Annotated in this window: 148 protein-coding genes, 7 tRNA genes, 1 other RNA gene, 6 pseudogenes and 2 riboswitches; of the genes and pseudogenes, 86 read left to right on the forward strand and 76 right to left on the reverse strand. The window is 76.3% G+C overall.

Annotation, left to right across the window (positions count from 1 at the left end):
- Positions 1-126: 126 nt before the first annotated feature.
- Positions 127-978 carry a DUF5324 family protein gene (locus tag ACFY07_RS09815; protein ID WP_390868177.1) on the reverse strand — a complete coding sequence of 284 codons (852 nt, stop codon included), beginning with the start codon at positions 976-978 and terminating at the stop codon, positions 127-129.
- A 256-nt stretch (positions 979-1234) separates the two neighbouring features.
- Between ACFY07_RS09815 and ACFY07_RS09820 the strand changes: the two genes are divergently transcribed.
- Positions 1235-1759 carry a peptidylprolyl isomerase gene (locus ACFY07_RS09820; RefSeq protein WP_390868178.1) on the forward strand — a complete coding sequence of 175 codons (525 nt, stop codon included), beginning with the start codon at positions 1235-1237 and terminating at the stop codon, positions 1757-1759.
- 130 nt (positions 1760-1889) lie between these two features.
- The gene (locus ACFY07_RS09825) at positions 1890-2879 is read left to right on the forward strand and encodes a rhomboid family intramembrane serine protease (protein WP_390868179.1); all 990 of its coding nucleotides are present in this window, start codon (positions 1890-1892) and stop codon (positions 2877-2879) included.
- A gap of 286 nt (positions 2880-3165) precedes the next feature.
- On the opposite strand, the gene crgA is transcribed toward ACFY07_RS09825, so the two are convergent.
- Positions 3166-3420 (reverse strand): cell division protein CrgA, encoded by a 255-nt coding sequence (gene crgA, locus ACFY07_RS09830; RefSeq protein ID WP_390868180.1) that lies wholly within the window; start codon positions 3418-3420, stop codon positions 3166-3168.
- A gap of 160 nt (positions 3421-3580) precedes the next feature.
- Between crgA and ACFY07_RS09835 the strand changes: the two genes are divergently transcribed.
- The 7 genes from ACFY07_RS09835 (at position 3581) to ACFY07_RS09865 (ending at position 9583) form a co-directional block, all read left to right on the forward strand.
- Complete coding sequence (locus tag ACFY07_RS09835) at positions 3581-4339, forward strand: DUF881 domain-containing protein (RefSeq protein WP_390868304.1); 759 nt, start codon at positions 3581-3583, stop codon at positions 4337-4339.
- Between the two features lie 142 nt (positions 4340-4481).
- The gene (locus ACFY07_RS09840; protein WP_390868310.1) at positions 4482-4784 is read left to right on the forward strand and encodes a hypothetical protein; all 303 of its coding nucleotides are present in this window, start codon (positions 4482-4484) and stop codon (positions 4782-4784) included.
- Positions 4781-5428, forward strand: coding sequence for an aminodeoxychorismate/anthranilate synthase component II (locus ACFY07_RS09845; RefSeq protein WP_390868181.1), 648 nt, complete (start codon positions 4781-4783; stop codon positions 5426-5428). The genes ACFY07_RS09840 and ACFY07_RS09845 overlap by 4 nt, the downstream gene beginning before the upstream one ends.
- Positions 5429-5433: 5 nt before the next feature.
- The gene (locus ACFY07_RS09850) at positions 5434-6615 is read left to right on the forward strand and encodes a class E sortase (protein WP_390868182.1); all 1182 of its coding nucleotides are present in this window, start codon (positions 5434-5436) and stop codon (positions 6613-6615) included.
- 22 nt (positions 6616-6637) lie between these two features.
- The gene (locus tag ACFY07_RS09855) at positions 6638-7417 is read left to right on the forward strand and encodes a class E sortase (RefSeq protein ID WP_390868183.1); all 780 of its coding nucleotides are present in this window, start codon (positions 6638-6640) and stop codon (positions 7415-7417) included.
- A 197-nt stretch (positions 7418-7614) separates the two neighbouring features.
- A complete protein-coding gene (locus ACFY07_RS09860; RefSeq protein WP_390868184.1) occupies positions 7615-8865 on the forward strand; it encodes a hypothetical protein in 1251 nt (416 codons plus the stop codon).
- A gap of 61 nt (positions 8866-8926) precedes the next feature.
- Positions 8927-9583, forward strand: a complete 657-nt coding sequence (locus ACFY07_RS09865) for a hypothetical protein (RefSeq protein ID WP_390868185.1) — start codon at positions 8927-8929, stop codon at positions 9581-9583.
- 82 nt (positions 9584-9665) lie between these two features.
- Here the strand turns inward: ACFY07_RS09865 and pknB are convergent, their stop codons facing one another.
- The 6 genes from pknB to ACFY07_RS09895 all read right to left on the reverse strand — a co-directional run bounded on the left by pknB (position 9666) and on the right by ACFY07_RS09895 (position 18041).
- Positions 9666-11726, reverse strand: a complete 2061-nt coding sequence (gene pknB / locus ACFY07_RS09870; RefSeq protein WP_390868186.1) for a Stk1 family PASTA domain-containing Ser/Thr kinase — start codon at positions 11724-11726, stop codon at positions 9666-9668.
- 285 nt (positions 11727-12011) lie between these two features.
- On the reverse strand, positions 12012-13475 hold the full coding sequence (locus ACFY07_RS09875) for a peptidoglycan D,D-transpeptidase FtsI family protein (RefSeq protein WP_390868187.1): 1464 nt from the start codon (positions 13473-13475) through the stop codon (positions 12012-12014).
- Positions 13476-13511: 36 nt separating this feature from the next.
- The gene (locus tag ACFY07_RS09880) at positions 13512-14939 is read right to left on the reverse strand and encodes an FtsW/RodA/SpoVE family cell cycle protein (protein ID WP_390868188.1); all 1428 of its coding nucleotides are present in this window, start codon (positions 14937-14939) and stop codon (positions 13512-13514) included.
- A gap of 22 nt (positions 14940-14961) precedes the next feature.
- Positions 14962-16557, reverse strand: coding sequence for a PP2C family protein-serine/threonine phosphatase (locus ACFY07_RS09885; protein WP_390868189.1), 1596 nt, complete (start codon positions 16555-16557; stop codon positions 14962-14964).
- 68 nt (positions 16558-16625) lie between these two features.
- The gene (locus ACFY07_RS09890; RefSeq protein ID WP_390868190.1) at positions 16626-17156 is read right to left on the reverse strand and encodes an FHA domain-containing protein; all 531 of its coding nucleotides are present in this window, start codon (positions 17154-17156) and stop codon (positions 16626-16628) included.
- Between the two features lie 12 nt (positions 17157-17168).
- Complete coding sequence (locus ACFY07_RS09895) at positions 17169-18041, reverse strand: FhaA domain-containing protein (RefSeq protein WP_390868191.1); 873 nt, start codon at positions 18039-18041, stop codon at positions 17169-17171.
- Positions 18042-18592: 551 nt separating this feature from the next.
- On the opposite strand from ACFY07_RS09895, the gene ACFY07_RS09900 reads away from it, so the two are divergent.
- A tRNA-Leu gene (locus tag ACFY07_RS09900) sits at positions 18593-18676 on the forward strand.
- A gap of 133 nt (positions 18677-18809) precedes the next feature.
- Here the strand turns inward: ACFY07_RS09900 and ACFY07_RS09905 are convergent.
- The gene (locus ACFY07_RS09905; RefSeq protein WP_390868192.1) at positions 18810-20072 is read right to left on the reverse strand and encodes a sensor histidine kinase; all 1263 of its coding nucleotides are present in this window, start codon (positions 20070-20072) and stop codon (positions 18810-18812) included.
- Positions 20069-20737, reverse strand: a complete 669-nt coding sequence (locus tag ACFY07_RS09910) for a response regulator (protein WP_390868193.1) — start codon at positions 20735-20737, stop codon at positions 20069-20071. The genes ACFY07_RS09905 and ACFY07_RS09910 overlap by 4 nt, the downstream gene beginning before the upstream one ends.
- Positions 20738-21483: 746 nt before the next feature.
- Here ACFY07_RS09910 and ACFY07_RS09915 point away from each other — a divergent pair.
- Entirely contained in the window at positions 21484-22251 is a 768-nt protein-coding gene (locus ACFY07_RS09915) for a hypothetical protein (RefSeq protein ID WP_390868194.1), read from the forward strand.
- A gap of 115 nt (positions 22252-22366) precedes the next feature.
- Here the strand turns inward: ACFY07_RS09915 and ACFY07_RS09920 are convergent, their stop codons facing one another.
- The 3 genes from ACFY07_RS09920 to ACFY07_RS09930 form a co-directional block, all read right to left on the reverse strand.
- Complete coding sequence (locus ACFY07_RS09920; RefSeq protein ID WP_390868195.1) at positions 22367-22936, reverse strand: ATP-binding protein; 570 nt, start codon at positions 22934-22936, stop codon at positions 22367-22369.
- Between the two features lie 379 nt (positions 22937-23315).
- Complete coding sequence (locus tag ACFY07_RS09925) at positions 23316-23777, reverse strand: MarR family winged helix-turn-helix transcriptional regulator (RefSeq protein WP_390868196.1); 462 nt, start codon at positions 23775-23777, stop codon at positions 23316-23318.
- A gap of 119 nt (positions 23778-23896) precedes the next feature.
- Positions 23897-26776, reverse strand: a complete 2880-nt coding sequence (locus ACFY07_RS09930) for a SpoIIE family protein phosphatase (RefSeq protein ID WP_390868197.1) — start codon at positions 26774-26776, stop codon at positions 23897-23899.
- Positions 26777-27212: 436 nt separating this feature from the next.
- On the opposite strand from ACFY07_RS09930, the gene ACFY07_RS09935 reads away from it, so the two are divergent.
- The 8 genes from ACFY07_RS09935 to ACFY07_RS09970 all read left to right on the forward strand — a co-directional run bounded on the left by ACFY07_RS09935 (position 27213) and on the right by ACFY07_RS09970 (position 34869).
- The gene (locus ACFY07_RS09935; protein ID WP_390868198.1) at positions 27213-28649 is read left to right on the forward strand and encodes a DUF2252 domain-containing protein; all 1437 of its coding nucleotides are present in this window, start codon (positions 27213-27215) and stop codon (positions 28647-28649) included.
- 159 nt (positions 28650-28808) lie between these two features.
- Positions 28809-29621: a J domain-containing protein gene (locus ACFY07_RS09940; RefSeq protein WP_390868199.1), complete on the forward strand. Its 813-nt coding sequence runs from the start codon at positions 28809-28811 to the stop codon at positions 29619-29621.
- Between the two features lie 185 nt (positions 29622-29806).
- The gene (locus ACFY07_RS09945; protein ID WP_230649172.1) at positions 29807-30136 is read left to right on the forward strand and encodes a rhodanese-like domain-containing protein; all 330 of its coding nucleotides are present in this window, start codon (positions 29807-29809) and stop codon (positions 30134-30136) included.
- 152 nt (positions 30137-30288) lie between these two features.
- Positions 30289-30807 carry a GNAT family N-acetyltransferase gene (locus ACFY07_RS09950; protein WP_390868200.1) on the forward strand — a complete coding sequence of 173 codons (519 nt, stop codon included), beginning with the start codon at positions 30289-30291 and terminating at the stop codon, positions 30805-30807.
- Between the two features lie 107 nt (positions 30808-30914).
- Positions 30915-31775, forward strand: a complete 861-nt coding sequence (locus ACFY07_RS09955) for a DUF5819 family protein (protein WP_390868201.1) — start codon at positions 30915-30917, stop codon at positions 31773-31775.
- Position 31776: 1 nt separating this feature from the next.
- The gene (locus ACFY07_RS09960) at positions 31777-33186 is read left to right on the forward strand and encodes an HTTM domain-containing protein (RefSeq protein WP_390868202.1); all 1410 of its coding nucleotides are present in this window, start codon (positions 31777-31779) and stop codon (positions 33184-33186) included.
- A 48-nt stretch (positions 33187-33234) separates the two neighbouring features.
- A complete protein-coding gene (locus ACFY07_RS09965) occupies positions 33235-34077 on the forward strand; it encodes a Bro-N domain-containing protein (protein WP_390868203.1) in 843 nt (280 codons plus the stop codon).
- Positions 34078-34110: 33 nt separating this feature from the next.
- Positions 34111-34869, forward strand: coding sequence for a TrmH family RNA methyltransferase (locus ACFY07_RS09970; protein WP_390868204.1), 759 nt, complete (start codon positions 34111-34113; stop codon positions 34867-34869).
- A gap of 7 nt (positions 34870-34876) precedes the next feature.
- Here the strand turns inward: ACFY07_RS09970 and ACFY07_RS09975 are convergent, their stop codons facing one another.
- Together ACFY07_RS09975 and ACFY07_RS09980 are read right to left on the reverse strand one after the other, a co-directional pair.
- On the reverse strand, positions 34877-35785 hold the full coding sequence (locus ACFY07_RS09975; RefSeq protein ID WP_390868205.1) for a pyridoxamine 5'-phosphate oxidase family protein: 909 nt from the start codon (positions 35783-35785) through the stop codon (positions 34877-34879).
- 15 nt (positions 35786-35800) lie between these two features.
- Positions 35801-36253: a VOC family protein gene (locus ACFY07_RS09980; protein ID WP_390868206.1), complete on the reverse strand. Its 453-nt coding sequence runs from the start codon at positions 36251-36253 to the stop codon at positions 35801-35803.
- Positions 36254-36363: 110 nt separating this feature from the next.
- Here ACFY07_RS09980 and ACFY07_RS09985 point away from each other — a divergent pair, with 110 nt between their 5' ends.
- Complete coding sequence (locus ACFY07_RS09985) at positions 36364-36927, forward strand: CGNR zinc finger domain-containing protein (RefSeq protein WP_390868207.1); 564 nt, start codon at positions 36364-36366, stop codon at positions 36925-36927.
- 115 nt (positions 36928-37042) lie between these two features.
- On the opposite strand, the gene ACFY07_RS09990 is transcribed toward ACFY07_RS09985, so the two are convergent.
- Positions 37043-38575, reverse strand: a complete 1533-nt coding sequence (locus ACFY07_RS09990) for an FAD-dependent monooxygenase (protein WP_390868208.1) — start codon at positions 38573-38575, stop codon at positions 37043-37045.
- A gap of 188 nt (positions 38576-38763) precedes the next feature.
- Here ACFY07_RS09990 and ACFY07_RS09995 point away from each other — a divergent pair, with 188 nt between their 5' ends.
- Positions 38764-40080: a glycosyltransferase gene (locus ACFY07_RS09995; protein ID WP_390868209.1), complete on the forward strand. Its 1317-nt coding sequence runs from the start codon at positions 38764-38766 to the stop codon at positions 40078-40080.
- Between the two features lie 33 nt (positions 40081-40113).
- On the opposite strand, the gene paaN is transcribed toward ACFY07_RS09995, so the two are convergent.
- Positions 40114-41826: a phenylacetic acid degradation protein PaaN gene (gene paaN / locus ACFY07_RS10000; protein ID WP_390868210.1), complete on the reverse strand. Its 1713-nt coding sequence runs from the start codon at positions 41824-41826 to the stop codon at positions 40114-40116.
- Between the two features lie 166 nt (positions 41827-41992).
- Here paaN and ACFY07_RS10005 point away from each other — a divergent pair, with 166 nt between their 5' ends.
- The gene (locus ACFY07_RS10005) at positions 41993-42628 is read left to right on the forward strand and encodes a TetR/AcrR family transcriptional regulator (protein WP_230649183.1); all 636 of its coding nucleotides are present in this window, start codon (positions 41993-41995) and stop codon (positions 42626-42628) included.
- A gap of 107 nt (positions 42629-42735) precedes the next feature.
- Here the strand turns inward: ACFY07_RS10005 and ACFY07_RS10010 are convergent, their stop codons facing one another.
- On the reverse strand, positions 42736-43335 hold the full coding sequence (locus tag ACFY07_RS10010; protein ID WP_390868211.1) for an Lrp/AsnC family transcriptional regulator: 600 nt from the start codon (positions 43333-43335) through the stop codon (positions 42736-42738).
- Positions 43336-43552: 217 nt separating this feature from the next.
- On the opposite strand from ACFY07_RS10010, the gene pdhA reads away from it, so the two are divergent.
- The 6 genes from pdhA (at position 43553) to ACFY07_RS10040 (ending at position 50391) form a co-directional block, all read left to right on the forward strand.
- A complete protein-coding gene (gene pdhA, locus ACFY07_RS10015) occupies positions 43553-44713 on the forward strand; it encodes a pyruvate dehydrogenase (acetyl-transferring) E1 component subunit alpha (RefSeq protein ID WP_390868212.1) in 1161 nt (386 codons plus the stop codon).
- Positions 44710-45738 carry an alpha-ketoacid dehydrogenase subunit beta gene (locus ACFY07_RS10020; protein ID WP_390868213.1) on the forward strand — a complete coding sequence of 343 codons (1029 nt, stop codon included), beginning with the start codon at positions 44710-44712 and terminating at the stop codon, positions 45736-45738. The genes pdhA and ACFY07_RS10020 overlap by 4 nt, the downstream gene beginning before the upstream one ends.
- A 4-nt stretch (positions 45739-45742) precedes the next feature.
- Entirely contained in the window at positions 45743-47158 is a 1416-nt protein-coding gene (locus ACFY07_RS10025) for a dihydrolipoamide acetyltransferase family protein (protein WP_390868214.1), read from the forward strand.
- 131 nt (positions 47159-47289) lie between these two features.
- A complete protein-coding gene (locus tag ACFY07_RS10030) occupies positions 47290-47691 on the forward strand; it encodes a MerR family transcriptional regulator (RefSeq protein WP_230649188.1) in 402 nt (133 codons plus the stop codon).
- A gap of 128 nt (positions 47692-47819) precedes the next feature.
- Positions 47820-48146: a thioredoxin gene (gene trxA / locus ACFY07_RS10035; protein WP_230649189.1), complete on the forward strand. Its 327-nt coding sequence runs from the start codon at positions 47820-47822 to the stop codon at positions 48144-48146.
- Positions 48147-48540: 394 nt separating this feature from the next.
- Entirely contained in the window at positions 48541-50391 is a 1851-nt protein-coding gene (locus ACFY07_RS10040; protein ID WP_390868215.1) for a globin domain-containing protein, read from the forward strand.
- A 74-nt stretch (positions 50392-50465) separates the two neighbouring features.
- Here ACFY07_RS10040 and ACFY07_RS10045 read toward each other — a convergent pair whose 3' ends face one another.
- The 3 genes from ACFY07_RS10045 to ACFY07_RS10055 form a co-directional block, all read right to left on the reverse strand.
- Positions 50466-51047: an NUDIX domain-containing protein gene (locus tag ACFY07_RS10045; protein ID WP_390868216.1), complete on the reverse strand. Its 582-nt coding sequence runs from the start codon at positions 51045-51047 to the stop codon at positions 50466-50468.
- A 158-nt stretch (positions 51048-51205) separates the two neighbouring features.
- Complete coding sequence (locus ACFY07_RS10050) at positions 51206-52204, reverse strand: LysR family transcriptional regulator (protein ID WP_390868217.1); 999 nt, start codon at positions 52202-52204, stop codon at positions 51206-51208.
- Positions 52205-52565: 361 nt separating this feature from the next.
- Positions 52566-52940 carry a phage holin family protein gene (locus ACFY07_RS10055; protein ID WP_230649192.1) on the reverse strand — a complete coding sequence of 125 codons (375 nt, stop codon included), beginning with the start codon at positions 52938-52940 and terminating at the stop codon, positions 52566-52568.
- 73 nt (positions 52941-53013) lie between these two features.
- On the opposite strand from ACFY07_RS10055, the gene ACFY07_RS10060 reads away from it, so the two are divergent.
- The 3 genes from ACFY07_RS10060 (at position 53014) to ACFY07_RS10070 (ending at position 54660) form a co-directional block, all read left to right on the forward strand.
- The gene (locus tag ACFY07_RS10060) at positions 53014-53331 is read left to right on the forward strand and encodes a cupin domain-containing protein (RefSeq protein ID WP_390868305.1); all 318 of its coding nucleotides are present in this window, start codon (positions 53014-53016) and stop codon (positions 53329-53331) included.
- A 237-nt stretch (positions 53332-53568) separates the two neighbouring features.
- Positions 53569-54267, forward strand: a complete 699-nt coding sequence (gene tenA, locus ACFY07_RS10065) for a thiaminase II (protein WP_390868218.1) — start codon at positions 53569-53571, stop codon at positions 54265-54267.
- 192 nt (positions 54268-54459) lie between these two features.
- Positions 54460-54660, forward strand: a complete 201-nt coding sequence (locus ACFY07_RS10070; RefSeq protein WP_230649194.1) for a DUF5326 family protein — start codon at positions 54460-54462, stop codon at positions 54658-54660.
- Between the two features lie 107 nt (positions 54661-54767).
- Here ACFY07_RS10070 and ACFY07_RS10075 read toward each other — a convergent pair whose 3' ends face one another.
- Together ACFY07_RS10075 and ACFY07_RS10080 are read right to left on the reverse strand one after the other, a co-directional pair.
- Positions 54768-56249, reverse strand: a complete 1482-nt coding sequence (locus ACFY07_RS10075) for an SPFH domain-containing protein (RefSeq protein WP_390868219.1) — start codon at positions 56247-56249, stop codon at positions 54768-54770.
- Positions 56250-56396: 147 nt separating this feature from the next.
- The gene (locus tag ACFY07_RS10080; RefSeq protein ID WP_390868220.1) at positions 56397-56597 is read right to left on the reverse strand and encodes a hypothetical protein; all 201 of its coding nucleotides are present in this window, start codon (positions 56595-56597) and stop codon (positions 56397-56399) included.
- Between the two features lie 179 nt (positions 56598-56776).
- A riboswitch (TPP riboswitch) is annotated at positions 56777-56887 on the forward strand.
- Here ACFY07_RS10080 and thiC point away from each other — a divergent pair.
- Positions 56881-58721, forward strand: a pseudogene (gene thiC, locus ACFY07_RS10085) (phosphomethylpyrimidine synthase ThiC). Its footprint overlaps the riboswitch before it by 7 nt.
- Before the next feature lie 393 nt (positions 58722-59114).
- Here the strand turns inward: thiC and ACFY07_RS10090 are convergent.
- The 4 genes from ACFY07_RS10090 to ACFY07_RS10105 form a co-directional block, all read right to left on the reverse strand.
- Positions 59115-60197 (reverse strand): MerR family transcriptional regulator, encoded by a 1083-nt coding sequence (locus ACFY07_RS10090; protein ID WP_390868221.1) that lies wholly within the window; start codon positions 60195-60197, stop codon positions 59115-59117.
- A 146-nt stretch (positions 60198-60343) separates the two neighbouring features.
- Positions 60344-61372 carry a hypothetical protein gene (locus tag ACFY07_RS10095; RefSeq protein ID WP_390868222.1) on the reverse strand — a complete coding sequence of 343 codons (1029 nt, stop codon included), beginning with the start codon at positions 61370-61372 and terminating at the stop codon, positions 60344-60346.
- A gap of 240 nt (positions 61373-61612) precedes the next feature.
- Complete coding sequence (locus ACFY07_RS10100) at positions 61613-62839, reverse strand: metallophosphoesterase (protein ID WP_390868223.1); 1227 nt, start codon at positions 62837-62839, stop codon at positions 61613-61615.
- 138 nt (positions 62840-62977) lie between these two features.
- Positions 62978-64114: a LacI family DNA-binding transcriptional regulator gene (locus ACFY07_RS10105; RefSeq protein ID WP_390868224.1), complete on the reverse strand. Its 1137-nt coding sequence runs from the start codon at positions 64112-64114 to the stop codon at positions 62978-62980.
- Positions 64115-64424: 310 nt separating this feature from the next.
- Between ACFY07_RS10105 and hisC the strand changes: the two genes are divergently transcribed.
- The 4 genes and pseudogenes from hisC to cydD all read left to right on the forward strand — a co-directional run bounded on the left by hisC (position 64425) and on the right by cydD (position 72379).
- Positions 64425-65516 carry a histidinol-phosphate transaminase gene (hisC, locus tag ACFY07_RS10110; protein WP_230649200.1) on the forward strand — a complete coding sequence of 364 codons (1092 nt, stop codon included), beginning with the start codon at positions 64425-64427 and terminating at the stop codon, positions 65514-65516.
- A gap of 543 nt (positions 65517-66059) precedes the next feature.
- Positions 66060-67634, forward strand: coding sequence for a cytochrome ubiquinol oxidase subunit I (locus ACFY07_RS10115; protein ID WP_390868225.1), 1575 nt, complete (start codon positions 66060-66062; stop codon positions 67632-67634).
- Between the two features lie 33 nt (positions 67635-67667).
- Positions 67668-68669 (forward strand): annotated as a pseudogene (gene cydB, locus ACFY07_RS10120) (cytochrome d ubiquinol oxidase subunit II); the annotation flags it as partial.
- Positions 68670-68740: 71 nt separating this feature from the next.
- Entirely contained in the window at positions 68741-72379 is a 3639-nt protein-coding gene (gene cydD, locus ACFY07_RS10125; RefSeq protein ID WP_390868226.1) for a thiol reductant ABC exporter subunit CydD, read from the forward strand.
- A 205-nt stretch (positions 72380-72584) separates the two neighbouring features.
- Here cydD and ACFY07_RS10130 read toward each other — a convergent pair whose 3' ends face one another.
- The 4 genes from ACFY07_RS10130 to ACFY07_RS10145 form a co-directional block, all read right to left on the reverse strand.
- Entirely contained in the window at positions 72585-73463 is an 879-nt protein-coding gene (locus ACFY07_RS10130) for an HAD-IIB family hydrolase (RefSeq protein ID WP_374228107.1), read from the reverse strand.
- A 193-nt stretch (positions 73464-73656) separates the two neighbouring features.
- On the reverse strand, positions 73657-74544 hold the full coding sequence (locus ACFY07_RS10135; protein ID WP_390868227.1) for an LLM class flavin-dependent oxidoreductase: 888 nt from the start codon (positions 74542-74544) through the stop codon (positions 73657-73659).
- Positions 74545-74714: 170 nt separating this feature from the next.
- On the reverse strand, positions 74715-75509 hold the full coding sequence (locus tag ACFY07_RS10140) for a D-Ala-D-Ala carboxypeptidase family metallohydrolase (RefSeq protein WP_390868228.1): 795 nt from the start codon (positions 75507-75509) through the stop codon (positions 74715-74717).
- 83 nt (positions 75510-75592) lie between these two features.
- Positions 75593-76903 (reverse strand): GH25 family lysozyme, encoded by a 1311-nt coding sequence (locus ACFY07_RS10145; RefSeq protein WP_390868229.1) that lies wholly within the window; start codon positions 76901-76903, stop codon positions 75593-75595.
- A gap of 396 nt (positions 76904-77299) precedes the next feature.
- On the opposite strand from ACFY07_RS10145, the gene ACFY07_RS10150 reads away from it, so the two are divergent.
- The 8 genes from ACFY07_RS10150 to ACFY07_RS10185 all read left to right on the forward strand — a co-directional run bounded on the left by ACFY07_RS10150 (position 77300) and on the right by ACFY07_RS10185 (position 84891).
- The gene (locus tag ACFY07_RS10150; RefSeq protein WP_390868230.1) at positions 77300-78217 is read left to right on the forward strand and encodes a hypothetical protein; all 918 of its coding nucleotides are present in this window, start codon (positions 77300-77302) and stop codon (positions 78215-78217) included.
- Positions 78218-78266: 49 nt separating this feature from the next.
- The gene (locus ACFY07_RS10155) at positions 78267-79259 is read left to right on the forward strand and encodes a hypothetical protein (RefSeq protein WP_390868231.1); all 993 of its coding nucleotides are present in this window, start codon (positions 78267-78269) and stop codon (positions 79257-79259) included.
- Positions 79256-80116 (forward strand): hypothetical protein, encoded by an 861-nt coding sequence (locus tag ACFY07_RS10160; protein ID WP_390868232.1) that lies wholly within the window; start codon positions 79256-79258, stop codon positions 80114-80116. The genes ACFY07_RS10155 and ACFY07_RS10160 overlap by 4 nt, the downstream gene beginning before the upstream one ends.
- Positions 80113-80982: a hypothetical protein gene (locus ACFY07_RS10165; RefSeq protein WP_390868233.1), complete on the forward strand. Its 870-nt coding sequence runs from the start codon at positions 80113-80115 to the stop codon at positions 80980-80982. Before ACFY07_RS10160 ends, ACFY07_RS10165 begins: the two co-directional genes overlap by 4 nt.
- Positions 80983-81107: 125 nt before the next feature.
- The gene (locus tag ACFY07_RS10170) at positions 81108-82178 is read left to right on the forward strand and encodes an ABC transporter ATP-binding protein (protein ID WP_390868234.1); all 1071 of its coding nucleotides are present in this window, start codon (positions 81108-81110) and stop codon (positions 82176-82178) included.
- Positions 82162-83064, forward strand: coding sequence for an ABC transporter permease (locus ACFY07_RS10175; protein WP_390868235.1), 903 nt, complete (start codon positions 82162-82164; stop codon positions 83062-83064). Before ACFY07_RS10170 ends, ACFY07_RS10175 begins: the two co-directional genes overlap by 17 nt.
- 18 nt (positions 83065-83082) lie before the next feature.
- Entirely contained in the window at positions 83083-84000 is a 918-nt protein-coding gene (locus ACFY07_RS10180; protein ID WP_230649212.1) for an ABC transporter ATP-binding protein, read from the forward strand.
- Between the two features lie 174 nt (positions 84001-84174).
- Positions 84175-84891: an ABC transporter permease subunit gene (locus tag ACFY07_RS10185; protein WP_390868236.1), complete on the forward strand. Its 717-nt coding sequence runs from the start codon at positions 84175-84177 to the stop codon at positions 84889-84891.
- Positions 84892-84915: 24 nt separating this feature from the next.
- On the opposite strand, the gene ACFY07_RS10190 is transcribed toward ACFY07_RS10185, so the two are convergent.
- From ACFY07_RS10190 to ACFY07_RS10240, 11 genes are all read right to left on the reverse strand, one after another.
- Entirely contained in the window at positions 84916-86274 is a 1359-nt protein-coding gene (locus ACFY07_RS10190; RefSeq protein WP_390868237.1) for an MFS transporter, read from the reverse strand.
- A 184-nt stretch (positions 86275-86458) separates the two neighbouring features.
- Positions 86459-87196 carry a FadR/GntR family transcriptional regulator gene (locus ACFY07_RS10195; protein ID WP_390868238.1) on the reverse strand — a complete coding sequence of 246 codons (738 nt, stop codon included), beginning with the start codon at positions 87194-87196 and terminating at the stop codon, positions 86459-86461.
- A 234-nt stretch (positions 87197-87430) separates the two neighbouring features.
- Positions 87431-88279 (reverse strand): HAD family hydrolase, encoded by an 849-nt coding sequence (locus tag ACFY07_RS10200; RefSeq protein ID WP_390868306.1) that lies wholly within the window; start codon positions 88277-88279, stop codon positions 87431-87433.
- A 38-nt stretch (positions 88280-88317) separates the two neighbouring features.
- On the reverse strand, positions 88318-89595 hold the full coding sequence (gene serS, locus ACFY07_RS10205) for a serine--tRNA ligase (RefSeq protein ID WP_390868239.1): 1278 nt from the start codon (positions 89593-89595) through the stop codon (positions 88318-88320).
- A gap of 697 nt (positions 89596-90292) precedes the next feature.
- Positions 90293-91225 carry a prephenate dehydratase gene (gene pheA, locus ACFY07_RS10210; RefSeq protein WP_390868240.1) on the reverse strand — a complete coding sequence of 311 codons (933 nt, stop codon included), beginning with the start codon at positions 91223-91225 and terminating at the stop codon, positions 90293-90295.
- Between the two features lie 165 nt (positions 91226-91390).
- Positions 91391-92728, reverse strand: a complete 1338-nt coding sequence (gene efeB / locus ACFY07_RS10215; protein ID WP_390868241.1) for an iron uptake transporter deferrochelatase/peroxidase subunit — start codon at positions 92726-92728, stop codon at positions 91391-91393.
- A gap of 160 nt (positions 92729-92888) precedes the next feature.
- Positions 92889-94994: a FixH family protein gene (locus ACFY07_RS10220; protein WP_390868242.1), complete on the reverse strand. Its 2106-nt coding sequence runs from the start codon at positions 94992-94994 to the stop codon at positions 92889-92891.
- A gap of 16 nt (positions 94995-95010) precedes the next feature.
- On the reverse strand, positions 95011-95523 hold the full coding sequence (locus ACFY07_RS10225; RefSeq protein WP_390868243.1) for a copper chaperone PCu(A)C: 513 nt from the start codon (positions 95521-95523) through the stop codon (positions 95011-95013).
- Positions 95520-96203, reverse strand: coding sequence for an SCO family protein (locus ACFY07_RS10230; protein ID WP_390868244.1), 684 nt, complete (start codon positions 96201-96203; stop codon positions 95520-95522). The genes ACFY07_RS10225 and ACFY07_RS10230 overlap by 4 nt, the downstream gene beginning before the upstream one ends.
- Positions 96204-96378: 175 nt before the next feature.
- Positions 96379-97134 carry a YcnI family protein gene (locus tag ACFY07_RS10235; protein ID WP_390868245.1) on the reverse strand — a complete coding sequence of 252 codons (756 nt, stop codon included), beginning with the start codon at positions 97132-97134 and terminating at the stop codon, positions 96379-96381.
- 159 nt (positions 97135-97293) lie between these two features.
- Positions 97294-98157 (reverse strand): hypothetical protein, encoded by an 864-nt coding sequence (locus tag ACFY07_RS10240; protein WP_390868246.1) that lies wholly within the window; start codon positions 98155-98157, stop codon positions 97294-97296.
- Between the two features lie 304 nt (positions 98158-98461).
- On the opposite strand from ACFY07_RS10240, the pseudogene ACFY07_RS10245 reads away from it, so the two are divergent.
- Positions 98462-98758, forward strand: a pseudogene (locus tag ACFY07_RS10245) (ATP-binding protein); the annotation flags it as partial.
- Between the two features lie 550 nt (positions 98759-99308).
- Here ACFY07_RS10245 and ACFY07_RS10250 read toward each other — a convergent pair.
- Positions 99309-100298, reverse strand: coding sequence for an NAD-dependent epimerase/dehydratase family protein (locus ACFY07_RS10250; RefSeq protein WP_390868247.1), 990 nt, complete (start codon positions 100296-100298; stop codon positions 99309-99311).
- Positions 100299-100619: 321 nt separating this feature from the next.
- On the opposite strand from ACFY07_RS10250, the gene ACFY07_RS10255 reads away from it, so the two are divergent.
- Positions 100620-101006, forward strand: a complete 387-nt coding sequence (locus ACFY07_RS10255; RefSeq protein ID WP_390868248.1) for a DUF6083 domain-containing protein — start codon at positions 100620-100622, stop codon at positions 101004-101006.
- Here the strand turns inward: ACFY07_RS10255 and ACFY07_RS10260 are convergent.
- The gene (locus ACFY07_RS10260) at positions 100980-102002 is read right to left on the reverse strand and encodes an alpha/beta fold hydrolase (protein ID WP_390868249.1); all 1023 of its coding nucleotides are present in this window, start codon (positions 102000-102002) and stop codon (positions 100980-100982) included. The genes ACFY07_RS10255 and ACFY07_RS10260 overlap by 27 nt on opposite strands.
- A gap of 188 nt (positions 102003-102190) precedes the next feature.
- Here ACFY07_RS10260 and ACFY07_RS10265 point away from each other — a divergent pair, with 188 nt between their 5' ends.
- The gene (locus tag ACFY07_RS10265; protein ID WP_390868250.1) at positions 102191-102964 is read left to right on the forward strand and encodes a MerR family transcriptional regulator; all 774 of its coding nucleotides are present in this window, start codon (positions 102191-102193) and stop codon (positions 102962-102964) included.
- A gap of 58 nt (positions 102965-103022) precedes the next feature.
- Here the strand turns inward: ACFY07_RS10265 and ACFY07_RS10270 are convergent, their stop codons facing one another.
- Positions 103023-104564 carry an aminopeptidase P family protein gene (locus tag ACFY07_RS10270; RefSeq protein ID WP_390868251.1) on the reverse strand — a complete coding sequence of 514 codons (1542 nt, stop codon included), beginning with the start codon at positions 104562-104564 and terminating at the stop codon, positions 103023-103025.
- A 226-nt stretch (positions 104565-104790) separates the two neighbouring features.
- Positions 104791-106239 (reverse strand): PP2C family protein-serine/threonine phosphatase, encoded by a 1449-nt coding sequence (locus ACFY07_RS10275; RefSeq protein WP_390868252.1) that lies wholly within the window; start codon positions 106237-106239, stop codon positions 104791-104793.
- A gap of 823 nt (positions 106240-107062) precedes the next feature.
- Between ACFY07_RS10275 and ACFY07_RS10280 the strand changes: the two genes are divergently transcribed.
- Complete coding sequence (locus ACFY07_RS10280) at positions 107063-107830, forward strand: bifunctional DNA primase/polymerase (protein ID WP_390868253.1); 768 nt, start codon at positions 107063-107065, stop codon at positions 107828-107830.
- Positions 107831-108269: 439 nt separating this feature from the next.
- Here the strand turns inward: ACFY07_RS10280 and ACFY07_RS10285 are convergent, their stop codons facing one another.
- The 4 genes from ACFY07_RS10285 to ACFY07_RS10300 all read right to left on the reverse strand — a co-directional run bounded on the left by ACFY07_RS10285 (position 108270) and on the right by ACFY07_RS10300 (position 113182).
- Positions 108270-109268 carry a DUF5926 family protein gene (locus tag ACFY07_RS10285; RefSeq protein ID WP_390868254.1) on the reverse strand — a complete coding sequence of 333 codons (999 nt, stop codon included), beginning with the start codon at positions 109266-109268 and terminating at the stop codon, positions 108270-108272.
- Between the two features lie 506 nt (positions 109269-109774).
- Positions 109775-110410: an ATP-binding protein gene (locus tag ACFY07_RS10290; RefSeq protein ID WP_390868255.1), complete on the reverse strand. Its 636-nt coding sequence runs from the start codon at positions 110408-110410 to the stop codon at positions 109775-109777.
- A gap of 231 nt (positions 110411-110641) precedes the next feature.
- The gene (locus ACFY07_RS10295; protein ID WP_390868256.1) at positions 110642-111691 is read right to left on the reverse strand and encodes a glycerophosphodiester phosphodiesterase; all 1050 of its coding nucleotides are present in this window, start codon (positions 111689-111691) and stop codon (positions 110642-110644) included.
- A 69-nt stretch (positions 111692-111760) separates the two neighbouring features.
- Entirely contained in the window at positions 111761-113182 is a 1422-nt protein-coding gene (locus tag ACFY07_RS10300; RefSeq protein ID WP_390868257.1) for a purine-cytosine permease family protein, read from the reverse strand.
- A riboswitch (TPP riboswitch) is annotated at positions 113172-113308 on the reverse strand. (Overlaps the previous gene by 11 nt.)
- A gap of 166 nt (positions 113309-113474) precedes the next feature.
- On the opposite strand from ACFY07_RS10300, the gene ACFY07_RS10305 reads away from it, so the two are divergent.
- On the forward strand, positions 113475-115046 hold the full coding sequence (locus ACFY07_RS10305) for a S1C family serine protease (protein ID WP_390868258.1): 1572 nt from the start codon (positions 113475-113477) through the stop codon (positions 115044-115046).
- A gap of 69 nt (positions 115047-115115) precedes the next feature.
- Positions 115116-115204, forward strand: a tRNA-Ser gene (locus ACFY07_RS10310).
- An 86-nt stretch (positions 115205-115290) separates the two neighbouring features.
- Here ACFY07_RS10310 and ACFY07_RS10315 read toward each other — a convergent pair.
- Positions 115291-115842 carry a hypothetical protein gene (locus ACFY07_RS10315; RefSeq protein ID WP_390868259.1) on the reverse strand — a complete coding sequence of 184 codons (552 nt, stop codon included), beginning with the start codon at positions 115840-115842 and terminating at the stop codon, positions 115291-115293.
- A 352-nt stretch (positions 115843-116194) separates the two neighbouring features.
- Between ACFY07_RS10315 and ACFY07_RS10320 the strand changes: the two genes are divergently transcribed.
- The 3 genes from ACFY07_RS10320 to ACFY07_RS10330 all read left to right on the forward strand — a co-directional run bounded on the left by ACFY07_RS10320 (position 116195) and on the right by ACFY07_RS10330 (position 121824).
- Positions 116195-120109, forward strand: a complete 3915-nt coding sequence (locus ACFY07_RS10320; RefSeq protein WP_390868260.1) for a SpoIIE family protein phosphatase — start codon at positions 116195-116197, stop codon at positions 120107-120109.
- Positions 120110-120279: 170 nt separating this feature from the next.
- A complete protein-coding gene (locus ACFY07_RS10325; RefSeq protein ID WP_390868261.1) occupies positions 120280-121539 on the forward strand; it encodes a cytochrome P450 in 1260 nt (419 codons plus the stop codon).
- A 114-nt stretch (positions 121540-121653) separates the two neighbouring features.
- Complete coding sequence (locus ACFY07_RS10330; protein ID WP_230649259.1) at positions 121654-121824, forward strand: DUF5670 family protein; 171 nt, start codon at positions 121654-121656, stop codon at positions 121822-121824.
- 96 nt (positions 121825-121920) lie between these two features.
- On the opposite strand, the gene ACFY07_RS10335 is transcribed toward ACFY07_RS10330, so the two are convergent.
- Positions 121921-122823 (reverse strand): helix-turn-helix transcriptional regulator, encoded by a 903-nt coding sequence (locus ACFY07_RS10335; RefSeq protein ID WP_390868262.1) that lies wholly within the window; start codon positions 122821-122823, stop codon positions 121921-121923.
- Between the two features lie 179 nt (positions 122824-123002).
- Between ACFY07_RS10335 and ACFY07_RS10340 the strand changes: the two genes are divergently transcribed.
- Both ACFY07_RS10340 and ACFY07_RS10345 read left to right on the forward strand, forming a co-directional pair.
- Positions 123003-124466, forward strand: coding sequence for an MFS transporter (locus tag ACFY07_RS10340; RefSeq protein WP_390868307.1), 1464 nt, complete (start codon positions 123003-123005; stop codon positions 124464-124466).
- 241 nt (positions 124467-124707) lie between these two features.
- A complete protein-coding gene (locus ACFY07_RS10345) occupies positions 124708-125031 on the forward strand; it encodes a hypothetical protein (protein ID WP_230649261.1) in 324 nt (107 codons plus the stop codon).
- A 170-nt stretch (positions 125032-125201) separates the two neighbouring features.
- Here the strand turns inward: ACFY07_RS10345 and ACFY07_RS10350 are convergent, their stop codons facing one another.
- On the reverse strand, positions 125202-126275 hold the full coding sequence (locus tag ACFY07_RS10350) for a DMT family transporter (protein ID WP_390868263.1): 1074 nt from the start codon (positions 126273-126275) through the stop codon (positions 125202-125204).
- Between the two features lie 94 nt (positions 126276-126369).
- Between ACFY07_RS10350 and ACFY07_RS10355 the strand changes: the two genes are divergently transcribed.
- Together ACFY07_RS10355 and ACFY07_RS10360 are read left to right on the forward strand one after the other, a co-directional pair.
- Positions 126370-127194, forward strand: coding sequence for a DUF1906 domain-containing protein (locus ACFY07_RS10355; RefSeq protein WP_390868264.1), 825 nt, complete (start codon positions 126370-126372; stop codon positions 127192-127194).
- Between the two features lie 317 nt (positions 127195-127511).
- Positions 127512-129167 carry a long-chain fatty acid--CoA ligase gene (locus ACFY07_RS10360; protein WP_390868265.1) on the forward strand — a complete coding sequence of 552 codons (1656 nt, stop codon included), beginning with the start codon at positions 127512-127514 and terminating at the stop codon, positions 129165-129167.
- Positions 129168-129263: 96 nt separating this feature from the next.
- Here ACFY07_RS10360 and ACFY07_RS10365 read toward each other — a convergent pair whose 3' ends face one another.
- A complete protein-coding gene (locus ACFY07_RS10365) occupies positions 129264-132827 on the reverse strand; it encodes a PAS domain-containing protein (protein WP_390868266.1) in 3564 nt (1187 codons plus the stop codon).
- Positions 132828-133046: 219 nt separating this feature from the next.
- On the opposite strand from ACFY07_RS10365, the gene ACFY07_RS10370 reads away from it, so the two are divergent.
- The 3 genes from ACFY07_RS10370 (at position 133047) to ACFY07_RS10380 (ending at position 133756) form a co-directional block, all read left to right on the forward strand.
- Positions 133047-133137 (forward strand) — tRNA-Ser (locus ACFY07_RS10370).
- A gap of 210 nt (positions 133138-133347) precedes the next feature.
- A tRNA-Arg gene (locus ACFY07_RS10375) sits at positions 133348-133420 on the forward strand.
- A gap of 263 nt (positions 133421-133683) precedes the next feature.
- A tRNA-Arg gene (locus ACFY07_RS10380) sits at positions 133684-133756 on the forward strand.
- 43 nt (positions 133757-133799) lie between these two features.
- Here the strand turns inward: ACFY07_RS10380 and ACFY07_RS10385 are convergent.
- Positions 133800-134999 (reverse strand): globin domain-containing protein, encoded by a 1200-nt coding sequence (locus ACFY07_RS10385; protein WP_390868267.1) that lies wholly within the window; start codon positions 134997-134999, stop codon positions 133800-133802.
- 11 nt (positions 135000-135010) lie between these two features.
- Positions 135011-135433 carry a globin domain-containing protein gene (locus ACFY07_RS10390; RefSeq protein ID WP_390868268.1) on the reverse strand — a complete coding sequence of 141 codons (423 nt, stop codon included), beginning with the start codon at positions 135431-135433 and terminating at the stop codon, positions 135011-135013.
- 264 nt (positions 135434-135697) lie between these two features.
- On the opposite strand from ACFY07_RS10390, the gene mscL reads away from it, so the two are divergent.
- On the forward strand, positions 135698-136135 hold the full coding sequence (gene mscL, locus ACFY07_RS10395; RefSeq protein WP_390868269.1) for a large conductance mechanosensitive channel protein MscL: 438 nt from the start codon (positions 135698-135700) through the stop codon (positions 136133-136135).
- A 138-nt stretch (positions 136136-136273) separates the two neighbouring features.
- Here mscL and ACFY07_RS10400 read toward each other — a convergent pair whose 3' ends face one another.
- Positions 136274-136915: a uridine kinase gene (locus tag ACFY07_RS10400; RefSeq protein ID WP_390868270.1), complete on the reverse strand. Its 642-nt coding sequence runs from the start codon at positions 136913-136915 to the stop codon at positions 136274-136276.
- 327 nt (positions 136916-137242) lie between these two features.
- On the opposite strand from ACFY07_RS10400, the gene ACFY07_RS10405 reads away from it, so the two are divergent.
- Entirely contained in the window at positions 137243-138664 is a 1422-nt protein-coding gene (locus tag ACFY07_RS10405; RefSeq protein ID WP_390868271.1) for an SPFH domain-containing protein, read from the forward strand.
- A 154-nt stretch (positions 138665-138818) separates the two neighbouring features.
- On the opposite strand, the gene ACFY07_RS10410 is transcribed toward ACFY07_RS10405, so the two are convergent.
- Positions 138819-139772: an aldo/keto reductase gene (locus ACFY07_RS10410; RefSeq protein ID WP_390868272.1), complete on the reverse strand. Its 954-nt coding sequence runs from the start codon at positions 139770-139772 to the stop codon at positions 138819-138821.
- Between the two features lie 200 nt (positions 139773-139972).
- Here ACFY07_RS10410 and ACFY07_RS10415 point away from each other — a divergent pair, with 200 nt between their 5' ends.
- Positions 139973-140158, forward strand: coding sequence for a hypothetical protein (locus ACFY07_RS10415; protein ID WP_230649271.1), 186 nt, complete (start codon positions 139973-139975; stop codon positions 140156-140158).
- Between the two features lie 302 nt (positions 140159-140460).
- Positions 140461-141429, forward strand: a complete 969-nt coding sequence (locus tag ACFY07_RS10420; protein ID WP_390868273.1) for a tyrosine-protein phosphatase — start codon at positions 140461-140463, stop codon at positions 141427-141429.
- A gap of 91 nt (positions 141430-141520) precedes the next feature.
- Here the strand turns inward: ACFY07_RS10420 and ACFY07_RS10425 are convergent, their stop codons facing one another.
- The 7 genes and pseudogenes from ACFY07_RS10425 to ACFY07_RS10455 all read right to left on the reverse strand — a co-directional run.
- Positions 141521-142369, reverse strand: coding sequence for an RNA polymerase sigma factor SigF (locus tag ACFY07_RS10425; RefSeq protein ID WP_230649273.1), 849 nt, complete (start codon positions 142367-142369; stop codon positions 141521-141523).
- A 204-nt stretch (positions 142370-142573) separates the two neighbouring features.
- Positions 142574-143452, reverse strand: a complete 879-nt coding sequence (locus ACFY07_RS10430; RefSeq protein ID WP_390868274.1) for an RNA polymerase sigma factor SigF — start codon at positions 143450-143452, stop codon at positions 142574-142576.
- 195 nt (positions 143453-143647) lie between these two features.
- Entirely contained in the window at positions 143648-143944 is a 297-nt protein-coding gene (locus tag ACFY07_RS10435) for a Dabb family protein (protein ID WP_390868275.1), read from the reverse strand.
- Positions 143945-144006: 62 nt separating this feature from the next.
- Positions 144007-144147 (reverse strand): hypothetical protein, encoded by a 141-nt coding sequence (locus tag ACFY07_RS10440; protein WP_390868311.1) that lies wholly within the window; start codon positions 144145-144147, stop codon positions 144007-144009.
- 780 nt (positions 144148-144927) lie between these two features.
- A pseudogene (locus ACFY07_RS10445) lies at positions 144928-145218 on the reverse strand (dienelactone hydrolase family protein); the annotation flags it as partial.
- 112 nt (positions 145219-145330) lie between these two features.
- Positions 145331-145525: a hypothetical protein gene (locus ACFY07_RS10450; RefSeq protein ID WP_390868276.1), complete on the reverse strand. Its 195-nt coding sequence runs from the start codon at positions 145523-145525 to the stop codon at positions 145331-145333.
- A 278-nt stretch (positions 145526-145803) separates the two neighbouring features.
- Positions 145804-146253: pseudogene (locus ACFY07_RS10455) on the reverse strand (glycosyltransferase); the annotation flags it as partial.
- A 171-nt stretch (positions 146254-146424) separates the two neighbouring features.
- Between ACFY07_RS10455 and ACFY07_RS10460 the strand changes: the two are divergent.
- Positions 146425-147234: an SDR family NAD(P)-dependent oxidoreductase gene (locus tag ACFY07_RS10460; RefSeq protein WP_390868277.1), complete on the forward strand. Its 810-nt coding sequence runs from the start codon at positions 146425-146427 to the stop codon at positions 147232-147234.
- 403 nt (positions 147235-147637) lie between these two features.
- On the opposite strand, the gene ACFY07_RS10465 is transcribed toward ACFY07_RS10460, so the two are convergent.
- Complete coding sequence (locus ACFY07_RS10465; protein ID WP_390868278.1) at positions 147638-148231, reverse strand: TetR/AcrR family transcriptional regulator; 594 nt, start codon at positions 148229-148231, stop codon at positions 147638-147640.
- A 121-nt stretch (positions 148232-148352) separates the two neighbouring features.
- On the opposite strand from ACFY07_RS10465, the pseudogene ACFY07_RS10470 reads away from it, so the two are divergent.
- Positions 148353-148794 (forward strand): annotated as a pseudogene (locus ACFY07_RS10470) (transposase); the annotation flags it as partial.
- Positions 148795-148924: 130 nt separating this feature from the next.
- On the opposite strand, the gene ACFY07_RS10475 reads toward ACFY07_RS10470, so the two are convergent.
- The 4 genes from ACFY07_RS10475 to ACFY07_RS10490 all read right to left on the reverse strand — a co-directional run bounded on the left by ACFY07_RS10475 (position 148925) and on the right by ACFY07_RS10490 (position 150873).
- Positions 148925-149011 (reverse strand) — tRNA-Ser (locus tag ACFY07_RS10475).
- 61 nt (positions 149012-149072) lie between these two features.
- A complete protein-coding gene (gene tadA, locus ACFY07_RS10480) occupies positions 149073-149582 on the reverse strand; it encodes a tRNA adenosine(34) deaminase TadA (protein ID WP_390868279.1) in 510 nt (169 codons plus the stop codon).
- A gap of 153 nt (positions 149583-149735) precedes the next feature.
- Complete coding sequence (locus tag ACFY07_RS10485; RefSeq protein ID WP_390868280.1) at positions 149736-150302, reverse strand: hypothetical protein; 567 nt, start codon at positions 150300-150302, stop codon at positions 149736-149738.
- 220 nt (positions 150303-150522) lie between these two features.
- The gene (locus ACFY07_RS10490; RefSeq protein WP_390868281.1) at positions 150523-150873 is read right to left on the reverse strand and encodes a hypothetical protein; all 351 of its coding nucleotides are present in this window, start codon (positions 150871-150873) and stop codon (positions 150523-150525) included.
- Positions 150874-151145: 272 nt separating this feature from the next.
- Here ACFY07_RS10490 and upp point away from each other — a divergent pair, with 272 nt between their 5' ends.
- Positions 151146-151781, forward strand: coding sequence for a uracil phosphoribosyltransferase (gene upp, locus ACFY07_RS10495; RefSeq protein WP_230649281.1), 636 nt, complete (start codon positions 151146-151148; stop codon positions 151779-151781).
- Between the two features lie 109 nt (positions 151782-151890).
- Here the strand turns inward: upp and ACFY07_RS10500 are convergent, their stop codons facing one another.
- Together ACFY07_RS10500 and ACFY07_RS10505 are read right to left on the reverse strand one after the other, a co-directional pair.
- On the reverse strand, positions 151891-152526 hold the full coding sequence (locus tag ACFY07_RS10500; protein ID WP_390868308.1) for a LytR C-terminal domain-containing protein: 636 nt from the start codon (positions 152524-152526) through the stop codon (positions 151891-151893).
- 255 nt (positions 152527-152781) lie between these two features.
- Complete coding sequence (locus ACFY07_RS10505; protein ID WP_230649283.1) at positions 152782-153078, reverse strand: type II toxin-antitoxin system VapB family antitoxin; 297 nt, start codon at positions 153076-153078, stop codon at positions 152782-152784.
- A gap of 276 nt (positions 153079-153354) precedes the next feature.
- Here ACFY07_RS10505 and dnaN point away from each other — a divergent pair, with 276 nt between their 5' ends.
- The 8 genes from dnaN (at position 153355) to ACFY07_RS10545 (ending at position 163970) form a co-directional block, all read left to right on the forward strand.
- Positions 153355-154581 carry a DNA polymerase III subunit beta gene (dnaN, locus tag ACFY07_RS10510; protein ID WP_390868282.1) on the forward strand — a complete coding sequence of 409 codons (1227 nt, stop codon included), beginning with the start codon at positions 153355-153357 and terminating at the stop codon, positions 154579-154581.
- 74 nt (positions 154582-154655) lie between these two features.
- On the forward strand, positions 154656-157442 hold the full coding sequence (locus tag ACFY07_RS10515; protein WP_390868283.1) for a SpoIIE family protein phosphatase: 2787 nt from the start codon (positions 154656-154658) through the stop codon (positions 157440-157442).
- Between the two features lie 113 nt (positions 157443-157555).
- Positions 157556-158824, forward strand: coding sequence for a PP2C family protein-serine/threonine phosphatase (locus ACFY07_RS10520; protein WP_390868284.1), 1269 nt, complete (start codon positions 157556-157558; stop codon positions 158822-158824).
- A gap of 213 nt (positions 158825-159037) precedes the next feature.
- Positions 159038-160009, forward strand: coding sequence for a dTDP-glucose 4,6-dehydratase (gene rfbB / locus ACFY07_RS10525; RefSeq protein WP_390868285.1), 972 nt, complete (start codon positions 159038-159040; stop codon positions 160007-160009).
- Positions 160010-160619: 610 nt separating this feature from the next.
- Positions 160620-160967, forward strand: a complete 348-nt coding sequence (locus ACFY07_RS10530; RefSeq protein ID WP_390868286.1) for a MerR family transcriptional regulator — start codon at positions 160620-160622, stop codon at positions 160965-160967.
- Positions 160968-161480: 513 nt separating this feature from the next.
- The gene (locus ACFY07_RS10535) at positions 161481-161684 is read left to right on the forward strand and encodes a cold-shock protein (RefSeq protein WP_014061102.1); all 204 of its coding nucleotides are present in this window, start codon (positions 161481-161483) and stop codon (positions 161682-161684) included.
- A gap of 343 nt (positions 161685-162027) precedes the next feature.
- Complete coding sequence (locus ACFY07_RS10540) at positions 162028-163515, forward strand: DEAD/DEAH box helicase (RefSeq protein ID WP_390868287.1); 1488 nt, start codon at positions 162028-162030, stop codon at positions 163513-163515.
- 56 nt (positions 163516-163571) lie between these two features.
- The gene (locus ACFY07_RS10545) at positions 163572-163970 is read left to right on the forward strand and encodes a CBS domain-containing protein (RefSeq protein ID WP_390868288.1); all 399 of its coding nucleotides are present in this window, start codon (positions 163572-163574) and stop codon (positions 163968-163970) included.
- 140 nt (positions 163971-164110) lie between these two features.
- Here the strand turns inward: ACFY07_RS10545 and ACFY07_RS10550 are convergent.
- A tRNA-Ser gene (locus ACFY07_RS10550) sits at positions 164111-164195 on the reverse strand.
- 110 nt (positions 164196-164305) lie between these two features.
- Here ACFY07_RS10550 and ffs point away from each other — a divergent pair.
- The 11 genes from ffs (at position 164306) to ACFY07_RS10605 (ending at position 175673) form a co-directional block, all read left to right on the forward strand.
- An RNA gene (gene ffs, locus ACFY07_RS10555) (signal recognition particle sRNA small type) lies at positions 164306-164396 on the forward strand.
- A 128-nt stretch (positions 164397-164524) separates the two neighbouring features.
- Positions 164525-166810, forward strand: coding sequence for a DNA polymerase III subunit gamma and tau (locus ACFY07_RS10560; RefSeq protein WP_390868289.1), 2286 nt, complete (start codon positions 164525-164527; stop codon positions 166808-166810).
- Between the two features lie 188 nt (positions 166811-166998).
- Positions 166999-167346 (forward strand): YbaB/EbfC family nucleoid-associated protein, encoded by a 348-nt coding sequence (locus ACFY07_RS10565; protein WP_230649290.1) that lies wholly within the window; start codon positions 166999-167001, stop codon positions 167344-167346.
- A gap of 115 nt (positions 167347-167461) precedes the next feature.
- A complete protein-coding gene (gene recR, locus ACFY07_RS10570; protein WP_230649291.1) occupies positions 167462-168061 on the forward strand; it encodes a recombination mediator RecR in 600 nt (199 codons plus the stop codon).
- Positions 168054-168791 (forward strand): DUF5063 domain-containing protein, encoded by a 738-nt coding sequence (locus tag ACFY07_RS10575; RefSeq protein ID WP_390868290.1) that lies wholly within the window; start codon positions 168054-168056, stop codon positions 168789-168791. The genes recR and ACFY07_RS10575 overlap by 8 nt, the downstream gene beginning before the upstream one ends.
- Positions 168792-168941: 150 nt before the next feature.
- Positions 168942-170222 carry an aspartate kinase gene (locus ACFY07_RS10580; protein WP_230649293.1) on the forward strand — a complete coding sequence of 427 codons (1281 nt, stop codon included), beginning with the start codon at positions 168942-168944 and terminating at the stop codon, positions 170220-170222.
- Positions 170219-171271 carry an aspartate-semialdehyde dehydrogenase gene (locus ACFY07_RS10585; RefSeq protein ID WP_230649294.1) on the forward strand — a complete coding sequence of 351 codons (1053 nt, stop codon included), beginning with the start codon at positions 170219-170221 and terminating at the stop codon, positions 171269-171271. The genes ACFY07_RS10580 and ACFY07_RS10585 overlap by 4 nt, the downstream gene beginning before the upstream one ends.
- A gap of 368 nt (positions 171272-171639) precedes the next feature.
- On the forward strand, positions 171640-172410 hold the full coding sequence (locus tag ACFY07_RS10590) for a SigE family RNA polymerase sigma factor (protein ID WP_390868309.1): 771 nt from the start codon (positions 171640-171642) through the stop codon (positions 172408-172410).
- A gap of 206 nt (positions 172411-172616) precedes the next feature.
- A complete protein-coding gene (locus ACFY07_RS10595) occupies positions 172617-173729 on the forward strand; it encodes a DUF4232 domain-containing protein (RefSeq protein WP_390868291.1) in 1113 nt (370 codons plus the stop codon).
- A gap of 303 nt (positions 173730-174032) precedes the next feature.
- Complete coding sequence (locus ACFY07_RS10600; RefSeq protein ID WP_390868292.1) at positions 174033-174851, forward strand: SURF1 family protein; 819 nt, start codon at positions 174033-174035, stop codon at positions 174849-174851.
- Between the two features lie 180 nt (positions 174852-175031).
- Positions 175032-175673: a methyltransferase domain-containing protein gene (locus tag ACFY07_RS10605; protein ID WP_390868293.1), complete on the forward strand. Its 642-nt coding sequence runs from the start codon at positions 175032-175034 to the stop codon at positions 175671-175673.
- 125 nt (positions 175674-175798) lie between these two features.
- Here ACFY07_RS10605 and ACFY07_RS10610 read toward each other — a convergent pair whose 3' ends face one another.
- The 3 genes from ACFY07_RS10610 to ACFY07_RS10620 form a co-directional block, all read right to left on the reverse strand.
- Positions 175799-176830: a RimK family alpha-L-glutamate ligase gene (locus ACFY07_RS10610; RefSeq protein WP_390868294.1), complete on the reverse strand. Its 1032-nt coding sequence runs from the start codon at positions 176828-176830 to the stop codon at positions 175799-175801.
- A 937-nt stretch (positions 176831-177767) separates the two neighbouring features.
- Complete coding sequence (locus ACFY07_RS10615) at positions 177768-178301, reverse strand: SulP family inorganic anion transporter (protein WP_390868295.1); 534 nt, start codon at positions 178299-178301, stop codon at positions 177768-177770.
- Positions 178302-178419: 118 nt separating this feature from the next.
- Entirely contained in the window at positions 178420-179955 is a 1536-nt protein-coding gene (locus ACFY07_RS10620) for a DUF1254 domain-containing protein (RefSeq protein ID WP_390868296.1), read from the reverse strand.
- Positions 179956-180800 lie beyond the last annotated feature (845 nt).

Here is a 180800-nt window from a genome sequence, read left to right on the forward strand (position 1 = left end):
GCGCCCGGGGGGGGGGGGGGGGCCCGCGGGGCCCCGGGGGGCGGGGGGGGGGGGGGGGGGGGGCCCCCCCCCCCCGGGGGGCCCCCCCGCCCCGCTCGCACCACCGCCCCTCCGGGGCGTGTCCGGTCAGGACTCCGGGTGCCCGTCCCTGCTCTCGTCCTCCTTGGCCTGCACCTCCGGGTCCAGTGGCGCGGCCCCGTCCAGGGCGTCGCCGCGGGCGGCCGCCTCGGCGATGTTGTCCCGGGTGGCGGCCTCCGCGGCCGCCTTTCCGGTCGGCGAGACCGCCCGGACCTGGTCGGCGGCGAGGGCCCCGTCGCCGGACACCTCCGCCTCCAGCGGGGGCTCGACCAGCCACTCGGGGCTGTTCTGCCGCCGCCACCACTTCCAGGCCGCGACGCCGCCGCCCGCCAGCAGGCCGAGGAGGAACAGCCGCCGCACGGCGCGTCCGCGCCGCTCGCGGCGGGCGTGCTTCCGGGCCAGCTTCTCGATCTCGGCGGCCGTCACCTGGCCGCGCAGTGCGGCGAGGGCCGCGGCGCCCCGGGTCTGCGCCTCGCGGGCCACCGGGGCGGCCGCGATCCTGGCCTCCCCGACGACGCCGGCGACGGCGGGCACGGCGGTCGCCCGGGCCTGGCGGCCCGCGGCCACGGCCGCGTCCCGGGCGGTGGCGGCGGTCTCCCGGGTCATCCGGCCCGCGCGCACGGCGGCGTCCTCCAGCTGCGGGGGCACTCCGGCCCGGGCCTGCTCCACGCGCGGCGCCACGTGCTGCACGTACGTGGACACCGCCGCGTCGCGGGCCTGGGCGGCGGCCTGTGCCGCCGCGGCCTCCACCTTGGGCGCGAGCGCCTCGATCCGGGGGGCCAGCCGCTGGCGGGCCTCTTCCGCGTAGTGCGCAGCGGTGTCCTTGGCGGTCGCCGCGTACGGCGCCAGGGTGTCCCGGGTCCTTCCGGCAGCATCACGCGCTGCGTCCAAGCGGGTCACGAGATCCTCCTCCTCCGTGTTCTCCACCCGGCGCCTGTCCACCAACCCCCTGGATCATGCCTGCGGCGGGCCCCTCCGCGAGCATCCCCCCGGAGGGGGCCCTCGGCATGCCGGAATGGTCCGTATGCGCCGAGTCCGGGGCGCGGCGGGTGCGGCGGGTGCGGGACGCCGGGGGCCCGGGGCCGGGCGCGCGCCACCCGGGGCCACCGGACGTGCGAGGATTCCTCTGTCAGTGACGTACGTAGGAAGGCACATCGTGGCCGAGGAACTGTTCGCCACCCTGAAGACCAACCGCGGCGACATCGTGATCAAGCTCTTCCCGAACCACGCCCCCAAGACGGTGGCGAACTTCGTCGAGCTGGCCGAGGGAACCCGCACGTGGACCGACCCGCGCACCGGGCAGGAGTCCAAGTCCCCCCTGTACGACGGCACGGTGTTCCACCGCGTCATCTCGGGCTTCATGATCCAGGGCGGTGACCCGCTGGGCACCGGCACGGGCGGCCCGGGCTACCGCTTCGCCGACGAGTTCCACCCGGAGCTCTCCTTCGACCGCCCCTACCTGCTCGCCATGGCGAACGCCGGTCCGGGCACCAACGGGTCCCAGTTCTTCGTGACGGTGGCCCCGACCACCTGGCTGACCCGCAAGCACACCATCTTCGGCGAGGTCGCGGACGAGGAGAGCCGGAAGGTCGTCGACACGATCGCCACCGTGCCGACCCGTCCGGGCGACCGCCCGCTGGACGACGTGGTGATCGAGTCCGTGAAGATCACCCGCCGCTGAGCACGCGCCACGCGCACCGGGCCCCGGCGGGATCCCGCCGGGGCCCGGTGTCCCACGGGCGGGCCGCCCTCCGGACCGGCACCATGGAGGCGGCACCATGGAGGCGGTACCACTGAGGAGGAAGCCCGCGATGCTCCCCGACGAAGGCCGCACTCCCGAGGCCCGGCCGCAGGGCCGGCCGCCCCGCCCCGGAGTCCCGCCGCACCCGCCCGGTCCGGCCCCGCACTCCGCCGTGCCGCCCCTGCCCGCGGCGCCCCCGCAGTCCGCGGCGCCCCCGCGGACGCCGGGACTGCTCCGCTGCCACCGGCACCCGGACCACGAGACCGGGGTCACCTGCACGCGCTGCGGCCGGCCGGTCTGCCCGCTCTGCATGGTCGGGGCCTCGGTGGGCTTCCAGTGCCGGGACTGCGTGCGCGAGGGCAACCAGGGGGTGCGCGAGGCACGGACGCGCTACGGCGGGCGCCTGGCCGGGGACCCGGCGCTGGTCACCAAGGTGCTGATCGGCATCAACGTGGCCGTCTACCTGCTGGTGCAGCTGGTCGGCCCCTCCCTGCTGGAGCAGCTGGTCCTGGTCGGCAGGGACCCCGTCCGGGGCGTGGGCGTGGCCTACGGACCGGACCAGTGGTACCGGCTGGTGACCGCCGTCTTCCTGCACTGGAACTGGTGGCACATCGGGCTCAACATGCTGTCGCTGTGGTGGATCGGCCCCCAGCTGGAGCAGGCCCTCGGGCGGCTGCGGTTCGTCGTGCTCTACGTGGTGTCCGGCCTGGTCGGCAGCGCCCTCTCCTTCGCGGTCGCGGGGGCCGACGGGAGTTCGCTGGGCGCGTCCGGGGCGATCTTCGGACTGCTCGGCGCCACGGTGGTGCTGCACCGGGTGAGCGGCTACTCCCTGGGCCCGATCGTGGCCCTGGTGGCGGTCAACCTGGTGCTGACGTTCTCCATGTCCGGCATCGACTGGCGGGCCCACGTGGGCGGCCTGGTCGCCGGCGCCGTGATGGGGGCGGGGATGATGCGCGGGCCCGCCTCGGGCCGCACCACGGCGCAGGCCGTCTCGGTGGCCGCGATGGTCCTGGTGGCGCTGGGACTGGTCGTGCTGGGGACGGCGCTCATCAACGGGTGAGGGTGCACAGATTCACCCTCGTTATCCACAGAACCGGCTCTACCCGCGTCCACCTGCGTGTTCATGGTCAATCGACCGGACGGGGGAAGTATGGACTGTCAAGTTATCCACAGAAAGTCAGACCTTTTCCCCATGTGGATAACGGTGTGGACAAGCCCGGGCCGCAATCCCCGGAACGTGACGGGCCGCGGCCGAAAGGGCGCGCGGCGCACGCGGAACGGACACGGAACGGCGGCCGCAGGAACTGCGGCCGCCGTTCACCGGTTCACGGGGGGGAGGGAGCGTCTCACTTCCACTGGGTGGAGACGCCGAATCCCGCCGCGATGAAACCGAAGCCCACCAGGATGTTCCAATTGTGCCAGCCCTCCACGGGCCACTTCGCACTCGTCACGTAGTAGACGACGATCCAGGCCAGGCCCACCAGGAAGAGCGCCAGCATCAGCGGCGCGACCCAGCCCCGGCCGGAATCCAGCTTGACCGTCGCGGCACCTGTGGGCGGCGGGGTGTAGTCGGACTTCTTGCGGAGACGAGACTTCGGCACGAGGGACTCTCCTGTCGATGCGCTGCACGACCGCGCGGGATGCTGACGGCAGCCGGAGCTGCGGAACGCGGTCCCATGCAGTCCCGCACGCCACCGGCGTCCGTTAGCGTAGTGGCTCGCAGGGTCGGAAGGAGACAAGGGTACGGTGCCAGAATCCGGGATTCCCCCGCTCCCGTCCACCCGCCGCGGCCCCGCCGCCCGGATTGTCGGACGTGTCCTCACCTGCGCCGTCTTCGCCCTCGCCGGACTCCTCTTCTGCGTCAGCGCCCTCACCGCCCGCGGCACCAACCTCCGCACCGACGACTCCCTGCTGCGCCTCACCGACGTCATAAGGGAGAAGAGCGGCCAGAACCAGCAGACCCAGCACCAGGTCGCCGCCCTCCAGCAGCATGTCGACGGCCTCGCCGAGCAGCAGGGCCAGGACCCGGCCGACGTCCGGCGCCTCGCCGCCCTGGAGCGCGCCGCGGGCCTCGACCCGCTGAAGGGCCCCGGCCTCGCCGTCACCCTCAACGACGCCCCGCCGGGCGCCACCGCCCGCATCCCCGGCGTCCCCGAGCCCGGCCCCAACGACCTCGTCATCCACCAGCAGGACATCCAGGCCGTCGTGAACGCCCTCTGGCGCGGCGGCGCCAAGGGCGTGCAGGTCATGGACCAGCGGCTCATCGCCACCAGCGCGGTCCGCTGCGTGGGCAACACGCTCATCCTGCAGGGCCGCGTCTACTCCCCGCCCTACGTGGTGCGCGCCGTCGGCGACACCACCGCCCTGCGGGCCGCCGTCGACGCCGACCCGTACATCAGCAACTACCTCCAGTACGTCAACGCCTACGGCCTCGGCTGGAAGGTCGACCAGAACCGGTCCATGACCCTCCCCGGCTACAACGGCACCGTCGACCTCAGGTACGCCCGCGCCGTCCCGTAGCCGGCCTCGGTCCCGGCCCCGCAGGCGCCCCTGCCGGCTCCCCGCCGGGCCGGTCGCGGACACCCGGCCCCGTGGGCCCACTCCGCCCCCGGGCTGCCGCTCCTGCCCGTAGGCTTGCCCCCAGGGAGCGGGAAGGAGCGCCATGTACGGCTGGATCTGGCGGCGGCTGCCGGGCAGCGTCCCGGTCAGGGCGCTTCTCGCGGCACTCATGCTGCTCGGCGTCGTCTACCTCCTCTTCCAGTACGTCTTCCCCTGGGCGGAACCGCTGCTCCCCTTCGGCGACGTCACCGTGAACGACGGCGGCCCCTCCGCCGTACAACCCGGTGGCAGCCCCAGCCCCGCCCCGCGCGGCGGCGGGACGGACCTCAACGGCGCGGCCGCCCCCTCGGCCGTCACCGGAACCGTCCCCCACCGCGTCCCGACCCCCGGAGCAGCACAGGCATGACCGCGCGGATCCTCGTCGTCGACAACTACGACAGCTTCGTCTTCAACCTGGTCCAGTACCTCTACCAGCTCGGCGCCACCTGCGAGGTGGTCCGCAACGACGAGGTGACGGTCGACCACGCCGTCCGCCGCGACGGCGACCGGGGCTTCGACGGCGTGCTGCTCTCCCCGGGGCCCGGCACGCCCGAGGAGGCCGGCGTCTGCATCGACATGGTGCACCACTGCGCCGCCGCCGGCCTGCCCGTCTTCGGCGTCTGCCTCGGCCTGCAGTCCATCGCGGTCGCCTACGGCGCCGTCGTCGGCCGCGCGCCCGAGCTGCTGCACGGCAAGACCTCGCAGGTGCTGCACGAGGGCGCCGGGGTCTTCGCCGGGCTGCCCTCGCCGTTCACCGCCACCCGCTACCACTCGCTCGCCGTCGAGCAGGACACCGTGCCCGACGTGCTGGAGCCCACCTCCTGGACGGAGAGCGGCGTCATCATGGGCCTGCGCCACCGCGACGCTCCGGTGGAGGGCGTCCAGTTCCACCCGGAGTCGGTGCTCACCGAGCACGGGCACCGCATGCTCGCCAACTGGCTGGCGCAGTGCGGCGACGCGGAGGCGGTCGCCCGCTCCGCCGGGCTGGCGCCGGTGATCGGCCGGGGCTGACCGACATGACCGCGGTCCGGCCGGGGCGCCGGGAGGCCCACCAGGGGCCCGGGGAGGCGCCGCCCCGGGAGGGGGCGCGCGCGGACGACACCGTCCGCCTGCGCACCCTCCCCGAGCCTCCCGGGGGCGCACCGGCCGGACCCGACGACACCGTGCAGCTGCGGCTGCCCGCCGCCGCGCCGACCGGCCCCCACCGGGCCGGTGCGCCCCGGGCCGGTGCGCCCCGGGCCGACGCGTCGCAGCCCGGTGCGCCGCGGACCGGTCCTCTGCCGGAGGGCGGACCCGACGACACCCTGCAGCTGCGGCTGCCCCCGGTCCCGCCGTCCCCCGGTCCGGCCGCCGCCCCGCCCACGGGCGGCCGCGCCGAGCGCCGCCGGGCGGCCCGGGCGCAGTCCCGCGGCCGGGGCGGCCGGGCCGCCGCCCCGCAGGGCGGCGGACCCGCCGCGGGCCGGGCCGGACGCCGGCCGGGCGCCGCCCGGGGCCGCGAACCGCTGGGCGTCAAGGTCGTCCGCGCCGTCGGCGAGCTCTGCGTCACCCTCGGCGTCCTGCTGCTGCTCTTCGTCTCGTACCAGCTCTGGTGGACCAACGTCCGCGCCCACGAGGCCGCCGACGGCGCCGCCGACAGCCTGGAGAAGCAGTGGGCGGCCGGCCCGCCCGGCGGCTCCCGGGACCCCGACGACCCGCGCGACCCGGGCGCCTTCGCCCCGGGCCAGGGCTTCGCCATCCTCTGGATCCCCAAGCTCGACGTGAAGGCCCCCATCGCCGAGGGCACCGACAAGCACGCGGTCCTCGACAAGGGCATGGTCGGGCACTACACGGGCGTGCTGAAGTCCGCGATGCCGTGGGCGAAGGCCGGCAACTTCGCGCTCGCCGCCCACCGCAACACCCACGGCGAACCGTTCCGCTACATCAACCGCCTGGCCGTCGGCGACAAGGTCGTGGTCGAGACCGCCCGCACCTACTACGTCTACGCGATCACCAGCGCCCTGCCGCAGACCCCGCCCTCCAACGTCAGCGTCATCCAGCCGGTTCCGGTCGGCTCCGGATTCACCCGTCCGGGGAGGTACATCACGCTGACGACCTGCACACCCGAGTTCACGTCCACCTACCGCCTGATCGTCTGGGGCAAGATGGTCGAGGAGCGGCCGAGAAGCAAGGGCAAGCCTGACGCCCTGGTGGGCTCGTAGCTCCCGGACGCGCGGAGGGGCAGTGGCGGGACGGCGGCAGGGGTACGCGCAGGAGCGCGGGCGGCGGGGCGGGCGGCGGCAGGGGGACCCGGGCGGACCCGTCCGCGGCGGCCGGGTCGCGGCGGCGGTGTCGGTCCTCGGCGAACTCCTCATCACCTTCGGCGTGCTGCTCGGCCTCTTCGTGGCGTACTCGCTGTGGTGGACCAACGTCCTGGCGGACCGTCAGGCCGACTCCCTGGCGCACCGCCTGCGCGACCAGTGGACCCACCGCCCCGCCACCGGCGACACCGCCCCCCGCCACCCCCGCTCCTTCGCCGTCGGCGACGCGGTGGGCTTCCTGCACGTCCCCGCGCTGGGCGCGGACTCCACCGTGCTGATCCGGATGGGCACCGGGACCGACGTCCTGAACCAGGGCGTGGCCGGCGTGTACCGCAGGCCCTACGCGGCGGCGATGCCGTGGGAGCGGACCGGCAACTTCGCGCTCGCCGCCCACCGCGACGGCCACGGCGCCAGGTTCCACAACCTCGACCGGCTGCACAAGGGCGACCCGGTGGTCGTGGAGACCTCCGACACCTGGTACGTCTACCGCGTCGACGCGGTCCTGCCGCAGACCTCCAAGGAGGACACCGGCGTGATCGCGCCCGTGCCGAAGGAGTCCGGCTTCACCCGGCCCGGCCGGTACATCACGCTCACCACCTGCACGCCGGTCTACACCTCGCGCTACCGCATGGCCGTCTGGGGGAGCCTGGTGCGCACCGTGCCCGTCGACGCCCGGCGCACCCCGCCCGCCGAGCTGCGCTGAGCGGCTGTCGGCCCTCCTCGATCGGCGCGCGGGCGCGGACACACGCCCCCACGGGCAACCGTGCGCTGCGCCGGAGACGTGACCCGGAGCCCGGAACGGCCGTTGGGGAGTTCGAGAAGTACCCCACAGTCGAAGACAGGGATGACCCCGGCGGTGCGCCAACACCCCGGGGCCCGGCACCAGGAGAAACACCTCCGATGCACCTCCACTTTATCCGGCCTGCCCGCTATCTTCAGGCCCCCCACGACATCGTCCGGCACCCGCGCCTCAACGGGACGGCCACCAAGCTGCTCCTGATGGCCCTCTCGCTGCCCCCGGGCACCCGCGAGACCTTCCAGACCCTCGCCTCCCGCATCCCCGAGGGCCGCAGCGCCGTCGCCACCGCGCGCCGCCAGCTCATCGACGAGGGCTTCCTCCACGTCCGCCGCCGCCAGGACCCTCGCACCGGCACCTGGGCCACCGACACCCTCGTCTCCAGCGTGCCCCTGCACGAACCCGGCGACATCGCCGCCGCCTGGGCCGCCGCCGACGGCACCGGGGACGGCGGTGGGGACGGCGGTGGGGACGGCACCGGGGACGGCGGTGGGGACGGCGGTGGGGACGGCGGTGGGGACGGCTCCGGCGGCGGCAGCGGTGCGCCCGGCCCCGGGTCGCCCGGCGCCGGCCGGGAGGGCGGCGGTCCCGCCGGGAGGGCGGCGCGTGCGGCCCGCCGGGCGTCCCCGACCCGCCGGATCCCGGCAGCCGGGTCGGCGGCGGGCCGGGCGGTCGGCACTTCCCCCAAGGGGGATCACACCGGAGGTGGGAAGAAGACCCTCCCTCCCCGACCGCCGGCCGCGCCGCCGGCCGCGACCGCGCCGGCCATGGCGCCACCGGCCGTGGTGCCACCGGCGGGTGCGGCGGCCCCTCCGGAGGCCGCCGCCGATGCGGACGTCCCCGACGTCGCCCTCGCGACCGGCACCGGCCCGGAGGAGGTCCCGCCCGCCGCCAGGGCCGCCCGTATGCTGCTCCGGGCCGTCGAGGACGAACCCCGCCTGCGCCTCGGCGTCGCGGAGGTCCTGCGGCTGGCACCGCTGGCCGCCCTGTGGCTGGAGCGCGGCGCCACCCTCGGCGACCTGCGCCTGGCGCTGCTGTCCGGCCTGCCCGCCGTGGTCCACTCCGCCGCCGCCCTGGTGAGGTCCCGGCTGGAGCGCAAACTGCCCCCGCCGCCGGTGGACGCCCCTCCACCGCCCGTCCGCCACGAGTGCGCCGAGTGCGGCGTGCCCGTCCCCCGCCCCGGCCTCTGCCGCCCCTGCGCCGCACCCCCGCACGCCGCGCCCGCCGTTGTGCCCGGCCCGGACCGGCCCGCCGCCCAGATCGCCGCCGAGGGCGCCGCCCGCGTCCGCAGCCTGCTCGCCCCCGCCGGCGGCAACCGGCTCCGCCGCACCCGCTTCGCCCTGCCCTGCCGCTGACCGCCGGACACCGGCCGAACCCCAGCCCGACCACCGACCCGGACCACCCCGAGGGGGACCGATGCACCCGCGACCCGTCAACCGGCAAGCCGTGATCCTGGAGTCGCGCACCATGCGCGACAGCCTCACCGGATGGACCCAAGCCCTCGACCGGGTCAAGGCCCTCCGTCTCCTGCCCGACGGCGTCCACCTCACGACCCGCCTCGTCGCCGACTACTTCGAGGTGGGCGAGGAGGCGGTGAAGAGCATCGTGAAGCGTCACCGCGAGGAGCTGCGCAGCAACGGCTACCAGATGCTGCAAGGCGTTGAGCTGCGCCGATACCTAGGGTCCACGACGGACCTTAGCTCCGTGCCGGGACGCGGTCTCGCCCTCTTCCCCCGCCGGGCCGTGCTCAACGTCGCGATGCTGCTGCGGGACAGCGAGGTCGCCCGTCAGGTGCGGACCCACCTGCTGGACCTCACCGAGCCCGCCCGGCCCTCGTCGGCGCTGGACGCGTACGTCGCAGAGACCGCCCGCCGGGCCGCCGAGCAGGCCGCCGAGCAGGCCGTGGAACGGCACCTGCGGTCCCACGCCCGGATCATCGGGGCGATGAGCTGCCGCATCGCCCGCATGGACACCGCCCTGCGGGAGGTCCGCAGCCGCCTGGACACCCTGTGCACGCTCTGGTCCCGGAGGTCCACGCCGGACCGGTGCCCCCGCTGCCGCCGCCACCGCTGAGCGGCGGCGGACCCGGGGGAACGCCGCGGGGGCTGTGGACGACTCGTCCACAGCCCCCGCGTCAGACGCGCGCAGGTCCGGATCAGCCGCCGCCGGTGTTGCCCCCGAGGATCCCGCCGATGCCGCCGGGGTTGCCGCCGCCACCGCCGTTGTTGCCGCCCGGGTTGCTCGGCTGGACCGTCAGCACGATCTCCTGGTTCTTGGGGATCTGGGTGCCGACGGGGACGCTCTGGTTCGTCACGATGCCGTTGCCGTCACCGGGACCGTCGACGCGGTAGTTCGTCAGTCCGGCCGCCCCCAGTCTTTCGATCGCCTGGTTCAGGGTGCCGTTGGTGACCGGGGGCATCGCCACCGTGGCCGGGGCCTTCGCCACGTCCAGGACGACCACGGAGTTCTTGGGGACCGAGCCGGCGCCGGGGTTCTGGTTCAGCACCGTGCCCGCTGGCTTGTCCGCCGACTCGACGTCGTTGCGCTCGACCTTGACGCCCATCCCCTGCAGCGCCGCTGCGGCCTGGTCGAAGGGCTGGCCGATGACCGAGGGGATGGTCACCTGCTCCGGCGCCTTGCCGACGACGATGTCGACCTTGGAGTTCTTCTGGGCCTTCCTGCCCGGGCCCGGCTGCTGCTTGAGGACGGTGCCCTGCTCGCTCTGCTTGTCGGTCTCCTGCTGGTTCACGTTGCCGATCTGGAAGCCCTCGTCCTGCAGCTTCTGCTGCGCCTGCTCCTGGGTGAGGCCGCCGAGGTCCGGGACCTCGCCCTGCTCGGGCCCGGTGGAGACGTGGACGGTGATGCTGCCGTTCTTGGCGAGCGTGGTGCCGACCGCCTGGTCCTGCGTGCAGATCTTGCCCTTGGGGGCGATGTCCTCGGCGCAGGGCACCTTCTCGCCCTGGGTGATCGTGAATCCGTTGCCGTCGTTCCGCAGGGTGTTCTCGGCCTCGGCGACCGACTGGCCGATCAGGCTGGGGACCTTGGGGTCCGCCTTCTTCCCGCCGCTGTCGCCGAAGAGCGCCTGGGCGATGAAGAACGAGCCCACCAGGACGAGCACCGCCGCGATGGCGAGCACGATCCACGAGGTGTTGTTCCGCTGCTGCTGCCCGCGGCGGGCGCCGGCCCGGCCGCCGTAGCCGCCGTCGTCCCCGGGGCCGCCCTGACCGCCGACCGGCGGGAGCACCGTGGTGCCGGCCATGCTGCCGTTCTGCTGGGGGAGGGCCGCGGTGGCCTGGCCGCCGTACTGGTCGCCGCCGTAGCCGCCGTCGTACCCGCCCATGCCGAACGCGGCGACCTGCTGGGCCGCGGCGACGGGCAGGCCGTCGAGGAAGCGCTCGATGTCGTCGCGCATCTCGTCGGCGCTCTGGTAGCGGTAGTCGCGGTCCTTGGCGAGGGCCTTCAGCACGATGGCGTCGACCTCGGGCCGCACCTCCGGGTCGAAGGCCGACGGGGGCTGCGGCTCCTCCCGCACGTGCTGGTACGCCACGGCGACCGGCGAGTCGCCCACGAAGGGCGGCCGCAGCGCCAGCAGCTCGTAGATCAGGCAGCCCGTGGAGTACAGGTCGGAGCGGGCGTCGACCTGCTCGCCCTTGGCCTGCTCGGGCGAGAGGTACTGGGCCGTGCCGATGACCGCCGCGGTCTGGGTCATGGTCATGCCCTGGTCGCCCATGGCGCGGGCGATGCCGAAGTCCATGACCTTGACGGTGCCGTTGCGCGTCAGCATGACGTTCGCCGGCTTGATGTCGCGGTGGACGATCCCGTTGCGGTGCGAGTACTCCAGCGCCTGGAGGATGCCGATGGTCATCTCCAGGGCGCGCTCCGGCAGCAGCCGGCGCCCGGAGTGCAGCAGCTCGCGCAGGGTCGAGCCGTCGACGTACTCCATGACGATGTACGGGATGGAGATCCCGTCGAGGTAGTCCTCGCCGGTGTCGTACACGGCGACGATCGACGGGTGGTTCAGGGACGCTGCCGACTGGGCCTCGCGGCGGAACCGGGCCTGGAACGACGGGTCACGGGCCATGTCGGCCCGCAGCGTCTTCACGGCGACGGTGCGGCCGAGCCGGATGTCGTGGCCGAGGTAGACCTCGGCCATGCCGCCGCGACCCAGCACGGCGCCCAGCTCGTACCGGCCGCCGAGGCGACGCGGCTCTTCCATAGCTCCCAGCCCTCTCCCTCACCGGTGCATGAGGATGTGACGTTGGGCCCCGCGGCCCGGCTCCCCGCGCCCGTAGGGCACGGAACCGGCCCGCAGACAGACCGCTGCTTGCGGATACGCTACCGGTCCCGGCAGCGCAAGCCCGCCTCCAGCACCACCCGATACCAGACCGGTATCAGCCGTCCACCGGGTGTCCCCATCCCCCGGGAACGGCGATCCCCGCAGGTCGGCCCGGGAACGCTGCGGTCCGGCGGGGCGGCCTGCGGGGGCCGGGTGAGGAATGGGTCACTTGCCGAGGACGGCCTCCATGACGGCCTTCGCCACCGGCGCCGCGAGCTTGCCGCCGGCGATGCCGGCGCGGTTGTCGCCCTCGCTGCTCTCCACGACCACGGCGACGGCGACCTTGGGGGTGTCGCCGCTCTTGGCGTAGGAGATGAACCAGGCGTAGGGGAGGTCCTTGTTGTTCTCTCCGTGCTGGGCCGTACCGGTCTTGCCGCCGACCGTGACGCCGGGGATCTGCGCGGCCCTGCCGGTGCCGCCCGGGCTCTCCACCACGCCCTGCATCAGCGTCTGGAGCTTCTGGGCCGTCTCCGGGCTGAAGGCGCGGCTCATCTCCTTCGGCTTGGTCTGGGAGATGGTGGTCAGGTCGGGGGCCTGCTCCTTGTCGACCATGTACGGCTGCATGAGCGAGCCGTTGTTGGCGACGGCGGAGGCGACCATGGCCATCTGGAGCGGGGTGACGCGGGTGTTGTGCTGGCCGATGGCGTCCAGCGCGGTGCCGGGGCGGTCGGAGTCACGGGGGAAGACGCTCTCGGCCGCCCGGACGGGGATGTCGACCTTGGGGTTGTTGAAGCCAAGCTTCTCGGCCTGCGCGGCGAGCTTGTCCTTGCCCACCTCGTCGCCGATCTTGGCGAAGACGGTGTTGCAGGAGTACTCCATCGCGACCAGCACGGTCGCGTTGGTGCACGGCTCGAACTTGGACTCGTTCGGGAGCACCTGCTGCGTGTTGGGCAGGAGGTACCGGGCCGGGGTGTTCGTCCGGTCGTCCGGGTTGTTGTAGACGCGGTTCTCGAACATCGCCGCGGCGGTCACGATCTTGAAGGTCGAGCCGGGCGGGTAGGTCTCCCGGAGCGCCCGGTTGAGCATGGGCTTGTCCGGGTCGTCCAGGTACTTCTGGTAGGCGCTGCTGTCCTGGCCGGCGAACGTCCCCGGGTCGTAGGACGGCGTGCTCACCAGGGCCAGGACGGCGCCGGTGGTCGGGTCGAGGGCGACCGCGGCGCCCTTCTTGCCCTTGAGGGCGTTGAAGGCGGCCTTCTGGGCCTTCTCGTCGATGGTGGTGACGACGTTGCCGCCCTGCTTGGGCTTGCCCGTGAGCATGTCCAGCGTGTTGCGGAAGAAGAGCCGGTCGTCCTTGCCGGAGAGGAAGTCGTCCTCCAGCGCCTCGATCTGGGTGTTCTTCTGCGTCTGCGAGGAGAAGCCGGTGACCGGCGCGTACATCTCGCCGTTCGTCCAGTCCTGCTTGTACTTGAAGCGCAGGCCGTTGACGAAGGTCGACTTCGTCATCGGCCGGCCGTTGGCCAGGAAGATGTTCCCGCGGGGGTGCGCGTAGCGGTCGTACTGCACGCGCTTGTTGTACTTGTCGTTGGCGAGCGCCGTCGCCTTGACGCCCTGCAGCCAGTTGGCGCGGGCCATCAGGGCCAGGACGAGCAGCATGCAGAAGACGGACACCCGTCGGATGGGCTTGTTCATGCGATGGGTCCCCTCCTCGCGACGTGGGTCATGGTCTCAGGTCCGCACTATCTGGGTGGCTTCGGCGTCGGGGCTGGGGGCCGGCTCCGGGGCGGGCCGCCGGGCGGTGTCGCTGATCTTGAGCAGCACCGCGACCAGCGCCCAGTTCGCGACCACCGACGAGCCGCCCTGCGCCATGAACGGCATGGTCATGCCGGTGAGCGGGATCAGGCCGGTGACGCCGCCGGCGACCACGAAGACCTGGATCGCGAAGGCGGAGGAGAGGCCCACCGCCAGCAGCTTGCCGAACGGGTCGCGGGCGGCGACCGCGGTGCGCAGGCCGCGCTGCACCAGCAGCCCGTACAGCAGGAAGATCGCCATGATCCCCGCCAGGCCGAGCTCCTCGCCGAACGAGCCGAGGATGAAGTCGCTCTTCGCGGCGAACTGGATCAGCCAGGAGCGGCCCTCCCCGAGACCGGTGCCCATGACGCCGCCGGAGCCGAAGGCGAAGAGCGACTGGCCGATCTGCTCGGTCGCGCCGGGAGGGGGGTTCGGCCCGAACGGCGCCATCGGGTCCAGCCACGCGTTGACACGGGTCTGGACGTGGCTCTCGAAGCTCGCGACGAAGACCGCGCCGGCCGCCGACATCAGCAGGCCGAAGACGATCCAGCTGGTGCGCTCGGTGGCGACGTAGAGCATCACCACGAAGAGGCCGAAGAAGAGCAGCGAGCTGCCGAGGTCGGTCTCGAAGACGAGGATCAGGATGGAGATGATCCAGACCACGATGATCGGGCCGAGGTCGCGGCCGCGCGGCAGGTACAGGCCCATGAAGCGGCGGCTGGCCAGGGCCAGCGCGTCCCGCTTCACCATCAGGTAGCCGGCGAAGAAGACAGTCAGGATGATCTTCGCGAACTCGCCGGGCTGAATGGAGAAGCTGCCGATGCGGATCCAGATCTTGGCGCCGAAGTCCTCCGCCCGCTCCGGGAAGAAGGCCGGGGCGGCCAGCAGGATCAGGGCCACCACCATCGAGATGTAGGTGTAGCGCTGGAGGATGCGGTGGTCCTTGAGCAGCACCAGCACGCCCAGGAAGAGGCCGATGCCCAGGCCCGACCACATGAGCTGGTTGGGCGCCGCCGCGAAGTTCTTCGGGATCAGCGGACCGGCCCTGTCCAGCCGCCAGATCATCACCAGGCCCATGCCGTTGAGCAGGGTGGCGATGGGCAGCATCAGCGGGTCCGCGTACGGGGCGAAGCGCCGCATCGTGAGGTGCGCCACCAGGGCCAGGCCGCCCATGCCCAGGCCGTAGCCGAGCATGCCGCCCGGCAGGGAGCCGTCCATGGCGAGCCCGACGTTCGCGTACGCGAACATCGGGATCACCACCGCGAAGGCGAGCATGACCAGCTCGGTGTTGCGGCGGTTGGGGGCACCCTGCGGGGTGATCGTCGTCGTGTTGGTGGTCCTGTTGGTCAATCCGAAACTGCTCACGGCGCGGGCCGCTCCCCTACGACTACTGCGTGCACGACTTCGCCAGTTCCTGCTCCGACGCGGTCAGGACGGGCCTGCCGTTTCCGGCACCGCCTCCCGCCGACTGCCCCGGGACGGGCTGCGGACTCCTGCTCGGGGCGGGCGCACCGCTCGCGGTGCCCGGCTTCGGCGTCGCGCTGGCGGCCGCCTTCTCCACATACGCGGCGCGGGCCGCGACGGTTCCGCTCGGCCCGGGGCTCGGGCGGTTGGCGGTGCGGTGGGACGGCGCGGGGGCCGGCGTCGGGGTGGCCGCGGCGGGCGGCACCGCGCCCTGGGCGACCTTCCGGCAGACGCTCGCCTGGTCGCCGAGCTTCTGCACCCGGCTCATGGCGGCGGAGACGTCGTCCACCGCGATCGTGTTCTGCACCTGGTCCTGCTGGAGCTGGGACAGGTACTTGAGTTCGATCGACGGGTAGTCCTTGTAGACCGAGGAGAGGCCGATGCCCGCGAGGTTCTGGTTGAGGCCGCGGAAGACCGCCACGTGGTCGCCCTCGGCGCCCACGTAGTACTGCTTCTGCGTCCAGCGCCACCCGTAGTAGGCGCCGCCGCCCACCAGGCCGACCGCGACGGCCAGCACCAGGGAGCGCCGGAACCAGCGGGCGCCCCTGCCGCGCCGACGGCGGTCCGGCTTCTCCAGGTCGTAGCCGCCGTCGTAGTCCTCGTAGCCCTCCGCCGGGCCGAACTCGCCGAAGCCGTCCTGCCCGTCGCCGCCGCCCGGCTGCGGCGCGGGGCGGCCGAGGCCCGCCGCGCGGCTCGCCGGGGTGTTCAGGTGCGCGGTCATGGTCGGCGGCCCGTCGGCGACCGCGCCGACGACCACCGGGGTGTCACTGACCTGCCCGGCCATGGTGTCGGTGTCGCCCACGTCCAGGACGTCGGCCACGATGCAGGTGATGTTGTCGGGGCCGCCGCCGCGCAGCGCGAGCTGGATCAGCTCCTGCACGGTCTGCTGCGGCGAGTAGAAGCTCCCGAGGGTCTCCTCCAGCGTCTGGTGGCTGACCACGCCGGAGAGGCCGTCGGAGCAGATCAGGTACCGGTCGCCCGCCCGCACCTCGCGGATCGACAGGTCGGGCTCGGCCTGGCCGCGGCCGTCGAGGGCGCGCATCAGCAGGGAGCGCTGCGGGTGGGTGCCCGCCTCCTCCTCGGTGATCCGGCCCTCGTCGATGAGCCGCTGCACCCAGGTGTGGTCCTGGGTGATCTGGCTGAGGGAGCCGTCGCGCAGCAGATAGGCGCGGGAGTCGCCGATGTGGACCATGCCCATCCGCTGGCCGGTCCAGAGCATGGCGGTGAGGGTGCAGCCCATCCCCTCCAGCTGGGGGTCCTCCTCGACCATCGTCCGCAGCCGGTCGTTGGCCTGCTGGACGGAGTCGCCGAGGAGGGAGAGCAGGTCGGCGCCGGGGATGTCGTCGTCGAGCGGGACGAGGGTGGCGAGAACCTCGGCGGAGGCGACCTCGCCGGCGGCCTGGCCGCCCATGCCGTCGGCCACGGCCAGCAGCCGGGGACCGGCGTACCCGGAGTCCTCGTTGTGCTCCCGGATCATCCCGGTGTGCGATCCGGCGGCGAAGCGCAGCACGAGGGTCATGCGGCGTGCGCCTCCCCTCGAGCTGCCTCGTCACTCGCGGTGGACGTGGTCCGATGCCTCATGCGCTACTACTTCCGCAGCTCGATGACGGTCCTGCCGATACGGATGGGCGTCCCCGGCTGCAGCGGCGTGGGTGCGGTGAGCCGCTGCCGGTCCAGGTAGGTGCCGTTGGTGGAGCCCAGGTCCTCGACGACCCACTGACCGCCCTGGTCGGGGTAGATCCTGGCATGCCGCGAGGACGCGTAGTCGTCGTCGAGCACGATGGTGGAGTCGTGGGCGCGGCCGAGGGTGATGGTCTGGCCCTGGAGGGCGACCGTCGTCCCGGCCAGCGAGCCCTGCACCACGACCAGCTGGGTGGGCGCGCCGCGCCGCTGGCGGTTCTCCCGGCGCGGCTGCTGCTGTTGCTGCGGCGGACGGGCGCCCTGCTGCTGCCGGGCGCCCTGGGCGGAGCCCGGGGCGGCGGCGGGACGGCGCGTGGCGCGCTGGGTCACCCTGGTGCCGAAGAGGTCGCTGCGGATCACCTGGACCGCGACGATCACGAACAGCCACAGTACGGCGAGGAAGCCCAGCCGCATGACCGTGAGGGTCAGCTCTGACATGTGTGCCCCGCTCTACCCTTCGGCTTGCCGGTAGACGATGGTGGTGCTGCCCACGACGATCCGCGAGCCGTCGCGGAGCGTAGCGCGCTGGGTGTGCTGTCCGTCCACCACGATGCCGTTGGTCGAGCCCAGGTCGAGGACCATCGAGGGCGAACCGGGACGGATCTCCGCGTGCTTGCGGGAGACCCCGGGATCGTCGATGCGGACGTCGGCCTCGGTCGAGCGGCCGAGGACCGTGGCGGCGCCGACGAGCTGGTGCCGCACGCCGTTGACCTCGATCCAGCGCCGGACGCCGGGCGCGCCGCCGGTGCCGGGCATCCGGCGGACGTTCCCGCCGCCGGCGCCGGGCGCCTGCGGCGGGGCGGCGGGCGGCGGGGGAGCGGCGGGGTAGCCGGGCTGCGGCTGCTGCCATCCGGCGCCGGGCTGCGCCGCGGGGGCCTGCCCGTAGGCGCCCGCCCCGTAGCCGCCGGCCCCGGCCCCGTACCCGTCGGGCTGCTGCTGCTGCGACTCGCTCCCGGCCAGGGTGCGGCTGCGCACCCGGTACAGGCCGGTGTCGAGGTCGTCCGCCTTCTCCAGGTGGACCTGGAGCGGTCCCATGAAGCTGTAGCGCTGGGCCTCGGCGTACTCGCGGACCATGCCCGCGAGCTCGTGGCCGAGCTGCCCCGCGTACGGGCTGAGCCGCTCGTGGTCGTGCGGGCTCAGCTCCACGATGAAGTCGTTGGGCACCACGGTCCGGTCGCGGTTCCAGATGGTGGCGTTGTTGTCGCACTCCCGCTGGAGGGCGCCGGCGATCTCCACCGGCTGGACCTCGGACTTGAACACCTTGGCGAAGGTGCCGTTCACGAGACCCTCGAGTCGCTGCTCGAACTTCTTCAGGACTCCCACGGGGCACCCCCTTTCCTCAGGGTTCACTTCGTCCGTCTGTGCTGCCGTCCGTACTGCGTACTTGCCTACTGATCGTATCCACGTCGCGGGCATCCCCACGGTTCCCCGGCAGGGCTGCACCGGCAGGTGTGCTTGCGCACACCCCACCGGAAGGATGCCACCGCCGACGGGCCCGCCGGGGAAGCGGAGGACCGCGGCCCCGTCCGGCGCCCCCGACGCCGCGCCGCCGGGCCGCGCGGACGCCCCGTGCCCCGGACCCGGTGCGGATGCGGTCCGGCGCGCGGTGCCCGTGCAGCGATGGTAGAGCCGGTGGGGGGTGCTGTCTCCGCTCGCCCCGGCCCCCTACCCGCTCGGCGGATGCGGCACTCGGGGCTTCCCGGACCGGTGCGCGGGGGCCCCGGGACAACGGATTCGAAGGCCGGGCCCCTGACGTGCTAATGTCTTCCACGTCGGAAGGAGCGACCGAGAGGAAGCCCGGAACGGCGCCGAAGCGGAGAGATCCGGTTTGGAGCCCGGAAGGACCGTTCGGTAGCATCGAGGACAACACCCATGCGCGGGTGGCGGAATAGGCAGACGCGCTGGATTCAGGTTCCAGTGCCCGAAAGGGCGTGGGGGTTCAACTCCCCCCTCGCGCACAGCGGAAGGCCCCGCAGGTCGGAAGACCTGCGGGGCCTTCGGTGTTCTCCGCCCTCCCCGCGCCGCACCCTTCAGGCCCCCGCACGGCCCGCCCCCGGCCTCCGCCCGGCCCCGGCCGCCGGTGCCACCGGCTCAGCGGCCCCGGTCGCGCCCCTCGGCCGACGGCCGGGCCGTCTCGGCCAGGACCGGCAGCGCCGCGCGGACCGCGAAGCCGCCGTCCGGCAGGGGCCCGGCCGACAGCACGCCCCCCAGCAGCTGCGCCCGCTCCCGGAGCCCCACCAGCCCGTGCCCGCCGCCGGGCAGCCGCAGCGGGTCGGCGGAGCCGTCCGGCGGCCCGTTGCGCACCTCCACCCGCAGCAGGTCCCCGTCGGCGCGCACCGCCACCGACACCTCCGCGCCCGGCGCGTGCTTGCGGATGTTGGTCAGGGCCTCCTGGACCGTCCGGTACGCGGCCCGCTCGACCGCCTCCGGCCAGGAGCGGCCGCCCCACTCCAGCTCGGCGGTGGTGTCGAGCCCGCTGTCGCCGATCAGCCGGGGGAGGTCGGAGAGGACGGGCTGCGGGGTGAGGTCCCGGGTGGTCCCGCCCGCCGCCCGCAGCACGCCCACCATGTGCCGCAGCTCGTCCAGGGTGCGGACCGACAGCTCCCGGATGGTGCGCGCGGAGTCCCGGGCCGCCGGCTCCGCCGAGCTGACCTGCAGCGCCCCGGCCTGGATGCTGATCAGGCTCACCTGGTGGGAGACCACGTCGTGCATCTCGCGGGCCAGCCGGGCCCGCTCGGTGGCCAGGACCCGGTCCGCCAGCAGCCGCTCCTCGCGCCGCCGGCCGAGGGTCAGCTCCTCCAGCCGCAGCGCCAGCTCCTCGCGGGTCCGCACCAGCAGGCCCAGGGCGGCCGGTCCGCCGGCCACCATCAGGCACTGGATCGCGTACAGGACCGTGTCCCGGGTCAGGATGAGCGGCCACCAGTCGGCGAAGGGCCAGTGGAAGAACTCCACCAGCGCGAAGAGGGCGGCGCCGAGCACGGTGGAGGCGGTGGAGCGGCGCCGGGCGGCGACCGTGTACACGGCGGCCATCGGCGCGATCCACACGAAGCTGATGAACGCCGCGGGCAGGGTGAGCAGCATCACGGTCAGCGGCAGCCGGTTGCGCACCGACAGCGCCAGGGCGGCCAGGACGCAGGCGGCGGTCTGCAGGGACCGCGAGAGGTCGTCGACCAGGGTCGCGTCCAGCAGCGACAGCAGGACCAGGGAGACGGTCGGCAGCCGGCGCACCCAGGGGCGGCGGGTCCAGGTGCGTCCGGACCACAGGCTGCCCGCCCGCGTCCGCCCGCCGCGCGTGCCGGGGAGCGTGCGGGCCCGTCCGGTCCGGGCGGCCGCCCGGCCCTGGTCCACCGTCACGACGACGCGCTCCCCTGGCCGCGCGCGAGGCCCGCCCGGTGCGCGATGACCGCGGCCTGCACCCGGTTGGTGGCCCCGAGCTTCCCGAGGATGGCGCTGATGTGGTCCTTGACCGTGCCGGTGCCCAGGAAGAGGCGGTCGGCTATCTCCGCGTTGGAGAGGCCCTCGCCCAGCAGGGCCAGCACGTCCAGCTCGCGCGAGGTCATGCAGCGCACCCGGGCGGCGGCCTCCGCGTCGGGCTCGCCGCCGCCGACGTAGCCGCCGATCACGGTGGCGGTGACCGCCGGGGAGAGGATGTTGCCGCCGCCGGCCAGCACCCGCACCGCGTGCACCAGCTGGTCGGGGGCGGTGTCCTTCAGCAGGAAGCCCGCGGCGCCGGCCCGCAGCGCGGTGCCGATGTACTCGTCGGTGTCGAAGGTGGTGAGCATCGACACGGCGGGCGGCTCGGGGAGCGCCCGCAGCCGCCGCAGCACCGTGATGCCGTCCACGTCGGGCATCCGGATGTCCAGCAGCACCACCCGGGGCCGGTGGATGCGCACCGACTCCTCCGCGGCCGCACCCGAGCAGGTGGCGACCACCTCGATGTCCGGCGCGGAGCCGACGATCAGTCCCAGGCCCGAGCGGACCAGGACCTCGTCGTCCACGATGACGACGGGGATCGGCACGGGTGCCTCCTTCGGTGAGCGGTCGCGCCGGGCGGCGCGCGCCGGGCGTGCGGCGCCCGGCGGCGGGTCCGGCCGGCCTGCGGGTCTGCGGTCTGCCGGGCCTGCGGTCTGCGGGTCTGCGGGTCTGCGGTCCGTGGCTTCTGCGGGTCCTGCGGGTCCGGGGGCGGTACGCGCGGCGGGCGGCTGTCGGCCCGGTCCGCCCGGCACGGGGACGCGGGGGTCCCCAAGAGCCTAGGAGGGCACGGGATCCCCCGTCCCTCCAGCCCCCGGTGGAGCCGCCCCCGCCGAACGGCGGGGGCGTGAATCGCCGCGGGGGGTCACATCCGCGGCGCCGCGCGACGGCAGCATGGAGGCGGCGCGTGTCGTACCCCTGACCCCGTAGCCCGGTTCGTACCGGGGCCTCTCCGCCGCGACCCGACGGAAGGGGACCCGGCGGCCACGGGCCCGCACGGGAGGGGGCTCCGGGCGGCCGCGGGAGCGTGCCGGAGGGGGACACCGCAGGGCGCGGACGGCCCGACGCCGCGTCACACGGGCCGACCCGCGCGAGGCACCGGGGCATCCGGGTGCCGCACCGACGTGTGGCGGCTCCTCCGCCGGGGGGCGGAGGGACCGTCACCCTTCAGGGTCGTGAAGGGGTCCTCCACCCTCAGGACGATCCGGGCCTGGGTACTCAGGACGGAGGCGGTCCGCCGCGGCGCGGTCCAGCAGGGAAGCCCAGCAGCCTCGGACCTTTCGGGAAGGTGTCCGTGAACCTGAGAACCCGCACGGGGGGCGTGCGGTGCAGCGGTCCGGAGGCGCTGGTGCGCCGGGCCGCCGCCGCCGAGTGGGGGAGGCTGGCGTCCCTGGTGCGCGGCCACCTCGCGCGCAGGAGGGCCGCGGCGCTGCCGCTGGCCGCCACGGCTGCGGGCCTCGTCCTCCTCTTCGACCTGCTCCAGCACCTGCCCGGCGGCGCCGCACTGGTCGAGCGCGTCGGGGTCGTCCGCGGGGTGCAGCCGCTGGAGGTCTCCCTGCTGCGCACCCCGCTCTCCCTCTTCGTCCCCGCCCTCGACCTGCCCGTCTGGGGGGCGTTCGCCCAGGTCCTGGTCGTCTTCGGCCTCGCCGAGACCGTCCTCGGCCGGCGTGTCACCCTGCTGGTCGCGTACGCCGGGACGCTCGCCGGCACCCTCTACGCCCGCCTCGCCATGGACCTCGGCCCGGACACCCCGCTCGGACTGGCGCCCTCCGACGCCCTCGTCCGCGACTGCGGCCCCTCGGCCGCCGTGGTCGCCCTCGCGATCTGCACGGCGTGGCGGGCGCGCGCCTGGTGCACCGCCGGGGCGGTGGTGGTCCTGATGACGTCCGAGGCCGTGCTGCTGCCCAACCTGGCCGGTGCGGAGCACCTGGCGGCGGTCGCGGCGGCCCTGCTGGCCGCCGCGCTGGGCGAGGTGGTCGGCGGCTACGGGCCGCGGGTGCCTGCCCTGGCGGGCGCCGCCGGCGCCGCGGGCGGGCCGCGGGCCCGCGCGGTGATCCCCTGAACACCCCCTCCGGCGGACGCACCCCCGGTGCCGCCCGGCCGGGCGGACGGTCCCGGGCCGGACGGTGCGGGGAGCGGCGGGTGCGGGGAGCGGCAGGTGAGGGGCGGGCGGCCGCCTAGGCCTGCGGGGCCGGCAGGTCCAGCTCGACCCAGACCTGCTTGCCGCCGCCGGACAGCGGATCGCACCCCCACCGGTCGGCGAGGGACGCCACCAGCAGCAGGCCCCGGCCGTGCTCCTCGTCGGACCCGGCGCGGCGCACCCGCGGACGGTCGGCCCCCGGGTCGTGCACCGACAGCCGCAGGACCGACAGGGCGTCCGGACCGTGCGCGGGGCCCAGGGAGACCGACAGCGTGACCGAGGCGGCGTCCGCGCCCCCGGCGCCGCCCGTGCCCCCGCCCCCCTCGGTGCCGTGCAGGACGGCGTTGGTGACCAGTTCGCTCAGCACCACGGCGGCGCCGGCCGCGGCGTCGCACCCCGGGTCGGCGCGCCAGGCGGTGAGCAGCCGGACCAGGGCCGACCGGGCGAGCGGCACCGACCCCGGGCGGGCGGCGAGCGCCATCACCATGCGGCGCTGCCGCCCCGCCGACCGGGGCGCGGGAATGCCGTGGACGGAGCGGGGCGGTCCGGCGGACGTCGAGAGGGCTCGCCGGGCGGATGCCCGGGAGCCCGCCACGGGGGGATGCACGGCGAGTCCTCCTCCTGCTCCGGCCGCCGCCCGCCGGCGGGGGCGCGGGGGCGGGACCGGGCAGGCAGCTGCGGCGGGGCGGGGTGCCGCGCACGGCGCGGCAGTCCCGATCGTGACGGGTCCACGGGGGGCGGGGGAAGACGGCGGTCCGGGATTTCTGCGGCGGGCACCCCTCGTGGGCACCGGGCGGGCTCGGGCCGGGGCGGGCCGCAGGCCGGCCGCCCGCTGCGCCGCCGCCCCGGCCGGCCGCCCCCGTGCCGCCCCCTCCGGGCCGGCGGCCCCGCGGGCCGCCGCCCCGGCGTGCGGCCGGTCCCGGGTGCGGGTGCTGCGGCGGCGCGGACCCGCCGCCGGGCCGCCCGGGTGCGGGTCCGCCGGGGCGTCAGCCTGCGGCGTTGTAGCGCCGGAGGTACTCCGCCAGCCGCTCCAGGTCGTCGTCGTCCCAGCCGGCGAGCCGCTCGGCGAACGAGGCGCGCCGCTGCTCGTGGGCGTCGGCGAGCACGCGCAGGCCGCGCTCGGACGGCCGCAGGAGCTGCCCCCGCTGGTCGTCCGGATCGGGCTCGCGGACGACCAGGCCGAGCCGCTCCAGCGCGGCGGTCTGGCGGCTGACCGTCGACTTGTCCAGCAGGAAGTGGGCGGCGAGGTCGGTGGCCCGGCAGCCTCCGCTCTCCTTCAGGTGGTCGAGCATGCTGTAGGTCACCAGGGACAGGTCGGGGTGCAGCCGGGCCGTCCTGGCCCGCGCGCGGCGGGCGAAGGCGGTGAGCTCGCGGTGGATGGCGTCGACCGCCTCGTCGCGTGCCGGCCCGGCGGCCGCCCGCCGGTCGCTGTCGCTGTCGCCTGTCACACCGCCCAGTATGAGTTGCACAGGGCAACCGAAGGTGCGGCGGGGCGGCCGCTGCGTGACGGTCCGGGACCCGGACCGCCGCTGCGGGGACGCGGCCGGACCCCGCCGGTGAGGGGGCGTCAGGGGCGGTGCGGCAGCGGCAGTTCGAACCAGACGACCTTGCCCACCGCCTTGCGGGCCGTGCCCCAGCGGGACGACAGCTGGCTGACCAGGCTCAGGCCGCGCCCGTCCTCGTCCAGGTGGCCCGACGGCTCCAGCGACGGCAGGTTGTGGTCGTCGTCGCTGACCTCCACCAGCAGCTTGTCCACCTGGATCAGCTGCAGCTGGACGCTGTCCCGGGCCACCCGCAGCGCGTTGGTGACCAGTTCGCTGACCAGCAGCTGCGCGGTGTCGGCCAGGCCGTCGAGCCGCCACGCCGCCAGCTGGTCGCGGACCAGCGTGCGGGCCCGCGCCACCTCGGCGAGGTCCACCCGCAGCCGCCAGGTGACCACGTCCTGCGGGGCCACCCCGTCGAAGCGGGCCACCAGCAGCGCCACGTCGTCCTTGCGGTCGTCCGAGTGGAGCCGCGCCAACACGGTGTCGCAGGCCTCCTCGGGGGTGCGCCGCGGGTCGATGAGGTTCCCGCAGAGCGCGGCCAGGCCGTCCCCTATGTCGCCGCCGCGCACCTCCACCAGGCCGTCGGTGCACAGGACGAGCATCGAGCCGTCCTCGACCTTGATCTCCTTGGCGACGAAGGGCACCCCGCCCACCCCGATCGGCGCGCCCTCCGGCAGCTCCAGCAGCTCGCTGCGGCCGTCCGGGTGCACCAGCACCGGCGGCACGTGCCCGGCGTTGGCCAGCGTGCAGGTGCGGTTGATGGGGTCGTACACCGCGTACAGGCAGGTCGCCAGGTGGTCGTCGCCCAGCCGGTGGGCCAGGTTGTCCAGGTGGCGCAGGAGCTGGCCGGGCGGCAGGTCCAGGGCGGCCAGGGTCTGCACGGCGGTGCGGAAGCGGCCCATCGCGGCCGCGGAGTGCAGACCGTGGCCCATCACGTCGCCCACCACCAGCGCGACCCGGCTGCCCGGCAGCTGCACCGCGTCGAACCAGTCGCCGCCCACCTGCGCCCTGCGGTTGCCCGGCATGTACCGGTGGGCGACCAGCACGCCGGGGATGCGCGGCGGCCGGGTGGGGATCATGCTGCGCTGCAGGGTCGTGGCGACCTTGGACTCGGCGCGGTGCAGCCGGGCGTTGTCCAGCGACAGGGCGGCCCGGGCGGCCAGCTCCCGCAGGGTCGCGGCGTCGTTCTCGTCGAAGGCGGCCCGGTCGGGCAGCCGCAGCAGCTTGAGGATGCCGAGCACCGTGCCGCGCGCCGCCAGCGGCAGCACGAGCATGGACCGCCCGGAGACCAGCGGCACCAGGCCGGGGCTGCCCAGCGCCGCCGCGTACTCGGCGGCCAGGTCGGCGTCGAACACCGGCACCAGCACCGGCTGGTTCGACTGCAGGGCCAGGCCGGGCGGGGTGCTGCGGGGCATCGCCAGCAGGCTGCCCTCCACCAGCACGTGGTCCCAGCGGCCGGCCTCCTCGTTGTGCACGACCGCGACCCGGCGCAGGGTCGTCCGGTCGTCGGGGAGCTCCTCGGGCAGCTCGCCGTCGGAGATCAGGCCGTCGAGCAGGTCCACGCAGGCGAAGTCGGCGGTGCGGGGCACCAGCGCCTCGCACAGCTCACGGGCCGTGGTGTCCAGGTCGAGGGTGGTCCCCACCTCGGCGCCGGCCTCGTTGAGCAGGGCGAACTGCTCGCCGCCCGGTCCGGTGTGCAGGAGCGGCAGCAGGTGCGCCGCCCCGCGGGCGGGCCCCGCGGCGCCCGGCGCCGCGCCGCCCGCCCCGGACGGCGGCGCGGTGTCCCGCGGTCCTGGCAGCGCCGCGTGGCCCGTCGGCACCACCATCCGCACCCCGATGGGGCCGCCCGCAGACGGCCTCGGGCCGGACGCGCCCGGGCCGGACACCCCCGGTGCGGCCGGCCCGCCGGACGCGGCCGCCTGGTCCGGGAGGGCGCGGCCCGCGAGCGCCTGCCCCGCGCGCGCCTGGCTCCCGGCCGTCCGGCCCGGGGAGCCCGCCACCGCCTGGCCGGGTGCGGCGGCCTGCCCGACCGCCGCCTGCCCGGGGAGCGCCCGGTCGGAGGCCTGCTGGCCCGGCGTCACCACGGGTGAGGGCCTGCGGTCCTGCGGCAGCGCCCGCACGGCGCGGGCTGCGCGCTGCTGCGCCGTGGGGTAGCGCCGGCCCACCCCGGCGGCGATCCGCTGGCCGGCCGCCTCCGGAGGCTCGTACGGCAGGACCGGCACCGGTGCGGAGCCGTCCACCCGCAGCGCGGGCGCACCGGCCGTGCCGATCTGCCGCAGCAGCCGCTCCCGGCGCTCCTCGCCGGTGCGCGGCAGCACGGACGCCAGCCTCGACCGCATCCCCGGAGCGCGGTGCACCTCCGGCGCGCACAGGTCGGCGGCGATCCGCAGCGGGCCGCCCTGCGGGGGCACGGCCGCGTACGGCAGCAGCCGCGAGCCCAGGGCGAGCCGCGGACCGCCGCGCAGCGGGCGGGCGTCGGCGGCGAACACCAGCAGGCCGGGGCCGGACGGCTCCGCGACCCGGTACGCCCACCAGAGCACGTCGCGCACCCGGTCCTCGCGGTCCGCGACCGGGAGGCCGCCCGCCCAGCAGCCGTCGGCGGAGACCCGCTCCTCCAGCAGGGCGAGCGCGTCGATGTCGCGGCCGGGGGAGAGGGCGCCGGGGCGGGTCTCGTGGACGGGCAGCAGGCCGGACGCGGAACGGCCGAAGACGGTGTCCGAGCGGTGCCCGAAGAGCTCCTCGGCGGGCCGGTTCCAGTGCGCGATGACGCCGTCGGGGTCGACCACCAGGGATGCCAGCCGTACCAGCGCGACGACCCCGGCAGGGGCAGGCGCGACCGGGGGCCCGGGCTCCGCGGTCGGTGCGGTCGGCCGTGGGTCCGGCACCGTGCCCTCTTCCACCATGGGGTCAGTCTGCTCCCGCCTGGCCGTCCGGCCCTCCCCGGGTCACCTCGGCCCGGCCGTGTCGCCTGGGGGACCCGTGCGGATTCCAGGCAAGCACGAACCAGGCCGGTGCTGCCCGCGATTCGGCACAATTGTCGCCGCACCGTTGCGTGTCGTCCGCCGCGCGCCGCGCTTCGCGCCCCGCGGGCCCCGGCGCGGGCCCTTCCCTGCGCCGTCCCGCGGCCGCTCCGCGGCTGCTCAGCCGTCCTTCCGTGGTCCTTCCGCCGCCCTTCTGCCGCCCTTCCGCCGTCCTCCCGCCGTCCTCCCGCGGCCTTCCCGGGCGGGTGCCGGCCGGCCGCCGGGCGGGCCTCCACCCCCGGCACCGGCCCCGCCGCGGGCGGTCCCGGCCGCCCGGATACCCTGCACGCCGACAGACGGCACGGCCAGGGGAGCGGACGTGGGGGTACTGCAGCCCGGACGGCCCGGACGGCCCGGACGGCACGGGGCGGGGCGCGGGTTCGCGGTGGACGGCTTCGCGCCGCGGCCCCCGGACGGGTCCGCGCGGGCCGAGGGCCGGGCGCTCCGCAAGCGGGTGCCCCGGCGCCGCCACGCCGGCTTCGCCCCCGCCGCCGGCCGGCCCGACGCCGTCCGCGCCGTCGAGGAGTCCAACGCCGGCCGGCTGGAGCACCTCGTCCCCATCCGCACCGGCCGGATGGCCGCCTCGCCCTTCGCCTTCCTGCGCGGCTCGGCGGGCCTCATGGCGGCGGACCTCGCCGCCACGCCCGTCACCGGGATCACCGCCCAGCTCTGCGGGGACGCCCACGCCGGCAACTTCGGCCTCTACGGCGACGCCCGCGGCGCGCTGGTCATCGACATCAACGACTTCGACGAGACCGTGCCCGGCCCCTGGGAGTGGGACCTCAAGCGCCTCGCCGCCAGCCTCGTCCTGGCCGGCCGCGAGTGCGGCGCCTCCGAGGACGCCTGCCGGACGGCCGCCCGCGACGCCGCCGGCGCCTACCGCCGCACCATGCGCCTGCTCGCGGGCCTGTCCGCCATGGACGCCTGGAACGCCATCGCCGACGAGAGCCTCGTCTCCCACGCCGACGCCCACGACCTCGCCGGCACCCTGGAGCGGGTGGCCGTCAAGGCGCAGCGCAACACCAGCGCCCGCTTCGCCGCCCGCTCCGCCCGGCGGACCGCCGACGGCCGGTGGCGCCTCACCGCCGCCCCGCCGGTGCTCAGCGAGGTCCCGGACGCGGAGGCCGCTGCCGTCGCCGGCTCCCTCGCCGCGTACGCGGCCGCCCTCGCCCCCGACCGGCACCCGCTGCTCGCCCGCCACACCGTGCAGGACGTCGCCTTCCGCGTGGTCGGCACCGGCAGCGTCGGCACCCGCTCCTACGTGGTGCTCCTCACCGACCACCGGGACGAGCCGCTGGTGCTCCAGGTCAAGGAGGCCCGGCCGTCCGTGCTGCTGCCCCACCTGGAGCGGGCCGGCCTGCCCGTCCCCGGGCCCGGGGAGCACGAGGGGCGGCGGGTGGTCCTCGGCCAGAAGCGGATGCAGGTCGTCAGCGACGTCCTGCTGGGCTGGACCACCGTGGAGGGGCGGCCCTACCAGGTGCGGCAGTTCCGCAACCGCAAGGGCAGCGTCGACCCCGGCGCACTGCCCGCCGACCAGCTCGACGACTACGGCCGGATGACCGGCGCCCTGCTGGCCCGCGCCCACGCCCACACCGCCGACCCGGGCGCGATCGCGGGCTACTGCGGCCGCGGCGAGGTGCTGGACGAGGCGGTCGCGGCCTTCGCCGTCGCCTACGCGGACCGCACGGAGGCCGACCACGCCGACCTGGCGGCGGCCGTCCGCACCGGCCGCCTCCCCGCGGAGACCGGTGTGTGACGACGGTCCCGGGGTCCCGCCGGTCCGCCGCCGGTCCGCCGCCGGTCGGCCGCCGGTCCGCTGGGTCCCGCCCGCCGTGACGGCGGCAGGCGGGCCGCGCCCCGCTGTGTAGGGTGAGGAGCCGCCCCGGCCGGACGAGTGGAGCAGCGAGGCGATCACGTGACCGCGGAGAGCCCGGTCCGCTGGACGGACCCCGACGAGCAGGCCCTCGAACTGAAGGTGGCCGCGGTGGAGGCGGCCCTCGTCGACCTGGAGATCGAGGTCGAGACCCTCCGGGTCGAGATCGACAACTTCGCCCTCCTGCACCACCAGCGCCTGGGACCGATGTACGTCCACCTCGACGAGCTGGAGGCGCTGATCGCCGAGGCCGTCGCCGCCCGCACCGGGGACGCCGAGGACATCCGCCGCGCCTACGAGGCGCGCAGCGCCGTCACCCCGATGCCCGACCTCGGCGGGGCCGGCGGCCTCGGCGGGTTCGGCGGGTTCGGCGGCCCGGCCGGGGCGGACGCCGCCGCCCGGCCGGAGGCCCCGCGCCGGGTGCGCCCGTCGCGGGAGGTCCAGCGGCTCTACCGCGACCTGGCCCGCCGCGCCCACCCCGACCTCAGCACGGACCCGGCGGAGCAGCAGCGGCGCAGCGCCTTCGTCGCCCGTGTCAACGAGGCCTACGCGCGCGGCGACGAGGCCGCGCTGCACGCCCTCGCCGCGGAGTGGGCGGCCGCCCCCGGGGCGGCGCCCGAGCCGGAGGCCCCCGACCGCACCGCCTGGCTGAACCAGCGCCTGGCGTGGCTGGTCCGCCGGATCGAGCAGCTGGCGGAGGAGCAGGTGAGGCTGGAGTCCGGCCCCATGGGCCGCCTGCTGAAGCTCGCCCCCGACGACCCGGACCGCCTGCTGGAGGAGATCGCGGAGGAGCTGCTGGCCCGCTCCGCCCGCCGGCAGGCCGAACTGGAGCGGCTGCTCGGCCCCGCAGGGTGAGCGGGCGGGCCGCGCGGCCCGTGCGGCTGCTGCGGCCCGTGCCGCTGTTCCGGTCCGTCCTGCCCGCCCGGTCCGCCCGGTCCGCCTGTCCCGTCCGGTGCGGGCGGGGCCGGGTGGCCCGCGTGGTCCGTCCGGTCGGGCGACAATGGGCGGACGCGACCCGTCGAACCCCAGGAGAACCGCCCATGTTCCGCTCCCAGGTCCCCTCCGTGGACGCCGCCGCCGTACCGGCCGGCGCCGCACTGCTCGACGTCCGCGAGCAGGACGAGTGGGACGCCGGCCACGTCGAGGGGGCCCTGCACGTCCCCATGGGCCACGTCCCCGCCCGGCTCGGCGAGCTGCCCGACGGCCGGCTGTACGTGCTGTGCCGGGTCGGCGGTCGCTCCGCCCAGGTCGTGCAGTACCTGGTCGCCCAGGGCCGCGACGCGGTCAACGTCGACGGCGGCATGCACGCCTGGGCGTCCGCCGGGCGCCCGATGGCCGCCACCGGCGGGGCCGAGCCCTACGTGCTCTGACCGGCGCACCGCGGACGGCCGCGGCCCCGCACGTCCCCGCCGTCCGCGGATCCGCCCCCGGGCCTCCCTGTCCGGGGGCATACTTGTCGATCATCCGGCGGCCGGGCCGTGCCCGGCCGCGGCGGATCTCGCACGCGTCACGGGGAGCGGACATGGCCGGCACGACGGAGACGGCGGACACGGCGGACACGGCCGGGGCGGCGGTGGAGCTGCGGGCGATCGGCCCGGAGGAGGCCGCGGACCTGCACGCCGGAGGCACCGGAGGCATCCCCTGGGTGGCCGACGGCCCGTACGAGGGCACCCGCGACGCCGCCGGCATGCTGGCGAAGGCCGCCGCGGCCGGCCTGTACCGGCCCGAGTGGGGGATGTGGGCGGTGGTCCGCCGCAGCGACGGCGCCGCCGTGGGCGGCATCGGCTTCCACGGCGTGCCGCAGGGCGGCCGCGTCGAGATCGGCTACGACCTGGCCCCCTCCGCCCGCGGCAACGGGCACGCCACCGAGGCGGTCCGGCTGGTGACGGCCCTGGCGCTGGCCTCCGCCGAGGCGGTCGCCGTGGTCGAGGCGGCCGTCGAGTCCGGCAACACGCCCTCGCAGCGCGTGCTGGAGCGGGTCGGCTACCGGTACGTGGGCAGGGACGGCGAGGGGCTGCTCCGCTACGAGCACCGGGCCTGACAAAGCCGGACGGAACGGACGGGCACCTCCCCGGCGCTGTCGCCCGGGCCGCCTCCTCGGTACCGTGCGGGGACGCAAGGCGAGCGGGTGAGGTGTCCGGGAGTGTGATGGAGCAGCCCAGCCGCGCGGTGCCCGGGCAGCCGGACGCCGCGCCCGACGGGCCGGTGGAGCACCCGGCCGCCCGGCCCTCCGGGCCCGGCACCCCGGATCCGCCCGGCACGACTGGTGCGCCCGACGCGCCCGACGCGCCCGACGGGGCCGACGCGCCGGATGGCCCGGGGACACCGGTCGCGGGCCCGGCCGCCGCGGTCCCGGCGGCCGAGGTCCCGGCGGCCCCCGCCGGCCGTATTTGGTCCGCCCCCGCCCTCGCCGTCCTCTGCCTCGTCGCCGTGCTGCTCCCGACCGCCGCCGCGTGGCACCTGGCCGCGGTCTTCCTGCACGTCGCCCCGTCCAACTCGGTCTCCCAGCGCTACCAGAAGGACGTCGACGCCTGGGTCTACCCCGAGTTCGAGCAGAACTGGAAGCTCTTCGCCCCCAACCCGCTCCAGCAGAACATCGCCGTCGAGGCCCGGGTGAAGACCCTCGGCCCCGACGGCAGCCACCACACCGGCGACTGGATCGGCCTCACCGCACAGGACGCCGCCGCGATCCGCCACAACCCGGCCCCCGGCCACGTCGAGCAGAACCTCCTGCGCCGCGCCTGGGACGTGTACAGCGACTCCCACGACGACAAGGGAGCGAGCACCCAGGGCCCGCGCGGGGACCTGCTGCAGGAGTACCTCAAGCGGGTCGTGCTGCAGCGCGTCGGCCGCGAGCGGCACGGCGAGCAGGTCATCGAGGTGCAGGTGCGCTCCGCCACCTCCAACGTCGCCCCGCCGCCGTGGTCCGCCGAGAAGTGGTCCACCGCGCCCTCCTACCGGGAGGCGCCGTGGTGGCCGGTGACCGACGAGGACTACACGGGACTCTGAGATGGACACGGAAACCGGATCCGCCGCGACGCCCCCCGCGACGCCCCCCGCGGCGCCCCCCGCAGGCACGGCGGCGGCCGCCGCCCCCGCCGTGCCCGCGGCCCGCCGGCCCGCCGCCGTGCCGCCGGCCGCCGCCGCACCGGAAGGCGCCGCCCCCGCGTCGGCCGTGCTGCCCGCGCCCCGGGCCGCCGGGGACGGCGGCACCGCCCGTCCCCCGGCGCGGCGCCCCCTCCCCCGGGCCGGCCGCAGCCTCGCCGCCGCCTTCGACGCCTTCACCGGCCGCGTCCTCGGCCCCTACCAGGCCGCCGTGGTCCGCATCGGCTTCGGCCTCACCTTCACCGTCTTCCTGCTGCGCGAGTGGCCCGACCGGCGCGTCCTCTACGGCGACCGCTCGCCGCTCGGCGCGGACATGCTCCGGCGGCTGCTCGCCGACAACCACGCCCTCACCCTCCTCTCCTGGTCCGCCGGGCGCTGGTGGTTCGAGCTCGTCTACCACGCGGCCCTGGCCGCCGCCGTCGCCGTGGTCCTCGGCTGGCGGACCCGGGCGACGACCGTGCTCTTCATGCTCGGCGTGCTCTCCGTCCAGAACCGCGACGTCTTCGTCGGCGACGGCGGCGACAACGTCATCCACCTCATGGCGGTCTACCTGGTCTTCACCCGCTGCGGCCGCGTCTGGTCGCTGGACTCCCGGCGCGAGCGGCTGCACGGCCCCGGCGCGGGGCGCACCGGGGTGGTGCTCTGGTCGGTCCTGGGCGTGCTGCTCGCGGCGGCGCAGCTCTCCGGCTTCGACCGCGGTTCCCTGGCCATGACCTCCGGGACCTGGCCCCACCTGGGCTGGGGCTCGGTCCTGTGGGCGATGTGGGCCTGCCACGGCGCCTGGTACGCGGTCGGGCGCCGCCTGCCCGGGCACGAGCTGCGCGCCCTGCTCGACGCGGGCGCCACCGTGCTGCACAACTGCGCGATGCTGGTCATCGCCGCCCAGGTGTGCCTCATCTACTCCACGGCCGGCTGGTACAAGGTCCAGGGCTCCCGCTGGCAGGACGGCACCGCCCTGTACTACCCGCTCCACCTGGACTACTTCACGCCGTGGCCCTGGCTGGCCGGACTGCTGGCCGGGAACATGGTCGCGGTCTTCCTGATCTCGTACGGCACGGTGGCCGTCCAGGTCGCCTTCCCGTTCACGCTGGCCAACCGGCGGGTGAAGAACGTCCTGCTGGCGCTGATGATGACCGAGCACGCCGCCATCGCGGTCACCCTCGGCCTGCCGATCTTCTCCCTGGCGATGATCTCGGCGGACGCGGTCTTCCTCCCGACCGGCTTCCTGCTCCGGGCCGGGGGGCGGGCCGCCGGGCTCGTGCGCCGGGCATATGCGACCGAGCGCCCCGCCGAAAGCGCCACGCCATCCCCATGACCTCGTTGACCAGGGCGGACGTACGCTCCTGAGAAAGCGGGTGCCCTGATGGCCGACGACGACAGCCCTGTCCTGCTGCGCTCCACCTTCCCCGTCACCGGGCAGCCGGTCCGGGTGGTCGTGATCGCGGGTGAGCCGTGGTTCGCCACGGCGGACGTCTGCAAGGTTCTGGACCGGGGCAATCCGAGCTGGGCCAGCAGGCTGGTCCGCCCCGACGAGGCCCGCACCCTCGACATGCGCTCGGTGACCCTCACTTCAAGTGAGGGTTGCGGTGTCGATGCAGGTCGAAGTGGCTACGAAGGAGGAAATCCCAGGCTCAACCTGGTCAGTGAACCGGGCCTCTACACCCTGGTCATGCGCTCCCGGAAGCCCAACGCCGAGTCCTTCCGGGCCTGGGTCACCCGGGAGCTGCTGCCGTCCGTCCGCCGCGGCGACACCGGCACCGCCGCGCAGCAGGCGCGGATGGCCGAGACCCTGGCCGAGGCGATCGGCCCCCGGGTGGAGGTGGTGGCCCGGCTCGACGGGACCGTGGAGGACGGCATCCACCTCATGGCCGACGGCACCGTCCACTGCCGCCACGGCGCGATGGAGATCTGCCCGCCGGACGCCGAGGGGCCGGGCGGGCCGCCCTTCGGCCCGTACTACCGCTGCCCGGAGGCCCGGCGGGTCGGCATCTGCGGCAGCCGGGAGGTCCGCGGCTGCGCGCCGGTGAAGCCGGTGGACGTCGCCCGGCGGGTCAACGAGGGCGCCGCGGCCGGGCACCGCACCGCCGGCGACGCCTCCGGGACCGGCCCCGTCGACACCGGCCGGCTCTTCTACTCCGTCCCCGAGCAGCGCGTCTACGGCACCCCGCGCCAGCTCGCGGAGGTGCTGCGGGCCATGCGGTCCTGAGGGCGCCCGAGCGGCCCCGGCTACCCTCGTGGCGTGAGCAGCAGCACCCCCACCGGACAGGACGACGGAGCCCCGCACGGGGGCCGCCCCCACGACGCCGACCGGCACGATGCCGACCGGCACGCCGGCGACCGGCACGACGGCGACCGGCACGACGGCGAGCAGTACGACGACGGCTTCGGCCGGGAGGTCGGCGTCGGCCCGCACCCGCTGCCATGGCCGGAGGGGGACCGGTACGACCCGGAGCTGCTGGCGAACGGCGACCGCCGCAACGTGGTCGACCGCTACCGGTACTGGACCCGGGAGGCGGTGGTCGCCGACCTCGACACCCGCCGCCACTCCTTCCACGTCGCCGTGGAGAACTGGTCGCACGACTTCAACATCGGCTCGGTGGTGCGGACGGCCAACGCGTTCCTCGCCGAGCAGGTCCACATCGTGGGCCGCCGCCGCTGGAACCGGCGCGGCGCCATGGTGACCGACCGGTACCAGCACGTCCGCCACCACCCGGACGTCGCCTCGCTGGCCGCCTTCGCCGCCGCCCGCGACCTGCCGATCGTCGGCATCGACAACCTGCCGGGGGCGGTCCCGCTGGAGTCGACCGAGCTGCCGCGCCGCTGCGTGCTGCTCTTCGGCCAGGAGGGGCCGGGCCTCACCGAGGAGGCGTGGGAGCAGGCGTCGCTGGTGTGCTCCATCGCCCAGTTCGGCTCGACCCGGTCCATCAACGCGGGTGCGGCCGCCGCCGTCGCCATGCACGCCTGGGTCCGCGCCCACGCGGAGGTCCCGGGGGCCTGACCGCCGGTCAGTGCTCCACCGGCGGGTTGGCGGGCGAGTACTCCGGGTCGGACCAGCGCAGCGGGCTCGCCCCGGGGAGGTCCACCACGTCGGTGACCGCGAACTCGACGGCCGTGCCGCCGGAGGGGTTGCCGTGCACCGTGCGGGCGGTGCCGGAGAGCAGCAGGGCGGCGCCGCCCGCCCAGTCCGGGAGGAGCAGGCCGGCGGCCGGGTTGACCTCCAGGTTGCCCAGGGTCATGAACATGGTGTTGCCCGGGTACTCGGGCCAGCGCAGCCGGTCCGGGCCCAGGACCTCCAGGAAGCCGGGGTTGCCGCCGCGGTGGGAGGCGTCGGCGTCGCCCCGGCCGTCGGCCGTCGCCACGAAGAAGGTGTCGGCGGCGCCGAGCCGGGACTGCTGGTCGGCGGTGAGCGAGGTGCCGCGTACCGCCGGGCCGCGCGCGGGCACGGGTCCGGAGGCGGGCCCGGCCGGCTCGAGGGTGCGGCGCCGCTGGATGTACCTGGGGCAGTTGGCGTAGACCTGGTCGGCGTCGACCAGCAGCCCGCCGCCGTGCGGGCGGGAGCGGCCGTTGACCCGCATCCGGCGGCGCCCCGCCGGGTCCAGGGCGAGGGTGCCGACCTTCGCCGGTCCGGCGAGCGCCTCGGCGAGCGGGTCGCCCGGCCCGGGCCGGGCGGCCACCGCGAGGGTGTGCTCGTCCGGGGCGGTGACGAAGCCGGCGGGCCCGGTCAGCAGGGTGGCCCAGAGCCGGCCCGCGCCGTCGGCGGCGCCCAGGACCAGCATCCGGCGGTCGGCCAGGAAGGCGGCGGCGACCGGCGGGACGGTGGAGCGGACGGACCGGCCGACGTGGTCGGCGCTGTCCAGGACGCCCGCCCGTGCCTGCACGGCGCGCTCGCCGGGGTGGAAAGGGGCGACGGTCACGGCAGATGCCCCGGCCTAGAAGAAGCCGCAGGTGGGGGCGTCGGCGACCGGTGCCTCGGCGCCGGTGCCGTCGACCCCCGCGGCGGTGTACACCTCCAGCCGGACCCCGTCCGGGTCGGTGAAGAAGACGCCGCCGGAGGCGCTGCCCTCGCGGTGCGGGACGACGCCCTCGTACCGGAGGCCGGCGCCCAGGTCGCGCAGGCGCCGCTCGGCGGCGCGGACCTCCTCCAGGGTGTCGACCTCGAAGGAGAGGTGGTGCAGGCCGGGGGAGCGGGTGGGGAAGACGCCCTCGCTCTGCTCCCACAGGGTGAGCACCAGCCGCCCCTCGCGGGAGAGGAAGGCGTGGCGGCGGCCGGGCTCCGTGCTCCCGCCGGAGTGCTCCAGGCCCAGGAGGTCCCGGTAGAAGGTGGTGGACCGGTCGAGGTCCGTGACGTTGAGGCCGACGTGGCCGGTCCGCAGGGACTTCATGGCTGCTCTCCTCGCGTCCAGGTGTAACCCTTTCCGTGGACTGTAAGGGTTAGTCAGACCGCTGGTCAACCGCTTCGTCTCGCATGAAGGGTTAGAACTACACTCTCCCCATGAGCAGCCCCGCCCCCGACCCGCGCGACCCCCGCCCGCTGACCGGCGGCCCGCTCTCCCTCGACCTGCTGAACACCCGCTGGGGCGTCGCCGAACCCCGCGACCTGCTCAGGGACCGGGCCGGGTACGAGGTCTGGCTCTCCTCCGCCGGACTGGCCGGCCGCTGCCCCGCCGACGCGGTCTCCCTCGCCGCCACCCGCATCGCCCGCGAGGCGATCGCCGCGGCCGCCGCCGAGCCGGCGTCCCCCGCGCCCGAGGCGGTGGCGGCGCTCAACGAGGTGCTGGACCACGGCCGGATCCGCCGCGAGCTCACCGCCGCCGGCCCGGCCGAGGCCGTCGAGGTCGGGAACCCCGCCTGGCTGGCCGCCTGGCTGGCCGCCGACGACTACCTCGGGCTGCTGCGCCGCAACCCCGACCGGATCCGCAGCTGCGCGCACCCGGACTGCGTCCTCTTCTTCTACGACGACTCGCAGAACGGCCGCCGCCGCTGGCACTCCATGGCCACCTGCGGCAACCGCGCCAAGGCGTCCCGCCACTACGCCCGCACCCGGGGCGGCTCGTAGCGGCGGCCCGCCCGCACCCGGGCGGGCCGCCTGCCCGCCGTCCCCTGCCGGCCGTCCCCTGCCGGTGGTCCCCCTGCGGGCCGCCCCTGCGTCCCCTGTCCGCGGCCTCCCGCCGTCAGTCCTTCGCCGGTGCGCCGAGCCACGCGCCGAGGGCGGCCCGGACGTCCGCCGCGGACGGCCGCTCGGCGGCCCAGGCGGCGTAGCCGTCGGGCCGGACGAGCAGGGCGGCGCCCGGGTCCCCGGCCGGTGCGGCGGCCACGACCCGTCCGCCCCAGGGCGCCGCGGCCCCGGCCGGGCCGCCGACCAGGACGAACCGGCCGCCGCGCAGGGCCTCGTACAGCCGCCCGGGCGCCCCCGCCCCGTCCGCCGTCAGGCGCAGGTCGGGGATGCGGCGCCCCGCGAGCCGGTGGGCGCCCCGCGGCGCCGGGTACGCGATGCCCAGCCCGGACACCGTGAGCGCGGCCCGGCGGGTCAGCGGGCCGAGGCCGCCGAGGCGCCCGGCGGCGGTCCGTGCGGCGCGGGTGAGGGGGCTCCGGCCGGTGGCGACCCGGACGAGCGCGCCGGAGGTGCGCAGCACGGCGGCGCCGACGGGGTGGCGCTCGGCCTGGTAGGTGTCGAGCAGCCCGTCGGGGGCGTGGCCGCGGACGGCGGCGGCGAGCTTCCAGCCGAGGTTGGCGGCGTCCTGGAGGCCGGTGTTCATGCCCTGGCCGCCCGCGGGGGAGTGGCAGTGGGCGGCGTCGCCGGCGAGCAGCACCCGACCGCTGCGGTAGGCCGGGACCTGGCGCTCGTCGCTGTGGAAGCGGGAGGTCCAGCGGGGGTCGTGCATGCCGAAGTCGTCGCCGAGGGTGCGCCGCAGGACGTCCCGGAGCTCGTCGGGGTCGACGGGTGCGTCGTCGGGCGGCTGCCGGGCCCGGTCCCAGGCGATGACCCGGTACCAGCCGTCGCCGAACGGGGCGAGGAAGCCGAAGCCGGCGCCGGTCGCGCCGACGGTGAGGACCTCGTCCGGGGTGCGGTCGAGACGCACGTCGGCCAGCATCACCGAGCGGACCGCCGAGACGCCGGGGTAGGGCAGGCCGAGCAGCCGCCGCACCGTGCTGTGCACGCCGTCGGTGCCGACCGCGTACCGGGCCCGGTGGACGGCCACCCGGCCGTCGCCGCCGCCGTCGTCGTCGCCGCCGCTGTGGCGGACGTCCAGTTCGACGCCGTCGGCGTCCTGGCGCAGGCCGACGACCTCGGCGCCGCGCAGGATGCGGGCCCCGGCGGCCTCGGCGCGGCGGCGGAGCACCTCCTCGGTGCGGTACTGGGGGGTGACCAGGACGAACGGGAAGCGGGTCCGCAGGCGGGAGAGGTCGATGCGGAGCCGGCCGAAGGCGCGCAGCGAGGGGAGCCGGGCGCCCTCGGCGAGGAGGTCGTCCGCGACGCTGCGGGCGTCGAGCTCCTCCAGGGTCCTCGCGTGCACGGCGAAGGCGCGGGTGAGGTTCGACTCCGCGGAGCGGCGCTCCAGCACGGTGGTGCGGACGCCCGCCTCGGCGAGGTCGCCCGCGAGCAGCAGGCCGGTCGGTCCCGCGCCGACCACGATCACGTCGGCGGTGGTGCCGGTGCTGCCGGTGGTGTCCGTGCTGCCGGTGGTTCCGGTGTGGTGCCGCATGACCGCCCCCTGGAGGCCGCGGACCGCCGGGTCCGCGTATTCAACGTCTGTTGAATTAAAGGTAGGGCGCCGTCCCGGGTCCGTCAACCACCCGCCGGCCGGTGCGGCGCACCGGGCCGCCGCACTTCTCAGGAAGCTCTCAGACGCGTGTCATCCCCGCCCCATCCGTGCCCGCGAGCCTCGCTGCCATGAGCCAGACAGCGACCCGCGGCCAGGACCGGCCCCCCGCCCCCGGCGCGACCCCCGCCCCCGACACCCCCCCGCCCCCCGAGGCGGCTCCCCCCGGCGCGGTCCCCTCCGGCGCCGCCGACGGCGCCGCCTCCGGCGCCGTCACGACCAGGCTGGTCGAGGTGGTCGTCCCCGTGCACAACGAGGAGCACGTGCTGGAGCGCAGCGTCCGCCGCCTGCACGCCTACCTCGCCGAGACCTTCCCGTACCGGTTCCGGATCACCGTCGCCGACAACGCCTCCACCGACGGCACCTGGCGGGCCGCCGCCGCCCTCGCCGCGGAGCTGCCCGGGGTGGAGGCCGTCCACCTGGACCTGAAGGGGCGCGGCCGGGCGCTGCGCCACGTGTGGGGCGCCAGCGACGCCGACGTCGTCGCGTACATGGACGTGGACCTCTCCACCGGCCTGGAGGCGTTCCTGCCGCTGGTCGCCCCGCTCCTCTCCGGCCACAGCGACCTGGCGATCGGCAGCCGGCTGCACCGGGGCTCGGCGGTGGTGCGCGGTCCCCGGCGGGAGTTCGTGTCGCGCACCTACAACGTGCTGCTGAGGGCGACCATGGCGGCGAAGTTCTCCGACGCCCAGTGCGGTTTCAAGGCGGGCCGGGCCGACGTCGTCCGGGCGCTGCTGGCCGAGGTGGAGGACGAGGCCTGGTTCTTCGACACCGAGCTGCTGCTGCTCGCGGAACGGTCCGGGCTGCGCATCCACGAGGTGCCGGTGGACTGGGTGGACGACCCCGACAGCCGGGTGGACGTCGTCCGCACGGCGGTCGACGACCTGAAGGGGATGGCGCGGGTGGCCCGCCGCTCGCTGTCGGGCGCGGCCCGTCTTCCGGTGCCGCCGCGCGTGCGGGCGGCGAGGATGCCGCCGGGCCTTCCCTGGCAGCTGGCGAGCTTCGCCGTCGTGGGGGCGCTCTCCACCCTGGCGTACGCCCTGCTGTACCTGGCGCTGCGTCAGGCCGTCCCCGCGCTGGCCGCCAACGCGCTGGCGCTCGCCGCCACCGCCGTCGCCAACACCGCCGCCAACCGCCGCTTCACCTTCGGCGTCACCGGCACCCGGGACGCGCTGCGCCACCAGGTCGAGGGCGGCGTCGCCTTCCTGGTCGGCCTCGCGCTGAGCAGCGCCGCCGTCGCCGCGGTGGGCGCGGCCGCCCCCGGCGCCTCCCACGGGGTCGAGCTCGGCGCCCTGGTGGCGGCCAACGCGCTCGCCACCCTGGTGCGGTTCGTGCTGATGCGGGTGTGGGTCTTCCACCCGCGCCGCGACGCCCGGCGCCGGTCCTGACGGTGTGTCAGGGAAAGGCGCCGGGCGGCCGGGTCAGACGTGCCGGCGGACCTGCACCGTGCGGAACCGGTCGGCGACGAACGCGGCGTCGCAGTACGCCGCGTTCGCCGCCGGGTTGGCGCCGGTGCCGTGCAGGTCGGAGAAGGCCGCGGTCTGGTTCGCGTACACCCCGCCCGTCAGGTTGAGCGAGAGCGAGACCCCCGCGTCCAGGCAGGCGTCGACCAGCGCCGCCTCCACCTCCTCGGAGGTGGTCCACGCCGCGGCCGTCATGGCGCCCTTCTCCTTCACCGTGCGGCGCAGCAGCTCCACGGCGTCGGCGGCGGAGTCGACCGCTACCACGAAGGAGACCGGGCCGAAGCACTCGCCGAGGAACGCCGCGGCGTCGTCCGGCTTGGCGGCGTCGGCCCTGACCAGCGCCGGGGTGCGCACCACCGCGTCGGGGAAGTCGGGCACGGCCACCTCGCGCGGGGCGAGGGCCAGTTCGCCGTACGCGCCCTCGGCGGCCCGGCCGATGCGCTCGGCCACGCCCGGGTTGACCACCGCGCCGAGGATCGCGGCCGCGCGGGCGTCGTCGCCGAGCAGCTTCCCGACCGCGGCCGCCAGGTCGGCGACGACCTCGTCGAAGGACCTGTGGCCCTGGTCGGTGTCGATGCCGCCGCGCGGGACCAGCAGGTTCTGCGGGGTGGTGCACATCTGGCCGCTGTAGAGGGAGAGCGAGAAGGCGAGGTTGCCGAGCATCCCGGCGTAGTCGTCGGTGGACTCCAGGACGGCGGTGTTGACGCCGGCCTTCTCGGTGTAGACGCGGGCCTGGACGGCGTTGGCCTCCAGCCACTCGCCGAAGGCGCTGGAGCCGGTGTAGTCGACGATCCGCACCTCGGGGTGGACGGCCAGGGTCTTGGCCAGGCCCTCGCCCTCCCGCTCGGCGGCGAGGACGACCGTGTCCGGGTCGAAGCCGGCCTCGGCGAGCACCTCGCGGGCGATGCGGACGGTGAGCGCCAGCGGCAGCACGGCCCGCGGGTGCGGCTTGACGACCACCGGGTTGCCGGTGGCCAGCGAGGCGAACAGGCCGGGGTAGCCGTTCCAGGTGGGGAAGGTGTTGCAGCCCACCAGCAGGGCGACGCCGCGCGGCACGGCGGTGGAGGTCTTCTCCATCACCAGCGGGTCGCGCCTGCCCTGCGGCTTGGTCCAGCGGGCCTGCCGGGGCAGCCGGGTCTGCTCGGCGTACGCGTGGGCCACCGCCTCCAGGCCGCGGTCCTGGGCGTGCGGGCCGCCGGCCTGGAAGGCCATGCCGTAGGCCTGGCCGGTGGTGTGCATCACGGCCTGGGCGAACTCGTGGGACCGGGCGTTGATCCGGGCCAGGACCTCCAGGCAGACGGCCGCCCGGGCGAGCGGACCGGCGGCGGCCCAGCCGGGCAGGGCCGCGCGGGCGGCGGCGACCAGCGCCTCCGGGTCCGCGTGCGGGTAGGTGATGCCGAGCTGCGGCCCGTACGGGGACGTCTCGCCGCCCGCCTCGCCGTCGGTGCCCGGCTGGTCCAGCTCGAAGGGCCTGCCGAGGAGCGCGTCGAAGGCGGCCTTCCCGTCGGCGGCCGCGGTCTCGCCGTACGCCTTGGGGAACTCCGGGTAGGGCGACCAGTAGTCCCGGGCGGCGAGCGCCGCGGTCGCCTTGTCGAGGGTCTCCCGGTGCCGTTCGACCAGTCCGGCGAGGGCCGGGCCGGCCGGCTCGGGGCTGCGGTCCGCTGCTGCCATGGTGTGCGCTCCTCTGCTGGGAGGGTGGGGGCGGAGCTTGTCCGCGCCTCAGCGTAACCGAATGATCGGTCGGTACAAGAGGGGTCGCGGCGCGGATCCCGGCGGATCACGGCGGATCCCGAGGTCCGGGCGGAGGAGCCCGCCCCGCCGGTGGATACTCGTGTCCATGGTCGCCAACACGCCGCCCGCCGCCGCCCGCCGCGACAGCTACACCGTCGAGTCGCTGCTCGCGGTCACCGTCGAGGTCTTCAACACCCGCGGCTACGACGGCACGTCGATGGAGGACCTCTCCCGCGCGGCCGGCATCTCCAAGTCGTCGATCTACCACCACGTGCGCGGCAAGGAGGAGCTGCTGCGCCTTGCCGTCGGCCGGGCGCTGGACGGCCTCTTCGCGATCCTCGACGAGCCGGGGGCGCTGGAGGGGCGGCCCGTCGAGCGGCTGGAGCACGTGGTGCGCCGCACCGCCGAGGTGCTCCTCGCGGAGCTGCCGTACGTGACGCTGCTGCTGCGGGTGCGCGGCAACACCGCCGCCGAGCAGTGGGCGCTGGGGCGGCGGCGCGAGTTCGACCACCGGGTCGCGGAGCTGGTGCGGGCCGCGGCGGACGACGGCGACCTGCGCGGCGACGTGGCGCCCCGGCTGGCGACCCGGCTCCTCTTCGGCATGATCAACTCGATCGTGGAGTGGTACCACCCGGTCGGCGGACCGCAGGCCGGGACCCCCGGGGACGGCGACGACGCCGCCGACCGCATCGTGGAGGCCGTGGTCCGGCTCGCCTTCGGCGGCCTGCGCAGCAAGGGCTGAGGCCCGGGCCCGGGGCGCCGCCGCGCGCCGGCCCGGGGCCCCGGCACGTCGCGCGGCCGCCCGCCCGCCCGGTCCGCCCGCCCGGTCCGCCGGTCCGGACAGTCCTCTCAGTCCGGCAGCTCCGGCGCCTGGTCGGTCTCGTCGAAGACCAGCAGCGTCTGGGTGCCCAGCACCGCGGGCAGGCTCTGGATGCGCCCCAGCACCAGCTCGCGCAGCGCCCGGTTGTCCACCGTGTGCACCAGCAGCAGCACGTCGAACTCCCCGCTCACCAGGGCGATGTGCTCCACGCCCGGCAGGGCCAGCAGCTGTTCGCGCACCGTGCGCCAGGAGTTCTGCACGATCTTCAGGGTGACGTAGGCGGAGGCGCCGTGCCCGGCCCGCTCGTGGTCGACCCGGGCGGTGAAGCCGCGGATCACCCCGTCCTCCACCATCCGCGCGATCCGGGCGTAGGCGTTCGCCCGGGACACGTGGACCCGTTCGGCGACCGACCGTATCGACGCCCGGCCGTCCCGCTGCAGCAGCCGCAGGATGGCGCGGTCGATCCGGTCCAGTCCCCTGCCGCCCGACCCGGCGGAGCCGTTCCCGGCGGCCGCGGGCGGGCCGGGCGCCCCGCGCTCCGGCTGCGGGTCGTGGTGCGGGCCCCCCGGGGCCCCTCCCCTGCGCTCCGGAGCCGTACCGCCGGCTCCGGCCATCTGTTCAGCGGGCATGTCCCACTGCCCTCCCGATATGGACGTCCTGCCCCCAGTCGACCGCCTGCTCGGCCGTTTGTCCACCACTTGCGCAGCTCTGTGGCCAAAGTGAACACACGACCGAACAATCGGTAGGGAAGAAGGCGTGACCTGCGCCACTCGCGGCAGCCGCCGTCCCTCCGGCACCACAGATGCCCCCCGCGTGACCTCCCCACCCCCATGGAGGTGCTCGAAGATGACCGTCCTGGACCAGCAGCCGGACGCCGCCGGCCCCGGCCGGGCGCACCCCGCGCCGCCCCCGTGGCACCCCGGCGCGCAGGCCCCCCGCACCGACCCGGCGCCGCTCCTGCCCGACCCGGCGCCGGTGCGCGCCCTCGGCACCCCCGCCGCCTCCTCCCTCGACCCGGAGCTGCTGCGCGGCCTGTACCGGCGCCTGGTCGCGGGCCGCCGGTACAACCAGCAGGCCACCACCCTCACCAAGCAGGGCCGGCTCGCCGTCTACCCCGCCTCCACCGGCCAGGAGGCCTGCGAGGTCGCCGCCGCGGCCGTGCTCCGCGAGGACGACTGGCTCTTCCCCAGCTACCGCGACACCCTCGCCGTCGTCTCCCGCGGCGTGGACCCCCTGGAGGCGCTGACCCTCCTGCGCGGCGACGCCCACAGCGGCTGGGACCCGGTCCGGTGGCGCACCGCCCCCCTCTCCACCCCCCTCGCCACCCAGCTCCCGCACGCCGTCGGCCTCGCCCACGCCGCCCGGCTGCGCGGCGACGACGTGGTCGCCCTCGCCATGGTCGGCGACGGCGGCACCAGCGAGGGCGACTTCCACGAGGCGCTCAACTTCGCCGCGGTGCTGAACGCCCCCGTCGTCTTCCTCGTGCAGAACAACGGCTACGCCATCTCCGTGCCGCTCGCCAAGCAGTCCGCCGCGCCCACCCTCGCCCACAAGGCCGTCGGCTACGGCGTCCCCGGCCGCCTGGTCGACGGCAACGACGCCGCCGCCGTCCACACCGTCCTCGCCGAGGCCGTCGAGCACGCCCGCTCCGGCCGCGGCCCCGTGCTGGTGGAGGCCGTCACCTACCGCCTCGACCCGCACACCAACGCCGACGACGCCGGCCGCTACCGCGGCGACGACGAGGTCGCCGCCTGGCGCGCGCACGACCCGGTCGCCCTGATGGAGCGCCACCTCCGCGACGCCGGGCTGCTCGACGACGAGGCGGTGCGGCAGGCCGCCGACGCCGCCGAGGAGCTGGCCGCCCGGATGCGCGAGGAGTTCCACGCCGAGCCGAAGCTCGACCCGATGTCCCTCTTCGCCCACGTCTACGCCGAACCCACCCCCCAGCTGCGCGAGCAGGCCGACCAGCTCGCCGCCGAACTCGACGCCGAGGCAGTGGCCCGATGACGACCGCCCCGACCGCCGCCGGAACCGCGCCCGCGCCCGCCGCCCCCGCGGCCACCATGGCGCAGGCCTTCAACACCGCGCTGCGGCACGCTCTGCGCGACGACCCCGCCGTCCACGTCCTCGGCGAGGACGTCGGCACCCTCGGCGGCGTCTTCCGCATCACCGACGGCCTGGCCGCCGAGTTCGGCGACGACCGCTGCACCGACACCCCCCTCGCCGAGGCCGGCATCCTCGGCACCGCCGTGGGCATGGCCATGTACGGGCTGCGGCCCGTCGTCGAGATGCAGTTCGACGCCTTCGCCTACCCGGCCTTCGAGCAGCTCGTCTCGCACGTCGCCAAGATGCGCAACCGCACCGCCGGGCGGATGCCGCTGCCGATCACGATCCGCATCCCCTACGGCGGCGGCATCGGCGGCGTCGAGCACCACAGCGACTCCTCCGAGGCGTACTACGTCCACACCCCCGGCCTGCACGTCGTCACCCCCGCCACGGTCGGGGACGCCTACGGGCTGCTGCGGGCCGCCATCGCCTCCGACGACCCGGTCGTGGTGCTGGAGCCCAAGCGCCTGTACTGGTCCAAGGCCGCCTGGAACCCCGAGGCCCCCGCCGCCGTCGAGCCCCTCGGCCGCGCGGTGCTGCGCCGGCCCGGGACCTCGGCCGTGCTGATCACCTACGGCCCCTCCCTCCCGGTCTGCCTGGAGGCCGCCGAGGCCGCCGCCGCCGAGGGCTGGGACGTCGGCGTCCTCGACCTGCGCAGCCTCGTCCCGTTCGACGACGCGACGGTCTGCGAGGTCGTCCGCGGCGTCGGCCGCGCCGTGGTCGTCCACGAGGCGTCCGGCTTCGCCGGGGTGGGCGCGGAGATCGCCGCCCGCGTCACCGAGCGCTGCTTCCACCACCTGGAGGCGCCGGTGCTGCGCGTCACCGGCTTCGACATCCCGTACCCGCCGCCGATGCTGGAGCGCCACCACCTGCCCGGGGTGGACCGCATCCTCGACGCGCTGGCCCGCCTGCAGTGGGAGGACTGAACCGATGCCCGTGGTGCGCGAGTTCACCCTGCCCGACCTGGGCGAGGGGCTGACCGGGGCCGAGATCATCCGGTGGATGGTGGAGGTCGGCGAGGTCGTCGCCGTCGACCAGCCGGTGGTCGAGGTCGAGACCGCCAAGGCCTCCGTCGAGGTGCCGTGCCCGTACGGGGGCGTGGTCACCGCCCGCTTCGGCGAGCCCGGCGAGGAGGTGCCCGTGGGGGCGCCGCTCGTCACCGTGGCGGTCGCCGCACCGGAGGGCGGCTCCTCCTCCCCCTCCGCGAACGGATCGTCCGCGAACGGCTCGTACGGCAGCGGGTCGTCGGGCAGCGGCTCCGGGGCGGACGGCTCCGGCAACGTCCTGGTCGGCTACGGCACCGCCGGGGGGCACGGCGGGCCCCGGCGCCGCCGGGTCCGCCCGGCCGCGCCCGCGGCGCCCGTACGGACGGCGGCGCTCCCGGCCCCGGCCGGGCCGCCCGCCGCGCCCGCCCCGGCCGCGCCGCCCGCCGCGCCCGCGCGCAGCGGTCCGGTCCCGGTGATCTCGCCGCTGGTCCGCCGCACCGCCCGCGAGCACGGCATCGACCTCGCCTCCCTCACCGGCAGCGGGCCCGACGGCCTCATCCTGCGCGCCGACGTGGCCCGTGCCGTGGCCGCCGCGCAGTCCCCGGCCGCCCCCGCCGCCCCCGTCCCCGTCCCCGCCTCCGCCTCCGGCGACGGCGACGGCGACGAGGTCGTCCCGCTGCGCGGCCTGCGCCGCACGGTCGCCGAGAAGCTGTCCCGCAGCCGCCGGGAGATCCCCGACGCCACCTGCTGGGTCGACGCCGACGCCACGGAACTGCTGGCCCTCAAGGACCGGCTGGCCGCCGGCGCCGGACCGCGGATCGGCCTGCTGCCGCTGCTCGCCCGCATCTGCACCGCCGCCCTCGCCCGCCATCCCGACCTCAACGCGAGCGTGGTCACCGACCCCGACGGCACCCCGACCGCGATCCGCCGCCACCGCGCCGTCCACCTGGGCTTCGCGGCGCAGACCGGGCGCGGCCTGGTCGTGCCGGTGGTCCGCGACGCCCACCGGATGACCACGGAGCAGCTCGCCGCCGAGATGGCCCGGCTGACCGCGGCCGCCCGCGAGGGCACCCTCACCCCGGCCGAGCTCACCGGCGGCACCTTCACCCTCAACAACTACGGCGTCTTCGGCGTCGACGGCTCCACCCCGATCGTCAACCACCCCGAGGCCGCCATGCTCGGTGTGGGCCGGGTCGCCGCCAAGCCGTGGGTGCACGGCGGGGAGCTCGCCGTCCGGCAGGTCACCCAGCTCTCCTTCACCTTCGACCACCGGGTCTGCGACGGCGGAACGGCCGGCGGCTTCCTGCGGTTCGTCGCCGACTGCGTCGAGCAGCCGGGGGAGCTGCTGCGCCACCTCTGAGGCCGCCTCCCGGGGCATCCCCCGTGGCGTCCCCCGGGGCCCGTCCCGGGCATCCCTCCTCTCCGGCTGGCGTTGACGCCGACGTCAAGGTCTACCGTCGGTGCGACGGCACAGCCGGAGAGGAGCGGCCGATGCGGATCGGGGAGCTCGCGGCGCGGGCGGGCACGTCCACCCGCACGCTGCGGTACTACGAGTCGCGCGGACTGATCGGCTCGCGGCGCGCCGTCAACGGGTACCGCGAGTACGACGAGGACGACCTGCGGCAGGTGCGGGAGATCCGCGCCCTGCTGGACTTCGGCTTCGGCCTGGAGGAGACCCGGCCGTTCGTGGAGTGCCTGCGGGCGGGCCACGACGCGGGCGACGCCTGCCCGGCGTCGCTGGAGGTCTACCGGCGCAAGCTGGCCGAGCTGGACGCCTGCATCGACCGCCTCCGGGACGTCCGGGAGCGGCTGCGCCGCCAGCTGGCCGTGGCCGACTCCGCCCACGCGGCACCCGAGCCCCGGTGTGGACTCGCTCCGCACCCGGGCGACTGAGGACGACGGGCCGACGACGGGAGCGGGACATGGTGCACGTGAAGGCAGGGCACGTGAAGGCAGGGCACGGGACGGCGGGGCACGGGGCGGCGGGGCACGGGGCGGCGGGGCACGGGGCGGCGGGGGCGGTGCAGGACGCCGTCCGGACGGTGGTGGACGCGGACTTCGCCGCCGAGGTGCTGGGGTCGGACCTGCCGGTGCTGGTGGAGTTCACGGCGGCCTGGTGCGCGCCGTGCCGGATGATGGCGCCGGTCCTGACGGAGATCGCCGGCGAGGAGGCGGGCCGGCTGCGGGTGGCGGTCCTGGACGTGGACGAGAACCCGGAGACCACGGCGGCGTACGGGGTGCTGTCGATGCCCACGCTCATGGTGTTCCGCGGCGGTGAGCCGGTGCGGTCGCTGGTGGGCGCCCGTCCGAAGCGGCGCCTGCTCCAGGAGCTCGCCGACGTGCTGTGAGCGGACGGCGCGGGGGCGGTCCGGCGCTCCGCCGGGCCGCCCCGCGCGTGCGTGCGGCCGGGGGCGGCGGCCCGTCCGGGCGACGGTGTGCCGGGACGGCGGTGCACCGGGACGGCGGTGCACCGGGACGGCGGTGCACCGGGACGGCGGTGCGGACCGGCCGGGCGCTCCCCGGCCCGGCCGGTCGGCGGGGGCGTCCGCGGCGCGAGGGTAGCGCGCGGAACGTGTGCGCGCCGCAATCTTCCCGCTATTTGTCCGATCAGCTGCGCGGCATGTAAGGCTACGGCACCGGCTGGAATTCCCCCGGACCACGCGGGGGCGTTTTCTGAATTCCGCCGATCGGAACTGGTCAGAATCGAAGAATTGTTTCTGCATTTCGGAGTCGAGGCCGATCATGGAAGCTCTGACGACCGAGCCGCCGCAGCCGGGTCGAGGACAGCCGGACGAGGAGCGGGCAGCCGCGCGGCCCCGGGGGGCCGCCGCCCCGGTCCTGGTACGCGCGGGCGTGGGCTCCACGGCGCCGGCCGCCGTCCCGGGCCTCACCCCGGCCGCCCCCCGGGAGTCGCTGACCGTCATCGAGCTGGCGCCCCCGCCCCCGGCCGCATCCCCGGCCCCCGCCGTCCCGCCCGTGCCCGCCGCGCCCCCGGCGCTCCCCGCCGCGTCCGCCGCCCAGGCCGCACCGCCCCTCCCCGCCGCCCCTCCGGCGGCCGGACCGCCGCCCCCGCCGCCCGTACCGCCGGCCCCGCCGGCCCCGCCCGCCCCCGTGGTGCCGCCGCCCCCGGCCGTGCTCCCGTCCGCCGCCACCCCCGCGCCGGCCCTCCCGCAGCCCCCCACTCCCGCGTCCCCCGCCCCCGTGCCGCCGACCCCCGTGCCGCCGACCCCCGTGCCGCCGCCTCCCGCGCCCCCGGTCCCGGCCGCACCGGCCCTGGTCCACGCCCGGACCGCCGTCCGGCCCCCCATCGAGCCCTTCATCACCCGCGCCCCCGGCCTCAACTGGTCCGGCCCCGGCGACAACTGGAGCCGGGCCTGGGGCACCCCCGTCCTCCCCGCCGCCGCGGCGCCCCCCGCGCCCGGTGCGGCGCTGCCCGCCCTCCGCCCCGCGGCGGCCCGGTCCGCGGGCACCCCCACCCCCCGCGACCTCGACCTCGTCCACGCCTCGCTCGCCGCCCTCGAACCCGTCGCCGAGCGCGCCACCGCCCACTTCTACGCCCTGCTCATCCTCCACCGGCCCGAACTGCGGTCGCTCTTCCCCGCCGCCATGGACGTGCAGCGCGACCGCCTCTTCCGGGCCCTGCTCACCGCCGCCCGCTGCGCCGGCGACCCGGCGGCCCTGGCCCGGTACCTGCACCCCCTCGGCCGCAGCCACCGCCGGTACGGCGCCGCCGCCCAGCACTACGAACCGTTCGGCGCGTGCCTCCTCGCCGCCGTCTCCCGCTACTGCGGCAACCGGTGGGACGCCGAGACCGAGGAGGCCTGGCGCCGGGTGTACGCGCTGATCTCGCACACCATGGCCGAGGGCGCCCGGGAGGCCGCCGCCGCCCCCTCCTGGTGGCACGGCGAGATCGTCGCCCACGAGCAGCGCACCCCCGAGGTCGCGGTCCTCACCGTCCGCCCCGACCAGCCCTACCCCTACCGCGCCGGGCAGTACGCCGCCGTCGAGACGCCCTGGTGGCCCCGGGTGTGGCGCCCCTACTCCCTCGCCTGCGCACCCCGCCCCGACGGGCTGCTCTCCTTCCACGTCAAGGCCGTGCCGGCCGGCTGGGTCAGCAACGCCCTCGTCCACCGCGCCCGGCCCGGCGACGTGCTGCGCCTCGGACCGGCCGAGGGCGGCATGGTCCTCGACCACGGGGGCCCCGGCCGCCTGCTCTGCCTCGGCGGCGGCACGGGCATCGCCCCCGTCCGGGCCCTGGTGGAGGAGGTCGCCGAGCGCGGCTCCGGCGACCGGGAGGTCCAGGTCTTCTACGGCGCCCGCCGCGACGAGGAGCTGTACGAGCTGCAGCCGCTGCTCCGCCTCGCCCGGCAGCACCCGTGGCTCACCGTGCACCCGGTGGTCTCCGACCAGCGCACCCCGGGCACGGCGGGGTCGCTGCCCGACGTGGTGCAGCGCCGCGGACCGTGGGCCGGGTACGACGCCTACCTCAGCGGACCGCCCGCGATGGTCCGCCGCGGCGTCGACGTCCTGCTGCGCTCCGGGGTGCCCGGCGACCGCATCCGGCACGACCTGGGCGCCGCCGCGGGCGCCTGACCCCGGGCCCGCCGCCCGGGGAGGGGCCCGGGCCGCCCGGGAAGGCGCCCGGGCCGGCCGGTCGCGTCCGGGCGTCAGCCCAGGTCGGATGCGAGCAGCGCCCGCACGCCCTCGATGTTCGCCGCCAGGTAGGCCCGCAGCGACGGCGGCACCACGTTCACCGAGGTCACGCCCTCCCGCGTGAACGGCAGCCGGACCACCTCGTACGCGCCGGCCGGCCGCTCGACCTCGGGGCCGTGGCGGCGCGCCGGGTCCATCGACTCCAGCCGGCAGACGAAGAAGTGCTGGACCTTGACCCCGTCCCCGTCCCCGTCGCCGGCGGGCGCGCCGTCCGCCGCGGCCGCGCGCACGGGGTCGCAGCCGCAGTCCGCGCCGCCCGGGGGGACGCCGTGCGGGACGGTGTCGACGAAGGCGGGCACCACGTCGGAGACCTTGCCCCCGACCTCCTCGTCCACCTCCCGGTGCAGCGCGTCCACCACGCTGCGGTCGCCGGGCTCCACGCCTCCGCCCGGGGTGACCCAGTAGGGCGTGCACCCCGGCCGGGTGCGCTTGATCAGGACGATCTCCGCGGGCCCGCCCGGGTCCGCCGGGTCGAGGTCGAGCAGGATGGCGCGGGCGGTGCGCTTCACCACAGGGCGGTGGGCTGCGGAGCCCATGGTCACCTCCGGGCGGCCCCGGTGCGGCGGGGCGGGTCGGGCACGGGCGGGTTCTGCCGCCTGCCGGGGATTCTGCCGCGGACCGCGGACGGCGAAACCCGAACGGACGAGCGGGCTCCGCATGCGGGGACGGCCGCCGCGGGAGCGGCCGCCGGGCCTCACCAGCGGGTCGAGGCCGCGAGGAGCCGGGAGTGGGCCCGGGCGACGGCGGGCCGGTCGAGCGTGCCGGCGCGCACCACGAGGAAGAAGGTCCGCAGCGGCGCCATCGGCGGCTCCAGCAGCACCCGCAGCGTCCCGGCCGCCAGGTCGGGGCCGCACAGGTGCCGGGGCAGCACCGCGATGCCGGCGCCCTCCCGGGCCGCGTTGAGCACGGCCCGCAGGTCGGGCGCGACCAGGGCCGCCGGTACGCCCGGACCGGTGTCGAAGACCGTCGACCAGTACGGCGTGACGAACGGCAGCTCCTCCCCGCAGTCCAGCAGCGGGAGCCGCTCCAGCTCCGCCACCGCCGCCCGGGCCGCGGTCCCCTGCCACGCCGGTCCCCGCCCCGCCGGTCCCTGCCCGGCCCATCCCTGGGCCGTCGCCCCCTGCCCGGCCGCTTCCTGCCCGGCCGCCCCCTGCACGCCCGGTCCCTGCACGGCCGCCGCCCGGGCCCACCGCTCCGCGCCCACCAGCACGTGCTCCTCGTCGTACAGCGGCACGGCGTGGAAGAGGCGGCCGCGCGGCAGCGAGGTGGTGACGGCCAGGTCGTGGGTCGCCGCGGCCAGCCCCGCCAGGGCCTCGTCCCCGTCGGCGGCGGCCAGGCGCACCGCCAGCCCGTCGGCGACCAGGCCGGCGAGGGCCGGGAGCACGTGGGTGGCGCAGAACTCGGCGGGGCCGGCGAGGTGCAGCGTGCGGGCGGCGGGCCCGTCCGCCCCCTGCCCGGTGATCTCGCCCAGCGCGTCCAGGTGGGGGGCGACCCGGTGGGCGAGCTCGTCGGCGACCCCGGTGGGCGCGACCCCGCGCGGCTGGCGGAGGAAGAGGGGGCGGCCGAGCTGGCGTTCGAGGGACCGGATCTGTCCGGTGACGGCGGGCTGGGAGAGCCCCAGCAGCTGGGCGGCGCGGGTGATCGACCCTGCCCGGTGGACCGTGAGGAAGGTCCGGAGCAGCGCCAGGTCCACTGCCGCCCACCTCCCCTCCCGGACGCGACGGCCGACCGATGCATCATCAGGGGCACCGCACGCCGGGAGAAGTGCGCGCGCGGCCGGGGCCGCAGAATGACCGAAACCGGGTGCCTGGCCGACCGGGGACGTCCGCACCGCGAAACATAAATATGTCGATAGCTCCGCTGCCGGACGGTGATTGGACACCACCGGGCAGCCGACTACCTTTGTTCCCGTCGCTCCCCGTGCGCCGGACGGCGCGGGACAGGGGGCCGGGGAACGGCGGGCGGGCGGCTGGAGCCACGAGGGGGGAGGCTCCAACCGTCCGCTGCACCGCGTGCCCGGCGGGGCCGGGCCGCCGGGGCCCGGCCGTCGCGGCTCAGTCGTCGCCGAAGGCCAGGTTGAGCCCCCAGGACACGATGCTGATGATCAGCGATCCGAGCAGCGCCGACCAGAAGCCCTCCACGTGGAAGTCGAGCTCCAGCTGGTCCGAGGCCCACGACGTCAGCCAGAGCATCAGCGCGTTGATCACAAAGGTGATCAGTCCGAGGGTGAGGACGAACAGCGGCAGCGACAGCAGCCGCACCAGCGGCTTGATCAGCCCGTTCACGAGGCCGAAGACCAGCGCCACCAGCACCGCGGTGAGGATCTTCTGCCCGGTCGAGCCGCCGGAGAGGACGATCCCGTCCACGATCCAGGCCGCGACCCAGATGGCGGCGGCGTTGATCAGCGTCTTGACGACGAAACTCTTCATGGCGGTGATCGTTGCAGCAGAGGCGCCCCACCGGAAGCTCCACGCGCCCGGCGCTGGTGTTGAATACCCCCTTGTGAAGCTCTTCCGGCTGGACGACCTGGACGCCGAACGCGCCGCCCACCAGGGCGCATACCTGCGCTTCCTCCGCGAGCGCCACATGTCGGCGGGCCTCTACGCCCTCTCGCCGGGCGACACCGACACCCAGCAGCCGCACGAGCAGGACGAGGTCTACGTCGTCGTCAGCGGCCGGGCCTGCCTCACGGTCGGCGACGAGACCGCCGTCGTCGCCCGCGGCTGCGTCGTCCACGTGCCCGCCGGCGTCCCGCACCGCTTCCACCACATCACCGAGGAGCTGCGGGTCCTGGTGGTCTTCTCCCCGCCCGAGGACTGACCCGGCCCCTGCCCGGCGCCCGCCTGCCCGCAGCCGGCCGGTCCGTTCCGGCCCCTGACCGCACCGGCCCGGCCGCATGGCCCCTGACCGCATCGGCCCGGCCGCACGGCCCCTGACCGTACCGGCCCCTGACCGCACCGGCCCCTGACCGCACAGTTCACGACCGCACAGTTCACGACCGCACGGTCCACGACCGCACCGGCCCGACCGCACGGTCCACGACCGAACAGGACCCCCATGGCAGCGCAGCACCCCGCCCCCGCCGACCGGAGGCGGTCCTTCACCGAGCAGCTCTGGGCGGCCGCCGAACCGGTCTACGCGGCTGTCCTCGACCACCCCTTCCTCGCCGGCCTCACCGACGGCACCCTGCCCCATGCCGCCTTCCGCCACTTCGTCGTGCAGGACTCCCACTACCTCCGCGACTACGCCCGCGCCCTGGCGGTGTGCGCGGCCAAGGCCCCCACCGAGGAGGACGTGCGGGCGCTCGCCGAGGACGCCGTCGGCGCCGTCGCCGCCGAGCAGTCGATGCACGCCGACTTCATGGCCGCCCTCGGCTCCGACGCCGCCCGGGCCGCCGCCGAACCCGTCCTGCCCACCACCCGCGCCTACACCAGCTACCTGCTCGCCACCGCGTACGGCGGCTCCTTCGCGGAGGCCCTCGCCGCCGTGCTGCCCTGCTACTGGATCTACGCCCGGGTCGGCGAGCGCCTCCTCGCCGCCTCCTCGCCGGACCCGCTCTACGCCCGCTGGATCGCCGTCTACGGCGACGAGGCGTTCCAGGGCGTCGTGCGCCGGGTGCTGGCCCTCGCCGACCGGGTGGGGGAGGGGCTCTCCGACGCCGAGCGGGAGCGCGCGGCCGCGCACTTCACCACGACCGCCCGGTACGAGTGGATGTTCTGGGACGCCGCCTGGCGCGGCGAGTCCTGGCCGGTCTGAGACCCGTCCCCCGGGCCGCCGGCGCCCCTCCCCGGGGTCGTCCCCGAGGCGCCGGGTCAGGGGTCCCTCCGGGTCTTCTCCGGGCTGCGGGCCCTCGTTCCGGCAGCTCGGCGCCCGTACGATCGAAGAGTCCAGGGAGGACGGGACACGGCGTCGCAGGGAGCCGGTCCGAGGGGAGAGAAGGTAACGGACATGGCCGAGTTCTGGAAGTCGCTGCCCGGCTGGGTGCGCAACGTCGTGGTCCCGATCATCGTCCTGGTCGTGGCCTGGAAGGTCCTGTGGGCCGTGCTCGGGGCGGTCCTCGGCCTGCTGTCGTTCCTGGTGTCGGCCCTGGTGCTGGTGGGCATCGCCGCCGCCGTGGTGATCCTGGTCAAGAAGGCCGTCAAGAGCTAGCGGGGGGCGACGGCCCGGCGCCCGCACACCTGCGCGGTGTGCGGGCGCCGTCGTGTGCGCGGTGCGGTCCGCGGCGGGCGCACGGCCCGCCGCGGACCGCGGACGGGTCAGTGCCCCCGCGGCTCCCCGCCGTCCACCGGAACCGCCTGCGCCGGCACCGGCCGGCCCTCCTCCGGCGCGCCCGTCGCGGCCGGGGAGCCGTTCAGGGAGCCCAGCAGCTGCCGGGCCAGTCCCAGCCCCGTGCCGCCCATGGTGAGCGCCTTGGCGAGCAGCTCCGACACCCCGTCGGCGCCGTTCAGCACCACCATGTGGTCGACGCTGCCGAACGCCCCCGCCGCGGCGGCGACGATCTCCGGCCAGTCCTCGGCGAGCTGCTGGGCGACCACGGCCTCCTGGTTCTCCGCCAGCGCCGCCGCCCGCGCCTTGATCGCCTCGGCCTCGGCGAGGCCCTTGGCCTGGGCCGCCTCCGCCTCGGCGAGGCCCTTGGCCCGGGACGACGCCGCCTCCGCCTCACCGGTGGCCCGGGTGGCCTCGGCCGCGGCCAGGCCGCGCGCCCGGGTGGCCTCCGCCTCGGCGGCCGCGGCGGTCTTGACGCGGGTGGCCTCGGCGGCCGCCCGCAGCTCCGTCTCCTGGGCCTGCGCCTGCGCGGCGGAGATCCGGGCGTCGCGCTCCGCCTCCGCCAGGGTGCGGGTCTGGTAGGCCTTGGCGTCGGCGGGCTTGCGCACGTCCGCCTGGAGCTGCTGCTCGCGCCGCTTCGCCTCCAGCTCCGCCACCCGGGTCTCCTGGACGACGACCTCCTGGCGGGCCGCGGCGTCCGCGAGCGGACCGGCCTGCCGGGACTCCGCCGAGGCCTTGTCCCGCTCGGCCTGGTAGCCGGCCTGCTGGATCTCGCTGTTGCGGACGGCCTCCGCCTTCCGGGCGGCGGCCTCCTGCTCGGCCTCGGTCGCCGCCCGGTCGGCGGCGGCCTGCGCGATCCGCGCGTCCCGCTGCACCGCGGCGGCGTGCGGTGCGGCGAGGTTCTTGATGTACCCGGTCGGGTCCAGGATCTCCTGGATCTGCAGCGAGTCGATGATCAGGCCGAGCTTCTCCATCTCGGTGCCCGACGCGGCCCGGGTCTCCCCGGTCAGCCGGTCCCGGTCGCGGATCATGTCCTCGACCGTCAGACCGCCCACGATGGACCGCAGGTGGCCGGCGAAGACGTTGTGCACCCGCTGGCTCATCTGCTTCTGCTGGTCCAGGAAGCGGCGGGCGGCGTTGGCGATCGACACCATGTCGTCGCCCACCTTGAAGATGACCACGCCGCGCACCCGCACCGGGATGCCCTGGCCGGTCACGCACTCCACGTCCAGGTCGGCCTCGTTGAGGTCGAGCGACAGCTTGCGCACCGCCTGCACGCCCGGCATCACCAGGGTGCCGCGCCCGGTGACGATCCGGAAACCCATGCCCTCGCCCAGGCCCTCGGTCTTGTGCTTCGAGCCCGAGATGACCAGCGCCTCGTTCGGCTCGGCCACCCGCCACATCAGCTTGAAGATCCCGACCACGAGCGCGAGAGCTGCGACGGCCACAGCCGCCACGACGCCGACGACCATCGGCGCATCCCCCCTTCGAACCGTCCGCGCCCGTGGCTGCACGGTCGGCAGGGACGCGCGGGACGCGGCGGCGAGAGCGAGTGTGCGCCTGCGGCGGAACGGTTGGGAAGCGCTTCCGCGAAGTCCAGAGGATCTCTTGAGGAACGGTCAGCCGTAGGCGGGCGCCACGTACACCGTCCGCGGCGGCTGGTACTCGACGACCACCACCTGCGTGCCCACGGTGATCCGCTCTCCCGGGTCGGCGGGCAGGGCCAGGAACGCCTCCGCGCCGCCCCGGACGGCCACCATCACCTCGCCGACCAGCCCCGGACCCACCGTCCCGGTCACCCGGCCCTGCAGCCCCACCATCCGGACCACCCCCTGCGACGAGGGTAGGGCCTGCGGCCCCGTCCGGCGCCTGCGGTGCCCGGGCCGCAGCCTGCGCCGGGGCCGCAGCCGGAGGCGTGCACGGCTCGGGCGCCGGGGCCCGGGGCCGCGCCGGCGCGCCCTGGCGGTCCGCGCCGCGGCCCCGCTACGGTTGCCCCGTCTGATGCAGACGCGGGAGCTCGGGGCACCGGGCTGAGAGGGCGCTGACGCCGCGCCGACCGCAGAACCTGACCGGGTAATGCCGGCGTAGGGAGCAGCTGGTCCCATGACCACGAACGAAGCACGGCACGACGCTGTCCGCAGCGGGTACCCCACCCCCGCCTGGCGCAAGGCGTACCGCACCGGATCACGCCCCGACCTGCGGGTCCCGTACCGCGAGGTCCACCTCACCGACGGCACCACCGTGCCGCTCTACGACACCTCCGGACCCCGCACCGGCCCCGCCTTCGAGGCCGGCGTGCGGTGCGGCCTGCCCGCCCTGCGCGACCTGTGGGTCCGGGAGCGCGGCGACGTGGAGGAGTACGACGGCCGCGCGCCCCGGCCCGAGGACGACGGCCCGAGCCGCACCGCCGCCCGCGGCAGCCCGCACGGCCCCGCCGCCGTCCTCCCCGGCCGGCCCCGCCGCCCGCTGCGCGGGCGGGGCGGCGCGGCGGTCACCCAGCTCGCGTACGCCCGCCGGGGCGTCGTCACCCCGGAGATGGAGTTCGCCGCCCTGCGGGAGGGCGTGGAACCGGAGTCCGTCCGCGACCGGGTCGCCCGCGGGCGGGCCGTCGTCCCCGTCAACGTCAACCACCCCGAGTCCGAGCCGTGCGTCATCGGCACCGACTTCCTCGTGAAGGTCAACGCCAACATCGGCAACTCCGCCGTCGCCTCCTCCGTCGAGGAGGAGGTGGAGAAGATGACGTGGGCGACCCGCTGGGGCGCCGACACCGTCATGGACCTCTCCACGGGCCGCGGCATCCACACCACCCGCGAGCGGATCCTGCGCAACTCCCCGGTCCCCGTCGGCACCGTGCCCCTCTACCAGGCCCTGGAGAAGGCCGGCGGCCGCCCCGAGGAGCTGACCTGGGAGCTGTACCGGGACACCGTCGTCGAGCAGTGCGAGCAGGGCGTCGACGACATGACCGTCCACGCCGGGGTGCTGCTCCGGCACGTGCCGCTGACCGCCCGCCGCCGCACCGGCATCGTCTCGCGCGGCGGCTCGGCCATGGCGGCCTGGTGCCTGGCCCACCGTCAGGAGAACTTCCTGTACACCCGCTTCGAGGAGCTCTGCGACATCCTCCGCGCCTACGACGTCACCTTCTCCCTCGGTGACGGCCTGCGCCCCGGCTCCGTCGCCGACGCCAACGACGAGGCCCAGCTCGCGGAGCTGCGCACCCTCGGCGAGCTCGGCCGGACCGCCCGCGCCCGCGACGTCCAGGTGATGGTCGAGGGCCCCGGGCACGTCCCCCTGCACCTCATCAAGGAGAACGTGGACCTGCAGCGCGAGCTCTGCGACGACGCGCCCTTCTACACCCTCGGCCCGCTCACCACCGACGTCGCCCCCGGCTACGACCACATCACCTCCGGCATCGGCGCCGCCATGATCGCCTGGTGGGGCACGGCCATGCTCTGCTGCGTGACCCCGAAGGAGCACCTGGGCCTGCCCGACCGCGACGACGTGAGGACCGGTGTGATCACGTACAGGATCGCCGCCCACGCCGCCGACCTGGCCAAGGGCCACCCCGGCGCCCGCGCCTGGGACGACGCGCTCTCCGACGCCCGGTTCGCCTTCCGCTGGGAGGACCAGTTCGACCTGGCCCTCGACCCGGGGACCGCCCGCGCCTTCCACGACGAGACCCTCCCCGCCGAGCCCGCCAGGACCGCCCACTTCTGCTCGATGTGCGGGCCGAGGTTCTGCTCGATGAGGATCAGCAGGGGCATCCGTGAGGAGCACGGCGACGCCGCCGCCCCGCCGGAGTGCGACGAGGCGGCCGCCGGGGCGTGAAGGACGGGTCCGGGGAGTCCGCGGCCCGGGGCGGCCGGGACCGCCTGCCGACGCCCGGCCGGCGGACCGGCGGGCGCCGTCCCGAGGGTCACGGTCCCGCCCAGGGCCGGGTGCCGTAGGGCGCACGCCCCTCGGCGTCGAGGGCGGACCCCGGCGGTCCGGGCGGCTGCACCGCGCCGCCGGACCGGTGTCGCAGGACGCCCCGGGACGCACCGTCCCGGGGCGCCGTGCGCGGGACCCGGACCCCCACGGGGATCGACGGGCGCGAAGGCGGGGACCTCCTGCCGCGCGTACCGGAGGTGCGTGGCCGGGGTGTCCTCGGGGGCGTTCGAGCCGGTCCCCCGGGGGCCCCGCCCCCGGCGGGGAGGAGGCGCGCGCCGCGCGTCGGCCCTCCCCGCCGGGGGCGGTGTTCCACGTGGAACATCACCCCCGACGGTGCGCTGCCCGACCGGCGGTCACAGCGGTCACAGCGGTCACAGCGGTCCCGGCGGTCCCGGCGGTGCGCTCTCCGGTCAGGCGGCCGCCGCCTCCAGGACGTCCGCCACCGCGCAGGCGACGTTGTCCGGACCGCCGCGGCGCACGGCCAGGTCCACCAGCTCGTCGGCCGCCCGGTCCGCGTCGGGTGCGCCGGTCAGCACACGGCGCAGCTCGCCCTCGGCCACCACGGTGGACAGGCCGTCGGAGCAGAGCAGGTAGCGGTCCCCGGCGCGGGCCGCGTGGAGCGACAGGTCGGGCCGGGGGTCGCCGGTCCCCGTCAGCGCGCGGACCAGCAGCGCGCGCTGCGGGTGGGAGGCGGCCTCCTCCGGGGTGAGTCGTCCCTCGTCCACCAGCGACTGCACGTGGGTGTGGTCGTGGGTGACCAGGAACAGGCCGCCGTCGCGCAGCAGGTAGGCGCGGGTGTCGCCGATGTGGACCAGCGCCAGTTCCGAACCGGACCAGAGCACGGCGGTGAGCGTGGTGCCCAGCCCCTCCAGGCCGGGGTCGGCGGCCGCCAGCGCGCGCAGCTCCGCGTCGGCGCGCCGGACGGCCTCCGCCAGTCCGCCCAGCAGGTCGCCCTCGGGCAGCCCGTCCTCGAACGGCCTGAGGGCCTCGACGGCGGCGGCACTCGCCAGGCCGCCGCCCCGGGCGCCCATGCCGTCGGCGACGGCGGCCAGGCGGCGGCCGGCGTAGGCGGTGTCCTGGTTGCTCGCGCGGACCAGGCCCCGGTGGGAGCGGGCGGCGAGGCGGACGGTCAGCGGGGTGTGCGTGTCGGCCACGGTGGTGGTCCTTCCCGACAGGTGGTCGACGAGGAAGGCGGCGATCCCCTGCCGGGCCGCGGTGTCGGCCACGACCTGCTCCCAGTACGCGGCCACCTCGCGGGCGGCCGCGGCGGGCTCCAGGTCGCACACGGTGCGGATGCGGGCCAGCGGCATGCCGAGCCGCCGCAGCCACGCCACCAGCCGGGCGCGCTCCAGCTGCTCCGGGCGGTAGAGCCGGTACCCGGAGGCGGGGTCGACGTGCGCGGGCGGCAGCAGGCCGAGTCCGTCGTACAGGCGCAGCGCCTTGGGTGACAGCCCCGCCGCCCTGGCGAACGCCCCGATCGTCATCAGCTCCATCACGCCCTCCTCGTGCCGGGCGGGCCGCCCGGTGCGCCCGATGCTCCGGCCTGCCCCAGGGGCAGGGTCAACACGGAGGCGGGGCCGTCCTGCCAGGAGTGGCCGTCCCGCGAGGCGTGGCCGTCCCGGGAGGCGGGGCCGCCGGGTCAGGCGCGGCCGCGGCCGGGCCCGCCGCCGTCGGTCCCGTCGTAGTCGGGGCTGGTGAAGTCCGGTGAGGTGAAGTCGGGACCGGTGAAGTCCGGGCCGGCGAAGTCGGGGGAGGAGAACTCGGGGGAGGAGAAGCTGGGCCGGGAGTAGTCGGGCGAGGAGAAGGGCGCCCGGCCGGGCGCGTCCCCGCGGACCCGCCCCGGGGTGGGCTCCGGCCCGGGGCTGGTGAAGCCGGGGCTGGTGAAGCCGAGCCGGGGGCGCTCGCGGACCAGGCTGACGCCGCCCGGGGCCGCCGCCCCGGGACCGGATCCGGGACCGGCCGCGGGTCCGGCGGGCCCGTCGTACCCGGTGCTCCCCGGGGCCCCGGCGGGCGCCTCGGGCCCGCCGGGCGCGCCGTCCAGGACGGACAGCAGGTAGGGCACCACGCCGCGGTCCCGCAGCGCCGTCCGCCAGGCGTCCTTCGCGCCCGCCAGCTCGGCGTACAGCTCCGGGTCCTGGCCGTCCGGCGGGGTCGAGCCGTCCCGCAGGGCGGTGAGCAGCAGGCCGACGATCCCGGCGACCATGGCGACGGCGCCGACCGCGAGGGAGACCCAGCCGGCGGTGACCAGCGACCGGGCGAACGCCAGGTCCGGGTCGGCCGCGCGCAGGCCGTAGCCGAGCAGCAGGAAGATGAGGGCGGCGGCCCAGGCGAGGATCGGCGCGAGCACGCCCATCACCGGCACGGCCCCGGCCCCGGCCCCGTCCGCCCCCGCGCCGCGGCCGTCCGCCGGGCCCCCGGCCCCGCCGCGCGGCGCGGCGGCGGACTCACGGACCCGGTCGCGCAGGGCGGTGTAGAGGCCGTACTCGCCGGCGGCCGCGTCGGCGACGCCGGCCGCGGCGGCGAGCGCCCGGGTGCGCAGCTGCTCGGCGTTGAGCGGCGCGCCGGGGGTCCGGAGCGCGTGGCGGACGGCGTCGGTGTGCAGTGCCTCGTCCAGGACCCGTTCGAAGTCGGGCCGGTCCTCGGGCCGCAGGTGCGGAGCGGTGTTCAATCTGGCCCCCGGTTGCTCCGTCGGTCCGTCAGGAGGGTGGGTGGTCCGCCCGTCGCGGTGTCCCGCCCGTCGCGGTGTCCCGGGGGACGCGGTGCGGGCGCGGTGCGCCGCGGACCGGTGTGCGGCGGTCGCCCCGGGGACGGGTGGTCCGCCGGGGTCTCGACGGGTGTCTCGATGGTAGGGCCGGGGACTGACGGGTTGACAGCCTGTTTCAGGAACTTCGGGCCCCGCCGGGCGGAATCATCCGCTCCGCTCCTCCGCCCGGTGCAGCGGGAGCCGGGCGACCAGCAGTCTGCCGTCCATGGTGACGCCGCCGTCCATGGCGACGGCGAGGTCGTCGGCGTAGACGTGCGGTCCGGTGACCCGGTCCGGCGCGCCGCCGTCCTCGGCGCGGGCGTCGCCGGTGAGGTAGGGGATGGGGCTGTGGCCGTGGACGACGCGCTCCCCGCCGTAGGCGCCGAGGAGCTCCTCCACCGCGAGGGGCCCGGCCTCGCCGCGGAAGGCGAACCGCTTGGTGAAGCGGCGGAAGCACTCCCACCACTCGTCGGCGTCGTCGGAGGCGAGCAGCTCGTGGACGGTGTCGTTGACCTCGTCGACGGAGGCGCCGTACTCCAGGTAGGCCGTGGTGTCGGAGTGCAGCAGCAGGTGGCCGTCCTCGACGGTGAGGGCGGGCAGCCGGGAGAGCCAGCTGACGTGGTGCGGCTCCAGGCGGTCCATGTCCTGCTGCTGGCCGCCGTTGAGGCGCCACGCGGCGAGGAAGGACGCGGTTCCGGCGCCGGACTGCACGGGGTCGTCCCCCCAGCGGTGGGCGCCGAGCAGCAGCAGTTCGTGGTTGCCCATCAGGGCGCGGCAGTAGCCGCCCGCGGCGGCGGCCTCGGCGGCGAGCTGCATCACCAGGTCGATGACGCCGATGCCGTCCGGGCCGCGGTCGGTGAAGTCGCCGAGGAACCAGACCCGGGCGCGGCCGGCCGTCCAGTGCCCCTCGGCGTCGACGAGGCCCTGCTCCCGCAGGGCGGCGAGGAGCTCGTCGAGGTAGCCGTGGACGTCGCCGACGACGTAGAGCGGGCCGGTGCCGGTGTCGGCCCCGTCCCGGTCGGGCCCGGCGGCGGCCGCGGGCCCGCCGCCGAGGGGGACGGCGCCGAGCGGGGCACCCAGGTCGAGGGTCGGAGGGTCGGCGGGGGGCGCCTCGCCGAGGACCGCCCCGGCCGGGCGCGCGCCCGCACCGGCGCCGGTCTCGAACCAGCCCCGGACGGACGGGGGCGCGGGGTCCTCCACGTGGAGGGAGGCGGCGACGGGACCTCCGTGCCCGGGGCCGCCGTGCTCCGGACGGCCGGGCTCCGCCCACGGCCGCTGCGGACCGCCGCGGACGCCGCCCTCGTGCCCGTACGCCAGGGGGTCGAGGGCCATGCGGGCGCGGGGGCCTGTCTCGGGCAGCTCAGGCCCGGGGAAGCGGTCCTCGGGTGTCATCCGCCCATCATAGGAAGACGGGTATCCCGGCGTCCGCACCTGGGCCGCATCCGCGGGCCCCGGCTTGCGGTGCCGTCCGGAGCGGCGGACCGGTTCGTCCGGTACGGGCGTTTGGCCGGAGTCCCTGCCGGACGTGGCTCAGCCCTCGTCCGGCGTGCGGGGCGGGCTGACGGTGGTGCGGGGGCTGCGGCGCTGCGAGGACGCCCGGACGATCAGTTCGGTGGGCATGAGCTGTCCGGGCGGCTGCCCGGCCGTCCCGTCCGCGCGGCTCCCTCCGGGCTGCTGCCCGCGCACCCCCTCGATGGCGTCGATCAGCAGGTTGACCACGGTGGTGCCGATGTTCCGCGGCTTGAGGGAGAGCGTGGTGATGGGCGGCTCGGTGGCGGCGTACACGTCGCTCTCGCTGCAGCAGACGAGCAGCAGGTCCTCGGGCACGCGCAGCCCGTACCGGCGTGCGGCGGCCAGCAGGTCGGTGCCGTTGGGGTCGAAGAGGCCGTACACGGCGTCGGGCCGGTCGGGGCGGGCCAGCAGCCGGTCCGCGGCGACGGCGCCCGCGGCGGGGTCGTGTGCCGGGTAGGTCTCGTGGACGGGCTCCTGGCCGATCTTGGCGCACCACGAGAGGTACGCCTCGGTGCTCAGCCGGGTGTAGGTGTCGGTGCTGGTGCCGGTGAGGAGGCCGATGCGGCGGGCGCCGGCCCCGGAGAGGTGGTCGAGGATGCCGAGCACGGCGGCCTCGTGGTCGTTGTCCACCCACGCGGTGACGGGGCAGTTGCCGGGCTTGCCGTCGCTCACCACAGGCACGCCCTGCCGGTGCAGCTCGGCCACGAGCGGGTCGTGGTCGGAAGGGTCGATGACGACCGTGCCGTCGAGGGCGACGTTGCCCCAGACGTCGTGCCGGGAGGAGGCGGGGAGCACCACGAGGGCGTAGCCGCGGTTGAGCGCCGCCGAGGTGGCCGCGCGGGCCATCTCGGCGAAGTAGGCGAACTCGGTGAAGGTGAAGGGCTCCTCGCCGTAGGTGGTCACGGTGAGTCCGAGCAGGCCGGACCGGCCCGTCCGCAGGGTGCGGGCTGCGGCGGACGGGCGGTAGCCCAGCCGCTCGGCGACCTCGCGCACCCGGGTGCGGGTCTCCTCGGGCAGGCGGCCCTTGCCGTTCAGGGCGTCGGAGACGGTGGTGATCGACACGCCGGCCGCGGCGGCGACGTCCCGGATCCCGGCACGTTCCAGCCGCCGGGGGCGGGGAGGCCGACGGCCGCTCTGGTTGGCTGCTGCTGTCATGGCGGACCGATCGTATGGCGCGCCACCACTGATGGTGAGCAGGCCGTCACAAAGCGTCGGAGATAGGTTTCTCCATGAACGCAAACGTCTCTCTTCCTTCGAAGAGTGGTGCCTGTGCCCCGTTCCGCCTGCGACTTGTGCCGTCCTGGGTGCCGCGACCAACGGAGGGCCGTTTCCGCGCCACGACCGCATCCCACCCGCACGGGTGAATTCCGCGGGGGCGGCTCGTAAGGTGTTTCCCGACCGGACGGTCGGGCGCGACGCCCGGCGGCCGCGGTCGGGTGTGGACGAGCGAGCGGAGGACACGACGGTGAGCGGCACGGCTGCACAGGGCCCCCGGCTTCGGCCGGAGCTGGACGGCATTCCCACCTACAAGCCGGGACGCCCGGCCACCGGTGCGGACGGCGCGCCGGCCTACAAGCTCTCCTCCAACGAGAACCCCTACGACCCGCTCCCGGGCGTCCTGGAGGCGGTCACCGGCGCGGCCGCCCGCTTCCACCGCTACCCGGACATGGCCTGCGCGGAGCTGACCGCGGAGCTCGCCGAGCGGTTCGGCGTGCCCGCCGGGCACATCGCCACCGGCACCGGCTCGGTCGGCGTCGCCCAGTCGCTGCTGCAGTCGACGGCCGGTCCGGGCGACGAGGTGGTCTACGCCTGGCGCTCCTTCGAGGCGTACCCGATCATCACGCGGATCAGCGGCGCCACCGCCGTCCCCGTGCCGCTGACGCCGGGCGACGTCCACGACCTCGACGCCATGGCCGACGCGGTCACCGACCGCACCCGGCTCGTCTTCGTCTGCAACCCCAACAACCCGACCGGCACCGCCGTGCGCCGCGCCGAGCTGGAGCGCTTCCTCGACCGGGTGCCGGGCGACGTGCTGGTGGTCCTCGACGAGGCGTACCGGGAGTTCATCCGCGACCCCGAGGTGCCCGACGGCGTCGACCTCTACCGCGACCGGCCCAACGTCTGCGTGCTGCGCACCTTCTCCAAGGCCTACGGCCTGGCCGGCCTGCGGGTCGGCTTCGCGATCGCCCACGAGCCGGTGGCGGCGGCGCTGCGCAAGACCGCGGTGCCGTTCGGCGTCAGCCAGCTCGCCCAGGACGCCGCGGTGGCCTCGCTGCGCGCCGAGGACGCGCTGATGGCCCGGGTCGACGCGCTGGTGGCCGAGCGGGCCCGGGTCGCGGAGGCGCTGGCCTCCCAGGGCTGGACGGTGCCGGAGTCGCAGGCCAACTTCGTGTGGCTGCGGCTCGGCGACCGGACCCTCGACTTCGCCGCGGCGTGCGAGGCGGCCGGTGTCGTGGTGCGGCCGTTCGCCGGGGAGGGCGTGCGGGTCACCGTCGGCGAGACCGAGGCGAACGACCTCTTCCTCCAGGCCGCCGAGGCGTTCCGCAAGGAGCTCTGACCCGCGGCCGGGCCCGCACCCGCCGAGAGGCCCGGACGTGCGGCCGGGCCCGCACCCGCCGAGAGGCCCGGATGTGCAGCCGGGCCCGCACCCGCCGAGAGGCCCGGAGGACGTCGAGGGGCCCGCACCGCGCCCGCCGCGCGGTGCGGGCCCCTCTGCATGTCCGCACGTCCGCATGCCCGCACGTCCGCACGGCGTGTGTGCCCGCACCGCACGCGGGCCCGCGCGGCACCCCCGGCGGGGTGCCCGTGCGCGTCCTGCCCCCGTGCGCCTCCTGCCCCGTGCGCCTCCTGTTCCTGCCCCGGGGGAGGGCCGACCGGCCCGGCCGGGGCGTCCCCTCCCGGGACCCTTCGGCCCCGTGGCCGGGCCCGGCGGCCTCTGCGCCGCGCCATCGCCGCCCCGGCATGCTCCGGGTGACCGATTTCACGCCCTGTGGGGCGGTGCCGGGGTCGGTTCCCGTCACCCGGTCGGGTCATAATTCCCATGTGCTTGTGAACGTGTTCACGTTCACAAGCGGACAAGCCCCGCAGGCAGGAGCGACCCGTGGACCTAGCGCTGGCACCCGAGACCATCGCCCGGTGGCAGTTCGGCATCACCACCGTCTACCACTTCCTCTTCGTGCCCCTGACGATCAGCCTGTCGGCGGTCACCGCCGGCCTGGAGACCGCCTGGGTCCGCACCGGGAAGGAGAAGTACTTCCACGCCACCCGCTTCTGGGGGAAGCTCTTCCTGATCAACATCGCCATGGGCGTGGTCACCGGCATCGTGCAGGAGTTCCAGTTCGGCATGAACTGGTCGGACTACTCGCGCTTCGTCGGCGACGTCTTCGGCGCCCCCCTGGCGATGGAGGCGCTCATCGCCTTCTTCTTCGAGTCCACCTTCATCGGCCTGTGGATCTTCGGCTGGGACCGGCTGCCGAAGCGGCTGCACTGCGCCGCCATCTGGATGGTCTCGCTCGGCACGGTCCTCTCCGCGTACTTCATCCTGGCCGCCAACTCCTGGATGCAGCACCCCGTCGGGTACGCGCTGGACCCCGCCACCGGCCGGGCGCGCCTCACCGACATCGGCGCCGTGCTCTTCCAGAACACCGCCCTGGCGCAGTTCGCCCACACCCTCACCGCCGCCTTCCTCACCGGCGCCGCCTTCATGGTCGGCATCGCCTCCTACCACCTGTGGCGCACCCGGCGGCTCCAGGAGGCGGGAGAGGCGGCCGACCCGAAGCGCACCCTGGCCATGCGCACCTCGCTGCGCGTCGCCCTGGTGGTCGCCGTCGTCGCGGGCCTCGGCACCGCCGTCAGCGGCGACAGCCTCGGCAAGGTGATGTTCCGGCAGCAGCCGATGAAGATGGCCGCCGCCGAGGCGCTGTGGGACAAGGAGGCGCCCGCGCCGTTCTCCGTCTTCGCCGTCGGCGACGTCGCCAAGGGCCACAACACGGTCGCCGTGGAGATCCCCGGACTGCTCTCCTTCCTCGCCCACAGCGACTTCCGCTCCGAGGTGCCGGGCGTCAACGACGTCGCCGCCGCCGAGGCCGCGCGGTACGGCGGCGACCCGAAGGACTACCTGCCGAACGTGCCCGTCGCCTACTGGGGCTTCCGCTGGATGATCGGCTTCGGCATGACGTCCTTCGCCTGCGCCCTGGCGGGCCTCTGGCTCACCCGCAGCCGCCGCTGGGTCGCCCCGGGGAAGCGCACCGCGCCCGACGAGGTGCCCCGGCTGATGCTCACCCCCACCCGCGAGCTCGGCCCGGAGCTCACCCGGTGGGGCTGGCGCGTCGGCATCCTCACCATGGGCTTCCCGCTGCTCGCCAACTCCTGGGGCTGGATCTTCACCGAGACCGGCCGCCAGCCGTGGGTGGTCTTCGGCCTGATGCGCACCTCCGACGCGGTCTCGCCCGGCGTCTCCCTCGCCGAGCAGCTCACCACCCTCATCGGCTTCACCCTGCTCTACGCCGCGCTCGCCGTCGTCGAGGTGCGCCTGCTGGCGACGTACGCCAAGGCCGGACCGGTCACCTCCGAGCGGCCCCCGGAGAAGGACCCCGTCCTGCGCGGCCCCGGCGGCCCCGCCGGCGGCGACCCCGACGGCGAGGACGCCGACAGGCCCCTCGCCTTCGCCTACTGACGGCCCGTCGCAGGAATCAGGAGACAGCGGACCATGCACCTCCACGACGTCTGGTTCATCCTCATCGCCGTCCTGTGGACCGGCTACTTCTTCCTGGAGGGCTTCGACTTCGGCGTCGGCGTCCTCACCCGGCTCCTGGCGCGCGACGAGCGCGAGCGCCGGGTCCTGATCAACACCATCGGCCCGGTCTGGGACGGCAACGAGGTGTGGCTCCTCACCGCGGGCGGCGCCACCTTCGCGGCCTTCCCCGACTGGTACGCCACCCTCTTCTCCGGCTTCTACCTGCCGCTCTTCGCGATCCTGGTCTGCCTGATCGTGCGCGGCGTCGCCTTCGAGTACCGGGCCAAGCGCGACGGCGCGCGGTGGAAGCGGAACTGGGAGCAGGCGATCTTCTGGACCTCGCTGCTGCCCGCGTTCCTCTGGGGCGTGGCCTTCGCGGACATCGTCCGCGGCGTCCCGATCGACCGGCACAAGGAGTACGCCGGCGGCCTCCTCGACCTGCTCCACCCGTACGCGCTGCTGGGCGGCCTGGTGACGCTGACCCTGTTCACCTTCCACGGCGCCGTCTTCACCGCGCTGAAGACCCTCGGCCCGATCCGCGAGCGGGCCCGCGCCCTCGCCGGGCGGCTCGGCCTGCTCACCGCGGTCCTCGCCGCCGCCTTCCTGGTGTGGACGCAGGCCGGCACCGGCAACGCCCGCAGCCTCGCCGCCCTCGTCCTCGCCGTCGCGGCGTTGCTCGGCGCGCTCGCCCTCAACCGGGCGGGCCGCGAGGGCTGGGCGTTCACCTGCTCGGGCCTCACGGTCGCGGCGGCGGTGGGGATGCTCTTCCTGGCGCTGTACCCGGACGTGATGCCCTCCACCCTGGACCCGGCGTGGAGCCTCACCGTCGCCAACGCCGCCTCCTCCGCCTACACGCTCAGGATCATGACCTGGGTGGCGGTGGTCTTCACCCCGCTCGTGCTGCTCTACCAGGGCTGGACCTACTGGGTCTTCCGCCGCCGCATCGGCGTGCAGCACATCCCGGCCCCGGCCCACGCGGCGGCCGTGCCCGCCCCCGCCGGCCCCGCCGGGACGGCCGTCCCCGCCGAGCCCGCCGCCGACCGCCCGTGAAGCCCGTCGACCCGCGGCTGCTCCGGTACGCCCGCGCCACCCGGCCCTTCCTCGCCGCGTCCGTGCTCCTCGGCGCGGCGGGGGCCGGCCTGGTCGTCGCCCAGGCCGGGCTGGTCGTCCACGTCGTGGTGCGGGCCTTCCAGCACCACGACGGCGCCGCCGCGCTGCGCACCCCGCTGCTGCTCCTCGCCGCGACCGCGGCCGGGCGCGCCGCCGTCGCCTGGCTCACCGAGCTCGCCGCGCACCGCGCCTGCGCCGCCGCCAAGTCCGAGCTGCGCACGCAGCTGCTGGACCACGCCGTCCGCCTGGACCCGGCCGGCGCCGCCGGGGGCCGCCGCACCGGCGAGCTCACCGCCCTCGCCACCCGCGGCATGGACGCGCTCGACGACTACTTCGCCCGCTACCTCCCGCAGCTGGCGCTCGCCGTCGTCGTCCCCGGCCTGGTCCTGCTGCGGATCCTGGGCGCCGACTGGCCGTCCGCCGTCCTGGTCGCCGCGACCCTCCCGCTCATCCCCCTCTTCATGGTGCTGATCGGCCTCGCCACCCGGGGTGTGACGGACCGTCAGTGGCGCACCCTGGCCCGGCTCTCCCACCACTTCCTCGACGTGGTGGCCGGCCTGCCCGACCTCAAGGTCTTCGGCCGCGCCAAGGCCCAGGCCCGCGCCGTCGCCCGGGTCACCGACGACTACCGCCGCGCCACCCTGCGGACGCTGCGCATCGCCTTCCTCTCCTCCTTCGCCCTGGAGCTGCTCTCCACCCTCTCCGTCGCCCTGGTCGCCGTCTCCGTCGGCTTCCGCCTGGTCGACGGCACCCTCGGCCTGGAGACCGGCCTGCTGGTCCTCGTCCTGGCCCCGGAGGCGTACCTGCCGGTCCGCCAGGTCGGCGTCCACTACCACGCCAGCGTCGAGGGACTGGCGGCCGCCGACCGGGTCTTCGCCGTCCTGGAGACCCCGCCGCCCCCCGCCGGCACGGCCCCCGCCCCCGGCCTCGCCGGCGCCGCGGTCACCGCCGCCGGGATCACCGTCACCCACCCCGGCCGCACCGCCCCCGCCCTGCGGGGCGCCGGCCTCTCCCTCGCCCCGGGCGAGACCGTCGCCCTCACCGGGCCGAGCGGCGCCGGCAAGTCCACCCTGCTCTCCGTCCTGCTCGGCTTCACCCGGCCCGACGCCGGGACCGTGCGGATCACCGCCGCCGACGGCACCGTCCACGACCTCGCCGACCTCGACCCGGACAGCTGGCGGCGGCAGATCGCCTGGGTGCCGCAGCGGCCGCGCCTCTTCGCGGGCACCGTCGCCGACAACGTCCGCCTCGCCCGCCCCGACGCCTCCGACGCCGAGGTCCGCGCCGCGCTGCGCGCCGCCCACGCCCTCGACTTCACCGACCGGCTGCCCCGCGGCGGCGACACCCCGCTCGGCGAGGGCGGCACCGGCCTGTCCGCCGGGCAGCGGCAGCGGATCGCCCTCGCCCGCGCCCTCCTCGCCGACGACCGGCCGCTGGTCCTGCTGGACGAGCCCACCGCCGCCCTGGACGGGGAGAGCGAGGCCGCCGTCGTCGAGGCCGTCCGCGCCCTGGCCGCCGACCCGCGCCGCACCGTGCTGCTGGTCGCCCACCGCCCGGCGCTGCTCGCCGCCGCGGACCGGCGCGTCGCGCTGTCCGCCCCCGCGGCGCCGGGCGGCCCGGCCGCCGGGGCCGTACCGGCAGGCGAGGTCCCGGCCGGTACGGGCCCGGCCGCGCCCGCCGCCGGTCCGGAGCCCGCCGCCGCAGCCGCCCGCGCGGCGGTGCCCGCCGCCGTCCCCGCGCCCGCCCCGGCGCCGGACGCCCCCGGGCCCGCCGTCCCGGCCCCCGCCCCGGGCGGCTCCCCGCTGCGCCGCGTCACCGGCCTCGCCCGCGCCGCCGCCCCCCGCGGCCGCCTCGCCCTCTCCGCCCTCCTCGGCAGCCTCGCCCTCGGCAGCGCCACCGCCCTCATGGCCACCTCCGGCTGGCTGATCTCCCGGGCCTCCCAGCAGCCGCCGGTCCTCACCCTGATGGTCGCCGTCACCGCCGTCCGCGCCTTCGGCATCGGCCGCAGCCTCTTCCGCTACGCCGAGCGGCTGCTCTCCCACGACACCGTGCTGCGCGCCCTCGGCGGCCTGCGCGCCGCCGTCCTCGTCCGCCTGGAGCGCCTCGCCCCCGCCGGCCTGCACGCCGCCGGCGGGTTCCGCCGCGGCGACCTGCTCTCCCGCCTGGTCGCCGACGTGGACGCCGTCCAGGACTGGTTCCTGCGCTGGCGCCTGCCCGCCGCGGCGGCCGCCGCCGTCTCCGCCGCCGCCTCCCTCGGGCTCGCCGCCGTCCTGCCCGCCGCCGGCGCGGTGCTCGCCGCCGGACTGCTGCTGGCGGGCGCCGCCGTGCCCGCGCTCTCCGGCGCCCTCGCCCGCCGCACCGAGCGGCGGACCGCGCCCGCCCGCGGCGCCCTCGCCACCGGCGTCGTCGACCTGCTCACCGGCACCGCCGAACTCGCCGCCGCCGGGGCCCTGCCCCGCCGCCTGGCCGCCGTCCGCGCCGCCGACGCCGACCTCACCCGGCTCGCCGCCCGCTCCGCCGCCACCGCCGGCCTGGGCTCCGGCCTCACCGCGCTCGTCACCGGCCTCACGGTCACCGCCGCCGCGGCGGCCGGCGTCCGGGCCACCGCCTCCGGCGCGCTCGACGGCGTCCTGCTCGCCGTGGTGGTGCTCACCCCGCTCGCCGCCTTCGAGGCCGTCGCCGGCATGCCGCTGGCCGCCCGGTCCCGCCAGCGCAGCCGCGCGGCCGCCGCACGGCTCGCCGAGGTCCTGGACGCCCCCGACCCGGTCCGCGAGCCCGCGCACCCCGTGCCGCTGCCCGACCGCCCCCTGCCGGTCGCCGTCCGCGGCCTGCGCGCCCGCTGGCCCGGACAGGGCGAGGACGCCCTCGCCGGGATCGACCTCGACCTGTCCGCCGGCCGCCGCGTCGCCGTCGTCGGGCCCTCCGGCTCCGGCAAGACCACCCTGGCCGCCGTGCTGCTCCGCTTCCTCGACCCCGCCGCGGGGTCCGTCACCCTCGGGGAGTTTCCACAGGCTGTGGACAGCCGCGCGCTCGACGGCGACGACGTCCGGCGGACCGTCGGCCTCTGCGCCCAGGACGCCCACCTCTTCGACAGCTCGCTCCGCGAGAACCTGCGGCTCGCCCGCCCCGGCGCCGACGACGCCGACCTGCGCCGCGTCCTGGCCGCCGCCCGCCTGCTGACCTGGGTCGACTCCCTGCCCGAGGGCCTGGACACCATGGTCGGGGAGCACGGCGCCCGGCTGTCGGGCGGCCAGCGGCAGCGGCTCGCCCTCGCCCGCGCCCTGCTCGCGGACTTCCCCGTCCTCGTCCTCGACGAGCCCGCCGAGCACCTCGACCTGCCCACCGCCGACGCCCTCACCGCAGACCTGCTCGACGCCACCGCCGACCGCGCCACGCTGCTCGTCACCCACCGCCTGGCCGGCCTCGCCGCGGCAGGCGTCGACGAGGTGCTCGTCCTCGACCGCGGCCGGGTGGTGCAGCGCGGGACCTGGGACGACCTGGCCGGGCAGGACGGGCCGCTGCGCACGATGTGGCGGCGCGAGCAGGAGGCCGACCTGGCGGTGGCCGCGATCTGACGCAGCGTCACCCCGGCTGTCCGGTCACATGGTCACGCGGCCGCCCGGTCGCGGGGCCGCCCGGTCCCCGGGACCGCACCGGGGCCGACGTCCGCCCGCCGCCCGGCGGGCGGTCCGCCGGTGCGGACGGTCCGGGGCACGGCACGGCACAACAAGGCACGGCAAGGCCCGCGCCCGCCGGGCCGGGTACCGGGACCCGCCCGTCCTACCCTGCGTACCCGTCCGCGAGCTCCCGCAGCAGCTCCTCCACCACCAGCGCCACCCCGTCCTCGTCGTTGCGGGCGGTGTGGCGCCCGGTCGCGGCCAGCACCTCCGGGTGCGCGTTGGCCACGGCGTACGCCGTGCCCGCCCACGCCAGCATCGGCAGGTCGTTGGGCATGTCGCCGAACGCCACCACGTCCTCCGCCGCCGCGCCCCGCACCTCGCACCAGCGGGCCAGGGTGCTCGCCTTGGACACCCCCGACGCGCTGATCTCCAGCAGCGCGATCGAGCTGGACCGGGTGAACTCCGCCAGCTCGCCCGCCGCCTCCCGGCCCCGCAGCAGGAAGGCGTCCGGGTCCAGCTCCGGGTGGCGGGCCAGGATCTTGAAGACCGAGTGGGCGTCGCCCGCCGCCAGCAGCTCCTCCGCCGGGGCGATCCGGTGCACCGCGTCCGCGTCCCACAGCAGCGCCGGGTAGTCGGGCTCGTGCGAGAAGCCCGTCGGGTACTCGAACGCGAACGTCGTCCCCGGCAGCCGGTGCCGCAGCCGCTCCACCACCGCCAGCGCGTCCTCCGCCCGCAGCGGGTAGCTCTCCAGCAGCTCCTGGCGGCGCACGTCGTACACCGCGCCGCCGTTGGAGCAGATCGCCACCCCGTGGCCGCCGATGTGGCCGCTCACCGCCTCCATCCAGCGCGGCGGCCGGCCCGTCACGAAGACGATGCACAGGCCCGCCTGCTCGGCGGCCGCCAGGGCGGCCTGCGTCCGCGGGGAGAGCGTGCCGTCGCTGCGCAGCAGGGTGCCGTCCAGGTCGGTGGCGACGATCCGCGGCCGGCGCGCGCCGGACGGCCCGGCGGGGACGCCCTGCACGCCGGTCGCGCCCTGCACGCCGCCGGGGTGCCGGACGCCGTTCGCGCGGTGGACACCGGCGGCGTCCTGCCGGTCGGGTGTGGGGGAGGTCGTGGTCACCGGTCCATCCTCGCCCACGGGGCCCGCGTCCGGACCCCCGCCTGCACGGACGGCGTGCTCCGGGCCCGCCGCGGGGACCGGGGCACGCCGGAACGGCGGGGGCGGAGGCGGGTCAGCCGAGCCGGGCCAGGCCCTCGGCGGCGATCTCCTCGAAGACGGCCGGGTCGGTGTCGAAGACCGAGCCGGGCACCGGCCAGTGCACGACGATCTCGGTGACGCCGATCTCCCGGTAGCGGCCCGCGTAGTCCACGAAGGCCTCCAGGGAGTCCAGCGGCCGCTCCTGCGTGGAGCCCTGCAGCAGCACCTTCTCCAGGCCCCCCGGGTCGCGCCCGGCCGCCGCGCAGGCGTCCGCGAGGCGGCCGACCTGCTCGGCGATCACCGCCGGGCAGCGGTCCGCGGGGACGTCGCCGGCGCCGCGCGGGTCGCCGTAGGAGATCCAGCCCTGGCCGTGCTCCGCGGCCAGCCGCAGCCCGCGCGGGCCGGTGGCGGCCACGTACAGCGGGACGCGGGGGCGCTGCACGCAGCCCGGGACCATCCGCGCCTCGTGCGCCGAGTAGAACCGGCCCTCGGCGGTGGTGACCTCGTCGGTCAGCAGCCGGTCCAGCAGCGGCACGAACTCGCCGAACCGGTCCGCCCGCTCGCGGGGCGTCCAGGCCTCCTGGCCGAGCGCGGTCGCGTCGAACCCGGTCCCGCCGGCCCCGACGCCCACCGTGAGCCGCCCGTCGGAGACGTCGTCGACCGACATGAGGTCCTTGGCCAGGGTCACCGGGTGCCGGAAGTTGGGCGAGGTCACCATCGTGCCGATCCGGATCCGCTCCGTCACCGCCGCCGCGGCCGTCAGCGTCGGGACCGCCCCGAACCACGGCTCGTCCCGGAACGACCGCCACGACAGGTGGTCGTAGGTGTACGCGGCGTGGAAGCCCAGCTCCTCGGCCCGCCGCCAGATCTTCTGCCCCTCGCTCCACCGGTGGATGGGGAGGATCACCGTGCTCAGACGCATGGCCCCGACCCTACGGGAACCGTGTCCGCCGGCTCCGGGCGTCGGGACCGGGGGCCCGACTCCCGCCCCCCGGGTCCCGGCTCCTCCGCGCCTGTGGGCGGGCCACCGGCCGTGGGGCCCCGCCGGCGGCCCGCCCCCCCGGGCACGGTCCGCCGGCGGGGCGGCCGGGGTCAGGCGACGCCGTCCTCCCACCACCAGAACTGCGAGCCGTAGGGGTACTCGATGCGGCTGTCGACGTGCTGCCAGGAGACCGAGTACGTCTCCAGGCCGGAGAAGCCGCAGGTCTCGGCGATCCGGTACACGCTGAGGGTGGACAGGCCGGAGACGACCGTGTCGGCTGCGACGCCGTAGGTGTGCATGCTGTTCGACGCGCCGCCGACCTGCGCGTTGTAGGCGGTGCTGCGGAAGCCGGAGTTGATGGTGACCGCGCGGTCGCCGGCCTTCCTCCGCAGCGCCTCCAGCTTGTACATCAGCCGCCGCACGTTCTCCTTCACCTGGGCGGAGCCGACGTTCCCGCCGCCGAAGCCGGAGCCGTCGTGCGAGGTGAACTCGCTCCACTCGAAGTGCGCCGTCGAGCCGTCGGCACTCTCCAGGGAGTTGAGCACCTGCTGCGTCTGCGGCCCCGCCACGCCGTCGGCGCCCAGCCCGTACGCGGACTGGAACCGCTGGAGCGCGGCCGCGGTGCCCGCGCCGAAGGAGCCGTCCACGGCCACGCAGGTCTGCTGGGGCGAGGCGGCGGCCCAGCCGGCGATCCTGATCTGCAGCTCGGTGACGTCGGCGCCGCTCGCCCCCTGCTGGAGGGTGCGCGACCAGCCGTACGCGGCCGCGGGCCGGGCCAGGCCCAGGTCCAGAGCACCTGCCGCGCCCACGGCGGCGGCGAGGCCCAGGGCGCCCCGGAGCAGGGTGCGGCGGGTCGTGCGGGCGCCGGGGGCCGCTGTCCCGGGGGCTGCCGTCTCGTCCGTCATCGGGTCCTCTCCTCGGGGTGCACGGGTGCGGGTGGGGGTGCGGGGCGGTGCGTGCCGTGGTCCGGCCGGTCCGGTCGGGCCGGTCATGCGACCAGGGCCTGCCAGGTGGCGGTGCCGACGACGCCGTCGACGGCGAGTCCGTGGGAGGACTGGAAGGAGCGGACGGCGGTGCCGGTGGCCGGGCCGAAGGAGCCGTCGACGGTCAGCGACGAGCCGCGGGCGTTCAGCTGGCTCTGGACCGCGGAGACCGCTGGCCCGCTGCTGCCCTGCTGCACGGTGGTGACGAGCGCCTGCCAGGTGGCGGTGCCGACGACGCCGTCGACGGTGAGTCCGTGGGAGGACTGGAAGGAGCGGACGGCGGTGCCGGTGGCCGGGCCGAAGGAGCCGTCGACGGTCAGCGACGAGCCGCGGGCGTTCAGCAGGTACTGCACGGTCCTCACCCGCTCCCCGGTCTGCCCCTGCTGCACCACGGGCCAGGTCGAGGACGGCGGCGGGGTGCCGCCGTCGCCGCGGGCGAACGCCTGGAGGTCGGCGTAGCTGCCGTTGAAGGCGTCCTGGTCGCCGGGGAAGGTGCCGGAGTCGGCGTACTGCCAGACCGTCTGGGCGGACCAGCCGGCGGGCAGGGTGCCGGGGGAGGAGGCGTACCGGGCGAGCCAGAGCGGGTTGGTGGAGCCGAAGGCCGCGCTGTTCCCGGTGCAGGTGGTCCACCAGTCGGTGGTGGTGTAGATGGCCGGGTAGCGGCCGGTGCGGGCGCGGACCTCGTCGCTGAAGGCGCGGATCCAGGAGACCATCGCGCTCTGGCTCAGCCCGTAGCAGGAGGCGCCGTAGGGGTTGTACTCGATGTCGAGGGCGGGCGGCAGGGTCCACCCGTCGGCGGTCCAGCCGCCGCCGTGGCCGGTGAACCAGTCGGCCTGGGCGGTGCCGCCGGAGTTGTTCGGCAGGGCGAAGTGGTAGGCGCCGCGGATGAGCCCGGCGTTGCGGGCGCCCGTGTACTGCGCGGAGTACGTGGGGCTGGTGTAGGTGGTCCCCTCGGTGGCCTTGACGTAGGCGAAGGAGGCCCCGGCGGCCTTCACCGACGCCCAGTCGACGGTGCCCTGGTAGGAGCTCACGTCGAGGCCGGCGGTGCCGCCTGCGGCGAGCGCGGGTGCGGGCGCCGCGGGGGAGGCGGCCGCGGTCCGCTGCCGCTGCAGTCCGGAGCCGGCGTGGTCGGCGTCCGGGTGGGTCATCCGGGTGGGCACGGGGGCCGACCGGGGCGCGGGGTCGTGGGCGGTGGCCGTGCCGGGCGCGGCGAGGAGGAGGGCGGCCGCGGCGGCGAGGGCTGCCGCCGCGGCGACGGGGCGGCGGAGCGCGGCTCCCGCGCGGTCGCGGGGGGAGGCGCTGCGGGCGACGGGCATGGATGTCCCCTGGTGGTCGATGGTGCAATGGTGTGACCATGACAGCCGGGATCGTACGCGCACGGAAAGGAGACCGGGAAGAGGTCCGGACCCGTTCGCTCCGCGGGCCGGCCGGGTGCGGCCGCCCGGCGGGGCGGGCGGGACCGGCGGACCGGGCCGGACCGGTAACGAATCGGGCGGCAGTATTCGAGCAGTTGCGGACACGTCAGGCATAAGCGCGTTGTCCGTGTCCGGATGGGTCGCCATAATCGCAGCTCAACCGTGCGCGGGCGCCCCCGCCGGGCGGTGCCTGACCGCCCTGTCCGGACCGCCCTGTCCGGACCGCCCTGTCCGGACCGCCCTGTCCGGACCGCCCCGTTCGGACCGCGACGGACCCCGACGCCCTGGGAGTGAGCCGTGCACCCGCCCGAGCAGCCGGCGACGGCCGGGCCGCCGCCCGCAGGCCTGCCGGCCGCCCCGCCGACCCTCACGCCGCCCGGCCCGGCTGCGGTGCCGCTCCCCGCCGCCGCACCCGCAGGCGGCCCCGCGGCCCGGCCCCGGCGGCTCCCCCGGGTCCTCGGCGCTGCCCTCGCCGCCACCGGCCTGCTCGCGGTCACCGCCACCGCCGCCGCGGTGACGGTCGCGGTGGGCCGCCCCGCCGGGCGGGCCCCGGCAGCGCAGGCCGCGCCCGCGGGCGGCGCGTCCGCGGCGGCGGGTCCGTCCGCCGCGCCGTCCCCCTCCCCGTCCGCCACCGGGCGGCCCGCTGCCGCCGCCACCGGCACGCCGAGTGCCTCCCCGACGCCCCGCTCCACCGTGACGGGCCGGGTGTCCGCCGCCGGCCACACCGGCGACCTGCGCTTCTTCCTGCTGCCCGTGCCCGGCGACGCCGAGGTGTACGGAGCCGCCGACGGCACGCGGCTCTCCCTCTCCGCCGTGGCGGCGAGCTTCGGGAACACCGCCTCGACCCGGCGCATCCTCGGCGACTACGGCTTCCGCTCCGCCGCCTACCGCACCTACCGGACCGCGGACGGGAAGGCCGAGGTGACGGTCCGTCTGATCAGGTTCGGCAGCACCGCCAAGGCCGACTGGTTCGTCCGGGGCATCTCGATGCGCGGCACCTCCCTCCCGGTGTCCGCGGGCGGCGGCTCCCGCGCCTTCCTCGTCAAGCCCCGGGAGGAGGGCGGCACCGGCTCCCTGGTCGGCCTCCTCCACCAGGGCGACGTCGAGGCCGAGATCACCGTCCAGGTCAAGGGCGACCCGGGCGGGGCGCCGAACCGCGCACTGCTCAACGGCCTGATGAGGCGCCAGTACCAGCGTCTGCGCACCGGCCGCTGAGTCCTCTCGGCGTCCCGCACCGCACCCGACCCCTCCCGTGGAGCACCCCTTGAGCACCGACGCCGCGGAGCAGCGCGCTCCCGAGCCGGTACCGGAAACGGACCGCCGGCAGCCCTTCGGGCCCGGCGGGACCCCCGTCCCGTCCGACGCCCGGACCCCCGTCCCGTCCGACGCCCGGACCCCCGTCCCGTCCGACGCCCGTGCCGTCGACGCCCGGACCGCCGCCGCCCTGTCCGCCGCGGCCCGGGCCGCCGCCGCCCTGTCCGCCGCCGACCCCTCCCCGGCCGCCCCGGACGCCGCCGCGGGGGCGGACCCCGCCCCCGGAGGCCGCCGCCCCCGGCCCCGCACCGCGGTGCTGCTGGCGTCCGCCCTCCTGCTGGGCGTCCTCGGCGGCGCCGGGACCGGTTACGCCGTCCAGGCCGGCCGCCCGCCCACACCCCTGCCGCCCCTCGCCGCCCCCGCGCCGCACTACCCGGCGCGGCCGGCCACCGCCGCCGAGGCCGCCGCCGCGGCGCCCGCCCCGCTCGGCCTCGACGGCGACCTGCGCAAGCTCCTGCTCAAGAGGCCCGCGGGCACCCGGACGTGGGGCTTCCTCCCGGGCGAGGACGGCTGGATGCCCGCCGACCGGATGGCCCTGCTGTGGGGCGACTCCGGGGAGGTCTTCTCCTCCCTGCTCGACGACGGCTTCCGCCGCGCCGCGACCGTCAGCTGGCTGGAGGGCCGGGCCGGCGTCCGGATCCGCCTGATCCAGTACCAGTCCGGCAGCAGCGACCACGTGACGGAGGCGGTCCAGGACGCCGTCCACTGCAGCCGCTTCACGGACACCCCCTGCACCTCCCGGGCGATCCCCGGCACGGCCACCGGCCTGGCCTACGTCACCCGCCGCAGCCAGACGTACGCGGACTCCCGGGAGCGGTTCTACTACGGGCTCGCCGTGGCCCGGCGCGGCGACGTCGTGATGCGCATCGACGTGCACGCGCCGCGGCCGGTGGACCTCCGCCACCTCCTCGACCTCGCCCGGCGCCAGTGGGAGCGGCTGTGAACGACCTCGACCCCCCGGTCCACCCGGACCCCGCCGTCCACCCCGCCGTCCACCCCGCCGTCCACCCCGCCGTGCCCGCTGCCGCGCTCCCCGCGCCGCCTCCCGTGCCGCGCGCCGGGCAGCGGCCCGCCCGGCGCCGCACCGCCCTGCGCGCGCTCGCCGCCGTCGCGGCGGCCGCCGCCGCCGGTGTGGGGATCGGCGAGGTGCTGCTGCACACCGCCTACCGCGACGCCGGCGCCGCGGCCGCCGCTCCCGCCGCCGCCGCGCCCTCCCCCTCGCCCTCCTTCGGGGCCAGGTCCAACGGCAACCACTTCGGCCCGCTGCGCGGCCTGCTGCTCCCCGTCCCCGACGGCTACCGCCCCGGCCCCGACCACGGGGAGCTCGGCAACGACACCGAACTGGACGGCGGACAGCTCGCGGCCCGCATGCGGCAGGCCCTCCGGGAGGTGCCCCGGAAGAACCGCAGCCGGGTCGAGAGCGCGTGGCGCTCCCTGCACCTGCGTGCGAGCGGCCTGCGCACCTACCGGTCCGACGACGGCGCGTTCATGGTGGAGATGAGCCTCGACCAGTTCAACCAGCACGCCGTGAAGGCCGCGGGCGCCTTCGAGAGCGCGCTCGTCGACGTCTCCGGCGCGTTCCGGCGCGGACCCGCCGTCCCCGGCCACCCCGGGGCCCGCTGCGTCCTGCCGCCGGTCGAGCCGTCCGCACAGATCGACTACATGACCTGCTTCGCCGCCGAGGGGGACCTCCTGGTCACCATGGAGACCACCGGCGTCGCACCGCTGAACAAGGACCGGGCCGTGCAGCTGTTCAAGAGCCAGCTCGACCGCCTGGCGCCCCCGGGAGCAGCCGTATGACGGACCGCCGGCCCACCACCACCGCCGTCCCGACCGCGGCCGTGACCGCGGCCGCTGCGGTCACCGCGCCCGTCGGCCGGGCCTCCGACCGGGCCGCCGCTCCGGGGGAGGGCGGCGCGGCGCGGAGCCGCCCCCGGCTGCGGGCCGCCCTCCGGTGGGGCGCGGCCGTCCTGGTCCTCGGCCTGTCCGGCACGGCCGCCGCCCTCGCGGTCGCCGCGCCCGACCGCACCGACCTCCCGGGCCTGCGCACCCCCTCCGACGGCCGCTACGCCTTCCCGCCGGCGTCCCTCCCCCCGCTGCCCGCCGGCCGGCCCGCCCCCTTCTCCTCCGCGGGCGACGGCAGGCACTGGGCGGACCTGCGCGGCCTGCTGCTGCCCGCCCCGCGGCAGGCGGTCGGCCCGGCCGTCCCCGCCTCCTCCGGCCCCGCCGGGAAGGAGTGCGCCGCCTTCGCCGCGCTCTTCGCCGACCCCGCGGCGATCGGCCGCTCGCTCCGGGAGGAGGCCTGCCGGCGCGGCACCGGCCGCAGCTGGACCACGGCCGGCGGCACCCGCACCGAGATCCGCCTGGTGGGCTTTGCCTCCGCCGACGAGGCGCAGGCCTTCCACGCCGCCGTCATCGAGGCGGAGCCCGCGCGGGTGCGCGGCGGCATCGTCGACACCACCGACGACTTCACCGTCCCGCCCGGCACCAACCTGAACGCCGCGAGCCGCCACGAGGGCCCCGCGGGGAGGCAGCGGACCACCGCCCGGGCCGCGTACCTGCGGTCCGGCGACACCGTCGGCGTCGTCCTCATGACGGACCCCCGGGGCGTGCCGGACACGGCGTTCCGCCAGGTGGTCTCCGACCAGGCCGGCCTGCTCGGCTGATCCGCGCCGTGCCCCGCGGTGCCGACCCCTAGGGGACGGCACCGCCGGGCGTACGCCGCGAGGACCAGGGACGATCACCTTCCCAGCCCATGCCGGCACCGGCCCGGCGGCGCTAGGTTTCCCCCGTGTCGTCAGTCATCGCAACGGACAGCCTCACCAAGCGGTTCCCACGGGTCACCGCCCTCGACCGGCTCACCGTGGACGTGCAGCCCGGTGTCGTCGGCCTGGTCGGATCCAACGGCGCGGGCAAGTCCACGCTCATCAAGATCCTGCTCGGCCTGGCGCCCGCCACCTCCGGGACCGCGCGCGTCCTCGGGCTGGACGTGGCGGCCGACGGTCCCGCCATCCGCGAGCGGGTGGGCTACATGCCCGAGCACGACTGCCTGCCGCCGGACGTCTCGGCGACCGAGTTCGTGGTCCACATGGCCCGGATGTCCGGCCTGCCGGCCGCCGCCGCCCGCGAGCGCACCGCCGACACCCTGCGCCACGTCGGCCTCTACGAGGAGCGGTACCGGCCCGTCGGGGGCTACTCCACCGGCATGAAGCAGCGGGTGAAGCTGGCCCAGGCGCTGGTGCACGACCCGCAGCTGGTGCTGCTGGACGAGCCCACCAACGGCCTCGACCCGGTCGGCCGCGACGAGATGCTCGGCCTGATCCGCCGGATCCACACCGACTTCGGCATCTCCGTCCTGGTCACCTCGCACCTGCTGGGCGAGCTGGAGCGCACCTGCGACCACCTGGTCGTCATCGACGGCGGGCGGCTGCTGCGCTCCTCCTCCACGGCCTCCTTCACCGAGGCCACCCAGGTCCTGGCCGTCGAGGTCGCCGCCGACGACGGCTGGGCCGACCACGCCGGCCGTGCCGACCGGGCCGGCCGGACCGCCGACCCCGAGGCCGCCGTGCGCGAGCACCTCGCCGCCGCCGGGCTCACCGTGCGGGCCGAGGGCGCCCCCGGGGAGCCGGGGGGCCGGATCACGCTGGTGGAGATCGAGGGCGACGGCACCTACGACACCGTCCGCGACGCCGTCGCGGGCCTCGGCCTCGGCCTGGTCCGCATGGAGCAGCGCCGCCACCGCGTCGTCGAGGTCTTCCACGACGGCGACGCGGACGGCGACGGCGGGCACGCCGCGGCCGTCCCGCCCGCAAGGACCGCAGCACCCACGGAAGGGGAGTCCGCAGATGCCGGTGCCGCCTGAGGCCGCGACCGCACCCCCGGGGACCGGGGTCATCCACGACATCGGCTACCGCCCCTACACCGGGCCGCGTCTCGGCCGCGCCCACGCCGCCCGCGCCCTCTTCGTGCAGAGCCTGCGCGCCTCCTACGGGCTCGGCCGCTCGGCGCGGTCCAAGGTGCTGCCGATGCTGCTGCTCGGCGCGATGTGCGCCCCGGCGCTGATCGTCGTCGCCCTCGCGGTCATGACCCGCCAGGACGAGCTGCCGGTCGACTACCCGGGCTACCTCGCCGCCACCAGCACCCTGACCGGCATCTTCCTCGCCGCGCAGGCCCCCGTGATGCTCTCCCGCGACCTGCGGTTCATGACGGTGCCGCTGTACTTCTCCCGGCCGCTCACCCGCACCGACTACGTCCGGGCCAAGACCGCGGCCATGACCGCCGCGCTGCTGGTCCTCACCGCGCTGCCGGTCGTGATCCTCTACGCGGGCGCGCTGCTGGCCGGCATGCCCGTCGGCCACAACACCGCCCACGCGCTGTACGGCCTCGGCACCGCGCTGCTCTACTCCGTGCTCTACGCCTCCGTCGGCCTGGTGGTCGCCGCCGCGACCCCGCGGCGCGGCTTCGGGGTGGCGGCGGTCATCGGCGTGCTGATCGTCTCCACCACGGTGGCCGGCATCACCTGGGCCCTGCTCGACGGGCCCGGCGGCTCCGGCGGTGCCGACTGGGCCTCGCTGCTCTCCCCGTCCACCCTGGTCGACGCGCTGTCCGGCTGGGTCTTCCGGCTGCCGCACGAGGACGGCCCGGGCTCGGTCTCCTCCGGGGCCGTGGGAGCCGTCGCCCTCCTCGAGTTCGCCGCCGTCGCCGCCGCCTGCCACCTGCTGCTGCTGCGCAGGTACCGAAAGTTCTGACAGGGAGTCAGCCACCTCATGGCCACCATCAGCATCGACGGCGTCTCCCGCTGGTTCGGCAACGTCGTCGCCGTCAACGACGTCTCGCTCACCGTGGGCCCCGGCATCACCGGGCTCCTCGGCCCCAACGGCGCGGGCAAGTCCACCCTCATCCACATGATGAGCGGCTTCCTGCCGCCCTCCGCCGGCTCCGTCACCCTCGACGGGCAGCCCGTCTGGCGCAACCGCGAGGTCTACCGGCAGATCGGACTCGTCCCCGAGCGGGAGGCGATGTACGACTTCCTCACCGGGCGCCAGTTCGTCGTCGCCAACGCCGAGCTGCACGGCCTGCCCGACCCCGGCGCCGCCGCCGCCCGCGCCCTGGCCACCGTGGAGATGGAGCACGCGCAGGACCGGCGCACCGGCACCTACTCCAAGGGCATGAGGCAGCGGGTCAAGATGGCGTCCGCACTGGTCCACGACCCCGCGGTGCTCCTCCTCGACGAGCCGTTCAACGGCATGGACCCCCGCCAGCGCCTCCACCTCATGGAGCTGCTGCGCCGCTTCGGGGCCGAGGGCCGCACCGTCCTCTTCTCCTCCCACATCCTGGAGGAGGTCGAGCAGCTCGCCCGCCACATCGAGGTCGTGGTCGCCGGCCGGCACGCCGCCTCCGGCGACTTCCGCCGCATCCGCCGCCTGATGACCGACCGCCCCCACCGCTACCTGGTCCGCTCCAGCGACGACCGCGCGCTCGCCGCGGCCCTGATCGCCGACGCCTCCACGGCCGGCGTCGAGGTCGACCTGCAGGAGGGGGCGCTGCGGGTCCAGGCCGTCGACTTCCACCGCTTCACCCGGCTGCTGCCGCGCGTCGCGGCGGAGGCCGGCATCCGGCTGTACACCGTCTCCCCGGCCGACGAGTCGCTGGAGAGCGTCTTCTCCTACCTCGTCTCCGCCTGAGGCCCGGACACCCCCGCCCCGGACCCCGGCCCCCGACCCCCGGCCCCCGGACCCCCGTCCGGGCACCGCCCGCCGGGCGCCGAACGCCGCACACGGAACGCCGCACACAGAACGCCGCACACGGAACGCCGCACACCGGCCGACCGCCACCGGACCAGGGAAAGGCCCACCACCGTGAACCCGACCGTCGCCAGGCTGACCGTACACGGCCTGCTCGGCCGCCGCCGCGGCCTGCTGCTGCTGGTCGTCCCCGCGCTGCTCCTGCTCCTCGCCGTGCTGGTGCGCGCCACCAAGGGGCAGGACCACGACATCGCCGTGCAGCTCCTCGGGGGCCTCGCCCTCGGCACCCTCGTCCCGCTGCTCGGCCTGATCTCCGGCACCGGCGCGATCTCCTCCGAGATCGACGACGGCTCCATCGTCTACCTGCTGGCCAAGCCGGAGCCGCGCTGGAGGATCACCGTCACCAAGCTGGCCGTCGCGGTCGGCTGCACCGCCGTCTTCGCCGCCCTGCCGACGCTCCTCGCCGGCCTCGTGCTGTACGGCACCGCCGACGGCCTGGCCGTCGCCTACGCCCTGGGCGCGCTGGCCGCCGGCACCGCCTACAGCGCCCTCTTCCTGCTCCTGGGCACTGTCACCCGGCACGCCGTGGTCGCGGGCCTGATGTACTGCCTGGTCTGGGAGAGCCTGGTCGGCAACTTCGTCCACGGCGCCCGCACCCTCTCCGTCCAGCAGTGGGGCCTGGCGCTGGCCCGGGCCGCCGCCGACCCGGGCGCCGTCACCGCCGACGTCCCCCTCTCCGCCGCCGTCCCGCTGCTGGTCCTCGTCACCCTGGCCGCCACCGCCGCCGCGGCGGTGCGCCTGGCGGGCCTCACCCTCGCGGGCGAGGAGTAGCCCCGGCGCCGGTACCGGCCGGGCCTATCCCAGGACCCGGTCGCGGCCCGCGCCGAAGCCGGCCGCGGCGGCCACCGCGCACAGGGCCAGCATCAGCCCCAGCGGGACCGTCCAGCCGCCCGTCGCCTGCCGCAGCGCGCCCGCCGCCACCGGCCCGGCCGCCGCCACCAGGTAGCCCACCGTCTGCGTCATCCCCGACAGCCGGGCCGCCACCGCGGCGCCCCGCGCCCGCAGCACGATGAAGGAGAGCCCCAGGCCCAGCGAGCCGCCCTGCGCCACGCCGATGAGCAGCGCCCACAGCCACGCCCCGGCCGCGGGGGCCGCGAGCAGGCCGGCGATCCCGGCCGCGTTGAGCGACGCCATGGCGACCGCCAGCCCGCGCTGGCTGCGCATCCGCCCCGCCGCCAGCGGCACCAGGAAGGCGCCCGCCACCTGCACCAGGTTGCTGGACGCGAAGACCAGGCCCGCCTCGCCGCGGTCCATGCCGCCGTCCGCCAGGATGGTCGGCATCCACGCCACCAGCGAGTACACCAGCAGCGACGAGATCCCCATGAAGACGCTGACCTGCCACGCGGTGCGGGACCGCCACACACCCGCCGACGGTGCGGCGGCGGGGACGGCGGAGGCGCCGGCGGCGGGGACGGCGGCCCGCGGTGCGGCTCCGCGCCCCTCGGGACCGGCGGACCGGCCCCGCGCCAGCTGCGGCAGCCACCCGGCCGCCGCCACCAGGGCCAGGACCGACCAGGAGCCCAGCGACGCCCGCCAGCCGCCGAGCGCGTGCTCCAGCGGCACCGACACCGCCGCCGCCAGCGTCGCCCCCACCAGCATCGCGGTGGAGTACACCCCGGTCATCGCCGCGGCCCGCTCCGGGAACTCACGCTTGATCAGCCCCGGCATCGCCACGTTGAGCACCGAGATCGCCACCCCGATCACCACGCAGCCCGCGTAGAGGGCCGCCACTGCGGGCAGCACCCGCAGCAGCACCCCCGCCGCCAGCAGCAGGACGGCGCCCAGCACCACCCGCTCGGTGCCGTGCCGCCGCACCAGCCGGGGTGTCAGCGGGGCACCGGCCCCCTGGAACAGCACCGGGACGGCCGTGACCAGTCCGCTCGCCGCCGACGACAGCCCCAGACCGCGCTGCAGTTCGGCGGCCATCGGGGAGACGGCGGCCAGGCAGGCGCGCATGTTCAGCGCCACCAGCACGATGCCGGCGAGCAGCAGCCCGGTGCGGGCCGGGCCGCTCCGGGCGGCCCCGGCCAGGGCCGACCGGCCCGGTGCCCGCCGCGCGCGGTCGGCACCGGGCCGCCGCGCGTCCGGGCCGGTGCCGGGCCGGAGCGCCGCTCGGGACGGCGGCTGGGGCCGGGGGGATTCGGTGGCGGGCATGGCGGGCTGCGCTCCTCTCGGTGCGTGCCGGGGCGGCCGGGCGCGCGGGGCGGCACGCCGGCAGGGGCACGGAAGGACGGACGGGGTGAGGGACGGACGGCGGGGACGGCGGGACGACGGGGCAGGGCCGGCGCCGTGCGGCGGAGGCCCCCGGCCCGGTCGGGGAGGAGTGGGGGCTACGCCGCTACTTGCGGGCGGCGTTCTCGGCGAGCAGCTGCTCGACCGCCGCCGTCGGCTCCGCCAGCAGGGCCCGGCAGGCCGCCTCGGCCCGCTCGGGGTCGCCGCTCTCGATCGCGTCCACCAGGGCGGCGTGGGTGTCCACGGCCACCTCGGGCATCTCGTGGTCGCCGAAGGCCGTCCGCATCGACTCCCGCACCGAGTCGCCGAAGTACCGGTAGACCTCGGCCAGCGCCGGGTTGTGCGCGGCCTCCACCACCGCGGTGTGGAACTCCAGGTCGTGCTCGACCGTCGCCCCGCGTCCCGTCCGGTCGGGGTGCGCCGCCAGGACCGCGGCCTCGGCGGCGAGGGCGGCCCGCATCCGGGCGACGTCCGCGGGGGTGTGCCGCAGGGCGGCGAGCCGGGCGGCCTCCACCTCCAGGGCGCGCCGCACCTCCAGCACGTCGCGGACCCCGGACCGCTGCACGCCGCGCAGCACCGACGCCGGGTCGCTGGTGGAGCGGACGAAGGTGCCCTCGCCCTGCCGGGAGACCAGCATCCCGGCGTGCACCAGGACCCGGACGGCCTCGCGCACCGTGTTGCGGCCGACCTGGAGCTGCTCGGCGAGCTCGTGCTCGGTGGGGATGCGGTCGCCGACCCGCCAGGCGCCGGCGGCCAGCTGCCCGCGGAGCTGCTCGATGGCGGCGTCGACCAGCGAGCGGCGCCCGGCCGCCCGCAGGGTGCCTCCGGTCCCGGATTCTCCCACGACGCGTCCACCTCCTGCCGCTGCCCGGTCGTCCTGCTGCCCGGTCATCCTACAACCATCGCCGACCTGGTCCTTCCGCCACCTTGGGCCTTCCGCCGGCCCGGGCCTCGGTCGGCCCGGGCCTCGGGCAGTCGCGGGCCCGCGGGAGGGGACCCGGGGCCGCGGGGGACGGCGGGGCCCTTCCGGACGGTGCGCGCGGCCCCCGTGCGGGGCGGCGGCCGCACGGCCGCCGGGTCACCCGGCGGGGAAGAGCCGCTCCAGGACCAGCGCCACGCCGTCCTCGTCGTGGGAGGCGGTGACCTCGTCGGCCGCCGCCCGCAGCTCCGGGTGCGCCCCCGCCACCGCCACGCCCCGGGCGGCCCAGCGCAGCACCGGCACGTCGGCGGGCGTGCCGCCGAAGGCGATCGTCCCGGCGGCGGTGCGGCCCAGGCGGCGGGCGGCGATGGACAGGCCGGTCGCCCTGGTGAGGCCGAGCGGCAGCAGCTCCACGACGCCCTCGCCCGCCGTCGACACGCCCACCAGGCCGCCGACGACCGCGCGGGCCGCCTCCGCCAGGGCGTCGTCGTCCATGCGGGGGTGCTGGACGCACAGCCTGCCGAGCGGGGCGTCCCACAGGCCGTCGCGCCCGTCCAGCCGGGTTGTCGGCAGGCCGGCGACGCGCATCCCGTAGCCGGGGCCGGCCAGCACCACGCCGTCCGGACCGTCCTGGTGGGCGGCCACGGCCAGCGGGCCGACCTCGGCCTCGAGCTCGGCCAGGGCGGCTGCCGCCAGCCGCCGGTCCAGGGTGACCGAGGTGAGCAGGCGGTGCGTGCCGGCGTCGTACACCTGCGCGCCCTGCCCGCACACCGCGAGCCCGGTGTGGCCGACGGCGTCCAGGACCGGCCGGGCCAGCGGGGCCGGGCGGCCGGTGACCACCACGTGCACCGCGCCGGCGGCGGCCGCCGCCGCCAGCGCGGCGGCGGTGCGCCCGGAGACCGTCCCGTCGCTCCTCAGCAGCGCCCCGTCGAGGTCGGTGGCGACCAGCCCGTAGGCGGGCGCCGCCGCCTCCCGCGCGGGGGCGGAGTCCTCCCGTGCGCCGGGCACGGCGGGGTCGGCGTGCAGGGTTCCGTCGGGGGCGGACGTCACCGGGCGACCGGCTCCAGCACCTCGCGGCCTCCCAGGAACGGCCGCAGCGCCTTGGGGACCACCACCGAGCCGTCGGCCTGCTGGTGGTTCTCCAGGATCGCCACGATGGTGCGCGGGACCGCGACCAGGGTGCCGTTGAGCGTCGCCAGCGGGCGGACGCCGCCCTCGCCGCGCATCCGGATGGAGAGGCGGCGCGACTGGTACTCGGTGGTGTTGGAGGTCGAGGTGACCTCGCGGTACTTGCCCTGGGTGGGGACCCACGCCTCGATGTCGAACTTGCGGGCCGCCGAGGCGCCCAGGTCGCCGGAGGCGACGTCGATCACCCGGTACGGGACCTCCAGCGCGTTGAGGAAGTCCTTCTCCCACTGCAGCAGGCGGCGGTGCTCGGCCTCCGCCTCCTCCGGCGTGGTGTAGACGAACATCTCCACCTTGTCGAACTGGTGGACCCGGATGATGCCGCGGGTGTCCTTGCCGTAGGTGCCTGCCTCGCGGCGGAAGCACGGCGAGAAGCCCGCGTACCGCAGCGGCAGCCGGTCCGCGTCGATGATCTCGTCCATGTGGTACCCGGCCAGCGGCACCTCGGACGTGCCGACCAGGTAGAAGTCGTCCTGCTCCAGGCGGAAGACGTTCTCGGCGGCCTGGCCGAGGAAGCCGGTGCCCTCCATGGCGCGCGGCTTGACCAGGGCGGGGGTGAGCATGGGGGTGAAGCCCGCCTCCACGGCCTGGGCGATCGCCATGTTCACCAGGGCCAGCTCCAGCAGGGCGCCGACGCCGGTCAGGTAGTAGAAGCGCGAGCCGGAGACCTTGGCGGCCCGCTCGGTGTCGATGGCGCCGAGGATCCGGCCCAGCTCCACGTGGTCGCGCGCCTCGAAGCCCTCGGCGGCGAAGTCGCGCGGGGTGCCGATCTCCTCCAGGGTGACGAAGTCCTCCTCGCCGCCGACCGGTGCGCCGGGGTCGATGAGGTTGGCGAGCGAGCCCAGCAGGCGCTCCGCCTCCTCGCGGGCCTCGCCCTGCTCGGCGTCGGCGGCTTTGACCTCGGCGGCCAGCGCGGAGGCGCGCCTCAGCAGCTCGGCCTTCTCCTCGCCCTGGGCCTTCGGGATCAGCCTGCCGAGCGTCTTCTGCTCGTTGCGCAGCTCGTCGAAGCGGCTGCCGGAGGACCTGCGCCGCTCGTCGGCGGCGAGGAGGGCGTCGACGAGGCCGACGTCCTCGCCACGGGCACGCTGCGAGGCGCGCACTCGGTCGGGGTCCTCACGGAGCAGGCGAAGGTCAATCACACGCGCAAGCCTACCGGGGCCGCGGGCCGCCGGGCGTCCGCCTTTTCGACGCGGCGGCCGCGGGGAGTGCGGGTGCCCCGGCGTCCGGATGCGAGCGTTCCGGTGACCCCGGGGAGATCCTTTGTCGCTTTCGGACCTGTTTTCTTCATCCGGGCGCGCTGGGGATAACCTGGGATTCCCTGTGGACAACTCGCGCGGCGTCCCCCGTCCGGAGCGTTTCTCCACAGGTCGTGCCGGGCGGGGCGGGGCCCCGGACGCTGCGGCCGGGCGTGTCGCAGAAAGGCGCAAAGCGCCTCATGGGCGAGGGATCGATCGCCCGATCGTGTGAAGTGCCGGCGCTGCCGTGGCGGGATTCCGACATGTCCGACTGAGGGCCGAACGGCCGCAAGCCGCGCTTTGTCGATTCGTCCCCAGGGCTGTGGATAACTCTCGGCCTGTGGAATCCCGTCCTTCTGTCGGGCCGGAGCCGAAAGAGCGGTCCCCCGCGTGGTGGAAAAGTCGACTGATTGACACCGGTCGACCCCGATCGGTGCCGGTCTGCAGCGATCCGCAACGGTCCACGGTGTTCAGGAGGACTCGTCCCGGGGCGTCCGGGGACGCCTCCCCACCCCTCCGGCGGGCCCCGGGCGCGTCCGCCGGGAGCCCGCCCCGGGCCCCCGTCCGGAGCCCGCCCGCAGCCCGCCCGGGATCCCTGCGGCTACCGCTCGCCGCGCCCGTCCAGGCACCGCGCCAGCCAGTCCGCGGCGTCCGCGAAGTCCTCGTCCGAGGTGCCGGGCCGCACCGCCGGCCGCACCTCGTCCGCCCGCGGGTACGAGCCCAGGAAGCGCACCCGGGGGCAGATCCGGTGCAGCCCCATGAGCGCCTCGCCCACCCGCCGGTCCGTGACGTGGCCCTCGAAGTCCAGGGAGAAGCAGTACTTGCCCATGCCCTCGCCGGTCGGCCGCGACTCGATCCGCATCAGGTTCACCCCGCGCGCCGCGAACTCCTGCAGCAGCTCCAGCAGCGCACCCGGGTGGTCGTCGCCCAGCCACACCACCGCCGAGGTCTTGTCCGCCCCCGTCGGCGAGGACGTCCGCCCCGGCCGCCCCACCAGCACGAACCGGGTCGTCGCCGACCGCCCGCCGTGGATGTCGGTGGCCAGCGGCTCCAGCCCGTACAGCCGCGCCGCGAACTCGCCCGCGAACGCCCCGTCGAACCGGCCCTCCTGCACCTGCCGCGCCCCGTCCGCGTTGGACGCCGCCGACTCCCAGTGCGCGTCCGGCAGTTCGGCCTCCAGCCACCGCCGCACCTGCGGCTGCGCCACCGGGTGGCCGGTCACCGTCTTCACGTCCGCCAGCCGCGTGCCGGGCCGCACCAGCAGCGCGAAGGCGATCGGCATGAGCACCTCGCGGTAGATCATCAGCGGGGCGCCGGTGGCCAGCTCGTCCACCGTGGCGGTCACCCCGCCCTCGACCGAGTTCTCGATCGCGACCAGCGCGCCGGCGGCCTGTCCGCGCCGCACCGCGTCGAGCACGGCCGGCACCGAGACCATCGGCACCAGCTCGCGGGTCGCCGCCTCGGGGAGCGAGCGCAGTGCGGCCTCGGTGAAGGTGCCCTCAGGCCCCAGGTAGGTGTAGCGAGTGGCCGACATTCCGCCTCCGTGCGCCGTGCTTCCCGGGCGCCCGCCCGTGGGAGCCCGGGCTGCCACGATAACCAGTCCGGCCGCCCGGCCGCGGACCGTTCCGGCCCCTGGGACCGGGCCCCGCGGCCCGGTCCCGGCCCCCGGCCCGCCCCCGGGGGATGCGCCGGTCCGGCCTCAGGGCTCCAGCAGCGCCTGCCCCACGTACCCGCCCGGCGCCGCCCCGCCCGGCACCGCGTACAGCCCGCTCGCCTCGTGCCGCAGGAACCGGGAGAGGCTGTCGGCCCGCGCCAGCTTCCGCTGCACCGGCACGAACCCGGTCAGCGGGTCGGACTGGAAGGCGACGAAGAGCAGTCCGGCGTCCGGGGAGCCGTCCGGCAGGAAGCCGTCGTGGTACGAGAACCCGCGGCGCAGCATGGCCGCCCCGCCGTTGGCCGACGGCGCCGCCACCCGGACGTGGGCGTCCGCCGGGACCGCCAGGGTGCCGTCCGGGTTCTGCCGCCCCAGGTCGACGGGCGTGGTCTCCGTGCCGCCGGAGAGCGGGGCGCCGTCGGACTTCCGCCGCCCGACCACCCGCTCCTGGCGGTCCACGGGGAGGTTCTCCCAGTTGTCCAGCAGCATCCGGATCCGCCGGAACACCGCGTAGGTGCCGCCCGCCATCCAGGCCGGACCGCCGCCCCGCCGCGGCACGAACACCTTCTCCTCGAAGCCGGGGTCCGACGGCCTCGGGTTGTTGGTGCCGTCCACCTGGCCCATGAGGTTGCGGGTGGTCATCGGCCGGGCCGTGGCGCCCGGGGAGCGGCTGAAGCCCGACATCTGCCAGCGGACCCGGGCCGTGCCCGCCGCCTGCTGCTGGAGCACGCGCAGCGCGTGGAAGGCGACCAGGGCGTCGTCGGCGCCGATCTGCACCCACAGGTCGCCGCCGCCCCGGGACCGGTCGAGGGCGTCGCCGGGGAAGGGCGGCAGCGGGTCCAGCGCGGCCGGGCGGGCCCGGGCCAGTCCGACGCGGTCGAAGAAGGAGGCGCCGAAGCCGAAGGTCACCGTGAGCGCGCACGGGCCCGCGTCCAGGGCGACCTGGTTCTCGTGCTCCGCCGCCGGCCGGCCCTCCGCCATCCGCGCCGCCGACTCCGACCAGCGCCGCATCAGCGCCGCCGCCTGCGCCCGGCCCGCCCCGTCGGCGAGGTCGAAGGCGGCCAGGTGCACCCGTGCCTGCTGGACCTGCAGGATGCCCGCCTGGTGGACGCCGTGGAACGGCACCCGGGCCGCACCCGGCGCTGCGGCGGCGCCGGGCCGGCCGGCCGGGCCCTCCTCCGCCGCCGCGCGGCCGAGGACCCCGCCGGCCGCCCCCACCGCCAGCCCGGCGGCCCCGGCCGCGCCGAGCAGCCGGCGCCGGCCGAGCGTGCGGGCCCGGCCGGTACCGGCCCCGTCGGCCCCGTCGGCCCCGGCGGTTCCGGGCCGGTCCGCCGCCGTGCCCGGACCGGGCCGGTCCGTCCCCGCGTCCTGCCGCCCGCTCACCGCGCCGCACCCCCGCCGGACGCCTCCGTGCCCGCCGCCACCGCCACTGCTCCCACCACTGCTTCCGTTCCCGTTCCCGCGGCGTCCGTTACCGCCGCGTCCGTTCCCGCGGCGTCCGTTACCGCCGCGTCCGCTCCCCGTGCCCGCGCCCCGGTCCGCCTCATCCGACGTGCACCTGCGCGGTCTCCTCGACCTCGTCGATGTCCGAGGACCGCACCGTCAGGGTGAGCCTCCAGTCGCCCGCCACCGGCAGCTGCACCTGCGCCGTCCAGTGGCCCGCGTCGACCTTCTCCAGCACGGGCCGGAGCGGCCCGAGGTTCCGCGCGGGCAGCGTGAGGGCGGCCCGGACCTCCGGCACGTCCACCGGGCGGCCGGCGGGGTCCGAGAGCGTCACGTGCACCGCGTTGCCCCCGGTGCGCCCCGGGTCCAGGGTGACGGCGGCGGTGCCCTTCGCCCCGGGGCCGTCGCCGCCGGTGTCGTACGGGACGGTGAGGCTCACCGGCCGCGCGGCGGCCGGTGCGGCCGCGGCGGCGGTGCGGCCGGGCGGGGAGTTCGTGAGCAGCGTGGTGACGGCCAGGACGGCGGCCGCGACCGCGACCTCCGCCAGGACCGACCGGCGCAGCCCGGAGCGGCCGCCCCCGGTCGCCCGCTCGCGGGCCAGCGACTCCGACCTGGTCCGGCGTTCGGCCGCCGCCGCGCGGGCGGCGCGCTGCCGGTCCAGCTGCGCCCGCCGCACGGGGTCCGGGACGTCCTCGCCGCCGGCCGGCTCTGCGGCGTCCCGCCGTCCGGCGGCTCCGGCGGGCACCGCCGCCTCCCCGGCCCCGGCGGCGTCCGCCGCCGCCCCGGACGCCGCCGTGCGCAGCCGCGCCGTCCAGGCCCGCGAGGACCAGGCGGCGCCCAGCAGCACCGCCACCAGGCCGATCTTGACCAGCAGCAGCCGCCCGTAGTCCGTCGAGGTGAAGGCGCCCCAGGTGCCCAGGCCGCGCCACGACTGGTACACGCCGGTGGCGACGAGCACCGCGACGCAGACGAACGCGGTCCGGGAGAACGCCTCCGCCGCTGCCGGTCCGGCGCCGCCCCGCTCCCGGGGGATCCGCAGGCCCGTCAGCAGGGCGGCGAGGCCGCCCAGCCACACGGCCATGGCCAGCAGGTGCAGCACGTCCAGCGGCAGCGCCAGGCCCGCCTGCAGGCCGACCGAGGCGTGGTCGGCGGCGGCCCAGGTGGCGGCGAGGGCGGCGGCGAGCAGCAGTCCGGCGCCGGCCAGGCCGATCCGGGCCTCGCGCTCGGGCCGTGCGGCGGCCCGCTCCTCCAGCCGCCGCAGCTCGGCGGCCTCGGGGTCGTCCGGCTCCTCGGGACCGCCGGTGTCCCCGGCGTCCCCGGTGTTCCCGGCGTCCCCGGGGTCCGGCCTCCTGCCGGACGCCGCTGCGGGCTCCTGCCCCAGCTGCCCCACCAGCAGCGACAGGAAGACGCCGGCCGCCGCGAGCAGCAGCAGCCGCGCCGCGAGCGCGGTCCCGAGCCGCTCGTCCAGGGTGGCCCGCACCAGGGAGAGGTCGAGGGCGTCGCCGAGCCCGCTGCCCCGCTCGTACGGGCCCCGCAGCAGCAGCACCGCCACGGTGGACACCAGCAGGCCGCCCCAGCCGGCCATCAGCAGCCGCTGCACCTGCCGGGTGGCCGCCCCCCGCGGCCAGCACAGCAGCACGAACGCGGCCGCACCCACCAGCAGGGCGAACGCGCCGAACGCCGCCGCGCGGGCGGTGCCGTAGAGGACGCCGACCGCGGTGCTCCCGCCGTCACGGCGGGCGACCTCGGAGGGCACCGCGCTCTGCGTCCGCTTCCCCACGGAGAAGGTGAAGGCGCCGGAGACCGGGTGGGAGTCGTCCGAGACCGCCCGCCAGGAGACCGTGTAGGTGCCCTGCGGCAGGCCGCTCCCCAGGCCGACGGCGGCGGTGGCGGTCCGGCCGCCGTCGTGCGCCGCCGGACCCCGGTCGACCCGCCGCCCGGACGGGTCGAAGACCTGCACCGCGTCGGCGGCGAGGGTGACGCCCTCGCTGAACGTGAGCACGACCCGGGAGGGTGCGGTGGCGACCACCGCGTCCTGCGGGGGGTCGGTGGAGACCAGCGCGGCGTGCGCGGACGCGGGGCCCGCACCGCCGAGCAGCAGGGCGAGCACCGTGCCCAGCACGGTCAGCAGGGCGGCGGCCCGGTGCCGTCCGCGCCGCGGCGGCCCGGCGGCGGGGTGCGCCCGGTGGTCCTGGGGGGAGTTCATCGGTCCGGTCCTCCGGTCAGCCGCCCGCGCCGGCTGCGGCGCCGGGCGGCCGGTACGTGAGGGGTTCGACGGGCACCTGCACCGACACGGTCCCGGTGCGGGCGAAGGTGAGGTCGAGCTCCACGCGGTCGCCGAGCGCGGGGCGGCGGTCGAGACCGGTGATCATCAGGTGGTCGCCGCCGCGGGAGAACGCGGCGGTGCCGTGCGCGGGCACGTCCAGGCCGTCCAGCGGCAGCATCGAGCCGGCCGTCGACCGGTGCATCGTGACCGAGCGGGCGGCCGGGCTGGTGACGCCGAGCAGCCGGTCGGCGGTGCCGCCGGCGTTGTGCAGGACGAGGTAGCCGGCGGCCACCGACGGGGAGGGCGGCAGCGGGATGTAGGCGCCCGTGACGCTGATCCGGGCCGGGCCGCCGTCCATCCGGGCCGCCGCCCGCCCGCCGCCGTCCGCCGGACCGCAGCCCGCGAGGACCGCCGCGGCTGCGGCCAGGGCGGCGGCCGCCGGTACGGCGCGGCGCGGACGCCGGGTCACGGCGTGACCCCCTTGGCGAGCAGCGGCAGGTCGTGGGCGAAGACGTCCACCGAGCTCTGGCTGAGGTAGAGGACGTGCGCCTTGTCGTCCGAGGGCAGGAAGGCGAGCACCTGGGCGCCGTGGCTGGAGGTGACGCTGCCGTCCTTGTTGACGACCGGGTCCTCGACCAGGATGCCGAGCGTCCTGGCGGCTGCCTTCACCTTCCCCAGGTCGCCGGTGAGGCCGACGAACCGGGTGTCGAAGGAGTCCAGCCAGGTGCGGAGCGTCCTCGGGGTGTCCCGCTGGGGGTCGGTGGAGACGAAGACGACCTCCACCCTGTCCCGCTGGGCGGGGGGCAGCTTCTTCATGGCGACGGCGATGTCGCCCATGGTGGTGGGACAGACGTCGGGGCAGCTGGTGTAGCCGAAGAAGAGCAGCACCGGCTTGCCGGCGGTCCGCTCGCGCAGGGGGAAGGGCTTGCCGGAGGTGTCGTCGAGGACGAGGTCCGGCTTGGTGAAGGGCCTGCTGAGGGCGGTGCCGAGGTAGGGGGAGCCGTTCGACTCCCGGGAGGCGGTGACCTCCTGCGCCGTGCTGCCGGAGGAGGGGCCGCCGCAGGCGCCGAGGGCGAGGGCGGCGGTGAGGGCGAGGGCGGCCGCGGCGGCGGGGCGCCGGCTCCGGCCCTGCCGGGGGGTGCGGTTCATGCGTGGGGTCCGATCATCGGTGCGGTGCGGTGCGGTGCGGTGCGGTGCGGTGCGGTGCGGTGCGGTGCCCGGGGCCTCGCGGCCCCGGGCCGTGCACGGGGGGTGGGGGCGGTACGGGTGGGACGGTGCGGGCGGGGCGGACGCGCCGGGCGGCCGCCCGCCCGCACCGCCGCCGTCAGGAGGCGGAGCCGGACCGGCGGCGCAGGCCGAGGACGCCGAGTCCGGCGCCGACCACGCCGACCACGATCCCCGCCACGCCCAGGGCGCGGGCGGTGGAGTCGTCGCCGGAGGCCGCCGGGGCCGCCTCGGCCCCGTCCGCGTGGTCGCCGCCGGCCGCACCCGCCGCCGGGGCCGCGCCGTGGTGGTCGCCGCCGACCGCGGCGGCCTTGGTGAGGGCCAGCGTCGGCGCCGGGTGCTCGGGCTCGGGCTTGCCCTCCTCGGCCACGTCGATCCAGCGGACGACCTGGCCGTCGTCGTAGGTCTGCAGGGCCTTGAAGACCATCGACGCGGTGTCGGCCGGCAGCGGGCCGAGCGACACGTCGAACTCCTGGAACTGCCCCGGGCCGATCCTCGCGCCCTTGTCGGCGGTCCAGGTGATCTTCGTGACGGCCTCGGTGATCTGGCCGTCGTCCGAGGTCAGCGGCTTGTCCAGCGTGCTCTTCTCCACGGCCGCGGTCCAGCCGGGCAGCGGCCGGACGGACACGGACGCCACCGGGTGGTCCTTCGGCAGGTCGACCTCGACCCTGGTGGTCGAGGAGTCGTCCCGCTCGTTGGGCACCCGGAAGGCGACCTTGGTGTAGCTGCCCTGCACGGCCTCGTCCGGGTTCACGCTGACGTGCGCGGAGGCCGCGCCGGCCGCGGCCAGCACGGCGGTGGCGGCGGCCGCGACGACGGTCGCGGAGCGGCGGGCGAGGGCGGTCCTGCGGTTCATGTCGGATCTCCGTCCGGCGGATGGGCACGCGCGGGCCGCGACGGGCGGCCCCGGGGGCGTGCCGGGAGTGGTCTGGCTCGGCATACGCGGGGCGCGACCGACCGGACGGTTCCTCCCGCACCGGGACGCGCCGCAGCGCGGCGCCGCCCGGGGAGCCGGTCAGATCGCGTGCACCGCCGCCGGCGGGCCGCGCCGGACCACGGAGTGCCGCAGCGGAGCCGCCCCCGGCAGCCGCCATCCGCCCCGCTCCGGCCCGTACGGGCGCAGCGGACGGACCGGTGACGCCCCGGTCAGGCCGCGCAGCAGGGCCCCGGCCACCGCGAGGACGGCGCGCAGCGGCGCCGCGCACTCCCGTACCGCGTCCTGCACCGCGGAGCCCGCCAGCCGCACCAGCCGCCACAGCGCGGCCTCGCCGCGCCGCAGCCACCAGCCGGCCGCCAACGCGGCCGCGAGGTGGCCGGCCAGCATCAGCGGGGAGAGGCCCAGGACCCCGGCGTGCCACCAGGGGACGGGCGGCGCGGCGTACGCGGACGGGTCCAGGCCCGCCCGGGTCAGCAGCTGCTCCGGGGTCGTGCCCGGCGGGAGCAGCGGTGCGCCGTGCGCGAGGCCCTCGTGGCAGAGCAGCCGCTCCGCGACCGCGGCCGCCCCGGACCGGCCGCCCGTGCCGCCGCCCATGCCGGGCATGCCCGCGCGGGCGGCTGACCCGGCCATGCCCCGGGCCGAGTGGAAGAGCAGGTGGAGCGCCAGCTGCCCGGTGACCAGGCCGCCGGCTATCGCCGTCAGCGACCGCTCCCGGCCGCCGAGCAGGGCGGCCAGGACGCACACCGCGGCGAAGCCCGCCGCGAGCGTCCCCGCGGGCACCGGACCGCCGGAGGCGGCGGCGTGCCCGGCGGCGGCCGCCAGGGTGCAGACGGCCGCGAAGGGGACGGCCCGGAGCACGCGCAGGTCCCAGGCGGCGGCGGGCACCGGCTGCTGCGGTGCCGCGGCGGCCCGGTACGGGACGGCTGCGCGCTGGACGGGCATGGTCCCGCCATCATCCCACCGGCCGCCCCCCGGCCGGTCCGGGGGTGGGGAACCCCACTCCGGGCCCCGCCCGCGGGGGCCGCCGGGAGCCGCGCCCGGGGCCGCCGGACCCCGCGCCGGGGGGCCGCCGGGAGCCGTACCGTCCGCTCCGCCGCCTCCCCGGCCGCATACCCCCGCCCGTGCCCGCCCGCGCGCTGCTTCCTCCGAACGGGCGGTCCCGGCCGCCGGAGGAGATTGGCGGCACGGAGCGTCGGCAATACCTAGCTGTATGTGGACCCGCGGCCAGGGCCAGGAGGAACCCGTCGTGGACATCTGGTGGACGCTGCACCTCAAACGCGAGCCTGCCAGCGTCCCGCTGGCCCGCCGCATCCTGCTGGGCACGATGGAGACCGCGGGTGTGGACGCCCAGGTCGCCCACGAGATGGGGATCGCCCTCAGCGAGGCCTGCGCCAACGCCGTCGAGCACGCCGCGGTCGCCGAGCCCGACCAGGGCTTCCAGGTCACCGCGTCCATCGACGGCGACCGGCTGAGCATCGAGGTGGTGGACTGCGGACCGGCCCTGCCGCCGGGCGCCGGCCCCGCCCTGCCGCCGCCCCCGCCCGGCGTCCCGCTGCTGGCGCCGTCCGCGCCGCGCGTGCAGCGCCGGCCCCTGGCCGTGCCCGTGGCACCGGCCCACAAGGCGCCGGCCCGCCCGGCGCCGCGCTGCCAGAGCAAGCGGGGGCGCACCACCGTCATCAGCCGGGCCGCGGTGATGGCCTCCCTCAGCCCGGCCGCCTCGGCCCGCCGCCTGCGCGGCACCGAGCGGCCCGCGCCGTACGACGCCCACGTCCTCACCGCGGGCCTGTCCGACGGCCCGGCCGACCCCCTGGCCGGCTCCCCGTCCGACGGGCTGCCCGCGCTGCCGCTCGACATCGGCACCGAGCTGCCCGACCCGGCGGCGGAGAGCGGCCGCGGCCTCTTCCTGATCCGGGCGCTGACCGACCACATGCAGCTCCGCAGCCACCCCCGCCAGGGCACCATCGTCAGCTTCGACAAGGTGCTCACCTGGCAGGAGAACGCGCTGCTGCGCGCCGTCTCCTGACCGCCGCCCGACCCCCGCCGCCCGACCCCCGCCGCCGGACCCCGCCGCCGGGCCGCCGGACCGGCCGGCCTCACGTGCCGCCCAGCAGCACGGCCTCCTTCCCCGGCGGCAGGCCCACCGCCGGCCGGTCCGCCCGCTGCGGCGGCCCGCCGGGCAGGGAGCGCAGCCACGCCCAGGTGTCGGCGACCGTCTCCTCCACCGGCCGGCACCGCAGCCCCGCGGCCAGGGCCCGGGAGACGTCGGACCGGTGCATCGCGTCGTGGCCCTCGCCCGGCGGCAGCCACACCGGCAGCTCCAGCCAGGGCTCGACCCCGGCGGCGAGGATCCGCTCGGGCGCGGTCCAGCGCAGCTCCGCCCGGGAGCCGGTGGCCGCCGCGCAGGCCTCCAGCAGCCCGCCCGTGGTGGTGTGCCCGGAGGGGCTCACCAGGTTGTACGGGCCGCCGAGCCCGCGGGCGGCGGCGTCCAGCGTCCACTCCGCCAGGTCGCGGGCGTCGATGTACTGCAGCGGCAGGTCGCGCGGGCCCGGCGCCACGACGGGGCCGCCGCGGGCGGTCCGCAGCAGCCACCAGGGCAGCCGCCCGACGTTCTCGTACGGGCCGAGGACCAGGCCCGCCCGCACCAGCAGCGCCCGGTCGCCGAAGGCCGCCCCGGCGGCGAGCTCGCCGCCGCGCTTGGCCCGGGCGTAGTCGGCGTGGCCGTCGTCGTCGGGGGAGGCGTCGACGACGGGGCCGTCCTCCGTCAGTCCGGCGGGTGCGGGCCAGGTGTACACCGAGCGGCTGGACACGTAGGCGTAGCACCCGGCCCGGCCGGCGAGCAGGCGCGCCGCGTCCCGCACCGCGCGGGGCGCCCAGGACCAGGTGTCCACCACCGCGTCCCACGTGCCCTCCGCGAGCGCGGCCAGGCCGTCCCGGGCGGTGCGGTCGCCCCGCAGGGGCCGGGTCCCGGCCGGGGCCGCGCCCCGGCCCCGGTTGAACACGTCGACGTGCCATCCGCGGGCGACGGCGGCCTCGGCGACGGCCCGCCCCACGAACTCCGTACCGCCCAGCACCAGAAGTCTCATGCCGGGCACCCTGCCCCGCCCGGGGCCGCGCCGGAACCCCGTCACGCCCTGGGCGGAATCGCCCTCGGCGAAAAGGGCTGACCTGACGTCAGATCCGTTCCTCCCGGGGCCCCTCCGCCCCGCCGTCGTGCAGCCGCCCGTGGACCCGTCCCCGGGCAGGGCCGGTGCGGGCAGGGCCGTCACAGGCGTGTCGCCGCGGCGGCGCCGGACGCGCGCAAGGCCCCTGTCCGCAGGTAGGGATCATTCCGAGCACCGGCCCCGTTCGAGTGCAGTACGGGTGAAAGCGGGGCGGAACCGGCGGCCGGTCCCCAGCATGGGGACGTGCTGACGCTTCACTGCCCTCCCGGCCCCGGCCCCGACCGCGACCCCGTCCCGCTCCGCGAGGCCGTGACCGCCTGCCTGCGGGAGCTGGAGCGCGCCCGGGCCGAGCGGCGCGGCTCCGAGGACCCCCGGGCCGGCGGCCCCACCGCCTGCCGCCGGTGCGGCGCAACCGCGGAATGGCACCCCACCCTGCGCGGCCGGTGGCTGCTGCTCGAACCGGGGGAGCGGCCCGTCTCCGCCGTCCCGCCCGGCCGCCGGTGGCGGATCGCGGGCGACGGCACCGCCGTCGTCCTCGGCCGGGCCTTCCCCTCCGGCACCTGCCGGGTCAGCCACGTCGACGTCTGCGACGCGCCCCCGGTGTCACTCCCCGGCGCCGTCGCGGGCTGACCGGGGCACACCGACCGGCCGCGCCCCGTCCGCCGCCCGCCCGTCCGCCATGAGTCCGTCCGCGGGCCAGCTCTCCAGGGGCGTGCACCAGGGCAGCCCGTCCACCGGCCGGTCGGTGCAGAAGCGGGCGATGACCTCGGTGAACTCCTCCATCCGCTCCAGGTGCACCAGGTGGTCCGCCTCCCGGACGGTGGTGAACCGCGCCCCCGGCAGCCGGGCCGCCACCTCCCGGCCCATCCGGGGCGTGGTGAGGATGTCGTGCTCCCCGGTGAGCACCAGGACCGGCAGCGGCGGCAGCGGCTCGGGCCGGTACCACTCGTGGTTCACCAGGCGGACGTTGTGCTCCAGCCACATCGCCAGCTCCCGCGGGCTCTGCGCCACGAACTGCCGGTACAGGAAGCGGGCCATCGCCGCCTGCTTGCGGACCTCCGCCGTGCCGGGCGGCGCCGTGAACCAGGCCGCCAGCTCCCGGGCGAGGTCGTCGACGCGGCCCTCGTCGAGCATCCGGGACCAGCGCGGCACGCTGTCGCCGTAGTGGTCGCGCGGCTCGACCGTGGTCATGCCCGCCAGCACCATCCGCCGCACCGTCCCCGGGTGGTGCTGGGCGAAGCGCAGCCCCACCGCCCCGCCGAAGCAGGCCCCGACCAGGTTGACCTCCGCCATCCCCAGCTCGGTGAGCATGTGCCGCACCGCGGCGGCGAGGAAGTCGATGCCGTACCGGGCGGGCAGGAAGTCCGCCGTGCCGTAGCCGGGCAGGTCCACGGTGACCACCGTGCACAGCGGGGTGAGCCAGCGCTCGTGGCGCACCCAGGACCTGCGGTCCTGGGCCGAGCCGCCCAGCAGGACGAGCGGCGCCGTCACCGGGTCGTCCTGCCGGACCACCCGGCAGGTGTAGCGGAAGCCCCCGAAGGACAGGTCCCGTTCCTCGGCGCTGCGCACACCGGTGCTCGTGCCCGTGGCCCCGGGGCCGGCGGGACGGGCGGTGACGACGGACATGGCGGACTCCCCGGATCGCGGTCGGACGCCGAACCCGCCATCAGTAGCACCCGGCGCGCGCCGTCCGCGGGCCCGCCACCCGTTCGTGGGCGAGCCCCTCACCCGTCCGCGGCAGTACCGTGCGGAACGGGCTTGACCCTCACGCCGCGTGAGGCCCGAGGCTCGTGCCGGGAAGGAGGGAGGAGCCCGTGGACTACTCCGTGGGAGAGGTCGCACGCCTGGCCGGGGTGACCGTGCGCACGCTGCACCACTACGACGAGGTCGGCCTGCTGCGCCCCGGCGGCCGCACCCCGTCCGGCCACCGGCGGTACGGCGACGCGGACCTGGACCGGCTGCAGCAGGTCCTCTTCTACCGGGAACTGGGGTTCCCCCTCGACGACATCGCGGCCGTCCTCGACGGCCCGGAGCGCACGCCGACCGAGCACCTGCGCCGGCACCACCGGATGCTCACGGAGCGCATCGGGCGCCTGACGGAGATGGCCGCGGCCGTGGAGAGGGCCATGGAGGCACGCAGGATGGGGATCGACCTGACACCCGAGGAGAAGTTCGAGCTCTTCGGGCCCGAGTACGAGGGCTGGGCGGACGAGGCCGAGCAGAACTGGGGCGGCACCGAGCAGTGGCGCCAGTCGCAGCGGCGGACCGCCGGCTACACCAAGGAGGACTGGGTCAGGATCAAGGAGGAGGGCGACGACCTCAACCGCCGTCTCGCCGAGGCGGTGGACGCCGGCACCGACCCCCGCAGCGGCCCGGCCATGGACCTGGCCGAGGAGCACCGGCAGCAGATCGTGCGGCACTTCTACGACTGCTCGTACGCGGTCCACCGGGGCATCGGGGACATGTACCTCGCCGACCCCCGGTTCACCGCCACCTACGAGCAGGTCCGCGCGGGCCTGGCGCAGTGGCTGCGCGACGCGGTCCACGCCAACGCCGACCGCGCCGAGGGCGGGGCCGGGGAGGGCTGAGCCCGGACGCCGCGGGCCCGGCACCCCACGGGGGTGCCGGGCCCGCGGCCGCGGTGCGTCAGCCGGCCAGGCCGCGCATCCACTCCTCGACCTCGGCGGAGCGGCGCGGCAGCCCCGCCGACAGGTTGCGGCTGCCGTCGGCGGTCACCAGGATGTCGTCCTCGATCCGCACGCCGATGCCGCGGTACTCCTCCGGCACCGTCAGGTCGTCGGCCTGGAAGTACAGGCCCGGCTCCACGGTGAGGACCATGCCCGGCTCCAGCACCGCGTCGACGTACGTCTCCGTCCGCGCGTGGGCGCAGTCGTGCACGTCCAGGCCCAGCATGTGGCCGGTGCCGTGCAGGGTCCAGCGGCGCTGCAGGCCGAGCTCCAGCACCTTGTCGACGTCCTGGTCGAGCAGGCCCCACTCCACCAGCCGCTCGGCGAGCACCCGCTGCGCGGCCTCGTGGAAGTCCCGGTACCGGGCGCCGGGGCGGACCGCCGCGATGCCCGCCTCCTGGGCGTCGTACACCGCGTCGTAGATGCGGCGCTGCAGCGGGGTGAAGGTGCCGTCGACCGGCAGGGTGCGGGTGACGTCCGCCGTGTACAGGGTGTGCGTCTCCACGCCCGCGTCCAGCAGGAGCAGGTCGCCGGGCCGCACCGGGCCGTCGTTGCGCACCCAGTGCAGGGTGGTGGCGTGCGGGCCGGACGCGCAGATGGAGCCGTAGCCGACGTCGTTGCCCTCGACGCGGGCACGCCGCCAGAAGGTGCCCTCGATCCACCGCTCGGAGGTGGCGACCGCCTGCGACAGCTCGCGCACCACGTCGGTGAAGCCGCGGACGGTGGAGTCGCAGGCGGCCTGGAGCTGTCCGACCTCCCAGTCGTCCTTCACCAGCCGCAGCTCGCTCAGGAAGACCCGCAGCTCCTCGTCGCGCTCCTCGGCGGCGGTGGGGGTGTCGGCGTCGGTCCGCTGCTCGGCGCGGTCGGCCTCGGCGGCCGCGAGGGCGGCCTCCAGGCCGGCGTCGTGGCGGCGCACGATGCGGGTGGGGGCCGGGTTCGCGGCGACCGCCGCGGCGATCTCCTCGGCGGCCTTCCGCACGTCGCGGCAGGGCAGGCCGAGCAGCCGCTCGGCCTCGGCCAGGCTGTTCCGGCGGCCGACCCACAGCTCGCCCTGGCCGTCGAGCCAGAACTCGCCGTTCTCCCGGTCGGAGCGCGGCAGCAGGTAGGCGGTGGCGTCGTGGCCGCCGCCGGTCCGCGGCTCCAGCACCAGCACCGCGTCCTGCGTCTGGTCGCCCGTGAGGTGGACGTACTCGCTGGAGGGCCGGAAGGAGTAGTCGTCGTCGTTGGAGCGGGTCTTGAGGTTGCCCGCGGGGACGACGAGCCGCTCGCCGGGGAACCGCGCGGAGAGCCGCGCCCGCCGCTCGGCGGCGTACGGGGACTGCTCCCGCGGCTGCAGGTCGCGCAGCTCGGTGTCGGCCCAGCCGCTCCTCATCAGCGCGGCCAGCTCGTCGGAGACCTCCGGGTAGAGGCCGTTCTTGCGTCCCTTGATCGGCTTCTCGCCCTCGTCGGGCACGGCCGACTCGGGGTTCTCCGCCGCCGCCGGGGTGCGGTCCTGGGTCACGTGCGTCGCCTCCTCGCGTCGTCGGACCGCCCGGGGCGCGCTGCCGGGTCTCGGACGTGCGCTCGGGCGGTCCTCCCCATGGTAGGCGGGGGCCCCGGCGCGGCGTCCGGGGGCGTGTCCCGGGGCGGCGGGCGCCGCCTGCCGGGCCCGGCGGTGCGGGAGCGGTCCGGACGCGGTCCCGGCGCGGAGGCCGGTCCCGGCCGGGCGGTCCGGCCGGGCGGAGTGCTCAGCCCAGGCGGGCGGCCAGCAGCACCAGGTCGTCCGTCGTGCCGGCCGCGCCCCCGCCGGCCAGGCAGACCGCCTCCAGGTGGGCGCAGAGCCGCTCCGGGTCCTGCCGGACCTCGGGCGGGGCCTCCGCCGCGGCCGCCCGCAGCCGGGCCTGGCCCGCGTCCAGGCCGGGTCCGCACCGCCGGGCCGCGCCCTCGGTGTAGAGGACCAGCACGTCGCCCGGGTCGGCGCGCAGCTCCACCGCGGGCGCCTCCCAGCAGCCCAGCATGCCGAGCGGCGCGGAGAGGGAGGTCTCGACGAAGTCCGCGCCCCGCCCGCCGACCAGCAGCGGCGGGCAGCTCCCCGCCCCGGCCAGCGCGACCTGCCGCTCCGCCGGGTCCACCCACGCGTACAGCGCCGTGGCGGACCGGGCCGGCTCGGTCGTCCGCAGCAGCACCTCCAGGTCGCCGAGGACCGCCACCGGGTCCTCGCCCTCCAGGACCGCGTAGGCGCGCAGGGCGGTCCGCAGGCGGCCCATCGCGGCGGCCGCGCCCGTCCCGCCCCCGCAGACGCTGCCGACGCTGAGCGCGAGCATCCCCTCCGGCAGCGCGAGGGCGTCGTACCAGTCGCTGCCCGCGGAGCGGTCCAGTCCGGCGGGCGCGTGCCGGACCGCGAGCCGCACCCCCGGGACGCGGGGCAGCAGGTCGGGCAGCAGGCCGCGCCGCAGGGCGTCGCAGTCGCGCCGCAGCCGCTCCCGCTCCAGCTCCCCGGCGACCAGCGGCGCGGCGAACGCGCAGTAGAGGCGGGCGAGGTGCCGCTGCCGTCGGGAGGGCTCGGCCGGCCCGTCGTAGAACCAGACGGCCGCGCCGACCGGCCCGTCCTCAGGGGTGGCCAGCGGCAGCGCGCAGGAGGCGCCGATGCCGAGCTGGGCCGCGACGTCGCGGTAGCGGGGGTCGGTGCCGGGGCCGCGGGCGAGGTCGGTGTGGAGGACCAGGGCGGGCCGCTCCTCGCGGGCGAGCAGCCCGGCGTAGGGGCCGGTGTCGCGGGGGACGGTCTCCAGGGCGCCCCGCTCCGAGCGGTCGAGGCCGAGACCCGCCGCGTCGCCGTGGTGGCCGCGGAGGACCAGCAGGCCGCGGCGGGCGCCGAGGAGGGCGGCCCCGGCCTCCAGGACGGTGCGCAGGACGGCGGCGGTGCCCCGGGCAAAGGCCAGGCGCCCGGTGTGCTCGTGCAGGCCGGCCAGGTCGGAGAGGTCGGAGAGCCGGGCCGCGAGCCCCTCCCGCCCGGCGTCCTGCCCCAGGGGGGCGCCGGGGAGCGGGAGGCCGAGGACGGTGTCCGGGGCGGACCGGGCCCGGTGCGCGGAGGCCTGTCCGTCGAGGTCCTGCTCGGCCCGGCGGGGCGACGCGTGCTCGTGGTCGGGGACGGCGGTCAGCCTGCCGGCGCCGGTGGGGGAGGGATGCGTTTCGGTCATGACATCCGCCCTTCGGGAGGCTGACCGGCATGGCCGGTACACCCCCATGTGATGCCATAAGGCAAGGAATGACCTCACTTCTACACAGGCCGATCGGGGCGTGTCCAGAACTGCGGCCCTGCCGGGTGACTGGTGTCATGGCCGGAGAACATGGCCGGAAAACATCCAGGGCCGCCCTCGGCGTGGGGCTGGCGGGGGACGGGCGCGGATCCGCGCCGCCCGGGCGGCAGGCGCCCCGGGGTGAGCGCCGCGACTCCTGGTCCCGCCGGGACCAGGGGGGCCCGTGGTGGGTGAACCGGCCACCCCGGGCGCCCCCGACCGGCCCCTCCTCCGAACCGCCTGCGTGCCGGGCGCGATATCGGAGAGACGAAGGTGCAGGCGCGGCCCGTACGGGGCCGCCGTCCGAGCGGGAGGGAGGGGACGCGATGGCCGCGACCGGCGCCGCCGGGGGTCTGCTGCGCCCCCGGCCCCGGCCGTACGATGGACGTGCGCCCGGACGGCCGGAATCCGCTCCCCCGTCCGGCGGAACCACCGCTCCTCGCGCCGCGTCACCCCGAACACCGGGGGGTGCTCCTCCGGGACCGGCACCACCGCAGCCCCGCACCGATCCGGGCGCCGCCGCCGCACAACGGGCCCCGGGTCTCCCCACGGCCGCCCGCAGCGAAACCTCCGCGGAGGCCGCGGGGGGCAAACGCCACCATCCGCCACCCCTCGCCACATACCGGAAACGGCGCGGCCGTGGTGCGCTTGTCCAGGCGCCCGCTCACGCCGCCCCGTGTGTCACTGCCCGAGCCTCAACGGTCACGGAAAGGAACGAGCGCACATGCGCGAGATCCTCGGAAGGCGACGGAGGAAGAGGTCGGCGCTGCCGGCCGCGGCCCTGACCTGCGCGGAGCAGTGGAAATGGCCAGTGCTGCCGGGCGCCGGGACCCGGCCGCGCCCGCTCCGCGACCGCTTCGCCGAGCGCGCCGGCGGCATCGGGGCTGCCGACGGCGGCGGGGACGCCGCAGGGGGTTCCGGAGGCCGCCGGGCCCGCGGCGACCGCCGCCGGACGGTCCGCTGCTGCGCCTGCCCCCGGCCGGACTGCCCGGTCCCGGGCGCCCACCCCCACGACCCGCCGCTGCTCGCGGCCACCACCGACCCGGCGATGGTCCGGTGGTGGTGGGCCCAGCGGCCCGACGCACCGATCGTCGTCGCCACCGGAGGCGCCGTCGCGGCGGTGAGCCTCCCCGCCGCCGCCGGCGCCCGGGTCCTCGACTACTTCGACGCGCTGCACGTGCGGACCGGTCCGGTGGTGGCCACCCCGACCCGCCACGTGCTGCTCGTCGCGCCCTTCGGCTTCGACGAGCTGGGCGAACTGCTGGTCCGTCAGGAGAACGTGCCCACCTCGCTGCGCTACCACGGGCCCGGCGGCTACGTGGTGCTGCCGCCGTCCCGGACCGGCCGCGGCACGGTGCGGTGGGAGCGCCCGCCGGCGGCCGCCGACGGCGCGCCGGGCGGGGCCCCCTGGCTGCCGCGGGTCGGCGACCTCCTGGACGCGCTGGTGGCGGCGAGCACCGCGACGCCCGACGGCAGCCGTCTGGCGTACTGAGGCCCGGCGGAACGGGGCCGCCGTGCCGACGGGCCGTGCCCGGGTCGGGACGGTGCCGGACCGCGCCGGTGCCGGGCCGGCCGTCCGGTGCGCGCCTCCGCCGGAGGGGCCGCGGGGTCCCGGTACGCCGACGGCCCGCCACCGGGCCGCAGGGGCCGGGGACGGGCCGGGAAGTCGAACGCCCGGCCGCTGGCGACGGGGGATGCACCAGCGACCGGGCTGTTTAAACGGTAACAAGGATCGGACGATCCGCAAATTCACACGACCGATCCCGACCTGGGTGTTCGGTTGCGACGACGGAAATGTGACAGGTCTCACGCGATTCGTGACCGGTCCGGTGCGGAGCCCGTCCCGATCCCGGCGGATCCGCCTCGCGGGCGGTCCGCCGCCAGCGGGGGACCGGCTGCGGGCCCCGCCGCGGGGGCGGGGCCCGGAACGGTCAGCCGAGGGTGATCTGGCGGTTCACCAGACCCGCCCGCACCCGGCGCTCCTCCGCCGTGAGCGGCGCGGGCGCGGCCAGGACGTCGGCCAGCCGCTCCGCGAAGGCCGCCGCCGGCTTCTCGCAGTCCGCCGCCGACATCTCCCGGGGCAGGTCCCAGACCGGCACGGTCAGCCCGTGCGCCCGGAACGAGCCCACCAGCCGGGTGCCCTCGCCGAGCGAGGCCTCGCCGGCGGCGGAGAGCCGTGCCAGCGCGTCCAGCAGTTCCTCCTCCGGGTGGGTGGTCACCCACCGCAGGTGGTTCTTCTCCGGCGTGCCGCACCAGTACGCGGACTCCACGCCCTGCAGCCGCTCGGTGGGGATGACCGAGGCGTTCGCCTGCTCCAGGGACGCCGCCACCTCGCCGGAGGCGGTCTCCGCGTCCTCCAGCCAGAAGTCGAAACCGGTGTGGACGGTCGGCACCACCGGCGCGGACAGGTCCAGCAGGTCCTGCAGGCGCGGACCGCCGGGCGCGGGGCGGCGCCCCGGCACGGGGCTGCCCGGCTCGGCCGCCAGCGCCTGCTCCAGGGCGTCCGCCAGGTCCCGGCTGACGTCGCCGGAGGACGCCTGGGTCTGCAGGCCCAGCAGCACCGAGCCGTCCGCGCGGCGCATCGCCGGCCAGGCCATCGGCAGCACCGTGGCCAGCGTCACCGACGGCTGCTCCCCCTCGCCGGCGACGCCCTGGCGGAGCGTCAGCGGCGCGGTGGCGGCGGGCACCAGCTCGCGCATCGCCACCCAGTCCGCCTCGCCGGGCAGCCCCTCGAACGGGCGCTGCACCAGCTGCTGCACGGCGTGCGCGGCCTCCCGGCCGTGGCAGGCCTTGTACCGGCGGCCGGACCCGCAGGGGCAGGGTTCGCGGGCGCCGACGACCGGGACCGATCCGGGATCGGCGGCGGTCTCCTGCGACGCGGCGGCGGACGGCTTGCGCTGGGACGCCTTCTTGGCGGCCTTCTTGGCCATGGTGCGGGTCTCCCCAATGCGGTGACGCGACCGGCGGTGCCGGGTGCGCGGTTCTCGGTGCGTGGTTCTCGGTACGCCGTTCCCGGCGGGTGGTTCTCTCCGCCGGGAAGCGTATCCGGGCGTGCCGGGGCCGAGGCCGCTTCGGCGCGCCCGCCCCGGGGCGGCGGCGCGTCGGACGGGCCGCCGCGCCGGGACCGGGGAAGCTGCGGGCGGGGGAAGCCGGGGGCGGGGGAAGCCGGGGGCGGGGGAGGCGACGGGCCGGGGGAGGGGCCGGGGCGCGGGGGCGGTCCGGCCGGCGTGCGTCGCGTGCGCGTGCCCGTCGGCCGGCGGCCGTCGCCGAAAATGACTGACGGAATATCAGGAATTCCTCACCGCAGGGACTGCCGCACAGGCTCCGCCGCCGGCCTCCTGTCGCGCGGGCCGACCGACCGCCGCCCCGGCCGGCCGCCGTGCTGCCCGCCGTGCCGCGCGGCCCGGTGCGCCTGCGCCTGCGCCGCCACGCCTCGTCAGGCGGGTTCGCCGCCCGCCGCCGGGGGCCGCGCCGCGGACAGTCCGAGGTCGGACGCCGCGGGGACCTGCAGCGCGGCCGGCCGGCAGCCGTGCGCCGTGCGCCGCGCGTGGCGCGCCCGTACGGGGAGCACCGCCCAGACCGTCACCTCGCCGGGTGCGTCGCGCACTCCCCAGTCGGAGGCGAGCCGGCCGACGATGCTCAGGCCGCGGCCGCCGTGCGAGGTGAGCGAGGGCCGGGCGCTGCGCGGCCGGGTGGCCGCACCGCCGTCGGTGACCTCCAGGGTGAGCAGCCCGTCCTCGTGGACCTGCCAGCCCACCAGGACGCCGCCGACGCCCTCCGCGTCCCCGGACTCCCAGGGCTCCCGGTGCTCCCCGGGTCTCCCGTCGGCAGCCCTCCGGCCCGCCTCCCCGGAGGCGGCCCCGCCCGCCGGTCCGCCGGGGCCGTGGGCGGCCCGGTCGAGGTCGGGCAGCGGTGCGAGCGGCCGTGCGTGACGGCACGCGTTGCTGAGCAGTTCGGACAGGATCAGGACCGCGTCGTCGACGACCGTCTCCGGTACCCGCCGGTCGCAGAGCTCCCGGCGCAGGCGTCGCCGCGCGGCTCCGACACTCGCTGGACCATGCGGCAGTGCCATGGTCGACGTAGTCGGCACCTCGTGCGCCATCACCAACGCCACCCCCGAGACCTCCTTCACCGCATGCCTACCGCATGCCGAGAGGTGAATGCCCAGGGTGAATGAACGGGAAACGGGTATTCCACGATCGCCCGAAGTCGGAATATGACACACAACACGATGGAGACAATCCGTAATGTGATGATTACCGGAGGTCGCGCCCGGGGATTGGTCCTGTCCGGGCGGAACCGGTCAGCTCCGGTCCCGTTCCCGGCCAGGAGCGCGGCCCGGCGTCCGGCCCGAGGCCGCGCCGGGGTCCGGTAGGAGCCCGCCGACGCCCGTCCGCGGCCCCTCCGCGGCGGACCGCACGCCCGGCGTCCCCCCGCCGCGGCCCAGCTGGCCGAGCACCTGCCGCGGCCGGTTGGTGATGATCGCGTCCACGCCGAGCCGCAGGCACAGCTCCACGTCCGCCGGCTCGTCCACCGTCCACACGTGCACCCGGTGCCCGGCCCGGTGCAGCCGCGCCACGAACCCCGGGTTGGCCCGCACCAGGTCGATGCCCGGCCCGGCGATCCCCGTGCCCCGCGGCAGCGACCCGTCCCGGAACCGCAGCGGGAGGCGCTCCATCAGGAAGACCGTGGGGATGCTCGGTGCCGCCTGCCGCACCCGGCGCAGCGACAGCTGCGAGAAGCTCATGATCCGCACCGGCGGCGGCTCCGCGCCCCCGCCCGCCCGCCCCCGGTCGTGCCCCGGCAGGCCGAAGCGGTGCAGCAGCCGCAGCAGCTCCGCCTCCACCCGGCCCGCGTACCGGGTCGGGTGCTTGGTCTCGATCGCCAGCTCCACGCGGCGTCCGGCGTCCGCGACCAGCTCCAGCAGCCGCTCCAGCGTCAGCACCGAGGACCGCTCCGGATCGGCCTCCCGGCCCGCCGCCGTCCCCGTACCGTCCGGGCCCGGCGCCGGCGGCACCCGGTCCGGCGCCTCCGGCTCCCCGGGCGGCCCGCCGTCCTTCCACGACCCGAAGTCCAGCTCCGCGAGCTGCGCCAGCTCCAGCGTCGACACCACCCCGCGGCCGTCGGAGGTGCGGTCCACCCGGCGGTCGTGCACGCACACCAGGTGGCCGTCGGCGGTCAGCCGCACGTCGCACTCCAGGGCGTCCGCGCCCTCCTCGATCGCCAGCCGGTAGGCGGCCAGGGTGTGCTCGGGCACGGCGTCCGACGAGCCGCGGTGGGCGACCACGCGGACGGCGGACCGGTTCGGCACGGCCAGCAGGGGCACGGGTGCGGGGGGTGTCGCTGTGCTCACGCGGCCCAGCGTACGGGCGGCCGGCCCCCGGCCGGCCGCGACGCCGCGGACGGCCGGGTGAACACCGCGCTACGGGCGGGCGGCCGCCTCCGGGGCGTCCTGCGCGGGGGTCCCCGCGCCCCGGCCGCGCCGGCCCAGCGGCACCAGGGCCCAGGTCACCAGGGCGGGCACCAGGAAGGCGAGGAGCGACGCCGAGGTCCACTCCTGCGGGCCGAAGCCCGCCCAGCCGTGCACCCGCCCCCAGAAGTCCGTCCACCAGGCGCCGATGTCGGACGGGGCCAGGAACTGGTACGTCACGAAGCCCAGCAGCCACGGCAGCAGCATCAGCGGCCGCGACGGCGCCCCGTCCGACATGTCCCAGCCGCCGTGCCGCCCGCGGCCCAGGAAGAAGTCGACCGCCAGCACGGCCAGCAGCGGCACGAAGACCGAACCGATCAGCCCGAGGAAGCCGTAGTACCAGTCGGCGAACTCCTTCACCGGCAGCGCCAGCACCGTCACCAGCACGCCGGTCCCGACGGTCAGCACCCGCCGGTCCACCCGGGGGAAGAGGTTGTGGACGGACATCGCGGTCGAGTACACGTTGGCGAAGGACTGGTCCGTCTCGCGCAGCACCAGCACGGCGAAGAACAGCCAGCCGGCGGTGACCCCGAGGAAGGTGTCGAAGATCTTCGCGCTGTCCCCCTGGACCTGCAGCAGCGCCATCAGCCCCAGGACGAAGCACCACACCTGGGCGACCGTGTAGCCGGCGAAGGTGCCCCAGAACGCCGAGCCGGGGGTCCGCGAGTGCCGCGTGTAGTCGGCGGCCAGCGGGACGAAGGAGATCGACACCGCCAGCACGTAGTCGGTGGCGCCCAGGAAGCCGTGCCAGTTGCCCGCGCCCGGGTCCGGCACCCCCTGCCGCACCAGCTGCACCGTGAAGTACACCATCGACACGCCCACCGCGACGGCCACGTACCGGCGCAGCAGGGCGATCGCGCCCAGCGGCCGCACGGTCAGGGCCGTGGTCACGGCGCCCGCCAGCACCACGTACAGCCAGTGCCAGCCGCGGCCGTGGGTGAGCGCCTCGGCGCCCATCGCGATGACGGTCAGCTCGTACACGCCCCAGCCGACGCACTGCACGATGTTCAGCACGGTCGGCACGTAGGAGAGCCGGGTGCCGAACAGGCCGCGCAGCACCGCCATGGCGGGCGCCCCGGTGCGGGCGCCGATGACCGCCGCCACCGCCAGCATCGCGGTGCCGACCGCGGTGCCGACCGCGATCGCCGTCACCGAGGCGGCGAACGACAGCTGGGCCTTGCCTGTGCCGAGCACGGTCACCGCGCTGCTGAAGCCGATGAGGCTCACGCCCAGGTTCAGCCAGAAGGCCGCCTGGTCGCGGAAGCCCAGCGGGCGGGGCGGGTCGGTGTCCAGGACCAGCGGGGCCTCGCCCGGGGGCTGCGACGCCCCCGCGGAGGCCGGTGCGGACAGGGACGTGGACGATGAAGCCGTCACGGCCAGTGCTCCCTACGCCGGCATTACCCGGTCAGGTTCCGGCGGTCGGCGCCCCCTCGGTCCGCTGCTGCGGCCGACCGGCGCCCTCTCAGCCTGGTCTGGGTCCAAGCTCCCGCGTGTCAGTTCGAGAAGACATGGTAGGCGTAAGGGCAGGGTCCGCCAAGGCCGGCGACCTGCACACATCAAACCGGCCTAAGGAACCCGTCGTCCGCACGGGTGTGCTGCTTACGGCGCCCAGACGGACGATGGGAAATGCTGGGGACCAAGGTCCTGTCATCCATGGAGGTCGTCCGTGAGCACCGAGCACGAGAGTGGGTTCACCGGGCCGCAGGGGGCACAGCCCGCCGGCGGCCACGACGCGGTGGGTCCGGCTCCCGACCGTACGGCGCCGCAGCCCGCCGTGCCGTCGGACGGTGCGGCGCCCGCAGCCCCGGCGGCGGACCGCCCGTACCCGGCAGCCCCTCCGCCGCCGCAGCAGCCCGCGGGGGCGTACCCGCCGCCCTCCGCCTACCCGCCCCCGCCCGCCCACGACGGGCCGTACGGCGTCCCCGCGGGCGCGCCCTACGGCCCCGGGCAGGGCGCCGGCCCGGCCGGGAGCGCGGCCGACCACGCCTCCTGGCCGCCGCCCAGCGGCCACCCCTTCGGCGCCGGACACCCCGTCGGCGGCTGGGGCGCGCCCGGACAGCCCGGCGGGCCCGACCGTGACGGCGGCGCACCGCGCCGCGGGCGCGGCGGCATGGTCGCGCTGATCGCCGCCGTGGCCCTCGCGGCCGGCGGCATCGGCGGCGGCATCGGCGCCTGGGCCGCGGACGACTCCGCCTCCGGCTCCTCCACCAGCAGCACCACCGTCTCCTCGACGGTCGACAAGGCCGCCCTCAACCGGGCCCCCACGTCGGTCGCCGGCATCGCTGCCAAGGCGCTGCCCAGCACCGTCACCATCAAGGCCGAGGGCTCCCAGGAGTCCGGCACGGGCACCGGCTTCGTCTACGACACCGAGGGCCACATCCTCACCAACAACCACGTGGTCGCCCCGGCGGCCGACGGCGGCAAGCTCACCGTGAAGTTCTCCGACGGCTCCAGCTACCGCGCCTCCGTGGTCGGCCGCGCCGAGGGCTACGACGTGGCCGTGGTCAAGCTCGACAACCCGCCCAAGGGCCGACTGAGCCCGCTGCCGCTCGGCGACTCCGACAAGGTCGCGGTCGGCGACGCCACCGTCGCCATCGGCGCCCCCTTCGGCCTGGAGGGCACCGTCACCACGGGCATCGTCAGCGCCAAGGACCGGCCCGTCGCCTCCGGCGACTCCACCGGCGCCCAGGCGTCGTACATGAACGCCCTCCAGACGGACGCCTCCATCAACCCCGGCAACTCCGGCGGCCCGCTGCTCAACGCCGGCGGGCAGGTCATCGGCATCAACTCGGCCATCCAGTCCACCGGCGGCGGGGGCGGCAGCAGCCCCTTCGGCGGGCAGACCGAGCAGGCCGGCAGCATCGGCCTCGGCTTCGCCATCCCGATCAACCAGGCCAAGTGGGTCGCCGACACGCTGATCCGCACCGGCCAGCCGGTGTACGCCATCTTCGGCGTGCTGCGGAACGACAACTACAACGGCGACGGCGCCCAGATCATGCCGTCCGACGTCCAGGGCACCCCGGCCGTCACCCCCGGCGGACCCGCCGACAAGGCCGGCCTCAAGCCGGGCGACGTCATCACCAGGCTCGACGGCGTGCCGATCGACAGCGGACCGACCCTGGTCAGCGAGATCTGGTCGCACCGGCCGGGCGAGAAGGTGGAGGTCGTCTACACCCGCGACGGCCAGAGCCGCACCACCACCATCACCCTCGGCGAGCGCAAGGGCGACAGCCGGTAGCCCGCCCCGCGCGGCATGCCGATCTCCGCACCCCGGCCCGGCCGCGACCCGTTAGGCTGACCTCCGCCAGGAGGGCTGCCCGAGTGGCCTAAGGGAACAGTCTTGAAAACTGTCGCCAGGGGTGACCCTGGCCGAGGGTTCGAATCCCTCGCCCTCCGCGGGAGCTGCACGAACCGGCCCCTGACCAGCACCGACGGTCAGGGGCCGGTCGCATGCCCGGCGGCCGCGCCTTCGCAGGGGCGGCTCAGTAGTGCCAGTGCGGCCTTCCGGAGACCATGCCGCAGGTGATGCGGCGGCCGGCGGCGTCGGTGGTGGTGCTGCCCAGGTCGGCCTTCCGGCAGAACTGCCCCGCCTCGTAGCAGTTCCCCGCGTTGGAGCGGATACTGCACCGTTCCGCTCCGCCGCCGGAGCCGTTCCCGCCGCCGCCCGTGCTGCTTCCCGAGCTGTGGGTCGCCGTGCTGCCGCCGGAGTGGGACGCGGGCCTGGAGGTCTTCGCGCTGCTGCCGGCGGTCCCGGCCCTCGCGGTCATGGTCGCCGTCACGGTGGCTTCGGCGGTGCGGGTGACGGTGACGGTGGGCGCCGGCTCCGCCTGGGCCGTGACCGTGGCCGTGGTGGTGGCGGTGACGGTCGCGGCGGGCTTGGCCGTGGTGCCGCCGTTCCCGGCGGCGGCACCGATGCCGCCGATGAGGAGGAGCAGGGCGAGGAGGCCGCCGCAGCCGATGGCTGCGATCTTCGGGCCCCTGCGCCCGGGCGGACCGCTGGGCGGAGCGGGCGGCTGCTGGTACGGATGGTGCATGGCATCCCCGGCGTTGTGGCGATCTTGTGGTGACAGCGTGTCAGCCGGGTGTCGCCCGACGGTATGGGGACGGATGGTCCGTGGCCGAGCCGTTACTCGGGGGGTCCGATAGGGGCCGATCTGTCCGCGCTGCGGCAGGCCCCGCCCGAACCGGCGGGGCCACGTGCGGGCGAGTGGCGGACCTTTCCGTCCCTGAGGCCGCCCGCCCCGCCCTTCCCGGCGGCCCGCCCCGGGCGGCCCGGCGGCCGGGGCCGTACCCCGGGCCGGGCACCAGGACGGCGTCACGGGGGAGGCGTCCGGGGCCGTCGGGGTGAAGAATGGGCGGGAGCCGGACCACAGGTGGTTCCCGACCATGCGCGCAGACCAGTCCGACACCGCCGACCAGTCCGACACCGCCGACCAGCCCGACACCGGAGGCCAGTCCGAGATCGAAGGCCAGCCCCCCTCCTCCCGCAGCGCCGGCCGTCCTGGTGCCGCCGGCGGGTTCCCGTCTGCCGCGGGGCCGGTCCACGCCGCCGGGACCGCCTCCGCCGTCGACGGCCCGCCCGGACGGACCGGCCCGCCCGGCCCGGCGGCCCCCGGAGGCGCCCCGGCCCTCCCGGCGCCCGCGCCGCCGCGCCCCGAGCGGGCGGGCGGCCTGCTGGTGGTGCCCCTGGCCACGGCCCTGATCGGCGACGACGGCCGCATCCTGCACTGGAGCGACGGCGCCGAGTCCCTGCTGGGGTATCCGCCCGCCGAGGCGGTCGGCCGCTTCTCGCTGGACCTGCTGGTCCCCGAGGATCGGCGGAAACCGGGCATGGAGCTGTTCACCCGCATCCTGTCCGGCAGCAGCTGGTCCGGCGCCTTCCCGATGCGGCACCGCGACGGGCACCAGGTCGAGCTGGAGTTCCGCACCCACCCGGTGACCGGCCCGGGCCTCCGGCCGATGGTGCTGGCGGTGGCCACCGACGTGCGCTCGCTGCGCCGTGTCGAGGAGGACCTGGCGGTCCTCGACGCGTTCTTCGCGCAGGCCCCGATCGGGCTGATGGTGTACGACACCGACCTGCGGTTCGTGCGGGTCAACGAGGCGCTGGCCCGGATGAACGGCGTGTCGCAGGAGGGGCACCTCGGGCGGCGGCTGAGCGAGGTGCTGCCGGCCATCAACGGCCTGGAGATCGAGGCCGTGATGCAGGAGGTCCTCGACACCGGGCGTCCGGTGGTCGACGCCCGGTCGCACGGCCGCACCCCGGGCGACCCGGACCGCGACCACGCCTGGTCGGCGTCGTACTTCCGGCTGCAGGACCAGGCCGGCCGGATCCTCGGCGTCTGCTCGTCGCTGATCGACGTCACCGAGCGGTTCGAGGCCGACGCGCGGGCCGCGCGGGCCCGCGACCGGCTGGCGATGCTGGTGGAGGCCGCGGGCAGCGTCGGCACCACCCTGGACCTGCGGGAGACGGCCCGCGAGCTCGCCGCCGCCATGGTGCCGCAGCTCGCCGACGTCGGCACGGTGTTCGTCCTGGAGCACCGGGTCTCCGGGGCGGAGGCGGAGCCCGGCTGGGAGTCCGAGCCGGTCCGCCGCATCGCCGCCGCCGCGGCGGACCCCGCCCTCCCGCTGCAGGACCTGGAGCTCGACGAGGTCTGCCCGGTGCCGCCCGGCTCGCCGTACGCGCAGGCCCTGGCCACGGGCCGCACCGTGGAGGTGCCCTGGCCGAACCGGGACTCGCTGACGGAGATCCGCACCGCCCGGCTGCGCCGGTACGTCGACCGCACGTCGTGGTCGGCGCGGGCGACGCCGCTGGTGGCGCGTGGCCGGGTGCTGGGCCTGGTGGTGTACGCCCGGCACGGCGAGCGCGAGCCGTTCGAGGACGAGGACACCACCCTCGCCGACCAGCTGGCCGCCCGCGCCGCCGTCTCCATCGACAACGCGTGGCTGTACACCCGGGAGCACAGCACCGCGGAGGCCCGGCAGCGGGCGCTGCAGGAGGCCAACGCGGCCCGCGAGCGGCTGCTGCTCATCAACGAGGCCGGCACCCGGATCGGCACGACCCTGGACATGGGCCGCACCGCCCGCGAGCTGATGGACGTGGCGGTGCCCCGCCTGGCGGACGCCGCCGCGGTGGCCGTCCGCGAGTCGGTGGTCCACGGCGCCCCGCCCGCCGCGCCGGACCCCGACTGGCAGGTCCGGCTGCGCACCCTGGCCGTCGGCCCGGAGCAGGACCGGCCGATGACGGCGGAGGGCATCGACGCCGCGGGCACCGCCAAGGGGTGGGGCGCCGACACCTACCACGCCCGCTGCCTCGCCTCGGGCCGCCCGGTGCTCGTCCCCGAGGTGGGTCCCGCGGACCTGGAGCGCATCGCGAGCGTCCCCTCCCGCGTGGAGGTCTTCCGCCGGGAGGGCCTGCACTCGTACATGGCGGTGCCCATGCGGGCCCGCGGCCTGGTGCTGGGCGGGGCCGAGTTCGTCCGCCTGCGGGACACCCCCGAGCCGTTCACCGCCGAGGACCTGGCGCTGGCCGTGGAGATCACCGCCCGCGCCGCCATCTCCATCGACAACGCGCGGCTCTACACGAGCCAGCGCGAGTCCGCCCGGCAGCGGCAGCAGGCCCTGGAGGAGGCCCAGACCGCGCAGGCCCGCCTCGCGCTCATCAACGAGGCCGGCAGCCGCATCGGCACCACCCTGGACCTGCAACGCACGGCCGAGGAGCTGGTGGAGCTGGCGGTGCCGCGGTTCGCCGACCTGGTCACCGTGGACCTGCTGGACCCGGTGCTGCGCGGGGAGGAGCCGGCCACCGTGCCGGAGGACGGCCCGGTGCTGCTGCGCGCCGTCGCGGTGGGCCGCGCCCGCGGGCCGGGCGCCTCGCCGGTGACCGACACCGTGGGGGAGACCTCCGAGTTCGGCTCCTCCAAGCTCTACGCCCGCAGCCTGCGCACCGGCCGCTCGGTGCTGGTCGCGGACGTCACCGAGGACGACGTGCGGAGCATCGTGGCCACCCCGGACCGGGTGGCGCCCGCGCTGGAGGCCGGGGTCCGCTCGTACCTGATGGTGCCGCTGCTGGCCCGGGGGGCGGTGCTGGGCGGCGCGGAGTTCGTGCGGCTGCGGGGCTCGGAGCCCTTCGGGCCGGAGGACGTGGCCCTCGCCGAGGAGCTGGTGAGCCGCGCCGCGGTCTGCGTCGACAACGCCCGCCTGTACCGGCGCGAGCGCGCCACCGCGCTGACCCTGCAGCGCAGCCTGCTGCCGCAGGAGGTCCACCCGACGCTGGGCCTGGAGATCGCCCACCGGTACCTGCCGAGCAGCCTGGTCAGCGAGGTCGGCGGCGACTGGTTCGACGTGGTGCCGCTGTCCTGCGGGCGGGTCGCGCTGGTGGTGGGCGACGTGATGGGGCACGGCATCCGGGCCGCCGCCACCATGGGGCAGATCCGCACCGTCGCCCGCACCCTCGCCACGCTGGACATGCCGCCCGAGCAGCTGCTGACCCGGCTCGACGAGACGACCTCGGGCATGGGCGAGGGCCAGTTCGCGACCTGCGTCTGCGCCGTGTACGACCCGGTGGAGCGCAGCTGCACGGTGGCCAGCGCCGGGCACCTGCCGCCGGTGGTGTCCTGCCCCGACGGCAGCAGCCGGCCGGTGGACGTGCCGTCGGGGGTGCCGCTCGGCGTCGGCGGCGCGGTCTTCGAGAGCGTGGACCTCACCCTGCCCGAGGGCGCCGTGCTGGTGCTGTACACCGACGGCCTGGTCGAGCGCCGCGGCGAGGACATCGACCAGGGGATCGGCCTGCTCTGCCGGACCGTCGCCGAACGCCGCGGCACGCTGGAGGAGACCTGCGACGCCGTCGTCGAGACCCTGGTGCGGGCCGGCACCGAGGACGACGTCGCGGTCATCATGGCCCGGGCCACGCCCGTCCCCGCCGACCGGGTCGCCACGCTGCCGCTGGACCGGGACCGCACGACGGCGAGCGAGGCCCGCCGCTTCACCCGGCAGGTCCTGCAGGACTGGCGGCTGAACGCCCTCTCGGACTTCGCCCAGCTGCTGGTCAGCGAGCTGGTCACCAACGCCCTGCTGCACGCCGGCGCGCCCAAGCAGCTGCGGCTGATCCGCGACCGGGTCCTCACCGTGGAGGTGGCGGACATCGGGCACCAGCCGCCCCGGCTGCGGCGCGCCTCCGCGGAGGACGAGGGCGGCCGCGGCATGCGGCTGGTCAACGAACTGGCGCACCGGTGGGGCAGTCGGACCACGCCGCACGGCAAGGTGGTGTGGGCGGAGCTGGAGCTGCCGCCCGGGCACGGGTGAGCCGGTGCGGTGCCGCGTGCCGCACCGGGACGCCGCACCCGGCCGCCGCGGGCCGCGCCGCGTCCACCCGGCCTTCCGGTACGACCGGCCCCGCGGGCCCGACCGGCCCGACCGGGTGAACGGCACCGCGCGGACTGGACGGGCCGCCGCCTCCTGCCGATAACGCCCCCATGACTGCGCACACGGAAGCGGCCGCCCGTCCGGTGCGGGCCTCCGCCGACCTCGCCGACCCGCGCTTCTGGCGGCTCCCCGCCGCCGAGCGGGACGCGGCCTTCGCCCGGCTGCGGGACCTGGACCACCCCGTCTTCTTCACCGAGCGGGAGGCGTCCGCGCTCCGCCCCCGCCGGGGCTTCCACGCCCTCGTGCGGCACGCCGACGTCGTCGCGGCCGGCCGCAGCCCGCGGACCTTCGTCAGCGGACCGGGCGTCACCACCCCCGAACCCGCCCGCTGGGTGCGGGCCCTCTTCGGCGACTCCATGGTCAACCTGGACGACCCCCGCCACGCCCAGCTGCGCCGCGTCGTGTCGCGGGCCTTCACCCCCCGCCTGGTCGCCCGGGTCGAGGAGGACATCCGCGCCACCGCCCGCCGGATCGTCGACGACGTGGCGGCCCGCCGCCCCGGGGACTTCGTCGCCGCCGTCGCCGGACCCATGCCCTACGAGGTCATCTGCACGATGATGGGCATCCCCGAGGAGCCGCGCCGCCGCATCCTGGACCTGGTCGACGACGCCACCGAGCACACGGGGGTGCGCCGCCGCCGGCTGCGGGTGCCGGGCCGGGGCCTGCGGGCGCTGGCCCGCATGCAGTGGCTGGTCGCCGAGGTCGGACGGGAGCGCCGCCGCCGCCCCGCCGACGACCTCATCTCCGCGCTGGTGACGGCCGACGTGGACGGGCGGGGACTGGACTCCCGCGAACTGGGCGCCTTCTTCTCCCTGCTGCTGGTGGCGGGTGTCGAGACCACCCGCAACGCGATGGCGCACGGCCTGCGGCTGCTCACCGGCCACCCGGAGCAGCGGGAGCTGCTCATGGCGGACGTCGAGGGGCGGATCGGGGGCGCGGTGGAGGAGATGGTCCGCCACTCCTCGCCGATCATCCAGTTCCGGCGGACGCTGGCGCACGACCACGAGATCGGCGGGCACGTCCTGCGCAGGGGGGAGAAGGCGGTGCTGTTCTTCGCCTCCGCCAACCGCGACGCCTCGGTCTTCGCCGACCCGGACGCCTTCGACATCACCCGCAGCCCCAACCCGCACCTGGGCTTCGGGGGCGGCGGCCCGCACTTCTGCCTGGGCGCCCACCTGGCCCGGCAGGAGATGCGGGCGCTCTTCACCGAGCTGCTGACCCGGCTGCCGCAGGTGCGCGCGGCGGGGGAGCCGGTGCTGGTGCCGTCGAGCTTCGACCACCGGGTGAGGTCGCTCCCGTTCACCTTCTGACCCGCGGTCCGCGGGGGCCGCGGTCCGTCCCCGACAGGGGGTCAGCGGCTTTCCGGGAAAGCAGGCATGAAGGTGCCGGCCGGGGGCAAGCGCGGAGCCAGGAGGTGGGACACAATGATTCCTTTGCTGCTGGTTCTGCTGCTTGCTCTGGTCCTTTTCGGTGCCGGTTTCGCCCTCAAGGCGCTCTGGTGGATCGCCGTCATCGTCCTGATCGTCTGGGCGCTGGGCTTCGTCTTCCGGAGCGCGGGCTCCGGCGGCGGCCGCGGCCGCTGGTACCGCTGGTAACCGCGCACCGGACGACCGGCACGTCCAGGGGCCCCGCCGCACCGGCGGGGCCCCTTGATGTGCCGGGGACATGACGCCACGTCGGCCGACGCGGCGTCAGCCGCTCTCCAGGGAGAGGTCGTGCAGGCGGTCCAGGCGGGCGCGGGTCGCGTCGTCCACCGGGGTGTACGTGATCAGGCGGGTGCCCATCCGCGGCGAGAGCCACAGGTGGGTGAAGTCGAAGGCGAGCAGCCCGACGTGCGGGTTGAGGAAGCGCTTGGAACCGCCGGCGTCCGGCTGCGCGACCTCGTGCCGCTCCCAGGCGGCGGCGAACTCCGGCGAGGCCGCGCGCAGCCGCTTGACCAGCGCCTTCCAGGCGGGCTCGGCGACGTGGTTCGCCATCGCCGCCCGGTAGCGGGCCACCATCGACGCCAGCGCGGCGTCCCGGTCGACCATGGCCTGCCGCCACGCGGGGTGGGTGAACGCCAGCCACAGGCCGTTGCGGTCCTCGGCGGGCAGCGCGTCCAGGTCGTCCACGAGCCGGGCGTAGGTGCGGTTGTAGGCGAGGATGTCGTACCGGCCGTTGATCACGCAGGCGGGCAGCGGCTCCAGGCGGGCGATCATCTCCCGCAGCGCCGGGGTGAGGTAGGCGCACGTCCGGTCCGGGGAGGGGTCGACCGTGCCGGCCAGCAGGAAGAGGTGGGCCCGCTCGTTCGGGTCGAGCATCAGGGTGCGGGCGACCGCGTCCAGCACCTGCGCCGACACCTGGATGTCGCGCGCCTGCTCCAGCCACGTGTACCAGGTGACGCCGACGGCGGAGAGCTGGGCGACCTCCTCGCGCCGCAGGCCCGGGGTGCGGCGGCGGCCGCCCGAGGGCAGGCCCACCTGCTCCGGGGTGATCCGCTCCCGGCGGCTGCGGAGGAAGGAGGCCAGCTCCCGGCGCCGCACCCGGTCGCCGGGGGCGGCGGTCGGCGGGGAGGCCGGAGGGGAGGCCGGCGGGGCGGTGGCAGCGGTGGTCATGGTCCCAGCATGGCGCAGAGGCGATCCCTGTGCCAGGTACTGCTGATACCTGGATAACCACACTCTGGTACCCCTCTGAAGGGTGGCACAGAGTGGGTCCCGTGAACGAGACGACCGAACGGACCGCAGCCCGCGCGGCCACCGCCGTGCCCCCCTCCCGCGCCACCGTGCTGCCCCGGGTGATCCGCCCGGGCGGCGCCCCGCGCACCGTCGCCGCCCCCGTCGCCGCGGCCCCCGGGGGCCCCGCGGCCCCCGCGGCCGCGCTGGGCCCGCTGGGGCTGGCCACCGTGCTGCTGGGCGCCTTCCTCCCGATGCTCGACTTCTTCATCGTCAACGTCGCCCTGCCCACCATCGACCGCGAGCTGTCCGCCGGACCGGCCGTGCTGGAGCTGGTGGTCGCCGGCTACGGCGTCGCCTACGCCGTCCTGCTGGTGCTCGGCGGCCGGCTGGGCGACACCTTCGGCCGGCGCCGCCTGTTCACCGCCGGGGCCGTCGCCTTCGCGGCGACCTCCCTCGCCTGCGGCCTCGCCCCCACCGCCGGCACGCTGGTCGCCGCCCGGATCGCCCAGGGCGCCGCGGCCGCGCTGATGCTGCCGCAGGTGCTGGCCACCATCCAGGCCACCACCACCGGGCACCACCGGGCCCGCGCCCTGAGCCGCTACGGCGCGGTCGGCGGGATCTCCGTGGTCGTCGGGCAGGTCCTGGGCGGGGTGCTCGTCTCCGCCGACCTGTTCGGCACCGGCTGGCGGGCGATCTTCCTGGTCAACGTGCCGGTCGCGCTGGCCGCCGCCGCGCTGGCGCTGCGCGCCGTCCCGGAGAGCCGCTCCCCGCACCCGGCCCGGGTGGACGTCGCGGGCACGGCGCTGCTGGCGGCCTCGCTGCTGGCGCTGCTGGTGCCGCTGACGGAGGGCCGGGCCCTGGGGTGGCCGCTGTGGACCTGGCTGCTGCTGGCCGCGTTCCCGTTCGCCGCTGCCGCGTTCGCCGCGGTGGAGCGGCGGGGCGAGCGGGCCGGCCGGGTGCCGCTGGTGCCGCCGTCGCTGCTCGCGGTGCCGGGGCTGCGGCGCGGGCTGGCGCTGGGGCTGCCGTTCTTCACGGGCTTCGGCGGGTTCATGTTCACGGTCGCGGTGGCACTCCAGCAGGGGCTGCGGCTCGGCCCGGTCGCGGCGGGGGCGGCCCTGGTGCCGATGGCGCTGGGCTTCTTCGCCGCCTCGCTGGCCGGCCCGCGGCTGGTCGGCCGGTACGGGAGCCGCACGATCACGGCCGGCGCGCTGCTGCAGGGCGCCGGACTGGTGGTGCTGGCCGCGACCTTCCTGCGCGGCTGGCCGGACCTCGGCCCGCTGGACCTGCTGCCGGGGACCGCGCTCGCCGGGCTGGGGCAGGGCCTGGTGATGACGCCGCTGTTCCGGGTGGTGCTGGCGGACGTGCCGGTGGAGCGGGCCGGGGTGGGCAGCGGCGTGCTCGTCACCACCCAGCAGTCGAGCCTCGCCCTGGGCGTGGCGACCCTGGGCACGCTCTTCCTCTCGCTCGCGCCGGCCTCCGCGCTGGGCATGCGGGACGCCGTCGTGCTGGTGCTCCTGCTGCAGCTGGCCGGTACGGCGGCGGTCGTGCTGCTCAGCACCCGGCTGCCGCGCACGGTGGGGTGAGGCCCGGGGAGCGGCCCCGGCTGCGGCCCCTGGTCCGGCCGGGGCCGTGGTCCCGGCTGCGGCCCGGTCCGCGACCGGGTTGGGCCGGACGGGCGGCGGGGGCCCGGAGGGGGTTTGGCGGTGCGATGTCACACCTACGGGCTAAATGAACCGTTCGTGCTGGAACTTTGTCGATTTGTTGCGGAACGCTGGTCCCGGCGTCGCAGCCCGCACATCCGACTCCAGCCTCCCGGAGGACACCATGGCTCGTTTCCGGACCGCCCGCCCGACCGGCCTCCTCGCGGCCGCGCCCCTGGCGGCGGCCCTGCTCCTCGCCGGGGCGGCCGCCGCCCAGGCGGCCCCCGGCGTTCCGGCCGGCGACGGCTCCAGCGGCTCCGCCGTCTCCGCCACCGGCAGCGGGAACGTCTTCGGCCGGGTCGACGGCAACACGGACTGGGCGCAGCAGACCGCCACCGGCTCCGGCGCCTCCAACCAGGACAACACCCTGGGGGTGAGGGGCAACTCCGGCCAGCTCTACTCCACGCAGAACAACCTGAACATCCACTACGCGCAGCCCGCCGGCTGACGGGGGCCTCCGGCGGCGGAAAGGGTCACCGCACGCCGGCCCCGGGGGGCGGCACCGCCGCGGTGCCGCCCCCGGGCCTCCGCGCGCCGGGCCTCCGCGCGCCGGGCCTCCGCGCGCCGTGCCGCCGCGCAGGGGCCCGGCCGAGGACCGGGCGGCCCGCCGCGGAGGGCTCAGCCCGCTCCGCGTCCGGTCAGGGTCGCCCCGGCGCTGGCCGCCACCACGCAGGCGATGCCGAGCGCCTGCGGCAGCCCCACCAGCTGCCCCAGCACCACCGCGCCGACCCCGGCGCTCACCGCCGGCTCCAGGCTGACGACCACGCTGAACACCCGCTGCGGCAGGCGCCGCAGCGCGGTCATCTCCAGGGCGTAGGGGATGACCGGGAAGAGCATCGCCACCCCCGCGACCCGCAGCAGCAGGGCCCACGGGTGCGGGTCCGCCGCCAGCCCGTGCCAGGCCGGGGCCAGTCCGACCGGGGCGAGCACGACGGCGCCGACCGCGATGGAGACGGCCAGGCCCTCGAAGCCGCGGAACGCCGCGCCCACCCGGTGGGTGAGCAGGATGTACCCGGCGTAGCAGGCGGCCGCGCCGAACGCGAAGGCCAGGCCGACCGGGTCGAGGCCCGCGTGCCCGCCGCCCCCGGCGCCGTGGCCGCCGGCCGCGGTGAGCAGCACCACGCCGCCGCCGGCCAGGCACGCCCACAGCACGTGGCCGAGGCGGCGGGCGAGGGCGAGGGACACCGCGAGGGGGCCGAGGAACTCGATGGTGGCGGCGGTGCCCATCGGCAGCCGGTGCACCGCCCCGGCGAAGAGCAGGGTCATCCCCGCCGAGGCGACGCCGAGCAGGCCGGCCGAGGCGAGGTCGCGCGGGGACCGGTCGCGCAGCCGGGGCCGGGTGGCGGTGAGCAGCACCGCGGCGGCGACGACCAGCCGCAGGAAGGTGGTGCCGGTGACGCCGAGCGGTCCGAAGAGCGGGGTGGAGAGCGCGATGCCCGACTGCACGGTCCCCATGGCGAGGAGGCAGAAAAGCGGCGCCGGGACCGAGTCCAGGCGCCGCAGCAGGGTCGGGGTCCGCCGCCCCGGGGGGCGGGGGGCCGGTCCGGGTGCGGGGCCCGGGTCCCCGGTGCGGACGGCGCCTCGTCGCCACCCGCCGCGCTCGCCTGCGGGCTCGCCCTTGGGGGAGGGCGGCACGACGAGGGCCTCGGCGGGGACGCCGGGCAGGACGCGCTCGGGGGCGGGGGAGGACATGGGCCCAGTCTGTCGTAAGGACCGCAGAGGCCGCAAACTCGTTACCTCGGCGTGGCGATAAGTGGAAAATCATCTCAAAAGGAAACGATGGACCGTGCGTCTACCGCGACCCGCGGCCGTCCTGGCCGCCACCCTCGTCCTGCTCGCCCCGCCCGCCGCCGTGCTCGCGGACGCCCCGCCGGCCGCCGCGGCCGCCCGGGCCCGCTACTTCACCGGGCGGGCCTTCGACTCCTGCTCCGCCCCCTCCCTCGACGCCATGCGCCGCTGGTACCGCCACTCCCCGTACCGCGCGGCCGGCATCTACATCGGCGGCGTCAACCGGGCCTGCGCCCAGCCGCGCCTCACCGCCGGCTGGGTCCGCGCCGTCGACCGCATGGGCTGGCGGCTCCTGCCGGTGTACGTCGGCCTCCAGCCGCCCTGCCGCACCTCACCCCACCACCGGCTCGCCCGCATCGACCCCCGCCGCGCCCGCGCCCAGGGCCGCGCGCAGGCCGCCGACGCCGTCCGCCGCGCCCGCGCCCTCGGCCTGCGGGCCGGCAGCCCGCTCTACCTCGACGTCGAGAGCTACCGGCGCAACGACGCCCGCTGCACCCGCGCCGTCGTCGACTACGCCGTCGGCTGGACCACAGGGCTCAGGGCCGCCCGCTACCGGTCGGGCTTCTACGGCAGTGCCGCCTCCGGCATCGCCGACCTGGCCGCCGCCCGTCGGGCCGGCCGCGGACCGCTGCCCGGCACCGTCTGGTTCGCGCACTGGAACGGCCGCCGGGGCACCGGACGCACCTGGTGCCTCCCGCACCACGCCTGGCGGCACCACCGCATCCACCAGTACAGCGGCAACGTCCGGGAGAGCCACGGCGGCGCCGCCCTCACCATCGACCGCAACTCCGTGGACGCGCCGGTGGCGGTGGTCCGCCGGTGACGGGGCGCCGGCCGGGCGGCGGCGGAATTCCGGCCGGGCGCTGACCGTGCGCTGACCGTGCGCTGACCGGACACCGGCCGCGCACCGGCCGGGCGCTGACGCGGTGGTGGGCGGACGGCGGACGGCGGCCGGCCGGCGGGCGGACGGGCCGGGCGCCCGGGGCGGCGGCGCGGCCGGCCCGGGCGCGCGGGCCGGGTTGCAGTACGGAATCGCCTGCTGACATCCGGCCGCCACGGGGACAGAATCGGGCCACGGCCCCCGCTACCGGCGGGTAGGGGGCGGGGGTCGCAGCAGCCGCCCGGTCAAGGAGGACCCGAGTGCTCAGCACCATGCAGGACGTCCCGCTCACCGTCGCCCGGATCCTGGTCCACGGGTCGACCGTCCACGGAAGCTCCACCGTCTCCACCTGGAACGGCACCGGCGTCGACCGCCGCACCTACGCCGAGGTCGGCGCCCGCGCCGCCCGGCTCGCCCACGCGCTCCGCGACGAGCTGGGCGTCACCGGCGACCAGCGCGTCGCCACCCTGATGTGGAACAACGCCGGCCACCTGGAGGCGTACCTGGCCGTCCCCGCCATGGGCGCCGTCCTCCACACCCTCAACCTGAGGCTCCCCGCCCACCAGCTCGCGTACATCATCGACCACGCCGCCGACCACGCGGTCCTGGTCGACGCGAGCCTGCTGCCGCTGCTCGGACCCGTCCTGCCGCTGCTCGGCCCCGCCCTGAAGCACATCGTGGTCGTGGGCGACGGCGACCGCACCCCCCTGGAGGGGTTCGCCGGCACCGTCCACGACTACGAGGAGCTCATCGCCGGCCGTCCCGCCGACTACCCCTGGCCCGACCTCGACGAGCGCTCCGCCGCCGCCCTCTGCTACACCTCCGGCACCACCGGCGACCCCAAGGGCGTCGCCTACAGCCACCGCTCGGTCTACCTGCACTGCCTCCAGGTCATCGCCGGCGACTCCTTCGCCCTCACCGCCCGCGACACCGCGCTGCCGGTCGTGCCGATGTTCCACGTCAACGCCTGGGGCATCCCGCACGCGGCCTTCATGTCCGGCACGAACCTGCTGATGCCCGACCGCTTCCTCCAGCCGCAGCCGCTGGCCCGCATGATCGACGCCGAGCGGCCCACCGTCAGCGCCGCCGTCCCCACCATCTGGACCGGACTGCTCGACGAGCTCGACCACGGGTCGTACGACACCTCCTCGCTGCGAATGGTCGTCATCGGCGGCTCCGCCTGCCCGCCCTCGCTCATGCGGGCCTTCGAGGAGCGGCACGGCATCGACGTGGTGCACGCCTGGGGCATGACCGAGACCTCGCCGCTGGGCTCCTTCGCCACCGTCCCCGGCGGCCTGACGCCCGAGCAGGCGTGGCGCTACCGCACCACCCAGGGCCGCTTCCCCGCCTCCGTCGAGGCCCGGCTCACCGGCCCGGACGGCAGCCGGATGCCCCACGACGGCGTCTCGGCGGGCGAGCTGGAGGTCCGCGGCCCCTGGATCGCCGGCGCCTACTACGGCGGCGCCGGGCAGGAGCCGCTCCGGCCGGAGGACAAGTTCAGCGAGGACGGCTGGCTGCGGACCGGCGACGTCGGCACCATCACCCCCGACGGCTACCTCACCCTCACCGACCGGGCCAAGGACGTCATCAAGTCCGGCGGCGAGTGGATCTCCTCGGTGGAGCTGGAGAACCACCTGATGGCCCACCCCGACGTCGCCGAGGCCGCCGTCGTCGCCGTGCCCGACGAGAGGTGGGGGGAGCGGCCGCTGGCCACCGTCGTCCTGCGGGCCGGGGCCGCCGCCGACCTCGCCGTGCTGCGGGCCTTCCTCGCCGACCGGGTCGCCTCCTGGCAGCTGCCGGAGCGCTGGTCGGTGGTGGAGGCCGTGCCGAAGACGTCGGTCGGCAAGTTCGACAAGAAGGTGATCCGGCGGCAGTACGCCGCCGGCGAGATCGACGTCACCCTGCTGGGGAAGTGACCCGCCGGGCGGGCCGGGGCGCCGCCCCGGCCCGCCCGCGCGTGCCCGTTCCGGGGCCGCGCCCGTGCCCGTTCCGGGGCCGCGCCCGTACCGGGGTCAGTGGACCTCGCCGGCCGGGGACCCGATCTTGCCCAGCAGGTCGACGATCCGGCCCTGGACGTCCGGCGTGGTGGAGCGCTCCGCCAGGAACAGCACCGTCTCGCCGGTCCGCAGCCGCGGGAGCTCCTGCGGGTCCATGTCCACCGAGGTGTAGACGACCAGCGGCGTCCGGTACAGCCGGTCGTTGGACCGCAGCCAGTCCACGATCCCGACCCGGCGCCGCCGCACCAGCAGCAGGTCCATCACCACCAGGTTGGGCTGCACGCTGCTCGCCCGGGACACCGCGTCGCTCTCCGACGCCGCGTGCTCCACGTGCATGCCGCGCCGCTCCAGTCCGGAGGAGAGGGCCGTGGCGATGTCCGGGTCCGCCTCCACGAGCAGCACCCGCGGTGCGTGGCTCTCGCTGTCGCGCGGCGACAGCGCCCGCAGCAGCACCGCCGGGTCCGCGCCGTACGCGGCCTCCCGGGTGGCCTGCCCCAGACCCGCCGTCACCAGCACCGGCACCTGCGCGTTGACGGCGGCGGTGCGCAGCGACTGCAGGGCGGTGCGGGTGATCGGACCGGTCAGCGGGTCGACGAAGAGCGCCGCCGGGCGCGCCCCGGCCTGCGCGTCCACCTCCTCCCGGGAGCGGACGATCACCGGGCGGTAGCCGCGGTCCTTGAGCGCCTGCTTGGTGGACGGCTCCGGCTCCGGCCACACCAGCAGCCGGCGCGGCCCGTCGTCCGGCGACGGCGCGGCGCCCGGGGCCTGGGCCGGGTCGTCCGTCCCGGTCCCGACGGTGCCGGGGGCACCGTGGGCACCGGCGCCGCCCGGCGACGGCAGTCCGGCGCCGTCCGTGTCGTCGGTCCCGGTGAGCGGCGGCACCGCGATGGGCTGCGGCGGGGCGGGCGCGGCCGCCGGGGCCGCCGCCAGCGCCAGGGGGCCGTCGGAGGGCCGGTCCGCGGCGCGGGGCGCCAGTTCCCGTACGGGGCCGGCCGCGACGCCGTCGGTCCGGATCGCGGTCACCGGCAGCACCGCCGGACCGGACGTGCCCGGGGCGAACGGCCCCGGGGGGAAGGGCGCCGGCAGGAAGCCGGAGCCGGTGACGAAGGGGTCCCCGGGCCCCGGTCGGGCGGGCTCCAGCGCCGCCGGGCCGCCGACGGGCTGCGCGGGGGCCGGCGGGAGCGCCGGCTGGGCGAGGGGCGCCTGCGGCGCGGCGGGCGCCCCCTGGTCCGGTGCGGCCGCGCCGGCCTGCTCCCCGGGCCGGGCGTCGTCGCCCGGGGGCACCGCCAGCCGCCGGCGGCGGCCGGTGGGCGCGGGCGCGGAGGCCTGCGCCGGTACGGCCGGGGCGGCGGGCAGGGCGTTCTCCAGGCCGGGGTAGAGGGGGGCCGCGGGCAGGGGGAGCCCGTGCGGCGGGGTGGCCTGCGCCGGGAGGCCGTGGGGGCCGCCGTGCGGTGCGGCGCCGCCGTGCTCGGCGCCGTACGGTGCGCCGCCGTCCGCCGCGCCCGCGGGCCGGCCGCCGGCCTGCGGCGGCGCGGACGCGGTGTCCTGGGGCGGGGTGCCGCCCCGGGGGTCGGCCGCGGCGGGCCGGGCGCCCCGCGAGGGGTCGCCCGGGTAGGACTCGGCGCCCTCGGCGGCCGGGAGCGCGCGCCTGCGCCGCCCGTCGCCGGGCCGGTCCGGCCGGGGCCCGTCCTCGGCGGTCCGCTGCCGGGGCGGGCGGGGGCCGTCGCGCCCCTCCGGCTCCCCGGCGGGGGAGCCGGGGCCGAGGGCTATCGGCCCCCGGGAGGCCTGCGGGCCGCCCGGGCCGCTGTCCGGGCCGCGGTCCGCCGCCCGGGCGGCCTCCGCGCCCCGTCCGCCGTCCGCTGCGCCGTCGCGGGGACCGTCCTGCGGCCCGCGCGCCGCGGGGATGCCCTCGGGCAGCTCCGGCAGGACGGCGGTGTCCGTCTCCTTGGGCGCGTCGCGGCGCCCGGCCGCCCCGGCCCGCTCCGCCGCGGCCCGCGCGGCGGCCGGGTCCAGGGGCAGCTCCACGACGTACGTGGTGCCCTTGCCGTCCGGCAGCCGGTGCGGCTGCAGCACGCCGCCGTGCCGCTCCACCATGCCGCGGGCTATCGGCAGGTGCACCGGGCTCCCGCCGTCGCCGGGGCCGCGCACCTCGATCCGGGCCACGTCCCCGCGCTGCGCGGCCGCCACGACCACCACGGGCGCGTCGCCGCCCACCGGCGGCAGCGCCGGCGCGCCCCCGTAGGGGACGGCCGCGGCGCGCGCCGCGTCCTCGGCGGCGTCCAGCGACAGGGTGACCCCGCTGACGTCGGCCACCAGGTGGGCCAGGGCCTGGGCGAGGCGGGCGGAGTCCGCGACCACCTCGAGGGGCGCCGCGTGCACCGAGATCCGCACCCGGTCGGCCCCCACGAGCTCCCCGGCCGCGTCCACGGACCGCTGCACGACCTTCTCCAGGCTCACCGGCCTGCGGTCCAGGGCGTCCTTGCCGGCCTCCGCGGCGGCCTCGAAGCGCTGGTACGACAGCACGCCGTCGACCAGCCGGGAGAAGCGGGCGCACTCGTCGGCGAGGCGCCGCAGCGTCCAGTTGGCCTCCGGCCACAGCTGGCCGGCCGGGTCGCCGGCCAGGCCGTCGATGCGACGGCGCAGCTGGTCCAGCGAGCCGCGCAGCTCCTCCTCCAGCACCGCCGTCAGGTGGCGGCCGCGGGCGGCCAGCGCCAGCTCCCTCGTCCGGTCGGTGAAGGTCATCACGGCGCCGACGAGCTGCTCGCCGTCGCGCACGGGGGCGGTGGTGAGGTCCACGGTCACCGGCCGGCCGTCCTTGCGCCACAGCACGGTGCCGCGCACCCGGTGCTTGCGGCCGGAGGCCAGGGTGTCGTTCAGCGGGGACTCGTCGGCGGCCACCGGGGTGCCGTCCGCCCTGGAGTGCTGGACGAGCGGCTGCAGTTCGCGGCCGCCCAGCTCGCTCGCCCGGAAGCCGAGGATGTGGGCGGCGGCGGGGTTGACCAGGACCACGCGGCCGTCGAGGTCGACGCCGACGATGCCCTCGGCGGCGGCGCGCAGGATCATCTCGGTCTGCTTGTGCTGGCGCCGCAGCTCCGCCTCGACGCCGAGCCGGTCCGTCAGGTCGCGGACCATGATCAGCAGCAGCTCGCGGGCGCCGCCGTCGGAGGTCCCGTACCCGGGGGCGGCCCAGCCGGAGGAGCCGCCGCGGAACGGGTCGTAGGGGACGAGGGGGGAGAGGGAGTACTGCGAGCCCTCGTCCTCGAAGTCGTTGGAGGAGACCTCGACCTGGAGGCTGGTGCCGTCGGTGCGGTGCGCGGTCATCCGGACGGGGCGGTCCAGCCCCTGCGGGCCGCCCTGGGAGGGGCGCATGGATCCGGGGATGCGGCTGGGGTCCAGGTCGGGGAGCAGCGCGAGCACGCCCATCCCGACCAGTGAGGTGCCCGGCGCCTGGAGGCTCTCCACGGCAGCGGTGTTCGCGTCCACGACCGTGCCGTTGCTGTTCACGAGGAGCAGCGCGTCCGGAAGGGCGTCGAGTATCGCTGCGAGGCGAGCAGCGCCTCGGGTCGGCCTGCTGCTCACGTCGAGGGGTCCTCCTCTGGCTGAACTCGTGCTGTGCCGCGGTGTCCCTTCCACCGCTCCCCCGCTCCCCCGGGCTGTGCCACCCAGCACTATCGCATTGTTTTTGCGGTTCCGACGACCCGCCTAGTAACGTTGGCGGCGGTTGGCCGCGGCCGGGTAGGCTGTGGCACCATCCAGGCACGTGGTGCGCGTCGCTCGTCGTGACGCGGACCCGCGCAGGGAGGCTTCGCCTAGTCTGGTCTATGGCGCCGCACTGCTAATGCGGTTTGGGCCTTAAAGCCCATCCGGGGTTCAAATCCCCGAGCCTCCGCACTCCGGGACAGCCCCGCCGACACCGTCGGCGGGGCTTCTCCGTCTCCCGGCCCGGCGGACCCCCGCCGGCCGCCGCCCCTGTTCGCCGTGAGCGAACGGAGGGCCGCAGGCGGCGCCCGGCCGGGCGCGGATATCCGATTTCGTCCCGGCGCGGAGGTCATGTAATGTTGTCCCCGCACCACCGCAGGAGGCCGCAGGCCGACTGAGGGCGCTCGTAGCTCAACGGATAGAGCATTTGACTACGGATCAAAAGGTTGCAGGTTCGAATCCTGCCGAGCGCACAGCACGCAGAGGGCCCCGGGCACCAGCCCGGGGCCCTCTGCGTCGTGGGGGTGCCCGCCTGGGGGTGCCCGCCTCCGGGCCCGGGCCCCGCGCGGCGTCCGGGGGTGCCGCACCGGGAGCCCGCCGGCCCCGTTCCCGGGGGCCTCCCGCACCGGATTCCGGGCGGCCCGCCCCGGGTGCCGGGCGTGCCTGGTCGGAACCGCCTCCCGGATCGGGTAGTGTTGTCCCCGCACCACCGCAGGAGGCCGCAGGCCGACTGAGGGCGCTCGTAGCTCAACGGATAGAGCATTTGACTACGGATCAAAAGGTTGCAGGTTCGAATCCTGCCGAGCGCACAGCACGCAGAGGGCCCCGGGCTGATGCCCGGGGCCCTCTGCGTCATGCGCCTCCCAGCTCGGTGCCGTTGATCCAGGGGACGTCCCGCTGCATGAGGAACCAGTCCGAGGGGGTCAGCGGCCGGCCCTCCTGCGGCGCGGGCACCGGGTCGTACCGGATCCGCTCCGGCTCGGCCCCGCAGGAGCGCAGCAGCGCCGCCAGCGAGTCCCCCATGCCGGGCGGCCCGCTCAGGTGCACGTCGTACCCCTCCCAGCCGCCGCGCTCCGCCAGCCCCGCACGCAGCAGCCGCGCCGCGTCCTCCCGGCTGCCGCCGTCCTCCGGTGCGGCGAGGACGACCTCCAGCCACGGGTGGCGGCCGACCAGGGCCCGGATCCGTTCCAGGTCGTAGTGGTCGGCGTCGCTGCGGGCGCCGACGAAGGCCACCGCCGGGCGCGGGGCGGCCGCCGCCTGCTCCAGCAGCGCCCCGGTCTGCGCCCACCCCGTACCGCCGCAGACCGCCAGCAGCGGCCGGCGGGAGGCCGGGTCGAGGACGGCGCCGCCCATCGGCGGGCCCAGGCGCAGCCACTCCCCGGGGACCGCGAGGTCCACCAGCACCCCGCTGAGCAGCCCGCCGGGGATCCGGCGCACGTGGATGTCCAGGGTGCCGTCGGCGCGGGGCGCGTTCGCGACCGAGTACGGCCGCCAGACCCGGGACGCCCGGGCGCTGCACGCGCTGAGGTACTGGCCCGCGGTGAACGGGTACGGCCGGTCGGGGGCGAGGGTGAGCACGGCGACGTCCGGGGCGGCCCGGCGCCGGCCGGTGATGCGGGCGTTCCACCAGGCGGGCTCGTCGGCCGGCACCGCGCGGGCTGCGTCGGTCATCGCCTGCGAGATCACCGCGTACGCCTCGCACCAGGCCTTCTCGACCTCGGCGGTCCAGGAGTGGCCTGAGAAGTGCCGCAGGGCGGCCACGAGGCTGGCGCCGACCGCCGGGTAGTGCTCCTCCAGCGCCTCGAACTTGCGGTGGTCGCGGCCGAGGGCGCCGAGGTAGGCGGTCAGCCGGCCGGGGTCCTCCAGCCGCAGCACCAGGTGGGTGAGCGCGCCGAAGAGCCGGTCGCGCTGCTCCCCCATGTCCTCGGGGAAGAGCGCGCGGACGCCCGGGTTGTGGGTGAACAGGTGGGCGTAGAAGTACTTGGCCACGTGGTCGGCACGGCGCTCCACGACGGCGAAGCTGTCGCGGAGGACCGCGGGGTCGAAGGCCACGGGCGGTCGCCTCAGGCGGCCGGGGTCGGTTCGCCCGCGGCGGCGCTGGTCATGGTGCTGCTGACCACCCCGTAGACGGCGCCCCAGGAGGCGGCGGTCTCGGGGGTCCAGGTGTCGCCCGCGAAGTGCTCCAGGGTGGCCAGCAGGCTGGCGCCGACGGCCGGGTAGTGCTCGGGGAGGGCGCCGTAGGAGGCGTGCCGGCGGCCGAGGTTCTCCAGGATCCGGGTCAGGGCCGCGGGGTCCTCCAGGTTCGCCACCAGCGCGCCGAGGGCCGCCCACAGCCGGTCCTGCTGCTGCCCCAGGTGCTCGGCGAAGAGTCCGCGGACCTCGGGGTGGCGGGCGAAGAGGTGGTCGTAGAACCAGGCGGTCACCTCTGTCCCGTGGGGCTGGACGGCCGAAAAGCTTCTCTTGATGAGATCGGGGTTCACTGTCACGGGGCCTGACTGTATCGATGCCGTGACTCTGCGAACAGATTGTGCAGATGAAGAGTCAGAAAGCGCTCTGTGCGGTCAATTCCGGACAGTCGTTTACAGGTCACAGGTTGAAGGGCGGACGAAGCGGAGGGCGGCCCTCCGTCCGGCTTCGCCCCGGCGCCCGGATCCGCAAGGATGCCCCGGGGCCCGTGCCTGCCCGGGAGCGCTCCGGGCAGACGCACCCCGTCCTCCCACGACCCGTCCCCCCACGAATGGAGCAGCCACGTGAAGGGCTTCCGCAGCTTCCTGCTACGCGGCAACGTCGTCGACCTCGCGGTCGGCATCGTCATCGGCGCGGCCTTCACCGCCGTCGTCAAAGGCTTCGTCACCGCGTTCCTCACCCCGCTGATGGGCCTGGCCACCGGCACGGTGGGCGACTTCAGCCAGAAGTCCTACACGGTCGCCGGCACCAAGTTCCCCGTCGGCGCCTTCCTGGACGCACTGATCAGCTTCGTGCTGGTCGCGGCGGTGATCTACTTCCTGGTGGTGCTGCCGTTCGCCAAGCTCAGCGACCGCTTCCTGCCCCGCAAGGACATCGAGGCGCCCAAGGCCGAGTGCCCGAAGTGCCTGAGCTCCATCCCGGCCGCCGCCACCCGCTGCGCCTTCTGCACGGCCGAGCTCGGCCAGCGGCCGTTCCCCGAGCAGGCGCACACCAGGGTCTGAACCGGGCGGCGCGGGGCCCCGAGCCCGCGCCCGCACCTGCGCCCGTGCGCCCGCACCCGCGTGCCGTCCCGGCCCGCACCGGCCCCGCCGGTGCGGGCCGGTCCGCGTGCGGGGCCCGGCGCTGCGGACCGGCGCGGGTCAGCCCGGCCGCTCCACCAGCGCGGGGTGCCGCGGGTCGTCGGCCCGCACGACGACGTCGGCGGCCGCGGCCGGCCCGACCTCCTCCTCGTAGCGGGCGTACGCCGGGAGCGTCCAGCGGTCCTCCGGCGGCGTGCGCCGGGAGAGCGCGCCGGGGGTGAGCGCCAGGTGCACGGTCAGCTCGAACGGCAGCCACCGCCCCAGCAGCAGGTCCCCGTCGAGCAGGAGCACCCCGCCCGGGGGCAGTTCCGCGTACGGGGCCCGGGTGGACCGGTCCGAGGCGGCGTCCCGCAGCGAGGGCAGCACCCGGCCGCTGCCGCCCGGGTCCAGCGGGGCGAGCACCTCGCGCAGCAGCCCGCCGGAGTCCAGCCAGCCGTCGTAGTAGGAGTCCGGGTCCTGGTGCCCGTACTCCAGCCGGAGCGAGGCGGGCCGCAGGAAGTCCCCGGCGGACACCCGCAGCACGGGCCGGCCGCGCAGGCGCAGCGGCGCGCAGAGGGCGTCGGCGAGGGCGCCGGGCCCCGCCGCGGGGGCGCCGTCCACGGCGACCCGCAGCCAGGGCGTGCCCGGCAGGGCGGTGATGCGGTCCGCCAGTTCGCCGGCGAGCCGCTCGGGGGTGATGGGGCGCACGGTGGAGGGCGTCACGCCCCCATCCTGCCCCGTCCGGCCGTGTCCGGCGGGCCGGTCTGCGGCCCGTGCGCGGCCCCGTCCGGTGCGGGCAGCGTCCCCGGGGGGCGGGGCTTCCCGCACCGGCCGTGCTCCGGCCGTGCCCGGCCGGGAGCCGACGGACGGGGCCGGCGGAGAAGTGCTGCCCGGAGTGCGGCGGGGCGTCCCGCCGGGGCGCCCGGGACCCGGCGGGACCGTGGTCCGCAGGATGCCGATTGCGACACGAGCATTCCTCTATGCCGGAATTGATGGGTTATATGCCTACCCTGGCCGGGGAACCGGACCCACAGACCACGAGGACCGTGCATGGACGTGATCCCCCGCAGCCTCCAGCGCTCCGTCCCCCGGGCGCAGCATCCCGAGGAGGAGCCGCCCGTCGGCACGGCCGAACCCTTCGACGGCCCGCCCGGACGCTCCGCCCGTCCGGACGGCCCCGTCCGCGACCCCTACGGCGGTGCGGACCCGTACGGCGACGCCGGCCGGTACGGCGGCGAACCCCGCGGCGCCGCCCGGCAGTCCGGCGCCGCCGCCGGGGCGCCGGGCGCGCCCCCCGCGGCCCGGCCCGCACCCGTCAGGCCCCTCACGGTGGCCGCGTCCCTCGCCGGGACCGCGCTCGCCGACGCGCCCCTCGCCGGCGCACCCGCCGCCGGTGCGCGGCCCGTCGCGGCACCTCCCGCCACCGCCGCGCCGTCCGCCGTCCCGGCCGGGCCCGCCCCCGACCCCTCCGCAGCCGCCCCCGTCGACACCGGCACTCCGGCCGCCGCCGCAGCCGCGGCCGCCGCCGTGCACGGCCGGCGCCCGCCGCGGGCCGACGCCGGCCTGAAGGAGCACCTGCCGCGGGTCGTGCTCCCCGGCTGGGCCGCCCTCCTCCTGCTGCTCGCCTGCGCCGCCGGCGCGGAGATGCTGCTGGGCCGGGCGGGCATGCTCCCGTGGTGGCTGCCCGGACCGGCGGAGGCCTTCCCCGCCGGGCGGGTCACCGCCGCCCGCCTCGCCGTGCTGCCCGCCTGCGTCGGCCTCTTCACGCTCGCCGGCCTGATGGCCAACGTCGGCGGCGAGGCCCGGGTGCTCGCCTGCTGGGGCCACTACCGGGGCACCGTGCGCAGGACCGGCCTGGTCTGGGTCAACCCGGTCCTGCGCCGCCGCCGCGTCGACGTCCGGATCCGGCACTGGCGCAGCGAGCCGGTGGAGGCGGTGGACCGCCAGGGCGTCCCGATCCGGGTCGGCCTGCTCGTCGTCTGGCGGGTCAGGGACACCGCCCGGGCCGTCCTCTCCGTGCTGGACCACGAGGACTACCTGCGCGAGCAGGTCCACGCCGTGCTGAGCCGCACCGCCGCCCTCCTGCCGTGCGACACCTTCGACGAGCCCGGCCCGTCGCTGCGCGACGGGCAGTGGTTCGGCGAGGAGCTCACCCGCGCCCTGGCCGCGGAGGCCCTCCCGGTCGGCCTGGAGGTGTACTCCGTCCAGCCGCTCTCCCTGGAGTACGGTCCGGACGTCGCCGACAGCATGCGCCGCCGCCGGGTGGCCGACCTCGACGCCGGCCTGCGGAACGTCATCGTCGACGACGCGGTGGAGGCCGCCGCGCTCGCCGTGCGCCGGCTGGAGCGCGCCACCTCCCAGGAGCTGGACCGCCAGGCCCGCAGCGCGCTGATGGAGCAGCTGCTGGTCGCCTTCGTCGCCCCGGCCGGCGTGCCCGGCGCGTCCGCGCGGCGGGACGGCCGGCGCAGGTGAGGCGGGGCGGCCGGCCCGCGCCGCCCGGCCCGCGCCCCGGCGTCCGCCCGGCCCGCGCCCCGGCGTCCGCCCGGGCGCCGGGCCGGTTCCGGCACCGGGGCCGCCCCCCGGCCGGAACCGCCGCGGGCCCCCGCGCCGGGCCGGACCCGTCCGCTCAGGCGGACGCCGCGGTGAGCGCCGCCAGCTCGTCCGCCGTCAGCTCCAGCTCCGCCGCCGCCAGCAGTGCCGGCACCTGCTCCACCGTGCGGGCGCTGGCGATCGGCGCGGCCACCGTCGGCTGCGCCGCCAGCCAGGCCAGTGCCACCGTGGCGACCTCCGCGCCGCGGGCGGCGGCGACCGCGTCCAGCGCCTCCAGGATCCTCGGCCCGCGCGGGTCCTCCAGGTACTTCCCCGCGCCGGCCGCCCGCGCGCTCTCCACCGCGGCGCCCCCCGGCCGGTACTTGCCGGTGAGGAAGCCCGAGGCCAGCGCGAAGTACGGCACCGCGGAGAGGCCGTGCCGGGCCGCCGTCTCCGCGAGAGGGCCCTCGTAGGTCCCGCGGGAGACCAGGTTGTAGTGCGGCTGGACGGCCACGTACCGGGCCAGCCCCTCCCGCTCGGAGGCCGCCAGCGCCTCCTCCAGCCGCTCCGGGCTGATGTTGGAGGCCGCGATGTGGCGGACCTTGCCCGCGCGGACCAGCTCGTCCAGCGCGCCGAGGAACTCCTCGACCGGGGTCTCCGGGTCGTCGAAGTGGGTGTACAGCAGGTCGATGCGGTCGGTCTGCAGCCGGCGCAGGGAGTCCTCGGCCGCGGCGCGGACGTTCGCGGCCCGCAGGCCCTTGCGCTCGGGGTGCGCGCCCACCTTGGTGGCGACCACGACGGCGTCGCGGTTGCCCCGGGACCGCATCCACCTGCCGATGACCGTCTCGGACTCGCCGCCGGAGTTCCCCGGCGCCCAGGCCGAGTAGACGTCGGCGGTGTCGACGAAGTTGCCGCCGCCGGCCGCGTAGGCGTCGAGGACGGCGAAGGACTGCTGCTCGTCCGCGGTCCAGCCGAAGACGTTGCCGCCCAGGGAGAGGGGGAGGACGGCCAGGTCGGAGCCGCCGAGGGTCACCATGCGCTTGTCGGTCATGCAGGGGCCAACGTACCGGCGGCGCCCGTTGTTTCACCCCGCCGGACCCGGTCCCGGCCCCGGTCGCACCGTTCGCCGGAGCGCCGCCGGAGCGCCGCCGGACCGCCGCCGGACCGCCGCCGGACCGCCGCCGGGCCGGCCGCAACTCCTCCGGGGGACCGGGGTCCCGCGGGGGCCCCGGGTTCGTTAGAGTCCTCGCCATGGCCGACAACGACATCGACCCCGCCGCCTCCACCCAGATGTTCCGGGCTTTCGTCGACACCCCGGAACCCCGCACCCCCGCCGCCACCGGCACCGACGGCGGCAGCCGCACCGGCGTGATCGCCGCCGTGGTGATCGCCGCCGTGGTCGTCGTGGCCGCGGTCGCCTGGCTCGCCTTCTCCTGACCGTTCCGCCTCCCCGACCCGCCTCTCCGGTCCTCCGCCCCGGCCGACCGGCCGGGGCCGTCCGCCTTCCGGGCCGGCCGGCAGTCCGGCCGGCCGGCGCGCGGCCGGAGCCCCCGGGCCGCACGTCCGGTCACCTCACGTCCGGTGACCGCACGTCCGGCAGGGAGCCGCCGGTTGCTCCCGCGCGCCCGGCGGCGGGGCGCCCGCCAGGCGGTGCGCGCCCCCGGCGCGAGCCCGGTCGACGTTCCACGTGGAACATCCACCGAACGCCAGTCCAGCAGCCCCACCCCCGGGAGGAAGCGATGACCGACCGCCAGCAGCCGCCCGCCGAGGCCGTCGCCACCGCCCCGTCCGGCGTGGAGCCTGCCTCCGGCGCCCCCGCCGTCGCCGACCGGCCCGCGGCCCGCAGCCTCGGCCTCGGCGGCGCCCTCAACGCCCGCGACCTGGGCGGCTACCGCACCGCCGACGGGCGCACCGTCCGCCACGGGGCGGCCCTGCGCAGCGACGCCCTGCACCGGCTCTCCGCCGAGGACCTCGAAGCCCTCAGCGTCCTCGGCCTGCGCCAGGTCGTCGACCTGCGGGGCCTCGCGGAGGTCCGGGAGAACGGGCCGGACCGGGTGCCCGGCCTGCCCGTCGCGGAGATCGACGCCGCCGAGCACTCCGCCACCCCGATGACCGTCGTGCCGGAGGGCCCGGACGGCGTCACCCTGCACCACCTGCCGGTGTACTCCCACCACTTCGACATCTACGTGGCCCTGCGCGACGCCCTCGCCGGCCGCGACCCCGCCTCCCAGCGCGCCCTGCTCGGCGACGGGGGCGGCGAGGCCATCATGACCGGCCTCTACCGCTGGTTCGTCACCGACGAGGACGCCCGCGGCCGCTTCGCCCGCGTCCTGCGGCTGCTGGCGCAGCCGGGCGGCACGCCCCTGCTCTTCCACTGCACCGCGGGCAAGGACCGCACCGGCTGGACCGCCGCCGTGCTGCTCACCGCGCTCGGCGTCGACCGGGACACCGTCTTCGACGACTACCTGCTCACCAACGAGCGACACGCCGTCCTCGTGGAGCGGATCATGGAGGCCTTCGGCACCCGCGGGGTCATGGAGGAGCCGGAGCTGCTGCTGCCCGTCTACCGCGCCGAGGCCGCCTACCTGGAGGCCGCCTTCGCCGAGGTCGAGGCGGGCTGGCCGGACTTCGACGGCTTCCTCGCGGACGGCCTCGGCCTCGGCGACGACGTGCTGCGGGGTCTGCGGGCCAATCTGCTGGAGGGCTGAGCCGGGCCCGGGCCACGGAGGCGCGGGGCCGGGGCCGCCCGGACCGCGCGGACCACCGTCCCGGGCCGGTGGCGGCCCGGGACGCGGCGTCCTACTCCTCCGAGGTCAGGCCGTGCCGGAGCTGCGCCAGCGTGCGGGTGAGCAGCCGGGAGACGTGCATCTGCGAGATCCCGATGTCCTCGCCGATCTGGGACTGCGTCATGTTGGCGAAGAAGCGCAGCATGATGATGCGCCGCTCGCGGGCCGGCAGCCGTGCCAGCAGCGGCTTGAGCGACTCCCGGTACTCCACGCCCTCCAGCGCGACGTCCTCGTACCCCAGCCGCTCGGCGAGCGGCCCGTCGCCGTCCTCCTCGGCCGGGGTGGAGTCCAGGGAGCTGGCGGTGTAGGCGTTGCCGACGGCGAGGCCCTCCACCACGTCCTCCTCGCTCACGCCCAGGCAGCGGGCGAGCTCGGCGACGGTGGGGGAGCGGTCCAGCTCCTGCGCGAGCTCGTCGCCGGCGCGGGTGAGGGCCAGCCGGAGCTCCTGCAGCCGCCGCGGCACCCGCACCGACCAGCTGGTGTCCCGGAAGAACCGCTTGATCTCGCCGACCACGGTCGGCATCGCGAAGGTGGGGAACTCCACCCCGCGCTCCGGGTCGAACCGGTCGATCGCCTTGATCAGGCCGATCGTGCCGACCTGGACGATGTCCTCCATCGGCTCGTTGCGGCTGCGGAACCGGGCCGCCGCGTACCGCACGAGCGGCAGGTTGAGCTCGATCAGCGTGTCCCGCACGTAGAGCCGCTCGGGGCAGTCGGGTGCCAGGTCCGCGAGCCGCAGGAAGAGCGAGCGCGACAGCGTGCGGGTGTCCAGTCCCTCCGCCGCCTCCGGGCCCGTCCCCGCGGGGACCGCCTCGACCGCCTCCGCACCGTGGATCTCAGAGCTGTCCAGGTCGACCGACATCAACCCACCCCCTCCTGACTGACCAACGGAGTCCGCCGCGCGGCGGTTCCCGGCTACGTCCAGTGGAATACCGGCTCACGCTCCCCGGCAAACCCCGGCGTCGCAAGATGTCACGCGCCGGTAACGCGCCGACGGCCGCGCGTCCGCCGCGCGTCCGCCGCCCGGACCCGCCGTCCGGCGGGCGGGGACGGCGCGTCAGGGCCTTCACGAATCCCAGGCGTTGCTGCTCCGCAGCCGGGCGAAGATCCGGGCGAGCAGCCGGGAGACGTGCATCTGCGACATCCCCAGCTCGCTGCTGATCTGGGACTGCGTCAGGTTCCCGAAGAAGCGCAGCATGATGATCCGCCGCTCCCGCTCGGGCAGCTGCACCAGCAGGTGCCGCACCATGTCGCGGTGCTCCACGTCCGTCAGCGCCGCGTCCTCGTAGCCGAGGCGGTCGAGCAGGGCCAGTCCGCCCTCGCTCTCCTGGGCGGCCTCCAGCGAGGCGGCGTTGTAGGCGCGGCCGGCGTCCAGGCAGTCCCGCACGTCCTCCTCGGGGATGCGCAGCCGGGCGGCGATCTCGGGGATGCGCGGCGTGCGGCCGTGCGCCACGGTGAGCTCCTCCATGGCGCCGCTGACCTGCACCCACAGTTCCTGGAGGCGCCGGGGCACGTGCATGGTGCGCACGTTGTCGCGGAAGTACCGCTTGATCTCGCCCAGGATGGTCGGCAGCGCGTACGTGGGGAACTGGACCCCGCGCCCCGGGTCGAAGCGGTCGATCGCGTTGATCAGCCCGATGGTGCCGACCTGCACGACGTCCTCCATGGGCTCGCTGCGGCCCCGGAAGCGGGCCGCCGCGTACCGGACCAGGGGGACGTTGACCTCGATCAGCGCGGCGCGGACGCGCTCGTGCTCGGGGGTGCCCGGTTCGAGCTCGGCCAGGCGTTCGAAGAGCACCCTGGTGAGGGTCCTGACGTCCAGGGGCGACCGCGCCCCGGGCGCAGGTGCCCCTGCCGTCAGGACCCGCTGCCCCGTGTCCTGCTCCGCGCCCGCGTCCGGCGCGCTGCCCTGTGCCCGCACGGACCCGCCACCCCTCCGTACCACCTGGTGCCGGGGTCGACTGGTGTCTCTCCCCTGTCCGGCAAAACCGGTCATAGCATCACAAGACGACTGTAGTTCGGGCAAGCACCGCCCTTACGCGTGTTGGTGGACTGCGGGCGGCGGGACCCGGGCCCCCGGAGCCGCGGAGGCCGTGCGGGGGCGGGCCCGTACGGCGGCGGGCCCGCCCCGGGGAGGTGCTCAGACCTCGATGTCGGCGATCACCCAGGTGGCGAACTCCCGCCACTGCGCGGCGGCGGCCTGGTGGGCCGGGTGGTCGGCGTAGGCCTTCAGCGCCTCGCGGTCGTCGACCAGGCAGCTGATGGCGTAGTCGTACGCGATGTCGCGCTGCGTGGTGTTCCAGCCGCACTCCCACGCGCGCAGCTCGGGGACCAGCGCGCCGAGCTCCTCGAAGGCCTTGGCGCCGGCCGCGACGCGCTCGTCGCGCTCCCGGTCGACGCCGTCGTTGAGCTTGAACAGGACCAGGTGCCGGATCACGGTGGCGCTCCTCGCGTGAGGGGACGGGGGTTCCCCGCCACCGTAACCGCCGGGTGTTCCGGTCAGTTGATCAGACCCGTCATGAAGGTGCCCACGGACTTGGCCGCGCCGGAGATCCCCTCGAAGCCGACCTGCACCAGGTCGGCGGCGCGGGACGGCGAGGTGATGATCGTGTACAGCACGAAGATGAGCAGGAGATACATGCCGATCTTCTTCGCCTGAGCCATGAACCTGACCCGCCTCCCTGCCGCGGCCCCGCACACCGGGGCGTCCCGCTCCCTCGGCAGCTCCGGAGGCCCCGGGAAGGGCCGCCTCGGGGCGGCTGCCGTGCTCCCCCGGACGACTTGCAAGCCGCAGCCTATCCATCCGGCGGCGGGGGCGGCACCGGTCGGAGCCCCGCCCGCCCCGGCCCGGGGCGGGCCCGTGCCCCCGGCTGCGGCCGAAAGGACCAAAGTCCCCGGTCCGGATGGCTTCGCCGGGGTGCCGCGCGCCCGCCCATGGCGCACGATGGAGGTGTACCGAGGGTCTGGCAGGAACCCGCCGGTACCGGATCCGGAGTCCCCGCTGTGGGACCGGGCGCCGCGGCTTCCCCCCGACGCGGCCCCGGTTGTGGGACTCCGTCCCGGGGGAGCGGCTTGTCCCCCCGAAGCCGCTCCCCCTCCTGCAGTCCGCTCCCCCCTGCGCTCCGCGCCCCGGGCACCGGTCCACGTACCGGTCGTTCCCCGTACCGCCCTCCGCCGCACCCCGTGCCCGGCCCCTGCCGGGTCGCGCCGGGCGCACCCGCCGGGGGCCGCGCCCCGGCCACGCGCCCGTGCGGGCCGCCCGCGCCTCCGCCCCCGGTGCGTCCGGCGGCCCGCCGCCCCTCCCGGAGGACGCCGCAGGGCCTGCACCGCGGGGACGGGAGCGGTGCCGCTCCGGGGAGACGGGAGCGCCGCCGCTCCGGGGCCTCGTGCCGCCGGAAGGCCGAACGTCTCGGCGAGGAACCGGCTCGCGTCCGCGAACGAGCGTCCGTCGGCGCGCTCGTCGTAGGCCACTCCGGGTACGGCGCCGGGTCGGGCGTGCCGGTGGGTGAAGCCGTGCACGGCCCCGCCGTACATGACGAGCCGCCAGTCCGCGTGGGCGTCCTCCATCTCCCGGGCGAACGACGCGACGTCCGCCGCCGGGACGTGGGGGTCCGAGGCGCCGTGGCAGACCAGTACCCTGCCGCGGACGGCGTGCGGCCGTGACGGTGCCGGTGTGGTGAGGCTGCCGTGGATGCTGACGGCGCCGGCGATCCCCCGCTGTACGCCGGGCTCCGTGACCGTTCTCCCGCCAGGTCAGGGAGCCTGCGCGAGGCACCGGCGAACGCCCCCGGATGCCGACGAATGAGATCACAACTGAGACCACTCAGGGCGCGCGCTTCGGGGTGACGGGGCCACGCCGTCGGCCCTTCAACCGCAGCAGTTCCTGCAAGGCCGGCCCCTCCTCCGCCCAGCGCCGCAGCCCCTCACGGTCGAGCCAGTGCACGCTGTGCCTGTCGCCCCAGCGCTGGGCATCGAGGGTGAAGCCGCCGTGATCGAGTGGCGCGGCGGCCGCGCGCATCAGTGGAGCGCTGCGTCGACGACACGTCAGCGTGATCGGCCCGGGGGCCGCTGCCCGCACAGACCTGGCCCGAGCGCGGTGGTCTGGTGTGTCGCCCCGCTGCCCTGGTGTGATCACAGGTAGGGGCCGTCATGGACCGGGTAGGGGTGCGGCCGGCGGCGCACCGGGCTTGTCCTTCTCGCCCGTGCGGTTCAACCCGAGCTCACCTTGTACCTGGGCGACAGCGACGTACCCGACCCGATGGTCAAGGACCAGGACGCGTTCAACGCGCGCCGTCCTCATCGAGGCAGGGACGGCTCTCCACGCCGGCCAGCCTCCGGGGTGACCGACTGACCCGCCGCGGCGGCCAGGATCTCGTCCACGAGCCTGTCCGCCGCGTCCGGACGGCCAGACGCGCGGGCCCGCTCCGCCATGCCCCACCTCAGCCGGGCATCGGCCAGGAGCGAGCCCATCGCCGCCTGCAGCCGGGCCGCCGTCACCTCGCCGGTCAGCGCGACCGGTGCCCCCACCTCCTCCAGATGCCGCGTGTTGTGCACCTGCTTGTTTCCCGCCGCCGACGCCAACGGCACGAACACCACCGGTTTGCCCAGCGTGGTCGGCTCCGCCAGCGTTCCCGCCCCACTGCGCGACACGACCACGTCCGCCAGGGCCAGGACGTCGGGCGGCTCGCCGCCGATGAACCCGGCCAGGCAATAGCGGCCTGCCGGCTCGGCCGGGACCCCGGTCGCCGCCGGATGCAACGCCTCCGGGGGACTCCGCACGATGTACGGCGAGTCCCGCCTGTACTTGACGGTTGAACGAGTGTGCGGCAAGCTACACAAAGACTGCTTATTTTGTTCAGTGCGTTAAGTCGCACGGTGTCTCCCGTCAGGAGACACATGGCAATCTGGAGATCCCGCATGAGCAAAACAGTCCTGATCACCGGAGCCTCTTCGGGCATGGGAGAGGAGGCCGTCTTCCAGTACGTCGAGCGCGGGTGGAACGTCGTGGCCACCATGCGTGACACGTCGAAGGCGAATCCTCACTTCGCCGCACTCGACGAGGTCCTCGTCCTCCGCATGGACGTCACCGATGCGCCCGGCATCGAGCGAGCCGTCTCCACGGCGATCGACCGCTTCGGGTCAGTGGACGCTGTGATGAACAACGCCGGCTACGGACAGCTCGGAGCCCTCGAGGAGGTCACCCCGCAGCAGATCCGCGCCCAGTACGAGACCAATGTCATCGGCCCGGTCCTCGTCATCCAAGCCGTCTTGCCGCACATGCGTGAACGCCGGTCCGGACACATTCTCAACGTCGGCTCGATGGGAGGGCACGTCAGCTTGCCCACGATGGCTGTGTACACCTCTTCTAAGAGCGCTGTGCAAAATCTCACCGAAGGGCTCGCCAAGGAGGTGGGGCCGCTGGGTATTCACGTCACCCTCGTGGAACCTGCTGGATGCACGACAAGCTTCGGCAGCAACGCCCAGCCCGTGGCCAACCGACTGCCGGACTATGACCCCGCTTACAGCGCCATGGCTGAGTTCGCGGCAACGTCCGTGCGCGGCGACCTCGCCAAGTCCATGGCCGCCGTCGTGGAGATCACCGGCACCGACGCCCCTCCGCTGCACCTGGCCGTCGGCGCCTTCGGATTGGACTTGGTCAGGGGTCGATTCGAAGAACTGATGGCTGAATACGAGGAGTGGGAGCACGTTACTCGCACGACAGGCTGATCCTCGGCCGCAGGCGCGCGTGCTCAAAATCGCTGGCGAGATTACATCCCACCGCTCACCGCCACCGGGTCGCCTGGGCTTGGGCGCCGTCGGGCGGGGTGGGATCCCTGCGGGCTGGTAGGTGATGCGGACCAGAGCACGATGTCGGTGCTTCTCGCCGTGTCAGGGCCGGACCTCGAGGTGCCGGCCGCAAAGATCGGCTCCATACGGGGCAACGGGGCCTCTGAATTGGGATGTCGGCGAATCTGGCCATGGGGCGTGACGCCCGGGATCCCGGCGGCGTCAGGGTCCTGCATTCGTGACACCGGTGGTGGCATCGGCAAGGAAAGACGACCAGTCAAAACCGCACCACGGGCGTGGCCTTGCGAGATGACCGGTGACGTCGCACCGTTCCACTCTCGATTCAGTGGACCTGCTGGTGACTGCTGGGCGGTTGTCCACCGACGGCAATTCGAGTTGCCGTATCCAGCTTATTCTTGAACTCGTGACGCGAGCTTACGCGGTACTTCCAGCCCGTTGCAGCGGCGTGCAACATATCAGCCACGTCTGCAGGAGTTGCAGCATCGCTGCGCGGTCCGTCGTCAGCGATCGCCCTCGCCAAGGAGGCCAGGATGAGGGTTCGATACTCGTCATACAGATCGCCCAACTGTTGCGGCCCCTGCTCCATCAAGGCGTCCACGCCGCGGTTGAGGTGGGTGCCGACATAACGGCCGAGCCACGCGTCCAGCGCTGCCGCCAGCCGTTCGGCGAGGCTCGCAGTTGGATCATCGAGGGCGGCGTGCACATCCGCCATCGTCCCGTCCATCGCATGCCGCATCGTTTCGCGGAACAGCACGTCCTTGCTCTCGAACAGGAAGTACAGGCCGGGTCTTGAGATGTCGGCGGCCTGCGCCACCGAATCCATGGATGTCTTACGGAACCCGAAAGTGGCGAACACGTCGAGCGCGGCAGTGAGAACGCGCTCGCGCCGCTGGGCACCGCCTCGCATCGTCGTCATGCAGTAACCATACTAGGAAGGCTAACTGTATCTGAACGGGTTATCCTGTTTACTGATCGTTTCAGAATGAGATCGGTGTGTCGGCTGGCAGTGGGCGGTCTTCGCAGGCAGGGTCTGCCGGATGTCCGATGATCTTGTCCCGGATGGCCTGTGGGAGCGCATGGCTCCGCTGCTGCCGCCGCCTCCCGAGCGCAGGCACCGGCAGCCCGGACGGCTGCGCGTACCCGCCCGCGTCGCGCTCGCCGGGATCGTCTACGTCCTGCGCAAGGGTGTCGCCTGGCGGGACGTCCCCGCCCCCATGGTCGGCTGCTCGGGGATGACCGCTTGGCGCCGACTGCGGGACTGGACCGAGGCCGGCGTCTGGCCCCGGCTGCATGCACTGCTCCTCGCCGAGCTCCGCGGTGCCGGCCTGCTGGAGATGGACGACTGCGCGGTCGACGGCTCCCATGTCAGGGCTCTCAAAGGGGGGTCATGTCGGGCCGTCCCCGGTTGATCGCGGCCGCCCGGGATCCAAGCACCGTGTGATCGTCGATCGCCGCGGCACCCCGCTGGCCCTCTCCGTCTGCCTCCGTCGCCGCCGCCCCTCATTCTGAAACGATCAGTTAGAAGGCCAACTGGGACCACAATTGAGACCAGCCAACGACGAAGGGCCGGACGGATACCCGTCCGGCCCTTCGTCGTTCCTGCTCAGAGCGGTAGCGGTGGGATTCGAACCCACGGTGGAGTTGCCCCCACACACGCTTTCGAGGCGTGCTCCTTTGGCCGCTCGGACACGCTACCGGGACAGACTCTACCGGACGGCCCGGGCGCCGGTGAAATCCATTGCCGGGGTGGCGGCCGATCAGCCCGGCTCGGCGCGGTGGGTGTCGAAGAAGGCGGTGAGGGCGGCGCCGCACTCCTCCGCGAGGACGCCCGGCACCACCTCGGGGCGGTGGTTCAGCCGGCGGTCCCGGACCACGTCCCACAGGGAGCCCGCCGCGCCCGCCTTCTCGTCCACGGCGCCGTAGACGACCCGGTCCAGCCGGGACAGCACGACGGCGCCCGCGCACATCGTGCACGGCTCCAGGGTGACCACCAGGGTGCAGCCGGACAGCCGCCACTCCCCGACGGCCCGGGCCGCCTCCCGGATCGCGAGCACCTCGGCGTGGGCGGTCGGGTCGCCGACCGCCTCGCGCTCGTTGCGGCCGCGCCCGACCACTGTCCCGTCCGGCCCCAGGACGACGGCGCCGACCGGCACGTCCCCGGTGGCCGGGGCCAGGGCGGCCTCGGCGAGCGCGAGCCGCATGGGGCCGGTCCAGCGGTCGCGCACCGGGTCGGGGCGTACGGGGGCCGGGAGGGGCGTGGTCTGCATGCCCTCCAGTGTCGGGCACCCGGCGGCCCGGCCGGGTCCCGGGGCGGCCCGGATCCGCGGGCCGTGCCGGGCACGCGGCCTGCGCCGGGCCCGCGGGCGGGGAGGTACCCCGGTCCGGCGGCCCCGCCGGCCGTACGGACCCCGCCCGGTCCGTCAGCGGACGGCCTCCAGGACCTCGGCGCAGCCCAGCGAGTCGGCGATCTCGGCGAGCGCGTCGCCGGGGACGGCGCCCTCGCCGCTCATGGCGAGCAGCTCCCGGGCCGTGATCCCGAACTCGGCGAGCACCTCGGTGTCGCCCAGCGGCCCGGCCGGCACGCCGTCCGGGTCCGCGGCCGTCCCGTTGTCGTCGTCGTCCTCGGAGGCGGAGCCCGAGGCGCCGTCCTCGTCGTCCAGTTCGGCCACCAGGGTGTCGAGGTCGTCCAGCCCGTCGCCCGGGCTGCGCCCCACGAGCTCGTCGGTGAGGACGATCTCCCCGTAGGCGCTGCGGGCGGCGGCGGCGCCGTCCGACACGAAGATCCGCGGATCCTCCTCGCCGTCCACGCGGACGACGGCGAACCACGCGTCCTCCTGCTCGATGAAGACCAGGACGGGCTCCTCGTCGTCCGAGGCCTGGCGTGCCAGGTCGGCCAGGTCGGCGAGGGTTTCCACGTTGTCGAGCTCGGTCTCGCCCACGCTCCACCCGTCCTCGGTGCGAGCGAGCACTGCAGCGAAGTACGCCACCAGGACACTCCCATGGTCTCGGCTGTCGGAGAGCCGGTGCGGGTCGGCGGCCCTGCAAGAACGCCCCCCGCTCCAGGGCTGCCCGCCTCTCGGGCACCCCAACCGGAATCGTGACAGAAACCCTGCCACTGCGGGGGGTGTTCCGCAGCGCGTCCCCGCAGGTCGTGTCGGAGCGGATCACGCCCCCGGCCCCGGCCGCCGACGCCGTCCGGACCGGACGTCAGATGCGGAAGGTGCGCATCCGCAGCACCTCCCGCATCCTGCGCTCCTTGGTGCGGCGCGGCTGGACGCGGGCCCGCAGCTCGCGGGCCTCGGCCAGTTCGCGCAGGAAGAGGGCCCGGCGCCGGCGCCGCTCGGCGTCGGTCTCCTGGCGCCGTCCGGCGGCCCCGCGCGGTGCGGCCGCCCCCGGCTCCCCGCCCGCGGATATGACCCCGTCGGCCGCGCCCCTGCGGGGCGCCGGTCCGTCCGTACGGGTGTCGTCGCCCCCGGCCTCCGCCCCCGTCCCGGAGGCGGCCGCGCCTCCGGGGCGCCGCCGGACGCGGTCCCGTCCGGACCGGTTCTGCTCAGCCATGCGATCCCCTGCGATCCGCGCGCACTGCCTGCCCGCTGTCCCGTACGGGGCCGGACGGGACGCGCCTGTCGCGGCCCCCCGTCCTTTCATACGGTCAGCCTTTCCCCGTCCGGCGGCATCGACACCGCCGGACGGGTCCCCGCCGGGACCGCCCCGGGTCCCCGCCGGGGCGGCCCCGGGGCCGCGCCGGTGCCGCCGCCCGCCCCGTCCGGCGCCCCCGCCGGGGCGCCCGCAGGTCGTACGGGTGTCCGGGCTCGGTTACTGTCTCAGTCATGCGGATCCACGTCCTCGACCACCCGCTGGTCGCCCACAAGCTGTCGACGCTGCGCGACGAGCGCACCGACTCGCCCACCTTCCGCCGGCTCGCCGACGAGCTGGTCACCCTCCTCGCGTACGAGGCGACCCGGGACGTCCGCACCGACGAGGTGGAGATCACCACCCCGGTGGCCGTCACCACCGGCACGCGGCTGAGCTACCCCCGGCCGCTCGTGGTGCCGATCCTCCGGGCCGGCCTGGGCATGCTCGACGGCATGACCCGGCTGCTGCCGACCGCCGAGGTCGGCTTCCTCGGGATGATCCGCAACGAGGAGACCCTGGAGGCCTCCACGTACGCGACGCGGATGCCCGACGACCTCTCCGGCCGCCAGGTGTACGTGCTGGACCCGATGCTCGCCACCGGCGGCACCCTGGTCGCCGCGATCCGGATGCTGATCGACCGCGGCGCCGACGACGTGACCGCGATCTGCCTGCTCGCCGCCCCGGAGGGCGTGGCCGCGATGGAGAAGGACCTGGCCGGACTGCCGGTGACGGTGGTGACCGCCGCGGTCGACGACCACCTCAACGAGCAGGGCTACATCGTGCCGGGCCTCGGTGACGCGGGCGACCGCCTGTACGGCACCGCGGGCTGACCCCGCCCCACGGACGCGGCTGCGGCCGGCCACCCCCGCACGGGGTGGCCGGCCGCAGCCGCGTCCGGGCGTCGGCGGGGCTGCCCGGAGGGGCCCCGCCGCGCCGGGTTCAGCAGTGGGAGGCGGAGGGCTTCGGCGCGGGCCTGGTGAGCACGGCCAGTGCCTGCGCGGCCTGGGCGGGGGTGCGCAGCGCCTTGAAGCCGTCGCCGATGACGAAGTCGACCGAGCCGTCCTTGCGGGCGTCCGCGGTGTTCCTCGCCCCGGTGACGTGGGCGCCGAGCAGGGCGGCCGCCCTGCTGCCGGCGCGGCCCTCGAGCAGGCGGACGGCCTCCTTGACCTTCTTGTCCAGCGAGGCCGGGGCGTTGCCGACCTTGCCGATCCTGAAGCCGCGCCTCTTCAGCTCGTCGGCCGTGTGCCCGGCCAGGCCGGACTTGGCGGTGGCGTTGTAGACGTTGACGGTGACGGCCTTCGGGCTGGGCACGGGGCCGGGCGCCGGGAAGGCCCCGGCCGCCGCGCGGGAGGCCGAGGGGGAGGGCGCGGGGCAGGCCGCGGCGGAGAGCTTCCTGCCCTTGCCGCCGAAGACGCCGGCCAGTTGCACCGTGCCCCAGCTGATCAGGGCCACCGCCAGCACCGTCGACACCAGGGCGGTGATCCGCCGCCGGCGCTTGTTGGGCGGGACCAGGCGGGGGTAGCTCGTACCGGTGACCCGGTACTGCTTCCCCTTCAGTCCGGGGGGCGTCAACATGCTCACCGTGGGTCGCCCCCTCGCGCGGGACAGGCAGGTGGATACGGCTGCGGGCATCGCAGAGGCCGTGGTCAACAGCGTAGTGCCGACCTTGCGCGAGCGTACTAAATGATCATCATTTGGAGTATGGGGGCACCCGAAAGCGTGCACAAAGCGATACCGGGCGGCGCGTCCCCGCCCGCCGCCGCGGTGCCCCCGGCCGCGCGCCGACCGGTACGAAACCGTCCGGCGCCGTCCCGGCGCCGCCGGGGCGGGTCACTCCATGTCGAGGACCCGGGCGTGCAGGACCTGCCGCTGCTGCAGGGCCGCACGCACGGCGCGGTGCAGGCCGTCCTCCAGGTAGAGGTCGCCCTGCCACTTCACCACGTGGGCGAAGAGGTCGCCGTAGAAGGTGGAGTCCTCCGCGAGGAGGGTCTCCAGGTCGAGCTGGCCCTTGGTGGTCACCAACTGGTCCAGCCGCACCGGACGCGGGGCGACGTCCGCCCACTGGCGGGTGCTGTTCCGGCCGTGATCCGGGTACGGCCGCCCGTTGCCGATGCGCTTGAAGATCACACGGAAAGCCTACCGTTCCCGCGGGCGGCGGCGCAGCAAGGACGCCCCACCTCTCGCACCGGCCGCCTCCCACCAGCGCCGACGCGCGAAGGCGGCGACGGCCGCCCGGGCAGGTCGTACCGCCCCGGGCCTGCCGTCCGTCATGTTTCGCCGCCTATGGGGGTTTTGGGGGCGCACCGCCGGCGGACCCCTCCGGCCCCCGCGTGCCCGGCCGGTTGTCGGTGGCGGGCGGTAGCGTCCCGGCCCACCGCACATCCGACGGCAGGAGGGCACCCGATGAGGTTCCGGATCGAGCGCGGCGCACTGGCGGACGCCGTGGCCTGGGCCGGCCGCGCGCTGCCGGCCCGGACGCCGCTGCCCGTCCTCGGCGGCCTGCTGCTGGAGGCGTCCGACGGCCGGCTGTCGGTCTCCGGCCACGACCTCGAGGTCTCCGCCCGGACCGCCGCCGAGGCCGACACCGCCGAGCCCGGGCGGGTGCTGGTCGCCGGCCGCCGGCTGCTCGACGTCTGCCGGGTGCTGCCCGACGGCCCGGTGGAGTGCGTACGGGAGGGTGCGCGCCTGGCCGTGGCCTGCGGCGGCGTCCGCTTCGGCCTGGCCGCGCTGCCGATGGAGGACTACCCGGCGCTGCCCGCGGTGCCGGAGGTGTGCGGCGAGCTGGACGCCGCCGCCCTCGCCGCCGCGGTGGCGCAGACGGCGGTGGCCGCGGGCCGCGACGACACCCTCCCGGTCCTGACCGGCATCCGGATCGACCTGCACGACGACACCCTGGTGCTGGCCGCCACCGACCGCTACCGCTTCGCCGTGCGGACCCTGGACTGGCGGCCCCTGCCCGGCCGGTCCGCCCCGGGCGGGTCCGCCCCGGGCGGGTCCGCCCCGGGCGGGTCCGGCACCGGCGGGTCCGGCACCGGCGGGTCCGGCACCGACAAGGCCGGTACCGACAAAGCCGCCACCGGGGGGTCCGTGGTCGTGCCGGCGCGCCGCCTGCTGGACGCGGCACGCGCCCTGGCGGGCGCCGGCACGGTCCGGCTCGCCCTGGACGGCGGCGTCCTGGGCCTGGAGGGCGGCGGCGCGGCCGCGACGATGCGCCTGATCGACGGCGTCCTGCCCCGCCACGAGCGGCTGTTCGCGCTGGACGGCCCGGCCGTCGTCGTCGCCGAGCGGGCCCCGCTGGCCGAGGCGGTCCGGCGGGTGGCGGTGGTCGCCGACCGGCACGGCCCGGTGCGGCTGGACTTCTCCGCCGGCTCCCTGCTGCTGGAGGCCGGGGCGGGCGACGACGACACCGCCTCCCAGCGGCTGCCGGCCGCGCTGAGCGGCCCGGCGACCCACGCCTCCTTCAACCCCGCCTACCTCGCGGACGCGCTCGGCGCGCTGGAGGCGCCCTACGTCCAGTTCTCGCTGCTGGGCCCCGGGCAGCGCGTCCTGCTGGCCGGGCGGGGCACCCAGGACGGCCCGGAGGAGCCCGGCCACCACCACCTGCTGATGGCCCTCAAGAGCGCCGGCTGACCGCCCGGCCCGGGCGCGTTCCCGCCTCCGGCTCAGCGGTCGCCTCCGCGATCGAGGCAGTGTAGACATGGGGTATGGCCCGACAGCCGGGCCGATCCAGGGCCCAGTCGGCCCCGACGACCCCCGGTCGGCGCCCGCGGACTCGGCCTGACCAGCGAACCGAGCGGCAGGCCGGGCGGTGGACCGGGCGGTCCGGCGACGGCCGCGGCCCGGCATCCCGCCCGCGGCGGCTGCTGGGCATGCGGAGCCTGGCGGGCCAGGTCTTCGTGCTCCAGGTGACGGTGGTGCTGCTGCTCGTCGTGGCGGCCGTCGCCGAACTCGTGCTGCAGGCCCGGTACGACAGCGTCAAGGAGGCCCGCAACCGTTCGGTCGCGGTGGCCCAGGCGTTCGCCAACGCGCCCGGCGTGCCGCAGGCGCTGGCGGGCCCCGACCCGACGGCGGTGCTCCAGCCGAAGGCCGAGGCGGCCCGCGCCCTGTCGGGCGTCGACTTCGTCGTGGTCACGGACACCCGCGGCATCCGCTACACCCATCCCCATCCGGACCGCATCGGCAAGAGGTTCGTCGGCACCATCGGACCTGCGCTGCGGGGCGGGGTCGTCACCGAGACCGTCAACGGCACCATCGGCCCGCTGGTGCAGGCGGTCGTGCCGGTCAGGGACGGCGGCCGCGTCGTCGGCCTGGTGTCGGCGGGCATCACCATCGCCAAGGTCTCCGGCGCCGTCGACCGCCAGCTGCCGCTCCTGCTGGGCGCGGCCGCCGTCGCGCTCGCCCTGGCCACCGCCGGCACGGCGCTGGTCAGCAGGCGGCTGCGGCGCCAGACCCGCGGGCTCGGACCCACCGAGATGACCCGCATGTACGAGCACCACGACGCCGTCCTGCACTCCGTCCGCGAGGGCGTGCTGATCGTCGGCGGCGACGGCCGGCTGCTGCTCGCCAACGACGAGGCGTCCCGCCTCCTGGACCTGCCGCCCGACGCCGAGGGAAGGCCCGTCGCCGACCTCGGCCTCGAACCCCGCGCCGCCGAGCTGCTGGCCTCGGGCCGGACCGCCACCGACGAGGTGGTCCTGGCCGGCGACCGGCTGCTGGCGGTCAGCAACCGGCCCACCGACCGCGACGGCGGCCCGCCCGGCAGCGTCGCCACGCTCCGCGACTCCACCGAGCTGCGGGCCCTGTCAGGACGCGCCGAGGGCGCCCGGGAGCGCCTGCGGCTGCTGTACGACGCGGGCGTGGACGTGGGCACCACCCTCGACGTGGTGCGCACCGCCGAGGAGCTGACCCGGGTCGCGGTGCCGCGGTTCGCCGACTTCGCCACCGTGGACCTCGTGGAGTCGGTGCTGTCCGGCGAGGAGCCCCACGCGGGGGCCCGCGCCGAGATGCGCCGGGTGGCGGTGCGCGGGATCCGCGACGACCACCCCCTGTACCCCGTCGGGCAGCTGATCCGCTTCTCCCCCTCCTCCCCGCAGGGCTGGGGCTTCGGCCACGCCCGGGCCGTGGTGGAGCCCGACCTGCGCTCCTCGGTCGGCTGGCGGGCGCAGGACCCCGACCGCACCGACCGGGTCCTCGCCCACGGCATCCACTCGCTGGTCACCGCGCCCCTGCTGGCCCGCGGCGTCCTGCTGGGCATGGTCCACTTCTACCGCTCGGAGAAGCCCGAGCCGTTCGAGGACGACGACCTCTCCCTCGCCGAGGAGCTGACGGCCCGGGCGGCGGTCTGCATCGACAACGCCCGCCGGTACACCCGCGAGCACGCCGTCGCCGTCACCCTGCAGCACAGCCTGCTGCCCCGCAGGCTGCCCGAGCAGTCCGCGCTCGACGTCGCCTTCCGCTACCTGCCCGCGCAGGCGGGCGTGGGCGGCGACTGGTTCGACGTCATCCCGCTGCCCGGCGCCCGCGTCGCCCTGGTGGTCGGCGACGTCGTCGGCCACGGACTGCACGCCGCCGCCACCATGGGCCGGCTGCGCACGGCCGTCCACAACTTCTCCGCCCTCGACCTGCCGCCCGACGAGCTCCTCGGCCACCTCGACGAGCTGGTCGCCCGCATCGACCAGGACGAGGCCGCGGGCGGCGTGGGCGCCATCACCGGCGCCACCTGCCTGTACGCGATCCACGACCCGGTCTCCGGCCGCTGCACCCTCGCCCGCGCCGGCCACCTGCTGCCCGCCGTGGTGACGCCCGGAGGGGACGTCGTCTTCCCCGACCTGCCCGCCGGGCCGCCCCTCGGGCTGGGCGGCATGCCGTTCGAGACCGCCGAGCTGGACCTCCCCGAGGGCACCCGGCTCGTCCTCTACACCGACGGGCTGGTGGAGGCCCGGGACCGGGACATCGACGTCGGGCTGGAGCTGCTGCGCAGCACCCTGGCCGCCGCCGCGGACCGGACGCCCGAGGAGGTCTGCACCGCGGTCCTGGACGCCATGCTCCCCGAGCGGCCCGGCGACGACATCGCCCTCCTCGTGGCGAGCGCCCGCACGCTCCCGGCGGAGCGCGTCGCCGAGTGGGACGTGCCCTCCGACCCGGCGGCCGTCGCCGGCGTCCGTGCCGCGGTCTCGCGGCAGCTCGCCGCGTGGGACCTCGACGAGGCGGCCTTCACCACCGAGCTGATCCTCAGCGAGCTGATCACCAACGCCATCCGCCACGCCACCGGGCCCATCCGGGTGCGGCTGCTCCGCGACCGCGCCCTGGTCTGCGAGGTCTCCGACACCAGCAGCACCTCGCCCCACCTGCGGTACGCGGCGGACACCGACGAGGGCGGCCGGGGGCTGTTCCTGGTGGCCCGGTTCGCGGAGCGCTGGGGCACCCGCTACACCCCGGACGGCAAGGTGATCTGGGCCGAGCAGGCGGTCCCCGGGCCGGACGGCCCGTGAGCCCCCTGCCCCGGACGGCCCGTGAGCCCCCCGCCCCGGGCCCGGCCGCCCGTCGGCCGGGCGCCGCGCGGGTACGGACATAGGTGTGCACACCAGGGCATAGCATGCGTGAGGTGCGCAGACGTCCCCCCGAACCGGTCCAGGACCCCCGCGAGGCCACCTGGTTCCTGCTGCTCCTCTCCCTGGTCGTCCTGGTCGTCGCCCTCGACCTGGCCACCGCGCGCCACTACTGGATCAGCGTCGTCCTCCTCGTCGTCCCCGGACTGGCCGCCAACGTCTGCTCCGTCGGCCGCACCGCCTCCCTCGGCGGGCTCACCGTCCTGGCGCTCGTCCTGCTGTACGGCGTCTCCCCAAGCTACGGCGGCACCCCCGGCGACTGGCTCACCATCGGGTCGGCCGTCGCCGTCTCCGCCGTCTGCACCGCCGTCTGCCGCTACCGCCTCCAGCGCGAGCGCGACCTGATGCGCGCCCGGGTCACCCTCCGGGTCCTCCAGCGGACCCTGCTCCAGGCCCTGCCCCTGCGCACCGCGGACGTGGAGGTGCACGGCTTCTATGCCCCCGCCCAGGCCGACGCCCTGGTCGGCGGCGACGTCTACGCCGTCGTGGAGTCCCCGTACGGCACCCGCGTGCTCATCGGGGACGTCCAGGGCAAGGGCCTGGACGCCATCCAGACCGGGGCCGCCGTGCTCGGCGCCTTCCGCGAGTCCGGCTACCACCTCGCGGCCCTCCCCGACGTGGCCGACCGGCTCGACCAGGCCGTGGTCCGCCACAACCGCCGGGCCGCGGAGGGCGGGCAGCCGGAGCGCTTCGTCACCGCGCTGCTCGCGGAGTTCGCCCCCGGGGGAGCCCTGTCGCTGCTCTCCTGCGGCCACCTCCCGCCGCTGCTCCTGCACGGCACGCGGGTGACCGAGGACGAGTGCCCGGACCCCGGCCTCCCGCTCGGCCTCACCGCGCTGGCCGGCCCGGAGCGCAGCCCCTGGTGCCCGGACCTGGCGGAGGGGGACCTGCTGCTGCTCTGCACCGACGGCGTGCCCGAGGCCCGCGACGCCGCCGGGGTCTTCTACCCGCTGGCGGACCGCGTCGCGGAGCGGCTGCCCGCCGGGCCCGACGCCCTCGTCCGCGACCTGCGCGCCGACCTCGGCCGGTACGCGGACGGCCGCCTCGGGGACGACGCTGCGGTGCTCGTGGTCCGCCGCCTGGGCGCCCCCGCGGAGCGGGCGTCCGCGCCCGAGCCCGAGCCCGCGACGGTTCGCGACGGCGGTAGCGGAGCCGGATCCGGCCGTCGTGCCGGGGGCGGTCGTGCCGCCGGGGGCGGGGCCGTGAACGGTCCGCCGGGCCGCGCCGCCGTACCGCGCCGTGGTGCGGGTGACGCCGGCGGGTGACGCGGACGGGGATCCCGTTCCGGAGGGCGCCCGTCCGCTCCCCGTCGGCCGGGTCCATGCTGGTGGGGGAGCGGAACCCGGCCCCGGGCGGGGTGCCGCCGGGCTCCCCGCCCCCCGCCCGGGGGCTGCGCCCGCCCTGCCATCGCCCCCGCACCACCGCCCCCGCACCACCGCCCCCGAACCACCCGCACAGCGAAAGGCGGCCTCACCGGCGTGAAGGTCCTCGTCACCGGCGGAGCCGGCTTCGTCGGCTCCCACTTCGTCCGCGCGCTGCTGTCCGGCCCGGACGCGCCCGACGCCGTCACCGTCCTCGACGCCCTCACCTACGCGGGCAACCCCGCCAACCTGCGCGAACACGCCGGCGACCCGCGCTTCCGCCTCGTCCGCGGCGACGTCCGCGACGCCGCCCTGGCCGCGGCGCTGCTCCCCGGGCACGACGCCGTGGTCCACTTCGCCGCCGAGTCGCACGTCGACCGCTCCATCGCGGGCGGCGCCGACTGCACCGCCACCAACGTCCTGGGCACGCAGACGCTGCTGGAGGCCGCCGTCCGGGCCGGCACCCGCACCTTCGTCCAGGTCTCCACCGACGAGGTCTACGGCTCGATCCCCTCCGGCTCGTGGACCGAGGACGCGCCCCTCGACCCCAGTTCCCCCTACTCCGCCTCCAAGGCCGGCGCCGACCTCCTCGCCCTCGCCTACCACCGCACCCACGGCCTGGACGTCAGGATCACCCGCGCCCCCAACACCTACGGCCCCCGCCAGCACCCGGAGAAGCTGGTCCCGCGCTTCGTCCGCCGCCTGCTGGCCGGCCGCACCGTCCCCCTCTACGGCGACGGCCGGAACGTCCGCGACTGGCTGCACGTGGAGGACCACTGCCGCGCCGTCCGGCTCGTCCTGGACGGCGGCCGCCCCGGCCGGGTCTACCACGTCGGCGGCGGCACCGAGCTGTCCAACCTGGAGCTCACCGGCATGCTCCTGGAGGCGTGCGGGGCCGGCCCCGACCGCGTGGAGCACGTCGCCGACCGCAAGGGCCACGACGCGCGCTACAGCCTCGACTGGACCAGGATCCGCACCGAGCTGGGCTACCGCCCCCGCCGCCCCTTCGCCGAGGGCCTCGCCGGCACCGTCGCCTGGTACCGCGCCCACCCCGACTGGTGGGACGCCGCCGCGCCCGCCGGCGGCTGACCGCCGCCGGACCGCCGCGTCCCCCGGGTCCTCGCGCGCAGGGCCGCCCTGCAGGGCACGACGGTGTGCCGCAGCACGACGCTGTGCCGCAGCAGGGGACATCTCCCACGGACGCAGCAAAATCTGCTGTGTCCGCAGTAGACATTGGGTGGCGCCTCGGCTAGGGTTTCTCCCGTAGCCAGAAGTCGTCGAAGCGCGGCAGAGACGGACCGCCGCGCGCGGTGCATCGGCACGGCAGTGGGGGCGCGGGGCCGGCAAGCAGAGGAAGGTCCCGCGGCTGACTGCCGGGCCGGGCGGCCCGAGGGGCCGCCGGTCGGTACCGCAGCCCGAAGCAGTACCAGCCAGTACAGATGAGAAAGAGAGGAGTGGACGACGCCATCAGGATCGCCCGAGCCACGACCTGGTCCGCTCGGGTACCGCAGACCCCGGAATGGAAGGTGGTCCCCGGTCACGCATCCGCGATCCCCGCACTCCCGTCCTCCCGGACGGCCGTGCGGACACAGAGAGGCGCACAGCGCCGGTAGATGTAGATGGTGTTGAACCCCTCGGGGCCCCGGTGCCGCACGGCACCGGGGCCCCTCGACGCGTTCCAGTTCCAGAAGAGGTGCAAGTGACCCCAGAGGCCAAACCGCGTACCGCCGACCGGTTCGACGACGACGACTACCCCGCCTACACCATGGGCCGCGCCGCCGAGATGATCGGCACCACACCCGCCTTCCTCCGCGCCGTGGGCGAGGCGCGCCTGATCACCCCGCTGCGCTCCGAGGGCGGCCACCGCCGCTACTCCCGCTACCAGCTGCGCATCGCCGCCCGCGCCCGCGAACTCGTCGACCAGGGCACCCCGATCGACGCCGCCTGCCGCATCGTCATCCTGGAGGACCAGCTCGAGGAGGCCCTGCGCCTCAACGAGGAGCTGCGCCAGGAGGCCGCCGGCCCCGACGCGGACACCGGTTCCTGAAGCCGCGGCCCGAGGACGCGGCCCGAGGACGCGACGACCGGGCGGCGGGCCGACCCGACGGTCCCGGAGGCACGCCGGCAGGACGGGAAGGGGCGGGGCCCGGCGCCGTGCGCACCGGGCCGACGCCGTCGGCCGGCCCCGGCGGACACCCGTGCGGCGACCCCCGCCCCACCCGCACCCGTCCGCCCGGACCGGGCGGCCGACGCCGCCCGTCCCGCCCGCCCTGTGCGAATACCTGTCGCCGCAGGAAGAGAAATTCAGTGCAATGAAAGACGAGAATTCATGGACCGGCGGGCGGGGGAAGGAAAATCACCGCGCCCGGGGGCCTGCTCCGTGCTACGGTCAATCCCGGTTGCAGTTGTGGTTCCCAGAGACTTCAAGTGCCCCCGTCGGCCCTCTGCGTCGGCGGGAGCACTTCTTTATGTCCGGCGTTCTTTCCGGGCCGGGCACCATCGCGGCGACGCCGGCCCCGCACAGTGCGGGCTCCGGGTACTGCCCCGAAGGAGATTGACTATGGCATCTGGCACCGTGAAGTGGTTCAACGCGGAAAAGGGTTTCGGCTTCATCGAGCAGGACGGCGGCGGCGCTGACGTCTTCGCCCACTACTCGAACATCGCCGCCCAGGGCTTCCGTGAGCTTCAGGAGGGCCAGAAGGTGAACTTCGACGTCACGCAGGGCCAGAAGGGCCCGCAGGCCGAGAACATCGTTCCCGCCTGACGCGCACGGCGTCGCCGGGGCCCGCACCTTGGGGTGCGGGCCCCGGCCCGTTGCTTTTCACGCCCGTGGACCGGAACGGTCCCACGGGCGACGGCGGGACGGCGTTCCGCCGTCGATCCGCCCGCGGCCGCGGCCCCGGCCGGACGGATGACCGTCCCGCCCCCGTGGTCCGGCACCCGGGCCGTCCTTTTCCCTCGGCCGGCGCCGATCCCCTCGAAGCTCCGGCGCGATTTATCCGCCCGGCTTCGTCTTCGTTTTTTCCCCGGCTCGTTCCTGCGATCCTCCCGGCCGTCATCGGACGCCGGGAATTCCTCGAAACGCGCCGCATCGAGGAAGGTTCTCCATGAACCGCACCGCTCGCACGGACGACCGTTACTCCCGCACCCGGTCCATCGGCTTCTCCGGCTCCGGCAGGGGGGACCGCTTCGGCTCCCCCGCCCCGAGCCGCCAGGGCTCCCCGGGCCGTCCCGGCGGCTCCGGACGGCGCCCCGCAGCGCTCCGGGGGGAGTTCGCGCTCCCGGTCACCACCACCCCGGCGCTGCCCGCCGCCGCCTCCTTCGCCGACCTGGACATGCCGGCCGCGCTGCTGGCCTCCCTCACCGCCGAGGGCCTGTCCGTGCCGTTCCCGATCCAGGCGGCCACGCTCCCGAACTCGCTGGCGGGCCGGGACGTCCTGGGCCGCGGGCGCACCGGGTCGGGCAAGACCCTGGCCTTCGGCCTGTCCCTGCTCGCCCGCACCGCCGGACAGCGCGCCGAGCCGCGGCAGCCGCTGGCCCTGGTCCTGGTGCCGACCCGGGAGCTGGCCCAGCAGGTCAAGGACGCCCTCGCCCCCTACGCCCGATCGCTGAGGCTCCGTCTGACCACCGTCGTCGGCGGTATGCCGATCGGCCGTCAGGCCAACGCGCTGCGCGCCGGGACCGAGGTCGTCGTCGCGACCCCGGGCCGGCTCAGGGACCTCATCGAGCGCGGCGACTGCCGTCTCGACCGGGTCGCCACCACCGTGCTGGACGAGGCCGACCAGATGGCCGACATGGGATTCATGCCCCAGGTCACCGCCCTGCTCGACCAGGTCCGGCCCGGAGGCCAGCGGATGCTGTTCTCGGCCACCCTCGACCGCAACGTCGACCTCCTGGTGCGCCGCTACCTGACCGACCCGGTGGTGCACTCGGTCGATCCGTCCGCGGGCGCGGTGACGACGATGGAGCACCACGTCCTGCACGTGCACGGCGCCGACAAGTACGCCACCACCACCGAGATCGCCGCCCGCGACGGCCGGGTGATCATGTTCCTGGACACCAAGCACGCCGTCGACCGGCTCACCGAGCACCTGCTGAACAGCGGGGTGCGCGCGGCCGCCCTGCACGGCGGCAAGTCCCAGCCCCAGCGCACCCGGACCCTCGACCAGTTCAGGGCCGGCCACGTCACGGTGCTGGTGGCGACCAACGTCGCGGCGCGCGGCATCCACGTCGACAACCTCGACCTCGTCGTCAACGTCGACCCGCCGACCGACCACAAGGACTACCTGCACCGCGGCGGACGCACCGCCCGCGCCGGCGAGTCCGGCAGCGTCGTCACCCTCGTCCTCCCCGACCAGCGCCGCGGCATGAACCGGGTGATGGCCGACGCCGGCATCACCCCGCAGACCACCCGGGTCCGCTCCGGCGAGGCCGAACTGAGCCGCATCACGGGCGCCCAGGCCCCCTCGGGCGTCCCGGTGACCATCACCGCACCCGTCGTGGAGCGTCCCCGCCGCAGCGCCCCCTCGGCCCGCGGCCGGCGCGGCCGCACCGTCCGGGCCCGACGCGGCCCCTCGCTCGGCGGCACCGCATAGACGCCGCCCGGACGGCACGCACCCGACCCGTCGCCCCACTGACAAGGAGAAGCCCTGTGACACCGGTTCGGACGCAGCCGCGGCAGCCCGACGGCACGGGCCTGACGGCCCTCGACGCCATGGCCCCGCCCGGACCCCAGGTCGGCGACGACATGGTCGTCGACATCGCGCTGTCCGTCCTCATCAGCGCCCGCGTCGAGCACCTGCTCGTCCAGGACGAGGACGGCCGGTGCTCCGGCCTGGTCACCCGGGACCAGCTCACCGCCCACCGCGGCGGCTCCTGGTACTGCGAGCAGACCCGGCTGCGGGACATCGTCCACGACCGGGGCCCCTTCACCTCCTCCGCGACCTCCCTGGGCAGCGCGGACGGCGCCCTGCGCGACCGGATGCTGGGGGCCTCCCCCGTGGTCGACGAGAACGGGTACGCCCTGGGCGTCCTCGCCCTCGCACGCTGACCCGCCCGGGCCGGCCCGGGCGAGCCGGCCCGGGCGGGAGACGGCGGGGCGCCGGTGCCGGGCCCTCCACGCCTGCAGCGGCGCGGCCGGTCGAAACGACGAGGGCCCGGACCGCTGACGCGGTCCGGGCCCTCTGCCGGCGGAGGATACGAGATTCGAACTCGTGAGGGGTTGCCCCCAACACGCTTTCCAAGCGTGCGCCCTAGGCCTCTAGGCGAATCCTCCGTGGGAGAGCTTACTAGATGTTCGGGGGTGCTCGTGCACACCGGCCGGGAGGCGCGCGGCGGGCCCGAGCTGCGGTCATGAGCGGTCCCGGGATCCGCTACTCTGGTGCCAGCCCCTCGTGCGGCGTCATCTCGCTGAACCCCCCCAGGGCCGGAAGGCAGCAAGGGTAGGTGAGCTCTGGCGGGTGCACGGGGGGTCCTGTCGTTCCCGGGGCCCTCCGTCCGGGGCCTGCCGTGCGGGCCCCCGCGCACCGGACCCGCCGGGACCCGCCGCGGTCCGCGGAGCACGCGGGGCGCCGGTTGTCGGTCCTCCCCTATATCGTCGGTGGCGTGTCCCTCGCCCTGTACCGCCGCTACCGCCCCGAGACCTTCGCGGAGGTCATCGGCCAGGAGCACGTGACCGCTCCGCTCCAGCAGGCCCTCCGCAACAACCGGGTCAACCACGCCTACCTGTTCAGCGGCCCCCGCGGCTGCGGCAAGACGACCAGCGCCCGCATCCTGGCCCGCTGCCTCAACTGCGAGCAGGGCCCCACGCCCACGCCCTGCGGGACGTGCCAGTCCTGCACGGACCTGGCGCGCGGCGGCCCGGGGTCGATCGACGTCATCGAGATCGACGCGGCGTCCCACGGCGGCGTCGACGACGCGCGCGAGCTGCGCGAGCGGGCGTTCTTCGCCCCGGTCCACAGCCGGTACAAGATCTTCATCCTGGACGAGGCCCACATGGTCACCCCGGCGGGCTTCAACGCCCTGCTGAAGGTGGTCGAGGAGCCCCCGGAGCACCTGAAGTTCATCTTCGCCACCACGGAGCCGGAGAAGGTCATCGGGACCATCCGGTCCCGCACCCACCACTACCCCTTCCGCCTGGTCCCGCCCGGCACCCTGCGCGACTACCTGGCCGAGGTCTGCGGCCGGGAGTCCATCCGGGTGGAGGAGAGCGTCTTCCCCCTGGTGGTGCGCGCGGGCGCCGGCTCGGTCCGCGACTCGATGTCGGTGATGGACCAGCTGCTGGCCGGCGCGGGGGAGGAGGGTGTGACGTACGCCATGGCGACCGCCCTGCTCGGTTACACCGACGCCACCCTGTTGGACGAGGTCGTCGACGCCTTCGCCGCGCACGACGGCGCCACGGTCTTCCGCGTGGTGGACCGTGTGGTCGAGGGCGGCCACGACCCGCGCCGCTTCGTCGCCGACCTGCTGGAGCGGCTGCGCGACCTGGTCGTCCTGGCCGCCGTGCCGGACGCGGGGGAGAAGGGCCTGATCGACGCCCCCGCCGACCGGGTGGAGGTCATGGCCCGGCAGGCGTCCGCCTTCGGACCGGCCGAGCTGAGCCGCGCCGCCGACATCGTCAACACCGGGCTGACGGAGATGCGCGGCAACGCCGCCCCCCGGCTCCAGCTGGAGCTGATCTGCGCCCGGGTGATGCTGCCGGGCGCGTACGACGACGAGCTGTCGCTGCAGGCCAGGGTCGACAAGCTGGAGCGGCGCGCCTCCCTGGGCGGTGCGGGCCTGCCCGCGGCCCCGGGCGCGCCGGCCCCGGGCTCCCTTCCGGCCCCGGGCTCCCTTCCGGCCCCGGGCTCCCTTCCGGCCCCGGGCTCCCTTCCGGCCCCGGGCTCCCTTCCGGCGCCGGGCGCGCCGCAGGCGTACCCCGCCGCAGCGCCCGCCGAGGCCCGGCCCGCCCCCGTGCAGCAGGCGGCCCCTCCGCAGGCCGCCCCCGCGCAGGTCCACGCCCAGGCCCAGCCTGCGGCGGTCGCGCCGCAGGCGGCCCCGGCGCCCTCCCGCACCCCGGCGGGGGCGCCCGCGCCGGCCTCCGCGCCGGGCGCGTGGCCGGTACCGCGGAGCTTCACGCCCGGCGGTGGCGCGGCGTCCCCGCCGCCCGCGGCCGCACCGCAGGTCCGGCCCCAAGCCCAGGACGCCCCGGCCCCGCAGGCCGCCGCCCCGCAGGCGCCCGCGCAGCAGCCCGCCTCCCCCCAGCCCCACCAGACCCAGGCCGCGACGGCACAGCCGTCGGCCGCGGCCCAGCAGGGGGCGGCCCAGGTCCGGCAGCTGTGGCCGCAGATCCTCGACGCGGTGAAGGGCCGCCGCCGCTACACGTGGATCCTGCTCAGCCAGCACGGGCAGGTGGCCGGCTTCGACGGCAACGTGCTGCAGGTCTCCTTCGGCAACCTCGGGGCCCGCGACAGCTTCGTCAACAGCAAGAGCGACGAGATCCTCCACCAGGCGGTCGCCGACACTCTCGGCGCGGACTGGCGCATCGAGGCCATCGTCGACCCGTCCGGCGGCTCGGCCCCGCCGGCCCCGCCCTCCGGGGGCGGCGGCTGGGGAGGGGGCGGCTTCGACGCCCCGCGGCCGGCCGCCCCCTTCCCGCCGCCCGCCGCCCAGGCGGCTCCGGCTGCCGCCCCCGCGGCCCCGGCGCCGACCGCCGGCCCGCAGCGGACCCCGGCACCCGCCGTGCCCGCGCCCGCACCGGCGGCGACCCCCGCGGCGCCGCCGCCGGTCGCACCCGAGGACGACATCCCGGAGGACGACGACCCCGACCTCAACGAGGAGGCGTTCTCCGGCCAGGAGCTCATCGTCCGCGAGCTGGGCGCCACCGTCCTGGAGGAGATCCGCCACGACTAGCGTCCGCCGCCCTCCGCCCGGGAGCTCCGTGCCCGGCCCGTCCGGCGTCCCGGGGGGCAGCCCGTCCGGCGTCCCTGGGGGCAGCGGGCCCCGGGCCTCCGCCGGTTCGGAGGCCGCCCCGCGCCCGTCCGGGCGAGCACGTAGGCTCGGAGGCGTCGTACGACGTCGTCCTCAGGCAGGAGTGAGCCGTGTTCCCCGGTGGCGGTCAGCCCAACATGCAGCAGCTGCTCAAGCAGGCGCAGAAGATGCAGGAGGACCTCGCCAAGGCCCAGCAGGAGCTGGCCGAGGCGAAGGTGAGCGGGACGGCGGGCGGGGGCCTGGTGGAGGCGACCGTGTCCGGCGCCGGCGAGCTGCTGGCGCTGACCATCGCCCCGGCCGCGGTGGACCCCGAGGACACGGAGACCCTGGCGGACCTCGTCCTGGCCGCGGTGCGGGACGCGTCCGCCGCCGCGCAGAAGATGCAGTCGGACCGGCTGGGCCCGCTCACCCAGGGCCTCGGCGGCCCCGGCGGGGGCATCCCCGGCCTGCCGTTCTGAGCGGATCCGGGGAAGAAACGGTTTCGGTGGGCGTCGGACGGTGTGTCCGGCGCCCCTCCCGTTGGATGATGGCCATGGACGTCCGCCGCCGGCGGCGGCTCACGGAGGGCATGACGTGTACGAAGGCGTTGTTCAGGACCTGATCGACGAACTGGGCAGGCTGCCCGGCGTCGGGCCCAAGAGCGCCCAGCGGATCGCCTTCCACATCCTGCAGGCGGACCCGGTGGACGTGCGGCGCCTGGCCCATGCGCTCCAGCAGGTCAAGGAGAAGGTGCGGTTCTGCGCGGTCTGCGGCAACGTGGCCGAGGCGGAGCTGTGCCGCGTCTGCCAGGACCCGCGCCGCGACCCCGCGCTGATCTGCGTGGTGGAGGAGCCGAAGGACGTCGTCGCGATCGAGCGGACCCGCGAGTTCCGCGGCCGGTACCACGTGCTCGGCGGGGCCATCAGCCCCATCGAGGGCGTGGGCCCGGACGACCTGCGGATCCGTGAGCTGCTGGGCCGGCTCGCCGACGGCACCGTCACCGAGCTGATCCTGGCCACCGACCCCAACCTGGAGGGGGAGGCGACCGCCACCTACCTGGCCCGGCTCTGCAAGCCGATGGGCCTGAAGGTGACCCGCCTGGCCAGCGGCCTGCCGGTGGGAGGAGACCTGGAGTACGCCGACGAGGTCACCCTCGGACGGGCCTTCGAAGGGAGACGACTGCTCGATGTCTGACGCCGTACACACCGCCGTACCCGCCCCCGTGCCCGCGGCCCCGCACATCGCCCCGCGCGCCGCCGCGCGCACCGCCCCGGACGCCCCCGGACACGCTCCCGGCGCCGGGCCCGACGAGTTCGCGGTGCAGATCGCCGACTCCGTCGACAGCTTCGTGCTGGCGGTGCACGAGATCGCCAAGGGCGACGAGCCCGGCAGCGCCGTCTCCCTCCTCCTGCTGGAGGTCTCCCAGGTGCTGCTGGCCGGCGGCCGTCTGGGCGCGGTCGAGGACGTCCTGCCCGACGACCGCTTCGAGCCGGACACCGGCCCGGAGCCGGACGGCGACGAGCTGCGGGAGCGGCTCGCCGCGCTGCTGGCGCCGATCGACGTGTACCACGAGGTCTTCGACCCGTACGGGCCGCCGGAGAAGCCCGCGACCTTCCGGATCTCCGACGACCTGGCGGGTGTGGTCGCCGACCTGTCCCACGGCCTGACCCACTACCGCGAGGGCCGGGTCAGCGAGGCCATGTGGTGGTGGCAGTTCTCCTACCTGTCCAACTGGGGCTCGACCTGCACCGGGGTGCTGCGCGCGCTGCAGTCGCTGGTGGCGCACGTGCGGCTGGACAGTCCGCTGGGCGCGGTGCCGGACGGCGCGGACACCGACGACGACGGCCTCACCGACGAGCAGCTGGAGGCGCAGGCGGGTGCGCTGATGGCGGCCGAGCTCGGCCGGCACGGCGGGGGCCGCTGAGGGCGGCGCGGCGGGCCGCGGGGCGGCGCCCCGCGGCACCTCTGCGCCCACCCATCGGAACCGGTGTCCCACGATGTGGAACGAGGGCGTCGGTGCAGTCCTGCTCGTTAGACTGGACCGACCGCAGGACACACCGATCGAGGAGCGCACGTGGGCCTTGTCGTGCAGAAGTACGGCGGCTCCTCCGTGGCCGATGCCGAGGGCATCAAGCGCGTCGCCCGGCGGATCGCCGACACCAAGAAGGCCGGCCATGAGGTCGTCGTCGTGGTGTCCGCGATGGGCGACACCACGGACGAGCTCATCGACCTCGCGGAGCAGGTTTCCCCCATCCCTGCCGGACGCGAGCTCGACATGCTGCTGACCGCCGGAGAGCGCATCTCCATGGCGCTCCTGGCAATGGCGATCAAATCCCTGGGCCACGAGGCCCAGTCGTTCACCGGCAGCCAGGCCGGAGTGATCACCGACTCCGTCCACAACAAGGCCCGCATCATCGACGTCACGCCCGGCCGCATCCGCAACGCCCTCGACCAGGGCAACATCGCGATCGTGGCCGGCTTCCAGGGCGTCTCGCAGGACAGCAAGGACATCACCACGCTGGGCCGCGGCGGCTCCGACACCACCGCGGTGGCGCTCGCCGCCGCCCTGGACGCCGAGGTCTGCGAGATCTACACCGACGTCGACGGCGTCTTCACCGCCGACCCGCGCGTGGTGAGGAAGGCCCGCAAGATCGACTGGATCGCGTACGAGGACATGCTGGAGCTCGCCTCGTCCGGGTCCAAGGTGCTGCTGCACCGCTGCGTGGAGTACGCGCGGCGCTACAACATGCCCATCCACGTCCGGTCGTCGTTCTCCGGCCACGTGGGCACCTGGGTGAGCAACGAGAAGCCGACGAAGCCCGAAGGGGGCGAGATGGAGCAGGCGATCATCTCCGGAGTCGCCCACGACACGTCCGAGGCCAAGGTCACGGTCGTCGGCGTGCCGGACAAGCCGGGCGAGGCGGCCCGCATCTTCCGCGTGATCGCGGACTCCGACATCAACATCGACATGGTGGTGCAGAACGTCTCGGCGGCCTCCACCGGCCTCACCGACATCTCCTTCACCCTGCCGAAGACCGACGGCCACAAGGCCATCGAGTCGCTGGGGAAGATTCGGGCCGTGGTCGGCTTCGAGTCCCTCCGCTACGACGACCAGATCGCGAAGATCTCCCTGGTCGGCGCCGGCATGCGCTCCAACCCCGGCGTCACCGCCGCCTTCTTCGAGGCGCTCTCGGGTGCGGGCGTCAACATCGAGCTGATCTCGACCTCCGAGATCCGCATCTCGGTGGTCACCCGCGCCGAGGACGTCAACGAGGCCGTGCGCGCCGTCCACACCGCTTTCGGCCTGGACAGCGAGTCCGACGAGGCCGTCGTCTACGGAGGTACCGGCCGATGAGCCGCAAGCCCACCCTGGCCGTCGTCGGCGCCACCGGCGCCGTCGGCACCGTCATGCTCGACATCCTCTCCACCCGGGAGGACGTCTGGGGCGAGATCCGCCTCATCGCCTCCCCCCGCTCGGCCGGCAAGCGGCTGACCGTGCGCGGTGAGGAGGTCGAGGTCGTGGCGCTCTCCGAGGAGGCGTTCGACGGCGTCGACGTCGCGATGTTCGACGTCCCCGACGAGGTCTCCGCCCAGTGGGCGCCGGTCGCGGCGGCCAGGGGCGCGGTGGCGGTCGACAACTCCGGGGCCTTCCGCATGGACGCCGACGTGCCGCTGGTCGTCCCTGAGGTCAACGCCCCGGCGGCCCGCAACCGCCCGCGCGGCATCATCGCCAACCCCAACTGCACCACCCTCTCCATGATCGTGGCGATGGGCGCGCTGCACGCCGAGTTCGGCCTCCAGGAGCTGGTCGTCGCCTCCTACCAGGCGGCCTCCGGCGCCGGCCAGCCCGGCGTGGACACCCTGCGCGACCAGATCGCCAAGGTCGCCGGCACCGAACTGGGCACCGCCACCGGCGACCTGCGCGCCGCCGTCGGCGACACCGGCCCGTTCCCGGCCCCGCTGGCCCTCAACGCCGTGCCGTGGGCCGGCTCCCTCAAGGAGGACGGCTGGTCCTCCGAGGAGCTCAAGGTCCGCAACGAGTCCCGCAAGATCCTCGGCCTGCCCGGCCTGCGGGTCTCCGCCACCTGCGTGCGCATCCCGGTGATCACCACCCACTCGCTGGCCGTCCACGCGGTCTTCGAGAACGAGGTCACCGTCGAGCGGGCCCACGAGATCCTGCGCACCGCCCCCGGCGTGGTGCTCTACGACAACCCGGGCGCCGGGGAGTTCCCGACGCCGAACGACGTCGTGGGCACCGACCCGACCTGGGTGGGCCGCGTCCGCCGCGCCATCGACGACCCGCGCGCGCTGGACCTCTTCCTCTGCGGGGACAACCTCCGCAAGGGCGCGGCGCTGAACACCGCCCAGATCGCCGAGCTCGTGGCGGCCGAGCTGTCCTCCTGAGCCCCGGCCGGTTTCCCGGCCCCCGGCGCAACCGTTCGCACCTCCGGTGCGTGTCCCCCTCGGGAGAGTCCCCCGGACTCTCCCGAGGGGGTTCTGCTTTGTCCCGATAGGCCCCGGAACTGCACCGATACGTGCGCGAAGCAGGAGGGGGGCGTCGCCATGACGGACCGGCACCCGACTACGGTGGGGCGACCACCGGCAGCCGGCACCCGCCCGGCGCCGACCGCCCGGCACCCCCGGGCGGGGAGGCCGGCGGTCCCGGCCGGGACGTCCGCGGGTCCCGCAGGGGAATCCGGGGGACGGACCGGAAGGTCCGCGGGAGAGCACAACCGTGACGGGGGGTCGAGTGTCCAACAGGCGTGGTGGAGATGCGGAGCGTGCGGAGCACAGCCGTCGGGGCGGCAGCCGGCAGAGCCCTGGCGGGGGCCGGTGCGGCACGGCGGGCATCCCTGCTCGCGGCTGCTCCCGACCGGGTCCCCGCGCCCCGCGGGCGCACTGCCGGGCGGACCGCCCGGCTCGCCCTCGCACCGGCCCCGCCGCCCGTCCCGGCGGCGGCCGGCGGAGCGGTCGTGACCACGCCCTTCCCGGCCGTGCGCCGGCCCGCTGAGCGCGGCGAGGACGTGCGGACCGCCGAGGCGGCCTCCGAGGGCACCAGCGTCGACCTGCTGACCGAGACGTACCGGGCGCACTACCGCTCCCTTCTCGGCCTCGCGGCCCTGCTGCTCGACGACACCGCCTCCTGCGAGGACGTCGTGCAGGAGGCGTTCATCCGCGTGCACGCCGCCCGCCGCCGCGTCCGCGAGCCCGAGAAGACCCTCGCCTACCTGCGGCAGACCGTGGTCAACCTCTCCCGCTCGGCACTGCGCCGGCGCATCCTGGGCCTGCGGCTGCTGCCCAAGCCGATGCCCGACATGGCCAGCGCCGAGGAGGGCGCGTACGAGGCGCTGGAGCGCGACCAGCTCAAGGCGGCCATGCGCGGCCTGCAGCGGCGTCAGCGCGAGGTCCTGGTGCTCCGCTACTTCGCCGACATGACGGAGGCCCAGGTGGCGGAGACACTGGGGATCTCGGTGGGTTCGGTCAAGGCGTACGGTTCGCGGGGCCTGGCGGCCCTGCGCACCCGCATGGAGGCGCAGGCATGAGCGGCGACGAGCGCGGCGGCGGCACCGGGCGGCCGGGGGACGGCCCCGGTACCGCCGGTACCGCCGCCTTCCTCCGGCTGGTGCGCGGCTCGGGCGACTCCGGTGGTTCCGGCGGTTCCGATGGCTCCGGTGGTTCCGGTGACGGATCACCGGCGGCGGACCGGGGCGGCCGCGCCGCAGGTGCCGGGCCCGTCCACGCTGGCCCGGTGGGCGAGCGCCCGGTCCGCGAGAGCCCGGACGGTGGCGGCCCGCGTGGCGACGGCCCCGACGGCGACGGCCTGTACGGCGACGAGCGCGAGGTCCGCGAGCTGTTCCACCGGGCGGTGGAGGGGCTCGCCCCGACCCCCGACGCCCTCCGGCGCATCCAGCACGCCGTGCCGCGCCGCCGCGCCCGGCGCCGCCAGGCCTGGACCGGCGCCGCCGCGCTCCTGCTGCTCGCCGGAGCGAGCGTCCCCGCCCTGTGGACGGCGACCGGTGCGGACGGCGGCGACCGGGTGTCGGCCGCCCGCCGGGCCGACGGCACCGGCGCGCCCCTGCCCGCCGCGTCCGGCTCCCGGGCCGTGGACTCCACCCCCCGCGCCGACCTTCCCCTCGACGGGTCCTCCCCGAGCCCCGGCGACGGTGCGGGCGGCACGGCCGGTACCGGCCCCGCCGGATCCAGCGCCCCCACCGCCGGACGGAGCGCCTCCGGCGCGGCGGGAGGCGTTCCGCCCGGCGGCGCACGGACCGGCGCGTCCAGTGCCGCCGCCGCTCCCGCCTGCCGGGCCGACCAGCTGTCCGCGGGGGCGAGCGGGGTCGATCCGGCCGACGCGGCCGGCCGCGTCTACGGCTTCTTCTCCGTGGTCAACTCCTCCTCCGAGCCCTGCACGGTCGAGGGCGCCGGTACGGTGCAGGTCCGTTCGGCGGTCGGCACCGACGCGTCGAAGATCACGATCCTCGTGCACACCGGCGGCGACCCCGCCTCCGGCCTGCCCGCGCCGTCGGCCGGGGCGGACCGGCTGGTCCTGCGCCCGGGGAGCGCCTACCGGATCCGGTTCGGCTGGGTGCCCGGTGAGGGCAACGCCACCGTCTGCTCCCCGACCCCCACCCCCGAGCCGAGCGGCAGCCCCGGCACGCCCTCCGCCACGCCGAGCACCCCGGAGACCGACGTCAGCCCGGCCCCGGCCCAGGCGGGCGCGGCGGGCGGACCGGGAGCACCGGGGAGCAGCATCAGCCTCGGCCACACCCCGGACGCCGGCGGGCCGCAGGTGGGTCCGGCCACCATCGAGGGCGCCTGCACGGGCACCGTCTACCACACGGGGCCGCTGCCCGCCGGATAGCCCGATAGCCCGATAGCCGGACAGCCGGACAGCCGGACAGCCGGACAGCCGGACACCGGGGCAGCGGGGCAACCGGACGGCGGCAGCAGTCGGACAGCGCGGCGGTCCCGGTGGCAGGGCGCCCGGGCAGCCGCGGAGCCGCCCCCGGGTGCGTCCCGCACGCCCGGGCTCCCGGCGTCGACCGCCCGGGCTCCCGGCGCCGACCGTCCACCGGACCGGCCCCGCCGCCTCCGGACGCCGCGGCGGCCCCGCCGGGACCGACCCTGCCACCCCTGCGTCCGCCGCAGTCGTTACCGTGGGGGTGTGTACCGGTTCCTCCTCACCCCGCGCTGGATCGGCGCCACCCTCCTCGCGGTGACCGCCGTGACCGCGTGCCTGTGGCTGGGGACGTGGCAGCTCGGCCGGTTCGAGGCCCGCGTGGAGTCCCACCACGGTGGCCGTCCCGCCGCCGGCGCGGCCGCGGCCCCGCTCGCGCAGGTCCTCGGCACGCCGCCCGCCGTCCGCACCGACACCGTGGGCCGCGCCGTCACCGCGACCGGCAGCTACGACCCCGCCCACCAGCTCCTGGTGCCCCACCGGACCGTGGAGGGGCGGGAGGGCTACTACGTCCTCACCCCGCTGCGCACCGGCGACGGCCGGGCCGTCGCCGTGGTGCGCGGCTGGCACGCCGGGGACCCGCCCGCCGCCGGGCCCCCCGCGCCCGCCGGCCGGGTGACCGTCACCGGGCGCCTCCAGGCCGCCGAGGGCACCGGCACCTCCGGCGCCGTGGCGGGCGGGCTGCCCCCGGGCCAGCTCGGCACGATCAGTCCGGCGACCCTGGTCAACGTGCTTCCGTACGGCGTGTACGACGGCTGGGTCGCCGCCGACGCCGCGCCGGCCGGCCTCACCGCCGTGCCCACCGTGCAGCCCGAGGGCGGGGACGGCCTCACCCTGCGGGCCTTCCAGAACCTGGGCTACACCCTGGAGTGGTTCGTCTTCGCGGGCTTCGTGGTCTTCATGTGGTTCCGGCTGGTGCGGCGGGAGGGGGAGACGGAGCGCGACCGCGCCCTCGGCCTGCTGCCCGGGCCCGGCGCGGACGCCGCACTCCCGGCCGAGGCCCGCCCGACCGGCGGTACCGGCTGACCCGCCGCCCGCGCGAACACCGCCCGCCTCCCGCACGAACGCCGCCCGGCCACCGCCCGGCCGGCCCCTGCGGTCCGGCCACCGCACGGCCGCGGGCCCGCGGCTGCCGGGTGCCCCGCGACCCGCCCCGCAACCCGCTCCACCCCGCCCCCCTTCGCTTGATCCCGCCAGGAGGACACGATGGACCAGCGCGACTGGGACGCCCGCTACGCCGCCGCCGACCTGGTGTGGGGCGCCGAGCCCAACCGCTGGGTGGTGCGGGAGACCGCCGGGCTCCCGCCCGGCCGCGCGCTCGACCTCGCGGCGGGCGAGGGCCGCAACAGCATCGCCCTCGCCGCGGCGGGCTGGCAGGTCACCGCCGTCGACCTCTCCCCGGTCGCCCTCGACCGCGGCCGCCGCCTGGCCGCCGCGCAGCCCCCCGGCACGGCCGGCCGCATCACCTGGGTGCACGCCGACGCGACCGCGTACACCCCCGAGCCGGCCGGGTACGACCTGGTCGTCCTCTGCTTCCTGCACCTGCCCGCCGCCGACCGGCGGACCGTGCTGGACCACGCCGCCCGCGCGCTCGCCCCCGGCGGCACCCTGCTCGTCATCGGCCACGACACGTCCAACCTCACCGAGGGCGTCGGCGGCCCGCAGGACCCGGCCGTGCTGTTCACCCCCGACGACGTCCTCGCCGACCTCGCCGGCGCCGGACTGGAGACCGTGCGCGCCGAACGCCTCCGCCGCCCCGTCGCCCCCGGGCACGCACGGGGACAGGACCAGGGCGGCGGCCCCGCCGCCGAGGCCGTCGACGCGCTGGTGCGCCTGCACCGCCCCTGAGCCCCCGCAGTCCGCCCCCCACCCCCGCGGGCCCTCCCCCGGGGGCGGGGGCGCCGGACGGCCACCACCCGGCGCCGGCCCCGGCGGCACGGCCGTCCCCGCCCCGCGCTCGGGCCGCCCCGCGTTCAGCCCGCATCCGTCCGGACCGTCGTCCCGTCCTGGCGGGCACGCGCGAGTCCGCCGGGACGGTTCCCGACCAGGTCGCGGACGAGGGCGAAGAGTTCACGGCCGAGAGAGCGCCCGGCGGCGGCGAACAGACCGGGGTACAGGCCGGGGAAGGTGTTCTCGTCCACGATGACGGGCCGCCCCTCGGACAGGATCAGGTCGAAGCCCACCAGCGGCAGGCCCAGGGCCTGCTGGGCACGCCGGGCGAGTCGGGCGTGCACCGGGGGGACCTCGCAGCCGTCGACGTCGCCGCCGGCCCCCTCGGGGTCGTACACCTTCCAGGCGTCGGCGGACAGGCGGGCGAAGCGGTGGCTGCGCTTGCGGTAGCCGTACATCAGCGTGCCGTCGATAAGGGTCGTGCCGATCCAGTCCGCGGGGCTGTTGGGGTAGAAGCGCTCCAGGAGGAAGGTGCTCTCCGTGGTCGCCGCGAGAGTGCTGTCCAGGTAGTCCGCCAGGTCCCGCAGGGTGGCGGGGTCCTCGATCAGCAGGACCCCCTGCCCGAAGGAGCCGTGCCTGGGTTTCAGCAGGGCGCGGCCCCACTCCGCGACGACGGGCGCGGCGGCGGCCGTGTCCCGCCGGTCGAGCAGGACCGTGTCGGGCACGGGGAGGCCGGCCCGGGACAGCCGCAGGTGCGCCCGGTACTTGTCGAGGCCGGTGGAGAAGCGCACCGGGTCGGGGACGACCGGTACGTCCGCGCTGAGCGTGCGCAGGGCCTCCAGGGCGTAGCTGCCGGGCTCCCGCGCCATCCAGGCGTGCCAGACGTAGAGGTCGAGGTCGTTGAGGCAGACGTCACCGCAGTGCACCCTGCCGTTGCGGATGCAGGACCGGCGGATGTCCAGGTCGTGGACGAACCCGACGTCGGCGAGACCGGCCAGCAGCTCCATGAGCAGCGCGTGGTCGTCGGGCGGGATCCTCCCGACGCCGGTGTGCGGACGCGGCGCCGCCGTCCCTCCGCGGGCGGCGGGCGGCAGGAAGGTCCCCACCCTCAGCACGGGCGGTGCCCTGCGGGCAGGCGGCCGGAGGAGGCCCGCGACGGGTCCGCCCCGGGTCTCCCGCTCATGCGTGGCACCGCCTGGCCGCTCATCACACCACCCTCGGCGTCCCGGGCCCGCTCGCCGATGCCGAACGGTCCCGTCCACGGTGGAAACCCATGCCCCCGCGGACCATGTCCCTCCACGGGGCGAGTGCCGCACCGCCGGGGTTCCCTCCGTGCTCGGCGCCGTCGCACCGTCCCCGTGCACGCGCAGGTGGGAGGTGCCACGCCTCCCGCGGTGCTGTCTCCAGACCAGCACACCCCGTCGAAGGACGCACCCCGGCGGCGCGGCGGGCGGATCCGGGGGACGCCTCCAGGACCTCCTCCCGCGGCATGTCCGGAAGGCCCCGGGGCCGGCTCTCCTGGGCGGAGGACCGGCCCCGAACCGCACGGTCCCGGGTCGGGCCGCAGGGTCCTGACCTGCGGCCCCTCCGTCGTCCCGGACCTCCGCTCCCGGACCACGGCGTCCCGCTGGAGGAGGCCTTCCGGCTCGTCGGCCGGATCGGTGCGGGCGGCCGGATCGAAGACGAGACCCGTGCGGTACCGGCCGCCGAGGCCGCCGCCCGCCTCCGGGCGCTGCCTGCCACCGTCGCGCAGCGGCCGCGGCCCCGTCCCGCGCCCGTGGCGCGGGACGCGCCTTCTCGTCCGCGGACGACGCCGCCACGGGCAGCTGCACCTGTGCGACGCACCGTCAGAGCGTGAAGACCGTCGACACTCCGGGGAGCGGAGGTGCCGACACCGCTGCCCTGTCCGCGGCGGCCGGCGGGAGGACGATCCTCCCGGGCTGACGCGGGCCGTGCGGACGGACCGCCGCGCGCCCGCTCCCGCGGCCTGGACATCGTGCTCCGCCCTGCGCGCGCCGGGCCGGTCGCCGGTCGGGTGTCATGGGTGGCGCTTCATCGGGAAGTCCCGCCCAGCGCGGCCAGTGCGTCCGCCACGGTGGGGTGGATGCGTTCCGGGCTGAGGGTCGAGTGCAGCGGGTGCCTGATCGTCAACGCCATGCCGAACAGGAAGCCGACCAGGGCCGGCTCGGCCGGGAAGGTGGTGACGAATCCGAGGCGCGCCGTCCCTGCCGCGACGAGAAGCCCTCCCACGAGCACCGCCAGTGCGGCCGACAGCCCGACGGTCTCGCCGGGACCGCCGCCGGCGTCGGCGACGGTGGAGGCCGACGGCACCGCCGCTGCGGACGTCGCGCCCACGATCAGGAACCGGGACCCGCCCGGCAGGCCGTAGAGGGCGAGCGCGACCGGGGCGCCGTGGAAGGCGTTCTGCGGTGGCACGCCGGCGATCCCCGCGTAGGCCACCGGCTCCGGCACGATCAGTGCCCACGCCGTCGACGCGCCCAGCAGGTCGCCGCGCAGCCATGCGCGCCGGTGGCCGGCCCACCAGCCGGCCGCGGTGCGCCGCGGCCGCGGTTGTCCGGATGTCACCGGGCGCCCCGGGCGCCCGGGTCCCGAGCCGCCCGCCGTCCGCGGGCGGCTCCCGACCGCAGGGCGCGGCCGCCCACCACGGCTTCCGCCGCTGCGGTGCGCTCGGCCCGGGCCGCCGTCAGCCGACGCGGGTGATCGGCGGGCAGTGCCACCGCGCGTCGACGACCTCGGGGTGCGGGAGGTACATGCGCAGCCCGACGTACCAGATGCCCTGCTTGGGCGTGGGCAGCCAGTTGGACTCCCGCTCGCGGCCCGGCGAGTCCGGCTGGAGGTACAGGGTCAGGCCCCCGTCGGTGTCCGTCACCAGCCCCGGGGTGCGGTCGCCGACGGAGTAGCGGTCGATCGGGTTGGGGATCAGGTTCCGGTCCTCGTCGTAGGCGGTCAGGGACCAGAACGCGTCGACCGGGGGCAGCTCGCCCGCCCCGAAGCGGAGGCGGTAGCGGCCGGTGGTCAGCGTCCTGCCGTCCGAGTCGTCGAAGGCGGCCAGGTAGACGGCCTCCTCGGGGTCGTTGGCGGCGATGCCCACCAGGGACTGCTCCGCGGCCCGCCGCAGGAAGTCGTCGCCGAAGTGGCCCATCTGCGGGGGCGGGTAGCGCCACCCGTTGACGAGTGTGGCCCACTGGCCGCTGAGCAACTGCTGTTCGAGCATGGACAGGCCGGTGGCGGCAGCGCGGATCAGACCCTGCTTCACCGGTTCCGGCTGCGCCTCGACGTCCAGGCCCGGCCCGACGCCGATCTCCGCGAACTGCCGGAGCAGCAGTTCGTGGTGGGCCGGCGGGGGGTTCTCGGCCAGCATCGCGTTGAGCGTCTTCCACGGCCCCAGCGGGTCCCGGGCCGCGTCGACCGGTTCCGCCACGTCGCGCCGCTCCGGGAGCATGACGCGCTTCCTGCCGTACAGGTGCAGCGGCGTCAACGTGTACTGCTGCTGGAGCGCGTGGACCCTCGGCAGGTCGTCCTCACCCTCGACGAGGGTGCGCCCGGCGATCAGGACCCAGGGGGTGGGGGCGGTCGCCGTGCGGCGCACCCCCTCGGGCAGCTCCCCCGTCCAGCCCGGCCCGACGAGGGCGAAGGCGCCGGCTTCCGGCCCGGTCGCCCGTCGGCCCACGTAGTCGTAGTTGTCGGAGGTGAACGCGACCAGTTCGAACGTGAAGTAGCGGTCGCCCATGTCGGGGTGCGCGAGGACGACGGGTTCGGCGCCCAGGTCCACCCACGCCCACGAGTACAGCGTGTCGTTGTTGGGGGACAGGCCCTGCCGGTCGGAGGCGTCCCAGAGCTTGTCCGCGTGCCAGAAGACGTTGACGGGTGCGTGGGGCGACATCTCCGACTCGGGCTCCTGCGTCACCCAACGGTGGCGGAGCCGGGCGTTGTAGATGTAGGGGAAGCCGTAGACGAAGGCCTCCTGCCCCAGGGCGTACGCGTACGCGTGCCGCCAGTCGTCCACGCGGCCGGTCAGCGAGGGCTTCGCCGCGCGCCACGCCGCGGGGACGGACCGCGTCACCCGCCTCGCGCGGTCCACCGCCGCGCCGGGGTAGCGGACCGCTGCCGCAGTGGCCCGGCCGGTGGCGGTGGCCGCCTGGCCGATTCCTGACGCCACGTCGGCGAGGTCATGACGCAGTCGCTGCGCGGGACGGTTGTCGGTGGCCGTGGATGCCATGTCCGCGTTCCTCTCCCTCAGGGACGGGCAGCACGGCGTGTCGCCACACCTCGGACCCGGGGGAGCCGGCGGGGGCGCCTCCTGGCTCCTCCCGGTGCGCCACGGCAGCGTCGCGCGCCGTGCTCGGTCGGGGGCCTGGGCGGGATGGGCCGCCGGGCCTCCTCTTCCAGTAGAGGCCCGGCGGCACACCCCTGCAACCGTGCTCGGTGGGCCCGTCGGACGGTGCGGCGGGAACCGGAGGAGCGTGGCCGGGCCCGGGGCCGTGAGGGCGTCCGGTGCAGGTCGGCGGCAGGTCGGCGGCAGGCGCCCGGAGAGGCGCGTCGGTGCCGTGCGCGCAGCTCGACGAGGAGGTCCGGGAGGAACACCGGGGGCTCTCGGCTTCCCGACCGTCCCGGGAAACGGCTCAGGGCCGGCCCCCTGAGTGGAGGACCGGCCCTGAACTGCACTTTCCTGGGCCGGGGTGGCGGGATGTGAACCCACGGACTCTTGGTCCCGAATGGCGTCCCGGTCTTCTCCCCGTCTGCAGCGAACCACGAAGGTGCTGGCCAGGGCTTCGGGATTCGTTGGAAAGGCTGGATCGGCCGGGGCGGTATCTCCGCGCCCCAGCCCCCACACAGCCCCCGCGAGGACCCGGGAAGGCGGCGGGCCGCCGGTCCGTGCGGCGGGCCGCACGGACCGGTGGCCCGTCCCGGGGGTGGGGGTGCGGGTCAGAAGCGGGGGTTGGTGGTGGCAGTGCCGACCTTGAGGCCACCGGCGAAGGCCTTGGTCTTCAGGGTCGCGTCCAGGGCGCCGGCGGCCGTCTTGGTGAGGTTGAGGCCGACGTTGGAGGCGGTGGCGGAGTGCTT

Origin of the sequence: Streptomyces sp. NPDC001380 (genome assembly GCF_042895785.1) — a bacterium.
In the GTDB taxonomy this organism is placed as follows: Bacteria; Actinomycetota; Actinomycetes; order Streptomycetales; family Streptomycetaceae; genus Peterkaempfera.

Coding starts and splice junctions, on each gene's coding strand:
- tadA (WP_390868279.1), bottom strand. CDS start 149,582: ATGCAGACCACGCCCCTCCCGGCCCCCGTACGCCCCGACCCGGTGCGC.
- ACFY07_RS10230 (WP_390868244.1), bottom strand. CDS start 96,203: ATGAACCGCACCCCCCGGCAGGGCCGGAGCCGGCGCCCCGCCGCCGCG.
- ACFY07_RS10080 (WP_390868220.1), bottom strand. CDS start 56,597: ATGGTGGGGCTGCAGGGCCGGGTGACCGGGACGGTGGGTCCGGGGCTG.
- ACFY07_RS10235 (WP_390868245.1), bottom strand. CDS start 97,134: ATGAACCGCAGGACCGCCCTCGCCCGCCGCTCCGCGACCGTCGTCGCG.
- ACFY07_RS09955 (WP_390868201.1), top strand. CDS start 30,915: ATGGAGCAGCCCAGCCGCGCGGTGCCCGGGCAGCCGGACGCCGCGCCC.
- ACFY07_RS09865 (WP_390868185.1), top strand. CDS start 8,927: ATGCACCCGCGACCCGTCAACCGGCAAGCCGTGATCCTGGAGTCGCGC.
- ACFY07_RS10105 (WP_390868224.1), bottom strand. CDS start 64,114: ATGACAGCAGCAGCCAACCAGAGCGGCCGTCGGCCTCCCCGCCCCCGG.
- ACFY07_RS10100 (WP_390868223.1), bottom strand. CDS start 62,839: ATGACACCCGAGGACCGCTTCCCCGGGCCTGAGCTGCCCGAGACAGGC.
- ACFY07_RS10135 (WP_390868227.1), bottom strand. CDS start 74,544: ATGCGTCTGAGCACGGTGATCCTCCCCATCCACCGGTGGAGCGAGGGG.
- ACFY07_RS10620 (WP_390868296.1), bottom strand. CDS start 179,955: ATGGCATCCACGGCCACCGACAACCGTCCCGCGCAGCGACTGCGTCAT.
- ACFY07_RS09890 (WP_390868190.1), bottom strand. CDS start 17,156: ATGTCAGAGCTGACCCTCACGGTCATGCGGCTGGGCTTCCTCGCCGTA.
- ACFY07_RS09950 (WP_390868200.1), top strand. CDS start 30,289: ATGGCCGGCACGACGGAGACGGCGGACACGGCGGACACGGCCGGGGCG.
- ACFY07_RS09945 (WP_230649172.1), top strand. CDS start 29,807: ATGTTCCGCTCCCAGGTCCCCTCCGTGGACGCCGCCGCCGTACCGGCC.
- ACFY07_RS09960 (WP_390868202.1), top strand. CDS start 31,777: ATGGACACGGAAACCGGATCCGCCGCGACGCCCCCCGCGACGCCCCCC.
- pknB (WP_390868186.1), bottom strand. CDS start 11,726: ATGGAAGAGCCGCGTCGCCTCGGCGGCCGGTACGAGCTGGGCGCCGTG.
- ACFY07_RS10020 (WP_390868213.1), top strand. CDS start 44,710: ATGACGACCGCCCCGACCGCCGCCGGAACCGCGCCCGCGCCCGCCGCC.
- ACFY07_RS09825 (WP_390868179.1), top strand. CDS start 1,890: ATGCTCCCCGACGAAGGCCGCACTCCCGAGGCCCGGCCGCAGGGCCGG.
- ACFY07_RS09850 (WP_390868182.1), top strand. CDS start 5,434: ATGACCGCGGTCCGGCCGGGGCGCCGGGAGGCCCACCAGGGGCCCGGG.
- ACFY07_RS10040 (WP_390868215.1), top strand. CDS start 48,541: ATGGAAGCTCTGACGACCGAGCCGCCGCAGCCGGGTCGAGGACAGCCG.
- ACFY07_RS10405 (WP_390868271.1), top strand. CDS start 137,243: ATGGACGTGATCCCCCGCAGCCTCCAGCGCTCCGTCCCCCGGGCGCAG.
- ACFY07_RS10585 (WP_230649294.1), top strand. CDS start 170,219: ATGAGCCGCAAGCCCACCCTGGCCGTCGTCGGCGCCACCGGCGCCGTC.
- ACFY07_RS10345 (WP_230649261.1), top strand. CDS start 124,708: ATGGCTCGTTTCCGGACCGCCCGCCCGACCGGCCTCCTCGCGGCCGCG.
- ACFY07_RS10250 (WP_390868247.1), bottom strand. CDS start 100,298: ATGAGACTTCTGGTGCTGGGCGGTACGGAGTTCGTGGGGCGGGCCGTC.
- ACFY07_RS10325 (WP_390868261.1), top strand. CDS start 120,280: ATGACTGCGCACACGGAAGCGGCCGCCCGTCCGGTGCGGGCCTCCGCC.
- ACFY07_RS10260 (WP_390868249.1), bottom strand. CDS start 102,002: ATGTCCGTCGTCACCGCCCGTCCCGCCGGCCCCGGGGCCACGGGCACG.
- ACFY07_RS09885 (WP_390868189.1), bottom strand. CDS start 16,557: ATGACCCTCGTGCTGCGCTTCGCCGCCGGATCGCACACCGGGATGATC.
- ACFY07_RS10285 (WP_390868254.1), bottom strand. CDS start 109,268: ATGGCCAAGAAGGCCGCCAAGAAGGCGTCCCAGCGCAAGCCGTCCGCC.
- pdhA (WP_390868212.1), top strand. CDS start 43,553: ATGACCGTCCTGGACCAGCAGCCGGACGCCGCCGGCCCCGGCCGGGCG.
- ACFY07_RS09845 (WP_390868181.1), top strand. CDS start 4,781: ATGACCGCGCGGATCCTCGTCGTCGACAACTACGACAGCTTCGTCTTC.
- ACFY07_RS10145 (WP_390868229.1), bottom strand. CDS start 76,903: ATGCCCGTCGCCCGCAGCGCCTCCCCCCGCGACCGCGCGGGAGCCGCG.
- ACFY07_RS09995 (WP_390868209.1), top strand. CDS start 38,764: ATGAGCCAGACAGCGACCCGCGGCCAGGACCGGCCCCCCGCCCCCGGC.
- ACFY07_RS09875 (WP_390868187.1), bottom strand. CDS start 13,475: ATGAACAAGCCCATCCGACGGGTGTCCGTCTTCTGCATGCTGCTCGTC.
- ACFY07_RS10330 (WP_230649259.1), top strand. CDS start 121,654: ATGATTCCTTTGCTGCTGGTTCTGCTGCTTGCTCTGGTCCTTTTCGGT.
- ACFY07_RS10240 (WP_390868246.1), bottom strand. CDS start 98,157: ATGCCCGTCCAGCGCGCAGCCGTCCCGTACCGGGCCGCCGCGGCACCG.
- ACFY07_RS10605 (WP_390868293.1), top strand. CDS start 175,032: ATGGACCAGCGCGACTGGGACGCCCGCTACGCCGCCGCCGACCTGGTG.
- ACFY07_RS10575 (WP_390868290.1), top strand. CDS start 168,054: ATGTCTGACGCCGTACACACCGCCGTACCCGCCCCCGTGCCCGCGGCC.
- ACFY07_RS10220 (WP_390868242.1), bottom strand. CDS start 94,994: ATGAACTCCCCCCAGGACCACCGGGCGCACCCCGCCGCCGGGCCGCCG.
- tenA (WP_390868218.1), top strand. CDS start 53,569: ATGGCAGCGCAGCACCCCGCCCCCGCCGACCGGAGGCGGTCCTTCACC.
- ACFY07_RS10590 (WP_390868309.1), top strand. CDS start 171,640: ATGCGGAGCGTGCGGAGCACAGCCGTCGGGGCGGCAGCCGGCAGAGCC.
- ACFY07_RS10090 (WP_390868221.1), bottom strand. CDS start 60,197: ATGGAGCTGATGACGATCGGGGCGTTCGCCAGGGCGGCGGGGCTGTCA.
- ACFY07_RS10450 (WP_390868276.1), bottom strand. CDS start 145,525: ATGCGCGCGGCCGCCGCGCCACTCGATCACGGCGGCTTCACCCTCGAT.
- ACFY07_RS10335 (WP_390868262.1), bottom strand. CDS start 122,823: ATGACCACCGCTGCCACCGCCCCGCCGGCCTCCCCTCCGGCCTCCCCG.
- ACFY07_RS10490 (WP_390868281.1), bottom strand. CDS start 150,873: ATGGCTGAGCAGAACCGGTCCGGACGGGACCGCGTCCGGCGGCGCCCC.
- ACFY07_RS10010 (WP_390868211.1), bottom strand. CDS start 43,335: ATGCCCGCTGAACAGATGGCCGGAGCCGGCGGTACGGCTCCGGAGCGC.
- ACFY07_RS10320 (WP_390868260.1), top strand. CDS start 116,195: ATGCGCGCAGACCAGTCCGACACCGCCGACCAGTCCGACACCGCCGAC.
- ACFY07_RS10535 (WP_014061102.1), top strand. CDS start 161,481: ATGGCATCTGGCACCGTGAAGTGGTTCAACGCGGAAAAGGGTTTCGGC.
- ACFY07_RS10540 (WP_390868287.1), top strand. CDS start 162,028: ATGAACCGCACCGCTCGCACGGACGACCGTTACTCCCGCACCCGGTCC.
- ACFY07_RS10425 (WP_230649273.1), bottom strand. CDS start 142,369: ATGTCGGTCGACCTGGACAGCTCTGAGATCCACGGTGCGGAGGCGGTC.
- ACFY07_RS10030 (WP_230649188.1), top strand. CDS start 47,290: ATGCGGATCGGGGAGCTCGCGGCGCGGGCGGGCACGTCCACCCGCACG.
- ACFY07_RS10275 (WP_390868252.1), bottom strand. CDS start 106,239: ATGACCGAAACGCATCCCTCCCCCACCGGCGCCGGCAGGCTGACCGCC.
- ACFY07_RS10440 (WP_390868311.1), bottom strand. CDS start 144,147: ATGTATCTCCTGCTCATCTTCGTGCTGTACACGATCATCACCTCGCCG.
- ACFY07_RS10055 (WP_230649192.1), bottom strand. CDS start 52,940: ATGAAGAGTTTCGTCGTCAAGACGCTGATCAACGCCGCCGCCATCTGG.
- ACFY07_RS10005 (WP_230649183.1), top strand. CDS start 41,993: ATGGTCGCCAACACGCCGCCCGCCGCCGCCCGCCGCGACAGCTACACC.
- ACFY07_RS10140 (WP_390868228.1), bottom strand. CDS start 75,509: ATGACGGACGAGACGGCAGCCCCCGGGACAGCGGCCCCCGGCGCCCGC.
- ACFY07_RS09930 (WP_390868197.1), bottom strand. CDS start 26,776: ATGGTGGAAGAGGGCACGGTGCCGGACCCACGGCCGACCGCACCGACC.
- paaN (WP_390868210.1), bottom strand. CDS start 41,826: ATGGCAGCAGCGGACCGCAGCCCCGAGCCGGCCGGCCCGGCCCTCGCC.
- ACFY07_RS10420 (WP_390868273.1), top strand. CDS start 140,461: ATGACCGACCGCCAGCAGCCGCCCGCCGAGGCCGTCGCCACCGCCCCG.
- ACFY07_RS10290 (WP_390868255.1), bottom strand. CDS start 110,410: ATGGCACTGCCGCATGGTCCAGCGAGTGTCGGAGCCGCGCGGCGACGC.
- dnaN (WP_390868282.1), top strand. CDS start 153,355: ATGAGGTTCCGGATCGAGCGCGGCGCACTGGCGGACGCCGTGGCCTGG.
- ACFY07_RS09985 (WP_390868207.1), top strand. CDS start 36,364: ATGAGCAGCCCCGCCCCCGACCCGCGCGACCCCCGCCCGCTGACCGGC.
- ACFY07_RS09860 (WP_390868184.1), top strand. CDS start 7,615: ATGCACCTCCACTTTATCCGGCCTGCCCGCTATCTTCAGGCCCCCCAC.
- ACFY07_RS09965 (WP_390868203.1), top strand. CDS start 33,235: ATGGCCGACGACGACAGCCCTGTCCTGCTGCGCTCCACCTTCCCCGTC.
- ACFY07_RS09990 (WP_390868208.1), bottom strand. CDS start 38,575: ATGCGGCACCACACCGGAACCACCGGCAGCACGGACACCACCGGCAGC.
- ACFY07_RS10190 (WP_390868237.1), bottom strand. CDS start 86,274: ATGCCCGCCACCGAATCCCCCCGGCCCCAGCCGCCGTCCCGAGCGGCG.
- ACFY07_RS10410 (WP_390868272.1), bottom strand. CDS start 139,772: ATGACCGACAAGCGCATGGTGACCCTCGGCGGCTCCGACCTGGCCGTC.
- upp (WP_230649281.1), top strand. CDS start 151,146: ATGCGGATCCACGTCCTCGACCACCCGCTGGTCGCCCACAAGCTGTCG.
- pheA (WP_390868240.1), bottom strand. CDS start 91,225: ATGTCGGCCACTCGCTACACCTACCTGGGGCCTGAGGGCACCTTCACC.
- ACFY07_RS10415 (WP_230649271.1), top strand. CDS start 139,973: ATGGCCGACAACGACATCGACCCCGCCGCCTCCACCCAGATGTTCCGG.
- ACFY07_RS10165 (WP_390868233.1), top strand. CDS start 80,113: ATGACGGACCGCCGGCCCACCACCACCGCCGTCCCGACCGCGGCCGTG.
- ACFY07_RS10350 (WP_390868263.1), bottom strand. CDS start 126,275: ATGTCCTCCCCCGCCCCCGAGCGCGTCCTGCCCGGCGTCCCCGCCGAG.
- ACFY07_RS10315 (WP_390868259.1), bottom strand. CDS start 115,842: ATGCACCATCCGTACCAGCAGCCGCCCGCTCCGCCCAGCGGTCCGCCC.
- ACFY07_RS10070 (WP_230649194.1), top strand. CDS start 54,460: ATGGCCGAGTTCTGGAAGTCGCTGCCCGGCTGGGTGCGCAACGTCGTG.
- ACFY07_RS10175 (WP_390868235.1), top strand. CDS start 82,162: ATGCCGGTGCCGCCTGAGGCCGCGACCGCACCCCCGGGGACCGGGGTC.
- ACFY07_RS09980 (WP_390868206.1), bottom strand. CDS start 36,253: ATGAAGTCCCTGCGGACCGGCCACGTCGGCCTCAACGTCACGGACCTC.
- ACFY07_RS10025 (WP_390868214.1), top strand. CDS start 45,743: ATGCCCGTGGTGCGCGAGTTCACCCTGCCCGACCTGGGCGAGGGGCTG.
- ACFY07_RS10465 (WP_390868278.1), bottom strand. CDS start 148,231: ATGACGACGATGCGAGGCGGTGCCCAGCGGCGCGAGCGCGTTCTCACT.
- ACFY07_RS10180 (WP_230649212.1), top strand. CDS start 83,083: ATGGCCACCATCAGCATCGACGGCGTCTCCCGCTGGTTCGGCAACGTC.
- ACFY07_RS10075 (WP_390868219.1), bottom strand. CDS start 56,249: ATGGTCGTCGGCGTCGTGGCGGCTGTGGCCGTCGCAGCTCTCGCGCTC.
- ACFY07_RS10460 (WP_390868277.1), top strand. CDS start 146,425: ATGAGCAAAACAGTCCTGATCACCGGAGCCTCTTCGGGCATGGGAGAG.
- ACFY07_RS10515 (WP_390868283.1), top strand. CDS start 154,656: ATGGCCCGACAGCCGGGCCGATCCAGGGCCCAGTCGGCCCCGACGACC.
- ACFY07_RS09840 (WP_390868310.1), top strand. CDS start 4,482: ATGTACGGCTGGATCTGGCGGCGGCTGCCGGGCAGCGTCCCGGTCAGG.
- ACFY07_RS10500 (WP_390868308.1), bottom strand. CDS start 152,526: ATGTTGACGCCCCCCGGACTGAAGGGGAAGCAGTACCGGGTCACCGGT.
- ACFY07_RS10045 (WP_390868216.1), bottom strand. CDS start 51,047: ATGGGCTCCGCAGCCCACCGCCCTGTGGTGAAGCGCACCGCCCGCGCC.
- ACFY07_RS10280 (WP_390868253.1), top strand. CDS start 107,063: ATGCGCGAGATCCTCGGAAGGCGACGGAGGAAGAGGTCGGCGCTGCCG.